A 229,926-nucleotide genomic window follows, 5' to 3' on the forward strand; every position below is an offset into this window, starting at 1 on the left:
TGGCCGTTCGGTACGAGGCCTGCTCCGAACAATTTTCCGTAGTGCGAAACCTGTTCCACGGCGATGCCGGAAAAGGGCAGAAAATTCTTTACCTGCCGGACACCAGCGGCGGGTTGATTTTTGATCTGCTTTTCATTCGCTCGCTGTTGCGCCAGGGGCATAAAGTGGTGCTGGCCCTTAAGGAAGGCTTTTTCTTCGATGCTCCGTCGTTTTGGGATTGGGATTACGATTCCGTACTTTCCGGGCAGTTGCGCGAAGCGCATTTCGTGCCGGAAGCCCGTCTGGGCAAAAACGAGCTGATACGCCTGCAGCAGGCCAATGGTTTTCTTGTTATTTCAGATGGAACCCGCGAGGAGCTGAACCTGTACAGAGTCAGCGTAACCTTTGCCCGCGCCTGGAAGGAAGCGGACTTGATCATTGCCAAGGGGGCGGCCAATTCACGTCGTCTGCTCCGTGTCGGGCACGAATTCACGCGGGATATACTGTGTTATTACCGTGACGCGAAGGGTGTCTTTCGGGCAGAGGTCAAACCCAAGCCCGCCCGCATCAGCAAATTTTCAGAAACCGGTATCAGCGCCATGGCGCGCAACATCATCAACCAGATGCGCAAAGCCAAGCAGCAGGGGAATTCCGTGATGTTCTATTCGGCCATCATCGGTTCCATCCCTGGGCAGACGGCCACAGCTCTCAAGGTTGTGGACGAGTTTGTCGACCATCTGCGCGAACGTCTGGACAAGACCTTCATCATCAACCCCGGCGAGCACTTTGTGGAAGGCATGGACGCCGACGACCTGATGTTTATGTGGGAAAAGGTCCAGCGTAGCGGGTTGATCGACGTCTGGCGCTTCCAGACCGTGGCTGATATTGAAAAGAGCTTCGAGCTGATGGGACAGAAGGTTCCATCGTTTTGGACCGGTAAGGACTCAACTTATTCCACCGGTTGTACCAAGGAAATGCACATTGCTTTGGACGTGCAGAAAACCAATCCCGAAATGCAGATCATCGGTCCGTCGCCCGATAAGTTTTTCCGTCGCAGGGAATACGGCGTGGGCAAGTTCTGTGATTCGGCCATTGATTGCCAATGAGGAAATATTCCGTGATTCCCCCGATCACGGTAAGAAGGTTCCGCGTTGCAGCGGCAATTCTTACCGTTCTTTTTCTTCTTGCTGTTTTTGGCTGTGCTCCCAGGGGAAAACGCCCGGTGGAACCGGCCGCTCCGAAAACCGTCGGTGAAAAACATATTCCGGCTCTGGAAACCGCTCCCAAAACTCCTGGGCCAGTGCGCGGTTTTTCTCCTGCAGCGCAGGACACGGCCGAAACATTTGCCCGGCATATCGACATCAAAGAGCAGGACCTCACCTCCTGGAAAGATCTTGGACTGCCACTTTTGCGCAGTCTGGAGTACATCCAGGCCCACGACCAGACAGCTCTGGCTGTACGGCAGCCTGGATTGCGGCTGACCTGGGGGCAGTTGGGGAGCAGTGTGAGCGAACTTATAGCGCTGCTTCCGGCTCTGAAAAAAAATCCGGAACTGTTGGCCGAGCGTTTTACCTGGTACCGGCTTGCACCGGAACCACTTATGACCGGGTATTACGCCCCGGCAATCGACGCCAGCCTGACACCCAGGCCCGGTTACAAGTATCCTATTTATGGTCTTCCTGCCGATCTGGAGCGTTTGGATCTGGGAGAGTTTCATCCGCGCTGGAGAGGGCAGCGGTTGATTTACCGGACCGAAGGAGACAAGGCCCTGCCGTATTTTGACCGGCGCGAAATTGACATTGATGGCGCACTCAATGGGAGGGGATTGGAAATTGCCTGGGCCAAGCACCCATGGGATATTTATCATCTCCAGGTGCAGGGCTCCGGATTTCTTCGTCTTCCTGACGGCGACTTTCGATATGTTTTGTATGCAGGGCAGAATGGAAGGCGTTTCCGGTCCACTGCCCGGTACATGCTCGAAACGGGCAAGATAGCCCGAAACAAGCTGGATCGTGACGGCATCCGCAGCGCGCTCGACAAGGCGGGCTCCGAGGGCAAGATGGAGCTTTTGGCCCACAATCCGAGCTATGTCTTCTTCAAGTTGGGAGATGTTCCACCGGAAGGTTCCATCGGCAAACCGTTGACCGGGATGGTCAGTCTGGCGACTGATCCTTCGGTACTTCCCCTTGGGGCCATTGTTCCGTTTTCCGTAGAGCTGCCCACGGAACCCGGCCAGCCGCGCAAACGCGTCTATGGTCTTGGGCTTGCCCAGGATACGGGCGGGGTCATCAAGGGCCATCGCATCGATTTTTACTGCGGCATAGGGGATAAGAAGGAGTATATGGCCTTCCGCATCAAGAACCCCGTGACGACATATATCATGGTCAGCAAACGGGTGTTGGCCCATAAGTGATTCGCCGTTTTTTACGGCCACGACATTATTACAGCAACTACGCCATACTTTAAGGACATATACGTGAGTTTCAAAGAGCTTATCGACAGACTGACAGATGCTTTTACACTTCAACTCGCCGCCACCGGTGATTGGCATACCAGCGAACCTGTGAGCGACGACCTGGTTACGGGAGATGCTCCGCTTGAACGGCTGACCGGATTGATACTGCAAAATCATTGGGAGAATTTTCAGCTTTGGCATGTTGAAGACGACGCCCGCATGGTGGATGTTGATGCGGAAGTGATCGCGGACTGCAAGCGCCGTATCGACAAGCTGAACCAACGTCGTAACGACCTTATCGAGCGCATGGACGAATGTCTGGTGGCCGTTATCGTACCGTTGCTTCCCGCTGATGTTCAGGACCGATACAATACCGAAACCGTTGGCAGCGCGGTGGACCGCCTTTCCATCAACAGCCTGAAGATCTTTCACATGGATGAGCAGGTGACCCGGGGGGATGTCGATGACAAGCATAAGCAGACCTGCCGCCGCCGTGCCGAAGTGCTCCGTGAGCAGCGAACCGATCTCATCAGAAGTTTGTTTGAACTTTTGGAGGAATACCAACAAGGACGCAAACGCCCCAAGGTCTATTTTCAATTCAAAATGTATAATGACCCGACCCTTAATCCTTCCTTGTATGCATCCGGAAAAGCCTCGGCAAAGGGATAGGTTCTCGTTATGCGGGGATTGGCGCTAAAAGAGGAAAAGCGTATAGTTGGGTGCGCATGAAATGGGGCGTATTTTCTGCCTACCCGAAATGCATCTGCGGCAGCCCGGCAATTTTCGAACACGAAGTCGAGCATGAGTGCTAAATCACTTGATGAATTGAAAGGACTCGTTACATCCATGGAGCGGGTCTTGTATCCTCCCCGGCCGAATGACTGGGGACGGATGACCACGTGCATCAAACACCTGGTCCGGCTGTATCATTCCTTCGAGTCCAAGTCCTCTGAGCAGCGACGGATGTATGGCCGCTTTGCCAGACATCTACGTGTTGCTGCATCCGCTACAATCGATCTCAAATTCCTCACCCTGAGTTTCAAGGCCATGCTCAATATTGGCCGGGATGGCTGGCTTGCGGCGGCCGACGTTGTGTCGTCTTCCACCATTGGGGGCTCGGATCTGGTCGCACTTCTCCATGAGCTGCGTCCTTTGGAGCAGCTTTTTCTGGCGAATCAGTGGTTGTTGCGGGGCGACGAGTCCGATCCTTCACTGCGTCGTCTCATGTTGGATTTGGCTGCTTCGGGCAGTACCCAGGACCCGACAACATTGCTTTTGTTTTTTGCGGGACTGGGCCGGGAGCATATGCGTATTTTCTATCCGCTCAAGGCCTTGATTCTGGATTCCGGATTTGAAAAGTGGATGCAGGCGCAGGTCACCCTGCCGGACCATTCGGAAAAAACGGACAAAGCCTTGGCTTGGGCCTTGTGCGTGCTCGATGTACCCACTTTGACCTTGTCGTTTCTGTTGGCCCGTCTCGATGGAGAGCGGATTCCCGGAGAACATGTCTGGGAGCTTGCGGAAAGAAGGGGCGGGCGGGGACACGACGGCTTGGCCAAAGCGGTCTGTCGGTATCTTGGCAAGGGGACCATCCGTGTGCGGGAGCGGGCGGCCGCCGTCTTGTGCCGTCTGGACTGGCCCAAGTCCGGTCTTGTTTTGGCTCGGCTTTTTCTCAAAACGCCCTCCATGCGCAAACACCTGGCTCCACGTCTTCTGACCTTGGGGGAGCGGGATTTCGGTTTTTTCATCAAGTCGATTGCCAAGGCAGATCAGGCGCCTCTTTGCAGGTATCTTTTTTCTCTTTCTTGCTCTTTGGCTCCCAAATTTGTTTTGTCGTGTTTGGATAGTGGCTACGCAGGCACTGCAGCCAAGGTGGAAGTCGAAAAGCTGAGCGGTGCGTTGCAGCGTCTTATCAAAGAAGATGATGAGCGTTTTGAATCGTATTTGTCCCAGGCCCGGGATCGCAATCTTCCTCCGCTCTCCGCCGTAAAGGAAACCGAACCGCAGAAGCAGTCTTTTTTACAGCGTATTCTGGGGAGCAGGGAGCAGGTCGTCCCGGATGTGATTTTAAAGGACAGAGGCCCGTTTCGGAATCTTGAAATTTCCGGGGTCTCTCTGGGGGGCAGGAAGCTGCGCCGCAGCCGGATGGAAAAGTGTATTGCGCGGGATTGCGTATTCAAGAATGTCGTTTTTGACGAAATGCGGGTTATATCTACCGATTTCACGAGATGCCGTATGCAGTCCGTGACGTTCGATTCCTGCCGCTTCGATTACGTCAATTTCGGAGGCGTCGATTTTAGCGGATGTCGGTTGGTGAATTGCCGTTTTTTTCGGTGCGATTTTACCGGGGCAGTCATTTCCGATTATGCCATCCAGGATTGTTCTTTTGAAGAATGCCTCATGGACGACACGGTATGGGAGAACGGCACTTCCAAATTGGTCGAAATTTCCGTCTCAACCATGCATGGGGCCATAGCGCGCAATGTCCGTCTGGAAGCCTGCCGGTTCAGCGAAACCTCCTTTACTTTCGGGGCCTGGCGAGACGTCGTTTCACTTGGTTGCGAGTATTTCGAATGCGATATGGCCGGGCTGAAATGCAGAGCTTGTGTCTTTCGCGGTGGAAGCGTTCGGGGTGGGCGGATTGGCTGTCGTTTGGCCGGTTGTGAAAGTGATCTTCCCGACATGATGGGGGCCATGCTGGACGGTTTCCGGGAGCGGGCTGTGGGACTTGAAAACGCAGCCATGAGTGAAGACGGGGAGCAGGTCTTTGTCGACGAAACCATGTTCGACCAAGGCAATGAATCCCTGAAGTTTTCAGCTTCTCCCGAAGGCATGGCTTTGGCGCGTAACCTGCTTTATCTGTGGGCCAGACATTGGTCTTTCGGCCGTAACGAAAAAGCCATGCTGCACAATACGTTTCAGCGTTTGGAGTTCATGGCGGAGCGCTGCGAGCCCAAACAGCTTGAATTTCTGCGGCTTTTTCCACTTATGCTGTGTACGGATGTGGCACACGAACAGCTTGGCCTGGACGACAAGGCCCCTTGTCCCCTTATTTCCTCATATGTTCCATCGTTTCGTGAACTTGAATTGTGTCGCCAATATTTTGGTAAGACCCCCGACCATTTGTTCCACCAGACCCATGGAAAAGTGTCAGCGATATACTCCATTGGCAGTCTTGGAACTTTGGCCCAGACCTTGGAATCGGATTTTGATTGCTGGGTTTGTCTGGAAGAGGGCGTGAGGCCTTCAAAACAGGAACGTGCCGCCCTTACGACAAAGCTCCGGGCCTTGGAATGCTACGCATGGGATACCTTTGGCCTGGAAACGCATTTCTTTCTGATGACCTCGGACGAAGTTCGAAACAACCGTTTTGGGTTCAGCGACAAGGAAAGTTCGGGATCGGCCCAGGCGCTTTTGCTTAAAGATGAATTTTACAGAACAGCTTTGAAGTTTGCCGGAAAGTCGCTTGCCTGGTGGCTTATGCCCCCTGCTGCCCAGCCCGGAGAATATGAAGAGCGTGTTCTGGACAGCATGATCTATCCTGTAGTGGGGACGCCCCGGGTGGCCGATTTTGGAAGCCTGGAGCATATTCCCCCCGAAGAGTTTTTTGGTGCCTGCCTTTGGCAGATGGTCAAGGCTGTAAAAAGTCCTTTCAAGACCGTGATGAAGTTCGGGTTGCTCGAACGCTATGCCCGACGGTTGGATAAGAAGGTCCCCCTGCTCTGCGAACGCATACGTCAGGTTATTTTGTCCGGGCGCAATGGCTCCATGTTTAAGGATGCATACGCCGCCTTGTTTGCGGAGGTTTCCCGTTTTTACGTGTCCATGGGGCTTCCCAACGCGGAAAGGCTTGTGGCCGAGGCTTTTATGCAGCGTATCGGCGCAGCCGGGATGCAGCTTGTTTTGGGGCATGCATCTACGGAGATAGAGCAGGTTATTTTACGGGACGTCTTCAAGCCCAGGGGCGGAGAGCCTGGGGAGCAGCAGATGCCCTCAGCCTGGAGCTTCCGTAAAAAACGACGCATTGGTGAAAGCGTTAATCGCTTCATCCTTGAAACCTACAGTCGGATCTCCAGCGAAGGCGTTGCCGTGCAGGACCGGGAAGTTCGTATCACGGTGGAGGATTTGACGAGGTTGGGGCGGCAGATTCTTGCGGTCTATGCCCCTAAAAAGGGAAAAGTCGGATTGGTGCCGTTTTTAGGCGGAGACAATTCTTCTCTTTCCGAGCTGTTGCTGGAGGGAATAAAGGCACCGGGCAAGACCACCCGTTGGGCCGTGAGAGGCCGCAGCAGCCAGACGCGCAGTGGATATTTTGAGGAACTTTTTCATCATACCAATGTATATGAAGTTCTGGCCTGGCTTGCCTGCAACGGCATCTATACACCGGGCATGCCGCTGCGGATGGAAAACACCGCTCCGCTGGGCATGGACGATGTTGTCGCCATTCTCAACGAGCTGTCTGAATTTGTACCGTTTTCCGGTATGATCGCATCAGATTTGGATGTATTTCTCAAGGAAGAGCAGGTCGCCAAGGTCTTTTGCAGCGTTAATTTGACCGTGCCAAGGGAATTGCGGGAAGCAGTGGATGTGGGGCTGATCTACATGACCTCATGGGGAGAACTGTATACCCATCGGGTAAAGGGGGGCGAGGCTGCCTCCATCGCTGCGGATCCCGACCAGTTTTTGAAAAAGAATCTGCCGCTGCCCTGTACACTGGCTACAGAGTACAGATGTTATTCTCCCCGCCGATCACAATGTCCAAGAGTCAAATTTATTTAAAAAAAAATCTCCAGCCAATATGGTGTGGAGATTTTTTTTGGGGGCAGCCGTTGTGGCGGACTGCAGGAATGTGTCGGGAATGCAGAGGTATTACCTGGGCAGGAGCGTTTTTCGGTCCGCAAAGTCAAAAACCTGTCCTTTTTCCACAAAACCTCGGAAGCCTGCGGCGCGCGCATCGGGAAGTTCGCCGGGGTTGTAGTGGTACAGCCACATCTTGTCCCGCACGGCGTCAGGAAGGTTGCACAAATCCTCGAAACTGGGATGAACACCTGTGGTGAGCGGCAGTGTCTCGGCATCGTGAAAAATGATGTCCGCGGCTTCGTAAAACATGGAAAACTGTTTGGGAGCGTATTGGATATCGCTGCTGAAAAAGACATTGACCCCTTGGACATTGAACAGGAGGCCGAAGCAGGGCGCATAATGGTACCCGTTTATAACGTGTATGGTCTGCACCAGCTGGAATTTGACCCCGTTCCAAAGGAAAAAACCATTGTTCGGCACACTGTGGACTTTGAAATAGGAGTGCAGGTCAGGAGTTTCTCCCTCCAGTGATCCCATTCCGCCCTGCAGCACATTGAACCACAGTTTTTCCTTGAGATTTTCGTTGATATAGAGGTCGGGACGTGATGTTTCGGGGTCGAACAGGCACGAGAAACCAAGCCATTCCATGCCTCCGACATGATCCGAATGCAGGTGGGAAATGTATACCGCGTCGATGTCGCGATAAAAAAGCCCTTTTTCATGCAGAGCGTGGCGAACGTCCGAACCGCAGTCTATCAGAAGCCTTTCTCCTCCGGCTTCAAACAGCAGGTTCGATTGATAATTTCCGCCGCAGGTGAAAGCCGAGCCGCTTCCTAGAAAGGTTAATTTCATGACTGTCTCCCCAGGGCATTGCCGGGACGTTGGTGGCTGGCGATATATCCGGAGGCTCTGTTGCCGCAATGAAGCATCATGGGCATCAGCTGCTTGGGAACTTTGGAATGTCCGGCCTGGGACAACGGGATTTCCCCGGAATGAAGTAGCCCAGTTCGATATCTTTCGAACAGGGCTGTGCTGTTATTTTTTTTAGATATTGCAGTGGGTTGTCTTTGATTGTCTGGTCGTAGACCTGGGAATGTGCACAAAACATCTCTCCCATGTTCGTGGAGTAGACTATGCCAGTCTCGAATACCCGGTTTATATCCCTGGCCGTGACCAGATTCATAATGAACAGGGCGCGGGTGATCTCCTGTTTATCTGGTAGGGTGACGAAATTCATATCGAAGGTTTTCCGTTTTGGAAAGAACTCTTGCAGAGCTGCAGCCAATTCGCGAACGTTTCTCGGGGATATCGGATTCATGCTATGGTCCGCATCCATGGTAATTTTGGGCGTATAAAAGCCGTTGGCCAGCAGCCATGCGAAAAGTGCATGGAGATTGTCATCACGCCGTACATCCACCATGTCTTCGCGTCTGTCCAATCCGGATGTCAGGTTTCCTTTGGCTACCCAAATTGTGGGACGTCCCGGTGCCTTTTCGGCATAAAGTCCGACCTCGCTGAACAAGCTGCTCATGGGGCGGACCAGAGCCAGACGTTCAATTTTGCGTTTGCCGGGCCGGAAGCTCGATGCCAGTTTGCGTCCCAGACGCTCCAGTTCCGGTGATTCCTGCGGGGTAAGTCCGAAGCGTCCCCAAAACGAGTTACGTACCGTTTCAAAAGCGCTCACCATGAAAAGGCTTATTTGCTTGCCCAGTTCGGCCAAAAATTCAAAGTCGTGCGTTGCTTTTTTGCAGAGAACGGCAGGTTTGATCGGGCAGCACTCAAGTATCTTGCGGGAGTCGATCTGGCGCAACACAAGGGAAGGATGGGTAAGGGGACCGACCTCCTGGTCGCACTGTGTTTTCAGTATGAAGAGGATGTTGAGCAATTCCGAGAGTTCGGGCCTGCTCCCGTCCTCATATGGTTCTCTGGCATGTTCAAAAGCCATGGCAAAGGGGTCGGGCCGCAACTCTCCGGCAAAGACGGCTTTTTTGTACTTATCACATATATAGGATGGGGGCTGGTTGCGTTCCACGCATTGCAGCAGCCCAACCAATGCTCTGATGGCCTTGTACGGTCTGTCGAACGTCTTGATCGTCCTCCACAGGAGGGCCTTTACATAGCTTTCCGGGCTGAGTCTCGGTAAGGGGCCGAGGTCCAGGTAGTGGCTGGGCAGTTCGGGCCAGAGGGTATGGATTTCCTTGACGGCAGCCGCATAACGGTCGGACGGGGAATGGAAGGGCGTCATGCGCCACAGCATATCCCGTCCGTAAAGGCGGATGGAGGTTGCGTAGATATCGTCCTTGATCAGCGCCCCTTGGGCCGAGGGCACACTTTCATGCGCAGCAGTGCCAAAGGAGTTTTCCCGTGCCGACTCTTCGGAAACCAGGTGAAAGGTCAGATCCAACCCGAACTCGTCTTTGACCCAGCGGCCGATGAGGTCCAGTTTGTTTCGTAAGCCGTTCATCTGTGCCGATGTCAGGTCGCCATCCTGTTTTTCGGGCTTATGACAGCAGATCAGCAGATCGACCGAAGAGGTGCTGAGTTGGGCAAGGCTCCCAAAGGCTCCCACGGTAAATATCCCCGAGACCGCGATGGCATCGGCTGGAGGCGGATCGAGTGCGATGATATCGAAATGTTTTTGGTACATGTCCCATGTCGTGTAGTCGGGGGTGTACGCCGTCACCCGACAAAGGGGCATCTGTTCCGGAATCTGCAGCCGTTTTTCCAGAAGATCGTGTTCCAGGAGCAGAGGGATCATCTTGAGTGCCGAAGCGCGGGCATGTTCGAGAGTTTCCACACCCAGGGCGAGTCGGCGTCTGTCCTCTTTCGCAAACGCGGCGCGCCGGGCCAGCAGTTCCACTCGGTATTGCCAGTTGTCTATGAAAGCCCGGATGGCGGCGTTTCCACCTGGAGTGCCAGCCCATTCGGGGAGGGACTCCGGAGGGCACTCTTCGGAAAGACCGGTCAGAATGCTTTCGTGCATACTGATCATTACGGAGGGGGTGTCGGAAATAAAGCGGGCAAAGCGGCAACGCCGGAAAAGCGAGGCATTGTGTCGGCAGTCCGTACTTTCCGAGTCGCGCATTTCCCCACCTTCGAACAGGCATTGGGTAAATTCACATCCCCTGAACGTGGTCTGTGTCATCAGGGCGTGTGAAAAATCCGTGGATATGAACCGCATACATGCCAGATCCGCCTTATGCGCTCTGAACCCCCACAAGCTGCACTCAATAACACGGCTCATTGCCAAGTCTATCCCGGCCCAGACCGCATTGACCAAATCGCATGCCTGAAATGAAACGTCGCTCAGACGGCATTCGGACATGGTGGTTTCCGCCAGACTGGAATTTTTGACATTCGTCCACTGGAACAGGCAGTTGACGAAAACAGCTCCTGTGAAGTCTGTCTTCTGCAGCTGACAGTTATGGAAAATGACGTTTTCAATAAGGCATCCGGAAAAGTCCACATCGTGCAGCGTCATATTTTCGAAGCTGACACCGTAAAGATGGGCGTTTTTCCAGTCGATCCATTTGAGACTCCGATCTCGCAGGCTGATGTCGCTGATTCCCACTCCGGCAAGCGTCCCCTTCACCTCTCGTCGGGAAGCAAGGGAAAGTACGGTTTCGTGGTCTGCCATGAGGTATTTGATTCGTTCTTCAATGCCGGAACGTATGGTTCCGATGCGCTGAACAGTCGGGTCCTCGTCTGTTTCTTCCAAGGAACCGGGCGCGGACCAAGTAGGGCGCAGGGCATGTTCAAATTCCTGGGCAATTTTGGGATCGACCTGCTCCACCGGGGTGTATTGCCAGGGGAAAGCCGGGTCAACGACACATATTCGTTGAAACATGTCGCCCAGAATTTGGGACCGGATTTTTGGGGGGAGCAGCAAAAGACACCGGGTGGTGCGGTCCGGCGGAAGGCTTGGGAGTACTTGGGCGAGTTCTTTTCCGGTTTCCGGGATGTTGTGGCAAATGTATGCCGCCAGTTTTTCCGGGTTGGGGACATTGGCGTTCAGGATAAGACGCAGCAGGCGCGGGCGCATGGATTCTGCCGCTCCGGGAAGCACCTGTACCAGACGTTTGACCTCGCTGTTGGGCAGCCGGCAGTCCATATTCTCCAATGTTCCGACAACGGTATCCTGCAGTATGCTTTCGTCACCATCGATGTATCCTGCAAGGAGCACCTGGATTTTTCGGTCCGGGATCATGCTGGCAACTTTTGCGGCCCGCAGGATGTCGGTTTCGTCCAGCGGGTGCTCCAGCAGGCCCAGAAGCCAGGGGAAAAAGTCATTACGACGCAGAAATTCTTCCGTACCAGGAGCCAGCGTCCGGTGCCCTTCGTTCAAGTCGGCCAGAAAAGACAGCGCCTGGTCGTGATCGTACCGGTTTTCCGACCTGTCCGACGCAAGCAGGTTCCTGGCCCAGGTGGATACGTGCGGGTCCGGGGAGTACCCGGCAAGGAGCAATTCGTTGAGAAGATGGAACTGGTCCTTGAGGGGCATGGTTGAAACCAGTTCCATAAGTACGTTGGCAGGGAGGACTTTCATTCCCAAAAAACGGACGAACAGAATACGACCGACTGTTCCGAGCTGAAGCCAGAACTTCAGGATTATCTTGACGAGTGCCGTAGAATGGCTGGAAACGGCAATCTTGAGGAGCTGATAGGCAATACGGGAGGATTGCTCCGAGACGGTCTTCGGATCTGCCTGCGCAGAAAGCTCTTTGTAGGCTTCGTAAAATGAGGAGATATCGTCCCATCGCATGGGCGAGGGAGGATAAGGAGCCATACCCGCCAGAGCGGGATGGATGTCTTCAAGACGCATGCATTCTCCTGTCCCGGACGGTACACAGACTTTCAGGGAGATAAAATTTGTCTGCTTTCATTATTTGAAATAATAGCCGTAAATTCCTGGCTTGCACAGAGGGAACCATATATGAAATGAGTAATCAGGTCATCTTTTGCCTCTGAACGTTTCTGAATGAATCTTCTGTATTTCTCATTATGTAACATATCGTGAAGCCGAAAGAATATACCTGAAAATGTAGCGGTATGGCTGAGGAAGAGTTGTAAAAAGCCCCTTTGATGCGCATCAGAGGCAGAGAGTTTGTTGATTTTTTGAAAAAAAAGGCGGAGGTATTTACGTGAGCAAAGGAAAGAAAAGAAGGGAGGCGTTCCAGTCTTGAGTTCCTAGCACCTGTTCTCACAAAGTTTGTCGTTCCATTAGGCAAATATGATAGAAATAATTGCCCACGGAAGACAATCTGCGTATTCGATACACAGCACGCCCCTTATTTTCGATCCATGCAGGAGGAGGCTATGACCCAAAGTAGTATTTTATTGGAGTCCGGAACCAACGAACTCGAAATTGTCGAATTTCATATCGACGAAGTCGAGGTCAATGGTAAGCAATACAAGGGATATTATGGCGTCAACGTAGCCAAAGTCCTGGAAATTATTCGTATGCCGGATGTGACGGAGATGCCCGAATCGTCACACCCGAGTGTTATGGGTGCATTCAATTTGCGTTCGCGGGTCATTCCATTGGTCAATTTGAGCTTATGGCTTGGCAAAAGCATGACCCCGGATGAAAATTCAAAAGTAATTGTTACTGAATTCAACAGTGTTACCAATGCGTTTCTTGTGTCTGGTGTAGAACGAATCCACCGTATCAGCTGGGAACAGGTCGAACCGCCCAGTGAGCAGCTTACGCGCTACTCTTCGGGCAGCATCACCGGCGTGGTCAAGTTCGAGGAGCGGATCATTCTTATCCTGGACATGGAGCGTATTATTGCCGAGCTGAACCCGGGGCTGGCTCTCAAGGTTGACGAGACCAAGGAAAATGAGGTCCTGCATACGGACAAGCCCGTCCATATTCTTATCGCGGACGATTCCACCATGATCCGCAGAACCATGGGGCGTGGGCTGGAAAAGGCCGGGTTTGAAGTAACCCGGACCAACAGTGGCAAGATGGCCTGGGACAAACTCATCGAATTCAAAGAGCAGGCAGCCAGGGAAGGAAAGTCCATTCTCGATTTCGTGAACATCATTATTTCCGACATTGAAATGCCGGCCATGGACGGTCACAATCTGACCCGGCGCATCAAGGAAGACCCTGAGCTCAAGGTATTGCCGGTTGTTCTTTTTTCATCGCTTATTACGGAGCGCCTCCGGCACAAGGGGGAATCCGTTGGAGCGGACGAGCAGATATCCAAGCCGGATATCGCTACTTTGGTAGGCACCACCAAAAGGTTGCTTACCAAATTTCAAGGATTGAAATTCGACGATGAGGAAGAGTAAAGAAGCGGAACTTGGTTTCGCATCCGTTATTTCAGCGGCCCGCTCCCGTCTGAGGAGCCGGGCCGCAATTATTGCCAATTATGCAGGGCATTTTTCTGCCGGTAACGGCGACGCGCCTGGAAAATCCCTCTCCGACCCCGTCACCGCCCTGTCGTCTCTGCATCCGCTCTGGGCCTCGGATATCCAGTCTTTCGGTCCATGGACCGAAAAGGACGGTGTGTTCGTCGGTGCCCGGGACTTGGTGCATGGGACGGTCTGCTGCGCGCATGCTGCCTCAACCATGTCGGTTGCTCGGGAGCTGGCCGAAGGTGGCCTGTTGAGCCCTGGCGACGCTGTAATTGTCGGAGTGCAGGGTGAAGGGCGCGGTCAGCTGCGCCGGGCCTGGAGTTCGTTGCCTGGCAATCTTCATGTTTCTGTCGTTCTGGCTTCCGAAGCCGGAAACTCGTCCCAAATGTCTTCTCTTCCTCCCGAAGCCGTCGCCTTGTTGCCCCATGCCCTCGGGCTGCATTGCTGTCGTGTGTTGCGGGATATGGGACAGGAAGTGCAGGTCAAATGGCCCAACGATTTGCTTTGCGACAATAAAAAAGTGGGGGGCATCCTGGTGGAAGAACGCCAGGGGCTTATTGTTGCCGGCATAGGTATTAATCTGTGCGCAGTCCCGCCAGAGCAGGACATGCGTACGGAGAGTGCGTTCGGCCCAGGACATGTGGATATCGTCGAAAGCGGCCCGCTTTCGCTTTGGGAACGTCTTAATCTCGGACTGATGGAGCAGATAGGCCGTCTTGCGGACGAGCAGGGCAGGGCAGATATGCTTCGAAGCTACGAAATTGTTATGGCCTTTCTGGGACGCGAGGTCGGGGTGCGAGACGGTGATGAGCTGTGGCAGGGCAAGCTTGCAGGGATTGGACCGGATGGCGGATTGATAATGATTCTCCGGGATAGTGGAAAAGTCACCCTTTACTCTGGGAGCCTTTTCTTAGTATAGAAACCGTTTCTTGCCGAATAGCGAAATTGTCATTTTTCGGCGCAAAAACTCACGTATATCTGGTGGCAGTATGACAGGAAAGACATTCGAAGAGGTAATGGAAGAGATCAAGGGGCACTCCATTCTCGTGGCCAACCGGGGTATCCCGGCTCGTCGCATCGTCCGGACCATTCGTGAAATGGCCCAGGGTGCGTCGGTCATGACTGTGACCGACGTGGACAAAGCCTCTCCGGTCACGGCTGCAGCCAGGGAACTTCTTTTGCTTGGTTCAGACCACAGGGCCTACCTGAATATTGACGAAATAATCAGAAAGGCAAATCTGCGCGGTATCAAGGCCATCCATCCGGGGTGGGGGTTCGCAGCTGAGGACGACACGTTTCCACAAAAATGTGCTGATGCCGGGATTATTTTTATCGGTCCCGATGCAGAGGCCATGCGCCAGCTGGGCAACAAGGTGTCGGTTCGCCAGCTGGCCAAGAAACTGGATGTGCCGGTTGTTCCGGGCTCCGAAGGCTCGGTCAGCGTGGATGAAGCACGTAAGCTGGCTCGGGAAATCGGATTCCCCATCATGCTCAAGGCCGAGGGCGGCGGCGGCGGACGCGGTATTTACGAAGTCTACAACGAGGATGAAATGGAGTCCGCCTTTTCCAAGGCATCGGCTCTTGCCCAGGCTTCGTTCGGCAACCCTCGCCTGTACGTGGAAAAACTTCTGCGCGATATCCGGCACATCGAAATTCAGGTTATTGCGGATAAATACGGCAACGTGTTCGCGTTTGACGAACGCGATTGCTCCATTCAGCGCAATCACCAGAAGCTGGTCGAGATTACGCCTTCTCCCTGGTCGGGCATGACCGAAGAGCTGCGCAACAAGCTCAAGGAATATGCAACCAGGTTGACCAAAGCCGTCAACTACCATTCGCTTTGTACAGTGGAATTTTTGGTGGAAGCGGACGGCACACCTTATCTTATTGAAGTCAACACCCGCCTGCAGGTGGAACACGGCATTACGGAATGCCGTTATGGAATCGACCTGGTGGAAGAGCAGATCGCCGTGTCCTTTGGTGCGAAGCTGCGATTCAACAAGGAAAACACGGTTCCCCGCCAGCATGCTATTCAGGTCCGCATCAACTGCGAAGATCCGCAAAAAAAGTTTTCGCCCAACGCGGGACTCATCACCCGCTATGTTTCGCCCGGCGGTCAGGGCGTCCGTATGGACTCCTGCATCTGCATGGGCTACGAGTTCCCGTCCCAGTACGACTCGGCAGCCTCCCTGCTGATCGCCTACGGACGCACTTGGGGCAAGACGCTTTCCACTCTGGAACGCAGCCTGCGCGAATATGTCATAGGCGGCGTCAAAACAACCATTCCCTTCCATCTCGAGGTCGTGAAGCACAATGACTTCGTAAAGGGGAATTTCAATACGGAATTCATCCGTAAGCACCCGGAACTACTCGACTACCGCGAAGAAGAGCCCGAGCATTTTCGTACTGCTCGTCTTATCGCGGACATCTCGGCCAAAGGGTACAACTCGTTTGTTCAGCTCGGCGAATACCGCAGCAGTTCGGACAAACGTGTGGGACGCTTTTCTCCGGTTATGCCCGCCTTGGACATGGATGCCACGGATTTCCCCTATCCCAGGGGCGATCGCATGGCCATTCTGGACAAGGTGCGCGATACCAGGGCCGACGGAATCCTGCACTTTACCGATACGACAACGCGCGACAGCACCCAGAGCAACAGCGGCAACCGCTTCCGTCTGGGCGAAGACCGTCTGGTTGGTCCGTATCTGGACAACTGTAACTTCTTTTCTTTGGAAAACGGCGGCGGGGCGCACTTCCACGTGGCCATGCTCGCCAACATGACCTATCCGTTTTCCGAGGCCAAGGAATGGAACCAGTTTGCACCCAAGAGCCTGAAACAGATTCTTATCCGCTCCACCAACGTGCTTGGTTACAAGCCGCAGCCCAAGAACCTCATGCAGGTAACCGGGCAGATGGTGTGCGAGGAATACGACATCGTTCGGTGCTTCGACTTCCTCAACCATATGGAAAACATGGAGCCGTTCGCACAGGTTGTCCTCAGTTCCGAAAACAAGGGCAATATCTGGGAACCGGCCATCTCCGTATCCTGGGCAAAGGGTTTTGACGTCCCCTATTATCTTGGGGTGGCGGATGAAATTCTGTCCTCCTGTGCCCGCATTGTGGGCGAATCGGTTCAGAAGGTCAGCCGCATGATCATTCTGGGCCTGAAGGATATGGGCGGTGTCTGCCCACCGATGTTCATGCGTGAACTCGTCGGTGCCCTCCGCAAGCGGTACCCCGATCTGGTTCTGCATTACCACCGCCACTGCACAGACGGCCTGTTCGTTCCGGCAGTTGGCGCAGCGGCCGAAGCCGGAGCCCATATCGTCGACGTTTCCATGGGCGCCACCGTGCGCTGGTACGGCCAGGGCGAGGTACTTTCCACCGCAGCTTACTGCGAACAGGAATTCGGCCTGAAAAATCTGCTCAACAAAAAGTCCCTGCGTGACGCAAACTTCGTACTCAAGCAGATCATGCCTTATTACGACCGCTATACCGCACCGTACTTCCAGGGCGTCGACTACGACGTGGTTGAGCACGGAATGCCCGGCGGAGCCACTTCCTCCTCGCAGGAAGGAGCACTCAAGCAGGGATACATCCGGCTTTTGCCCTATATGCTCGAATTCCTGGCCGGTACGCGGAAGATCGTGCGTTACCACGATGTTACGCCCGGTTCGCAGATTACCTGGAACACGGCATTTTTGGCGGTAACCGGTGCGTTCAAGCGCGGCGGCGAACGTGAAGTGCGCGACATGCTCGAAGTGCTGCACGCCGTCACCACCAAGCCAGAGTCCGAACTGACTCCGGCGGAGCTTGAAGATCGTCTCTCCCTGTACCGCGACTCCAACGATGCGTTCCGGCAGCTGTTGCTGGGCAAGTTCGGCAGGCTCCCGTTGGGATTCCCCGCCGACTGGGTCTACAAAAGCGCTTTCGGTCCGGAATGGCAGTGCGCCATTTCCGAGCGTGTCGAAGTGTCGCCGTTGAACAGTATTGAGGATATGGACATCGAGGCCGAACGCAAGGCCCTGACTGACCGTCTCAAGCGCGAGCCCACCGAGGAAGAGGTCGTGATGTACCTCAACCATCCGGGCGATGCGCTCAAGACCATCGAGTTCGACCGCAAGTTCGGCAACCCGAACCAGGTGCCGCTCGATGTCTGGTTTGAAGGTCTGCGCGCTGGTGAAGACCTGGAATTCGTTTCAAAATCCGGACGTCCCCACCAGTTCAGCCTGCTGGACATTCAGGAACCGGACGAGCGCGGCATAAGCGTTGTCCGTTATGTTGTTGATTCGGAAATTCTGAGCTGCGACGTCAGAGTTGCCGAACCCAAGGGACAAAAGGCGAGTGCAGTTGAGATGGCAGACCCGTCCAACGAATACCATGTTGCCGCTCCCAGTAACGGCGACCTGTGGATCATGCATGTCTCGCCTGGCGATTTTGTCAAAAAGAATGAGGAGTTGTTCAACATCTCCATCATGAAACAGGAAAAAGCCGTCCTGGCTCCCATGGACGGCATGATCGAACGTGTGCTCAAGGATGCCGACTATCAGGAGGACAAGAAGATGATTCCTGTCCGGGAAGGTGAACTGCTGGTGGTTATGGGGCCCGTACAGAGCACCTGTCCCACCTGCAACGAACCGGTCGGTCGCGATGAGTTCACTTTCTGCCCCTTCTGCGGACAGAAACTGGACGCAAAGTCTTAGGCACCATGTCCTTATAAGTATATCCATGCGCATTATGCGGGTGATGGCGGGAAAAGCGTACAGTTTGCTTTTCCCGCTTTCTCCGCTGTTATAAAGTGTGACGGCATTTCCCCATCGGGGCCGAAGGCTGCGGCTTGTACTGGCCGGGCTGGCTGTGCGAGACCGAAAACGTGGGACTTGAACTGTGACGGCACGGTTTTCGTCCGAGTTTTCCCGGGAAAAATGCGTTGCATTATTCAGTCCGGACTTTGGCAAGAACGGGTCTTCCTTCATTGACTGTGGCGGCTTTGACAAGGTACAAACCTAAATGGATGTAATTGCCATTGAGTCTGGAGTGAAGGTTTGTGCCTTCATTCTCATAGATGAGTGCGTTTTCATTGTAAGGAGTAGGGTGTAATGGCCAAAGCCAAAAAGGAGGCTGCTGGTAACAGCGGCACGGCTGCAAAGGGCAAAGGAAAAACAGCAATGGATCCGACAGCGCTCAAACAGAATCCCGTCCTGACCGGGGCGGATATTGTGGCGATCGGCGAAGAAGCCGAGCTCATTGTCGGCGGTAAAAACTACAACACGGCTATCATTAGTCAGGTTGAGGGTATCCGGGCTCCCGAGTTCCGGGCTCTGTCCTCCATTCTCTTTCACAAGGTCCTGGATGAAACAAAGGTTGATGCAGCGCTTATTCGGTCCATTGTGGACAAGGAATACGCCGCGATTGACTGGTACGACGAAGAAGTCAACAAGGATTCCGAGTTTCTGCAACGCTTTGTGCGTGCCACAGCGCGCAAGGCGAAGGAAGAAGCAAAGGATACCAAGGGGAACCACACGCGTTTGCGTTCTTTCGTCAATAACGTGGTCGAGGGTTTTGCCACCTCGCCCGAAGGTATTGACCAGCTGCGTCAGCGTTCCGTCCTTGTGCAGGTTGCCATTTTGTCCGTCGAAATGCCTGCAGATGTGACGGAAGCCGTAAAGAGCGCGTACAATTCCATCTGCAAGGAAGCCAAGCTCGAAGACGTTCCGGTTGCCGTCCGTTCGTCTGCAGCGGGTGAGGACAGCAGAAAGAAGGCTTTTGCCGGATTGCAGGATACCTACCTGAACATTGTAGGTGAAAAACAGTGTGTGGAGGCTTATCAGTGGGACTGCGCCTCCGCCTACAACCTGCGTTCCATGACGTATCGTCGTGAAGCCATCCTGGATGCCGTGGCCAAGGCCGAACATACCGGCGATGATTCCATTGCGGCCAAGGCCAAACAGGAATGGGCAATTGAAAATACTTCGCTGTCCGTGTGCGTGATGCGCATGATCAATCCCGTTATTTCGGGAACAGCGTTCTCTGCAGATACCTCTACCGGATGCCGGGGAACCGCCAGGAAAGAACTCGTTTCCATCGATGCCAGCTATGGCTTGGGCGAGGCCGTCGTGGGCGGCATGGTTACTCCCGACAAGTTTTATGTCTATCAGCGTGATGACGGAGCCGAAGTGGTCATCCGTTTCATGGGCTGCAAAGACAAGAAGATCGTCTACTGCCCCAAGGGGGGCACCGAACTGGTGGATGTGGACGAAGAGCATACCTACCGTTGGTCTCTGTCTTTGGCCCAGGCCGAAGATGTGGCCAAAGGCGTGCGTAATATAAGCAGGGCCTACGGCGGCATGATCATGGACTCCGAATTCTGCCTGGACGCCTCGTCCCGGCTGTGGTTCGTCCAGGCGCGTCCCGAGACCCGCTGGAATGAAGAGTTTGAAAAACACCCTCACACCATTTTCATGCGCCGTCTCGAGGTGGACCCCAAGGCGCTTGTCGGGGCCGAGACAATTCTGGAAGGCAATGGTGCTTCCCGCGGTGCCGGTGCCGGTGTGGTGCGTTTTCTGCGCAGTGCCCTGGAGCTGAACAAGATAGGCAAGGGCGACATTCTGGCTGCAGAACGTACCGACCCGGATATGGTGCCGGGCATGCGTATTGCTTCCGGCATCCTGGCAGATGTGGGTGGGGATACGTCGCACGCCGCCATAACCTCTCGCGAACTGGGGATCCCGGCCATTATCGGCCTGCAGCGCCTGGAGATGTTGCGCAGCCTGGACGGGACGAAAGTCACGGTCGACGGCTCGCGCGGCAAGGCCTACAGGGGCGAACTCCCATTGGTGGAAGTCGGCGGGGAAATGGATCTTTCCACGTTAAAGCCCACAAAGACCAAGGTCGGTCTGATTTTGGCCGACGTGGGACAGTCCATGTTTCTGTCCCGTCTGCGTAATGTGCCCGACTTTGAAGTCGGCCTTTTGCGTGCCGAGTTCATGCTGGGCAATATAGGCATCCACCCCATGGCTCTGGAAGCCTTTGACAACGGCAACCTGGAGCACGTGGTCAAGGAACGCATCCGTGAACTCGATGCCAAGCTGACAAAGGTGCTCAGAGAGCAGCTCCATGAAGGAGTCATTAGCTTCAACCTCAAGCTGCGCAATTATGTGGGCATCATCACCGGCCTGCTTGCCGAAATGGATAAGCTTGCCGACAGCGAAGAAGCCCGCGGCACGGAAGAAATTCTGGCCGTGCACCGCAAACTGCGTGATCTGGAGCACAAGCTGGACGACCACGTTGAAATGGCCACGGCCAATTTGGACGTGCTCAAGACGTCTGTTGCTCTTAAAGACCATGTTGCCGTGGTTATGGGCTGGATGGAGCTGCTGCATCCCGAACCCTCCAAGGATGCCGATGCCATGCAGCGGCGCATGGAGCTGAAGGCCCGCGTGGAAGAGATTGTGGAGCGCATCAAGGAAAACTCCACCATTCAGGAAACCATTGAGGGTATTGCAGCACTCCGCAAGGACGTTGCCGTAAAGATCGGCCTGGCAAGCCAGATGGAAGAGGCCTCCACATTGGAGGATATGATCCGTCACCAGCTCAAGATCAAGGGCTTCCGCACCGGTCGCGAGTATTACGTGCAGGTGCTTTCCCAGAGTCTGGCCCTGTTTGCCATGGCTTTTTACGGCAAGGACATCGTCTACCGCACCACAGACTTCAAATCCAACGAATACCGCAACCTGCTTGGCGGCAGCCTGTTCGAGCACATTGAAGACAACCCCATGCTCGGATGGCGTGGTGTTTCCCGTAATATTCACGACTGGGAACTCGACGCTTTCAAAATGGCGCGGGGCATCTTCGGGGGCAAGAACCTGCAGATCATGCTTCCCTTTGTGCGCACCTTGGAAGAGGCACGCAGCATGAAGCGCTATCTGGAGCAGGTCCATAAGCTTAAAAGCGGCGAGGATGGTCTCAAGGTCATCCTTATGTCCGAAATCCCCAGCAACGCCATTCTTGCCAAGCAGTTTATCGAGGAATTCGACGGTTTCTCCATCGGCTCCAACGATATGACGCAGATGGTGCTGGCTACTGACCGTGACAATGCCGCACTGCAGCATATCTACGACGAAGAAGATCCTGCCGTTGTGTGGGCCATTCTGGTGACTATTTTCACCGGCCTGCGCTACGGCAAAAAGGTGGGATTTTGCGGACAGGGCGTGTCCAACAGCGTTATTTTGCGCGGACTTGTCTGCATTGCGGGGATCACCGCTGCATCGGTCGTGCCCGACACCTACTACCAGACCAAGCTGGACATGGCCGAAGTGGAAGCGGAAAACCTGCCTGCTTCCAAATTGGGTGAATGGCTCAGGAAGCAGCACTTCAAGAATATCGAAAAGATCATGCTGGACCAGAACTACGGCCATTTGCTCAAGCGTTTCAACACTGCAGAAGACCTCAAGGAATGGTACGAAGGTGAACTGGGCCGTTTGAATGAACAGCTCAAGGACAACCTGGATACCGACAAGGAGAGTTTCTACCGTCAGGAAGTGGAAGGCTTCCGGGCCACATTCCATAAGCCGGTTATCTATGCCAGCTGGGATTGGTCGCAAACGGTTGAAGATGCCTTGCACCACGCCGGCTTTGCCGATTTTGAAGCGCATGCAAAGGCATTGGAAGAAGCCAGGAAAAAGGCTACTTGGTTTTAGTCTGTTGTCCGTAACTCTGTAGAATGGCTTACGGATAGTTGAACTGAAAGCGCATTTCCGCGTGAGCTGTTCAGCGAACAACATGCTTATAAACACCCGCAGGGAATGTTCCTTGCGGGTGTTTTTTTAGGGGGAGTCGGAATACAGGAAAAGATAGCCTTTTCCTTTGAACATTTTCTGTATTCAAATTACTATGAGAAGTACTTCTATTGCTTCCAATGTACGCAATTGCGGCAGTAAAATTTTGAGGAGACGCCAGGAGAAAAGCATGTTGAAGCAGTACATCCTCCTCTTTTGCTTTTGCCTGTTTTTGATCGGAGGGGGCGGTGTTGGTTCCTCATGGGCTGGGCATGTGGCGCTTGCTTCGTTGGAATGGGTTCCATACACCGGAGCGCGGCTTCCCGAAAAGGGATCATCTTCCCTTGTGGTTAGCAAAGCCTTTGAAGCGGCCGGGTATTCGGCCTCCATCAAGTTCTTTCCATGGAAAAGAGTGGTAAGAATGTCAGTGCAGGGCCATGTAGATGGCTATTTTCCGGTATATTTTTCTTTGCAACGATCAAAAATATTTATTTTTTCGAATCAAATCGGGCTCAGTCCCATAGGGTTCATTGAGCCCGTTGGACATCATGTGGACTGGAAAACCCTTGATGATTTGAAGGGGCTGCGTATTGGCGTAGTGGACGGTTTTGTGAACACTGCGGAATTTGATGCCATGGTTGCCTCTGGAGAACTGAACGTGGATTCGAGCATGGAAGATATCACAAATATCAAGAAATTGGCGCTTGGAAGGTTGGATTTGGCTGTTATTGATAAAAGGGTCTTTACTTTCCTTATGCAATCCGAGCCCAGCCTTCGTGAGTTCAAGGATAAGGTGGTGTTCAATGACAAGTTGCTGGAACTCAAGGGATTGTATGTTTGTTTTCTGCGTACGGAAAAGGGGCGGCGGTTGGTGAAGGTTTTCAACGAAGGCCTTGGTAAGTTGGATTGGCAGTCGGTACAGGAGGAATACTTTCAAAGTATCATGAAGTGAATGGCGTGCTGGAGTATTCGAGCTGCAGGCGGGAAGTTGATTTTGCGTTGAGTCCTGTAGGTATGTTTATTCTTCTTGGACGGACTTTTTCAGGAGCGTGTGGTTACCGGCAGTTTAGTTTGCCTTGATATTCAGAACTGTTGTTGAAATCAGGAATCTCGTAAGGAGAAGGCACGTGAAGCGGTACATCCTCGTTCTCATCTTGGGACTGTTTTTGGGCGGTGTATGCTGCGGTGGTGACCTGCAGACCACTCATGTTGTCCTTTCTTCCCTTGAGTGGCCACCTTATACGAGCGAAAATTTGCCTGGAAACGGGGCTTCTGGCCACGTGGTAACGGCAGCTTTCAGGGCAGCGGGAGTTTCCACGGACCTGGGGTTTTATCCCTGGAAGAGGGCGGTACGAATGGCGGAGAAGGGAAGGGCGGCAGCATACTTCCCGGAATACTTTTCACCGCGTCTTGCTACGAACTTTATTTTTTCCGAAAAGATGGGAACCAGTCCATTAGGATTTATCGAGCCAGCGAATAATCGGGTAAACTGGGATTCACTCAGCGATTTGAAGGGGCTACGTATCGGGGTCGTCGACGGGTACGTTAATACTCCGGAGTTCGACAATATGGTCGCCTTGAAAGAGCTTACGGTGGACCCTGGGGTGGACGATGTGATGAATATTAAGAAATTGGCGCTGGGACGGCTGGACTTGGCGGTAATGGACAGAAATGTTTTTGAGTATCTGATGAAGACAGCGCCCTGCCTTGCTCCATTCAAAGATAAAATTGTGTTCAACAAAAAACTGTTGGGAATTCGTGGGCTTTACGTGTGTTTTCCTCGCTCCGACGGGGGACGTAAGCTGTTGCGTCTCTTTAACCGCGGCTTGTCGAAGATAGATTGGATGAAGGAGCAGCAAGAATACATGCAGAGTATTTCTCGTTAGCGGAGAACAGAAGGGGGGCCTTTTTTTGTTGGGAAGAGGTGCAGACGTTATTGCTTCAGGTCTGCCATGGGCTGTCTATCCCTCTTTTATTCTTGAAGGAATTTGATATTTTTACTAAGAGCCGTTGCAGCGTGACGCTGGGCGTCTTTTTGGGGAAAGGAAAGTTTTCAGCTCCATCTACAGCCCCTCAGGCTGTACAGTCGCATCTTCCATATTGGTTTCAACCACTCTCCGCAAAAAATATCTTTATCGAGCATATTTTCCAGATACATAAGGAACAATGAATGTTTATTTCCAAGCGACACCATGTCTTTTTTCTGGATAAGAAGAATACTCCTTCACACAGCACGGATATTCCTGCCTACCTTTCTTTTGAGACCATGGATTGTTTCAGCGATCAGGACTGTTCTTCGGAAAGTGGACTCGACGCTGTTGATTTTGGACGCTGCAATCCGGCAACCGGTCCTGTCTATTTGAATGGAGTTACAGCAGGAGACGTTATTCGGTTGGATTTCAAAGGCGTGCTGGTCAAGTCGCCGGGCAAGATGGTTGTTGCTCCGGGAGTGGGCGCATTGGGGGAAAAGGAGAAAACGACAGAGGTCAGATTTTTTGACCTCAAGGAAGACAAAGTCGTTTTCAACGAGAAGGTGTCCCTGGACATCAAGCCGGTTGTCGGAGTCATCGGTGTGGCTCCTGCCGGAGAAGGCATTGCATGCGGAACTTCAGGAGATCATGGCGGGAATATCGACACCAGACTCATAGGCCCTGGGGCGTCTCTTTATCTTCCTGTTTTTGTGGATGGTGCGTTGCTAGCAATGGGGGATCTGCACGCCGCCATGGGTGACGGGGAAATTCTTTCTTCCGGCCTAGAAGTCGCGGGCGAGGTGGATGTTGAAGTGCGAAAGGCTGAAGGGCTTGAGATAAGTATGCCGATGGCAAAGACGCTCACAACCCTTTCCTTTATAGCTTCGGACAAGACTTTGGAAAAAGCGATTGAAAAGGCAAGCCTGGCAATGGCTGAGTTTCTCCACACCAAGTCCGAATTATCTTTGGCGCAGGCGGCAATGCTCATAACCGCCAGTGGCAGCCTCAAGGTCTGCCAGACGGTGAACCCAGCAAAGACCGTTCGTTGTACCATGCCGTTGGAAGTGCTCCGCAAGTTGGATATTGATATGGATTTTTAATGAAGTGAACTTGTTTCCTTCAAAGTTGAATCTTTATTTCTGAATGAAGCGGCAGGGGCGTAGTTCGGCGATTTGTGACGCAACTTTTCAGGCTCTTGTAAAAACAAAGCCCTCCCTGAACATGTTCCGGGAGGGCTTTTGCTGATAGACACGATATTGTGCTGGATGGCGCTGCTACTGGAAGTACCAAGCGGGAAGTGCCCGAGGCGCATCCCTATTGGTTATTGCTTTCCCTGAGCAGCTACTGTTTTCTCAAAATGCATGTACGTATTTTGAGAAAACATTACTAGTCGAGACCGGCAACTGCCTGCAGAAATGTGTCGATGTCTTCTTCTGTGGTATTATACGAGCAAACCAGACGTGCCTCGTGTCTGCGCGGAGCCCATTCGTAGAAATAAAAGTTCTTTTGCAGGGCTTCCATATGTTCCGCTTTGAACGTGGCAAACACCATGTTGGCCTGTACGTTGTTGTTCAGCGTAACATGGGGCATTTTTTCCAGACCGTTTGCCAGACGTTTTGCCATGGCGTTGGCGTGTGCCGCGTTTTCCAGCCATAAGTTGTTGGAAAGCAGCTCGGCGAACTGGCAGGTGAGAAAACGCATCTTGGAAAGCAGCTGCAGGTTTTGTTTGCGCAGGTAGATGAACTCTTCCCCCAGTTTGGGATCGAAGAACACCACGGCCTCCCCGAACAACATGCCGTTTTTTGCACCGCCGAAAGACAGTACATCCACACCGGCGTCACGCGTAAAGGCTGCCACATCCTCGCCCAGCGCAACGGCTGCGTTGGCAATGCGGGCACCGTCCATATGCAGGTACATGCCGTTTGCATGGACGAATTCCGCCAAGTCGCTGACTTCCTCTACAGTGTAGATTGCACCCATTTCCGTTGCCTGAGTAATGGAAACAACCTTGGGCTGGTTTTGGTGAACCACACCACGTGCATCGAGCTGAGGTTCTATGTCCGCAATGCACATCTTGCCGTTGTCCGAGCGGACAGGCAGCAGTTTGCACCCGGTAATATGTTCGGGTGCTCCGGTTTCGTCCACGTTGATATGCGCGATATCCGCGCAGATAACGGCATGGTAGGGACGTGTGAGGCTCTTGATGGCCAGGACGTTCGCACCGGTTCCATTCAGTACGTAATGAACGGAAATATCTTTTCCGAACAGACGGTTGAACTGAGCAGTGGCCTTGGCTGTGTATTCGTCATCGCCATAAGGTTTGGCGTCTCCGGCATTGGCATTGACCAGCGCATCCAGGACCCTGGGATGCGCTCCGGAGGCATTGTCGCTTGCTAGATTCAGCACGGAAAACTCCTTGAAAACGTTGAAGTGGGAGACGTTATAAGTAAGGAACGGTGGGCAGTCAAAAAGTAATGACACCTGGGAGGCGGATTTCGGCTAGAAAAGGCAAAGTAGAAAGTAGGTGGAGCCGTGATTACTCAAGTACTTGAGGAAGAGAGGTTGAAGTTGAAAGGGCGGTCCATAAGACCGCCCTGGTGTTTGAACAAAAGGTATCGGAGTCTTCACTACCTACCCGACTCTCCCGCGTTTTTATTGATTGGCCCCAAGCCGATTACATCTCGTCTATCATCAGACGGATGGGCTGCCCTGACGGTGATTTCGCATCGGGATTTACCTTGAGCAGTTCCTGCCAGGAGGCAATGGCCCCGGCCTTATCGTTAAGGTCGTGCAGCATGACCACCCCTTTGTTGAAACGTGCGGTCTGGTGGCGAGGGTCGATGGCAATGGCCTTGTCGAAGGATTTGATGGCTTCCTTGGGTTGACCATTGCGGCGGTACATGACGCCGAGGTCCGTCCATATGTTGGCGTCTTTGGGATCAAGATCCAAGGCGTGGGTGTACGCGTGAATTGCTTCAACATGGTTGCCACTGTCGAAGTAGATATGTCCCAAGGCGACCCAGGCGTCTCGGTTTTCCGGATGCCGCTGGGTTTCCATTTCCAGGTCGAGCTGGCGGCGTTGTTCCGCTGCGTTCCTGCCCGTGGCCTGCTGCCCGTTTTGGGTTGGCTGTTGCTGAGCTGGCTGGGCCTTTTGGCCGGGAAGGAAGTAACCGGCCGTCATGGCACCTGTCATGAATCCCAACAGCAGGCAAAGAACAGCAATAAGATATGCGGTCTGTTTCGGCATGGTAGCCTGAGTTTTTGAGTCGTTTTGGTGGGACATTAAATCCTCCCTAAAAGGTATAGTTAGTGGGCTATACTTGTAAATACTTTGGGGTGCAAGTGGGGTTGAACGTGGTGTCGGGTGAGTTTGGCTCAAGAGAAGGTGGGCGGCAAGAGAAAAGACCAACCCATATGTTTGTCCCTTGCTCTGTTTTGGATATCTCTCGGCTGTGGTGGAAAAATCATAAGAAAGCCCCCGCCGAAGCAGGGGCTTGAAGAGCTTGGAAGACTGTAACCGCTCTTTCCTGAAGAAAGTGTACAGTTCGTTCTATTTTTCCTTTTTGGCCGCCTTCTTTTTCGGTTTGGGCGGTTCGCCTTGCATTACAATCTGTTGGCGTTCCTGGGTAACCGGGCGCCAGGTTTCTTTTTGATGCAGGCAGTTGGTCGGGCAGGAATCCACGCAGATGCCGCAGTAAACGCAGGCAAAGGGATCGCATTCCCACTTTCCTGCATTTTTGTCGACAACAATGCACTGGGAAGGGCACTTGCGGGCACAGGTTCCGCAAAAGATGCATTGGTCGATGTCGTTGTACAGCTCACCCCGAACGTTGGGAAAAGGCTCCCGTACCTGAGTAGGGTACATACGGGTGGCGCTTTTACGCGTCAGGTTTTTGATGACGTTGGGCGTCATGAATAGCATGGCTTGTCCTCCTTAACGTTCGGTGCAGCTGATGCACGGATCGATGGACAGGGCAATGACCGGGACGTCCGCAAGCTCACATTCGGGCAGCATGGCCAAAAGAGGCGGAATGTTGGCGAACGTTGGGGTGCGGATGCGCAGCCTGTCCAGATTTTTGGTGCCATTGGCCTTTACATAGTAGAGGCATTCGCCACGGGGCTGTTCCACGCGCATTACTGTTTCGCCTTCGGGGCGGCCCTTGACCGTGGTGTTCAGTTCGCCCTTGGGCAGCATTCCAATGGCTTGGCGCACGATTTCCAAAGACTGCAACGTCTCGCGGAAACGAACCTTGCCACGGGCGTAGCAGTCACCGTCCGGTTCGGTCACGGGTTCGAAGTCGATTTCATCGAAAGCGCAGTAACCAGTCATGCGCATATCGTGCGCCACGCCGGAACCACGCAGGGTGGGGCCTGCCGCGCCGAGTTCATAGGCTTGATCGTAGGTGAGCACACCAATGCCGACTGTACGTTTTTTTACGGTGTAATCGTTGAGGAGTGTATCCTGCAGGCGCTTGATTTCCTTCTCGCACCAATCGATTTCCTGGAGAATCCAGTTGCATTGCTCCGTCGTGAGGTCACGGCGTACGCCGCCGACGACGTTGACCGAAACGATGACGCGGTTGCCTGTGGTGGCTTCGTTGATGTCCATGATGCGTTCACGGACTTTCCAGAACTGCATGAACAGGGATTCGAAGCCAAAGGCATCTGCATACAGGCCCAACCACAGCAGGTGGCTGTGCGCCCTGTGCAGTTCGCCCCATATGGTGCGCAGGAATTTTGCTCTGCGGGGGATCTCGATATCCATGAGCTCTTCAATGGATTGGCAGTAGCACACTGCATGGATCATGGAGCAGATGCCGCAAACACGCTCGCAGACCTGAATCATCTGGTGGAAGTCGCGGATTTCACAGAGCTTTTCAAGTCCTCTGTGAACATAGCCGATCTGGGGAAGGGCTTCCTTCACTATTTCATCTTCGACCACCAGCTTCAGATGAATCGGTTCGGGAAGAACCGGGTGCTGGGGCCCGAAGGGAATGATTGTACGTGCCATATCTTGTCCTCGGTCTAGCCAGGCTTATTGTTTGGTAACGGTCGAGTATCTGACAAAAGGCAGACTGGTAACTTCCTGTTCGAGCAGAAGGTGTCCGCCAAAGTCCAGTGCCAGACCTTCGAACCAGAGACCGAATTGGTCCTGGATTTCGTTTTCTATGAGCAGTGCGGCAAAGTACACCGAGGAGATGCTGGGAACTTTGCTGTCGCTCTCGGAGCGCGAGACCTCGAGTCTGAGGTGAATCAGGCGCAGATGGAGTTCAAGATGGTAGTAGATGGCGACTTTGTCGTCATCCAGATTGACCGCGCTCATGGTCACGAAGCGGTATCCTTCGGACTTGAGCTTGACGACTTCCGATACGACGTTGTCGGTGGTGACCGTTTCGACGTGTTCTTTCACGGTTATACCTGCTTTGTCCTTGGGTTACATGCTTTCCTGAAGCTTGGCCAACTTACCCAGACCTTCGACGACACCGTCGATGATGGCTTCGGGCTTGGCAGGGCAGCCGGGAACGTACACATCCACGGGGATGACCTTATCCACTCCGCCGATCACATTGTATGCTTCGCGGAAGATGCCTCCGGACAGGCCGCATGCGCCAATGGCAATGACCAGCTTGGGCTCGGGCATCTGATCGTAAAGCTTCTTCAACACGTGCTTGTTGCGCGGGTTGACCGTGCCGGTAACGAGCAACGCGTCGGCGTGTTTGGGGTTTCCCACGTTGACGATGCCGAACCGCTCCACATCGTAGAGGGGGGTCAGGCAGGCCAGCACTTCAATGTCGCAGCCGTTGCAGCTGCCGCAGTCGAAATGCATTATCCACGGAGACTTGATCCGTGATTTTTTAATGAAGTCTTTGATTTTGCTCATATTTGTTTACCCCGCATACAGCCAGATAAGGTTCACGGCGGACATGGTAAGCCCGAGTCCCCATACGTAGCCGAGCATCCAACGCCAGGTCATGCGGGGCGTTACGTTGTCGATGAGGATTTCGGCGAAGTAGGTCACGCCCAACAATACGATCATGCCGATAATGTTGGTGGACCAGAACAGCGCGCAGATACCCAGGATGAGAACGGTCTCATACCAGTGGGCGAGTTCGATGATGGCAAGATGCGGCCCCGAGAATTCGGTCAGCATGCCTTTGACCAGCTCCTGGTGCCCGTGGTGGGATGTGGAGAAGTCGAACGGGGATTTGCGCAGCTTGATGGTAAGGGCATAGGACAACACGATGTAGATCAGGGGCAGTTGCAGAAGCATGGGCTGCTGAAGGTCGAAGGCGGCCGTAACCTTGAAGCTTCCGGTAACCAGGAAGATGCCGACGAACACCAGAACCAGCAGCGGTTCGTAGGTCAGCATCTGGATGAGTTCACGGTGTGCGCCCACCTGGCTGTAGGGCGAAGGGGCGGAAAGTGCGCCCATTACCAGAAATACCGATCCCACTGCCTGCACAAAGAAGATGAGCAGCAGGTCGGAACCTTGGAAGAACAGAACTACGGAGAGGACCGCGCCGACCAGATAGGCATAGGTGCAGAACACCTGCCAGTTGTTGACGATCATGCGTCCTTTGCCGAACAGCTTGAAGACGTCATAGAAGGGCTGCAGGATCGGCGGCCCGAAACGGGACTGGAACCGGGCGGTAATGCGCCGGTCGACACCCGCGATGAGACCGCCCGCAATGGGAGCGGCGAACAACGCTACGAGAATGAGGAGTATGTCTTTGATCACAGCGCACCTCCGATCATGAGCGCCAGAAGCATGGCGGCGCCGAGGTTGACCCACAGGGTGAGCTTGGTCTCGCCAAAGATATTTTCCAGGTAGTAGTTACCGGCGGTTACTTTTACCGGCTGGCCGATGGGACCGATAAAGGCGGTGGCATCATCCGTCTGGATACCGCACATGTACGGTGCCGTCTTTTTTTCCGTCCGGGCTTTGAGCATGGTCCGGTACGCATAGGCAAAGCCAATACCCATCAGCAGGAAGAGCGGATAGACGGCAAATGCGCCCGACGTGCTGCTCAGGACGCCGAAACTGACATGGAAGGGCAGAGTCTTGAGCATCGGTCCGACCATGGTCATATAGATGACCGGGGCCAGCAGGCTGAGAACCACTGCGCCGACGGCGAGCACGTTCAATGGAATGCCGATAAGCAGGGGCGTGTGTTCAGCTTGCGGTTTGGCATTGTATGGTGCGGACATGAGGTTGCCGCCCCAGCGGGTGTAGAGCAGCACGGTCAGTGCGCTGCCCAGGGCCAGCAGGACGATGACGAAGATGTTGTCGGACGCGGCTTCGATGGCCATCCATTTGCCGAGGAGCACGCCAAAAGGAGGCAGCATCATGGTGATGAGGCCAACTAAGGTAATGCGGGCGGCCTTGGGCATAACCACTGAAAGTCCGCGCATGTCTTCGATGTCGCGGCTGTGAATACCCTGTTCTATGTACCCCACGCACAGGAAGAGCAGCCCCTTGGACACGGCATGGAAGATGATCAGCAAAGTGGCGGCGGTGATTGCCAGCGGAGTGTTGAGCCCGGCGCATGCAATGATCAGCCCCAAGTTGGAGATGGTCGAGTAGGCCAGGATTTTTTTCGCGTTGGACTGGCTGACGGCAAGACCGGCACCGGCAAGGAAGGTGAAGGCACCGCAAACGGCTACGACATCGCTGAGGAAAGTGCCTTGGAAGGCAGGAGCGAAACGCAGCACGATGAAGACGCCTGCTTTGACCATGGTGCTGGAGTGCAGCAGGGCGGAAACAGGAGTGGGGGCAACCATTGCGCCCAGCAGCCAGCTTTGGAACGGGAACTGCGCGGCCTTGGTGAATCCGGCCAGACAGAGCAAGGCCAGGGGGAGCAACATGGCGCCGCCCAGGGGGCCGAGCTTGATCATGGCCTGGATATCCAAGGTGTGCGCGGCGGTATATGCCCAAACCATTGCCAGGACAAAGGCAGCGCCACCGGCAGCGTTAAGGATAAGAGCGCGGGTCGCGTTCTTGATTGCGATTTCGGTTTGGTCGTGCCCGATCAGCATGAACGAGCAGAAGGTAGTGATTTCAAAGAAGAAATAAAAATAGACGATGTCGTTGGAAAGAACCATGCCGTTCATGGCGCCCAGAAAACCCACCAGATACAGAAAAAACTGAGGTTGTTTGGATTTGGCCAGCTTGAGATGGCCTTCATGCGTTTTCATGTACGGAATGGCGTACAGACAGATAAGCGATCCCACTATGGAAATGACGAGCACCATGACCATGGACAGCTGGTCTGCATAAAACGTGGGGAATTCGTGGGCGTGGTCAACCATAAAGAGTTCAAAAACGCTCAACAGAACGATTTGAAATGCGGTGAACAACTGCACCCATCTGCTTTTGAGTTTGAAACCATAAAAGAGAATCAGGAAGAGCAAAAGGAAATCAAGAACCTGGATCATCGGGCGAACGGAGATTCCGAACATTGAACCCGGCGAGTAGGCAACCGAACCGTTTCCGTAGAATGCAATTGCGCTGACTGCAAGTACTGCCCCCGTACACATCACAATGAGCGAGCGTACAGAACCAGGCTTGAGAAAATAGCAGCCAGCCCCTGCAAGAAACGGCAACACGATGAGGAAGAAGAGAAGCGTGTCCAGCATAATGCCCCCGTTTTAGGTTAATAAACCGAGGCGTTGAGTATAATACTCCACGCAGACTAGAATACGGACGATCCGTACGCCAGCCTTGAAGAGAAGCGAATAGAGTGTGAGTCGCTTGCGCGGGAGTGTTGATCAGTTCTCCATCCCTTTCACCATCCCGCAGTTTTGACGTGCGTTAAATACATTGAAAAGTCAAGAGAAGAGCACAAAACCGGGTGATTTTGCATATGTTATACTGTAATATACACAGTGTTTTGATGTATAGCTTTTGTTTAAATGTGCTACTTGATGCTACATTTTGTAAAATAGTATGTATTTGCTGCTCGTTTTTCATGCTACACCTTTCAAAAAATATGAACAAAGGCATCCGACCCCCATAGTGGAGTTTCTTTGGGGGAAATGCGTTTGAGAGCCGGACCAGAAAATATGCAGGGATAGAGAGTGCGGAAAATGAAAACATCTTGCGCAACCACCCTCCACGCGATAAAAACTAGCAGGATTATTGGAAACTCAGCTCTCTGTGAAAAACGAGAAAAAACGTGTTCTCCTGCCTTGTTGCAAGCTCATGGATTACGCGTATCACCTTGAATCGTAAGGAGGAATCTATGCACCGCCTCGTAATGGCTGTTTGCTTTTGTGTTGCGCTTCTTGGGGTAGGCACGGGAATAAGTGCAGCCCAGCAGGCAAACGACCCCGGAGCCTATGTTCAGCAAATGGCCAACGGACAGGTCGATTGGCAGAAAGGGCTGGTGACCGCGATAGGTGTGGGGGCGCCCCCGCCAAATGCGGTTAATATGGCTCAGGCCAGGGCCATGGCTGTGCGTGCCGCTACGGTTGTAGCCCGCAGGAATCTTCTGGAAATAGTAAAGGGCGTGCAGATCGACTCCCAGACCACGGTTGAAAACTACATGGTCACGAGTGACGTTGTGCAGACCCAGGTCCGCGGGTTTCTGCAGAATTCGCAAATTCTCGATACCGCCTATATGTCTGATGGTTCGGTAGAAGTGACTGTTGGGATTTCCCTGCACGGCGGATTTGCCAATGTGATTATTCCTCCCACCATTCCCTTCAGGCAATCTCCGGCACCGGCACCCGTTCCTGCGCCCGAACAGCCTCAGGTTGACGTTCCGGCACAGCCTGCCGTTCCGGCCACCCCGGACGTTGTGTACACTGGCATGCTGGTCGATGCCCGTGGTTTTTCCGCCCGTCCGGCCATGAGCCCCAAGGTGTTGGATGAAAACGGCAATGAAGTTTATGGCTCCGCTTTGGTCAGTCGTGAATACGCCATTCAGCAGGGCATGGCCGGGTATGCCAAGGATGAATCCCTTGCTATGCAGAACCCGCGCATTGCCGACCATCCTTATCCGGTCAAGGCTGTCAATGCGGATGGTGCCAACAGGACCAACATCGTCATTTCCAACGAAGAGGCCAATAAGATTCGCAGCCTGGTTGCCGGACAGAACTTTCTCGAAAAATGCCGGGTTATGATCCTTCTGGATTAATGGCGTGCGGTTTGAATCTGGTTCAGGCGGGTTTCGTCCCGACTGAAGCAGCATGTGCCATGTAAACGACAATCCAAAGTTGAGGATGTAAGGCATGAAATCGAGTTTTCGCAAGACGATAGCTGTATTGGCTGTGCTTAGCTGTGCGCTGCTTTTGGCGGCTTGTGCCAAGAAGACGCGCCAGGCATCCGGCATTATGGATAGCCCGGAGCACCACTATGAGGTGGGGCAGCGTGCGCTGGACGATAATAACCTCCAGCAGGCAGCCGAAGAGTTTCAGCTGGCCCTGGAGCTTGATCCCGGTTTCGGTCCGGCCCTTGCGGGCAAGGGATTGGTTTCGGTGATGCAGGGCGGCGATTTTGACGATGGACTTTCCCTGGTCAAAAACGGCCTGCACAAGGCGGACGGCACGCAGCAGAAGCTTGCCGCGCTGACGGCGGAAATACGGCTGTACACAGAAGGCCTGAAACGTGGCGAGGTGAGCGAGTACAAGGCTCTGACCGAGGCGAAGAATGCCTATCGGGCCGGAATTCATTCGGACAAGGGCAACTTGGCCCTGAGTTATTACATGGGGGAAGCGTATCTTCAGGCACTTGATTTTGAATCCGCGGAAAAAATGTTTGCCGCAGTCAAATACTCACAGCGCATGGAAAAGGCTGGAATCCGTTTTCGTGAAAAAACCGACGCCCGCTGGGAACTGCTGCAAAAGGCCAAGCGCGCAGCCCCCAATTCCATTGTCGGTAAAAAGATAGTGTTGGTGGATGAGCTTTCCCGTGCCGACATGGCAGGCCTGTTGGTTGAAGAGTTGAATGTCGCCCGGTTCTTCGGGCGGACGCAGACTCCCGAGGCCAGCACCTTCCAGGCTCCTCCCTCCAATCAGATTGTGCGCAAGGCCGATACCGCTCCCACGGATACGGAGCATCATCCGCTCAAGGCGGACATAGATCAGGTCATCGAGTTCGGCGTGCAGGGACTGCAGCAGAATCCCGATGGTTCCTTCACTCCCGATATGCCGCTTACCAAGGCAGAAATAGCCATGATTTTCCAGGACATCATCCTTCGGGCTACAGGCAAGGACATGCTGGCCACTGAATTCATCGGCCAGAAGAGCCCTTTTGCCGACGTGCGCAACGACCAGCCTTACTTCAACGCCGTGATGGTATGTACTACGCGGGGGCTGTTGGAAGCGGACAAGCGTTCCGGTCTGTTCAAGCCCGGTGCCTCGGTTCCCGGAGTGGACGCCTTGCTTTACATCAAAGAATTGAAGGCCGAACTTAATCCTTTCTAGGGTTGTTCACTAGCCGTATGGCGGGAGCGGGGAATTCCCGCTCCCGTTTTAATTGTACAATGAAACGGAACAGCATTGCATGAATATTCAGCTCTCTAGACGGTCCCTGGTGGGTCGCATCTCTTTCGTCCCGGTCTTGTTGCTGGGGCTGACGTTTTTTTTCTGTACAGGGTCTCGTCCTGTCCTGGCCGCGCAGGTTACGGTCTTTCTGCCTTATGAAAAAGGGGCGTCCTCTGTTAAACAGGAAGGGGAACTCAAAGATCTTGGGTTTGTCGAAGCCGTGTACACGGAGGCCTTGGGGCTTCTGCCGGGACAGCTCGGTGAACTGCGTGGCCGCTACCTCAAGGAATTCCTGGCCCCCCGTGCCGGGCATTTTGTTCTGAGCTATTCCCAGGGGGCCGTGGTCAAAAAGGAAGAAGGGGCGCAGGCCACCATGGATGTCCGGGTGAACCGTGGAGCCTTGAAAAGCCTTTTGCAGCGTCTCGGGCTTTTCAACACTCTGCAGGCCGGGATGCCCTTTACTCTGTCGTTCAAAGGTCCCATGCCCGAGGATATCGGCCAGCTTAACCATTTGCAGGTTCTTTCCGGGGTGGTCCCGGACACCACTTCGCAGCCCGACCTGGAAGTCAGCACCAGGCTGGCCGATGGCAAGACCATCTGGAGAGCCAGGCTGGTATCCGGGGAGGATTTCTGGGAAGCCGCCGGTCCCAATCTGGATGATGTTTGGTATCGCGTGTGGAGTGGATTTTTCAGCCGCAAGGCGACCACGTTGGAAAGCAGGGCCGAACTTCCTTTGACAGTCAGCGGTTGGTTTTTCCCCGAAGGTGCGTCTGCATTTGATCAGGTCCTGGCATCCTGGGATCCGCTGGTGAGCCATCGGACACTGCAAAATGTAAATTTGAACGGTGTGGGCGTAAGTGCCCGCTGGTCCGTGGCGTTCTCGGACAGAAACGAGTTGGAAGCCCGTTTGGCGGAGTATACGCACAGTCGGGGATTGTCATTCATTTTGGGCAGCACCAATAATACCGCACAAACCACGGCTGCCCCCGAGCAGGGTGCGGACACTACCGGAGGTACACCATGAATGAGAGGTTGGCATTCCTGGGGCGGATCCTGATTTTATGCCTGGCGCTGCTGGCAATGGTCTTCGGTACTACGTTCGCCCGGGCCGCCTACGAGCTGCCGTTGTCGGGGGCGGCAACCGTTTCGTATCTGGAAGGGCACGCGACCCTGGAAAATGAAGGCAGCACTGCTCTGCTTGCCAAAGGGCAGGACATCAAGGCGCCAGCCACTGTGCACGTGGAAAACGACGGCAAACTGGAGCTTCTCCTCCCCGAAGGCAGTGTGGTCCGCTTTGCTTCGGCCACGGATTTCAGCCTTGTGAGTGCCACGGCCACAGGAACCAGCCGCCACATTGAAGTCGATGTGGCCATGGGGGACTGCTGGGCTTCGGTAAAGGACTTTCTGGGCGAGACGGAGTTCGAGGTCAATTCGCCGACGGCCGTGGCCGGAGTGGCTGGAACCAAGTATCGGCTCAACGTGGGGAACGACGATTTTTCCCGCTATCTTGTTTATCGCGGGAAGGTTCGGGTCAAGCGTCGTTGGACGGGCACAGCCCAGGAAGGGCCTCGGGTCCGGGTTGCCGGGCCGGAACGCGTTCAGGGACCTTCCCGGGTGGATGTAGGCACCTGGATGGAAATTATTTCTGCCGGGTATCAGTTTGTTATTCGGCCCGATGGCCGGTACGACAGTCCCAAGAAGTTCAACCTGGACCAGGATTTGAAAAGTCCGTGGGTTCGCTGGAATATGGAGCGGGACAAAGAATTGGGAATGTAATTTTTGATTCGGGAATGGCTGGGTGACGGACAGCGAGGTGCTGGCGGATGCAAAGCGGCAGAGCGTCTGGAGCTGGAACGGCATACGGCAGGGTGTGGACACTTCCCAATGTCCTGACCATTTTTCGCATTCTGCTGACCCCGGTCTTTATTCTTCTGTTTTTGCAAGGGGGCTACTGGTGGGCTTTGTCCATATTTACAGTGGCCGCTTTGACCGATGGGCTGGATGGCTTCATTGCCAAGCGCTACGCCCAAATAAGCAGGCTGGGGGAGGTGCTTGATCCCCTAGCGGACAAGGCGCTGGTCGTTACCTCCTTTCTCTGTCTGGCCGCGCGTGGCTTTATTCCCCTCTGGCTTGCCGTAATGGTCATAACGCGCGATCTGATCATTGTCGGCGGGCTTTTTCTGGTTCATTTCGCCGGGGTGGACCTGAGCAACCGCATTCATCCCACATGGATCAGCAAGTGCAATACCGCAGCCCAGCTTACTCTTGTGGTTCTGGTTCTGGTGCGAGTGGCGGGCCGTACGACGTTTGGCTGGGAGGGAGCGCTGGAGATCCTCGTGGCCGTGCTTACCTGTTTGAGCTGCTTTCAGTATGTGCTGAAGGGCGTTTGCTTGTTGCGTAAGTAAAAGCATCTCCACGCAGCGGAAACGATTTTCCCCAATAAAAAAACCGCATCGTTGCCGATGCGGTTTATATTTTTTTGAAGCATATAAAAGCCTGTGTTCAGGCGTCTTTCTTCTCGTCGTCCTTATCTGGATCAGGGGTTACATCGATCTCTTCAGGTTCACTGGTTGCCTTACGGAAATTTTTGATGGCTCTGCCAAGTCCTCCACCGATTTCCGGCAACTTGTTAGCCCCAAAAATGATGAGAATGATTACCAGGATGATAATAAGTTCCGGCATTCCTATTCCGAACATGCAATTCCTCCGTTAATCGTATGTCGAGCCTATACACCTGGACTATCGGCAGGTCAAGCTGGCCAAATTATTTGATTGGGTTCCTCCCGCTTTTTTTCGATGGTATTCTTCGAGGTTGCGCAAGGCATGCGTACGCCCTGGCAGCCCACGCCGAGCGGGGGAATTCGTCTCTTGCCATGCAACGAGGGGATACGTATTCTCTCAAGCTGAACACGACGTTGTGAAATCTGATTTGAATACATTTGGACAAGATGAGCCGAGTATCCAGACTGCCAGGCCGTGATTGCCTTTATTATCGCCAGGGACGCTGTCTTCGTGAAGAATACAGAAATCCGATGTTGCGGCGTGATTGGTTCTGCCGGGTTTTATTGGAGTGGGAAAGGGCTCACGATGAATTCATAGACAGGGCCGAGTGTTTCAACCTGCCCGACGCCCAGGCTGGGGCGCTTTGGGAGCGGTTGTTTCTGTCCATGCAGGGCAAATGCTCCCGTTGTGACGAGTACGAGGCTGGGGGCGATTTGGGAGAAGCTATTGATTGCCGACATTTTGTGGATGGGTTGTGCCTGAAAGCCTTGCCTGTCTGCGAAGGGATTTGTCGGGAATTCACCCCCATGTCCATACAGGAGTAGCGTTCCTTCGGATTTTTTCTCCAGACGTACAGTCCGGATTTCCGATAGCAAACCAACGAGTCAGGAGATTAAACAAGCCAATGGTTATTTTATTCCCTTTCATGCATCCTGTTTTGTGTGATCGGATGCTGCTCCCCGGCATGCGTCTTTTCAATCCCGGCCTGCAAAATGTTTCCGGGGCGGACAACGGCGAAAGCAACGCTTCCCTGTACTTTTGCCCTGAAGAGCTGCCTATGGACACCCGCGCTGCGGGCAGGTACGTACGCGACGCCATCAACTTCGGGCAGGGCTACAAGGAACCTCGCGATCTCGCCTCCCTGGCTGCTGCAGGAGTTAATGATTTCTATACGGGAACGGCCATGAGCATCCTTTCGGAGCTCAACGCCATGGAGCAAGGAAAAAAACAGGATTCTGAGGATAATCTCAAAGAATCGCTGACAAAAGCCCAGGCATTGCTTCTTTTCGCCTGGACTTTTGAACAGGCACAGACAGAGGCCGTGAATCTGGATGTCCGTTTTCAGGAAGGGTATGCCAAGTTGCGCGACACTCTGGGGCTGAATGAATCTGATGATGACGATGCCCGTGACTTGGCGGGCATGACCGATATAAGGCCCGATGGAGCAGGTGAACAGGTGAGGCGGGATATCGTGGCCGGATGGCGCGGTATTTTTGAAGCCATATGCGCCTTTTTGCCGGAAGATGCCCAGTTGGCTGCTTTTTCTCCGGAAATAGCTTCCGATCTGGACGAATACGGGGTGGCGGCTACAGCTGCCGACGGTCATCCATGGGAAGGCATGAACGTGCGTATGTTCCGGGCTCCGGGCTGGCAAATGGCGGGGCGCAAGAACCTGCCCAAAGACAAACCCTGGCTTGCGACGGAACGCACCATGTTTTTGCTGACCGCAAGGGCCACTGAAGTTGGAGAAAGTATATAATGAAAACTTGTGCAACACTCAGCCCGGAAATACGCCAACAAATGTTCGGTGCGTGCCGGGGGGTGGTGTTTGACTGTGATGGGGTCCTTATTGATTCGTTTGGAAGTAATCTGAAGTACTACAACCTGATGCTGGAAAAGTTGGAGCTTCCGCCCATGACTCCGGAGCAGGAGCGTTACGTCCATATTCATACTGCGGGCGAAGGACTGCGTTTTATTTTTCCGGAAGAATACCATGATCGAATTCCGCAGATGGTTGCCGAATTCGATTACAGGGACGTCCTGCCCAGCCTGCGCATAGAGGAAGGGCTGGTGGAGTTGCTGGATTTCCTCAAGGCCAATGAATACCTTTTGGGAATTCACACCAACCGCAGCACGACCATGAATATGGTGCTGGAGCATTTTGGTCTGACCGATTACTTCGGCCCGATCATGACTCCGAGCAATGTCAAACCCAAGCCCAATCCCGAGGGTGTCTTCTCTATTCTCGAACAATGGAATCTGACACCGGACCGGCTTGTTTTCATCGGAGATTCGAGCCTGGATCAGATGGCTGCCAACAGCTCCAATGTTCCGTTCTGGGCCTTTAAGAATCCTGACCTTGAAGCCGACCTGCATGTGGAGGGTTTTCCTGCTTTGCTGGGCTGCTGGAAGGATTTTGCCGGGAATGGAAACCAAAAATAAGCTTGATTTGTCAGGCGCGGTATGCATACTTAAAAAACATACGCCGGGAAATTGTAACCTGGTGCTCAAACAGGAGGAAAAATGCCCGTTTTCGGCAACTTTTTGGGTGCTGTAGCTTGGCTTGTCAGCACCATCCTTACTCTCTATTTCTGGGTCGTCCTCATTTCCGCGTTGCTGAGCTGGGTCAACCCCGACCCATACAATCCCATCGTCCGGACATTGCGCAACCTTACTGAGCCTGTTTTCTATCGTGTGCGTCGCTGGTTGCCGTTTGTGGTTGTAGGCGGGATGGACCTTTCCCCCATCGTGGTTATTTTAGCCATTCAGTTCATCAAGATGTTTCTTGTCCGAACTTTGTACCAGTTGGCGGGAAGCCCCATTTTTTAAATTTTGGTACAGGAGAGCGTCGTGAATCTTTCCAAGATAGACGTCGTGAATAAAAAGTTTTCCAAGCAGTTCCGTGGGTACAACGTCCAGGAAGTCGAGCAGTTCATGCAGGAGATGGGCGAGACTCTCGGAGACTTGGCTGAAGACAAAACTGTTTTGGAAGACAAGGCAGCCAGACAGGAAACGCTTTTGGAGGAACATAAGCAGCGCGAAGAGACTTTGCGCGATACGCTGATGACCACCCAGAAGATGATTGATCAGCTCAAGGCGACTGCCCGTAAGGAAGCCCAGCTGATTATTGAGGAGGCTCAGCAAAAGGCTGAGGAAATCCTCAACCAGGCCCACCTCAGGCTTGCCCAGATCCATGATGACATCACTGAGCTCAAGCGACAGAGAACCCAGTTTGAAGTCAAGCTACGCAGTCTGCTTGATGCACATTTCCAGATTTTGGATATGGAAAATCAGGAGCAGGAAGAAATAGAGGCTCTTGAATCCAAGCTGAAGTTTTTCAAAAAGGCGAAATAGCTTGACCGCCAACGAGCTGCAGAAATCTCACCCCGCATATGTCAGACCCTCGGGAGAGAGGGCATGGCTGCTTTCCGTCTGGGTTCAACCCGGGGCCTCCAAGACGGAAACGGTGGGGTTGTATCAGGAGCGGCTCAAGGTAAAGGTCAACGCGCCTGCCAACGACAACAAGGCCAATAAAGCGCTGTGTGCTTTTGTTGCCAAGAGCCTGGGCTTGCGAAAAAATCAGGTCGGGGTCGACTCTGGACGCACCAGCCGCAAGAAATCTTTGCTTATTCAATCGGAACACTCCATCTCCTGGAATAGACTTCTTCCTGGAGATGGCGCGAACATCAACGCATAAGGGGTACGAAACCATGGAACAGTTTGAGATGGATTTGATTGAGAAGCACATGGCCCAGGACATGGAACTCAAGTCCCTATGGGATCTGCACCTTGAATACGAACAGCGTCTTGAAAAGCTGCTGAACAAGCCCTTCCTATCCCCTACCGAAGAATCGGATGTGAAGGAACTGAAGAAAAAGAAACTTGCCGGCAAGACGAAACTTCAGTCCTTGCTGGACAAATATAAATGAAATAACGGAGGGTGCGATGGAGCTCACAGGAGCTCAGATACTGCTGGAATGTCTGAAACGGGAGGGCGTTGACGTAATATTCGGGTTCCCTGGTGGAGCCGTTATCGATATTTACGACGAAATACCCAATTATCCTTTCAAACATATCCTGGTCCGCCACGAACAGGGGGCCATCCACGCGGCAGACGGATACGCCCGGGCCACAGGTCGGCCCGGCGTCTGCCTCGTGACCTCTGGACCCGGCGCGACGAATACCGTCACCGGAATCGCCACGGCTTACATGGATTCGATCCCCGTGGTCATCTTCACCGGCCAGGTTCCCACGCCACTTATAGGCAACGATGCCTTCCAGGAAGTGGACATTGTGGGAATCACCCGGCCATGCACAAAGCACAACTATCTGGTTAAGAACATCGATGATCTGGCTCTTATCGTGCGTCGGGCTTTCTATCTTGCCCGCACAGGACGGCCGGGTCCTGTACTTGTGGACTTGCCCAAGGATTTGATGCAGGCGGTTACTCGTTTCGAATACCCCGGTGACGAGGCCGTACGCATGCCCAGTTACAATCCGAATGTTAAGCCCAACAAACGGCAGATTCTTAAACTGGCAGATGTGCTGACCAAGGCTGAACGGCCTGTTATCTACGCGGGCGGCGGAGTTATCTCCTCCGACTCGCACGAAGAGCTGACCTGGCTGGCTCGTACTCTTAAAATACCGGTTACGGCCACCCTTATGGGGTTGGGCTGCTTTCCGGCCAGCGATCCCCTCTGGCTCGGCATGCTTGGTATGCATGGCACCTTTGCGGCAAACAGGGCCATCCAGGGAGCAGACCTTATTCTGGCCGTGGGCGCGCGTTTTGACGACCGCGTTACCGGCAAGGTCAAGGAGTTCGCTCCGGAAGCCCGTATCGTGCACATTGATGTGGACCCGACCTCCATCCAGAAGAACGTCCGGGTGGATGTCCCCATGGTCGCCGACTGTAAGCTTGCATTGGCGGCGGTCAAGCATGAGCTGCAACCTATCACGGAGGCCGTGGACTTCTCGGCCAACCATGAAACGTGGCTGCGGCGTATTGCCCGCTGGAAAAGGGAACAGCCTCTGCATTACGAACCGGCAGAGGGAGGCGTCATAAAGCCCCAAGCCGTAGTGGAGACCATCCACGAGCTTGTGGGCGAAATGCGCGGCGGCGAGGCCATCATCTGCACCGAAGTAGGGCAGAATCAGATGTGGGCCGCTCAGTTCTACGGCTATGAAAAGCCCAGAACATTCCTGTCCTCCGGTGGCCTGGGTACTATGGGATACGGCTTTCCTGCTGCCATTGGCGCGCAGATGGCCCATCCCGACAAGCTGGTCATTGATGTGGCGGGCGATGGTTCCATACAGATGAATATTCAGGAACTCGCCACCGCAGTCTGTAACAAACTGCCTGTGAAGATTGTGATTTTAAACAACGCCTACCTGGGCATGGTGCGGCAGTGGCAGGAGCTTTTCTACAATGAAAACTACTGCGAAACCTGCATGGATGCCCAACCCGATTTCGTCCGTTTGGCAGAGGCCTACGGAGCAGGAGGGTACAGGGTAGACAAGGCCTCCGAGGTCAAGGACGTTCTGCGCAGGGCATTTGAAGACCCCCGTCCCGTTATTGTGGACGTGCGCGTTAGCCGCGAGGAAAACGTGTACCCCATGGTTCCGGCTGGCAAATCCTTAACCGAGATGCTTCTTGTGTAGGGAGGGGACCATGACTGCCAACAGACACGTTCTTTCCGTTATTGTTGAAAATGAACCCGGTGTTCTTTCCCGTGTGGCCGGACTCATTAGTGGACGCGGGTTCAATATCGAATCGCTCAACGTTGCTCCGACCCTCGAAGCGGGCGTTTCGCATATGACCATTACCACCTGTGGAGATAAAGGCATTATCGAGCAGGTGGTTAAACAGCTGCGCAAACTCGTAACCACCATCAAGGTTGTGGATTTTTGCGAACACGTAGCTGTGGAGCGGGAAATGATCCTGCTCAAGGTGAATGCGGAAGATTCCCGCCGAGCCGAAATTCTGCGTATAGTGGATATTTTCCGGTGCAAGGTTGTTGACGTCAGTTTGGATGAGCTTACGGTAGAAGCCACCGGTGATACCGGCAAGATTCAGGCGCTTATCAACATGTTGCAGCGGTTCGGTATCAAGGAAATTGCCAGAACCGGCACTGTTGCCATGAAGCGCAGCATGCAGTAAATCCCAAATCGCCCCCTTCCTGCTCGTGCCAGGGCAGGAAGGGGTGTTTATTTGTAACTTAATGAAGGAAGCGAGGAAATCAATGAAAGTCTATTACGAAAACGACGCAGACCTGACTCTTTTGAAAGACAAGACGGTCGCGATCATCGGATACGGCAGCCAGGGGCATGCTCATGCCCAGAACCTGCGTGATTCCGGCGTGAACGTTGTCGTCGGTCAGCGTCCCGGTGGTCCCAACTATGATCTGGCAAAAGCCGACGGTTTCGAACCGCTGAGCGCTTCCGATGCCGCTGCCAAGGCAGACATGATCATGATTCTGACACCTGACCAGTATCAGAAGGCTCTGTACGACCAGGACATCAAGCCCAACCTCAAGCCCGGTAACATCCTGGCTTTTGCCCACGGCTTCAACATCCATTTCGGACAGATTGTGGCTCCCGCCGACGTGGACGTCGTTATGATCGCTCCCAAGGGACCCGGCCACCTGGTGCGCCGTACCTACACGCAGGGCGGCGCTGTGCCTGCTGTTTACGCTGTAGCGCAGGACGCTTCCGGCAAGGCGAAAGACATCGCCCTGGCATATGCCAAGGGTATCGGTGCAACCCGTTCCGGTGTTTTGGAAACCACCTTCCGCGAAGAAACCGAGACCGACCTGTTCGGTGAGCAGGCCGTGCTTTGCGGCGGCGTCAGCGAACTGATCAAGGCCGGATTCGAAACGCTGGTTGAAGCCGGATATCAGCCGGAAATCGCCTATTTTGAATGCCTGCACGAAATGAAGCTGATCGTGGACCTGTTCTACGAGGGCGGACTGGCCAAAATGCGTTGGTCTGTCAGCGACACCGCCGAATACGGCGACTACACTCGTGGGCCCCGGGTTATCAACGAGGAAAGCCGCGCTCAGATGCGTCAGATCCTCAAAGAGATCCAGCAGGGCGAATTTGCCCGCGATTTCATCCTGGAAAACCAGGCTGGAAACCCGCACTTCAAGGCCATGCGCCGCATTAATGCCGAACATCAGATTGAAGAAGTGGGCGGACGCCTGCGCGAGATGATGCAGTGGCTTAAGAAGTAACGGACCGAGCAATCAAAAAAGGGGAGAATCCTTTCACAGGATTCTCCCCTTTTTTTGTGTCCAGCGCAGGAGCCATTCCCCTAAGATTGGCGGAGTCTTGCCCGGCGCGGGATAAAGGTGGTGCGGAGAAATTCCGGGTGCAGCAGGTAAAAAGGGTTGGCGATGACTTTGTCCGGAAGGATGTGATACCAGCGATATCCCAGAGAATGGTAGAACAGGCGGGCCTTGTCCCGGCATCCGGCTTCCGTGGCCGCCAGAAGAGCGGCGTCCCGTTGGCAGCGTGATGCACGGACCACAGTCAGCACTCGGGGTGCATACCCGTGGCGATTGAAAATTTCACGGATTCGTTGAAATTCTCTGAAACGCGACAATGCGTCCAATTGGCAGAGGGCGGTTGCCCAGGCAAAGCAGCAGGTAAGCAGCATGGCGACACCGCATTCAAGGAGCCGCTGTTCTCCCAAGAGAAAAAAGGCACGCCAAGCCGACATGGATGAAAGAGCCACCGCTTTGAAAGAAGTGGCATGGGGCCAGGGTGCAACCTTGAGGTAGCGGAGTATTTCCAGTGCAATGCCGTTCATGGTGTGCCGTCCGAGTCTCTTAGTTTCCCGGACGACACACCAAAAAGTCAAGAGCAAATGGTTTGAACGGCGGCGGCCACCTGGTCCAACGGAATATCACTGCGGATTTCCACTTCGCCAATGGCCTTGGGAAGAATGAAGATATTTTTCCCCTGACGAACCTTCTTATCCGCAGAAAGAAGGGACATGATTGCGTCCGGGTTCATATCCAGTTTATTAACAGCAAGTTTGTACCTGTCCAACAAGGCGTCATGCAACCGTCTTTCCTCGTGAGGAAAGATCCCTAATCTTTCAGCCACTTCCGCAATGATACGCATGCCATAAGCCACACACAGCCCATGGCCCAGGGTATAGCCCGAGGCCGCTTCTATGGCGTGACCAACGGTATGCCCGTAGTTCAGAATCATGCGGACATTTCCTTCCCGTTCATCAGCTTCGACCACTTCTGCCTTGATGCGGCAGCAGGCGGCGACACACTTCGCCACTACCGCATGGTTGTTGGCAACCACGCCCTCCACATTGTCCGAAAGATAGTCGAACAGTTTGTGGTTCCGAATGATGGCTGTTTTGATGACCTCGGCCAAACCGTTGTTCATCTCTTCACGGGGCAGGGTGTCCAAAGCGGCCACGTCTATACAGACATGGCGGGGTTGGTAAAACAGACCGCAGAAGTTTTTGCCGCTTTCAATGTTCACGGCAACTTTACCGCCCACACTGGAGTCCACCTGGGAAAGCAGGGTGGTAGGCACTTGGATGAAGGGAATTCCTCGCATGTAGCAGCCTGCCACGTATCCTGCCAAATCGCCGACAACGCCGCCGCCAAGGGCTATGACGCAGCCGGAGCGGTCAAAGCCGAAACGACGCAGACTGTCCAGTATGTGACCGAACTCTCCCAAACTTTTACTGGCTTCCCCGCACGGAACAGACACCAAGGCGCAGTCGATACCAAGGGCATCGAGTTCTTTTTCAAGAGAGCGTCCGAAAAGCCGTTCCGTGGTTGTGTCACAGACAATGCAGTAGCGGGAGCCTATACCGCACTCGGCTATCCAGCCGGGCAATTGCGCAAGCAAGTTTTCGCCCACATAAATATCGTAGGAGGCGTCGCAATTGTGCTGCAAGGAAACCCGAATGGTTTCGGGAGTCTTTTCGGTGTTCATTTGGGCGTGGCCTCTTCCTGATGGCGGAGTGATTCCTCATGGATGTACTGGTAAACACGCAGCAGGAATTCCTCGCTCAGGCCGCGTTCCACACCGCTCTCGATGCGGGACTTGAGCGTTTCCTTCCAACGGCGAGGCTGGAACAAGGAGATGTTGTTCTCTTTCTTGAATTTGCCCAGGGATTGCGCAACTTCCATGCGCTGGCTCAGAAGGCCGATGACCGCCTTGTCGATTTCATCGATGATGGTCCGCATGGCGATAATCTGGTCACGAACCACAGCGCCGTCGGTGGACGGACGCTTGGGGGTAAGCGCACGCAACATTTTGCCCAGATCGTCCGGTGTAAGCTGCTGTTTGGCGTCGGAAAGGGCTACTGAAGGATCGATATGGGATTCGATCATCAATCCGTCGAAAGTCAGCTCCAAGGCCGTCTGGGCAACTTCCTGCACCAACTCGCGCTTGCCGCTGATATGGCTGGGGTCGCAGAACATAGGCAGTTCGGGAACACGGCGGCGCAGCTCGATGGGAATTTTCCAGTTGGGCTTGTTGCGGAACTTGCTGCTTTTGTACGCCGTAAAGCCGCGGTGGATGGCTGCCAGCTTGGTAATGCCTGCCTGGTTGAGGCGTTCCATGGTGCCGAGCCAGAGCTCGATATCCGGGTTGATGGGGTTTTTCACCATCACCGGGATATCCACGCCTTTGAGCGCATCAGCTATGGGCTGTACGGAAAAAGGGTTTACCGTTGTACGAGCGCCTATCCAGAGCACGTCGATACCGGCTTTGAGGCAGGCTTCCACATGCTGTGGGTTGGCAACTTCGGTCGTTACGGGAATGCCCGCGGCCTCTCCGGCGGCTTTCAGCCAGGCGAGTCCTTTTTCGCCTACGCCTTCAAAGCATCCCGGACGGGTACGGGGTTTCCAAATGCCGGCGCGCAAGAGACTTACGGGGTGGTCTTTCAGCCCCTTGGCGGTTTCAACCAATTGTTCTTCGGATTCAGCGCTACAAGGACCGGCGATGATGAACGGTCCTTCATGGGGAATACCCCAATCTGCGAGCGGTCTGACTTTCAATGATGCACCCATGCTGTATACCTGCTTTTGCCTTTTGGGATGATAAAAAAGAGGGGTACCAACCGTTACAGTCCGCCTGCAGAGATGTGGAAGACTGAGAAGTTTTGAGTATTGCGTAAAACTACGTGTCTAGCAACTGTTGGAATGGACTCTGGAATTCTGTCCCTGGGCTAAGGCATGGCAACCATGGCCAGCTCCATTTTTCCCCATATGCCGACTTCTTTTCCGTACTGTACAAAGACGCCCTCCACGCCTTCGTCCTCCAGTGCCCTTGCTCCGGCAATGACCTTGTGGACGTCCTTGGGGCCGTGCAACAGGTTGGCAAGTCCCGTGGCTGCAGCGTCCGCCAGTGAGGCGTTGCTGGACCGGACCGTCACAAGGTCTCCGTTGCCGAAGCTCAGCGAATGGCCGATCGTTCCTGACGAAGAACAGAAGGAGACGGGAAAATCCTGAGGCGGTACTGTGATACCGACGATCATATCGTTGGTCGGATCGGGGAGAAGGCCCACGGTGCGCTCCCTGGTCGAAAAGGCGTAAATATCACCGCCGTTTTCCACAAGAATATCGGGGCTGATGTAGTGCAGGCGTTCGGCCGTCATCTGCGCGATGGTCCCCGCTACCGCTGCCATGGGGCCGACATTGGCAGCCTTGCCCGCAACGCACATGCGACGGACTATTTCCGATGCTTCGGGATGGCAATCTACGGGAACGAGGCTCCGGGCGAATTCGGGGTGGAGCGTTATGTAGGTTTCCAGTTTGGCCCGCAGGAGTCGTACGGTTTCCGCTGCTTCCTTGCTCAGGTCGCAACGGGCAATAATATGCAGGTCGGTTTCCTGAACCACAACCTGGAATCCGGTTTCGCCTGTATGGGCCGCTACCGTCTGACGGTAGGTCCTTTGGGAAGAAGTATGTGTGAGTTTCATAAATTAAAAAAGGGGCGATGAACGCCCCTTGTTGTTTTTATGGTTGAAGGACGCTTTAGAAAACGATGACCACGTTGCATTGGGCCAGGAAATTGTCCGGGGCCTCCAGCACACTTTGAAGTATCGCAGCGTCGTTGGGGCGCAACTTCAGGCTGCGGCGTTTTGAACCGGTGCCGAGAGCTTTGGCCGTGTAGGGAAGCTTGCCCGCTTTGCTGCTGCGTTGAGCCTGGGCAAGGTTCCTGTAGTAGCGGACAAAACCTCGCGAAGCCGCCACAGATACATCAATGTAGGAACCGGGATACAGTGTCTTGGACCCGCTGTAAATATTGGGCCGCATGCAGGGGTGAAAACCTGTATCCGACGCGTCGATGACCAGCCCGGTGTACGGTGTTTTTGAAGCTTGCGGTTTTTCTTGGGGAGCCGTTCCGCCAGCCCTTCCCAACGAGTTGAGCCGATCGGCCAGCTCTGTAAGTCTGGACTGCATGGTTTTCAGGGTGCGGCCCTGGCGTTCGAGTTCGAATTCCAGTTTGTTCAGCTTGATGGAATCGGAGGTATTGACCACAGGGTGAACATTCATTGTTTGTCCGGCGTATTCATGCCACGCCTCGACAAGCTGTATGAACATTTCAAGCATCTGCTCTTGTTCAAGAGAGACGTTTTGGGATGCGGAGAGTTGCTGTTCCAGCTCGTTCACCCGTTGTTCCAGGCGGTTCAGTCGCTCTTCCACGTCCGTACTGGAAACTGCAGGCAGGCCTTGTTGTATGGAGGCCCCCATGACCATGGGAACCAGAACGTCCCCCAAATTGCCGGTAAGAGGAATACTTACGCTGGCTTCGAAGGAACCGTCCGGTTGTTGGACATAGCCGTCGATGGCAGAGCCTTGCAGGACACCTTCCACCTTGGTCCGGATGGTGTCGCTGGTTACCAGAAAGTTCTCGACGGTGGTGGAGGAATCAATATGCACTCCTTTGAGAACTTCCAGCAGATTGCGCCGTGCATCCACTACGGCAGCGCGTCGGGCCAGGGCCCTGGCCTGGGCGGCATTGACCGCGCTAGGTGGAGCTATGCCGAATCCTTTGGCAGAGATGACATTGGTGATCCAGTTGATCTGGCCCTTGCCTGCGATGGTTTCGACGCCGCTGTCCTGGGCAAAGGCCTCGGGTATTGCCAGCATCCCCACGAGACAAATTACGACCAGACCTTGCAGGAGTATTTGTTTTTTTTCCATGAGCCCCCTCCTTGCGCGGTTTTTATTGTTGGGCCCGCGTTGGGCAGGCTTCAGGTTCCTTTTGCAGTACGGGCGTAATGTTCACGTCGCCCAGGAAGACGTCTGCGGACGGTTTTGCCTTGCCCCAGAAGTTGCCGCCCAGCTCGATACGCAGGGGAGTGTAGCTCTGCACCTGGAAGGGCGAGTTGTTGGTAAACACGCAGTTGGTGAACTGCGGGCTTACGCCTTCGCCTTCAATGACCAGACCGCCTTGGCCTTCATTGTCGGCTATACGGGTGCAGGTGACGACAGGTTTGGCATTGTCGCCCAGCAGCATGGCGGCCTGGGAGGATTTGTTGATATCCCCGCCTGTCATCGTCAGCCCACTTTGGACGACGCTGACACCCGTTGCCGCTTTTGTAATGACGACGTTTTTCAGGATGGCACGCTTGCTGGACTGCAGGGCAATGCCCGACCATGCGCCGGGCTCCGCAGCCTTATCCACCGGTCCGAAACGCACTGGATGGGCGGCCTGCCCGTAGACCATCAGGGAACCACCATCCACGGTAATGCCTGCTCCGGGAGCAAACTTGAGTTCCACGCCAGGGGCTACATAGAGGACCGAGCCTTTGCCTATGCTCAGTCCAGCCTGAATCGTGTAGGGGCTCTTGTCCGGAGTCAGCAGAGCCTTACCCACGATAATCCCGGAAAGGGCGGGGCCGGGCTGCCGCAGTTTGTAAAGGTCTGGTTCGGGGAGGGCGACTGCTTCGATGGACGGTGATGCCGGACTGACGTTTCCGGCTTTGTCCACAGCTCGTACCTGAAAGTATGTCTTTTGGAAGTTTTCCTGGTCCGGGATGATAATGGTATCGGCTTCGGTCGTCAGGGCCGGAACATAGCCGGAAAGGGCCGAGGCGCTTTGCAGCACTTCGTAATGGGCCATGTCTGCCTTGGAATTCTTTGTCCAGACAAGGCTGATTTTTCCGTCCAGCGGGAAGGCCTTGAGGTCGAGAGGTGCCTTGGGGGGCAGGGCGTCTATATCCACAGTATGCACGGCGTCGAGGGAAATGGCCTGTCCTCCGGCTTCGTTGATAAGATAGCCCTTGGCCAACAGTCCGTAGGCTTCTTCACCGGGTTCGACGGCGTAGGTGCCTTCATAGATTTCACGCATGCCGAGTTCCTTTCGGACGGCAGCGATAAGTTCCGGTGTCAGCTTATGTCCCGTTTCCTCGTAATTGGCCTTGATTTCCTTGAGCACTTCTTCTTGCAATGCATCCTTGATGCTTGTGGAAACAGGTTTCAGCTCAATACCGCGTTTAAAGTCGCCAAGGTCCACATAGGCGCGGCCGGAAGGATCGCCCACCATGCGGAAGGAAATCTTTTTGCCTGCCGTAAAAGGAGCATCGGCGTTCATAACGGCAAAGAGATCGATGGTCGGTTTGGCAATCTGCTCCTTGCGAATGGCTTCCGGAACGTACACGGTGGATACGATTTCCCGGAACAGGTCGTCAGTCTGGGAGAACATTTCGGATTCCCGCAGGTTCCAGACAGCAGCCACGGTTGCCATGGCAAGACCGATCGGGGAGAGCGAGAAGCCGCCAGCGTGGGACCGCTGTACGTGTTTGGCTCGCCAGAGAAGCTCACCACTTTTCAGATCCCACATTTTGACTTCACAGCCTATGGCAATCTGGGAGTAAATGGCTGCGAAGATGCGGTCGAAGTGGGTGACTTCCCCAGTAACCAGGGCATCGACTCCGAGGATGCTGCGGAGCTTTTTCGGGTTGGTGGCCAGCATTTCCTGCAGCTGTTTCACATCTTTTATGCCTGCGTTTTTCAGGCGCATGTCCGTATCCTGCAGCTCCAAATCCTGGAAGGGCAGGGAGGATATATGGTTGTACATGCCCCGGCGGATGATAACAGCGGGGTTTTCGTCGTCGAAGTCTATGGAATAGGACTTGCGTTCAAGGTCGGCAAAGGGCGCGACGGCGACGCTGCGTGGTACATGTTTCTGGAAGTAGGGCGTGTTCTCGTATTCGCCCTGGAAGAGGTTGAATGCTTCGGAGGTTGCCAGCAGGGTACCCTGGCCTTTCTTGGTGGAGGCGATGGCGCATCCCATGGTCAGCATCAGTCCTGCCAGTGCCAGAAGACCGAACAGGCGGAATAAGTATGATTTCATTGTATTGTCTCCAGAAAGTTACGCCTATTTGGGAATGGTTACGGAGTTGCTGTCCACTTTGTCACTTTCCAGGCCGTCCTTGTCCACCGCGACAATCCGGTAAGCGTAGGAGGATCCCGGTGACACATCGCTGTCCACGAAGGCTGTCTGGGCTGGTTGCATTGCAGCCAGCTTGTTGACGAATCCGCCAAATCCCTCGCGGTATATTTCATAGGAAGCAATGTCCTTTTCCGGGCTTTGCTTCCAGGTGAGGCGGATGCCTCCGGAGGTGAGAGCGGCTTTGAAGGCTTGCACAGCTTTGGGACGTGGTTTGGTGGTTGCCACGGCAAAGGTGGATGGTTTGCCCTCGGCCTTGAACAAGTTGTAGCCGACAACAGTGTAGTAGTATGTTGTTCCGTCTTTGAGCGGTTCGAACAGAGTGCCCTTGTCCGTGTAGGCTACATTGTCCCGTCCTTTGACTCGTCCGATGTCTTCCATCTTCTTGTTATCGAGCCCTCGATAGACGACATATCCGCCCACATCTGCATCGGTCAGCGGTTCCCAGTGAAGTGTCACAGCCTTGACCTGTCCGCCCTTTGCGAGAAGCCCTGCGGGGGCGGCAGGAACCGGTTTTGTTTTGGCCGCAACTTCTGCTGAAGGGGAGGTCTCCCCTTCTTTGTCATAGGCCGAAAGTCTGTATATGTAGGTCTGGCCGTCTGCCAGGTCTGTAGCATCGGTATAGGTGGATTCGTCAGGACGGATTTTAGCGATACGTTCCCATTTGGTGCCCGCTGAATGTCTTCTGTACAGATAGTAGCCATCGATTTCAGGTATCCCGACCCACTGCAAATCCACACGCCGTAGCATGTTATCCTTGCCCAAAGTCAGTTTGGGAGTCACCGTGACGGTAACCTGTACGGGATCGGACAAGGCACTTTCCTTGCCCTTTTTATCCAGGCTGGATACGGCATATTCGAACTGTGCTCCGTCAGGCAGCGGGGCAGAAGCATCCGTCAATTCAAAGGACAGGGAGCTGGATTTTTTCTGGTCCGCCGGGATACGGGCTATCTCTTGCCATTGGGGCTGGTCCGAGTTGCGACGGTACAGAATATAGGACTTGATCGTGAATTTATCCTTCACGTTCTGCAGCGAAGGCACGCAGGAGAGCTTTGCCCGCTGCACCTGTCCTTTTGCTTCGAGAATGAGCGGAGGGTGGGGCACTTTTTCCCCGGCGCTTTTTATCTGGGCCAGCTCCTTGGGGCGGACTTCATTGCCGTCCTTGAGGACTATGCCTATCTGATAATAATACGACGCACCGCGCTGTGCCTTGGTGTCGGTAAAGCTGTTGGAGCTGGTCTGGCCGAGGTAACGGAAGGGGCCCTTGGTTGAACCGGCCCTGTAAATGGAGAAGGATTTGATGGGATCACGGGAGTTGAAGGTCCAGCTCAGCAAGACCGCACTACCCTGGTTCTTTGCCTTGAAATCTTTGACTCCAACTTTTTGTGGAAGGGGAGCGCTTGACTCTACAAGTGCGGAGGCCGCACCGACGCCCATGGTGAGGATTTCTATCTGATCGGCGAGCTGCTTGGTGGCTTTGGCGATTTCCTTGTTGCTCGAAAACGTGGGGCTCCACGTTCCCAGAACCTGCCGTTGCCGTACGCCAAGCAGGCTGATCTTGGCTTTAACCTGCCCGCCCGTCTTGGAAACATTGCCAAACACTACATAATCCAGACCGAGTTTTTGTCCGGCAGCCAATACCCGGCTGGAAGTGTCACTTTGGGAAAGTCCTTCCTCGTAAAGGCGTTCTTCCATTTCCCGGCGCGGCATGGTGCGCAACGAGTGTTTGCCTTCAAGGTCTGTGATGAGGGAATAGAGGATTTCTCCATCGTATCCGATGGCCTCAATGTTGAGCGGACGTAGATTGAATATGGCCAGAAGAGGTGTACTTGCCGCTTCAACAGGCCTGGCTGGCGGGCCCAAAAGGAGGACCGCCAGTGCCAGCACCGTGCTGAGTACATGGATGGGTTTCATTGCTCTTGCCTACAAAGCTACCCGATACTTCAGGAATATCTGCTCCAGGTTCGACTTGGAAAGGGAAGATACCGGAGTATTCACGCCCTTCATCTTTTCGTCGAACACGGCATCCACGAACTTTTCCGCAGCTACGATGTTTTCGCGACGGCGGATGTAGTTCTCACCTTGTTTGAAGTAAACCTGTTCCAGGTTGCGCAGTGGTTTGAGTGCTTCCTGGCCCATTTCGGCAACCACTTCTTCGGTCAGTCCCTGGAGCAGTTCGGTGTCCGTGGGCATGACCAGCGGATCGTACTCAATGTTGGCTTCGCGTACGCCAGCGCTGACTTCATCCTGCACAACACGGCGGCGTTCAATGGTCTTGACCTGAACGTTCTCGCCTGTGGCTACGTCCACAATGCGGAAGGACAGCTGGGCAAAAGCAACTTTTTTGTGCTCAGCCACGGCATAGTCTTTTTCCGCATATTCCGGGGAAACGATTTTGGCCTGGGGAGCTGCAGCCAACTGTTCCTTGTTGGGATTGGGATGCTTTGCCTTCCAGTTGAGGAACTCGATATTGTCGGTAATCTTATCGCCGACCTTGTAGCGGACCGTCTTGACGCCCTGCGAAACGGACGAATCGACCCTGTACAGCAGCACGCTGCCCATGATGGCAACGTCGATGCCATATACCCGGCCCATTTCCTTGGCCGTGCTTTCGGTGACAACGCCGATTTGGCCGAGTTTCATCTCTTCGAGGATGGACTTGAGGTTTTCGCGTTCCAGAATCTTGATGTCGCCCGAGGCGTTTTTGAACAGGTAGGTGATGAGGTTGTTGGCGACGATGACACCGGCATCCTTATGGTCGCTGGGGCTGCCGAAGTCGAAAACCGCGATGGATTTCTGGACCCTCTGACGGATGCGGTCCTGCATTTCCTGCACCAGAAAGAAGATGTTGGGATAAGCAGGATCGATAATCCGGACCTGTTCGTACCAGTACCAGGCCGAGCCGTATTTGCCGTCCATTTTGAAGCCTTCAGCCAGGAGCACGGAGCGCTTCACCAGATCGGTTTTCAGAGAATTCAGCATGAAGTCGGAACCGCTGCTCATATATTTCGCAGCCAGATTATAGGTCTGGATGGCCTTGAGCAGCCAGCCGTCGTTCATCTTGCCCCGGGCATCCTGTACGTAGAATTCTCCGGCCTTGAGTTTGACGTGTTTGATCAGGCTTTCGAGTTTTGCATCCGGCCCAAAGGAAAGGGCACGTTCGTACATCTGCACGGCACGGTCCCACTTTTGCGCCACGCGGGCGTCGTTTCCTTCCTGAATGAAGTAGCCCTTGCTGTTGTTATTTTGAGCCAGTGCCAGCATTTCACGAGCCTGGGCAGAACCGGAGTCCAGGGCTAGGGCATTGCGCAGCAGGGGGATGGCTTCATCGAATTTTTCAGCCTTGAACAGCTCGTGGGCTTTTTCATAGTAGAATTTGCCGCCGTCCCTCTGGGTTTGGGCCAGCAGCTGGGCTGTTTTTTCATAGTTGGGGAATGTGGATTGTATTTGTTGCAGATCGAAATAGGCCTTGGTCCATTCGTTTGCGAACATGGCGTTCTGCGCATCGGCATAGAGCTGCTTGACCCTGGTAAGCAGGCCTGTTTCCTTGTCGGCTATGGACTGGGCCAGATGTTGTACGTCCGGAGCCCCGGAATCTATTTGCTTGGCCTTGCCCAGGGCGTTCTTTGCCTGGTCCACGGCCTCTATGGTCAGCGGGTCGATGGCAAGTGCGGATTGCCCGTCACTGACGTACTGTCCTACAAGCTCTCCTTTCAGGCGCACAAGTTCCTGCTTGTATTCCTTGTTTTTGGGTTCCTTGGTTATGGCTTGTTCGAGGTAGGCAATGGCGTCGACATATTTGCCGCTTTGGGCGAGTTGCATGCCTGTTTCATAGTCTTGTTTACCCGCTTTGCAGGCTACAAGAGCCAAAAGCATGAAGCAAAGAATGGCGGCCTTGAAAAAATGTCTCATCACTTCCCCCCTGGACGGCAGGCCGGTTTTCCCAGCCGCTCTATTTAAGGTACTTAAGGTTTATCGTATCACCTGACGTCTTGGTCACTTTGCAGCGGAAATACTTATCCTGAAAATAAGACATGGTTATTTCGTTGATAAAAAAATCGGGCCATCCTTTGTAGGATACCGAATAGGTGCCTTTGCCTTTATTATATTTAATGAGGCTGGCAGCAGCCACTCCCGGTACATCGGCTTTGAGAATTTCCGCAACTTTTTTGGCCGAGGCATGGTCGGGCAGGCTGGCGATGCGCAGGGTAATTCCCCTTTGTCCGAAAATTTCATTTTCCCATGCCTGGGTCAGCTTGGCAGAGAGATCGCGCCAGACTGCATCCACACACTTTACTGATCCTTTGTCCAGAGCCATGAGGCGGTTGTCGCCAGGAACAGTCTGCACGTTGGCTGCTGTAGCCAGAACTTTACCGTCGTCCGGACGGTGAATGGAGGTGGTCAGGCTGACTTCATTGACTGAGAGAGTGATGTCTTGAAACGTGGAAGATGAGGACTGCGCTTCAATTCCCACATCCAGAAGCAGGGAGGGCGTGCCTTCGCTTTCAGCAACCTTGATGACGGTGAAGCCGCTGTTTTGAAGCTTTGCGGTAATGCGTCCGGCTGCCTTTTCCGCGGCAATGCGGTCGTTGGGCTTTACATTTGGGGAGATTCGTACGGCGACTTTGGGGTTACGCTGCATGGAGACAAGCCTTGTAAGCTTTTTGGAATCGTCCAAGAGCTTGGGTATCTCCACGCCAGCCTCAATGGTTATTTCAATGGCGCCGTAATCGTTTTTTTCTTCTTTGAGGATCTTTACGTTTTTGAGATAGCCGGATGATCGGCTCATGATCTGGTCGCGCACGGTCATAAAGTCGCGCACTTCCGTGGAAGAAGTTATCTGCGTACCTATGGCTTTTTCCAGAAGAGCACGTTTTGCTTCGAACAACGCTTTTTCTCTGGCGACGACCTCTCGTCCCGGTTCAAAAAAGCTCATGCCCGTTGCAGTATAGCGTTCGTCGGCAGCATGCAGGGCAGTAAGCAGGAACAAAAAACAGACGAGCGTCAAAAGGGTACGCATGCAGTTCATAGGGGAATGTTTCCCGTACATACAACAAAGTTTTAGGGAAAGACCAAACCGTACAATTACATCATAATATTGCCACAAGGCAGGTTTGATGACAACCCGGATGGGGAAAAAGTAGAAGAAGGCTAATTTCTTGAAACCACTTGGGATTATAAGAAAAAAATTTTTCCAGAAAAAAGCATGAGAAAATATAATGCCTCTCGGCATGGAGAAGGTGCGCCGGTTTGTGCGAAAATTATACCGGCAACATGGTGGTGTTTACTTTTGGAAGGTGGACTATTCCGTCAGGATTTTAGCGTATTGCTCGAAGATTTCTTCTTCTGAAGGGCAATCTGTTGATGCCGCCTTGTGGATTTGCAAGCTCTTTTGCAAATGTTCAGCGAGTAATTTTGAAGAGAGTGGATCTGTTATGAAACCGTTGTATCCATCTTGTATGAAACTGCTTGCTCCAACAAATTCTGTTGTTACGACGGGAACTCCGCAGGCAAGAGCTTCAACTACAACATTGCCGAATGTGTCATAGAACGAAGGATGACAGAGTGCATCCAGTGAATTATAGAACAAAGGCATGTCTTTGATTTTCCCCAGAAAAAAAATGCGCTCTTTTATGTTTAAAGTTTCTGCCTGCTGTTCATATTTTTGGCTGTTTCTTCCTCCTGCTACCGCCAGAATAACATCTTCTGTGAGATGGGGGATGGAATTGATAAGTTGGTACAACCCTTTCAATTCGAAGTTTGTGGAGCAAAAGCCTATTATCCTGGCGTGTTGAGGTAGGCCGAATTCTTTTCTTGCAGCATTGCGTTCTTCGGCGTTCAGAGGATGGAATTTGTTTTTGTTGATGCCGTTGGGGATAACGCATGTTTTGGGTCCGGCTTCTGGAAAACTGCGGCAGATGTCGGACTTGATGAAAGGGGAAAGGGCTATGAAGTGTGCTGTTCCGGGATGGGTGTATATTTTCCGATCAAAACTGACGAGCAGATGATTGATTGGGCTGATGAATCTTTTGACTTGTTTTTGCAGGCGTGCGGAGGTTGAAGGCTGCGCCTTGAGCGAGCGGCGCATGAAGTCCGCATGGGGACCGCCGGACCTGTATGCAGTGCATCCCGGAACCGGACTGAAGGCCATGGAACGAACTGACTTCGGCAGTGCGGACAACCTTTTTTGGGCGGCCAGCCAAAAGCTGACTTCCTTGAATAAACGGCCTCGGAAAGGAAAAGTTATTTCATTTATTCTTTTGTCATGGATGTTTGTGGAATTCTTTCCACAATATACAGTGGTTGAGAAACCATTGTTTTGCAAGTAGTGGAAGAAGTTGAAGCATACGCGTTCAACGCCTCCATATTGCGAAAAATTACGAATGAACAATGCTATTTGTGGAGATGCGGTCGTCATTGTGAAAAATTGTGCCGCCTTACCGTGTTGAAGGAAAGCTGGATGTTTGAGTTCACTACAGAGTCGCCATGTTTGTATCTGTAATCATACCGACATTCAACCGCGCATTGAATGTCGAGTCTGCAATCCGTTCTGCCCTGGCGCAGAGTTACCCGGATTTTGAAGTTATTGTGGTTGATGACGGGTCCACCGATGAGACTCCCTATATCCTGAACCGACTGGATTCCCCGCGGCTTCGGGTTCTTCGGCAGGCGAACAAGGGCGTTTCCGCGGCCCGCAATGCGGCAATTGAAGCGGCGCAGGGGGACATGATTGCCCTGCTGGATTCGGATGATGTCTTTTTGCCCGGCAAACTTGCAGCCCAGACCTGTTTTATGCAGGAACACGGTCTGGATATCAGCCAGACCCGTGAGATCTGGATCCGGCGCGGCCTGCGCGTCAATCCCATGGACAAGCATGTCCAGCCGAGCGGGTGGATATTTTCTCAATGCCTGGATATGTGCCGTATTTCTCCATCCACCGTCATGTTTAACCGCAAGGTTTGGACCCAGGCCGGGCCGTTCGACGAAAATCTGCCCGCCTGCGAGGACTATGATCTATGGCTGCGTGTGGCTTTGCGTTTTCCGGTGGGACTTGTGGAGCAGGCGTATACGGTCAAGCAGGGCGGACATGCGGATCAATTGTCCCGGTCATTCATCGGGCTGGATTTGTTTCGTATCCGTGCCTTGCTGCGAATTCTTGATGACCCGGTCCTGACCGAGGAGCCGCGCCGTCTTGTGGAGCGTCAGCTGCGCCGGAAAGCCCGTATTCTGGTGCGGGGAGGACTCAAGAGGGGGCGTGTGGTAGAACCGATGCGCGTCAAAAAAATGGTAGAGTCTGCCATTGGGCCGATTTTTGCAAAATAATTTGCAGTACACTCCGGGCAATGAAAAGCTGTCTCCTGTCGGGAATCAACAGGAGACAGCGTACGAAGTCGGTTGCAGAGGGTTTGCAATCCGTGGCTTTTAAGCCGGGTGCTCGGTTTTGATGACGGCCTCGGATTTGATTCGGTCCAGAAGCTCGGCCAGCACGGCTTTGACATTTTCCCGAATGTCGCCAGCCACGATAATGAAGAGCAGGTCGTCGCCGAGTTGGAGTTTTCCCTGGCAGGCTTCGACAATAACACGGAAGATACCTTCCCGGCTCTCGTACTCCCGGCGAAGTTCTTCAATGCGGTCGAGGTCCGACGTAATTTCCACGCTACTGACCGGTGAATGGTCTTTGCGTGACCAGCCCCGGACAACGCCGTTGTGAGCCAGGATCATACCCACGTTTTCGGCAAAGCCCGGTTCTTGTTTCAATTGTTGGATGGTTTGCGTAATATCCATAAGCGCACCTCACGGTTATTTGATGGCATGACGTTGCTCAATTGAAGTTTTGACCCGTAACGGGGATTTTTAATGTATAGTTTTTCCGAGCTGCAGGAAAGCCTGCCTTCACTGAAACAATCGCGGATTGTATCGGGTGGGTTCGGGCTGTGGGTGGTCTGGTCCGGCCAGATGACCAAGGCACTTACCCAGACTTTGCAGGACCACGGCGGCATCAAGATGACCTCGGCCCCTTCCCAGGCCTTGTGGTTCTTTTCCTCGACCGAAGTGTTCAAAGCCCTTGCACGGTTGCAGATTTGGGCCCGCCTTAATCCTCTCCATATTTTTTTCCAGGTCATTCCCGCTTCGTTTCTGGTTGGATGGGATATGACCATCTCCCTTTCCGTATCTGCGGACCTGACGGTCCAGAATATGGTCAGCCCCAGTTCCTTTGAGGTTCTGGTTCATCCCAAATGCGTGGCGGACGTAAAGGGAATTGCAGGACTTTCCACAGATCCAGTCAACACCCTGCCGGGGGTGGCAAATGTGGAATGGGCTACCCTGCAGGCCGATCCCAGCTATTCCTATGAATCCTCCCTTGGCTGGTATTTCATCATCAAGCCGTTGGGAAATCCCCTGGATAGGGATTTCATGCAGGGATGGCGTCATTTTTTTTCCTCCGCCGAAAGTATTATCCAGCGGCTGGGCATAAAGTTTATCTTCAATGAAACCTGCCTGATTCTTCCTTTGGAAAATTTGCGTCTGCTGCGGACCTGGTGCAAGGAGATGATTTCCCTTGTGCACTCCATCAAGTCGGACCCGGACGGTAATTATTGGCCGTGCACCATGGTTGCGGTGCAGAAAGAAGGGCGGAATTTCAACGAGGATCTGCCGCGCAAGGTCAACCTGGACTGGCAGCGCCTGACGCCCGATTATCCCTACCTTACCTACAGGTATGCCTATCTTTTGGGCAGCGAATTCAACATCAATCAGGTTGCTTATTTCAGCGAGCGATTGGGGTTGGACAACTGGTGCTATGCCAGCCTTACCGAAGACGCCGAATCCGGGACCGGGGGCGGGAGCCTCCATGTCTCTGCGCCTCGCCGCCTGCAGGCAGGAGTGGAGAGCGAATGTTTTTATTGCGGCCTGAAAACCCACCGGCCCATCGATTGTCCGTCGCGACAGATAATCCCCTTGCGCCCCAAAGTCTGGGAAAAGTTTGTTTCTTTGGGGATGGACGATTTTGATAAGATTTCACAGGAAGTTGACGACATCCTGAGTGCAGACCAAGTTGGGGGGCTTGCCGAACTTTTGGATAATAAAGGCAAGTCAGGCGTTTATATGCGCTGCCTCTTTGAGATATCCCAGCCTTTTCAGTTGCGCCTCTTCAGCCATCTTTGGAGGAGCAGAAGCAAGGATTGGGAAGGAGCGTTCGATCATCTTTCCCCCGAAGAAGGTGAATACATATGGGCCGCTTTGGAGAGCCTCAGGCTGAATAACCACAGCAATGCCGAGCACCTTCTGGCTCAGGCCATGGTCCGCTATCCACGCAGTTACCAGCCGCGCTCATTGCAGGCGTTGCTGCACATGGAAGCCGAGGACCTGAACCAGGCGTTGTTTTTCTTCGAAGAAGCGCAGCGACTGAGCTATACGGATGTGCAGCGGGCCGTTTTCAGTATGAACCAGGCTCGTTGCTATGAAACCCAGATGAGCTTTGAAAAGGCCATCCAGCTTTATAAGCAGGCCGAGCAGTTTGCGCCTTCCTGGTTGGATACTGTTTACAGACAGGCGGTATGTCTCATCAAAATGGGATTCACCGAGCATGCCATGGTGATTCTTCTGGATTTTATTGCTCGTGACGCCATGTACTTCAACCGCATTCTCATAGATCCGGAAATAGAGCGCGGCCGTTTTCATATAATGAACGCTTTGTGGGATATATGGGATGAGGCAAAGAACGAGGCCGAGGAAGCACGTGAGCAGGTGGAACAGCTCGAAAGCAAACTCTTTCAGTGGTTTACTCCTGAAAACGAATTTCTTGAAAAAAGCCGTGGGAAACTGGAGGTGCTGCAGCGTCTTACAAAGGTTGAAAACTTTGTGGCGTTCAAAAGGCTGCAAAGCGGCGTGATGCAGATGGAAGCAGAGCTGCAGGAACGTGTCGCCAGTGAAATCAAAGTGGTGGAAAAGCGTGTTTCCATTTTGCTTGAAAGGCTGATTGAAGTGCAGAGAGAGGCCTCGTGGTTTCCGTTTCCGAAGTTGCTGCGGGAATTCAACCGGGACTTTAATTTTTGTGCGGATAAATTGAACTGGCTGAAGACCCAGAATTTGCACACTGCTGAGAATTTTCGGAAGGGGCAGGTTTATCTTGGCGAGGTGGATGAGCGATTACATGTGCTGCAGGGGCGCCTGGTGACGCTGCGGGTTATTCGGGACGCCACTTTTTTTATTTTGCTTTTGGGGCGAAACTTCATCTGGATGGAATTGGTCGGACTGGGGGTCGCCATTATTCTGGTTCCTCTTCTGATTTATGGAATGCAGAATTATATCACCGGATGGGCTGTTGATCTGCTTCTTAAGGAAAAATGGCAGCTGCAGAAAGGGCTTATTCTTATTCTCAGTATTGTAGCCATGGCAGTGTCCGCCCTTAAGACGGCGATAATTTTTGAAAAGCGCAAAGAGCAGCTTTTTAATGAAGAGTATGAAAAGGCCGTCACTTCGAGAAAAGACCGTAAAAAGAACAGCAGGCGCAAACAGAATGGCAAAAAAAGTAAGGCCAAGAAGAGCTGATTTTCATACATAAGTCTCTCTCTCTGCCAGCCCCTTCGCTCTTTATGTGGGAGGGAAGAAGATCACTGCCTTTTTTTTGATGACGCTCTGGAAATACGCGGCTTGAGTTTTCTGCTGAGTGAAGGGCATGGCTACTTGTCCTGACAGGGGGGAGCATCTCCGGAAATGCAGGCGGGATTTGGGGCGTCCGCTGCCTTTTTATGTTCTATATCCTCTCATAAGTCCTCGGAGTGGGCGTGTGCTGTTCCTCAGTATCCGTGTGGTCTTCGAGTCGCCCGTTAAGAACATCCCAACATGCGTGCTGTCTGCTGCTGGTTAGCGAGATTGTGGCCTTTTTCGTATGGTGTCAGCAGATGCCACTTCAAGAATCTCTTTGCCGTGGGCAAATGTGCATTCTTGTGTGCTAGGAAGGGCATTACAGAAGGGAGACGGGCATCTCAGAACTCTGCCTGTCCTTTGCCCGAAGGGGGCATGGAGGGGGGCATACGGAAGCCCGAATAAGAAAGAAACCCGAATAAAAAAAGGGTTGCGGTGATAATCACTGCAACCCTTTACTTTCGTGGCGGAGAGAGAGGGATTTGAACCCTCGATAGAGTTTCCCCTATACACGCTTAGCAGGCGTGCGCCTTCAGCCTAGCTCGGCCATCTCTCCGCGTTGCTTCGACTCCTCGTCGAAGAGGGATAGTTCCTAAATGGACTGGGCTCTGATGTCAAGCCCTGTCTGCATACTTTCTCTATTCTTTGTTCTCATGGCTGGATCGAAAGCTTATTACGATGGGAGCCGTGGCAATACCGAAGCTTTTACGCAGCTGGTTTTCCAGATAACGTTTGTAGGAGTCCTTGATAATCTTCGGATTGTTCACAAAGAAAAGAAAACGGGGCGGGGAAGTCTCCGGCTGGGTCAGGTAGTAGAACTTCGGCCGACGATATTTGACCTGCGGCGGTTGGTGGCGGGTAATGGCATCCCGCATCACCCGGTTGAGTTCGCCCGTGCCTACGCGGATCTGGCATTCCTTCCACATACGCTCGGCCAGGGGAAGGATGTCTTTGAGTCCGGTTCCCTTGAGGGCGGAGGTGTACACCAGCGGTGCGTGGCTGCAAAAGCGCATCTGATCTTTGAAGTATTGTTTCACTTCATTGAGTTTGCCGCGTTCTATCAGGTCGATTTTATTGACGGCAACCAGGAAAGGCGTCTTTTCCTTGACCAGAAAATCCAGAAGTTTTTTATCCTGAGTGGTCAGCCCCACAATGGCATCCAAAACCAGAATGACAATCTGCGCCCGTTTGCTGCAGGTCAGTGCCCGAACAACGGAAAATCGTTCCAATGATCCTTCAACCTTGGCTTTGCGGCGCACACCTGCGGTGTCCACAAAGGTGTAACGCTTCCCTTTATGGTCCACCGTGGCATCCACGGTATCTCTGGTGGTGCCTGCAATGGGGCTTACGATAACCCGTTTTTCCCCAATGAAGGCGTTGACCATACTGGATTTCCCTGCGTTGGGACGCCCCAGCATGGCGATGCGCAGCCCTCGTTCGGGGCCTTCGGCTTCGTCTTGGTCCGGGATGTCTTTGATCAGCCTGGCCAGCTCTTCGCGCAGGAAGTTGCGGTTGTGTCCATGCTCGCCGGAGACGCCGAGCATTTCAAAGCCAAGAGCGTGAAATTCAGCCAGTAGTTCGGCTTCCCGCTCTTCGCCATCTATTTTGTTTACGGCCAGAAGTACGGGCTTATTATGCTTGCGGATGTATTCGGCCACACGTTCGTCCAGCGGCGTAAGGCCTTCACGTCCATCCATTACAAGCAGGATGGCGTGCGCCTCTTCCACTGCTTCGCGTGCTTGGGCGAAAATGCCTTCTTCTATGCGGTCTTCTCCCGCATCGAGCACTTCGATGCCGCCGGTATCGATAAGTGCTACGCGCCGGTCGTCAAAAAAGGTTTCACCGTAGATACGGTCGCGCGTAACCCCCGGCTGGTCGTGGGTTATGGCTGCGTTTTTCCGCAGCATACGGTTGAAAAGGGTGGACTTTCCCACATTGGGGCGTCCGACGATGGCAATGGTCGTGGGCATAATGCTGTTTTCCTGATGTATTGTATTGATTGGCCAGCCCGGAGGTTGGATTGCAACAAGCTAATGCGGGCAGCCGTGGCTGTCTACCTATTATCCACTACGAATTCAACTCTCATTGTTGAACCCCTGCGGCAGATGAAGTAATGCCAGGGATGATTCATTGTTGGGACAGGGGTGTTAGCTGCTTTTGGGCTACCGGGCCGGAGTTCGTACCGGGATATTTTTTTGAGATCACCACGATTGGAGTAGCGTATTGATGCGGGTGCGGGATAAAGTTGTCGGACAGAGTGGCAAGCCATTTGGTAGCTCTTTGCAAAAGGATTTCTCTGCTGTTCCTGCCGGTTCTTCAGCTCCATTCAGACATATTATTCCGCTGTTGCCGTTACTTCCTTTGGTCTTGTTGTTTGCCGGGGGCCTATGCTTGGCCTTGGGGCAATCCTTCGGCATGTGGCTGCCGTTTGCTTACGACGGCGGTGTCTGGGATGCCTACACCGCCCTGGCTCAACCGCATGTTTTCAAATCCATACTATTATCTTTATGGGTTGCATTTGTCTCGGCATTTCTGGCCGTATGGTTGGGATTGTTTCTTGCGTACGGCGTTTGGAAGCTTCCGGATACATTACAGAAATACGCCGTAATCTACAAAGCTCCGTTGGTTTTGCCGCACATTGCCGTGGGCTTCATCATACTCGTCTTTTGGGGAAAATCCGGAATATTATCCTCTCTTGCCTATCATTTAGGGGCCATCGAGCAGACAGGGGACTTTCCGACCATAACATATAGTCCGTACGGCCTTGGGCTGATTATGGCGTATGTGCTGAAGGGAGCGCCCTTTGTAATCATACTGGCCTACGGTATGCTCAAACGCTTCGACTTTCGGTTGGTCCAGACGGCCCGCATGCTCGGGGGGAGTGAAAGCATTATTTTCTTTCGTCTGATAGTGCCGTTTCTTAAGCCGGTGCTGCATACCGCCTTCATTATTTTGTTCTTATACGCCGTGGGAGCTTTCGACATCCCTTTTTTGATTGGCGGCAGCGTTCCAGAGATGCTGCCTATTAAAATCTACAATTTGTATTTCAAGCGGGAATTGACGGACAGGCCGCAGGCAATGGCCATATTGAGCCTGATGTTCCTGTTTTCCGCCGTATTTATCGCAGGCTACCTCCGGTTGGCCGGGCGGATGCACCAGGAGGAACGCAAGCTGTGAGAAACCTGCGGGTATTTGCGCTTCTCTTTTTTCTCTTCGTATTTCCCGTGTTTGTTCTCGGGATTTATGCCGTGGCCCCGGGGTGGCATTTCCCAGACATCCTTCCTTCACGATTCGGAGTGCAGGGGCTTGCCGCTGTTTTTCATATGGGGATGCCTTTGGTTGTGAGTATTTTGAGTTCCCTGGGGTACTCAATGGCGACCGTGGCGTTGACGTTTGCGGTAAGCCTTTTGCCTGCACGGCATCTGGCCCGAAACGACTTCAAGGGAAAGACGGTGGTAGAAGGGGTGTTGCTTGCTCCGGCTCTGGTTCCTTCCATGATCTTCTCCATGGGAGTGCATTACTTGTTTATTCGTATGGGATTGGCGGATACAGTGTTGGGGGTGGTGCTGGTGCTGACGGCATTCAGCTATCCTTACATGCTGAGGGCCTTGATTGCCGGTTACCACGCTGTTGGTGTTGATTACGACCTGTGCGCCCGCAATCTGGGCGCTGATGCCATGACCAGAATTTTGCGGTTGGACCTGCCGCTTCTTGTGCCCTCTCTTGTTGCTGGTGGGTCTGTGGTTTTTCTTGTGGCTTTTTCCGAGTATTTTTTGGTGTTTCTCATCGGGGGCGGAACCATTCCTTCGTTTACGGGGTACCTGTTTCCACACCTGACCGGGGCCGATAGAAGCGTTGGGGCGGCGCTGACCATAGTCTTTCTCTTTGTCCCGGTCGTTTTGTTCTTTCTTGTGGAGGCTGGCGTGGCTGCCCTGTACAGGAAGAGGGGGATGTATTGAATTTGGCCAGAGAACGATTTTGTCGTTGACAACTGCGTGCGAGAAAAGATAAACGCATCTCCTCGTTCAGGAGAAATCCTGAACTGCGGAGCGGTAGTTAAGTCGGTTATAACGCCGGCCTGTCACGCCGGAGGCCGCGGGTTCGAGTCCCGTCCGCTCCGCCACCTTGAAGCTCAAAGGGCCAGTTACCGTTTGTAATTGGTCCTTTTTTTTGCGGCCTGTGAGAGAAGGGCCGCGGGTTGATCGCGGCACGTCCTGTGCCGCGCCCCTGCGGGCGGCTCCGCATAGCTGCGCCGTCCGATTTTGCCGTCCTGCAAAATCGTCGAGTCCCGTCCGCTCCGCCACCTTGAAGCTCAAAGGGCCAGTTACCGTTTGTAATTGGTCCTTTTTTTTTGCGGCCTGTGAGAGAAGGGCCGCGGGTTGATCGCGGCACGTCCTGTACCGTGCCCCTGCGGGCGGCTCCGCATAGCTGCGCCGTCCGATTTTGCCGTCCTGCAAAATCGTCGAGTCCCGTCCGCTCCGCCACCTTGAAGCTCAAAGGGCCAGTTACGTTTGTAATTGGTCCTTTTTCTTTTGGCGGCCTGTGAGAGAAGGGCCGCGGGTTGATCGCGGCACGTCCTGTGCCGCGCCCCTGCGGGCGGCTCCGCATAGCTGCGCCGTCCGATTTTGCCGTCCTGCAAAATCGTCGAGTCCCGTCCGCTCCGCCACCTTGAAGCTCAAAGGGCCAGTTACGTTTGTAATTGGTCCTTTTTCTTTTGGCGGCCTGTGAGAGAAGGGCCGCGGGTTGATCGCGGCACGTCCTGTGCCGCGCCCCTGCGGGCGGCTCCGCATAGCTGCGCCGTCCGATTTTGCCGTCCTGCAAAATCGTCGAATTCCGTCCGCTCCGCCACCTTGAAGCTCAAAAGGCCAGTTACGTTTGTAATTGGTCCTTTTCCTTTTTGCGGCCTGTGAGAGAAGGGCCGCGGGTTGATCGCGGCACGTCCTGTGCCGCGCCCCTGCGGGCGGCTCCGCATAGCTGCGCCGTCCGCTCCGCCAGAAAGAAAAAGGACTTCAAGCAATTGCCTGAGGTCCTTTTTCGTTTGCGGATTGAGGTGGTTCGTGGAGCGTACAGCCTATTTCGTCTTCTTTACTGTCGCGATTCTTGAACGGACAGGTATATTCACTGAATGCAGTCCGGGCTTCTGTCCGTGGAGATCGAATTCAAGCTCAACTCCCGGCCTGAAGAGTAGTGTATGCGTTGAGCCTCCAAAGTGGAACATGCCGAGGGGATCGCCTTTTTCTACGTGCTGCCCGGGGTAGACGGTTATTTCATTGGAAGAGACCTCGGCCATTCCGACAAACATTACGCCCATCAAGCCGATATCGGGATTGTCCGCTTGGATGAGCACCAATCCACGGGTTGCAACGTGGGTGATGTACCCTTGGGATTCGTTGGGCCCTGCCGGATCAAACCCCATGCTTTGTGCTTCGGCGTAGTATGAGCCGTCGATGTTTTGCGTTTTGACGATAGTTCCGCTGACCGGACTGTGCCAGCGATGGTAGCTGAGCGCGCTCAGGAAGGCCTGATAGATGGTTCCGCCCTCGAACTGTTTGGCCAGTTTTTCATCCCCGAGCATGTGAACCAGTGAATACGGCTGGGCCTTGATCCAGAAAGTGTCGCTTAGTTTTACTTTGTGGGCCAATTTGTAGGGGGCGGATTCGCAGGCATTGGCAATGACGGCATCGTCCTTTGGTGATGCAATCGGGCGACGGCCTTCTCGGAAAACGCGGGTAAAAAAATTATCCCACGAAGTAAAACCCCAATACGGCTTTTTCGGATCACAAACAAAATCATCGGCAAACGTGGGCATGGCTTTCATTGCGTCGCGGCCGAACCAGCCGTGTTTCGGGTCGTTGTTGAGTACATAGCACGACTCCGGTGAGCTGAGGAATACTGCCCACTGGTTGAGTATCTTTTTAAGTTGGCGATTCACCTTGCTATTGAGAAAAGCGACAGTTCCGGCTGGTGTGCCCATGGGCCAGTCAAGAATCGCATTGATGGGAAACCCCACCAGCCCGGTTCTGTTGAACTCGGGAGCACGCATCATGATGGTGTTCAACAGCTGCAGCATGTGCTTATAGTCTCGAACCTGCGGTTTTTTGGTCGGGTCCTCGTTATAGGGAGGCTTGGTCGGGATCTGTTGGAACATTTGGGTAAAAAGCATGAAGAGTTGCGGATCATTTTCTATGAGGTCTTTGAATTCCTGAATAACAGGAATCAGCGGCACATCCCCTTTGGCCTTGGTCGCGCGGATTATGTTCGTCTGCCAGTCCTCCAGAGTTGTCTGATCCGAAGGCAACCATTCTCCGACCTTGTACGGAGTCGGCTGGTCGGAAGTTGCTGACCTTGCAGACAGTGACGCGCAAAAAAAGAGAACTGCTGAAATGACGAAGACTGTTACTTTGTTTTTTGAAAAAAGTTTGTCTTGCATGACATCTCCCTGCAGTAAACGAGGTTGAGGAAAGAGGGCTGTTAAGATCGCTGTAAGTCCAAAAAAAATTCTTCAATTGAGCATATCTTATATGGGGAGGTATCTCTACGTAAAAGAGCATTCATATTTATGTTTGGTCCATTTTTTAGTGCTTGGGAAAAAGGGAAGAGGGCCGCGGGAGGACACGCCCTGTGTCGGCGTCCGTGGAAGGAACATGGCTGCAGAGCATGCCTTTGTTAATCGGAAGGGATAGTGGTTGAACCTGTGTGTGCTGAATGCTAATTAAAAACAATGAAATTCAATTTTTCTACAGCATCCCAAATCGTTTTTGGCCGCGGCAGTGTTGAAGGTATCGGCGGATACGCAAGCCGGAAGGGGACCAAGGTCTGTTTGGTCTGTGGGGGGAACCCGGAGAGGGTGGCCTCTCTTCGTGACTTGCTGGCTGAAGCTGGGCTTCAGCCGCATGTTGTCCCTATTTCCGGAGAGCCCGACACCAAAAGCATACAATTGGAAGCAGGACGGGTTCGCGACCTTGGTTGCGATCTGGTCGTAGCCGTCGGTGGCGGGAGTGTAATGGACGCTGGAAAGGCCCTGGCTGCACTTCTGACCAATATCAGGGACGTTTATTCCTACCTTGAAGTTGTGGGCGACGGCATGCCGTTGGACCATCCTCCTGTTCCGCTTATTGCCGTGCCCACAACTTCGGGCACCGGAGCGGAAGTTACGGCAAATGCGGTTCTGCTTTCCCCCGAGCATGGGGTGAAGGTGAGCCTGCGTTCAACGGAAATGATTCCGGATATCGCTTTGGTCGATCCTTTGCTGGCAGTCTCCATGCCGCCTTCTGTTACGGCATCAACGGGAATGGATGCATTGACGCAGCTCTTGGAGGCGTTTGTCTCGATAGCAGCCAATCCACTGACTGATTCGCTGTGTCGTGAAGGGATGACGCGCGCGGCGCGTTCTTTGGCTCGTGCGTACGCGGATGGGAGTGATGTGCTGGCCCGTGAGGATATGGCTATGGCATCGCTTTTTTCCGGAATGGCTCTTGCCAATGCCAAGCTTGGGGCTGTCCATGGTTTTGCAGCGCCTTTGGGCGGAGCTTTCCATGCGCCGCACGGAGCTGTTTGTGCAGCGCTATTGCCGCATGTCATGGATGTGAATCTACAGGCTCTACGGGAGCGGATGCCCCAAAGTCCGGCTTTGCAAGCCTATAAAGAGGCGGCCGTTATTCTTACTGGGGAGCCCGGTTCGGAAGCTGAGGATGGGGCGGGCTGGGTACGTGCGCTTTGTCTTGAATTGAACATCCCCAGACTTGCAGCACTCGGCGTAACTGAAGATGATTTTTCGGACTTGGCAGGTAAGGCGGCCAAAGCGAGCAGCATGAAGGGCAACCCCATAGAACTGACCACTGCTGAGTTGGTGGAGATATTGGAGAGGGCTTTGTAGTTTATACGGTTGGTCGAGGTCCCCAGATTTTTGTTGGATTCTGGGGACTTTTTGTCCTCCTTCTTCCTTTCCTTCGGGGGCTGTTCTGGAGCGGGAACGACGAGCAGAGTACTGCCGTTTTTTCTTTGGGCGCGGATAGACGAAAAAAAGCGGAGCAACATTGAAGTCGCTCCGCTTGTGTTCTCTTGGTGCCGAAGGGGAGAGTCGAACTCCCACGAGGTTGCCCTCACTAGACCCTGAACCTAGCGTGTCTACCAATTCCACCACTTCGGCGCGATGTGGAGGAAGAGTATTTAGAGAAAACGCGAGCGTTTGACAAGAAGTTATTGCAAGAACGGCAAGAAAAATTTTAACGAAAGGACTGCCAGTCCAAAAAGAAAGGGTTGAAAGCTTGAACTTTCAACCCTTGTGTTCTTTTGGTGCCGAAGGGGAGAGTCGAACTCCCACGAGGTTGCCCTCACTAGACCCTGAACCTAGCGTGTCTACCAATTCCACCACTTCGGCGCGGTGTGGAAGAAAGTATTTAGAGAAAACGTGAGCGTTTGACAAGAGGCAAGTGAAAACTTTGCCAGCTTATCTCCGGGGCCAAAAGCTATCTGGTTATGGCTCGGCCTTTGTGTAGCCCTCCCGTATAATCGGCCCAGCGAAACGATGTACCCACTATGGGGTTGTTTTTCGTTGCGAATGTTTGCGTGCATTAGAGGCAAGTGCGTTACACAGAAGGCAAATGCACGATTCTCTGGTCTGTTTGGAAATGAAGTATGCGAAGAGAAAAAGGAAGCTGGAACGCTTTGTCTACGGGGGGGCGGCAGTTGGGGGGAATAAGGAAAAGGTGGGATCAAAAGAGAAAGGGTTGAAAGCTTGAGCTTTCAACCCTTGTGTTCTCTTGGTGCCGAAGGGGAGAGTCGAACTCCCACGAGGTTGCCCTCACTAGACCCTGAACCTAGCGTGTCTACCAATTCCACCACTTCGGCGCGGTGTGGAGAAGAGTATTTAGAGAAAACTGGGCGCTTTGACAAGTCCTTTTTGGATTTTTTTGATTTTTTTTTGCGTGCGAAGTAGGAATCATTTGCGCCTTGCGCCTGCTGGTATTTTATTATAGCCAAAGACCGGGCGCGAATAGCGCCCGCTACTGTTTTTGCCACACAAGGAATCCTGCCATGATCGTTGCCAAAGATCCAAAAGAACTTGCCGAGTCATTAAGCGCCTCTTGCGTTACCATCGGAAACTTCGATGGCGTTCACAAAGGGCATCAGAAGCTCATCTCACGGGTCATTCAGCGTGGAGCCAAATTGTCCATGTTGAGTGTCGTTGTCACTTTTGAGCCTCATCCGCTGCGTGTCATAACCGGCAAGAAGACTCCTCCTTTTATTACCCTTATTGAACAGAAGCTGGAGCTTATTTCTGCCATGGGGGTGGAAGCCTGCTTGGTGCTTCCTTTCGATAAAGCCATGGCTGCCATGCCGCCGGAGGAGTTCGTCAAACAATATCTGGTTGATGGGCTGGCCATGAAGGATCTGGTCATCGGCTACGACTATGCATTTGGCAAGGGACGCCGCGGGGACCACACCCTGCTGCGTGCTTTGGGAGAGGAGTATGGGTATTCTCTTGAACGCCTTGATCCTGTTATCATAGATGGTGCAGTCGTCAGCTCCACTCGTATCCGCGATATGGTTCAGGCCGGCAATGTGTGGGATGTTCCAAATTTGCTTGGCCGTTTTTATCAGATTCGCGGCCGGGTCATCGAAGGATTCGGGCGTGGTGCAAGTTTGTTGGGATTTCCCACGGCAAACCTGGAACTGCAGGACGAACTTTTTCCCAAACCTGGTGTTTATGCTGTTTGGGTACAGTGCCCGGAGCTGTCCGAACTGCCCCTTATGGCTGTAGCCAATATTGGTTTTAACCCTACTTTCGGCAACGAACGACTGTCTGTGGAAGCCCATATTCTTGATTTTAAAAAGGATATTTACGGGCAGGAACTCAAAATTCATTTTGTGCAACGTATACGTGACGAAAGAAAATTTTCTGGACCACAGGATCTTGTGGCCCGTATTCGCGAGGATGTTTCCCTTGGCCGGGAAATCCTCAGCGCTCCGGAGGCCCTGATTTAAATGAGAATGATCCGTCGTTACGTCCGTCTTTGGAAGGATATTGTTCGCTCCTACCGCAAGGTCAGCTCGTTCCGTTGGCTGATTTTGGGAGTAGTTGTCGGAATTTTATCTGGTTTTGCTTCTGTTCTCTTCTTTCTTGGTGTTGAAGCAGGCAAGCATTTGTGTCTCAATGTCTGGGCCGGACTCAGTCTTCCGGCACCAGAAGCGGAGGAGGTTTTTCACTCCGTGCCCGGTACATACCGTCCGTGGGTGCTTCCCCTTGCACTTACCGTGGTCGGCCTGTTTACCGGCTTCATGATCAAACGATTTTTTCCGGAAACCCTGTATAGCGGCACGGATGGCACAGATGCCACCATCAAGGCCTTCCACCAGCAGAACGGGCGCATCAAGCCCAGGATTTGGATTGCCAGGACCTGCCTTGCCATTCTGACCATATCCGCCGGTGGCAGTGCTGGACGCGAAGGTCCCATTACTCAGGCCGGGGCCGGTATAGGTTCCTGGGTGGCCGATAAACTCGGCATGTCCACCCGGGAACGCCGCATTATGCTTCTTGCAGGAGCCGCAGGTGGATTGGGGGCCATCTTCCGTGCCCCCTTGGGCGGCGCTCTTACTGCCATCGAAGTTATTTACAACGAGGACTTTGAAGCGGAAGCCGTACTCCCTTCGGTATTGTCCTCTGTTGTTTCTTACACGATTTTCACAATGTTTTTTGGAACGGCACCGATTCTCACAATACCGACTTTTCACTTCAATCCGTTGGAGATCGGCTTTTACGTGGCTTTGGCCGTGGTTTGCTCCATAAGCGGCTGGCTGTATGTGCAGACGTTTCGTTTTGTGAAGTACAGTGTGTTTTTCAAGCTTCGCGAGCGGGTCGGCATTGTCTGGGGACTTGCTATCGGCGGCCTGTGCATGGGCCTTTTGGGCATGGTTTTCCCTCAGTTGCTCACAGGCGGATACGGTTGGCTGGAAATGGCTGTTTTGGGGCAACTGCCCATCCTTATGATGCTGGCAATTTTTATCGGAAAGATCGTGGCTACTTCGGTGACGCTCGGTTCCGGTTTCTCCGGCGGTATGTTTGCCCCCGCCTTGTTTGTCGGTGGATTATCCGGCGGCATGGTCGGCAAACTTTCCGCCATGTATTTCCCTAATGTAGTTACCCAGCCGGGCGGCTATGTGCTGGTGGGAATGGCTGCTTTTTTTGCAGGCGTTGCCAAGGCCCCAATCGGTCCCCTGATCATGGTTTGCGAGCTCACTCAGGGGTACGGTCTGCTGGCTCCCCTTATGCTTTCGTCGGCTTTGTGCATCATCCTTACCCGCAAGTCCAAGCTGTATGAAAACCAGGTGGACAACAAGTTTGAGTCTCCGGCCCATATTGAGGATGCCACGATCAACATCCTCGAGGAAATGCACGTGGGCGACCACTACAAGACGGGGCGCGTAACCGTTTTGGAAGAGGGCATGACGCTCAAGGCGCTGCTCGATATCGTGGCCAATACCAACAACATGTATTTCCCTGTGCGCGGTGCTGATGACCATATTACCGGTATCCTACCTTTGCAGGACATTCGTAAAGTGCTGTTTGAGGATTGCCTTATGGAGCTCATCGTTGTGCGCGATTTGATGCGACGTCCCATCAGCCTGCATCCTCAGGACAACTTGTATAAGGCGCTTTTGGCTTTTGTAGATACGAACTACGGCGAGATCCCTGTATTGAGTCCGGATGACGATACCGAGGTCATGGGCATTCTGAATAGGGAAGACGTGTTCAAGGCATATTCGAAAGCAATCAAGGAAATTCGTCAGAACAATCTTTGATTCACTGGTACGTTTTGACTGTATAAAACTGTACGTCGTCTGTAGGGCGACCTTGGATAGCTGCCAAACCCCACTTCTTTTGAAGTGGGGTTTGTTTTTGTAACGATTTCATTTCGAGATGCTGCTGTTGGGATGTTCATTTGATCGGCTCCGATTGAGCGCAACAGTGAGGCTGAAAAAGGACATGCGGGTATTGGGGCGCTAATATTTGAATAGCAGACGTAACGCTGCCATGAGCAAAAGAACATTTATTTCGTATTGGGGCACGTGGCAGAAGGCTGGTATTGGGCATGGACTCTGATCAGGCCACAAAACCGTGCGTAACGTGTAGTGGTTCATACTTGATCTGACAGTCTGTCCCTTTTGACGGATTACAATTGTCAGATTAGTTGAGCTTTGAAACGTATTCAGTCCAGAGGTGCTTTCCTTCGATTATAGTTGCCATGGGCGTCTTCCCGCAACACATTTTCCCCTGATGCGTCCGTTCCGTGTTGTACTCGGCAACCCATGCGTCAAGATCAGCCTGCAAAGAATCCAATGAAGTGTAGAGGGTTCGCCGAAATGCGACCTGATAAAACTCATTGAGGATGGTCTTGTGAAAGCGTTCGCAGATGCCGTTGGTTTGCGGATGCCTGGCCTTCGTTTTTGTGTGCTCGATGCCGCACACGCCAAGAAACAGTTCGTAGTCGTGCTTCTCCACACTACCGCAGTATTCCGTGCCTCTATCCGTCAATATCCGCAGTATGCCCATGCCTTGCTCTTCGAAAAACGGCAGAACCTTGTCATTGAGCATGTCTGCGGCAGTGATCGGCGTCTTGGTCGTGTACAGCTTGGCCGCTGCCCATTTTGAATACGTGTCGACGAAGGTCTGCTGGTAAATACGGCCAACGCCTTTGATCGTACCTACATAGAACGTGTCCTGGCTCCCTAGATATCCTGGATGTGCTGTTTCGATCTCGCCGTGGGCAAGATCGTCGTCCTTCTTTTTTTCGAGTGCCTGCACCTGGGCTTCGGTCAGAAGCATTCCCGATTCTGCGGAGAGTTTTTCCAATGCTCGAAGACGCAGCTTGAAGTTGTGCAACTCGTGCCGAAGCCAGATCGACCGCACTCCGGAAGGCGAGACAAACGTCCCGAGCTTGCGGAGTTCATTGCTGGCTCTGGTTTGTCCGTAGGCGGGAAAGTCGGTGGCATAGGCGACAACTGCATCTTCAATGGCCGAATCGACCCTGTTCTTCAGATTCGGCTTGCGCCGATTCTTGTCGAGCAAGGCCTCAACTCCGCCATCCTCCTTGGCTGCCTGGTACCGGTAAAAGGTGTCTCGGGAAAAACCCATAAGCTTACAAGCCCTTGAGACATTACCAAGTTCTTCCGCCAAATTGAGCAGGCCGACCTTGTGTTTTATGACGTTGTGATTGAAACTGGACATGAGGTTCTCCTTTGAGCACAGGGCTCAGTTTGATGGCTTTCAACATTTCCATCAAAAGGGAGAACCTCTCGTTTTTCAAGAGGAACTGTCAGATCAAATCGAAACTACTTCACGTAACGATATCTGTGCAATTTTTGGGTTCGCAAACTCCGCTCCACGTTTTTTTGACGCGCATAGAATCGTTCCCCGATTTCCGGTACGTGAGTGCGTATCCACCGCCTCCACGTACTTCTTCCATACTTGGCGTGTAAGCTTTCCTATTCTCCAAGCTTAATGCCCGGCACTCTGGCCTTCGGGGCCGTCAGAAACAGTCGTATCCGACTGGAGACTAAATAAGACCCCCCCTCGCCAATCGGCGAGGGGGGGCAGTAGTCAGGGGCGTCCTTTTTTAGCTTTGAAGACGACCGGAATTATCCCGAATTATCTTTGATCCCTCATGTTGTCGATAATGGTATTGAGTTCTTGGGCGAGTCGGGCAAGGTCCGTGACTGCTTCCGAAGATTGGGTCATGGAGTCCGATGTCTTGGAAGAGATGCGGTTGATTTCGTCCATGGCATGGCTGATTTGCTCACTGGCAGCGGACTGTTCCTCACTGGCTGTCGCAATGCTGTGTACCTGGTCAGCTGTTTCCTGAATCATCCCTACTATTTCTTTGAGTGCCGTCCCTGCATCCTCAACCAGCTCCGTACTTTTGGATATCTGGTTGGAAGTGGCTTCAGTATTGCCAATGCTCTTTCTGGTACTTTCCTGGATGGCGGCAATTGAAGATGCAACTTCATTGGTCGCGTTCATGGTTTTTTCCGCCAACTTTCGGACTTCGTCGGCAACCACAGCAAAGCCTCGTCCCGCGTCGCCTGCTCGGGCCGCCTCGATGGCGGCATTAAGGGCAAGAAGGTTGGTCTGATCGGCTATGTCGGAGATTACATTCATGATTTCTCCGATGCCCTCTGCCTGTTCTCCCAGATGGGTCATGTCGGACTTCAGCTCGACAGCCTTGGAGTTGATATCATTTATAGTTGTAATGACAGAGGCGACAATATCGGCTCCGTCGTTGGCTTTGGCTATTGTCCGGTCTGCGAGTTCCGCAGCGTTGGAAGCATTGTTTGCAACTTCCATTACCGTGGCGTTCATTTGTTCCATAGCAGTGGCGGCTTCGGATGTTCTGTGTTGCTGCTCCTCAGCTCCTCGGCTCGCCTGCTCCACCTGCGCGGAGAGTTCTTCGGCGCCGGAGGCCGCCTGAATGGACACCTGGTTAGCGTCTTGAGCGGCTTGTCCGATGTTTTTGTTTTGCTCCTCAATCAGCTTCTGCTGTTTTTTTATCTCCGTGAGGTCGGAGAACAGGCTGAACCCGGCGATAAGTTTACCATCCAGATCGTACATCGGGGCCGAATCTATTTGGATGAACACCGTGTTGCCTTTTCGTGTTTTTGTTTCCAGCTGGATATTCTGGATGGCCCGGCGTTCGCGAATCGATTTTCCCGTGCTGGTGGGGTGTCCTTCTTCATTATAGAAGAAAAGGCTGAGGGTTTGTCCGTAGTAGTCCTCTGGTTTCCCATCGTACTCAAGAACGTCAAGTATGGCTTGGTTGGCAAAGATGATCTTTTCGTCTGTATCTATAACGACACATGATATGGTCATTCCGTCGAGCAGGCCCTGGGCGAATCCCAGTTTATGCTTGAGTTCCGCAACCATGCTGCGAATGTTGTTGGCAAGGTGGGCTAGCTCATATTTGAAGTCCGTGCCCAGAGATACGGAAAAATCCCCCTGTGCAACCTTGCTTGTAAATGATTCGATGTTCAAAATCGGGCGAACAATGAGTTTGCGGACGATGAAAATAATGAGCCCTATCAGGATAAGGATGACTACAATACCAAGGCCAATGAGTACATCGCGTTGGGCTATGGCTGTTTCTGCCAGCTCCGATGGATAGGTGCTCATGCAGATTATCCAGCCGGTTGCTGGAACCTGCGCAAAAGTCATCAGTTTTTCTTCGCCATGCCAATCGTAATAGAGCATTCCGTTTTTTTGGGCGATGGCATCGTGTATGAATTTGTGCCCTGGTTTTTGCCCAATAAGTTTTTTTTCCGTAGCGTGGGCTATGAAGGTTCCTTCAGCATCTATTATGAATCCATATCCGCGTTTGCCAAAGCGAACGTTGTCTATAAAATCGTGTGTGAAAAGAGACCACTTGGGAAAGACCGCGACACCGCCGATAAACTGCCCTGCATTGTCCAAGACAGCATGAGAGACAGCGAAGATCAGTTCCTTTTTGGCCGTGTTTGCCTTAAAGACTTTTTTGCCGAAATATGACTTTTTCCCTGCGGCCAGCGCCTTGGCATAGGGGCGGGCGCTGACGTCTATTCCAATGAGACTTTGCCCCGCATCATCTACGCCAGCAACGATTTTACCATCCTTGTTGAATACAAGCATGGAGTAATACTCATCGTAAATGCGCAGGTTGTCTTTCATTCTTTCGTGGCACGGGCCGGTTTCCCCCAGCTCCAAGGCATTTTTTACAACTTTTTGCAGTGCAAGTGTGGATGCTATATTTTGAGCTTCATCAATATATACACCAAGCGATTTCCTTGTGTTGTCAGCAAACTGCTCTATAGATTGGGTGCTTAACTTGAGCGTTATGTCATAAGATGATTTGCTGACATAGAATACCATTATTGTAATTGCTGCAATGATGGCAATGCTTGAGGATAGAACTAGAACAGTGCTTACACTTTTCTTGAACATGTGTTTCCCCTTAGCTAGATATGTTTTGTCCAGAATGGTGACAGTTATTCGGTTTGAGCATCAACTGGGGATGTGCAATTTGTTTTTTGTTATATTTTTTTTGTTATCTTGAAAATACTTCCTTTTTTTAGATATGTTCTGATATTTATAGAGGTCGTGCTTGAAATTTTACTATTGATGTGGTGAATTTTATAATGAAATTAATATTTGCAATGTGTTTTTTTGGTTTTATGATAACTTTGTATAAGTATGCTTCATAGCTGAAGACATTTTTGCATCTGTATTTCATCTTTCATATGTTTTAAGTTTATTGGTAAAGAGCTCTTGCGTTGTTTTTTCAATTTTTGATAAGTTTTTGTTTGCTCAGTGTATGTTATTTTTTTGTTTTGCATTGACTTTTTTTTAGTGGATATAACTAGTTTCTGTTTCGTTATTTCTAAAAGCGATACTGTATTTTATTCCTCTATTTAAACCGTGTCAAAATCGATATATAAATAACTCTTTTGTGTCAACCGACACATGGAATAATGCACTTTAATAAGCTATTGCGGGACCAAATGTCCTTTAGAAATGACCTGATACATGCGTTGATGGAACTGGAGCGCGAGCTGGGCAGCTTGAATCAAGTGGCCCTGAAACTTCGTGTCGACCGGGCGGGGTTGAAGCGGTTCATTGATGATGAACGAGGTCTGACTTCCAAGACACTTGAGAAAATCCTTGCTGGTCTCGGGGGGCGGATTGTCTTTGATGTTCCGGCCAAGGATATTGGGCTCTCTACAACTCGTTATGAACAGTATGTAGCTGAAATTTTATATGAAACATCCCGTATTCTTGGTAAGACGGCGGAGGGGATAGCTGGTAAGGGCTTTGGGGGACGGATTACTTCTGGCGTCATCTGCGAAATGCTGGCTGGGACCAGGGAGATGTCTGTGTACGATTTTTACCGCATATGCATGGCTATAGGTGTTTCTGCTTCTGATGTGCTTCAGCGCGCTTCTGAGCTTTGCGGGCGGGATTCTTCCAAGGGATTAGAGGAAGAGCTGGAATAGATCATTGTGTGGCGCCATTTTTTGCAGTGTTCCAGTAGGACGGGCTGTTTTATAGTTCATCATCCGGCGTGTGAAAGATGGAGAGCAAAGGCTGAGGCTTGCTTGTGTGAAAAAAAAGTGGAATTTTTTTTACTTTCTTTTTTGAAAATGAAATCTTTTTTATGTAATCTGACATGATTTGTTGTTGTAGTTATCATAAGCTTTCCACGTCTGTTTACCCCAAAACAGGAATAAATTTTTGCATATTTGCCTTTCGATATTCTGGCTGAGTGTTCGTAACGTCTATGGTCCGCTTCATCTTTTGGGCACAGTGTGCCGAGCCGGTAGCCGTTTTCTCTGAATGGAGCAGGGGGTGGATGTTTCGGATGAAGTCCTGTTGATCTTAGCCAAGGAGCCTGGATATCCGTTGACTCGCGGCTGTTTGTTCTGCACTTGTCATTGCAGTTTTATAGGTATTGTTCAGGTAAACCGTAGGCTTTTTGGGTGGGCTTCGGCAAGCTGCTCAACCCATTTCACGAGACAACCTAACTGAATGTAATCATAGCCGTCACGTTGACGACAATGGCCAACTCATCGAAAGAATGAGGAGGGAGCCGATACTTTTCTTGACCATCGGCTTCTCCTAAATTAGGTCAAGAAGTTGATGTAGAGGTCTCATTTACGCTTTGAGTATTTCTTAACCAATTATTTCTCCCTTTATTATGAAAGACTTAAAAACATCAGATGAAAGCTGTACTCCCGAAAGTGCAAAGCCCATCAAATATATTGTGAGCGCTTGTTTAACCGGTGTGCGGTGTGCCTATGACGGCGAACATCGTAGAGTGGAAAGAATTGTAGAAATGGTCCGCGAGGGGATTGCTCTGCCGGTTTGTCCTGAGCAACTTGGCGGGCTTCCCACGCCTCGCCCCCCTGTAGAAATTTCTTCGGGAAGGGTTGTTGACCAGCATGGCAATGATCTGAGTGATAATTTTGAGCGTGGGGCGCAGGAGGCATTGAAAGTTTGCCGGATGGCTGCATGTTCAAAGGCAATCCTCAAATCGAGATCCCCCTCGTGTGGTAGCGGTTGCGTCTACGATGGGACCTTTAGCGGTGCTCGTATTAGCGGAGATGGAGTTTTTGCGGCACTCCTTAAAGCAAATGATATTGTGGTGTTATCTGATGAAGAATTTGTAGATCTTGTCGAAGAGGAAAGCTGAAGCTTTTCGAGCAAATCAAGAGCTGGATGGCGTGCTCGAATCAAGGGCTTGTGTAGACATGATTTGCCTATTTATAGTAGGCTAACCCTGTACTGAAATATCAGGAGGGGGATATGGCAAAACTCGTGGAAGGGCAGTTAGAGGTCTGGAGACTCGCCAGCGAGCTTTCCACTGCCAGTCATAGCATGGCATCACAGGGGCTCCGGGATTATGTAAGTTATCAGGAAAAGCTTATGACCTATGCCCCGGACATAATTCCTCGTACCGTCGATGTGAAACCAATTGTCGAGTCTGACACCGGACGTATTGTTTCCAAAATAAGTTGAGCTTTTACAGAATTTTTTGAGCGCCGTAGCACCTGGAAAAAGGTGTTGCGGCGTTTTTGGGTGTTTTATTGAAAAGTCCACAGTACACGTAATTAGTCAGGCCTGAAAAACCCGTTTCAGCTTCTACGCCACATTTTCCGCCAGCCGTCGGCTTGAGTCTTTGCCGAGGAGCAGAAACGCCAAGAGCGCAAAAAACTCTCCGATTTTCCGCATCCACTTCCTGAAGTTGAACGCCGCTGCGGCCATAAACAAGTTAATGGCGTCGCCGACCGCGCCCTTGAGATAGCTCCGGGCCATGCGGTGATCGTGTTTGAGATGGCCGATCACCGGCTCGATAGCCGCCCGACGGCGGAAGCGGAGCCGCGCCATAAGGCGCTGGTACGGTGTGTCCTTCTTCTTCGGAGGCTTTGGGATGAGGATTTGCGTGTCACCGACCTGATTCAGGCCCCTGTAGCCTCGGTCGCAGATCGCCATGGACGGACAGACCCCGGTGACCTCCCAACACTGTTCGAGGACATCCGGCAACGTATGGCCGTCGTAGACGTTCTCGTTGAACGACATCGCGCCGACGATGATACACGTAGTTTTTGTGACCGCGATGGACGCCTTGCGCCCGAACTCGTACTGCTTGTGCGCTTTACCCTTGGAGATGCAGAGAATATCGGGTTCGTGTAGGCTGTAGACCTTATTCTTGTCGCTTCGTTTCTGGTCCTTGACCCGCTCGTACAGGTCAAGTCGCTCCTGGTGGCGGCCCAGGGCTTCGCCCGGCAATTTGCGCCGGAGTTCACGGATCAAGGCACCAGCCATTGTCCGCATCTTCCTCGCCTTTTTGGCCATCTTCATCCGTTTCAGCCGAAGCTTGGGGAGCGTGCGCTTGAAGCTGCGGCGTAGACCGACGCCTTCGCTGTCCGCGATCTTACGGCAGCCCTCGATGACTTTGGTCAAAAGCTTCAGGTCGGTAGGAAAGGTTACGTTCTTTTCCTGGACCGTGGTATCCACCGTGATCTCTCGTTTTTTGGCGTCATCACCGTGCAGTTCCACGGAGACCTCGAAAATCAGTCGTGCCCCGTCCTCGCCAATGCGCTTGCGGAAATAGATCAAATCCGTGGGATCGCAAGGCAGCTTCCACTGGAACTCGGTCATACCGCAAAACGCCTGGTAGTAGGGATTTTGCGTCCATGCCTCCACGACCCGTTCGTCGCTCAGATTCTCCAACTGCTTGAGCAGCATCAGCCCGACCATTAGCCGGGGCGGCTTGGCTGGCCGACCTTGGTCGCTGTAGAGTCCGGCGAACTCCTCCTCGAATCGCCCCCAGGGAATTCTCCTCGCCAATTGAAGGAGCGGAGCCTTCGGATTGAGCTGGTCCAGAAGGTCTGGGTAAAGGAACGTACCCTGCGGCTGTTTTTTGGATTTTGCCCTCATGATTCTCCCGCCATTCGCTGCATCATTTCGACCGGTTTTATACTAATTCACAACGTTCTCTGGTCGAAAATACTACATTGTACAAGGAGAATTGTTAATAAAAATCAATCCACTAGAGATATTTCAGGCCCGACTAATTACATTTTTTATTTACTTGCTATAGGGGGACACTCTAAATGAGAATTAGGAAATCCGGGGGGCGTATAGGACAAATGCCGGATAAATGTAGGTAGAATGCGGGTTTTCTAATAGGGCACAAACAAAAATTGAGCGAAATTTCAAAATGAGAAAATAGCCCAAAATCGTCGATTTTGGACGCTCAAAATGAGAAATGTTGAGCGGCATTTTTTGTGTCTTAATCCCATCAATTTCACGGGGATAACCTGTTGTTATCCCCGTTTCCTATTAATTATTATGGGGCTAACATTAACGAAAAGTTTTACCCAAACTTTTACCTTTGTACTTGCGATTAACCGTATGATATTAAAGAAAAAATAAAGAAATACACACGGGACAACTTTTACCTTTTGCAAACCTGAATACACTACTTCCACGGTGAAACCATTGCACAAACCTATGCGTTAGCTTCTTTGTGTAACAGACTAAAATAACAGGATTTAACAAGATACATAGTGCGATTCCTTTTTTGTCCTTCGCGCCTATGTTTTTATAAGAAAGTTGGACAACAAGTTGGACATTGCAAATATGTAGTAATAAGCCTCAATATAAGGACATTTTTTCTAGCAAGAAAAAAATAAACTTGGACGCTGTATCACAGCTTCGGGATGCCAGTTCTCAGGTCAATCCTGCAACCAAACCTGCAATCACACAAAAAAACAAAAAATTATTTTATACCAATATGTTAAGAAGAAAAATCAAAAAATAAAGTTGCAACCCAGTTTGACTCACAGTGTTTCAACTTCATTGGCGTAAGTTGAAACGGAACATGAAACACCAAAATCAGGAAATATTTTCGTTAATTCAAGGGGATACAGCTATGTGTTAAAACTCGTAAACTTGAAACTATTTACGCTTGCTTTTTTACAGCCTCAAGTCGAGCATATTTTTCGCGTAACATGCTATTTTCTTTCCATAATTGTCTATTTTCAGCAACAATGTCGCGGCTCAGTTGTCGCTCATTGTGTAGTTCGTCTTCTAGTCTGGAGCAGCGGCAAAGTGCCTGTTGCAAACGGCTCTCTGCTTCGTCGACATTTTTGCTAATAATACCTGCATGCTGGGGGTTTTTATCCGACTCGAGGACGGGTTCCTTGCCCAAAATAAGCCAGTCAAGTGAAGCGCCTGTCTTTTTACACACGTTTGAAACAAAAACTATGTCAGGAGTTCTATCGTCTCTTTCGTAATTCCCGATAGTGTTTTCATGAGATCCTACGAGGTTAGCGAAGTCTTTTCGACTCATTTTTCCTCGCAATACTTTAAGTCTGTAGCCAAATGTCATTATTTTAAAGTCCCTCTTCTATCATTCCCACAAACTTTAACGCCCAGAAACTGACGCATTCCACTTGAATCTTCTGAATACACAAATGAAATATTTTTTGGGCTATTTTACACGAATGAGTTGACTTACGGTCCCAATCGTGTTTACGTGTGTTTCACGGGTGCTAACTAAATCACTGAATAAAATTCCTAATTAGCATTCGCCTGTGTCATAGGTCAACGAACCAGTTTGGACGGTAAACGGCAGTTTTTGGGACGATAAATAAGCAGCACGCGACATTTTATACCCCCAAAAAAACCAAATAGTAGGCAGGGAGGGAGTCATGAGTAATAGACGCTTTCAGGACAGCCTTGAAGCCATTAACAACAAAAGCAACGTACTGGATTTTATCGAAGAATCACTGATCCACCGGAATGCAAATGAGATGTTGCCTTATTCCGACGATGCGCTGTGCGGACTTGCTCTTATTGTGGGGGAGTTCAGCCGTGACGTTAAAAAATTGCACAATCAATATTCCAAAGAGTCCCACGGTACTACGCACGAAACCACTTTTGATGATGTAGCAACAGCCAGTCAAGCCACGCAGTAGCTATCACCCCGCCTCACACAGCCCATCAATTTTAGGCCGTGAGTTTTGGAAAACTCACGGCCTTTCTTATGCGTCAAGTCCATTGCTCGTAACGTGGCAATTAAATTCAAAGAAAACATATAAACTTTGCATAGTTTGCATAGATGGCATCATTTACACGTACGTTAGCATTACTATGCATTTCGATATGAACAATATAAGCAGTATCTATGTACATCAAAGCATTTAGGAGGATAAACCATGTTAAAATTTCATGATATAAAATGTCTTTTCAGTCCTAAGTTCATTGTGTTGCAATTGCGTCAGCTCCCGCCACTTGAAACGCCTGTTATTGATAGTATTTTTGTGGACAAATCTCAGCTTCCTTTTCCTGTTGTTGCATTGGAAGACATTGAAATGTGCCTGGACGAATTGCCGTTCATCACCCGCGGCGGTCAATCCATTTCGCTGGGCGGCGACTCCCTTGAAGGGAAAACCATTGAGCCGCTGCCTATCAGAATGAACGAAGGCATCAAGGCAAGTGATCTTATCAATCTCTACGCTCTGGACGGTACATCACGAGAAGTCTGGACAAAAAACAAGATAGATAAGATGCGCCGCATCTACAGAAAAACACTTGAAGCCCTTTGCGCCATCTCCATTTCCGGGAAGATCGTCTGGCCCGTGCGGACCGAGGGCGGACAGTTCACAACCTACACCATTGACTACGGTACGCCCAAAGTCGTTACTATCGAAAACAAATGGAATGCGACCGGCGCAACAATCAAGCATGTATTCACCTCCTTGAAGCAGATGAAAAAAGTTCTCAAAGCCAACGGTTATGCCACCAACCTTGAGGTGTGGGCAGGTGACAAGGCGTATGAAACTCTTTTCGGCCTGACGGACTCCCACCCCGAAAAATCCAGCATCCCGGTAGCAATCAATGAAGATTACATTGATATTGCAGGGTTTAAAGTTAAAGACCGCTCCGAAACCTACCGCAATCCCGAAACCGGTACTCTGCATCCGGTAGTAGCTGAAGATGAAATTGTCATGATCTCCAAGGACGCAGGCCACAAGCTCGTATACTGCGCAGTTGATGATCTTGACGCAAATTTCAGGGCCATCCCTTTCTTTATTAAGCCCGTCAAGAAGGACGATCCTAGTGCTATCTCTCTGATCGGCGAGGGCAAACCCCTCCCTGTTGTGAATGTAAAGGGCATTTGTAAAGGCAAGGTAGTTGCTGTCGTTTAGGTAAGTCGAGATTTAGAGGAGAAACGATAATGACTATTAAAACGCTTGAAGAGGCAATGGCCGAAATTGAACGGCTTGAAACAGAGAATGAACAACTTCGGGCAGAAAATGAAGAACTCAAAAACTCTGAATCTGAGCATGGCGATAACGAAGCCGAGAGGCCCCAAAAACAGAACTCCATGAGCGGGGTAAGTGGCAATGAGTTTTCGTCCTATACCAATGACCTTCTCGAAAAAGTATAAGGAGTTATCGCATGGGCATTGATGGAGTTGTAAATAGCTTTACCGCTGGAGCCGACAGAGCGCACACCGAATCCCATCCTCCGGTAATCAGAATCGGTAAATTAAAGACTGGTAATGGAGTTCTGCCCACAGGTCAGCTTCTGGTGCGTGACGCAAACAACCTCCTTGTCCCTTATACCGGGGCTGAGAATGAAGTCATGGTCGGTGTGCTTGATATCGGAATTGATACTGCTGTCCATGAGATCGGCGAGTACGTGATACATGGAACCGTAAAAGCCCGACTGCTGAGCAAGGACAATGGCTCGGAACTGACTACTGAAGATATCTTCGCCCTGTACAAAATCGGCATCTTTGCAGAGTGACATCATGTCTATAATTGATGATGTCTTAGCCGTTATTGGAGAAGGGTATCGACCCTACTACGGCAAGGTGAGTGAACAGGGTAAAAAGCAGGTTAAATGCGAGAACTGGGATAGTACATTCTGGTTTGTAAAAGAGACTGACCGAAGACGTGTTTTTATGTGCCTTGGGTGCGAGTCTCGCCCTTGTGTACTAGCAAATCCAGAAGGTTTTGAACTGACAATGCAGGTGCCTGTCAACTCTACTAAAATATCTTTTATGGAAGCCCGTGCAGTTTCTCCCGAAGAATTGTTCCGGCATAAAAAATGGTTTCGTGCTGAAGAAGCTGCTAAATTGCTTGCTGTATCAACAAGGAAAATTCGTTATCTCGTTGAAGAAGGCGCACTGGTTCGGCATAAAGATAAGCCGTTTAGAATAACAGCCAAGAGCTTAGAGGCTCAATATAACAGAGAAGAGGATTGGTAATGCAGGAAACCAAGTGGGTTGATATAGCCAAGATCGGTACTTGGAAAGACAGTTCTGGCAAGACCGTAGCAATCGATAAACCTGTGTTCGATAGGATTATCAATTCCTTTGATGAATCTGAAAGGCGCGTTCCGCTGGTTTTCGGACATCCCCAAAACAACCATCCTGCATACGGCTGGCTTTCAAAACTACAAGTTTCCGGTGACATCCTTCAGGCCAAGCTAAAACAAGTTCACGAAGACGTTGTCCGTCTTGTTGAAGAAGGCAATTTCAAGAATGTATCCATCTCGTTGTTCCCAGATATGAGCTTGCGCCACATCGGGTTGCTGGGGGCCGTTCAGCCAGCTATGAGCGGTCTCAAAGAAGTTTCATTTTCAAACGAAGATGGGCTTGTCTATATTGAGTTCGAGGCAACTGGTCCAAGAAGCTCTGTGGAGCGGGTCAGGGCCGAACTTGAAAAAGAGCGGCAGAAAATTGAAGTTGAAAAGGCCGCACTGCGGAAACAAAAAGACGCTTTTAACGCAGAAACAGATCGCCGAAAAATCGAGGGTCGCGAAGCCAAATTTTCAAAACTTATGGATGATGATAGAATCATGCCAGGTGACAAGAAACTTATCATATCATTTGCTGAAAACTTGGGGGCAAGCGGGGCTACAATAGATTTTTCAGCATCAGGCCGTGAAGAAAGTGTCGAAGACGCTTTCTGGCACTACATGGCTAACCTGCCTAGAAACGGTCTTTTGACTGAATTTGCCACTCCTGAAAAATATGCAGATTCCCAAAAGTCAGAAGAATTTGAAGACGACCTTTCAGACATAATTTAACACGTTCAAAACTAGTTCAAAATATTTTTTTTAGGGCTACAGTGTATGTACCCTTCAAAAAGGGACAAAAAGCCCGTTAGGGGCCAAAAGAAGGGTAAATCAAATTTGGCACGATAAGGACAGACAAAGTGGGTATAAGAGTGGTGTAAATGGTGGCGGAGCCGCCCACCTCTTTTCTGGAATCTGTCCGTAATTTATAAGTGCCTCCCCGGTTTTTCCGGTGAAATTCTGAGCCACAGAATGCCATGAGCATCAAGATGGCCCTTTTCACCGGAAGATTGGGGCAATTTGGGAAGGTAAAAAAACAAATATTGCACATAACGTGCCAATCATAAAATTGTGCACGAAAAAATTCTCAAGTTGAGTGACCGAAATTCTCAAGTTGAGTGTCACCTTACACTTGCTGAGCCTGGAAGGGCTGGTACAGTTTTACGCCGACACGAGGGGTAGCAAAAGAAAAAGGACTCACGGCAAAAAATGTCGTAAGTCCTTGTATTCTTTGGTGGGCAATGCAGGAGTCGAACCTGCGGCCTTTGGCTCCGGAGGCCAACGCTCTATCCATCTGAGCTAATTGCCCGAAGGAAGAACTACCTATGGGCTTGGCTCACGATTGTCAAGCATATCCTGAACAATTCATCGAAGGGCCGCACATCGTGCGGCCCTTGCGCGTTGCTATTTAGGCCCGAAAAGCTCGGGAGGTCGGGTCGTATTGCCTGTCGCTCCTGGATAGTTCGGATATCTGTACGCCTTCTGTCCAGTCTTGATCAGGTGGTCGCCTTCTTCAAAAAAAGCATTGAATCGTGCCTTGCATTCATAGAAGCCATGCCACCACGCGTAGTCTGGTGCCATCATCGCAGTGCCCATGCGTGCTCGGCGGCCTTCGTGGTGCCACAATTCATAAAACTGCAATTCCAGGTGTTCATCAAAGAACTTTTCCTTGCTCAGCAGTCCCTTGGCATAGAGGTCATCGAGCAGCTTTTTGGCTGGTTTAAAGTAGACGTCGTTATATGCCAGGATGACTTTATCGTATTTGTCGAAATGGTCATTCGTCCAGACATTGCCGTGGCATTGATTACACACGGACTTCATCTTTTCCCGCTCAACCTTCCAGTCGGTTTTGGCTGGAAATGCAGCAAATTCCGAAGGGCGTACCGTGAGTGGGGCCTGAGCCTCCCAGGCCAGACGTTCGGTCACGTCGTGGGAAGTCATTACCGGACCAGAACCGGACATGTGGCATGATGCGCAAGTTGGTGCCCGGTAATCCACTCCGGGAGTCCATGTCCCTGGGGCCGCGGTCCAGTTGTAGGTTGATCCGAATGCCTTAGTGATGTCACCGTGTTTTGACTCGGTGTAGATTTCAATTTGCGGATGGTCCGGTCCCAGGTGGCATTGTCCGCATGCCCCGGGTTTGCGAGCTTCCATTACGGAAAAACGGTGGCGGGTGTGGCAGCTGGTGCAGGATCCCAAGCTGCCGTCAAGGTTCAGCCTCCCTACACCGGTGTTGGGCCAAGTCGATTTGTCTAGTCTGCCGTCGGCGTCCATTTTAAGCACTGTGCCATGACAAACATAGCAGCCTGCCTGGCGTTCTATGTCGGAATTCATCCCCTTGTTCAGCCAAGGATCAATTTCCCATATGATTTCAATGGTATTGGCGTGCTTACTACGTGAATATTGGGTGACTTCGTCTGGATGGCAGCGGGAACAGTCTTTGGGGGTTGCAGCGGCGGCAACCGGAATTTTGTATTCAGGAATGCCCCACTTGGTATCCGATCGTTCGTATTGTTTGTAGTGTACTTGGCTGACATCCTTATCCTTGGGATCGGCCTGATGACAGTCCAGACAAGTAATGTTTGCTGCTGCATGGCGGCTGGCTGCCCAATCCGCAAACAGCCCCGGAGTTTCCACCTTATGGCATTCCAGACAAGCCACAGCCTGTTTCGGCATGGCGCGCTCTATTCGAAATTCTTTCACCTTGGGCAGATTTTGTGTCCTGGCCGGTTGACTTGTCGCCATGAGCAACGCGATGACTGAAAGTCCGATCGCCCATAGTTTGCGGTACATTCTGTCCTCCTTTGGTTTTACGGACTTACAGCGGCAGCCCCGTACTGCGGTACGGCGGTTGAAGCTCCAGGTATCTGTAGTAACCTACATTCAAATGCACCAAATTGCGGTGGCAGTCTGTGCATTTGTACACATATCCGGGCCGTGGGTAGAGCACAGCCCTATGGGCGAGCATGGCTCCACGTTTGTTGGGAATGTATTCCAGGTTGCGGTGGCATTTTAGGCATTGGTCATTTTTGATGGAAGCGTAGGCGTGTTTTTTCTGTACGGTACGGTCGTATGTTTCCGCTCCACCAGTGAAGTGGGAGACGACGTCTTTGATCCCGTGCATGGTTTTGTCGAAGAAAAAGTTGTAGGTGTCGTGTGGTGCCGGAAGGTGGCAGTCCATACAGTCTGCAACCACTCCCCGCGCATTGTTGACATGGGTTGAGGTCTTCCAGGCAAAGTAGGCTGGTTCGATTTCATGGCAGGATGAACAGAATTCTGGCGTGGAAGTCCTGACCATGGTGTAATAGGTCATGCTGAAAAGTGGAAAAGACAACAAAAGACCTATTCCAATGTAGAACAAGCGTTTGAGGCAGTTGCCACGCATGTGCCTCCTCCTGAGGAAAAACGTCCAAAATTATAAGTTACCAAATTTTAGAACGTATTTTGTTCGAATAGTCAATGGTCATTTGGTAGAAAATAGGGAAAACAGAAAGCCCCGGAGATATCCGGGGCTTTCTTGCGTATGGAGAAGAGAGAACGCGAGGATGTCCCGCGTACTTTAAGTTTTACTTGAAGTAGACCAGAGGGCGGCGGTTTTCACTGTTGCGGTTGAGCGCTTGCATAACTCTGTCCACATCACGCGGCGGAACGGTGAATGTGGCGAATTTGTCGTACAGGCGCACATTCTGAATTTTGAATTGGGGAAGCTGCGCCTTGTGGGAAATGAAGTCCACCAGCTTGCGAGGAGTCATTCCGTGCGTGCGCCCCATGGCGATGTTGAGCTTTTTGCTGCCATAGGCAGGAGTTTTGTGGGCTTCGCTAATTTCTTTGTAGCTGCTCTTGTCCAGTTCATTGCCGAAGGCGTGCTTGAGCAGGGCGGCCACAAGATCTTCCGCATCACGGTCTTCCAACAGCTCCCGTGCCATAGCTGTGTGGCTGGCGTGGTTTTCTTCGGCCAGGATGGCATCCAGTTCCGCACAGATACGGGACTTTTTGCTGTAGATGACGTCCTCAATGCATGGCAAAGGCTTTTTTTCAATTTTGAATCCGGCTGCCCGTACAATGTACATCAGGCGTCTGAATTCGTTGGGGGCAATAAGTGTGACTGCCGCACCTTGCTTGCCTGCTCGGCCAGTGCGTCCCACACGGTGAGTGTAGGTTTCGCTATCCTGGGGAAGGGCAAAGTTGACCACGTGGGTCAGGTCGGGAACGTCGATGCCCCGTGCTGCCACGTCGGTGGCCACGAGGATGGAAATCCGGCGTTTACGAAAACGATTAAGGATTTCTTCGCGACGGTTCTGAGCAAGGTCGCCGTGGATGGGGGCCGCAGGGTAGCCGCGTTCGTTCAAACGCTGCGCCACCAGGTCGGTGTCGGCCTTGGTACGGCAAAACACCAGCCCGTAAAAGTCCGGGTCAGCATCGATAACGCGGGAAAGCGCTTCGAACCTGTCCGCATCGTACATCTCGTGGAAGACCTGTTTGGTCAGGGGCGCGCTGTCAGTTTGGGGTTTGACCGAAACCAGCTTGTATTCTTCCATGAATTCTTCGGCAATGCGCATGACCTCGCGAGGCATGGTTGCAGAGAAGAACAAGGTGTTACGGTCTGGACCAGCCTGGGAAAGAATGGCGCGAACATCGTCAATAAAGCCCATGTTGCACATTTCATCGGCTTCATCGAGGATAAAATATTTAAGATGGTCCAGACTCAGGCTTCCACGGTCCAGGTGGTCCAAAATACGGCCAGGAGTGCCGACTACGACATCGACGCCGCGCCGGAGGCTCTTGAGCTGAAGGTGGATGGACTGTCCGCCGTATACGGGAAGAACGCGAATCCGCTTCCGTCCTTTAAGGGACTGGATTTCATCGGATACCTGGAGTGCCAATTCTCGTGTGGGGGTAAGAATAAGGGCCTGCACGGAACCTGCTTCCTCGTCTACCTTTTCAATGATGGGCAGGCCGAAAGCCGCGGTTTTTCCCGTGCCTGTAGAGGCTTGGCCGATGATGCTGGTGCCTCCCTCAAGCAGAAGGGGGATGGTCCGCTGTTGTATCGGCGTGGGTGCAGTAAATCCTTTGTTTTCAAGTGCTTCAAGTACGTTTGGCGAAAGGCCGAGTGATTGAAAATCGTTCATGGGATCCTTGCCCTTGGTGGGCGGTATGAAGAAAAAAACACCGGCAAAACTGCCGGTGGGCGGGATGATAGTACAAAATTATACGCTGGTAAGCGCTGTCTCCCGCTATTCACTATTTTTCTTCTTGTCAAGCTCAAAATTGAGTGAGGACAATCGAAGTTTCGATTACGGGTATCTCTTTATCATGTGTATTGCGTCTGCTTGCAAGAGTCTTTTGACCTGTGACCCGGAGTCAATATCTCTTGTTTAATGCAAAATTTCAAGCGCGGTGAAATGGAAGAAAATTATCCTGTTTTAAAGTGAATAAGTTCACAAGCTGGTTCTTTAAGGGCTGTTGCTCCCGTTTTAGCCCTTGTTTTACGGGGGCAAAATTCGTGCTGGACAAACAGGAAAAGGGCTGCTTGGATTGTTCCATCACGTGCGAATGCACGAGGAGGAAAAAATGAAAATTGCTGTGGAAGTAAGTTTGTTCGGGCATGTCTTTTCAGACGTCGTCGAATATCCTGGCGTTCCGCAGAGCCAGGCCGAAGTTATCCAGTGGTTGATGTATCAGACGGATTTCAAATGGGCTGATTATGAAAATGCTCCTGCGGAACAGAAATTGATTTATAAATTGAACCAGGGGATGCGCCCCTGACGAACCGTCCACTTGGACGGATTTTCAGGCCCGGGTTGCCATGGCAACTTGGGCCTTTTTATTTATAGCTCTTGCTTGTCTCCAAGCGTTGAAGGAGGGTGGCCGGATTGACAGGCTGGTGGGAATACTTTCCGACCACCCAAGTATATGGAGTCCCCGGAAGAGTTAGGGATCAGGGACTCCATTTTTCTTTCCTGCTAAAGAGCTTCTTCGTAAATGCGGCTGACGTCTTCGTCCCTGGGACAACGGGGGTTGGTCAATCCGCAAGCATCTTTCTGGGCGTTGGCAGTCATAATTGGAATGTCGTTCTTGCTGACCTTCTTGCCGTAGCGCTTGCCCAACTCAATGAGGCCGGTGGGGATGCCAACATCGGCAGAAAGCTGGCTGATGGCATCCAGGCATTTTTCTGCTGCGGCACGATCGCTCAAACCGGTAAGGTCTTCTCCCAGCCAGCGGGCCATATCCGCAAAACGGTCTATTCTGGCTATCATATTGAAGCGCTGGACATGCGGCAGCAGGATGGCATTGCATTCACCGTGCGGCAGATCGTAGAAGCCGCCCAGCTGGTGTGCCATGGCGTGTACGTGGCCCAGACTTGCATTGTTGAATGCCATTCCTGCAAGATATTGTGCATGGCACATGGCATCACGCGCTTCAATATCTTGTCCGTTGGCAACGGCGCGGCGCAGGAATTTAGCAATCAGTTTGATGGCCTTTTCTGCGCAGGCGTCGGTCATGGGGGTGGCGATAGTCGAGACGTATGCTTCAACCGCATGCGTCAAGGCGTCCATACCCGTGGCGGCGGTGAGGGCGGGGGGCATGCCCAGCATAAGAAGCGGATCATCGAGTGCAATGCCCGGAGTGACGCGCCAGTCAACAATAGCCATTTTTACTTTGCGAGACGTATCAGTGATGATGCAGAAGCGGGTCATTTCCGATGCAGTGCCTGCCGTCGTGTTGACTGCAACATACGGGGGCATGGGGTTGGTGGATTTGTCCACTCCTTCGAAGTCATGGATTTTGCCGCCGTTGGCAACAACAAGGCCGATACCTTTTCCGCAGTCGTGCGAACTTCCTCCACCCAGGGTGATGAGTGAGTCGCACTTGTTCTTTTTGTAAATGTCCACGCCGTCATGGACGTTTTTGTCTGTGGGGTTTGGAATCGTTTCGTCGTAAACCACGCAGTTCATATCGTTTTCTTTGAGAAGGGTGACGATTTTTTCTGTAAGGCCGACGGCGGTTATGCCTTTGTCGGTTACGAGCAGAGGCTTTTTACCCCCCAACGCTTTGATTTTTTCCGGAATTTGTTTGTGGGCACCAATACCGATCAGAGTTACGCTCGGAATAAAGAAACCATAAACTTCTTCACGAACTGCCATACTGTTACCATCCTTTTAGCTGAAAGCGTTGTAAGGAAAAAAGACTCTCTGCCGTTTTAGTAGCGACTGAATCTACTTGCTGGTTCCTTAGGCAAAGTTCGGGCCATCCGTGAAAAATAAATAAAAACAGTATGTTATTCTTTTTGTGCTTACGCGGGGTGAGACAGTTGGGGGTTCATTCCAGACCTTTCCGGGGAAAAAATGTCATTTGTGTCAGATTGTTCTGTTAATAATTTGTTATATTATAAATAGTTATAATGCCTGGGTCATTTTGAAACAGATCGAGACGAAAGTGGGTCATTTTTTCCATTTAGAAAAAAAGTAGTGTTTGAGAACGGATAAAAAAAAGCTGGAGCGGGGGGACTTCCGCTCCAGCCAAGGGATACAGGTCCATACCTCCGGGCATGAACCCTCATGTTCAGGCTTTGGTTTAGGCGTGCAGCCCAAAAGCCCGAGCAAGGTGTGTGCGCACCTGATGCGCGCACATTGGATGAATACGCTTCACAACGAGTTCATAGGCAAATGGCGGGCCATAAATTGCGTAAAATGAAAAAAAGCAAATTTGACGGTATTCTGAACGGGAAAAATGAGGCTATAGAAGTAAAGCTTGTGTGTCGTTTTGGGACAGTTTTTAAGGATGGGTGACCCAGGAAAGTTTTATTTAAAGGTTTTATATATAAAAATTAGTTTGTTACGGTATGTGTCATATTGTCCCATTAATATTTTAGTGTTGTATCAAATTGATACAGGCACAGTGTTATGCACAAAATAACATATGAGCAGTTATCATTCATTGTAAAAAAAAATCACCTCATTGTTTGTCCGTAGTTCTTTTTTTATGCTGTGATTTTCTTCTGTCTTTCTTGAAAAATCACTGTCACCACTTTCATTATTGCGTCTTTATCATCAAGTCTTGTAGTTGTTTAATATCAAAAAAAGCCATAAATTTGCATAAATATCATCCATTCCATTGACAAAGATTGAAATGGCGTCCTATTATGTCGCCTATGGCATATGGGTAACTGTCTGTAATTTATATATTTATTCGAATTTTTGTTCGGTTGCTGAGGAGCATCAATTATGATGAAAGTCCTTCCTGTAGAAGAATCGGTCGGAATGATCCTAGGCCACGACATTACGCAGATTGTTCCCGGCATTTGCAAAGGGCCTGCGTTCCGGCGTGGTCATATAGTTTCTTCTGGAGATATTCCGGTATTACTGAACATCGGCAAAGAGCATTTGTATGTGTTCGATCTCGCCGACGGTCTGGTTCACGAAGATGATGCCGCCAAGAGAATCGCCAAGGCAGCGAGCGGGAAGGGTATTGTCTTGAGTGAACCAACTGAAGGGAAGGTTACGCTTACAGCTGAATATGATGGTCTGTTGAAGATCGATACTACGGCATTGTTCCGCCTCAACTCCATAAAAGATATGGCCTTCTGTACCATCCATAACAATCAGACTGTCATCAAGGGGCGGCCCTTGGCGGGAACCCGAATTGTTCCTTTGGTTATCGAGGATGAGTCCATATGTGAAGTTGAAGCCCTTTGTGCCAGCTATTTCCCACTTATTCAGGTCAAGCCATTCATCAGTAAAAAAGTCGGCGTCATCACCACTGGGAGCGAAGTGGCCAAAGGACGTATCAAGGACCGCTTTGGACCTGTTCTGCACAAAAAGTTCGAGAAGCTGGGCAGTACCATCATTGACCAGCTTTTCGTGTCAGATGATGTAGAGAAAACGGTTGCCGCCATTCACAGCTTAAAAGCCGCCGGGGCGGAAGTGATAGTGCTGACCGGTGGCATGTCCGTTGATCCTGATGATCAGACGCCGACATCCATTCGTGCCTCTGGTGCACGGGAAGTTATTTACGGTTCTCCCACATTTCCGGGAGCCATGTTCATGCTTGCTTACCTGGGAGACATCCCCGTGTTGGGGCTTCCAGGATGTGTAATGTATTATAATGCCAGTATTTTCGACCTTGTAGTGCCGCGCATTCTGGCGGACGAGGATGTTACCAGGGACGATATCGTCGCCCTGGGGCACGGAGGCTTTTGTGAAGGCTGCTCCACGTGCCGCTATCCGGCCTGCGGGTTTGGAAAAGGAGTTTGAGGACCTCTGTGATTTCCAAAGACATTAATGAAGGTGATAAACTTTTAGTTGTCTGAAGACCCTGAGGAGGGAACAGTAGATGATCAAACGAGATGTTATTGTCAACGGTGTGGCGCGTAAGCTGATTGTCGACAAAGACGCTCGGCTGTCCACGGTACTGCGTGACCAGCTTGGCCTGACAGGTGTCAAAGTTGGTTGTGCGGAAGGGCATTGTGGAGCGTGTAGCGTTATTTTGGACGGAAAACTTGTGCGTTCCTGCGTGACGAAAGTCTCGCGTATCAAAGAGGGTTCCAAAATCTTAACGATTGAAGGTATCGGGACTCCAGACAACCTGCATCCCATCCAGATGGCCTGGATCGCCCACGGCGGCGCACAGTGCGGTTTCTGCACCCCCGGATTCATCGTTTCGGTAAAGGCTCTGCTGGATTCCAATCCCAGCCCCACCCGCGATGATATCCGCGATTGGTTCCAGAAGCACCGTAATGCTTGCCGTTGCACAGGCTACAAGCAGCTTGTTGACGCCACGCTCGATGCCGCCAAGGTATTGCGCGGCGAAATGACCATGGATGAGCTGGCTTTCAAGATCCCCGAAGACGGCCGTATCTGGGGAACGAAATTCCCCCGTCCTTCGGCTGTTGCCAAGGTTACCGGTACGCTGGATTACGGCGCCGACCTCGGCCTGAAACTTCCTCCCAACACACTTCGTATCGCCCTGGTGCAGGCAGAGATCTCTCACGCCAAGATTCTGTCCATCGATACTTCCGAAGCCGAAAAGATGCCCGGTGTGTTCAAGGTTATCACTCACAAGGACATCAAGGGCAAAAACCGCATCACAGGTCTGATTACCTTCCCCACCAACAAGGGTGACGGTTGGGAACGGCCGATCCTTTGTGATGAAAAGGTCTTCCAGTTCGGTGACGCCATTGCCATGGTCTGCGCCGATACGGATGAGCAGGCCAAAGCTGCGGCTGCCAAGGTCAAGGTGGAGCTTGAACAGCTTCCCGAATACATGAGCGCTCCGGCCGCCATGGCTGACGATGCCATTGAAATTCATCCCGGAACACCGAACATTTATTATGAACTGCGGGTTGCCAAGGGTGAAGAAACAGAACCCATCTTCTCCGATGGCGATATGGTTGTTGCCGAAGGCGATTACTACGTTGGCCGCCAGCCCCATATGCCCATCGAACCGGACGTAGGCTTTGCCTATTACAACGACGATGGCAAACTGGTTATCCACTCCAAGTCCATCGGCCTGCACCTGCACCTGTACATGATCGCTCCTGGCATGGGCATCGAACCTGAAAACGTCATCATGGTGCAGAACCCTGCCGGTGGTACGTTCGGTTACAAGTTCAGCCCCACCATGGAAGCCTTGATCGGTTCTGCCGCCATGATAACAGGACGCCCCTGTTATCTGGGCTACAACTGGTTCCAGCAGCAGACCTACACTGGCAAGCGTTCGCCATTCTTTATGAACGTTCGCATGGCTGCTACCAAGGACGGTGTTCTCAAGGGCATGGAAACCGACTGGACGTGTGACCACGGTCCTTACTCGGAATTCGGCGACCTGCTTACTCTCCGTGGCGCTCAGTTCATTGGTGCCGGTTACGACATCCCCAACATCCGTGGTAACGGCCGTACGGTATGCACCAACCACGCCTGGGGTTCCGCTTTCCGTGGTTATGGTTCGCCGCAGTCCGAGTTCGCCTCGGAAGTGCTGATTGATGAACTGGCTGAAAAGCTGGGCATGGATCCGCTGGAACTGCGCCTGAAGAACGCCTACCGCAAGGGAAGCACCACACCTACAGGACAGGACCCGGAAGTCTACAGCCTGCCCGAAATGCTCGAGCTGCTGAAGCCCAAGTATGAAGAGGCCAAGGCCAAAGCTGCGAAGAATTCCACTGCGGAAGTCAAACGCGGCGTGGGCATCTCTCTTGGCGTGTACGGCAGCGGTCTGGACGGCCCGGACACCGCCGAAGCAGATATTGAACTGCATGAGGATAACACCGTAACCGTGTACGCCACCTGGCACGACCACGGGCAGGGCGGCGACATGGGAACACTTTCCATGGCGCACGAAACTCTTCGTCCCCTGGGATTGAAGCCCGAGCAGATTCATCTGGTTCTCAACGATACCCAGTTCTGCCCCAACGGCGGTCCCGCTGGCGGCAGCCGCTCGCAGGTTATGGTTGGTCAGGGTATCAAGACTGCCTGTGAAATGCTTCTTGACGGTCTGCGCAAGGACGACGGCACCTACCGTACCTACGAAGAAATGGTCGCTGAAAAGCGTGCGACAAAATACAACGGCAAATGGACAGCCCCGGCCACGGATTGCGATGAAAACAGCCAGGGCAGCCCCTTCTGCTGCTACATGTATGGTATCTTCATGGCCGAAGTTGCAGTGGAACTTGCCACAGGCAAGACCACGGTAGAAAAGATGACCCTCGTGGCCGATATCGGTACGATCTCCAACAAGCTGATTGTTGATGGACAGGTCTACGGTGGGTTGGCACAGGGCATTGGCCTGGCACTTACCGAAGATTACGAAGACATCATGAAGCACTCCACCATGCGTGGTGCCGGCTTCCCCATGATCAAGGACATTCCGGACGACATGGAAATCATCTATGTTGAAACGCCGCGTCCCGACGGTCCTCACGGCGCATCCGGCGTGGGCGAACTGCCTCTGACCTGCCCGCATGCTGCTGTTATCAATGCCATTTACAATGCATCTGGCGTACGCATTCGTCATTTGCCCGCATTGCCCGAAAAGGTTTTGGCCGAACTGAACAAGTAGGTTTAAATCCACACGGTAGAAACAACAAGGCCGCCTTCCTTAAGGAAGGCGGCCTTTATTATGTTGTCAGAGCCCGGGAAATTGTCTGGTTAGATACGTTTTCCGCTTTGGGGATCAAAGTACGATGTATAGGTCGTATCCATGGCGAAACGGAAAGTTTGTCCGGCTGCTATGGGAGTGTCGGCCTTGAGGCGGGCCATGAACTCACAGCCTCCCAACTGCGTCAGTGCGTAAGTGTCGGCACCGGCAGGATCAACCATCTCGACCACTCGTTCGAAATATTGCATGTCCCTGTGTTCATGGCTTCGGGCATCGTGAACAGCCTCGGGTCGCACACCGAAGATGACGGGACGCTGCTCTGCTCCTCCCAGTCCCACCGGAGGTGTACGGTCTTCAAGGTTGATGATTTTCCCGTCTTCGCAGGTGATGCTTATGTGAGCCGTTCCGTCCGTCATGGTTACCGTGCTCGGGACGAGGTTCATGGAGGGCGACCCCATGAAATCGGCCACAAAGGTATTGGCAGGGTGGTTGTACAGCTCGTCTGGGGTACCTATCTGCTGTACTATGCCTTCGCTCAGCACCACGATGCGTGTCGCGAGAGTCATTGCTTCGATCTGATCATGCGTCACATAAACGATGGACGCATTCATGTTGCGGTGCAGGCGTTTGATCTCGGCACGCATGGAGACGCGCAGCTTGGCGTCCAGGTTGGAAAGCGGTTCGTCAAAAAGAAAAATGCGCGGCTGCCTGACCAAGGCACGGGCCATGGCAACACGTTGGCGTTGGCCGCCGGAAAGCTGTCCGGGACGGCGGTCGAGCAGATGGAAAATCTTGAGTTGCTCGGCTACCCGCTCCACCCGTTTTTTCTGTTCGGCTTTAGGGACCTTGCGGACCTTCATGCCAAAGGTAATGTTGCCGAGTACGGTCATGGTCGGAAACAGAGCGTAGGACTGGAAAACCATCGAAATATCGCGGTTGCTGGGCTTGATAAAGGTCATGTCCTTGCCGCCTATGAATATGCGGCCAGACGTCACCTCGGTAAGCCCCGCAATACAGGAGAGCAATGTGGACTTGCCCGATCCGGAAGGGCCGACCAGCACGAGAAATTCGCCATCCTCCATGGTCAGGTCGATGTCGCGCAGAATCGTGGTGTTTCCATAGGCCTTGCCCAGAGCCTGTGTTGTCAGTACCGGTTCCATGGTCATTCTGCCTCTTTCTCGTAGTTTGCCAGCATTTGCCCGAGTTCCCTCGCGTCGGGGTAGCGACGCGGAAAGCTGTTTACCGCCGTTGATGCTGTTAGCACGCCGCAGCGCAGGGCGTGCTCAAGTTGTGCGGCCTGATTGTCGCAGGTCAGCAGACCGTACAGATACCCGCCGTTGAACCCATCTCCCGCACCAATGGTGTCGAAAGGCTCAATGACAGGAGCTGCCGCCGTGTAGAATTGCGAGCCGTGTTGAACCATGGCTCCATTGCCGCCGCATTTGATAATGACGCTGCATCCCTGCGGGAGAAGGTCTGCAAGCTCCCGGCATGCCCGTTCCGGGGTGGAATATCCGGTCAGGGCCTCGGCTTCTTTGTCATTGATAAGAATATGTTTGCAACGTTCGAACCACCCCATAACCCTGGTTCGCAACGCATCATCCCATCCTCCGTCCGGCCAGCCCGGATCAATAGCCATGTCGTAGCCGTGTTCCGCCAGCTTTTCCATGAGTCTGTCATACTCGGGAATAAGGGGAGGGCTGAGAAATACCCCGGACAGCAGGGCAATGCCACCACCTTCCGGAACTTCCTCCAAACCGGCCAGGATGTGTGAGGTGGAAAATTCCTTCAAATGGCCGGTGGTGGTCATGAAGGTTCTTTCTTTGTCCGTGTGTACGATGCCGACCGATATGGTTGTGGGGGCTTCGATGATTTCCCACGGACGTCCTTCCATACCAAATGTCTGCCGCAACCAGCGTCCGTTGTAATCGTTCCCCACTGCGGAAATGAGCCTGTAGGGAAACTTCAGGGCATTGAGCGCAAGCGCTGTATTGCCTGCCGATCCCCCAGGGCGCAAATCGCTGAGTGGGTAGATGGTTTCAGTTCCCGGTTCGGGCCAGTGTTCCATGGGGCCTATTATCAGGTCGCCCTGGGTGTTGCCGATGACGAGAAGGTTTTTATGGGGCTTCAGACTCAAATAGGTCTCCTACTCGCCGTTGGTCACTTTGTTGGAACGAACAGGGCAGCCGACGTCCGGCACCATGACGGATGCGGTCTTCACCAGGACGGATTGTGCGGTAACAAGCGCGGCTGCGGCTCCTGCCAGCCCTCTGTAGCCGGGCAGGGGGATGCGGATGCAGCCGCGCAGATCGTCTTTGTTCGTAAGATCAAAAACAACAGGCTTGAGTCCGGCTCCGACACAAGTTTCGGCGATACGCCGTATGGAGTTGGATGTATCTTCCACAGGACGAAACAATACAATGCCTATGCCCGGCTTGAGCATTTCACACGGACCGTGCAGAAATTGGCCACCTTCGAGAGAAAATGCCGGAATCCGGGCCAGCTCCATAAGGCAGAGGGCTCCTGCATCGGCCACGCCTTGCATGATGTTGCGGCTGGAGAAAACAACACACGAACTGGAGGCAATTTCCTTTTCCGCGTCCTTTGCTGCAGGATCAGGACATTCCACAGGAACCGGGTTGCTCAGAACTTTTTCCAGCTCATCCTGAGTTATTCCCAACTCGCGGAGTACAGCGGCATGCAGAGCCAGCGTAACGAGCAGGCTGCGGGTAGCCGCAAAGCCTACTTCCATACCACCTGCTCCGATAAGGCTGGGAACCCTGTTTCCCAGTGCGCTTTTGGGGTTCAGGGTCAGGCCGAATGTGCGTCCTGGCGTGTGCATCTCGTCGAGAAATTTTATAATCTCACCGGATTCTCCGGATTGGGAGGTCAGCAGCACGGTTCTGCCGCCACGCGGAAGGGGAGCGCGTAAGTATTCAGACACAGGCTGGGCTGTCGCGTCTATGCTCGCCTTACGAAAGATCGGTTCCACGATTCGGTTGGCCCAGTGGGACGCGCCCATACCGAGCAGGAGCAGCCGTGGGGCTGTTTTCAGACTCTGCGCAATTTCCTTGGCAACGGGAGTGGCTTGGCGAAAGGAGTCCAGGGCGTCCTGATGTTGCCGGGACATTTCAAAGTGCAATTTTTCCAGGCCGCTGGCCTTTGCGGGATCAAAATTTGTGTTCATGCCGTTTATCCTTTGACACTGCCTGCGGCCAGTCCCTGTACCAGATGACGTTGGAAAAAGACGGCCAGAAACGTGGGGGGCAGGGAAGCCAGAACACCCACCGAGGCTATCAGACCATAGTCCGTGACCCTGCCGGCTGCGAAGTCGGCAATGGCTACGGGAAGGGTTTTACCGCGCAGGTCGCTGTTGAAGATCAGTGAATAGAAAAATTCGTCCCAGGCTATGAGAAAGGAGAGCATGGCCGCGGCCATGAGCACCGGGCGGATCATGGGCAGTACCACGCTGACGAGCGTCCGCATTGTGCCCGCTCCTTCCACTGTGGCGGCGTGTTCCACTTCCACAGGCAGGACGTCCAGGTTGCTTTTGATGAGCCAGGTGGCAAAGGGAAGCAACATGGTGCAGTACACCGCAATGAGCGTGACCGGGTTGTTGAGCATGCCGATATCGCTGAAGAGCGTATACAGGGGCAACACATATGTGATGGGTGGCATCATGTAGGTTGCCAGCAGCAGAAACAGCAGGGCCATGGGGCCATTTCGTCTGGAAAAGGCATAGGCTGCGGGAATTGCCGCCACCAGTGCCAGCAGGGTGGAACCAAAGGCTGCAATGAGGCTGTTGCGCAAAGCCATGAGAAAGGGATTCTCGGTAATGTAGCCCGTCATGTCCAGAAGCTGCGCATACTTTGAAAAATCCCAATGTTTGGGAATCCAGGGCAGGGGGACGGTAATAAGATCCTGGGAACTGGAAACGCTCATCAAAACCAACCAGGCTATGGGCGCTAGCGTCACCATAAGTATCAGCCCCGCGCTGCAATAGATGAGCAAGGATTGCCAGAAGGGACGTCGCATTATCTGACAGCCTCCTGTTTTTTGACCACTCCGAAATATAAGCCGATCATAAGCGCACTGATGACTGCGATGATAACTGCATAGGACGCTCCGCTTCCTGAACGCAGATAGGAGAAATATTCCTGATAGACGTAAAAGCTGGCGGTCTTGGTGGTGTCGGCTGGCCCGCCTCGGGTCATAACGTAGACGATATCGAAAACGCGGAAGGCCTCAATGGTGCGTAGTATGATTACCACCAGCAACGGTCCGGCAATGCCGGGCAGGGTAATGTAGCGGAAGCGGTGCCAAGCCCCGGCAGCTTCCACACGTGCGGCGTCGTACAGTTCGCGGGGGATGGTCTGTAGGGCCGCCAGAATGACAAAAGCTATCAGCGGGTAGTTTTTCCAGACATCGGCCATGATGACCATATTCATGGCACTGTCGGGATCGCCCAGCCAGGATTTGTAGTGATGGATAAAGCCAAGCTGGTACAGGAACGCGTTGAAGCTGCCGTAGTCCGGATGAAAAATAAGACGCCACATCATGGCGTTGACGATGTTGGGCACGGCCCAGGGAAGAATTATTAGGGTGCGCAGTATGGTGCGTCCCTTGAACTCAAGGTTGAGGAACATGGCCACGCCGAGTCCCAACAGGGTTTCCAGCCCAACAGAAACGAATGTGAAATAGAAGGTACGCCAAAGTGCGTCTCTGAAATCCGGGTCCGTGAGGGCGTAGATATAGTTTTCCAGCCCAATCCACTTTACCGGGGTGTCCAGGGCCGTGATTTCGGCATTGGTAAAGCTGAATACAATGGTGCGGAAAAGGGGAATAAACGTGACGATGGCCATGATGACGAGGGCTGGCGCCAAAAGCGCCGTAGTCTCGCTATGTTGTCGCCAGCCCTTCATCATAATCGTATCTCTCTGTGATTAGCGATGGTGTTCTTTTTTACCCGTTTGGCCTCGTGTCGCGCCCGTTAAATCCGCATCATTACATACGCGGCAAAACGAGCGGCACGTCACATGGGTGCATGGCCCACCATGCACCGCCAAAGGCGGTGTGAGCGAACCTGAAAACCGTGTTTTTCAGGTCGCGGTCCTCCGCAAAATACGTTTACGTATTTTGCGGACGTCACACTAACGAAGGCGGCGGGCACGCTGCACGGCATTGTCCATGGCTTCGGCGGGCGTCGACTTGCCCAGCAAAGCTTCATGGATGTAGCGTTGCAGGATGTTGGACAGTTCGGTGTAAAAAGGAACGGCCGGACGCGGGTACATGACGGACAAGGCCTTATCGGCTGCAGCCACCAAGGATTCCTGTCCGTTGGTCACGGCGGGATCGCTGTAGGAAGATTTCCAGATGGGCAGGCTCAGGCGAGCATACTTGTTCTGGACCTTCTGGGAGGTCAGGTAGGTGATGTACTTCCAGGCTTCGTCCTTATGCGCGCTGTTGCCGGGAATCCCCAACCCCATGGAACCGTTCACAGCGGAGGCCTTGGTCTTGCCTTCCACACCGGGGGCAGGGGCAACACCGGCCTTGCCAGCGATTTTACTTTCCTTGGGATCGTTGGCCAGGGCAAACATGTAGGTCCAGTTCAGGGCAAAGGCTGCTTCGCCATTGGAGAATACGCGGCGTACGTCTTCTTCCAGGTATTCACGGGAGCTCGGATTGGTCAGGCCCTTATCCAGACTGTCCACCATGAATTTAACGGCATCGAGAGCACCGCCCTGGTTGAATACGGGCTTGCCGTTGTCGTAAAATTTACCGGCATAGGCACCGACCAAGGTCGTGTAGTCGCAGATGACTGCTTCGGCCTGGCCCCAGCTCCAAACGATGGGGAACTCAGCCAGTCCCTTGTCCTTGATGACCTTGGCCTGCTTCAGGAGTTCGCTCCATGTGGCGGGAGGTGTGTCGAATCCGGCCTTTTTGAGCATTTCCTTGTTGTAGAACAGGTATTTGGTGTCCAGAATCCAGGGCATGCCGTACTTATGGTCGTTATAAGTAACAGTGGTCCAGGCGCCGTCGAAAATTTGATTTTGCAGGGAAGGATCAATCCGGTCGGTTACGTCCACGAGAAAACCGCGTTTGGCAAATTCGGCAGGCCAAACAACGTCGAAAAGAACCACGTCGTATCCACGGTCGCCAGCTCCTTTGGCCGCTACGATTTTATCGTGCAGGGCTTCGTAAGGGACGAATTCTGTGTTGACTTTGATACCGGGGTTGGCTGCTTCGAAGTCGGCAGTCATAGCCTTGACGTTGTCTTCGCTATAGGCGGCCTGACTCATGAAAAGGGCGTTGAGGGTTGTTTGCGCCATAACTGCGGATGCCGACAAAAGCATCACGGCCGCGGACAGGAAAATTGACAGAAAACCTTTGCAACGCATTGCGCACCTCCTGGGGTGTTTACAAAGCCTTGGCAGACAACTTTACGTTTATTTCATTTCCGCGTTCGGCCTCCGATGACGCACAAATAAAATTTGTCCTACAAATAGCATAAGTTGCCAGCCTAATCACGACTGTAATTTGGAGTCTCACAAGTATCTGAGTTGTAACGGCAGCTCTTTTTTTTGTCAAATTGATTTAAAAAAAGAAAACCTTTAAATACAGTCTTATGAGCACTTCTACTCCATCCCCGAGCCTGGCTTTGAACTCCATCAGGACTACGGGAACCAACTTGGAAAGAGCCAAGACACACAACCACCGGGTCGTTTTGGATGTCATTCGGCGGCGTGGTCCTCTTTCCAGGGCAGACATTGCCAGAATCACACTCCTTTCCCGCCAGACTATTCAGAATATTGTGGCGGAGCTGCATGAGATTGGGCTTGTGCGCATGGGCAAGGCCGTTGATCCCGAAAAAAACAGAGGTCGGGGACACCCGGGGGTGATGATCAGTTTTTGTCCGGAAAGCGGGTATAGCCTGGGGATACACCTGGACCCGTTTTCACTGGTGGCGGTGCTCACCGACATGGGAGGGAATATCGTCTGGAGCGAGCTGCATGACGTGGTCTATCCGGCCCCCAAGGATACAGTGAAAATTTTATCCAATATATTGGACGAGCTTCGGAAGACCATGCCGGAGAAGGCGGAAAAGCTCATGGGGATCGGGCTGGCAATGCCCGGGCCCTTCAACGTCGCGGGCATCTCCTCCGTGGGACCGACCACACTGCCCAAGTGGACCGATATTCATACCGTGGAGTGGATGGAAGAGAAACTTGGGGTGCCGGTTGTGGTGGAAAACGATGCCTCGGCCGCCTGCGTGGGGGAAAGCCTGTTTGGCAGGGGGCATGCTTTTGAGAACTTTGCATATATTTATTTCGGCCTCGGGCTGGGAGCCGGAGTGTACTGCAACGGCAGTCTTTACCGGGGAAAAGGCCGTAATGCCGGGGAAATAGGGCATATGGTTGTGGAACCCGGCGGTCGTCCGTGTCCCTGCGGAAACCAAGGGTGTCTGGAACGATATGTCTCCCTTCAGGCAATTTACGATGCCCTTGGTATTCTCAAGCCGGACCGGACATCGATTGACTTGGTAGGCAAGCTCTTTCTGAAAAATGATCCACGTATCCAGAAATGGATGGAAAGCGCCATTCCCCGTTTGCGGCAGGCCGTGAATATTCTCGAATCAGTCCTGGACCCGGAAAATATCATTCTTGGCGGGTTGTTGCCGCAGAATGTGCTTAATGCCATGCACGAAGCGCTGTGTCCGTTGTACGGTTCGGTTTCAAGCTGTGGCATGAATGATAACAATGGGAAGAACTGCGACCAACGCGTGTCTCGCGTTTTGGTGGGTACATCCGGGCCGGAAACAACGGCGCGGGGCGCTGCGGCTTTAAGCGTATATGCCCGGATCGGTCCACAGATGGATATGCTGCTCAAAAAGCAGGCATAGAATCGGGGAAGGAAATTTTTTGTGAAATAAGACCGTTGGCGGCGGACGCTTTGGGGAGCGTCTGCCGCTTTGTTTTCTGCCTGAGTGAAAAGATCGTTCGAGGGGAGCTCGACCTATTGTTTCATTACTGCTTGCACGGCTCGACGGATTCCATCCTTATCCAACCCCATGGTCTCACGAAGTTGCTTTTGTTTGCCGTGTTCCACAAAGACATCGGGAAGGCCCACACGTTTGATGTGCAAACCGTCCAATGCGTCGTTGTCCGCAAGCATTTCCATAATGGCTGAGCTGAAGCCACCAGCCAGAGCATTTTCTTCTGCAACAACAATGTGCTTGAAGCGTTCAGCCAGTTCCAGAAGTTGTTTTTCGGGTAAAGGTTTAACAAATCGAGCGTTGAAAACAGACACTCCAAGCCCTGCTTCGGCCTTCAATTCCTCGGCTGCTTCAATGGCAGGGTAGACACGGCTGCCAATGGCTACAATGAGGACATCATCCCCTTCATGCAGCAGTTCACCCACCCCCAATGGGAGTGGCGTGGGCTCACCGGAAAAATCGGTCCCTACACCAACTCCACGCGGGTAGCGTACTGCAGCCGGACCGTTAAGGGCCAAAGCCGTTGCCATCATATCACGCAGTTCAACTTCGTCCTTGGGAGCCATTACCGTGATATTCGGAATGTGCCTCAAATAGGAGAGATCAAAGGCCCCATGGTGCGTGGCCCCATCCTCTCCGACCAGTCCGCCGCGATCCAGACAGAAGGTGACAGGCAGGTTTTGCAGGCAGACGTCGTGCACAATCTGGTCATACGACCTTTGAAGAAATGTCGAGTAGATGGCGACTACTGGTTTGTATCCCTGGGAAGCCAGACCGGCCGCAAAGGTCACTGCGTGTTGTTCACATATCCCCACGTCTACAAAACGATCGGGGTATTTATTCGCGAATGCCGAAATGCCGGTTCCCTCAGGCATTGCAGCTGTTATTGCAATGAGCTTATCGTCTTTATCCGCCAATTTACAAAGAGTTTTTCCAAAGACATCCGTGTACGAAGGCAGGGAACAGCCGGAAAATTTTCGGGCCTTGCCTGTTTCCGGTTCAAAACAGCCCACGCCGTGAAAATAGGTGGGGTTGTTTTCGGCCGGGGCATAGCCTTTGCCCTTTTGGGTGAGCACGTGGATGAGGGTTGGGCCGGAGAGCTCTTTGACCTGCTGGAATACGTGAACCAAGTCTTTGATGTCGTGCCCGTCGATGGGGCCCACATAGTTGAACCCGAAGGCCTGGAAGAGCATACCCGGAGTAAAGACTCCCTTGAAGGCGTCTTCACTACGCCGGGCGTAGGTGTACAGCTCTTCGCCAATGCGCGGGATACTGCGAATGCGGTTCTCGAATTCCTTTTTCAGCCGCATGAGCCAGGGCTTGGAGAGGTTGCGGGAAAGAAATCGGGAAAGAGCGCCGACATTGCGCGAAATAGACATTTCATTGTCGTTGAGTACGACAATGAGATCGCGCTCCATGCCGCCCACCTGGTTCAGCCCCTCATAGGCAAGGCCTGCAGTCATGGAACCGTCGCCGATGACAGCCACCACCTTGTGGTCTTCTCCTGCCAGGTCACGCGCAACAGCCATGCCCAATGCCGCGGAGATAGACGTGCTGGAATGGCCCACACCAAAGTGATCGTAGACCGGATTTTCCGAGGGTCTTGGAAAACCGCTGATGCCCCCAAACTGGCGGAGTGTATGAAATTTGTTCAAGCGCCCGGTGAGAATCTTGTGAGCATATGCCTGATGCCCCACATCCCAGACAAATTTGTCCACCTTGGGATTGAACACATTGTAAAGAGCAAGGGTCAGCTCGACCACCCCCAATCCCGGGGCCAGATGTCCGCCGGTGTGGGAAACCGTGTCGATGATGACCTTGCGTATTTCATCAGCAACCTGCTCCATTTCGTCCACCCCAAGCTCACGGATATCGTCCGGGGAGGCAATGGTCGGCAGAATTGCCGGATGTGTTTCAATCGTGTCTGGTAGCTGATCTGCCATGGGGGCTTCGCTCTGATTCATATTTATCTTTATACCATTTATGGGCAGGTTATCTCACCCGCAAACCGAGTCACAATGTTGTGTGAAACGCGCACTGCTGCGTCGGACCTTTTGTTGCTGGCTGCCGTGTTGGATTGAATTTTACGGAAAGCGAACAATGGAATTTCAGTTCGCCCTGTCCACAATGTATTGTGCCAAATCTCCAAGCGTTTCAGCCTGCTCACCTGTATAGCCAGCCAGGCATTCCTTGGCTTTTTCCACATACTTGGCAGCCAGTTCACGGCTTTCTTCCAGCCCCAGAAGGCTTGGGTAAGTGGCTTTGCCCATACCCACGTCACTGCCCACGGGTTTTCCCAACGTTTTTTCGTCCCCGACAATGTCGAGAATGTCGTCGACAATCTGGAACGCGGCACCAATCATTGTGCCGTACGTATGGGCATTTTGCCTGTCTTTTTCCTGCGCTCCGGCCAAAGCCGTTCCGCATGTGCAGGAAGCCTGCAGAATGGCGCCGGTTTTCATGGCGTGCATCTGCTTTAATTCGGCAATGCCGACTTCTTCCGCATCGGTGAAAAGCATGTCCAAATCCTGGCCGCCCACCATTCCGCCTGCACCTGCTGCCTGGGCAAGCAAACGCGAGGCATCGAGGATATTGGCGGCAGGGATATCTGTCGAGGCCTCGAACATGCTCACAAAGGCCTCGGTAAGCAGGCCATCCCCGGCAAGTATGGCTGTGGCTTCACCGAAAACCTTATGGTTGGATGGCTTGCCCCTGCGCAGATCATCATCATCCATGGCTGGGAGGTCATCGTGAATCAGCGAGTATGTATGGATCATCTCGATGGAGGCGGCAAAGGGGAGGGCATGTTCGCGTTTCACTCCGAACAATTCGGCCCACAGCAGGCAAATGACGGGGCGGATGCGTTTTCCGCCAGCCATCAGGCTGTATTGCATGGCTTCCTTCAACCGTTTGGGAATACGCCGATCCTCCAAACAGGTGACGAGATATCCTTCGACTGTCTGCGTATATGGTGCAATACGTTCCTTAATCGTCATTTTCAGACTCCACAGGGCTGAATTGTGTGAGCAGGCCCTCTTGGTACATTGTGACTTCGTTTTTGGCGTTTTCCAGCGTTGTGCGACAGGACTTTGCCAGACTCAGTCCTTCCTTGTACAGGGCAACTCCCTGTTCAAGGGGAAGTTCGCCATTTTCTAAAGCGTCCACTATGGTACGCAGACGGGCAAGTTGATCTTCAAAATTTGTTTTTTCGCTCATGATGCGGTTTTCTCTTTTCCGAATTCAGGAGTGAACAAAGGCAACGGGTTGGAACTTTGGCCAGCGGAAAATATGCTCAGATGCAGATGCGGTCCTGTTACCCGACCGGTACTGCCTACCAGCCCGATGACCTCCCCCTTGCTTACCATGGCTCCCTGCTTCACTTTGATCTTGGACATATGGCAGTACATGCTGATGAGTCCCTGCCCGTGGTCGATGAAAACGGTGTTGCCACCAAAGTAGAATTTGCCTTTCAGAACAACGCGTCCGGCATTGACCGCTTTGATGGGCGTACCCTTTGCCCCTCGCAGGTCAACGCCCCGGTGCGGAGAACGGGGCTGCTCGTTGTAAAAGCGGCGCAAGCCGTATTCGCTGCTGATGCCCCCTTTCACAGGCCGGGTAAACGGTAAGGACCAGTACCTTTCCGGCGTCAGCGTTGCAAGGGCTTTCCCCATCAGGCGGGACTCCTTTTGGATTTTACCCAGCGACTTTTTCGAAGGATTCACCATCTTTTTGGCAACCGCAAGGTGCTGTTCCTTATATTTTTTCGGCTCCACCTGTATGGTGCGTTTCAGGGAAGATTGAACCTTGCCCACGGTTGCTGAAAATCCAAGGGATTGGGGGCCGGGCTTGGAATATTTGACATCCGTGCCCAGAATTGCGCTCGCCGTATAGCCTTGCTTGGTTTTATCCACCTGCAGCGGAATGGTCTTGTTCAGCCAGACGAGTTTTGCATTCGCAAGAGAAAGATCGGAACGAACCCGCACTACGAATGCTTCGCCCCAAGACACGGAGGATGGGGCTTGGAATGTTATGTCGGCTTGAGCGGTAAGAGGAGAAGCAAAGGAGAGGAGCAGAAGAAGGAGAAAAAGAAAAGGGATACGACGGTGTATGGTCATGATTCATCCTGGGTATCGGTAACAACGGCCTGCACGTTGCCATTGGCTGCGGTGATGCGTAATCCGTCTCCGGTTTTCACGTCGTCCGGTCCGCGCAGGAACTTGCCGGTCCGGCCAATCTGCACCAGACTGTAGCCACGTGCAAGGGGCTTTTCCGGGTCCATGGCATGCAGCCTTTCGGTTGTAAGGTCCATTTTGTTTTGTGCGCGCTCCAGGTGCCGGGTCAATGCGTTCTGCAGCCCCTGCTCCAAATTCTGGATATGCAGTCTGTCGGCAGTCCATCTCGATGGGCCCCAGACTGTTGCAAGGCGTGCTGTTGTCCTGTCGAGCTCGGTGATTCTGGTTTTGAAAAAACGTGTACCTGCTTCTGCAAGACGCGTATTCTCTCGTTCGAAACGCTCCAGCAGACGGTCAAGGCGGCGGGCAGGGGAAAGCCATCCCAACCCTTTTTCCTGTGTGGCAAGGGCTTCCTCTTTTTTTCGCAAAAGCCTCAGCCAGGCGTTTTCAAGTCCCATATCGAGATCGTCCAGGCGTTGCCACAACTCCCGCCGTTCCGGCCACAAAAGTTGCGCCGCGTGGCTGGGGGTGGCTGCCCGAACATCGGCCACAAGATCGGCTATGGTTACATCAACTTCGTGGCCGACCCCGGAAACTACCGGAAGGGTAGCCCTGAAAATTGCGTCCGCCACTTCCCGCGTATTGAATGCCCATAAATCTTCCAGAGAGCCGCCTCCACGAATGACGACGGCGGCATCAGCCCAACCTTCTTCGCAAATATCATCCAGGGCGGAAGCTATCTGTACCGGGGCCTCTCGCCCCTGCACCAGGACAGGGTGGATGTGGATTTGTGCGCCTGTTCCCCGGCTTTCCGCAATGCGCAGGAAGTCGCGTATGGCGGCTCCCGTGGCAGCCGTAACCACGGCAATGCGACGAGGGGCAGGGGGCAACTCCATCTTGCGATCGGAATCAAAGTATCCCTGTTCCTTCAATTCCTTTTTCAGCTGTTCAAAAGCCAAGGCCATGGTGCTGGTGCCGACTTCCTGCACAAGTTCTGCAATCAGCTGCACAGTGCTGCGCCCGCTGTATACGGACAGCCGTCCCGCGCACATGACTTCCAGTCCGTCTTCCAGAACGTCGGGGCCTCCTTCACAGACTTCGCCGGTCATGGGGTGGACGCATCCGTCGCCACCTGTCCACTGGCTTTTGCGAAACCAGACCACATTCAGGACCGAGTTACCGTCGCCAAGTGAAAAATAAATATGTCCGGAAGCAGGGCGGGACAGGTTGGTCACCTCGCCGCGCACCCATACAAAGGGAAACTGCGCTTCCACAACATCGCGCAGGGCTCCGGAAATTTCACTGACGGTAAAGATATGCATGGCAGTCCATGCGGGAAAGGAAGGGAAAACGAGCGGGAAAACCTGAGTTAGATTTTCCCGCCCTTCCTGTTCCCGAAGTTTTTATGTTGGGAATGAACACTTGCCAGCTGGGCCCCTGAGTCCTTGCTTGCAGCGGGGCGGTCGGCCGGAAACCGTCTTTTCTACAGCTCCAGGTTCCAGCCTTCCCATACCTTGGCGCGCCATTCGGACAGTGCCTGTTCGAAGTTTTCGAGGGGCAATTCCGTTTTTTCGCCAGTACGCCTGTCCTTGGCCTCGACAATTCCCTTTTCCAGCCCCTTGCCGCCGAGAACGATCTGGATGGGGAAGCCCACCAGATCGGCGTCCTTGAACTTCACTCCCGGCCGTTCGTCACGGTCGTCGTAAATAGTGTCAATACCGAGCTTGTTCATGGTGTTGTAAAGTTCCTCGGCCTTGGCGTCGACATCCTTGTTTTTGCCGCCCAAGGAAATGACCACGGCCTCAAAGGGTGCGATGGTGGGCGGGAATATAATGCCGTTTTCATCGTTGTTCTGCTCTATGGCAGAGGCCACGATGCGGGATACGCCGATGCCGTAACAGCCCATGATCATAACCTGTTCCTTGCCGTTCTCGTCAAGGTACGTGGCGTTCAGGGCCTTGGAGTATTTGGTGCCGAGCTTGAACACATGCCCGACTTCAATGCCCTTTTTCAATTCCATGGCAGTGTTGCAGCGAGGGCACGGATCGCCTGCGGCCACATTGCGCAGGTCGGCATAGGCGTCGACTTCACAGTCTCGGTTCAGGTCCAGATGGAGAACGTGGGTATCTGTAGCGTTGGCTCCAGCCACCCAGTCGTTGCCCGACTGCAGGGACAGGTCGGCAATAATGGTATCCACCTTGAGTCCAGCGGGACCGGCGAACCCGACTTCCGCCTTGGTCCATTCCTTTACCTGTTCGGGCGAGGCCAGCTGGATGTCGGTGGCGTCGAAATAGTTTTTCAGCTTGATCTCATTGAGTTCATGGTCGCCCCGAACCAGTGCGGCAACGGCTTTGCCGTCGACCTCGAAAAGCAGCGTCTTGAGAACCTGCTGTGGTGTGGTTTTGAGGAATGCGGCGACCTCTTCCACCGTATGCTGTGCAGGGGTGTCCACCTTTTCCATGGGAGGGCAGGGGGAAGGCTGTGTGGCCTCTACGGGGGCGGAAACCGCTTTTTCCTGGTTGGCTGCGTATTCACAGGCAGGGCAGGTGGCTATGGTATCCTCGCCAGTATCCGCAAGCACCATGAATTCGTGCGAAAAACTGCCGCCAATGGAGCCGGAATCGGCCTCTACAGGCTTGAAGTCGAGCCCGAGGCGTTTAAACGCAGCAACATAAGCATTGAACATGGCCTTGTAGGAGGTTTCCGCTCCGGTTTCGTCGCGGTCGAACGAATAGCCATCCTTCATAACGAATTCACGGCAGCGCATCAGTCCGAAGCGAGGACGGATTTCATCACGGAACTTGGTCTGAATTTGGTACAGGTTCAGAGGGAGCTGACGGTAGGAACGGACTTCGCCCCGTACCAGATCGGTAACCACTTCCTCGTGCGTGGGGCCAAGGCAGAAGTCACTGTCTTTGCGGTCTTTGATACGCAGAAGTTCTCGTCCGTAAAAATCCCAGCGTCCCGATTCCTTCCACAGCTCGGCAGGCTGCACCATGGGCATGAGGATTTCCAGGGCTCCGGCCCGGTTCATTTCCTCACGGACGATGGCCGCGACCTTGTTCAGCGAGCGCAGGCCCAGAGGCAGAAAAGTATACATGCCGCTGGTAAGTTGGCGGATGAATCCGGCGCGGGCCAGCAGCTTGTGGCTGATGACCTCTGCGTCGCGCGGCGCTTCTTTGAGAGTGGGTATGTAGCTTGCACTCCAACGCATTGTTATTCCCCTTGTGTCTTGTTTTCTTTGGTGAATTTTTCGATTTCTTCCATAAACGCGGCAAGCAGGGTGTCGCGGTCGCCGCGCACGCTGCGGATAACTTCACCCTTGCGAAAAATAATCCCCTTGTCGCGTCCTCCGGCAATGCCGATGTCTGCCTCGCGGGCCTCTCCCGGGCCGTTGACCGGGCAGCCCATGACGGCAACCTTGAATATTTCCTGGATCGGTTCCAGGCGCTGTTCGACCTCCTGGGCCAGGCCGATGAGGTCGATCTCCGTGCGTCCGCAGGTTGGGCACGAAACAATTTCCGGCCCACGGGCCCGGATATCCAGGGAACGGAGCAATTCCCAGGCCACGAGCATTTCCTTGACCGGGTCGTGCGTCAGAGACACCCGCAGAGTATCGCCGATCCCTTCGGACAAAAGCAGGCCGAGTCCCACGGATGATTTGACCGTGCCGCGTACCAGGGTACCAGCTTCAGTCACCCCGATATGCAGCGGGTACTCGCACCGGTCGGCCATCAGCCGGTAGGCGGCCACAGTGCCGGGAACCGATGACGATTTAAGGGAAATTTTGATTTGGTCGAAGTTGCGTTTTTCCAACAGATGAACGTGGTGGAGTGCACTCTCAACCATGGCTTCCGGTGTGGGGCCGCCAAAACGTTCCAGCAGTTTTTTTTCTACCGATCCGGAGTTCACGCCGATGCGTATGGGCAAACCCTTGTCTTTGGCAGCGTCCACCACGCGGTCAACCTTGTCGTCGCCCCCGATGTTTCCGGGATTGATGCGTAGCCCGTGGATGCCTGCTTCTGCGGCGGCCAGTGCCAAACGGTAGTCGAAGTGGATATCCGCAACCAAGGGCACGCTTGTCCTGCTGATGATTTCCGGAAGCGCGGCAGCGTCCTTTTCATCACGCAGGGCCAGCCGTACTATTTCACACCCGGCCCGCACAAGGTCCTGTATCTGGCAGACGGTGGATTCCACGTCGCAGGTTTTGGTGTTGGTCATGCTTTGAACGCGTATGGGTTGGCCGTCACCTATGGTAAAGGGACCCAGCCGTATGGGGCGCGTTGTCCGACGAACGGGAGAAGGCAGGTGCGTCATTTGATCTGTTGTCCTGTTTGCAATGGGAGCTGCGAAACGGCTGACGCTTCGCGTCTTGGCTTCCCCATGGGCAAAAATTCTGTTTGCTGTATAACCATCCCGGAATGATGTTTCCCCGTGGCTAATGGGGAGCAGGCACAAAGGCAAGTATTGTTTCCGGGAATTTATCGGTTGCCAGCAGAAAACCCATATCATCCAGTTTGACCAATCCTTCCCAGTTTCTTGGTTCGGTAGCCAACTGCAGATTGATTGTTTGTTCCGGGGCGGATGTTCCGTCGGCAGTAACACGGAGTTTCACCAACCTCTCCACCTGCGGAAGTCTGGAATGGGTGGCGTTGGGGGAAACACACTCCGCCAGTGGGTCCGGTGCCGGATTGAGCAGCCATTTTTCGCCGGGCCAGAAATAGTTGATGACCCAGAAGTTGCCGTCAGCGTCCGTATCGCTGGCGTCCGTGACCCGATATTCCAAGTTGGGAAAAGACATGAATCCATTATCGTTGCAGTTGAGGTCGAAAAGGCGCATCTGTGGTTCCGGGGTCACGTTTTTACCGTTTGCTTCAAAAATTGCTCCCACTCGAGTACCGTCTACCAGCAGGCTTTCCCATGACATGCCCGGCAGTGTTTCCTGCTGACCGATGAGAATGAGGGAATCCGGGTCCAGGGTTAGTGTCTTTCCGTCGGCAGAAAATTCTCCTTTGATAAGATAGCCCTGTCTTTCTCCGGCTCTTTTGCTTTCAATGGCCAGCCAGGCATTGTCCTCGCGTACGGATATGGCTTCGAATCCTTCAAAACCGGGGATGAGCGTACGAAGATTCGGTGTGACCAACTGAATGGGAAAAGGGGTAAGAGGGCCATGCGAGGGAGAGACGATGGCGTTGACCACGTCTCCTTTGGCAAGGCCGAAAAGGCGGGAATACCCTTGAAAATTATCCCAGTCTGGATATTGAGGCAAAAGTATGAGTGTCTCATCATGCCAGGCGAGTCCGGAAATCTCCGCATCGGTTTCCGAGGCTGGTCCTTTCAGAGCGAGGCGGACGACAACGGCTTCGCCTTCCACGGGTGATGGAATGGGGCAGGTTTGCGGTTCCTGTTGGGAACAGGCAGCCCCAAGGCAGAGAAAAGCACCAACCAGTACTGCGAGCATAAACGTGCGCTTCATAAAGTTAGAAATACCCCAGGCTATGCAGTTGTTCGAGATGTTTTTCCTTATCCCAGGCACGCCCTGCCCGTTCATTTGTGTCGCTGCCGGATATGGTGTCCGGATGGGTGGTGCAGGGCATACACCCCAGTGAACGATACCCCTGATCGTATAACGAACAGTACGGCATCCGTGTGTCCATGATATAGGCCCAAATGTCCATTTCGGTCCAGTCCAGAAGAGGGTAAGCGCGGGTATGTTCCGGCTCTGTATAGAGTTCCGTTTCCGGGAGTCTGGAGCGCGATGGATGTTCGTCGTGACGCAGGCCGACAAGCAAAAGGTTTGTTTCTGTATCGCATATTGCCTGCTTGAGTGGCTTTACCTTGAGGTCGAGGCAGCACTTTGGTTTATCCCGTGCTATGGGGTAATCCGGGGCAGGAGTTGAATGGATAACATGGCAGTCGACTTTCCATTCTTTTTGCATGCGTGAACGGAATTCAAGCGTTTCCTGGAATTTGCAGCCGGTATCAACGGCCAGGGCCAGAGCAGGGACCTGAATGGGGGTGCAGACCTGCAGCCAAAGGTGGAGCAGAACAGTGGAGTCTTTGCCGCCAGTCCAGGCTACCCTTGTATGTGCAGGTGAAAATTCTTTGCTCAGGCGGGAAAGCAGGTGCAGACTAGCGGAGATTTTTTCGGCAAGGGATTTCACAGTGGGTGTGTGCATATCGGGACTCACAGAGTTTTTTTTTGGATGATTTAGTTAAAGTATATAGGTGGTTATTTTATCGGTTGACGTTTTTTTTTAATCCCTACTTGCAACCGTCTGTGTATCCGGGGTAACATCAAAAGCAGTAGTGAAGACTATCTCCCATACTTTGTTGGGGCAAGGAGCGCTCATGCTGGACAAAATTCAATCTTTGGTTCGTGGCAAGGACATTTGCGTTCTTGCAACTGTTTCCGAAAATCATCCCCATTGTTCGCTCATGTCGTATATGGCTTCGGAAGATTGTCGAAGCATCTACTTGGTCACTTCTCGTAGTACCAAGAAGTTTCAGAATAGTTTGCGTAATCCGAACGTCTCGTTGCTGATAGACACCCGCGAAGACGATGTGGACAAGCGAGATATGGCAAAGGCTCTGACCATCGAAGGGTGCTGCCATGTGGTGGAGAATGCCGATGAGGACCGCCAGTTGCGCGAGGCGTTTGTACAGCGCTGTCCCAATGTGCGCAAGCTGGTAGAACATCCGGATTCCGCCGTGATCAGAGTGCAGGTTACGTCCTTTTTGCTTCTGGACGGAGTAATTGACTCCTATTTTGTGAAAGTTGAATAATTTTTTTTTGAAAAAACGCTTGACGAATAGCGCGGCAAACTTTAGAAGCTTTTTCCCGAACGCGCCCGTAGCTCAGCTGGATAGAGTGCCTGACTACGAATCAGAAGGTCGGAGGTTCGAATCCTTCCGGGCGCACCACTTCGGAATTAAGAGATCGGTTCAAGTACACTTCCGACCTCTCATCTTTCATAATATTCTCCCTTGCGCCCGTAGCTCAGCTGGATAGAGCGCCTGACTACGAATCAGAAGGTCGGAGGTTCGAATCCTTCCGGGCGCACCACTTGGGAGAAGCCATGCCGACGGGATGTAATGCCCGAAGCGATACGCTCCAAATAAAAACGCCATGTGAATTCACGTGGCGTTTTTATTTAACTGAGGAGCCGCCCCACATTTCTGTTTCATCTTTACTTGTTTTCCATCGCCTTGAGCCGCCCTGCCACTGTAACCACTGTCAGCGTGTAGGAATGGCTGTGATTGTAATGGTAGATAACCTTGCGTTGTCTTTTTTCCGAAAGGCCCGCCTTCCATCCATGGTACACAAGATAGTTGGCAATACTGTAGAGGGCATCAGGTGCGCTAAACAAATCCACATGTCCGTCTCCGTCGCCGTCTTCGCCAAAACGGAGGGCGTTGCTAGGCATGAACTGGCACATTCCTATGGCTCCGTATGGAGAACTCGGGATGGTCAGAGGATCCGCTTCCGTTCCCAATGCATATTCAACAAATGCCAGGAGTTCCTCGTAGGCCCAGTCGGCTTTTTGTTTGGTGCGCCGCACCAGCCATTTTTGCAGACGAGGGGATATCGTGTTCATTGGCAGGTATGGCTGAACATGTCGGAAGTCTTCGCATAATGCCATGCTTGCCAGAATGTTGAAGGCGTTATCCCGCCCCAGATAGGTGCCAAGCCTGGTTTCCACCAGGAGAATGGCAACGAGGATTTCTGGCGGAATTTTGTCTTTCTTTTCGATTTTTTCAAGCAGCGGACGGTAATCCTCAAGAAACTTGTGTGCTTTGGCCAGCTGGCTGGGCTGAATGTATTTGGAGATGACTTTTGCGGCTGACGGTTTTCTTTTGGCAGGAGGAGAGGTTTTGATTTTGAGCAGCGAACTCATCTTTGTAGCCATGACTTGCGGGTCGAAATGCACATCGTCTTCCGAAAAGATTTTTTCCAGCGTCGGACGGGGCAGACCATCTTCAACCATCCGGTTGATGAGCGGAGCCCAGATTGGAGGAGCGGAATTTTCCGGGGTGGCCGCCTGAAGGGCAGGCCTGAATCCGGGAATCAGCAACAGGGCAAAGATCAGCACAATACATGCTGCACCGCGGCTCTTGGAACGGTAACAGTATGGGAGTGTTAACAACAAAGAAAAACCCTTTGGTTTGGGTGGGAAAAGAATCTGGTTATATCCGGTCCATGGGAATCATGGCAGCTGCTTCCTCCACAGCTTCCGGCAGATCGTCCAGGTAGTCGCGAATGTCGAACTGTCGATCGCAGTGCGAGCAGTACAAGTAGATTCGTTGGCATGCACGGCAGAAGTCGAGTTCTCGCCCGCACTGTTTGCAGTCGGGCATTTTTTTGCCCGGCACTTTTATTGTCCTATGCAAGGGCATCTGGTCTCTCCGGGTGCTCCTTGGGGGGCATGTCCACTTTGCGCAGTATTGGGCCATGCTCGGTTTGTTCCGCTTTGAGAACAAAGTTGAATAAGTCAACACTCAAGCATAGGTCGAAGTCCCGTTCGGGGGCGTGGATTTTTTCAGGATCGAAAAATTTTTGCGCTACCGGCGCATCGCGAAGGTGGCGTCGGATGGCCTTCATGGAATTGGGAAATTCTTCCATTTGGTTTTTGAGGTAGATCCCGCATAAATCGTCTTCTGTCGACCGGGTCGTTCCCTTGGTGCCCATGGAGACGATAACACAGATGTCTGGATTTTTTTCGAGCAGATAATCGGTGACCGCTGTCGCGTTGACGAACGCTCCGGTGATTACTTCATCTGCAGTCTTCAGGGCAGCGACGATTCCCGGAGTCCCCGCGCTGGTTGCATGGATTATGGTTTTTCCTGCGAGGTCGGCCTGTTCCATTGCAGATGGAGAGTTGCCGAAGTCGAATCCTTCGGGGGGAATGGTGTTGCGTTCGCCTACAAGAACGGCTTTGGGAAAGATTTCTTTGAGCCGGTAGGCTTCTTCAAGGGTAGCGACTGGGTAAATCGTCTCGGCTCCGGATGCATAGGCAAAGCAGGCAGTGGTACACGCCCGGAATATATCAATGATGACCGTGGTTCCGCGGGCTCTGGAAGCCCCGGAGAGTAGGTGGGATAGTTCTGTTCGCATGAAAACCTCCGTCCTGAGTATGCCTTGGCTGTGAGGGCAAGTAAAGCGGAGTGCTTGAGCTAAACAAAGGCAAAGTATATACGAAGAATATGAGTGATGGTACAGTCTGGATTCCTCTTTTGCCCTTACAGAGGGCTTCGAGTTTTGTTCCTTTTTTGGAAAAACTGCGTGATATCGTGGAGATAGACGTACGTGAATGGGCTGCCCGGGAGGATGCTGCATTCCCCTTGCGTCACGGAGCTATTTCGTCTGTCCTGCCGCGGCTTCCGGAAGAGGCAAGGGGAACTTTTCTGAACAATAAAATGTGAGAGCGTATGGAAACTGATCAGCAACTACTGCGTGAAATACTTGCGACCCAGCGGGAATTGCTGGGAGAAATCAAAGCCATGCGGCGGCTGCTTGAGCAAAACGACAAGAAGATCTTTACAGCAGAGCCCCTCCGTGTGGAACCTGTTTCCGAAGGTGAGGACAATGTTGTGAGGAAAAAGAACGTCGCTCCTGTGGATGCCAGTAGGGGGGACGCGTTGGTAAAAGCATTGGTTCAGCGAAATCGCATGGCACAAGATGCCATGTCTTTTGCCCAGCGCACAAAGAAGTGATCTGCCAATACAAAAAATGGTTCCGTATGCAGCGTCGGCGTGTATGATAAATTGCTGCGGGACAGTCCAACTTTTCAACGTAAGGAAAATGCATGGCCCTTTTCAGCGGGAAAAAGCGTGTGCGGGAAGTTATCGATGACGACGTCAGGTATGACGAGGCGCGTGATGGATATTTCAGTGGCAAGGTTAAGATCGTAACCACGGAGAATATTCCGGGAAGGGATGTCCGTTTTGTTTTTGGCCTTGTTGTTTCGCGTGGGTACAATCCGGACAACGCTTTTTTCGGTATGATCAAGAACGCCTTGGATGCCGGGGCGGATGCCATTTTGGGCTATCGTGAAAATGTTTCTTTTCATCCAGAAGGGGAGAAATACTACGCATGTTATGGTACGGCTGTTGTTTTGGAGACTCCCAAACGCACCAGCCGCAAAGCGTAGTTTTCAGAATCGTTTTCCTTGTGGGGGAAAGTATAAAAAGCTTGTCCATCTGCGGACAAACGCTGCAAGATGCCAGGAAAAAGCCCGACTGCTTACCGTCGGGCTTTTCTTATGCGGCCTCATGTCTAGGACTCTGTAATTCTTTGTTCTCATTGTTTCTTAGGTTGCACTCTCCCCTCATAGTACCGGCTTGTTCAATGTCTTCCTTTTCTTCTTCGTGCTCAGTGGCACCAAGTACCAATCCGGTACGTCGTACTGTTGGATAGCCCTTTTTATTTCTTCGTCGATGCTACTGGGCATTTCGTCTGCACAAATGGCGGGGGAGATATTCCTTCCATTTTCAACGGGGAATTGGCCCACATACATTGGGGTAAGTATTCTCGATGGAAGGCGTGTCAGAAAAGGCGCAAGTGAACCAACGTTCCAGAGGAAAGGGATTTGGCAGCCGGTAATTCCCGTAAATTTGTTGTGTACATGGAGAAAGCGGCACTCCAGACGGCAACAGTGCCTAAAGGGGAGTGCACAGAGACTGTTCCGATATTTTCTAGCTTGTTTTTGGGGGGGCTCAGCAAGAAGATCTTTGCCGACTGGCGCATTGGGATGAGCGTGTGCTTTTGCCGTTTTCATACATGGCCTTGTGCATTCTCGCCGTGTTGTCATCAAGCACCGGAAGGAGGATTTCAACACATGTTCCGCTGCCTGGGGCTGAGCTTACTTCGATGGTTCCACCGAGAGAGGATATGATGCCATGAATGAGCGTAAGGCCCATTCCGGTAGACATGGGTTTTGTCGTAAAGAGAGGTTCAAAAATCTTTTCGCAGGTTTGGGAGTCCATTCCTGGGCCGTCATCACAGATTTTGAGAACAACGCATTCTTCTGTCGGACCGTGGCATTGGGTGGTTATATTCGGTTTATGATGAGTAATGCTGACCTCTAGTAGTATGTTTTTGTCTGTTGACTCCCATGTGTTTTGGAATATTTTACGAAAAATCTGAAGCAACTGTGGTTGAGATATCAAGACTTCTATGCTGTGGTCCGGCATGGGGCCGGTGTTTAGTCGGACATGCGGGGGGAACGAAGGCAGCAGTCTTTGCAGGGCCTCGCGTACTGCTGGAATAAAGGCGACGCTTTGGCGGGGAATGGATTCGGAACGCCCGAAAGCCTGCATGGAAGAAGTCAGCGATGTCGCTCGGCGCAAAAGGCGCAGCACTTCGTCCAGATCGTCTCCGGCCGGATCGTTCTCGGCCATCCCCTCACGGGCCATTTCCGTAAAGCCCATGATAGCGCCTAAAATATTATTCATTTCGGCAGCAAAGCCTCTGGCCAGTGCTTCGGCAGCCTTAAGAGCTTGGTCCTTTATTGTTTGCCTCAGTTTTTCTCCGCTTTGGGAAACATCGCCGTGAAGGATTGCCACGTATCGCCCCTTGGGGCCAGGGTACCCTTTTATGGTGAGTACCATGGGGATTTCAGTTTCCCGGGGGCGAACAGAGAGCTTCAGATTGTCCATGTGCTGCTGCAAAACAGCCTCAACAGCATAAGCGACTTCCTGGCTCTGATTTACATACGGTGTTTTTTTATTTTTGCAGGCGGCAAAAAAGTCGGTGCCAACGGGGAGTTTGTCCAGGGAACTCCAGGCTGTGTTGACCTCAGACACTACTCCTTGGCTATCTATAAGGGCTGCCGGAAAATCAAGCAGTTCGAGTAGCGTATTGTTCATTAACGGGGAGGGCATAGGAAATCCTCTAAACATAGTGTCCTCCCATAATAGTAGGAAGACAAACTTGGGCATATTATATTTTAGAATTTTTTCAGGCGTGAAACTGGTTGAGACTTTTTCGTTGGCTAGTGCGTGTTAGCAACCGCAAATTGCATTTGTCAAAGATTGCATAGTGTATTGGTCGTCTACTTGTAAAAGACACCATAACGGAAAATAGAATGCAAAAAAGATTGTGGATTCGAATAGGGCATGAAAGCGGGTTATTTTGACAGAAAAACAGCATGTGAAGAAATTGCACAAGCGGCTTTATGTTGTGAAAAAATTAATTACCTCTTGACATAAAGCTCTTTCCAGTGATTATACTTACCCGTACTCAAAAACTCGTCCTCAGTTAAGATCTTTTGAAATTCTGCGGGAGGGCCTTATGGTTTTTACTTGGCTCAACCTTGGAATCCTCCTCTTTCTCGTGGCGGGCTTGGCCTTTGCTGCGGGACCGTTGGCGGGTGCCATGCTTCTTTCTCCTCGGGCGCAAGGCGGCGATATAGGCTTGCCTTACGAATGTGGAATGATGCCTCACGGTCCGTCCTGGACTCGTTTCGGCATTAATTACTACATTTATGCCCTTATTTTCCTCGCCTTTGACGTTGATGTTCTCTACCTCTTCCCGGTTGCTGTGTACTATCCACACTCCGAGGGATGGATTCCGTTGATCAAAGTCTTCATATTCCTGTTCGTGCTTGCTGCGGGCATTGTTTATTTTTGGAGAAAAGGAGTTTTCACATGGCCGCGCCGGATCATCAGTTAAGAACGGCCGTTACCGATGTGGCGGAACCACCGCTGCGGATGGAGTTGGCCCAGGAATTTCTCGACCTGTGTCGGGCCATGTCCTTGTGGCCCATGACATTCGGGATTGCCTGCTGCGCTATCGAAATGATGGCAGTGGGCATGGCCCGGTTCGATATGGCCCGGTTTGGAGCGGAAGTATTCCGGCCTTCACCGCGTCAGAGTGACCTTATGATCGTGGCCGGTACCGTTACCAAAAAGTTCGCCCCGGCCGTGGTTCGCCTTTATGAACAGATTCCCGCTCCCAAATACGTTATGGCGCTCGGCAACTGCGCCATCTCGGGTGGCCCCTTCAAGTTCAAGGGGCAATACGGAATCGTCGAGGGCGTGGACCAGCTGCTTCCGGTTGATGTCTACGTGCCCGGTTGTCCTCCCAGACCCGAAGGTCTGCTGGAAGGGCTGTTCATGTTGCAGAAAAAGATAACGGGCAAACGTTTCTGGCCGGTAGCTGAAATGCCGCCCGTGAAGGGAGATCAGGCATGAGCAAATGCACAGCATTCGCCTTTCCCGTTCTCGCGGCTTTTGAGTCGGATCATGGAAAAACAGGGTCCGATCTGGTCTTTCACGTCCGGCCGGAAAAAGTGGTGACTGCCGCACGAGACATGGCTGCAAAGGGCTACCACATCGAGGATGTCTGTGGCCTGGATATGGAGGAGGGGTTTGAGGTTGTCTACCACTTCGCTCACTTCGACCAAGCAGGCCGCATCACCATCCGAGCCGTTATTCCTCACGACAATCCTAAAATTCCTACCATTTCACATATCTATCAAGGCGCCAACTGGCATGAGCGCGAGACTCACGATTTTTATGGGATCGAGTTTACCGATCATCCCAATATGACGCCTCTTCTTTTGGCCGAGGACGCCGACTGCCATCCGCTGATCAAGGAAGACAAGAAACGCAAGCCTGCGTCAGAGTTGTTTGTTGAGCATATGTTGGCTCCGGAACCAGAGCCGGCTGAGGAGGCGGGAGAGGCCGAAGAACCAGCCACGAGCGAGGGGGCCTGAAACGATGAGCACCTACTTCGAGCAAGGCGATTATTATACGCGCCATTTCCAGCCCGGTCCCACGGAAGATACGCTCATTCTGAATATGGGCCCGCAGCATCCATCCACGCACGGTGTTTTGCGCATTATCGTGGAACTGGATGGTGAGTATATCAAACGTGCCGAACCCGTTCTTGGTTACATCCACCGCATGCATGAAAAAATGGGAGAGGTGAAGTCCTGGACCCAGTATTTGCCCAACATGGGAAGAACAGATTATCTGCATGCCCTGGCCTGGAACTGGGCTTATGTTGGCGCGGTGGAAAAACTGGCCGGGATAGAGGTGCCGGAGCGTGCCGAATACATCCGGGTCATTACCTGTGAACTCAACCGTATCAGCGCCCACCTGCTTTGGTTTGGGGCCTATCTTCTTGACCTGGGGGCTTTTACTCCCATTATGTACGCTTTTGAGGACCGGGAAAAGATTATGGACATCCTCCAGATCCCTACCGGCTCGCGGCTTACGTACTGTTATTATCGGTTCGGCGGTGTCTCTGCAGATCTGAGCGACAAGTTGCTGGACATGGTTCGGGAGTATATTCCGTTTCAGCGTTCCAGAATGCCGATTTATAAAGATCTGGTTACGGACAACGTGATTCTGCGCAAGCGTGCCGAAGGCGTGGGGCATTTCTCCAAAGACCTTTGCCGTCGCTATGGGGCCACCGGCCCTGTTGTTCGTGGATCGGGTGTGGAATACGACGTGCGCCGTGCCGAACCGTACTCGATTTACGACAGGTTCGATTTTGTGGTCCCCACTTATGACGATTGCGATGCCTTTGCGCGCTACATGGTGCGCATGGACGAGATCGAACAGTCGTTGCGGATCATCGAACAGGCCCTGGCGTCCATTCCCGAAGGCGATTACATCATCAAGGGAGCCCCGAAACCAAAGTGGTCCGCACCAAAGGGCGAGGCCTACTTCGCGGTGGAGGGGAACAAGGGGAAAATCGGTGTCTGGGTTGTTTCGGACGGCGGCAAGATGCCGTATCGGGTCAAACTGAGGGCTCCGAGCTTCTGCAACCTGAGTCTTTTTGCCGAGGCTTCCCAGGGGGTACTTCTGGCCGATGCCGTTGCCATACTTGGCAGCCTGGACCTGGTTATACCGGAAATCGACAGGTAGGTTTGCATGAATATCAATGTCGTCACTCCCCCTGAGTTGGTTCGTCTGGTTGTCGGACTCGTCGCATTGGCTGCATTTGTCGGCCTGAATGCCGTGGTTCTGGTGTATCTGGAGCGCAAAGTTGCCGGACATGTGCAGCGCAGGCCCGGACCGTACGAAGTGGGGCCGCATGGAATTCTGCAGACCGTGGCCGATGCCGCCAAACTGATCGGCAAGCAGTTGCTGACACCTGACGGTGCGGACAAGTTTCTGTACTGGCTGGCACCTATTTTGGCGTTTTTGCCGGTTTTTGTCCTTTTCATGCCTGTTCCGTTCGGAGAGGAGTTGTACTCTCTGGATACGAACCTGGGGCTGGTGCTTATTCTGGCTTATGCTGGATTTGCCGTGCTGTCGCTGTGTCTGGCGGGCTGGGCTTCCAACAACAAATGGGGGCTGCTTGGTGCGGCGCGTGCCGTATCACAGAGCGTTGCTTACGAAATCCCCTTGCTTCTGGCCGTGCTGGCCATTGCTTTTATGACGGGCACTCTTGATCTGCGAGAGATAACAGCGCAGCAGGGACAATGGCCGTGGCAATGGAATATTGCGCTGCAGCCTCTGGCCTTTATAATCTATTTCACCAGTGCATTAGGCGAGACCAACCGAGCACCGTTCGACCTGCCCGAAGGGGAAAGCGAACTGACCGCAGGTTTCCATACTGAATATTCCGGCATGGGATTTGGGATGTTCTTTCTGGCGGAATACGCCAATATGATTGTGGTCTGCTCCGTGGCAACAGTCTTGTTTCTGGGAGGCTGGAAAGGGCCTTTTTATTCCGGGGTCTGGTGGTTCCTGGCCAAAGTGTATGTGCTGTTGCTGGTTATGATGTGGTTTCGCTGGACCTATCCACGCGTACGGTTCGACCAGCTTCTGAACATCAACTGGAAGTGGCTGCTCCCGTTGGGAGTTATCAACCTGCTCGTAACGGCCATCGTGATCAAGCTGGTGTAACTGTTTCAGGCCAAGGGAGAAACAATGTCTCTGTACAGGGAATTCGGCGACGCGCTCAAGGGAGTCTGGAGCCTTCTCGTGGGGCTGCGGGTAACCGGGTCGGAGTTTGCCAAGAAACAGGTTACGGTTCATTACCCCCGGCAAGTGGTGGATAACATCACCACATTCAGAGGGCATATAGAGCTGGTGGGCAAGCCCAAGGATCCGGCAGTGCCCAAATGTATCAGTTGCATGATGTGCCAGAGTGTCTGTCCGTCCGGCTGCATCATCGTCAAGAAGTCCCCCAAGATCAAACCCACCGAGGAAGAGCTCAGGGCGGCCGAAGAGGCTGGCAAGCCGGCTCCCAAGCCCAAAGCGGTCAAAACGCCTAAAGGCCTGCTCTTGGACTACAACCTTTGCAGTTTGTGCGGGTTATGCGTCCAGAACTGCCCGGTAGGTTCACTCCGATTTTCTACGGATGTCTACCTTGCCGGTTTTGAGCGCAAGGATTTTGAATACGATCTGGTCAAGCGGCTCAAGGAGCAGGCGGCCCAGGCAGCCAGTTCCTCCGATGCACCCGCTTCCTCCAGCAAAAGGGAGGCGAGCTGATGGAATTTGCTGCCAAGTTTCTTTTTGTCTTCTATACCATCGTCATTGCCGTGGGAGGACTGGCTGCAGCGCTTTCGTCCAGTCTGGTCCGGGCGCTGGTAGGGCTTATCCTTACTTTGTTCGGCGTTTCCGGCATGTATCTTCTCCTCAATGCTCCATTTGTGGCTCTTATGCAGCTGCTCATATATGTGGGCGCTGTGGTCATCCTGATTTTTTTCGCCATCATGCTTACGCGTGCACCAGCTGGCGGGGAAGAACGCAAGGACCGGCCTATTCGCAAATATCTGTTTGCTCTGATGGGCGCTGTGGCTCCGGCTTTCGCCTTCGGCTGGGTCATCATGACCATGGCTCCGACCAGTTCGGACAAGCCGGATTCCGTAAGTGCCATCCAGTTGGGGCAGGGACTTATGGAACCGTACATCCTGGCATTTGAACTGATATCCGTAGTGCTTTTGGTGGCCATGTCAGCCGCCGTTCTGCTGGCATTCAAGAGGAGGAAATCCGAATGAGCGCCCTGACTCTCTATCAGCTGGTGGCACTGATGCTTTTGTGCATAGGCCTATATGGCATAGTATTTCGCAGAAGCTTGGTTGGCATGCTCATCTGCGTGGAACTCATGCTTAACGGCGCCGGTCTGTCTATTGTGGCCGCGGCCCAGCTTACCCCGGCGGACAGCACGCTTGGTCAGCTGGCCACTCTTTTGGTCATGGGGCTTGCGGCTGCCGAGGCAACATTGGTGCTGGCCATCATCGTCGTTGTGGCTAAACGGTTCAAGCACGCTGAAAGCGACCTCGTATCGACACTCAAGGGGTAGGGCATGACCGAATACATCGAAAGTACACGGGTTCTCATACCCCTCATCATCACGTTTTTCGCGCCGTTCTTCATCTGGCGCAACAGGCATTGGAAAGACAATCGCGAAGCAGTTTCATTTATCGCGGCAGGGGCAGCCTTCGTGTCTATCCTGTCCATGGTGCCTGCTGTACTGAACGGAAAAATCTGGCTTTTTCATCTTTTTACCATTCTGCCGGGCATTACCGTCACGTTCTGCGTGGACGGCTTATCTCTGGTATTCGCTTTGATTGCCACGTTTCTTTGGATTCTGGTTACCAGTTACAACGTCGGCTACATGCGCGGGCTGAACGAACATGCCCAGACGCGGTACTACTTCTGTTTTGCCGTGGCTATTTTCGGAGCGGTTGGCGTGGCCTTTTCCGCCAACGTGTTCACGCTGTATCTGTTCTATGAAGTCATCACCATTTTCACCTATCCCCTGGTTGCACATCACCAGGATTTGGAAGCCTACTCCGGTGCCAGAAAATATCTGGTCTACCTGATGGGTACCTCCAAGCTCTTTCTGCTTCCGGCAATGGTGCTGACTTACGTGCTTTGCGGAACACTGGATTTCCACCTGGGGGACATTGTCACGGGCATGCCGTTCCCGGTGCAGGAACATCCGACCTTGGTGATAATCACCTACATCCTGTATATTGCAGGGTTGGCGAAGGCCGCTCTGATGCCATTTCATAACTGGCTGCCGTCAGCCATGGTGGCCCCAACCCCGGTTTCGGCTTTGCTGCACGCAGTGGCGGTGGTCAAGGCGGGCGTGTTCTGCGTGTGCCGGATTATCCTGTCCGGCTTTGGCGTAACCACCATGGATGCCTTGAATCTGGGAATTCCCACGGCGTTTCTGGCGGCCTTCACCATCGTTGTGGCTTCCATCATTGCACTTACAAAGGATGACCTTAAAGCACGGTTGGCCTATTCCACGGTCAGTCAGCTGTCCTACGTGATCATCGGTGTGGCCATGCTCACTCCGTACGCGGTGCAGGGCGGAGTTCTGCACATTGCCAACCATGCCTTTTCCAAAATTACACTCTTTATGGGAGCCGGGGCCATCTACGTGGCCACGCACAACAAGAAAATCAGCCAGATGGGCGGATACGGCTGGCGTATGCCCATAACATTTACCGCCTTTTCCGTAGCTTCGTTGTCCATGATTGGCGTACCATTGGCCTGCGGGTTCGTAACCAAATGGTACCTTGTCAACGGAGCCATCCAGGCCAAGCAGGTCATCCTCATCATTGCACTGCTGGCCTCGACCATCCTTAACGCAAGTTATTTCGGTCCCATCATATATCGGGCTTTCTTCATGCCGGCGGCTGAAGGAGTGGACCTCAAAAAGTACTCGGAACCGGCCATGTCCATGGTCATTCCCCTGGTGCTCACATCCATAATGTCCGTTGTTTTGGGATTGTGGCCGGAGCTGTTTCTCAACTTTGTCAAGGCCTTCGGTCATTTCTAGCAGGGAGTGGACGAGATGAAACAATGGCTTGCTGAACTCTTCCTGAGCTGGCGGGAAAAGGCCGATACCTTCAAGTGGCTGTTTTTTGCTGCCCTTGCGGTGCTGGTCCTGCTCAACGTGGTTATTCACCCGCACCATCCCCATGTGCACGAGGAATCGTACGTAGGGTTTTGGCCTGTTTTCGCTCTTGGGGTCGGACTTGTCCTGATCTATCTGGTCAAGAAAATCCTTTCACATCTGGTCAGCGTACCCGAGGATTTCTATGAGTCAGATTAGCACCTTCTTCTACCACCCGGCTGCCGGTTTTTTTGCTCTGGCCGCAGCGTTGCCGTTCTTTCCTGGAAGGTGGTGGCGTTGGCTTCTGCCTCTCCCGGCCTTAATTGCCATAGTCTCGGTGTTGAATATGTCGCCGGGCAATTACGGCGGGCTGAACTGGATGGGCTTCGACCTTTATCTGGGGCGTGTGGATCGGCTGTCCATAATTTTTGCCAATGTTTTCGCCATTCAGGCGCTTATAGGTTTTATCTACGCGTTTCATCTGCGGGAGAAAGCGCAGCACATTTTTGCGCTGATCTATGTGGGTGGGGGACTCGGAGCCGTATTTTCGGGCGACTACCTTTCTCTTTTTCTTTTCCTTGAATTGATGAGCGTGGGATCGACCATGCTGGTCTGGTACAACGTCAAGGATAACAAAAAGGCGGGGTCTGCGGCCTTCAGGTATTTCCTCATCCATACCTTGGGCGGCCTGTTCGTGCTTGCTGGTTTTTTGCTTCGTTACAAGGCCATCCATACGTTCGCGTTCGATGCCGTGGATGTGAGCAACATGCAGTACTATGACTGGCTCATACTGATTGGTTTTGGCGTCAATGCCGCCTTCATCGGCCTGCACGCCTGGCTGCCGGACGCCTATCCGGAGGCAACCATCACTGGTGCCGTCTTCATGAGTGCCTTCACGACCAAAACGGCTGTGTACACTCTGGCGAGAGCTTTTGCCGGGGTGGATTTTCTGGCCTGGATGGGTGTGGGCATGGCTATCTACGGCGTTATCTACGCGACAATGGAAAACAATGCTCGGCGAATTCTCTCCTATCACATCATGTCGCAGGTCGGGTACATGGTGGCGGGTATCGGCATCGGTACTGCCATGACCATCAACGGTGCCTGCGCCCATGCGTATGCCCATATTCTGTACAAGGGCCTGCTTTTTATGAGCGTCGGCGCAATCCTTTATTCTTGCGGAACAGCCAAGCTGACTGAACTCGGAGGGCTGGTGGGCAGACTGCCCCTGGTCATGCTGGCCTACATGGTGGCTGGCCTTTCCATCTCAGGCTGGCCTGTGTTCAACGGCTTTATATCCAAAACCATGACCATCGCAGGGGCGTTCGAAGATCATCGGACGCTGCTCGGATTGGGAATGGAAGTGGCTGCCGTCGGCACTTTCCTCTCTGTGGGGATCAAGCTTCCATACTTCGCGTTCTGGGGTGGCAAGCCCAATGATGTGAAGCGCAAGATCAGACCTATTCCCGTAAACATGTATATCGCCATGTTCATGGGAGCATCCTTGTGCATTCTGCAGGGTGTGTATCCGCAAATGCTGTACTCGCTGCTGCCTTTCGAACCGGTCGAGTTCCACCCCTGGACATCCTGGAAGGTGCTCCAGTCTCTCATGTTGCTGTCCTTTACCGGCCTTGCCTTTTACCTGATGCGCAAGACCATGAAGCCGCACGTACAGCTCAATCTGGATTTCGAGTACTTCTACCGCCTCGGCGCCAAGGCTTTCTTGTTCTTTGTAAGCAAGCCGTTTGCCTGGGCCGATTCCATATGGACAACGGTTTACCGTGTGGTCGGTATGCGGCTCCTTTTGGCAGGTGGCCGACTGACTTCGATCTTCGACGTCAAGGCTATCGACGGTGTGGTGGACGGTACAGCCTACACGACTCGCGGAATTGGGCGACGGGCTGCAGGAACGCAGACCGGCCGTCTTGGGGACTACATGGCCGGGGCCGTGGTTGCGGCCATTGTCGTCATGGTCATTGTCTGGGCAGCGAACCGCTAACGCGCACAACGGAGCGAAGTGAACATGATCGACGTCGGCTATCCTGTTCTGACCTCACTGATATTCTTTCCGCTTGTTGCGGCAGCCATGCTCTTTTTCTTTAAACACGATGGCTTGTGCCGGGTCTTCACTCTGGCCGCCTCGGTTGTGGAAATTCTGCTGGCCTTGCCATTGCTGCGGTTCTTCAATGTTGGTGAGGCGGGCTTTCAATTCGTCGAGTTTGTGCCTTGGGTTCCTTCCCTTGGCCTGAACTACAATTTGGGTATCGACGGCATCAGCTATTTTATGGTGCTGTTGACCATAGGCATCCTGCCTCTGTGCGTGCTGTGTTCCTGGACGTACATCAAATTCCGCTCGCGGGAGTTCCACTTCTGCCTGCTGCTTATGACGTCGGCATGTATAGGCGTTTTCTGTGCATTGGACTTCATCCTTTTCTATGTTTTCTGGGAAGCCATGCTCGTGCCTATGTACCTGCTTATTGCAGTGTGGGGCGGGCCGCGGAAAAACTACGCATCCATCAAGTTTTTCCTGTATACACTGGCCGGGTCCACATTGCTGCTGGTGGCCATGGTTGCTTTCTTTCGCGAGACGGGCACGTTCTCCATTCCGGAGATCATGCAGCATTCCTTTTCATACAGGTTCCAGTTCTGGGCATTTCTGGCAATGGCTCTGGCTTTTGCCATCAAAGTGCCCATGTTCCCGTTCCACACATGGCTGCCTGCCGCTCATGTGGAAGCACCAAGCGCCGGATCGGTTATCCTGGCTTCCGTACTCATTAAGATGGGTGCGTATGGGTTCCTGCGTTTCTGCCTACCCATCACGCCGGATGCCTGCGTTACCTTTGCACCGCTTATGATTGGTCTTTCGTTGGCTGGCATATTGTACGGCGGATTCATCTGCCTGGGGCAGACCGACCTCAAAAAGCTCATTGCCTATTCATCCGTCGCTCATATGGGCTTCTGCACCTTGGGCATTTTCATGTTCAACCTGCGTGGCGTGGAAGGCGCACTCATGGTTATGTTGAACCATGGCATCGTTACCGGCGGTCTCTTTATGATGATCGGGGCGGTCTACGAACGCAGCCACAGCCGTGAGATCCGGGACAACATGGGGATGGGCAAGTATCTGCCCGCATTCATGGGATTTTGGGGGCTGTTCGCCTTATCATCGTTGGGCTTTCCGGGGCTGAACAGTTTTGTTGGTGAGGCCTTGGTGCTTATCGGCACTTTTAAGGGAAGCATACTGCTTGGCTTTATTGCCATTCCCGGAGCCATGCTCGGAGCGGCGTACATGCTGCGGTTGACTCAGCGCATGGCCTACGCTCCGGTGGGCGAGACGCCTTCACCAAAGGATAATAAATGGTGGGATCTGACCCCGCGTGAATGGATATACTTGGCTCCGCTGGCTGTGTTCACAGTGTACATCGGGCTAGCCCCTACGTTTGCTTTGAACATCATCGATCCTTCGGTCAAAAAACTTCTGACCAATTTCGAATCCGAGCGGACATCAAAAACACTGCTGGTCGATGAGGGCACTGAAGCTCAAAAGCAGGCTGCAGGGTTTCCCGAGCAGGTGCGCACAGCCATGGCCGAACTGACGAAGTTCGTCGGCCAGGGCTTGGAATAGACCGGATGACCGTTTCAACCCAGGAGACGCGACTGTGAATTTCAATCCGGCACTTATTGTTCCCGAACTGTATTTGTTGCTGGTCATATGCGGCCTTTTCATCCAGAGCATCGCGGGTGAAGGGCGGACCGGCTATATCAAGTGGGTACCGGCTGCTGCGGGACTGGGCGTGTTGGTCACGCTGGTTTCACAGAGTATGGGCGGAATCATGTTTTGGGATTCTTATCGGGTGGATGCGTTGTCCCAGTTTTTCAAGCTGGTGGTGGCCGTGGGGCTTTTCATCACCACGCTCAACGCGGTCAAGCAAAAGACCCTGCAGGAAGAACAACAGGCTGATTACTATTTGTTTTTGTGCCTGAGCGCCTGGGGCCTGATGCTGCTCTCTTCCAGCGTTGAACTGATCACCATCTATATTGCTTTGGAAATATCCTCCTACAGCCTTTACGCCGTGGTGCCGTTGCGTTCCAAAAGCAAGGCTGCTGCAGAGGCCGGTATCAAGTACATACTCTTCGGAGCGGTCGCTACTGCGCTGGCTCTGTATGGCTTTTCCTACATACTGGCGGCTCAGCACACCACGTATATAAGCCAGCTGGCTATGAAGGATTGGAGTTTTGCAGCCCAGCCCATGGCAGCACTTGGAATGCTGCTTTTTCTGGGGGGCATGTTCTACAAACTGGCGCTTTTCCCATTTCATTTCTGGTGTCCGGATGTGTACGACGGCGCGAGCAATGAAACGGCTGCATACGTGGCTACACTGCCCAAGTTGGGAGCCGTGGTCATTCTTGTGCGGATGGCTGCCTTGCTGAAACCGGGTTTGGAGATAACAACCACACTGGCCGTTTTGGGCGCATTATCCATGACGTTCGGCAACCTGGCTGCTTTGGCTCAGGACGATATCAAGCGTCTGCTTGGTTTCTCCAGTGTTGCTCATGCCGGGTATATCATGCTTGGCCTGGTTTCCGGCACTGGAGAAGGGCTGGCCGCAGCCAGCTTTTACGTGTTAATTTACCTGCTTATGAACCTGACCTGCTTTTGGGTTATCTGCCGGATTGCCTCTGATGGACGCAATCTCAAACTGGGTGATCTGGATGGTTTACACAAGCGGGCACCAGGACTAGCCTTTGTACTGGCTGTTTCGGCTTTTGCCTTGGTTGGCTTGCCGCCGACCGCCGGATTTATCGGCAAGCTTTACCTTTTGACCGCCGCCTGGAACCATGGATACAACTGGCTGGTTATTGTCGCAGCTGTAAACACTGCCATTTCCATCTATTACTATCTGAATCTTGTTCGCCACGCCTACACTTGTGACCAGAAAGAGGGAGCAGAGGTTGCCCCCATCGACCGCAATGCTGGATTCTTTGCCGTGGGTGGAGTGCTGGCCGCGATATTGTTAGTGGTGGGCTGTATGCCCAATACATTGTACACCATGGCTTTGGTCGCCGGAAAAGTCCTGCTGCCTTAGTCTGCTTCTTGCAATAAAAGCTCCTGCATCGAGTTGGTGCAGGGGCTTTTCTTATGCTGCTCAATGGAAATGGCTCTATGATTCATTGATTGTTTTTATGGTCGGTTCGCTGTGTTCTTCCTCCCCATGGAGGTTCATTTAATGTATTTTCCTTATTCGCGTTTAACGGCACCAAATACCGATCCGGTATCTTTCAGTGTTTGATACCTTTTATGTCGTTGATGCGTAGCTTGAGCTTGTGGAGCAAGCTGGTGAGACAGTGCTTTTGTCGGTTGAGCGTCCTGACGATCACTTCTTGCCCCGTGGGGATGATCCCGTGAAGGAGGCCGGATGCAGCAAATTCCGTAAACTTGGCATATCCCAGGCGGTAGGTCTTGCTGCTGGAGTAAATGGGGCGGAGGAGGTGGCTTTGCCCAACCATACTCGGGAGTCTGACACGATATTATTTTCTTTATCAATGGAAAGTCGGTCTCACTCTGGTGCCACCCAAATGGTGCGGGTTTGTTCCGGGCGCAGATAAATTCGCAGTCCGGAGGATGACTGGATAACACTATGGTTTTGGCCTCCATTGCCCAGACTACGTGCCGGAGAAACCCGCACAAGCGTAATCGTGTCCCCCTCGTTAATTCCCTCTCCCTGAAGTAGGGTGACGGCCCTGTGGCCTCCCAGGAGCTTTAGGACCTTGAAAGGACGACCTGTTCCTGCCATGGCGAATTGAAGTCTTTTGCCACCGCATTCTCCCCAAATTTTGGCGGCAGTTCCTTCTGTAAGGCGAACCGTATGCCCCTTGACCAGGGCCTCGTATTGCATGGGAGGAAGCCTACGAAGCATTTCTACCCTATCGTTCTCCCGAAGGCCAAGGATGGCTAATCCTTTTTCAAGGCCGGAACCGCACACGAGTCCTTCAACATGACCGTGTTCACCAGGATGCATTTCCATAATTGGTGTTTTGTGGTCGTCGTCATGGTGGGCAATGACTTTGGATGCCATGCCTGCAGCTAGGATAACTTCTCCCAAAGGCCCGCGTACTCGAACAGGACCAGGTTCCACTTCTTCGTCCAAGCGAATTATAATGTCACCGGGATGCAGTCCCATCCGGGCAAATCTGTCGGCCAGATGAGGGGTGTCCATTTGACTGAGAACAAGATGGACCCCATAGGGGGCTTCATCCAACAACATGAGCATGAGGGGCGACTCCTTCTATGCCGGTGGTTATGGGGGCCAAAGAAAAGTCGATGTCGTCCGAAGGGATGGGGGCGCAGGTTTTCTTTGGGGGCTGAGGTTTCTTTGGCTGCGGTGTGGAACGATTCCGCATGGCAGCGTAACCGAGAATGCCTATTGTGCTGCCGTTGTGCAGAGCGGCGGCGGTTATAGCCGGGAGCTTGCCGGCACTGGCAAAGGCCAATATGAGTGAGTTGATGCTCACTGCAGACCACAGGCAATGTCGGAGTGTGGATTCAACTTTTTGGGAAACGGCTCGTGCCAGGGCAAGTCCTCCAATGTCTTCGGTCATAAGGATAACTTGGGCTGATTCACGTGCCAGATCGGCTCCGGAAGGCATGCAGATGCCCACATCGGCACTGAGCAGGGCGGGTGCATCGTTTACCCCGTCTCCCACAAAGGCGACTTTGTGCCCCTGGTTTTGGAATCCTTTAAGGATGCGGGCTTTGTCTTCCGGCTTGAGCTCGGAATGCACTTCATCCAGCTCGGGCAGTTGCGCCCAAAGCGCTTCTGCCGTGCGTTGGTGGTCGCCAGTAAGTACTACCAATCGGGTAATTCCCATGGTTTTGAGCTGCCGGAGCATATCACGGGCTTCGTGCCGCAGCTCGTCGCGTACGCCGATGATTCCGGCAAGTTGGTTGTTGCAGGCAACGTAGAGCAGGGACTTGCCATCCCCAAGCAATTTATCTGTTTGTTCATCGGCAGACGAACAATCGATTTGTTCGTCGTCGTGAATGAAATGTCGGCTTCCCACCAGAACTCTTACGTCACGTACATAGGCGGAAACGCCATGCGCGACGACAAAATCCACCTGGCTTGCCTCGGGCAACGGCAATTTGCGTTTACGTGCTTCCGCTACAACGGCATGCGCTACCGGATGCGCGTAGTGCTCTTCCGCTCCGGCGGCCATGGAAAGAAAATCGTTTTCCGTCATGCCGTGAAGCGGAATCACGTCCGTGACGGCAAGCTGGCCTTTGGTCAAGGTGCCTGTCTTGTCGAAGAGGACCGTATCCACGCGTGCCAGCGAATCAAGAGCACTGGCACCTTTCAGAATCACCCCTTCTCGTCCTGCAACATACATGGCCGAACGTACTGCAACGGGAGTGGCAAGCTTGATGGCACATGAGTAGTCTACCGTAAGTACGGAAGCGGCGCGCGAGGCGTCGCCGGTCAGGGCGTAGATGCCGAGGCCCGCTCCGAAAGTAAGCGGAACCAGTTTGTCAGCCAGGGCCTCGGTTTGTCTTTGCGAGGTTGATTTGTCGCGCAAGGATTTTTTCAAGTAGTTGGAAATGCGTGCCATGCTGGTTTCCGAGCCGACCATTTCGGCGCGTACAACAATGCGTCCATCTTCGATTACGCCACCAGACAAAACGCTGTCTCCCGGCTTTATATGCACGGGTACGGACTCCCCTGTAACCGAACTCATATTTATAGAGGCTTCTCCGCGCATAACATCACCGTCTACAGGGACGAGTTCGCCCGGGCCGCAGACGACTTGATCTCCCACGGATGTCTGTTCGAAGGGAATTTTGCTCTCTACCTCGTCACGCAGAATCCGTACTTCTTCAACCTGTGGTTGGAGGAGATTTTTAAGAAGATCATTGGTTTTGTTTTCCGTGGAGTGTTCAACGTAGGCACCAAGCTTGAGCAGAGCCCCTACGGTATTCGAAGTAAAGTAATCGCCACGCAGTAACGCGAATAACTTGGCCGTGCCGTCCAGTACTTCAATCTTAAGTCCTCTCTCGATAAGGGTCCTTACCCCATCTACTAATGTAGGAAGGGCCAAAAACCAGCTCACTCCGGCTTTGACAGGAAGCGGAAGGGCCGGAGTTGCAGCAGCTGCTGCAATATGTCCGGCAACATCCATGATATCCGGTCCGCTTTCCCGCTCCGGATCAGGTAGAAAAGCTTCACCTGGCAGGGTGTTCAGTGTGTGGAGGATCTGATTGTGGAGGGCTTCTGTGTTGTTTTGACCTGAATGGGCCTGCGTAAACTCAATGATGATACTGGAGGCAAGACGATTGATCCGAACGTTCTGAACTCCAGGTTGGGATTCGATGAGGGCAGACAGATAGTCGACATCCAAGGCCGGGTCGTGCAACAGATTGCAGCGCAAGCGTAAGCGGTGCGGGAGGCTGTGGACGATAGTGAATTTGTTTTTGGACTGCTGGGCGGGATGTCGAGTCATGCCTTTTCCGTACTGCTTTTAAGTTTTTTACCTGTTTTGTTTTTGGGTGAGGCTGACGGATAGAGAGAATAATGCCAGACACTCAGTCCCAGTGCGGCAAATCCTGCGGCAACGTGAATCTTGCGTGCTGTACGGTTGCGTATGAATCCTGACACTGCAAGCACGCCCATGGACACGATCAGTCCGGTTTTGGCAAGCTGGCGGGCTTGGGTTTGCTCCATAAGGCATCCCTTCCCAAATGGAACTTTACTGCGCTGTTTACGGGCTGGAGCAGCTTGAGAGTTGTTGGCTGGCGCAGCAGTCTTTATCTGTTCTGAATCCTGTGGAGAGAGAGCCATGCTTGCTCCTTGCATGTTTTTTTTACGCCTTGGTAAAATACGAAAGCCGAAGAATCCGGCAGGTTGCACTCATTGCCGTCCGTACGTGCGTTCAGGCCGAGGCCCGAACTACGTTCAACCTGCCGGATTGGAGGACCACGGTTATTCTTTCTGGCTCATTTCCGCCCGGATGTCGTTGATCTGTTCCTTGACCTCCTCAACACCACCCTGCAGGGCCGACCACACCTTTACAGCTCCGGAAACCACGGCTTTCTGTACGCTGGGGTTGGCCAGTACAAGGGCTACACCAGCCCCCACGGCAAGACCTTTCAGGTAGTTGGAGTCCTGAAAGTTGAGCCACCCCTGGGTTAGGGACGAGGGCTGTGACGCCTGCTGGGGGAGTGTTTGCGGGACCTGCTGATAGGGCTGTGGATACAGGGGATTTTCAGCATAGCGGGGATCGTACGTGTTGTTGTACTTATAATCCGCAGGTTGAGCCGGTTGCTGCGCCACTGGGGGCTGTTGGTAATAATAGTCGCTCATGGCTTTCTCCTGAAGAGGTGGCTAGTTGCCCTTCTTGGTCTTGGAAGTTTTCGGGGCGGCTTCTTCCTTGATTTGGACAGGTGCCTCCACAGATGCGGCACGGGCTTTTCTCTTGTCCAAAGTTTTGTCCACAAGATATTTTGTGCCCACTGTCACCCCGATCAGTCCGGCCAGGGAGAACAGTCCACCCAGGCCCAGAGCGCTTACAACTGCCGTTCCCGTGGCAGTGGAAAGACCTGTTGTTCCGGCTTCGCGAATAATGTCCTTTACGGCTTCTTCACGGCTGATTTGTTCTTTTTGTACCTTGCCGATGTTGCGGGCAGCGGACACGGTGGCTCCGACAATAGCTCCGGCAGCACCCATTGCCAGTGTTGCACGTGGGGCGATCCCGATAGGCGAATACTTTGTCATGGCTATTTCTCCTTGGCGGCTTGCTCTTCCGCCTTGCGGTCTTCTTCAGCTTCACGTTCTTCGGCACTTTTTTCAAAAACACCCAAAAGACCGGACACGCCTCCGGCAATAGCACCCTTGATGGTGTCGTTGGTCAGGAGCAGGGTCAACCCTGCGCCTATCAGCGCTCCTTTCCAAAAGTCGGTACTGGATGTTTGGAAAAAGTTGAGAAAACGGGACACGTCCGGATTGCCTTCGGCCGCATCATTGATCAGCCCGTATAATTCTCCGTAGCGGTTTTCACTACGTTCTTCCGGCATAGTGGCAGCCTGTCCCTGGAACTGAGGCTGCATGGACGGCTGCTGTGTGTACATAGGCTGCTGTGTGTACATAGGCTGCTGGCCGTATGGAGAGAACTGTGGCTGTGCATATGTAGGTTGTTGCATGGACGGGGCCTGGTAGGTTGTTTGGAAATATGGCTGCTGCATGGGTTGTTGGGAGGGAGGCTGTTGATACATGGGCTGGCCTCCAGGAACCTGGGCTTGTCCTCCTTGGTTTTCCCCCATGGCATAGAATCCTGCCTGGGGCTGGGAGTAGGCATATGCTCCTGGTGCTCCCTGGAATGGTTCAGCTCCTGGCATCTGGGCGGAAAAATGCGGTTGGCCCATGTCTGGTCCTGCTGCGGAAGAGGGAGGCGTAGCCATAGGTTGCTGGTAGGGTTGCTGTGTAAAAGTTGCAGTACCGCCATGTTCCATTTCTGGTGACGTAGCGGGTTGTTGATCTGTGCACATTTTTAGTCCTCCTATTGGGTTTTCTCACTCAAAACTGTATGGAGTTTTTCAACCAGAGCTGAAGCTCGGACGTCATCTTTGGTTGTTGCCAATTCTTCAAGAATCTCCGGCGCAATACGTTGCGGATCATACTCAATGACCACGGAACGGGCTGCCAGGTTGAGCCGGGTGTTGTTAACTCCTGGCGGGAGCTTTTTCTGCTCCCTGGCAATTTGCAGTGCCTGCTTGTCCATGGCGATTTTGGGATTGAACTTTATCCGTATACGGCCTGGAATATGGTGCTTGACGCTTATGTAGCGCCGCAGTTGGGCAATGGCTGCAAAATCCATATGGCTTCTCTCCGAAAGTAAAAAGTTCCCTGAATTCAGTCCCCACACAATGGATTCGGAAAGCTGGAAGAGAGAGGGAGCGGTCAGTATCAGGGGATTTACTTATAAAGAGTGCATTGACCGTCTCTTCCAACCTGTAGAATTTAATTTTTCGGGGGATACTCAGTCGGTTTGAATGCAAGCAGCCGCGAAGAGTTGGCTACAACGCCCAACGTGTGGCCTATATGGACCAGCCCGGCGGTTACCGGCGAAAGAATCCCTAGAACGCCCATAGCAACCCCGATGATGTTGGAGCCTGTGGCCAGCCAAAAGTTTTGGCGTACAACTTGGAGCGTTTTTTGGCTGAGTCCGTAAACATCGGCCAAGGCATGAAGATTGTCGCTGGCAAGGGCAATATCTGCTGCCTCCACAGCTACTTCGGAACCGGACGTGCCCACAGCCACACCAACATCGGCTTTTGCCAGGGCCAGAGCATCGTTGATGCCGTCACCTACCATGAGCAGGCCAGGATGCTTCTGGGCTATTTCCTCCACCAGTAGTGCTTTTTCTTCAGGCATGATCTGGCAATGGCATTCGTCGAAACCCATTTCTTTGGCCAGGGGACGGGCGGAGTTCGGCTCGTCTCCGGTAATGAGAACAAAACGTTTGGCTCCCATGCCACGCAACCGTTCTATAACCTTGGCTGCTTCAGGACGGGCCGTGGCCGCAAATCCAATGATTCCCATAGGTTGGGAGTTGCGGAGCACATACAGCACTGTCAGCCCTTTGTTTCTCAGACGGGTGGCATGCGCCTCCAAGGGGGAAATATTTGCCTTGTGTTTTGCAGCCAGCTTGGCATTGCCCACAAGGATTTCATCATCTTTGATTACGGCGCGCATGCCCATGCCCAAGTAGTAATCACATACGCTGTGGGCTATAGGAGATATTTGGCGTTTTTCGGATTCTGCCTTGATGGCTTGGGCCAAGGGATGATGATTGTGAACTTCCACGGAACAGGCCATTTCCAGCAGGCTTTTTTCGTCTGTGTGCCCAAGGCATGTGATGTCTGTGAGGGCAGGTTCTGTAGAGGTCAGCGTCCCTGTTTTATCAAAGCAGATGGTGGTGCATTTGCCTGCCTCTTCCATAAACCTTCCGCCTTTTACGAGAATGCGGTTGCGTGCCGCTGCATTCATGGAAGCACTGATGGCTGTGGAAGCAGCCAGTACGGTAGCACATGGACAGGCCATTACCAGAAGAACGGTAAAGGCGCGCCACGCACTTGCTGTAAGTATGTATGTCGCCACGGTTGTACCAAGCCCAACCTTAACAAGTGTGGACGCCAGATGGTCGGCCACGCCTTCTATAGGAGCCCGGTTTTCCAGGGAGTCCTGAACCTTGTCCATGACCCTGGCGAGGTAGGTTGCGTCGCCAACCTGTTGCGCTCTTACGTGGATAACCCCTTCGCGCACAAAAGTACCTGCGTGGACCATGTCTCCAGCTTTTCGATGGACGAACTCTTCACGTCCTGTAAGTGGGGCCTCGTTTAGCAGGGCTTGACCTTGGACGATTTCTCCATCCACAGACACTTTTTCCCCGGTGTGGAGCACTACCGTATCGCCTTTTCGTACATCTTCTACTGCCCGCTCCACCTCCACACCGTCCACAAGGACAAAAGTGTGATGGGAGGTAAGCTTGAGTATTTCGTCGATGCTGCGGCGTGAGCGTTCGGTAATCCAGGCCGTAAGGAGCTCTGCACCGGCATTGATCCATAAAATTTCAAATGCGGTCATGGCTTCGCCTGCCGCTACTGCCGTAATGGCTCCCGCGGCAAGAAACCCATCTAGGGTCATTCTTTTTTCACGGAGGCGCTGTGCAGCATTGCGTACCAGGGGGGCCGTAAATACAAGTGCCGCAATGCCCAGAGGGCTTGCAAAAGTTTGGGCTACACCAAGTCCGAGAATTGAAGTCCTGAATACGGCAATGCCCAGTACAGTGGAAATTCCGACAAAACGACATAGGGCGGATTTTACCCCGTGTTCGTTTTTATTTTTGGAGAGTTGGCAGCATTTGGACGGATTGGAATGCGTGATCGATGAGGTAGGCATCAGAGCCTGTAATTGCTTCAGAAGATCACCTCGGGTAATCTTTTGAGTGTCGTACCGTATGATAAGGCTGGCACATTTGATGTTTTCCCGTATCCAGAGCACCCCTTGAATGTCTTGAATTTTTAGTTGCGACGGGCTGGTAGAGACTGCTGTGGAGTTGGGAAATTTGAGGCGGAGCCTACCCGGTATATCATGGCGAATACTGTAAGAAGGACTTTGCACAGGGCCCTCATTTTTGGCTGATAATTGCAAGTGAATTTTGTTATCAAAATCAAAAAGGTTTTTACAAAGCGACAAGGGGAAAGTCAACGCGGATTTTAAGAAAAGTCGGGCTTGGTTGAAGGCGCAGAAAAGTGAGCTGTACTCTTGTCGTGGCAGCTCGTCTCACGATGGATGAGCTCCCCCTATGAAGCAAGCAGTGGTAATCAGTGCAGTGGGACGTGCAGAGTCAGGATATGCCCATCATGCTCCGCCAGATGTGTCGTGAGTAAAGAAGCATGCTGAGGCATTCCACCATGCTTGTGGATATCACATGGGAGAATCCGACCTCCTGCTAGGGCAAAGCAGGCTCCCAAATGTAATAGAGCCCGGCCTTTATCTTGGATGCCGTGCTCAGAGGGCCGAGGTCCATGAGGGTTATGGGCTTGGAGTCGAACGCTGTCGTTATGTTATACTCATTATCGTTTGCTGTTTCAGCGCGGCGGTAGGCTACAATCGTGGTTTCGGACGGGAGGTTGTTTTGCTTGCGTATGGAAGCAAGTACATCATCAATGTAACCTATTTTATCCACAAGGCCCATTTGGAGGGCCTGACGGGCTGTAAACACGCGGCCCGATGAGACCTCCTTCAATTGGTCTTTTGTAAGCTCGCGGTGTGTTTGGGCAAGATGAAGAAAGCGAGAGTTCAAGTCATCGATGATGTCTTTGAAAAGGTTCTGCTCCTCCGGAGTAGGCTTGCGGAAGAGGGACCCCATGTCTTTCAGTTTTCCGGATTTGTAGGCATTCACTTCCACGCCTATTTTTCCCATCAGTCCATCCAAAGATGGCATGAGCATAATGGTCCCAATGGACCCTGTAAGACTTGTGGGATGTGCGAAAATTTTATCTGCAGCCAGCGAAGCATAGTACGCGCCGGATGTTGCAATATCCAGGAAACAAGCTGTAACCGTTGCATTTGATGCATCTTTATAGCGGGATATCTCATGGTATAAAATGTCGCTGGCAGTGATTGTGCCTCCGGGAGAATTGACCATGAGAACAACGGCTTTAATATTGGTATCCTTTTGCGCAAGGCGGAGTTGGGCGACGACATCTTGTACCATGCTGGGACGTGCCCCCAAGAGGCCTGACGTGGGGTAATCGGATATGAACCCGCGCAGGGGGATCAGCAGAATTTTTGGAGTGCCGGAATCAGGCCGTCCGGAGATAAGCCGTTCTTTGAGAGGAGTTTCCGCAGGCGTTCTAAAGAGGGTAATGCGAGGGGAGCAGGAGGAACAAAGTAAAATTAGGCACACCAGAAAGGAAAGCATGAAAATATTTTTTGAGAAGGGCATGCTGGGGGCTCCATGTTGAACGTCTACGACAGGCTTTTGTATATCATTGCGTTGGACATAAAAAAAGCCGGAAGGGGAGTCCCTTCCGGCTTGAAACGTAGCTCGGATAGTTGCGGAGTTTGTAAGCTTGCCTTTTGTACTTTGCAGCGTCGTTACCTACTAATCCACAAGATGCAAACGCATGCAGTACAGGTCAGTTCACGGCAGTGGGTACTAGAGCTTGTTCAGCATATTGCGTGTTTCAGGCGACACGTTCAGACGATTGATCTGCGTCATTCCTTTGATTGTTTTGCCGGAAGTCACCCAGCAATATTTGTGCTTCCAGCCTTCCTGCGCCAGGGTCAGCCCTAGCCAGACGGGCAGCCACAGACCAAAGGTGCCAATGGTCAGCAGCATATGCAGGGTGTGGTTGATGTTGCGGGGATGCCTGAGGGCGTCCACGCGGCTTTTACGCTCCAGGTTTCCAAAGCGGCCCATTGGTAAGTCTCCTTCCAATGTTTTGAATTGTCGTGAAGGCGCGTTTGTGTACGAAACTACGCTAAACGTCAATAGAGTAATGCAGTATTTGGAGGAGCCAAGGGGGTGTCAAAATGTAGGATGACGAAATGTTGTATTAACTACTTGATATTTATATATAAAAAATTTTCAGTCCAAAAAATTATAATCCGGTGTTGCATTGCAGTTGCTGTATTACAAGCTTTAGGACAAAAAAAATGTGAAAACGGAGGAAAGCAGGGCAAATACTTGTTATTTTAGCAAATTCTGGCGAGTGTCCGGGGGGGAAGGACGAGCTGGACGTACTGCAGTATAAGTTTTGTGTCTGTAACTACAGTTTTTATACAGTGGTACGCCAAACAAAAAAAATCACGATTCAAAGTACGGGCAAGACTGGCCGTGCAGAATTTCAAACACTTCGGCATATTTCCCTGCCCTGCTGGTTGCTCCCCTATAGGCTGCCAGTCCCTGCATGGCATCGGCGTAGTTCGCACCGGGCAAGTCAGAATAAATCATTATGGCTTCTCGTTTGCTTTCCATAGTGGCGGTGATATTTACCGCCATTTCGTGTTGGGTCATGGGGGGGCGAAGCTCATAGCCGTAGATAGTGGAAACTTGCCACGGATCGTTTTCCAAATCCGGGGCATCCGGCATGCCAGCGGCAACCGCTGCCGTTTTGATCATGCAGCTCAAGCCGTGATGTTCGGGTGCGGGATCAAGAGAATGGTATGTAAAGATGATCTCCGGGCGGAGTTCCCGAAGCATTCCGGCGGTTGCCAGCATGGTGTTTCGGGTAAAAAGCTCCGGTCCCTTGCCCAGCCGGAGAAACCGAACCGAGTCAGCATCAAGAATAGCAGCAGCCCGGCCTGCCTCCGGGCGCAGACGTTCGCAGTCTTCACCTTGGTACGCAAGAAAAACATGGATAACACGATAGCCCTGTCGCGCGAGAAGAGCCGTGGAACCACCGCATGCCATTTCAATATCGCCGGGGGTTAGCCCGAACGCGAGGATAGTAGTGTTCATATTACAACTAACTCTGGCTGAAAATTTTTCAGCTTCATAGGCTTATATTGCTTTATTGGCAAGGGCATTGCCTCGTTTGGGGGCTGAGGGGACTGTTCATAGTTTATTTGGGGCGTTGTAGGATGAATTTTTATTAGTAAAAAAATGTGTGGGTTGCTTTGTTGGTATTGATGATTTCATTTAAAATGAATTCGTAAAGACAGGGCGGGCTAAATCGGGAAAAAGGCCGCGGCAGTATAATACGTGCTCGTTATAGCGGGGAGCCAAACCGTTAGAGCTGAAAAGCCTTAAGATTGAAGAAGGTAGCGTCGGCAGCATGATTGAAAAATAAAAAAGCCTGCTCCAACCTGGGACAGGCTTTCTGATCAATCAGCAATATCAGCGAACTACCATTACCGGGCAATGGACCATTTGCAGGACCTGGTGGGTTACACTGCCCAGCAGGATTCCTTCCAGGTCCGACTTGCCCCGAGATCCCATAATAATCAGATCGCATTTTTCCAATTGCGCGACTTCGGCGATGGCTTGGGACGGGGTTCCGCCTACTATGCGGCTGGCGAACTCGACGTCTGCTTTGGTGGCCATTTCTTCCACGGGAGCCATGATTTCTTTGGAGCGATCGGTTGCATGTGCAAGAACATGTTGAAAATTAGGCTCTCCGAGAGTGATGGGTACAGGGCGGTGTACGTGGAGAAGAAGCAGGGAAGCTCCGTTGGTTTTGGCCATGTCCAGAGCGTAGTCCAACGCATTGAGGCTGTACGTGCTTCCGTCTATGGGAACAAGAATTTTGCTTATACGCATACCGTAACTCCGGATTTTAGAAAAAGTAATTAGGGGAACTCAGCCGATTACAGCTTGTATTCTACATATTGAGGCATAAATTTACAAACGCTGCATTGAGTTAGGTATATTTCCAGCTTTTCTAATTTTTGAAAGGAATGTCTTGAAAGTAGCGGAATTCTTGACCGGTGGTGGGCTTTGGAATAGCATCCCACAGCTTATGACTAAATAGCAACTGCTTGGGAGGCAGCGATTATGGTGCAAGAAAACGCAAAAATTTGGTTCAATGGGAAACTTGTTCCCTGGGGTGAGGCGAACGTTCATGTCCTCACACATGCTCTGCATTACGGTACCGCGGTTTTTGAGGGTATCCGAGCCTATAAGTGTGTGGACGGACGTTCTGCCGTTTTTCGCTTGAAGGAACACGCCGAACGTTTGGTTGAGTCGGGTAAAATTTTGGGCCTTCCCGTTCCTTATTCAAGCGAAGAAATTGCCGATGCCATTATTGAAACTCTCCAGGCAAACAAGCTGGATGCCGCATATATCCGTCCTTTGGTTTTTGTGGGTGAAGGCGGCATGGGCGTACATCCCGGCAAGAACCCCATGCATACATGCATCGCTGCGTGGGAATGGGGCGCATACCTTGGTGAAGATGCTCTTGCAAAAGGCATCCGTATCAAAACGTCCACTTTTACCCGCCACCATGTCAACATCATGATGACCAAGGCCAAAGCCAGCGGCAACTACGTCAACTCCGTTCTGGCCAAGATGGAAGCCGTGGCAGATGGTTATGACGAAGCCATGATGCTTGACCCGGACGGCTACGTGTCGGAAGGAAGCGGTGAAAACCTGTTCATCGTAACCAAGAGTGGCGCTCTCAAAACAGCTCCCCTAACTTCGGTCCTGGCGGGGATTACGCGTGACAGCGTGATGACGATGGCTCGTGACATGGGATATGAGGTTTTGGAGCAGCGGTTTACCCGCGATGAACTGTACACTGCACCGGAAGCCTTTTTTACAGGCACGGCTGCCGAGCTGACTCCCATTCGTGAATGCGATAACCGTGTTATTGGCAAAGGCAAGGCTGGTGAAGTCGCCTTGAACCTGCAGAAAGAGTTTTTTAACGTTGTTACCGGAGCTAATCCCAAATATTCGGATTGGCTGCATTACTACGAAGTCTAGGAGCACTTTTTTTTATTGTTATGAGTGGCTCCAATCTTACAGCCAAATACAGGCCTCAGCGGTTTTCCGATGTGGCGGGACAGCAGGCAGTCAAAAGCGTGCTGTCCCGTGCCGCAGCAGAGAACCGTATAGCTCCGGCCTATCTGTTCAGCGGCACCCGCGGTGTGGGCAAAACCACTTTGGCGAGAATTTTGGCCAAAGCGGTCAATTGCGAGAAGGCCCCGACGGCCGAACCATGTAACGAGTGCAGGTTCTGCCGCGCCATTACCGCGGGGACGGCCGTTGATGTGGTTGAAATCGATGCTGCGTCCAACCGTGGTATCGATGATGCCCGCCGTCTTAAAGAAGATATTGGCTATGCCCCTTTGGAGTGTCGCTATAAGGTCTTCATCATTGACGAAGCGCATATGCTTACGCGAGAAGCCTTCAATGCGTTGTTGAAAACCTTGGAGGAACCCCCTCCACACGCTTGTTTCGTATTGGCGACGACAGAGCCCCACAAATTCCCTGCCACAATCATCAGCCGCTGCCAGCATTACACATTCAAACGTTTGTTGCAGAAAGAGCTGGAAGCACATCTTTCCTGGCTTTTGAAGCAGGAAAAAATGTCTTTTGATCCCGCAGCGGTAAGCATTATTGCGCGCCGAGGATCGGGTAGTGTGCGCGATACCATGTCGCTTTTGTCCCAGGTTCTGGCTCTGGGCAGTGATCGCCTCAGTGAAGACGACGCTCGAACTGTGCTGGGACTGGCGGGGCAGGAAGTTTTTTTCGAGATAATGGACGGCGTGTACAATAAGGACTGCCCGGCGCTCAGCCGAGTTTTGCGCCAGGTCTTGGACCAGGGCTTGGACCTGGGCTTTTTTCTGCGCGAATTGTCCACAGCCTGGCGTAATATGTTTCTTTTGAGACAGGCCGGGGCTGCGGCGACGGAGCTGTTGGATATGGCCCCGCACGAGGTGGACGCCTGGAAGGAGTGGGCCGGAAAGTTCGATCTGGCGCATATCCATGCCTGCTGGCAAATGACATTGGAAGGCCAACGACGGGTGCTGACCAGCCTGGAACCAGCCATGGCGCTGGAACTCCTGCTGTTCAATCTGGCATGTCTGCCGCAGCTGATAAATCTGGACGATCCGGCCACATTACCGCCTCCAGCAGCACAGCCTTCTTCGAACCGTTCTTCTGCTCCTGCGCCTGCAGGTGAATCTCCTTCGGGGGCGGCTCAAAAAAAAACTCTTGAGTCTGACCGCGTAGCTCCGGCGGGCGCGACGTCTCGGTCCGTCCCCCCGGAAGCTCTGCAAAATACGAATGAGCCGGAGCCGATTTCGACATCTGCACAGCAATCTGCTGCGTCTATGGTCTCGGCTCCGGGTGAGGATGCCGCTTTCTTGAACACCGCAGCAGCTCCTTCGGTTCCACCATCTGAAACACATGGCAGACCAACGCCACCACCGGTTTCTGAAGGTGCAGTTTCCAGCCCTGTCCAGGGGCAATATTTGCAGAGCCCCACGCCCAAACCTGCGAAGCAAACCGCTCCCAAGGCGGCAAAATCTGATGGCAGTGTGGAAGGGTTTATGGAATTTGTGGCGCATCGTTTCGAGCTGGACGAGCGCCCTCTCAATGGTTTGGGACGGGTAAAACCTCATTTTTCCCAAGGTTGCCTCACCTTGGAGTGCATGGGCCATACGCATGCAAAATCCCTGAATGCCAGCGGCCATGTCGAGCAGGTGGAGCAATTGGCTGAGGAATATTTTGGGCCGGGCACAAAGGTTCAGCTTGACGTCAAGGGAGCGAGTCCGGACAAAAGCATGAAGCAGATTCGCGACGAAGTGCTCGCGCATCCGTCCGTTGACGGAGTGATAAAAGCCTTTGGAGCGCAGGTTGTGAAGATAAGCCGGTCCTGATTTTTTGAGATTGCTGGATTCGGTCATTATGGAGACGGCGGCGCATACGCCGTGAACGCACCTACATAACGGAGGAAAAAATGCGCGGAATGAATGACCTGGTACGTCAGGCGCAGGTAATGCATAAGAAGATCGAAAAAATGCAGAAGGAACTGGAAACCCAGACTGTGGAAGCCACCAGCGGTGGCGGCATGGTGACGGTGACCGCCAACGGAGGCGGTGAAGTTGTGGGAATCAATATCGACCCGGCTGCTGTGGACCCCAATGATGTGGATATGCTTCAGGATCTGGTTTTGGCTGCTGTTGCCGAAAGCCTGAAAAAAGCCAAGGAAATGAGCGAGTCCGAAATGAACAAAATCACTGGTGGCATGAAGCTTCCGGGGATGTTCTAAAGTTTCAGACCGTACGGACAACTTTCAGTGAACGATCTTCCCAAACCCCTGCGTGAAGTTGTGCAGCGCCTTTCCGGCCTGCCCGGCATGGGGCCTAAATCCGCTCTGCGGGCCGCTTTGACTATGCTCAAGTGGCCCAACGAACGGGCCGAGGGCCTTGGTCAGGCTATTATAGATATGCGCCGGAACATGTGTTTTTGCTCCCGCTGTCGAGCCCTAAGTGAAGCAGATCCTTGTCCCGTATGTTCGGACCCATCCCGGGAAACTTCCCGGCTGTGTCTTGTCAGCGAGTGGGACAGCCTCATCGTTATGGAGCAGGCCGGAGTGTACAGCGGGCTGTACATGGTCCTTGGCGGTTTGATTTCACCTTTGGATGGAGTTCGCCAGGAAAATCTGGAAATCGGCACGCTTAAAGGCCGTTTGGCCGAAGGCGAAGTGGAGGAGCTTATCCTTGCCTTGGGCGCGACCATGGAAGCCGAAGCAACGGCCTCGTACATCAAGAACATGGTGGAACGGGAGTATGCCGGCGTTGCCGTAACCAGATTGGCCCAGGGAATACCCCTGGGGACTGAAGTCAAGCATGTGGACAAGGAAACCTTGCGCCAGTCCATGTTGTATAGGCAGAAATTGTAACAGGCGCGGCAAGGGGCCTTTCCTTTGCATGAAAAGTGATGCAGCACCAACTCCCTACAGATATCAAAAAGACCGCACGGCTGACACTGGAAGTGCAGAGCGTTGTTTTTTCCAACCCGGAAAATGGATGGGCCGTAATACGCGGTACATCCACGGAAGAACCGGGCCTTGTTTCCGCCGTGGGACTTATTGGCGAAGTGGCAGCGGGCGAGCTGCTGGAAATGACCGGGGAGTGGAAAGAGCACCCCAAATTTGGCCGTCAATTCGCCGTAGAAAATGCGGTCAGGGCATATCCTGCCTCGGAGAACGGTATTATCCGCTACCTTTCCTCCGGTATGATCCGTGGCGTAGGCAAGACCATGGCAAAGCGAATGGTCGAGGCTTTTGGTGCGGATGTACTGGAAATTCTGGATACGGACCCTGATCAGCTTTTGAATGTCGAAGGCATTGGCAGAAAAAAGCTGGAACGGATTCGAGAATCGTGGGACTCTCAGCGCGACATCCGCTCACTGATGCTTTTTCTGCAGACCAATGGGATACCGACCACCTTTGCAGGACGGATTTTCAAACTCTGGGGCGCGGGCAGCGAAGCCAGACTCCGGGAAAATCCGTATGAACTTGCATACGAAATTCGAGGCATTGGTTTTCGCAAGGCAGACGAAATGGCGCTCAAACTCGGTTTTGCGCCGGATTCCCTGGAGCGAGTGGAAGCCGCTTGCGTGTACTGCCTGTTCACCATGGGAGAACGTGGGCACCTGTTTTGCCCCGCGCCGGACCTTTTTGGAAAGGTCGCGGAAATTCTTGGGCAGGCCAGCGAGGAAGGTTTTGAAGATGCACTGGCTTTACTGGAAGAGCGCAAGCGAATCCGGGTAGAGCGGCTGTTTGCCCAGGACATCGACAGGGCCGTCTACCTGCACCATTTCTATACATGGGAACGCAAAATTTCCCAGCGCCTCTACCATCTCATTTCTCATCCCTGTCCGGAAACCACGCGCAAAAAGGTGGAAAAGCATCTTCCCCAGCTGGAACGTGAATGCCGGATAGCTCTTTCCTCCGAGCAGCGTGAGGCCGTGCTGGATGCATGCGGCAACAAGGTTTTTATCATCACGGGCGGCCCTGGTACGGGCAAGACGACCATAACTCGTATGATTGTCCGTTCGCTCAGCGAGGCAGGGCTCAAGCTCAAGCTGGCTGCGCCCACTGGGCGTGCGGCCAAGCGTCTTGCCGAGGCTGCTGGTATGAGCGCCTCCACCATCCACCGCCTATTGCAGTATTCGCCCGATACAGGCTTTCAGCTGGGCGAGGACAACAAGCTCAAAGCGGACGTTCTGGTGGTGGACGAGGCCAGTATGCTGGACGCTGGGCTGTTCAACGCAGTGCTTTCTTCTCTGTCCCTTACCTGCCGTCTGATTCTGGTGGGCGACGTGAACCAGCTCCCCAGCGTGGGGCCGGGAAACGTGCTTTCCGACCTGCTGACCAGCGAGACGATACCATGCGCGCGGCTGACTCAAATTTTCAGGCAGGCAATGGAAAGCCGCATCGTACTCAATGCGCATAAGATCAACCAGGGAGAGTTCCCCTCTGAAGCGCCGGATCAGATTCCGCCCGACAAGGATTTCTGGTGGATTAACCAGAATGATCCGGCCCGGGTGCAGGAACTTGTGCGGCAATGCGTATGCGAACGTATCCCGGCGGCCTATGGCTTTGATCCTTTGCGCGATGTACAGGTGCTTACCCCCATGCACAAAGGGGAGGTGGGTACCTTTGCCTTGAACAATCTGCTGCAGGACGGACTGAATCCGGGCAGGCGCGAGCTAAAACGGGGGAATCAGGCCTTTCGTGAGGGCGACCGGGTTTTGCAGTTGCGCAACAACTACGACAAGGAAGTGTTCAACGGTGACATGGGCTGGGTTGATGAGATCGACTTTGAATCCGGCGAACTCACCGTCGATTTTGAAGGTCGGCTGGTTGCCTACGATTCGACAGAGCTTGATGAACTGACCCTTGCGTACGCAGTTAGCGTACACAAATCGCAGGGCAGTGAATACAAGGCCGTGGTCATCCCCATGGTGACACAGCATTACGTACTGCTCCAAAGAAACCTTCTGTACACTGCCCTGACACGGGCCAGAGAACTTGCTATCATTGTGGGAAGCCGCAAAGCCGTAGGGATTGCGTTGTCCAACAACAAATCGGACAAGCGTTTTACCAACCTGCGCTATATGCTTGTTGAACTGTTTAATTCGTAAGGGTAGTTCGGGTTACAACTTTTTTCCAAGAGGTTTGGATGTCTCTTGTTTCCTCGGATGCGCCTCCCCGTATTGCCGTTCTTATCCCTTGTTATAACGAGGCGATAACCGTGGCTCAGGTTGTTCACGACTTCCGGCGTGAGCTTCCCGATGCCGACATCTACGTTTTTGATAACAATTCCACGGACGATACCGCTCGCCTGGCCCAAGAGGCTGGAGCCATTGTTCGTAGCGAATCGCTGCAGGGGAAGGGGAACGTTGTCCGTAACATGTTCCGCAATGTCGAGGCGGATTGCTATGTGATGGTGGACGGCGACTGCACCTATCCGGCGGACCGCGTGCACGACCTCATCCGTCCAGTACTTGAAGGGCGTGCCGAGATGGTGGTGGGGGATCGTCTGTCCTCCCATGCCTACGATGCCCAGAATACCCGCCCCATGCATGGTTTTGGAAACCGTCTGGTCCGTCGGCTCATCAACTGGCTTTACGGCAGCAATATCTGCGATGTTATGACCGGATACCGTGTTTTCAGCCGGATGTTCGTTAAAACCGCGCCCATTTTGAGCAACGGTTTTGAAGTTGAAACCGAAATGACTCTGCATGCTTTGGACAAACGCCTGCATGTGGAGGAAATCCCCATCGAGTATCTTCCGCGCCCCGAGGGAAGCGAATCCAAGTTGGATACTGTTCGCGACGGGCTGCTGGTCTTGCGTACCATTACTTCGATCGTCAAATATTATAAGCCGCTGCGTTTTTTCGGCGGGCTGGCTTTGTTGTTCGCCTTTGCCGGGGTGGTTGCAGGGTCGTATCCCGTACTCGAATACCTCCATTACAGCTATGTGTATAAGGTCCCCATGGTCATCCTGGCGGGAACCCTGGAGCTGATGGCCATGTTGTCATTGTCATGCGGCCTGATTTTGGACAGCATTGTCCGGTTGCATAAGGAACGCTACCTGCTACAGCTCAACGCCTATGTTACCGCACATCTTTCCGGAAAAACTGAAAGTTAATCCGACGCTGGTCGGAGTCTTCGTATTGGCCGCCTTTGCGCTCAGGGCGGCCTATCTGGTGTGGGCCGGGCCGCAGCTGACCTGGCCGGACGAGAGCCGCTTCTACTCCCTTACGCAGTTTTTGGTGGTATCCTGGAGCTTCCCGGAAGCCATGAAGGCACACGACATGCCGCTTACTCCTTTGCTGCTTGCCGTGCTTGTCCGCACGACGGGCTGCGGATTGTTCGGCATGAAGCTTTTTATCTGCACCCTGTCCGCCCTTACGGTAGTACCCGTGGGGATGATTGCCGGGCGGCTGTACGCTTCGCGTTGGTCTGTATATCTGGCCTGCGCCATGACCTGCGTGTATCCCTTCTTTCTTTTTTATTCGCGGCTGCTGCTTTCCGAAACTTTTTTTCTGTTTTTTCTTACCAGCTTCTTTGCCGTGCTCATCTGCCTGCCGGACCGTGTGGGAGGCTGGCTCTCCGGCATATTTGTCGGGCTGTCCCATTTGGTGCGCCCAACATTGTTGTATTTTCTGCCCGTGGCCTGGTGCTGGATGGTGTGGAAGGGGGGCTGGAAAATTCGCCACGCTGTGACAGCGGCAATTGTTTGTGCGGTAATTATAGCCCCCTGGGTGGGGCGAAACGTACTGGTGCTGGGTGCTCCCGTACTTGCCACGGCCAGTTCCGGCCATGTTCTGTGGGAAGGCAACAATCCTTGGAATCCGCATGGCGCAACCGCACAGACCGATTGGGGATATCTGGATAACGCGCCTGCCAACCTGGGCGAGCTCGCCAGGGACAATTGGGAAAAAGATCAGGCCGTGGCGTTTATTAAGGGCAACCCCGGTTTTTTTCTGCGGGCAGCGCTGCACAAGTTCGCGCGTTTTTGGAATGTGGTGCCCAACCATCCCAGCCTCCAGAGGGGGCTGTACATGTGGGGCTCGGTTCTTTCCTTCGGTCCCATACTGCTCCTTTCTTTGGTCGCGCCATTTGTGCTGCGTCGGGCTTGGCGAGATGTCCTTCTTTTGTGGGGATTTGCCGGGTACTACACGCTGTTGCATATGGTTACCATCGGCTCCATTCGTTATAGATTGCCTTTGGAACCGCTGCTTCTGGCTATGGCTGCCGCCGTATTGGTTCGTCTGTTTGATGTGTCGGCACGGCGATTCGGCATTGATGCCCGGAATACACGGGGAAAGGGATAATGAAAAAGCTGGTTGGCCATATCTTCCGTTTTGGAATAGCAGGGGCCTGCATTGCATATGCCTTGTGGGGCGTAAATTTCAATGCGCTGGCCCAGGCCTTTCACCGGTTTGATATGCTTCGGATAGCAGGTCTTATCCTCTTCAGTTTTCTTGGGTATTTTTTGCTTGGTTGTCGCCTGCGGTTTATTTCGTCTGGCCGCGTCTCGGTATATCTCGGTACCAAGGCCTCGATTTTCGCCTTGGGAGTGAACAATATTTTCCCTGCCAAGTTAGGGGAGGTCGCCAAAGCCCTTTACCTGGGGCAGGTAACCTCCATGGGGCCAGCCAGCGGTTTGGGAATTGTTTTTTGGGAGCGTTTTTTCGACCTGAACATGCTGCTTGCGCTCGGCTTGTTGAGCACCATTTCTTTGAAGCTGGGATTTATTGCAGTACCTTTTGCTCTGGCAATCGCTACGGGCTGGTTGTATGTCTACAGCCTGCGCCGCCATCCCCATGTTGTTCCCCGGATTTTGGCATATCTTCCCCTTGGCAGGCTGCGGCTGTTCATAGATGATGTGAACGGGCATGTTTCCAAGGATTTCGGGCCGGGGTTCGCCCTGCGTCTGCTGGGGGTTACAGCTTTGGTTTGGGGGCAATATGTGCTCCAGGTGGGGGCCGGACTCAACTGGGTAGGCGGGCTGTCGCTTACACCGGGGCAGGTTATGGCCGTATTTGTCGTATCTGCCGTGGGCATGGCTGTACCATCTTCGCCCGGTGCATTCGGCATGTACGAGGCCAGCTTTGTTTTCGGCATGGGGCTTTTCGGTATAGACAAAACCGACGCCCTGGCCGTGGCTTTAGTAATTCATATGATTCAATATGTGCCGACGACTGTAATCAGCGGCATAATTTTTTGCGATAAAAGGGTCTCTGTTTCCAGCCTGTGGAAACGGCCCGACCATGACATAGCGGAGACAAAATGAAATCTCTTCCAGCCGTTTTGACCATTGCCGGTTCGGATTCCGGCGGTGGAGCCGGTATCCAGGCCGATCTCAAAACTTTTTCCATGCTCGGAACCTACGGGGCCAGCGTCATCACCGCACTTACAGCTCAGAATAGCTGCGGAGTAACAGGAATTTCCGCACCGGAGCCAGACTTTGCCGCCCAACAGTTGCGCACAGTGCTGGAAGACATCCCCATCCGTGCCGCCAAAACCGGCATGCTGTTTTCCGAAGACATTATCCAAGCCTTGGCTGATGTATTGGAAGAACCCAGGTTCGACTTTCCTTTGGTGGTCGATCCCGTATGCGTTGCCACCAGCGGGGATGTGCTGCTCAAGCCTGATGCTCTCGGCGCACTCAAGGAACGGATGATTCCTTTGGCTGCCGTGCTTACGCCCAACCGTCAGGAAGCCGAGTTGCTGACCGGGCGCAAGATAGACCGCCGCTCCGACTGCTTTGACGCCATTTCCCGTCTGTTGGACATGGGTGCAGGTGCGGTGCTGCTCAAGGGCGGACATTTTGATGACTCGCCAGCCATGACCGATTGGCTGGGAATGCCGGGGCACGACCCGCTGCCCATGATTCAGCCCCGTGTGGATACCAACAATACCCATGGTACGGGATGCACGCTTTCCTCGGCCATTGCCGCGCATCTTGCCTTGGGATGCGACATGATGGAGGCTGTCCGTAAAGCGCAGGAATACCTTAACCTGGCGCTTCGCACATCGTTTGCCGTGGGCAAAGGGCATGGACCTGCCAACCACATGGCCCCGTTGCTGGTGCATCAGGGCGTGGACAGGGCGTTTGTGCGGCTTGTGGAAACGGCGCACGAGTTGTGCAGTCTGCCAGGAGCCGCTCGTTTGGCAGGTTTGGGAATGAATTTGGCGGTCTCCCTGCCCGGAGGGTGTCGGCCAGAACATGTTGCCTCGATGAGTGCGCCTATGGTGGGCTCTATGGATGGCCGTCTGCTTTCTGCTGGTTGTCCTTGCCTGGGCGGGGATGACGACCTTGCCAAAGGCCTGCTGGCCGTGCGTGAGATTTTTTCGGATATTGATTGGGCCGTTGCTGCCCATTGCACGGGAGAGCATGCCGACGGCCTGGACTTGGAAGGGCTGCTGACCGTGGAGGTTGGGGATGTGCTGGGCGGAAAAGGCCATGAAAAGGAAGATCAGTGGATTAGCAGCAGCCTTACCATGAACTGGGAGCTGTACAAGGCGGTTGCCGACGCAGGTTTGGAATGCGCCCCTCAGGTAGTTCGTATGCGGGGCGGGGCAGGTTCACCCGATACATTGTTTTGCTTTGCACCGACCGCGGAAGAGCTTGTTCGCGTGTGCTCGCAAATAAGTTCTTTGTAGGCGTTTTTTACCTGCAAGCTTGACATGCAGCACTGGTCTATGAAAAGGCATTCCTGCACTTTGGCCTTCTGTCGGTTTGGGGTTGCCTGAAAATTCAGCAGGGCTGTGGTGTATATTTCATGCGAGAGTGGCGGAATTGGTAGACGCACTAGATTTAGGATCTAGCGGCCTAGCTGTGGGGGTTCGAGTCCCCCCTCTCGCACCACCAGATATATCAAGGGCTTACGGAAATATGAGATTTCCGTGGGCCCTTTTCTTTTTGGGACACTTCTTATTTTGTCCCACTTTTGTCCCACCCGGCAGGGGCCTCTTATGCCTCCGTGTAGTCGTTAGGTTGCTATTCCGTTGGGTAAAAGTATCTGGGCCTAGCGCCTGAACCTGTTGCGCAGGGCAAAGCCGAACAGGGTGGCTTGGATGGTGACGAGGAGTTGCCAGGCGAGCGTGAGGACGCGGTAGAGGCCGTGAGTGGTTCCGGCTTTGGATTTTGCTAAAGGGATGTAGTTCAGCCAGTTGTCTATGACGGCATCGACCTTTGTCGGATCGAGTGACCATGAAAAATGGTGCCAGACTTCTTGCAACGTGAGTGCGACAAACGGGGCAAGGGCGAAATCAAGCAATACAACAATTGCGCGGGTGGGATTTTCCCCAAAGCCGCTGATGTATTTATAGATCCAGAGCATGGCGATGAGGAACCACGAGCCATGGTTCTGCTTGAGTAATTTGAGTTGGGCTTCCTTTTCGGAAACATGCCAGCGGGAAGCCTCGTACTCGTTATGCTCGTCTTTGTATTTGCGCTTCATGCGCTGGTAAAAGTCACGAGTGGCTTGGAGCTGACCATCCTCATCTTCCACCGCAACTTTGATTCGATTTTTTTCTTCGGGCCATTGGCAGTTCTCGAAGTGTATGTCACCAACATTGAGTACACCATTGAAGTCGAGAAGAGTTTTGTCCATGCCTTTCCAGTTGTGGAAGTAGACGGGGCCTTGAGCAAAGGTTGCGTTGTGGAGTGAGAAGGCGGAACCTGGAGCGGTCTGGATGTCTTTGAAGGTGCATGGTTTTTCGAATGCTGCGTTCCTGAAATATGTTCCCCTCTCGAACGTCGCGTCCGTGAAATATGTTTTCCTCTCGAACGTCGCGCTCCAGAAATATGTTGCCCCCCCGAACTTCGCGTACCCGAAATATGTTTTCCCCTCGAACGTCGCGTTCCTAAAATCTGTATACTCCTCGAACGTCGTGTTCCCGAAATTTGTATACTCCTCGAAGGTCGCGTATCCGAAATATGTTTTCCCCCCGAACTTCGCGCCCGTGAAAGATGTTTCCCCCCCGAAGGTCGCGTCCCTGAAATATGTTTCCCCCTCGAAGCTTGCGTGCCTGAAAGAAATTGCTGGCAGGGGACAGTCGTTAGCAAAGCAAATATCACCTGGAAAGACAACGCCTGCTAAATTACATATAGCCTCTTTATCTTCCAAATCGATAGTTGCCTGGATGCGTTCGGAAACAAGGGCATTGAAGTCGTCCACGGACATGCCTTTGTGTTCTGCCGGTGCGTGGAAAACGCAATATTCTTTGTTGTCTTCATCGGTCCAGACCGGGGGCTGCGGATCGAGCCAATAGTATTCTTCACATTTACAGCAGCCCATGGGTACTCCGTGCGGGTGGTGTTCTAGTTTTAGACGTAACGCAAAACGGAATGCGATGGATTGTATAGAATGTTTTGAGACGACAGGGCAAGGGGCCTACTGCCGATCATCCCTTCCTATTACCGCGCCGTGGGCAACTCTTCCCAGCGGGTGGTGTAGTGGGGCGAAAGGGCGTTTTGCCGCATGTGCCACGTCCGTTTGCCCACGCCTGCGGCGGCGAGTTGCAGTGCTCCTTTGCCATGGCTGCCCCTCGACGCATCGAGGGCACGCATCAGGGCATTGCGGTATTTTCGGTGGTCTTCCAAAGGGGAAAAAAGCGAAAGTTGCCGCCCGGCTTTTGGGACAAGCCCCAAAAGGATAATCCCCATTTTTTGATACGCATATCCTTCCCTGTAAGTCTGCTCCAGAATTTCCATTCCCCTGCCTGCCAGTTCGGGCGTGTCGTCTGTGGCAAGGGCGAGTTCCACGCCTGCGGTATTGTCGTATTGCGGGCCGGGCCTGTATTTGCTGGTACGTAGGAATACCTGAATTGTTGCGGCCAGCAGTCCGCGCCGCCGCAGTTTTTTGCCTGCTATCTGCGCATGTGTGGCCAGGGATTCGCTCAGGGAGGCGAGGTCGTAGATTGGAGTCCCAAACGAGCGGGACGAGAGAATGCTTTTTGCCGGGGGCGGGGCATCGTCCAGAGTAATGCACGGCTGCTGCCGGAGTTCCAGCACGGTGTGCAGGCCGGGAATGTGCAGCAGGGCGCGCACGGCCACATCCGGCATGTCCCGCAATGCCTTGGCCGTTCGTATGCCCCGGTCCTGCAGCTTTTTGGCGTTCCGGCGTCCGATTCCCCAAATCTCTTCCACTGGAAATTGCGCCAGGCAGAATTCTATCTGTTTCTTGTCCACAAGGGCGCACACGCCACGGCTTTGGGGGTATTTTTTGGCTGTTCTGTTGGCGACCTTGGCAAGGGTTTTGGTGCGCGCAAAGCCCACGGAAACAGGAATGCCGGTCCACTGCCAGACAGTGTTGCGGATTTTGCGCCCCAGAGAGAGCAACTCCTCCCGTCCTTTGTTCCGAAACACCAGAAAACACTCATCAATGGAATATATCTCGATTTCCGGCGTAAAGTTTTCCAGGGTATGCATCACCCGTGCGGACAGGTCGCCGTAGAGGGTATAATTGGAGGAGAATACCTGGATATTGTGGCGTTGCAGCAGGGGCCGTGCCTTGAATTCCGGGCTGCCCCTTTTTACCCCCAGGGCCTTTGCCTCGGCAGAGCAGGCGATGACGCAGCCGTCGTTGTTGGAAAGAACGACAACCGGCTTGCGTTGCAGGTCCGGGCGGAATACCCGCTCGCACGAAACATAAAAGCAGTTGCAGTCGACCAGGGCATAGAAGGCGTTTGAACTCATCTGTAGCTTCTCACCACGCCGACAACCGTTCCCCACACATAGAAATCCTGCTCCGGGAATATCTCCATCTCCGGGTATCTGTCGTTTGCCGGAACAAGCGTTACCCGCCCGTTCTTTTTTCGCAGGTATTTTACGGTCAGTTCGCCGTCCAGCACTGCCACAACAATACAACCTGTTGCCGCGCCTGCGGATCGGTCCACAACCAGTATGTCCCCGTCCTGAATACCCGCGTCCAACATGGATTCTCCGCTGACCCGGATAAAAAACGTCGCGGCCCGGTTGCGGACAAGGTAGGTGTTCAAATCCAGATTCTTTTCAATATAGTCATCCGCCGGGCTGGGAAAGCCGGCAGGCACGGGGCAGAGAAACAGCGGCAGGGGGCTTTCCGGGCTGCTGCTGGGGGTAAAAATGCTGTTTACTTTCATAAACTTTGTTTATCTAAATGAACAAAGTTTTGCAAGCAGGGCGGGCTGCAAAAGGGAAGTGGAAACTTGTGGAAGCGGCGGTAAACAGGGGCATGCGCGCTTTTCAGGGGAAGGAATAAAAAAAGCCGACGTCAGGGGCGGCGTCGGCTTTGGAACTGCAAGGCTGCGAGTGACGGTTAGAACCGTACTCCCTTGAAAATATTTATTTTGGAAAACGTGCTCTGATATTCGTCCTTGTCCATGTAATATGGATTGTCCTTGTCGCTTACTTTGAAGTCGTCCAAATTTACATTAATGGCCCGGGCTTCGTTTCGGTCGATTTTGCCGTCGTGGTTTGTATCCACCTTTTCAAAGGAAGGGACGAACGTGGCGGCGTCCACAAAGCGGCAGTCGATGTGCTTTCCGTCCGCACCCAAAGATACGGCAATGCTTTGCCCCGGCTTGATGCGAATTTTGCGGCAGGTCAGCCCCGACCATTCGTCCAGCCCGTTGGGATCTTCGCGTACTGCCTTGGCCTTTGTGGTGCCGTCGCTTTTATCGAAGCAGAGTGGCGCGGAGGAGGGGCAGCAGAACGAGTCGATGGTTTGGCTGGCAATTTTTTTGTAGGTCATGCTGCCGGTTTTGCTGAATATGCGGATGGGGTCCATTGTTTGGTTGACGATGCCGAAGCATTGGTCGGAAGCCTGTGCAGGGAGGGCAATAGCCAGCAGGCACAGAAGGCACAGGAAAAAGGCACTACGGTTCATGGGGTCCTCGGCGTTCTGGTGTTGGTGTCGGAAGGGACGATTCCACAGCATCCGCAATTTATGCGTTACTCAGTCTACGGCGTCAATCCCCATGGCGTGGCAATGAGGGCTTATTGCTTCTTGGGCGTCTGCCATACAATGGTAACGGGCCGCTTTCCCCACTCTTTGGCCGCCTCTTTGTCCAGCCCGAAATAGATATCTATCTTCTGGGTCCAGCGTCTGTTCATTTTGTCCAGCACCTTGTATTCACCTTTCAGCCCCAGGATTTTTACCCTGGTTTTGTGGGTAAGTCCCATGGGGATGAGATCGTGTGATACGGCAATGGCTTTCATTCCCGGCTCCAGGGTGTCGCCCCAGGCGGTAGTAAAAGGGCCTCCCTCGGGTGTTGTTTCTTCCGGGCTGGATGTGTAGCCCGTGGACATTACTTTGAGGGTTTGCACTTCATATTTTTGGGATGACGTTTGATTTTCCGAGGGCTCGGAGCACCCCACCAGCAAAAAAGTACAGAAGATGGCGTAAGGGACAACTTTTCTCAGTCTTTCGGAAAACATGATCCCCCCAGGATGTATTCCGTCCGGCTCGTTCTGGAAATGTTTTCTGAGTCTGCCATAGAATTTACCTATATTCTGGAATATTGCAAACCGAGGGAAAGTTGGCGGGATGTCATGGAGGTGCAACATCGATCGCTTAAATGATACTGCCCATCCCCTTTATCCCCGCTCGTCGTTGTCGGGGCTGGATTCCTTTCGGAGTAGGAAATATTAGGGCATTACAGTAAGGTATGAATGTATGATGGTTGTGGTTGTTACGGAAACGAGGTACTGTTCGATAAAATTATGCAAAGCAGCATTTGTAAGCTCAAAGCATTTTCTATGAACGGATAAGGACAGAAACAAGGCACTCCAAGTACTCGTCATGAATCTTACTTATTTTACCTTTTATATTGTCCTCGCCATGGTTCTTTTTATGTTTTTGTATGCGAAGTACTCGCAGTACGACACGGACATCAGGAACAGTCTGGCGGATTTGGAAGAGGTTGAGGCGAAGGTGACGTTGTATGTAGAAACAATGGAACAGGAAATTAAAGAAAAACGCGAAAAAATACACGATCTTGAGCACGAAACCACGACGTTGCGCGATCAGATGCACAATAAGGATAGTTAGATGGCGTACCTGCTTTTGCTTATTTGCATCACGCTTATAGGAAGCGTTTACCTTAATCGGTACCTGGGCCGTTGGCACGACAGGAAAATTCGCGACATTCGAAAGCGCCGCGTTACCGCGGAGCTCCAGATGCGCAGGCAACGCAAGCGGCTGGAACGGCTGAATGAAAAGCTTAAGGAAGTGGAAGATACACACAAGATGTATTTGGATCTTGTGGAGAAGAAAGAGCGGCAGAAGTATGTTGAACCCGGTGACTGGCTGCTCAACAACAGGCACATTACGCTCAACAGCTACCTGCAGGCAAAAAAGTATGGGGACCGGAACAACAAGGATATTGTTGATTCCTGCATGATCCTCAACTTTATCGATAGAAAAGTCGCACGGCTTGCCCGTGAGGCGGTCGCCGCATCACAGCCGGATCTGGTTGCCCCGCCAAATGAAAGCGGGGCTGTCAACGACAATGGCTGACAACCCCGATTTAGTTCCTTTCTCCGAAATTCGTGTTTTCGGAAGCTGATATTTTGCAGCCATGGCTGCAGCTCCCTGAAAACGTAGAACACTCTTTTTTATTCCACGAAATCAAAAGATATTGCAGTGTTTCCGTGTCTTGCGTTGCTTCTATTTTTCCGAAGCGGCCCAGGTGACATATTCAATTCCCAGCTTTTTCAGCTGCCGGAAAGGAAGCCCTTGCTGCACGCCCTCGCCAACGCTTACCGGATCGATCACCTTGCTGGTGCAGAGAATGTCGGCTCCCTTTTCAAAAAGAACCGGGGAAAGCGGGGTTGATGGGCCCACCACAATGGTCAGGGCGTGGCGGGTATGCTCCAGATAATACGCCATATAGCGTGTCAGTAAGGCGGTGCCGGTAATCGCCATGATGTCGCATCGCGCCATGGCATCTTCCCATTGGTCACGGGGCAGTGCTCCGGGGATGTCGGCCAGTTCGAAAAGCATGGTTTCTGCTGCAAATTCCCTTACGTCCGGAGTAAAGGGAAAGTGCCCCACAATGCCGACTCGCTTGCCCTCGCCATGTTCGCGAAGAAGTTCACCAGCACCTGCGTTGCCGTAGTTTGCAGGACGGTCCAGCCCCGCATTGAGGGCGGCCAGCCCGATTGAGCGCAGGAAAAGGCTCTCGTCCTTGAGCAGGGCGGCGGTTTCCTTCAGGCTGCTTCCCTTAACTTTGTCCAGGCGCTTTTGCTCGGCTTCATTCGGCAGGTGGCCGAGCGATGCCGACAACCCCATGCTCTGCTCCGTTCCCACGGAAAGAAATTTGGGGCTGAGAATAAGTGAGGTAATGATCTCATCCGGCCTGGACATGCTGCCCAGAAGGGCATCGACAAGCGGGCCTTCGTTGGCCGAAGCCGCGGGAAGGTTGGGAGCCGGGGCGTGTTTGTTGCAGCATTTTTCCATGATCAACTCCTGGCGGTGGTCGCATGCGCGGCCTTGCTCACGGCGCGGTGCGCCTTGAGGCTAGCTATTGAATACAAGGCGATGCCGGTCCATATCAGCAGGAAGGTAACAAGGTGCGTGCTTGTGAAGGTTTCGTGATAGACAAAGACCCCCAGTAGAAAGGCAAGGGAGGGGGACAGGTATTGAAAAAAGCCCAAGGTGGTGAGGCTCATTTTTTTTGCGGCCCCGGCAAAGGCCAGAAGCGGTGCGGTTGTGACCACCCCGGCCCCAATGAGCAGCAAGTCCGTTTGGGCTCCAAGATGCCCCAAAGCAGCACTTCCATTGAACTGCCAATAGCTGAGGATGAAAATGCTGGGGATGCCTGCGTACAATGTTTCGAAAAACAGTCCCGGGAGCGGTGCGGCCGGAACGACTTTGCGCACCAGTCCGTAAAAGGCAAAGGAAAAGGCCAGCCCCAGGGCGACCCAGGGCATGTGCCCGTATCCCCACAGTAAGTTCAGCACCCCCAGAAAAGCCAGCCCTATGGCGGCAATCTGCAATCGGGGCAGCCTATCTTTGAGGAAAATTACGCCCAGCAGGGCATTAACCAGAGGGTTGATATAATAGCCGAGACTGGTCTCCAGCACATGGCCTGTGTTGACCGCCCAAATGTAGAGGAGCCAGTTTCCGCAGACAAGAGTGCAGGAGATAAGGAGCATTCCCAATATCTTTGGGCAGACTGTTATTGCGCGGATTTCACCCCAGCGTTTTTGCAGGGTGATGATCAGAGCAGTGAAGAGCAGCGACCAGACGACTCGGTGGCAGAAAATTTCCACGGGAGGGACTGCCAGCAATGCTTTCCAATAGACTGGGAGCAGTCCCCAAAGTACGAACGCCGTAACAGCGTAGGCGGCTCCCATAGCAGTCTTATCCGGACCAGAGGGAGGAGCCATTCCCTGCCCGGTAGCGGATGTTTTCATTAAGCTAGGCCTGTTCGGGGACTACACGCGCAGCTTTGGGCCCACCCGTGCTGTCCGCCAAAGTATACGTGACGCGTTCCCCCCGGCTTAAAGTTCGGAAGCCTTCGCGCTCGATAGCATGAAATTCGACGTAAATTTCGTCGCTGGTCTCGTCGTCGCGGATAAAACCGAATCCTTTTGGTTCGTTGAACCAGACAACGCTCCCTCTTTTCATGGACCGACTCCCTGACAGATATCCGCCGGGGTCGGGCGCAGTGCCGACCCGGGCGGGTTATTTCATGCGGTAAGTGATGCGGCCGCGAGTGAGGTCGTAAGGAGAGAGTTCTACTTTGACGCGGTCGCCGGGCAGAATACGAATGTAATATTTGCGCATTTTACCGGAAATATGGGCAAGGACTTCATGTCCGTTTTCCAGTTCCACACGGAACATGGCATTGGGCAGGGCTTCCTGGACAACACCGTCTACTTCAATTGCTTCTTCTTTGGCCATGCATACTCCAATATGTCTTGGGAAAAGAGTAAATATTTATATTATTGTGCCGAATTTAAGAACAACTAGATTTTCTAGCATCCAAAAAGGGAAAGGGCAAGAATAGAGCCGGGCCATAACTTGAATCGGCTTTGAGAGCGGCCTGCTTTTGAGATGCCTTCAATACGGGGTGGCTGGAAGTGGATGAGAAAGTATGGTGGGAGCGCATTCCGATGCTGCTTGCCCGCAGAACGTGAACCAGATCCTGAGTGTGTTGGTCATCCCGTCAGAATTTTTTTTATTCCCCCCATGACATCGCGTGGAAAATAGGCATGGGGCTGCCGTCGGCTCAGTATAGCGGCCGTTCGGTCGGGAAAGTCATGGAATTATTTCCCGGGCCAAAGCTTGCGTCTACACTGGGCTTGATTGGTGTGTTGAGGGGAGCGGGCTGGGTGGCCATACCCTGGATGCCGGGAGTTGCGCTGAGGGCGAAATCCGCCCCTGCCAAAACATGTTGATCGCTTACACGCACAACGCGGACGTTGACATATACGGAGTCTGAACCAACAGCGTACGATCCAGCAAGAATGCTGTCGAACCCTTCGGATTTAAGGACGGTTGGCAGATTACGGCTGAGACTGAACTCGCCGTCCCGGTTGCGGATATGAATGACAGGATTGCGTTCTTTGAGTTCGGCTGTTGCGAAGCCGAGCTGTGAGAGCCTGGAAGAAATTTGTTCCGGGAGCAGGCGCCCGAGGGTTGACGTAAGGGCGGTATCGTCCACGTTCACAAATGATGTCAGTGCTATGGTTTGGTTCCCCGGTATTTCGTTATCCTTCAGAACCTTTGCCAAGGTGTTGGCGGCGCTGTAGCTTTGCTCAATCAGCTGTTTTCCTTCCTCGCTGGTTATATTTACCTTGCTGCTGAGAGTGGTTAGCGAAGATGTGTCGAAGGTCTGATTATTCTTCAAGCTGCATCCAGCGAGGATGGCAAGAAGGACTATCGGAATAATAAGGCGAGGATACGTCATGGCTTTTTCCTGTAAAAATAAAGACTGGGAACCTATCTGCTTTATCGGTCTGCCCAGGAAATAGTTTAGGGTTTTTATGGACTTGACGGGCTGGGGCGTGTCCATGCTGGGCCGAGCGATCTTACCTTTTTACATTTGGGGTATTACGCTGTTCAGAAGCGTGGCAAGAGCGCCGGCACTCTGCCGGGCCTGGCTGATGACATCGTCCAGGCTGGTCTGTGCCATGCAATCCGGCAGGTTCTTGTTTGTCAGGCAGGAGATTCCCAAGAGTTCCATGCCCATATGGTGGGCTGCAATGGCCTCAACAACAGTGGACATGCCAACCGCATCTGCTCCCAGTCGTTTGAGCATGCGTGTTTCTGCCGGAGTCTCCAGCTGCGGCCCAAGTACCTGCACATATACTCCGCGTTCCAGATGCATCTGGTGTTCTTGTGCCTGGTGCATGGCAAGCTCTATCAGGCGTTTGCTCCAGACTTCGGTCATGTCGGGAAAGCGGTCTCCCCAGCCATCCACGTTGGCGCCGGTAAGAGGAGACATGCCTGTAAAATTGATATGGTCTGTGATGCACATCAGTCCACCTGCGTCGAACTGGACGTTGAGTGCTCCGGCTGCGTTGGTGATAACGGTTTTTTCTACTCCCAAAGCGCCGAGGGTGCGTATCCCCAATGCTGCAATGTCTGGCGTGTGTCCTTCATACAGGTGAAAGCGCCCCGACATCACGGCCACTTGGCGTCCTTCTACTTCTGCAATGCGCAATTCGCCCTTGTGGCTTTGTACGGTGGAAACCGGAAATCCTTCTATCTCCGCATATGGAATGCTGACCCCACCCAGATTTTCGGCCCAGGAACCAAGACCGGTTCCAAGGACGACTCCTATGCAGTCGGGGAGAATTTGGATTTTCTTTTCTATAGATATTCTGGCCGCATTCACGTTATGAAGGTTTTGCATTAGGGCCTCGTTATTGTTATATCTTGCCAAGAGGGGGGCGATTTTCGAGTTGTTAGATACTGTCCGTAGTATTCAATTTCTGTCAAGCAAAGGACTCTGGCGGGTATAACCTAATTATGGATATCGCAACACTTCTAGGGCTTGTGGTTGGCCTGACCATGGTCATTGGTTCCATTTTTCTTGGTGGAGCCCTTAGTTCATTTATCAACATTCCAGGTCTTATGATTGTCGTGGGCGGTACGCTGGCCGCCATAAGCGTCGCTTTCCCTTTTGAGGAAGTCGTACAGGCGTTCTACGCCGGCATCAAGATTTTTGCGTCCAGAAAAGTTCGTCCTCGCGAAGTGGTTGATATCATGGTTAAAGTCGCGGAAATCAGCCGTCGTGAAGGTCTGCTTGCTCTGGAAAATATCCAGACGGAAAATGCCACCCTTAAAAAATCCTGCCAGCTTATTGCAGATAATGCTGATCCCGCCCTTATTCGAGATACGCTCCGAATCGAGATAACCTCCATGAAACGCCGTCACAAAGTTGGACAGGATGTGTTCAGGGGGTTGGCCGCATATGCGCCTTCGTTTGGTATGATCGGTACACTTATTGGCTTGGTGCAAATGTTGGCCCAGTTGGATGATCCCAAATCCCTCGGTCCAGCCATGGCCGTGGCCTTGCTGACCACTTTTTATGGCTCGCTTATGTCGACATTGCTCTTTCTGCCCATTGCCGGGAAACTGCATGCCCGAACCATGCAGGAAATTTTGCATTTGGAGATTATTTTCGAAGGCGCAAAATCCATTCTCGAGAACAACAACCCGCGTCTTGTTTATGAAAAACTTTCGTCCTTTATAGCTCCCAGGGAACGCAAGTATGAAAGATGAAGACGAGGGGCTCATCCTCGAAGAAGAGCAAGAGGATCAAGAGAGTGGCAACTGGCTAGTGACATATGCTGATATGGTCACATTGCTGCTGACCTTTTTTATTTTGCTTTTTTCCATGTCCACTCTGGATCAAACAGAGTTTACGGATTCGTTTTCTGCCATTAAGCAGGCTTTGGCCGGGAAGTCAGAGAAGCTCGCTACTTCGCGAATTACGTCGAAGGAAGCCAGCGTCCTTGTGGAGCAGGTCAAGCTGCGGCGCGACATTCAGCAGCAACAAAAGAAAGTTTATTCTGAAGTCAAATATTTACAGACCACTAAAGGCCTGAAAGGCATTGTTACGGCAAAGCTGGACAAGGGAAAGATAACACTACGCATTCCCTCCTCCGTCCTTTTTGATCCGGGCAGTGCTACCCTCAAACCTACAGGGAAGAGGGTCATTTCCGTCTTGAAAAATTTTTTCATCAAGCATTCTGATCAAATGATCAATATCAAAGGATTCACCGACAACACCGTTCCTTCTGCCAAAGCCCGGTACAAAGATAATTGGGAGCTTTCGGCTTTAAGGGCGGTCAATGTATTGCGCTTGTTGGTGGGGCTTGGGATTTCCCCCAATCGAATGACCGCCACAGGGCTGGCCGATTTGGATCCGCTTTTTCCAAATAACAGCCCTGAAAACAGAGCTAAAAACCGGCGGGTCGAATTTGTCTTGGAAAAGATTGTCGGGTAAGGTCTGATCCGACTTGCGGCTTGACAAAGATGGGGCTCTGGTTAAAACACCACAGCTTTTCAAACACTTTGTAGAGTTTTGCCGCAAGGTGTTAGGCGTCCGGTATTGGACGCGTGTTGGGCATGCAGCCGTCGCTTGCGTTGAGCAGCGTATTCGGGCACTTGGAGCATGCTCTCTTAATGTACGAACACAATTGGACGCGATAATGTAATGTACGTCCGGCAGTGGGGTGAGCGTCTACCCTCTGTTATCTGTCGGTTTCGAACCTCTGATCCTTGGTCGGTCAGTCTTTTTGTCTGCTTTCTGCGCAGTGGCTGTTCGGCTTTGGAGCAACTTAACGACCCAATGGGAGACATCGCGTGAGTGCGACACGGCATAAGGTGCTTATCGCCAATCGAGGCGAGATCGCCATGCGAATTGCCAGAGCCTGCATTAAGCTGGGTTTGGACTTCGCATGTTTGTTCACGAAGGAGGATGCTCAATCCGGGCATCTCGACTTGGCCAGGGAAAAGGGCGGCGACAAAGCCCTGTACCGGGTCAGCTCGTACCATGACGCCAACGAGATTTTGTCTGTTGCGGATGAGGCCGGGGCAACGGCCGTTCACCCCGGATACGGTTTTTTTGCTGAAGATTTTCGGTTTGCAAAACGGGTGGTCAAACGTAACAGGCCGCTTGTCTGGATTGGACCGGGCTGGCGTGTTATCCGCGAACTTGGTGATAAGATAAACACCAAGCGACTGGCCCGCGGGCTGGAAGTTCCTACGGTTCCCGGTTCCGACCGTCCCGTGTACGACGAACTCGAAGCCGAACAGATTGCTTCCAACCTGTTTGCATTTCAGGCCGAACAAGGATTCGGCCACCACGTCGTCCTTCTCAAGGCTTCGGCGGGTGGTGGCGGAATGGGAATTGAAGAGATTGACAGCCTCGATCTTTTCCGCAGCACCTTTCGACGGTTGCGGAACTATGCCAAACGTACTTTCCAGGATTCCGGTGTTCTCATCGAGCAGCGCATTTTCGATTACAACCATCTGGAAGTGCAGATCCTGGGTGATTCGTCGGGCAGCAATCATATCCATTTCGGTACCCGCAACTGCTCTGTTCAGAGTACAGGACGCCAGAAGCGCGTTGAGGTAGCCCCTGGGTTCGCTCCCAAGGAATGGGGCTACACTTTTGATGCAGCCAAGGTGCTGAACGATATCACCGAATATTCCTTACGCATGGCCCGCGAGGTGCGGTACAACAGTGTGGGAACGTGGGAATGGATCGTTACACCAAAGGGTGATCCCTTCCTTATGGAAGTCAACACCCGTATTCAGGTTGAAAATGGTATTTCCGGCATGATTTCGTCCATCAAGGGCGAAGGCCCGATTGATTTGATTGCCGAGCAGATTCGCACCGCCCTGGGGCAGCCTCTGGGATACAGCCAGGAAGACGTCAGTTTCGATGGATTGAGCATCGAATACCGTCTTATTGCGGAAGATCCTGCCGAAAAGTTCTCGCCGTGGGCGGGGGCAGTGGAGCGTTTTGAGTGGAAGGAGCAGCCCTGGCTGACCATGTACACTCAGGTTCCCAACGGCAGAACTTACGATATTCCTACTGAGTACGATCCCAACCTTGCTCTGGCTATTATCAAAGGCAAAGATTTGGCGGAGGCCAAGGCAAGGGGTGTCGAGTTCCTTGATTCTTTGGTTTTGGAAGGACGTGACAAGTCCGGCGGTTCCTTGCGCTCGAACATTGACTTCCTGCGTGAACAGACTGCTCATCTCCTTGAATTCTAGGTAGCGTGGATACGTAATGGATATTGAAAAAAGAATCGAACGCCTCCAGGAGCGATTGACCTACATCAGGGATATTTTCGGCTCCAAGGAGAATGCGAATATAAAGTTGCTTGGGTCCCGGCTTGATGAATTTATGGGCCGGGAAAAGAGCTTGGAAGCAACGGAAAGAGTCCGTCTGGTTACACAGCTTGAGGACTTGTTTGCGTTTCTCGAGAAAAAGCTCGAAGCCGAACTTACGCCCATGGATAGGGTGCGCATTGTACGGCATCCTCAGCGGATTTGTCTCAAGGACATCCTGGAAAATGTGTACGACAACTACACTGAGATCGGTGGGCAGGATGAATGCTCCATTGATCCCAGCATGCTTATTGCCAGGGCGTACTTTACCCGGCGGGTAGGCAATAAAGTTATAAACCAGCCTGTCATGGTCATTGGCCAGGAAAAGGGGCATGGGCAGGAATTTCGCAACGGTGGGTCAGTCAAGCCTTGGGGCAATGCCAAGGCCCAGCATTATATGCAAGTGGCCGAAGTCGAGAATATTCCCATCCATACTTTTGTTTTTACGCCTGGTGCGTTTCCGGTTGAGGATTATCCTGGTGCTGCCCAGCAGATTGCCAAGAACCTGTATGAGATGGCCGGGTTGCGAGTGCCGATGGTTGCTGTCTTTTCTGAAGGTGGTTCCGGAGGTGCAGAGGCCATTGCGCTGGCAGACAAGCGGCTGATGCTTTCACACGGTTACTATTCGGTTATTTCTCCCGAGGGCGGCGCTGCTATTGAAGGGCGTACACGCCAGGGCCAGCGGGTTCCCCCGGAACTGATTGAAGAGACTGCCCGCAAGCTAAAGCTGACTGCCGACGATTGTTTCCGGCAGGGGTATGTGGATCGGATCATTCCGGAACCGCCACTTGGTGCCCGCTGCGATCATTACGAATTCTACAAAAGCCTGCGCAACGAGCTTATCAATGCCACCAACCAGGTCGTTCTCAACGTCCGGGGCATGAAGCTGTTCCGGGCCATGGCTTTGAATCGTCGCAAAAACGCGCCCGAAAATCTGGATGCTGAAAGCATTTTCGTGCGCTGGACTTTGTCTGCCGGAGCCCGTGAGCATCTGGTCTGGAAGCGTTGGCAGAAATTTCGCAAGCTCAGCCAGCATGCCTATCTGGATAAAAGGACGTTCAAGGCCAAAGTTACTGCCAAAGGGCAGGAAATGGCCTGGGCTCTCCATTCCTTTTTCCGCTACGATTTCCTCGGCAAGCACCATAAAAAATGGCGGCGGATGGTTGAAGAACTTGGGGCGGAAGCACAGTTCGTCAAGAACAAGGTCAGCTCTCCCTTTAAAATGATACAGGAGCGGTTTGCTCCTGCCGTGGAACTGGTGGATAGCGAGGCCAAAAAAAGTCTGACCGAATTGTCCAATCCGGAAGAGGGGATTGTTCTTAATGGTCATGGTTGGAGTTATGCCAGCCCCCGCTGTCGGGAAGACAGGACTGTCACATGTCCCAATGCCGCGACTCATGGATGCTTGGACCAATGGGCTCCAGACCTCTTTGGCGAGTACGCCGGGGTCTGCGCCTATTGTGGGCATCATTTTCCCATGGAATACCAGTGGTATGTAAACAACGTCTTCGACCAGGGATCTATTTTCGAATTCAATCGCGAAATCGAGTCCGGTAATCCTCTTGAGTATGAAGGCCTGGACCAAAAGTTGGAGCAGGCAAAGAAGAAAACTGGTCTGAAAAGTGCCTGTACGACGTTTGAAGCGCGCATCGAAGGTAAAAACGTTGTTGTCGCCATGTTGGTGGGGGCCTTTCGCGGGGGGACGGTAGGTGCTGCCGAAGGTGAAAAGTTCATTCAGGCGGTCGAAAGAGCGGACAAGAAGCACTATCCGCTGCTCGCATACGTGCATGGCACGGCAGGCATTCGTATCCAGGAAGGAACCAACGGTGTTATCCAGATGCCGCGTTGTACAATGGCCGTTCGTCGCTACATCGAGCGGGGAGGCCTTTACCTGGTACTCTACGATACAAACTCCTACGCTGGCCCATTGGCCAGTTTCCTGGGCTGCTCACCGTATCAATTCTCGGTGCGGTCTGCCAATATCGGTTTTGCCGGCCCCGGGGTTATCAAAGAAACCACGGGAACCGACATGCCACCGGATTACCATCGTGCAGACAAGGCTTTGTCCCACGGCCATATCCAGGGGATCTGGGATAGGCGCGAAGTTCGCAAAAATCTGAATCAGGCTCTGCTGACCATGGGTGGACGCAACCTATATTATCGGTAATTCGCTGTCTTGGGAGTCCACACAGGAGAGATATTGGCATGATCAACGTCAAGGAATTGCTGGAGGAGATTAAAGCTTCTCCTTATAAAATGATTGAAGTCGTTGCCCCGCATACCGGACGCATCGAGTTTGTTGCCACGGAACCGGGAACCGCCGTTATGGGACCTTCGGGGACTTGGAATGAAAAACCCGGTACACTGCTGGCAAAAATAGATCGGGAACGCAACGTCAAGCCTATCTGTGCAACGGAAAAGGGTGAGGTGGAGCATGTCGAAAGCCAGTGGGCAGGGAAGTTCGTGGAGGCTGGAACTCCGCTGATGACAATTCGTCACTTCCTGACCCGCAAGGAAGTCATCGACATTATTCTTAAAAAAACATTGTATCTGTTTCGGGCGCCGGAGCGGGCCAAGTATTATTTCATTCCGGAAATTGACAAGAAAATGCGATCTTCCGGGAAAATGAGCGTGGGTGTGCAAGATGGTATGGATTTGTTCATTATGTCGCGCATGAAGCGTGAAACCGGCCTTACTTATACAGGACCGGAAGGACAGATCTATGCCGTGTACTTTAAGCACAACCAGAATGTGGACAGTGGCGACCCGTTAATCGGCGTATGCCCTGGCGATCAGCTCACCATGATCCAGGAGGTCGTGGCAAGGGTTCGCAGCGAGTGGGAAGAAGGGGAATAGGAACAATCTCGCGTTTGTACGAGTTGATTAACGTCCCGGATTCAGAGTATGCTTTAGCCGAAGGCATACACGGACATGTGTGCAGGCAGGCCAAGCTTTCAGGAGTTTTGACCTGCGCACGAGTCCGGAAAAAGGTTGAGCGATGGCCGGACAACCGGCTGCCGTAACGGTAGATCGGGTTTCATTTCCCACTGATTGCGGACATAGACCAGGGAGCGCTTACGGTGGCTAGGTTCCATTGCGATTCGTGTGGATTGGAAAAGGGTGTACCGGACAAATATGTCGGGCGGACCGTGAGTTGTCCTCGTTGCCAGGAAGGCGTGACTATTACTCCGGATGAGGTACCGCCGGACGAAGAGCGACTTGAGGCTGTTCTCAATTCCATGCCTGAAGTCGTGCCTGGCGAAGAAGGGCATTTCCCGCGCCATTCTGCTGCGGGCGTTGCTGCACGTGAGATGACACCTCCGGAACCCGACATTGACGTAGACGACGAAGAGAGTTCCCGTCGGGAAGGCAACGGAATCGACCTGGGAACTTATGATTTTTACGATGGGGCAGATGACACTTCGGATGTAGAAGAGGATGACGAGTACATCCCCGGTGCTGTCGGCCCTGCGATTCCTTTGACAGATGATGATCCTTCCGCACCTGCCCGAGTTTCTTTTTTCGGCGGTTCTTTCCTGAAAAATATTTTTGCCGGTTGCCTCGGCGGCTTCAGCTCTATTGCCTTTGTTCTTGCGTTTGTGGTTTTTATTTTCGATCCGGTTACTGCTCCTGCCGACATGCCTTTTGCCATGAGCATGGGATTTATTGGGGCAGCGTTGGTTTGCCTTTTTATCGCCTCCAATTCCAGAATCCCCTACGCGTTGGGAGGACTTGAAACAGGTTCTGCCGCAGTATTGGGGCTGTTGGCTCTCGACGTCCACACCCGGCTGATCGCAACGTATCCAGGAGATCCTGTATTCCCAACTATTGCCGCCTCGCTTATCATGTGTGGCCTGATTGCCGGATTGGTGGTCTATTTTGTGGGCAAGGCCGGACTGGGACGCTGGATGCGGTTCATCCCCCATCAGGTTGTGGGGGGGCTTATGGCGGGGATAGGCGTTTTCTATTTGCGAGGTGTTCTCGACACCTACACTGACGGCATGCCTGTATATGAGCGTTTCTTGGCTCTGGGGGGGCTGGAAGGATCCATCCCTTGGGTTGCGGCCTTGGCTTTCGGTCTGGTGCTCTACATCGCATTGCGACGTCTGCGCCGCTTCTATGTTTTTCCTGTCCTGCTCCTCGCCGGGGCTGGGGCATTTTATGGCTGGATGTTGTATTCTGGTATGGACAGGCAGGTTGCCTATGAGCAGGGCTGGCTTTTCCAAGGCTTTGATTCTGAATATTTCTGGGAGATTTACAATGTCTCCTTTCTGAACAAAATTCACTGGGACGTTGTCCGGTCCGTTTTTCCTTTTGCAGCAGCCTTGGCTGGTCTTATCGCTTCCATGCTGATGCTCAAGGTGACGGAGATCGAAACGGAATCTGGCTTTGCCTTGAGCTTGGACCGCGAGTTATGTGCTGTGGGCCAGGCCAATATCGTGGCCAGTCTTGCTGGCGGTCTTTCGGGCTCCCTTTCCCGTGGACGGAGCCTGGCCAATTGCAGTGCCGGAGCAGGCGGGCCGTCGGCTGCCGTTCTTGCCGCTATTTTGTGCGGTGGAGCGCTGTATTTTATCGGCTTCGCTTGGGCCTACATTCCCCGCTTTATTCTTTATGGCATTCTCGTCTTTTTTGGTTTGAAGCTGTTGACTCGCTGGCTTGTCGATACCTGGGGCATGTTTACCCGCAAGGACGACTATGCAGTCCTCTTCATCATATTTTTGTTGACGATCACCCAGGGGCTGATGTTGGGGATGGGCGTCGGTGCGGCTCTGGCTGTATTTGTGCTGGTAAGCCGGTACGGCAAGGTCGACGTGGTCAAGTTTACTTTGTCCGGTGCGACCAACCACAGCAACGTGGACCGTGCACCATCGCAATTGGCTATTTTGAACAGCAAGGGAGCGCAGGTTTATATTTTGCGTTTGCAGGGATTTGTTTTTCTCGGCGCAATGTATGCCCTGGTGCGGCATATCCGTGAACGTATTGCAAATTCGGATCAGATGCCGCTGAAATTCGTTATTCTGGACTTCCGCTTGGTCAATGGGCTGGATTCTGCGGTTGCAATCGGTTTGCTTCAGATGAAGCGCGTTGCCTTGGAAAACGGCATTTCACTTATTTTTACGAGCATCCCCTTTGAAGTTGAGCGTCAGTTGGAAGAGGGCGGGTTCAGCTTGAACGAACCAGATGGTTCCTGTCGTACTTTCGTGGATTCGGATTTTGCTTTGGAATGGTGCGAAGACCGTATTTTGGAGGCGGAGGACGCCTTGCAGATACGGGAAAAAACTTTGCCGGAACTGTTGGCTGGCGGGTTCCGGGATTCAGCGGAAATCAATCTGCTTATGAATTTTCTGGAGCGGGTCGAAGTCCGCAAGGGGCACTATGTTTTTCGCCAGGGAGATGCCTCAGACGCCATGTATTTTGTTGAGTCCGGCATGGTCAACGTGCAGTTGGAACTGGAAGGGAATAAGATTTTGCGGTTGAAGAAAATGGGTGCTGGCACCGTTGTTGGTGAAATGGGTATTTATACCGATGCTCCTAGGTCAGCCTCGATTGTAGCAGCTGAAGACTGCGTATTATTCCGCCTTTCCAAAAAGATGCTCGAAACCATGCAGGCCAAACAGCCGCATTTGGTGTCGGACGTGCATCGTTTTGTTGTGAACCTTCTCGCCGGGCGCGTGTTCGAGGCCAACCTCAAGGTGCGCGACCTGCTTAAATAGGAAGACAAGTTCATGGGGAAAATTTTGCAGATTCGGGTAACGGCGCAGACCTTTAAAACAGAAGATGTGGAAAAGGTCTGGCCCAAGCTTTATGCGACAGCGTGGCCCGACGCGCCGAGAGGTGTCCGTCAGCCTGGCGGTGTGCCGGAGTTGGTGGATGAGTTGGAAGACCAATTTCGTTTTGGTGATATCCCTGCGGATGTTAAAGCGGAGTTGGAAAAGGCCATTCCCGCCTTGATGGAGTGCAAGACTAAAATGCAGGATGCTCTTGCGGATTGGGACCCGGCTACAGCCGATACCTTGAGCTACCAACTCGAGGACTTGCTCTCCGAACTCGAATCTGACATGCCTAAAGTTTAAGCGTCGCCTTCGACAGCTTACCAGTGTCGAGCGGCAGCACAATCGAACAGACGTTTTCAGCATTCTGTTGCGTCATACTACAAGGAGACCACTATGGCTGGCAGCCTGAATAAAGTCATGCTCATCGGGCGTATGGGGGCAGACGCCAAACTGTCCTACCTTCCTTCCGGATCGCCTGTTGCCAACTTCAATATTGCCACGGACGAATCGTATAAAGACCGCCAGAGCGGAGAGAAGGTCGAACGTACCGAGTGGCATCGTATAGCCGTTTTTGGAAAAAGTGCGGAGTTTTGCGCTAACTATTTGGGCAAGGGACGTCTTGTTTATGTAGAAGGCCAGCTTAAAACTCGCAAATGGCAAGACCGGGACGGTCAGGACAGGTACACTACGGAAGTGGTTGTCGATATGTTCCGCGGCCGGGTAGAGGGACTTGATCGTGCTTCCCAGGGCGGAGAGGGCGGATACGAAGGACAGAGCTACGGCGGTCAGCAGGACGGATACGGTTCTTCTCAGGCTCCTCAGGGTGGACAGGCTCAGAGGCGGCAGCAGTATCAGCAGCAACAGCCTCAAGAGGACGAAATGGGGCCTGCATTCCCCAGCGAAGCCAGCGGAATGGATGACGTACCGTTTTAAGTTATACTTTTACTCTCTTTCGATTTTGGAAGACCAAATAAAAAGCCCCGTCAAATTTGACGGGGCTTTTTATTTGGAGGCACTGGACCAACTCTTCCTTACCATAGATTACACGGAGTTTCGAACTCTCCGCTCTTCCATAAAGTTGGGAAAAGAATACTAATGTTTGTGATCATGCGGGTGATCGTGCCCATGCACGTGGTCATGGGGGTGATCATGTTCCGTGTGCTCATGTTCATGCACATGGTCGTGTGAGTGGCAGTGGGTGGTGCCATCCGCATGCGTGTGTTCATGGTCATGCGCGTGGGGATGTTCGTGGCTGTGCTCCCCATCATGGGGGTGCTCCAGATCGTGTTGCATCTTCTGATAACGGGACTCTTTCTTGGGACCGCAACCACAACTATCGCACATAGCCTTCTCCTTGCCATATTTGTTTTTATGAATACGTATTACATATTAAAAAAAAGTGCTTCTGTCTAGATAACATCAAAAGAATTGTTGGCTGAATTTGCTATTGGGTACGTAAGAGGCAACGTGGAAAGTGAAATGGAAAAATATGGATTTTATCCCGGTTTAAGCGGATGCCTATTGACGGATGGTAATGAAAAAAGCCCTGCCATCGGGAGCGGTGACAGGGCTTTTATTGGGATTTGTTGGATTATTCGAAGTTGCTAAATGAGTTCTGGAATATGGTTGTCACCACTTCTTCCGTCACCTCTATGGGAGCGCAGGCCAGCAGGCTGCCAAGGGAAGGTGTATCAAAAGCAAGACGGGTGAGATGGGGAATCTGTTCTTTGGTAAATCCGATATCGCCCAGGTGCTCGGTCAGGCCGAGGCTGTTGAGCCAATTCTGTACGCTTGCCCCCGCAGCCCGTGCTTCATCGGCCTTGCCTGTCAGGTCGGGGGCCAAGGGCTTGAGAACGTCGGCCAAAACTTCTGCACAGCTGGGGTAGATGGCATACACGATGGAAGGAAGTAGTACGCCAAGGCCTATTCCGTGCGACAAGTCCGGTTTCACCGCGCTGAGCGGATGTTCCAAGGCGTGAGTGAGATGAAGCATCCCGTTGTCGAACGAGGAGCCAGCAATCATGGAGGCATAGAGCAGCCAGTAGCGGGCTGTCAGGTTATTGGGGTTTTCCAAAGCTGTCGGGAGATGTTTCACCACGAGGCGGGTAGTCTCTTTGGCTGTCAGGATGGAGAAAGGCGAAGCCATTATCGTTGTTGCGGCTTCAACAACATGGTTTACCGCATCAACGGAAGTGGAAAGTGTCTGATGATGTGAAAGGCTTGTCATCAATGCCGGGTCGTCGATGGAAATCCAGGGATAGATGCAATCGTATGCGATTGCTGGCTTGTGTTCGGTTTCAAGGTCGGTTGCCACGGCAAAGCGATTTGCTTCGGAACCGGTTCCATGGGTGAGGTTAATGACCACGATCGGAAGGGCCTTGGAAGGAACGAATTCTCCACGGTAAAGTTGCCGTGCGTTAAATTCTGGATTGCTCAGCAGAATAGCCGCGCTCTTGGCCGTGTCTATGGGGCTTCCGCCACCTATAGCCAGAACTGCCTGGACCTTGGATTTGCGCCCCAATGCGGTGGCTTCGTCTACCTGATCCATGGTGGGATTCGGTGTGGCGCCATCATAATGGGCAATAGTAATTCCCTGTTCTTTAAAAGCTTCCGTCACTACTTCCCAGGCACCGGTCTTGCGGTACGCGCCTTTTCCAGTGATGCAGAGAAGGCTCGTTATATCTCGTTGCTTCATCTCAAGGGCAACGTCATGCATTTTGTTGATAGCACCACAACCAAAATATACACGCGCTGCAATACGGATTTCCGATACCTTATTGATGTCGGCATTTTGTTCCCACATGTCCAAACTCCTTGATGGTTCGAAATGAAGAGTGAGTAGGCCGCCCAAGCCCATTAAGAGTCTCTGATAAAACCATCTACATCTTTTGTTTGTTTAATCAAACAAAAAATAATTTCTTAAAAATCAAAATGTTAAGTTTTTTATCAGGGGGTTATCGGAATTTAGTGAAAAAAAGAACATAAGCTCAGTTTTTTTGCAGCTGAATCAATGAATAAAGAATTTGAGCGAGTGGAGTGCTCAGATCGAGATGATCAAAATGGGAAGTTTGTAGCTCCAACTTTGGGCCACGAATATAGGGACAAAGACTTGTTCAGGTGAGGATGGAGGAATAAGCTGTTTGTAGTTGAAAACAGACGATAAAAAAGCAGCCAACTGATATCAGTTGGCTGCAGTGGGTTGGTTTGGTTGTAACGGCCAGTTATCTTACGACAGTCCAATTTCTGCGAAGACCGTTCTCATCCTTTTTCGGCAATCCTTTTGAGGATGAGTTCCTCCGAGGCCGCCATTCGTAAGATAACGGTTACGTGTTCACCGGGAAGTGCTCCTATAAACGCTCCGATCATGGCACCTGCGGCCACGCCGATGTGTGCTGTCTCCGGAGACCAGATAATCAGCTTGAAAACGAGCCCGCAGAATGCCCCCCCGAACGCGCCAAGAACGGAACCATCGATGGAGGCGTCGCCTTCGTCGAGTGGAAGCCTGCGAATCCATAAAATCATGTTGCGCAACAGACTACCGCAAAGCGCACCCAGAAAGGAGCCGACCATAACCAGAAATACGCCGGTCAGAGACTGGAAAAAGAGGTTGGATAGAGGACGCATGGCAAGAAGATCATCAATAATTGCCGCAAACCCTCCAAGGGCTGCAGCCAGCCAGAAGCTCTTGTGCCGTGTCTTGATCAGGGCGGTGTTTTCAAGAGCTTCGTAGTAATCGGCTGTTCGGGCTGGATTCAGTCCTTTTCCATTCATGTGATGTGCCTCCGCAATACTAAGTAGATACATGCGATATTTTGCTCTGGTAAGTTTTGCTTCGGCATTTTCAGGAAAAAGTTTAGCCATTAAGTGCGTATGTGCTTATTTCTCGTTTGGGGAAGCTTTGAGTTTTTATAAGGATAGGCGGAAGGGAGATATTGGACAGTGAGCTTTCTCTCGGGTAGGACAGACGGCGCACTGATCGGAGGTGAACAATTGAAATCAGGATACGATTTTTCCCGTCGTCCAGACTTTTGGGCGCTGCTTATTATAGGCGTCGGGACCCTTGCCAGGCTTTGGATTATTGCCAGTGGTCAACTGAATCTTGTGCAGGATGAAGCACAGTATTGGGATTGGACCCGCCATTTGCAGTTGACCTATTATTCCAAAGGGCCTCTCATTGCCTGGATAATACACACAGGTACTACAATATTTGGCGATACTGAGCTCGGCGTTCGTTTTGGAGCACTCATAGGTTCCCTGATGACTCAAGTGGTCATCTACTGCGGACTGGCAAAATATTGGAAACGTCCGACAGTGGCGCTGTGGACATTGTTTATTGCCAATACGGCTCCTTTTTTTCTTGCGTCCGGCGTACTTATGACAACGGACAATCCCTTTGTCCTTTGTTTCGGGATTTGTCTTTTCAGCCTCTACGCGGCATCGTCGGAACGTGATGGTAAGGCTCTCACCTTGCCTTTTGTTATCCTGGCGTTCGCTCTTGCCGTGGGTATACTTGCCAAGTACACCATGCTTGGTTTTCCGCCTTTGGCTTTCTTTTTTGCCTTGGTGCTGGCTTGGCGAAAAGAGCTTCCTGCCGGTTTCTGGAGCCGCTTTTTTGTCGCCATGGTGGCTGGTATTGCTTTGGGCTTTCTTCCCACCTTTATCTGGAATGTGCAGAACGACTTTGTCGGTTACAAACATGTTTTTTATCTGATTGGTGTTTCCGGACAGAAAGCAGAACACCTTATCCGTTTTGATCGTTTCCCAGACTACATTGGAAGCCAAGTCGGCTTGATAACCCCCTGGTGGCTTATTTTCATGCTGGTGGGTGGGGCACGAGTCGTGCGCAACTGCCTTGGGCTTGAGGCCGGGGGAGAGGACAATGGAAATCTTGGACTCGACTTTCGAAAGTCCTTGCTTCTTGCTGTATTCTTTTGGCCCATTTGGTTGTTTTTTCTTGCCTGGAGCTTCCACTCCAAAGTGCTGCCGAATTGGTCTGCTGTAAGCTATGTGGCTGGATTTATCATCTGCGGCTTTTATTTCGATTGGTTCTGGAGATATAGTACTTCCCGGTGGGCGCGCTATAAGCGTGTGTGGGTCAACTTGGGCGTGGCAGTATTTCTCGTGCTCCACTTCAGCTACATGCTTCCTTTGCCGGACTCCATAAATCCGTTGCATCGTTTAAAGGGGTGGAATGATCTTGGGCAGAAGGTCTATTCCCTTCAGGAGTCTGAGTTCAAAGATCCGGAAAAGGTTTTTGTTTTTTCCGATCTGTACGATATGACGGCTGCTCTGGCGTTTTATGTTCCAGGACAACCTCGTACCTACTGTGCCTGGTTGGATCGCCGCATGAATCAGTATGATATGTGGCCCGGACCGCAGGATAAAAAGGGATGGAACGCCATCTACGTTGCCAAGCGGTTTCATGACATTCCTGAAAAAGGAGTGGAAAAGATGTTCGAGAGGATTTCACCGCCCATTAAATACCAGACGCAATTCAAAGGGCAGCCCGCACGAAAGTTTACAATATTTTTGTGTTACGGGTATAATGGGAAATGGCCTATAGACAATAGCGGCCAATTTTAGCCGCAGTAGGGGTACGTTTCTTATATTGCCATATAATGGACGCAATAGAGCGGAAACCAATTTCCGGGATTATATTCTTGTAATGTAATCCCGGTTTTTTTTATTGCTTTTTTACTTTTATTTAGAGCTGTTAGGCCTCTTGAGTTAGTTTTATGTATAGTTCCTACATAATTACCCTACTTGCCGACAGTATCAGAGGAGCTTAGGCATATATAAGAGGAACATTCAAGCGAGCAGCCTCGCATATACGGGCAGTTAATGTAGAAGGGATTTTGCCCGTTGACTTCGGGGCATGCGCGGGGGGATAAAATGAAAGAGCGTCGCATTTCTCCTAGGGTAGCTTTGGATATTGATTTCTGCATGCTTTCCCACCTGAAAGGTGCGGACCTAGTCGGGCTGATCAGGGACATCAGCCCGGAAGGGCTCTGCATAGAGTTGGCTACCGGAGATTCCATGGAGCACATTGCCGTTGGAGAACCCGTAACCTTACATGATTTTCCCGATTATATGGGGTTGTCTGTAGAACATGTACCGGGGCAGATCGCTTGGCGACATGGAGATTCTTGCGGGGTTGTTTTCAGTAATCCTTTGAGGGAGGATTACGCGGCATTGGTTGCTTCTCGGAATAAACAACTGGATTGCTCTTTTTTCGGGATGACTTACTAGGAGCAGCCTTAACCGCCATCCGGTAGCATCTGATTACGTCTAACTAGAACGGCCAGTTTTTAACTGGCCTTTTTTTTAAAAAACAACTTGTAATAAATCTTAAATAGGATTAATAACTAAAATCAACAAAGCGGAAGAATCCAGGAAAAAAACTGGAAATCTTTGCGTGCTTGGCTATATTTATTCGTAAGGTGTTTTTTATCTAGAGTGTTTTTTATTAAGAATTTGAAAAAAAAACGGAGGTATTCTCATGTCCATCGGTATGCCGCTTCTTGGTGATTTTTTTCCTGAAATTGAAGTTGTTACTACGCACGGCCCCATGAAACTGCCCCAGGATATGAAGGGAAAATGGTGGGTGCTGTTCAGCCATCCTGCAGATTTTACACCGGTATGCACAACCGAGTTCGTGGCTTTCCAGAAGCGTCTGGATCAGTTCCGCGAACTCGGGTGCGAACTGGTTGGGATGTCCATCGACCAGGTCTTTGCCCATATCAAGTGGGTGGAGTGGATCAAAAAAGAGCTCGGCGTGACCATCGAATTTCCTATCATCGCCGATCACGGCCCTGTCGCAAACAAGCTGGGCCTTGTGCACCCGGGGAAGGGAAGCAATACGGTACGAGCTGTGTTTATTATCGACCCAGAAGGAAAGCTGCGCCTTATGATCTACTATCCCCAGGAGATCGGCAGAAACATGGACGAAATCGTCCGTGCGGTAAAGGCTCTGAAAACGTCCGATGCCAACGGCGTCGCCATCCCTGCGGATTGGCCGAACAACGAGCTCATTAAAGATGAGGTGATTGTTCCTCCGGCCGACACTGTGGTCGACGCCGAGCAGCGTTCTTCTCAGTATGAATGCTTTGATTGGTGGTTTTGCCACAAGAAGCTCTAGTCTGTAACTTTCTAATCGTCCCTTTTGAGTTCTGGAATCATCAAGAGGAGCCGTGAGGCTCCTCTTTCTTATGCGGCCCCATGTCAAGAACTCCCTGTGTTCTTGATTTCATCTTTTCACAGACCAGACTTCACCCTCGCCCTTTGGCGCAATCATTAAGTATTCCTTTTCTTATTCGTGCTCTAGGGCACCAAGTACCGATTCGGTACGTCTATTGAGATCGCCTTTTTGGGTTCGTAGTCGGCTACCAAAGGGAGCTCGCGATCAGTTAGGCTGTTGCTGCGGGCAAGCTCAGTTTCCACAGCAGGGCAGCCAGCTTTCGGGCAAGCGCGGCGATCGCTTTCTGCGGTACACCGTGCCTGCTTAAAATCCGGTTGTAAAAGTTGCTCGCCCACTCATCCCGTTGTTTCCACATCCAGGCTGCTTTGATCAGCAGACTTCGCAATCGCCGCTGTCCGATGGGGCGAAGTCGCGCCGTGCCTTTGCACAACCCGCTTTGCTGCACTACCGGCGCCGGGCCGAGATACGCTGTTACCTCTTCGCTTCTGTTGAATATGCCGGGCCGGAACATCTCTGCCGCAAACGTCGAGGACACGACTTCGCCGACTCCGGGAACGGACTTCACGGCGGCAATGCGTCTTGCCTCGTCTTGTTTCTGGGAAATGACGCGTAATCGTTGATCCACGCGGCGTCATGCGGTGGCGAGGTACTCGAGTTCCTCAATCAGGCTTTGCAGCGTATCGTTTGCGCCTGAAGGCAGCACCAGCGCCTTGAGAGCTTTTATAGCCGTTTTGCCTCAGTGGTTGAGGTTGTGCGGCTCCGTCATCCCCAGAGATAACAGCAATGCACGGATACTTTGCTTGGTCTATTGAAGTGAATCGGTGAGTTGGTGGCGACGTCGCTGCAGCGAACGAAAGGCTTCCTCTTTTTCGCTGGGGATGGCGATTGAACGAATCAGGCCGTAGGCCGCGTACTTTGCTAGCTTACGGCAGTCGAGACTATCTGTTTTGTTCGTCGGAGAAACGGGGCAGGGAATGCGGCTGGGGCGGCGACGATCACTTTGATCCCAGCCGACCTTAGGTTTCGCACCAAGCCGAAGCCGGTTGGCCCTGCCTTGTAGCAAACCGCCCCGATCTCGACAGGAAGCGGGGAAAAGCACTTGGGATAACAGCGCAACGTCGGCAGGACTGGACCAATCCTTGATCATGCCGTCCGGACGCAGCAAGGCGACACTGAACGTCCTTTTGTGAACATCCACTCCGACGAAACGCTGCCCAACAAACGCCTCCATAAAACGTCTTACCGAGATACCTTGGTACTCGCCATGTCGGCCTCCTTTGAGCTTCACTTTCTGGTATGAATACCAGCTTAAGTCGGGGAGTGCCGACATGGTATTTTGGGTATCGGCTTGACAGTGCATGAAATAAAAGGCAGGTCCGGCCTGCCCTGTCCATTTTGTGTTTGGAGAAAAAAAGCATGCACATAGTTCTATTTGAACCGGAAATACCACCCAACACTGGCACGATTGCAAGATTGTGCGCAGCAACGCAGACCCACTTGCATCTTATTGAGCCGTTGGGTTTCTCGTTGGAAGACAAATACCTCAAACGTGCAGGGCTGGACTACTGGCCACATGTGCAAGTGAGCGTGTGGGATGATTGGGAGACTTTTTTGAAAGGCATGGCGCCAGGTCGTCTGGTCACTACAAGTGCCCGGGCTGGTAATCGGTATTGCGATTTTCAGTATGAACCTGACGACTATTTGGTCTTTGGGCCGGAGACTAAAGGGCTTCCCCCGCATATTCAGGCACAGACCGTCCACCATGTCCGTATTCCCATTTGGGGCAAGGTCCGTAGCTTGAATATTGCCAACGCTGCGAGCATTGTTCTGTATGAAGCCTTTCGGCAGACAGGCGTCTTGGAAGACAAATAGTTTGGTGACGTCAGTACAACAAGAAAAAAGCCCTTAAGGAACAAACCTTAAGGGCTTTTTCACTTTTGAAAGAGGTAGAGTTAGACCAGCGCCAGCTTCTCTTTGATAAGATCTTTGGCGCGCAGGGCCAGTTTGCTGATCTCGGGTTTGGATATCTGGTCGTCTGCGCCAACAGCCACGCCTTTATGGCGGAGTTTGTCCGTAATAAGCGAAGAGAAGAGCATCACGGGCAAATCACGAAGGATGGAGTCTGCCTTGATTTTTTTGGTGAGGTGATGTCCATCCATGGCAGGCATTTCAATATCAGCAACAACAACCTGAACATACTCGGTCACTTTTTTCTTTTCTTCTTCAGCTTTGGAGCGGATTTCCTGCAGCCGATCCCAGCATTCCTGGCCGTTGCTGGTTATTTCAACGTCAAAGTTAGCTTTTTCCAGCAGATCGCGAAGCATATCCCGTATCAGGGCGGAGTCATCGGCGACCAGAGCGCGGTAGCGTTCTCCCTGGCTGAAGTCGATGCTTTCGTCCAGACGAAGTCCCAGGTCCGGATTGAGTTCGGCCACGATTTTTTCAAGGTCGAGAAGAAAAACAATCCGATCTTTGATCTTAACCACGCCAGTGATGGAGTTGCTGGAAAACTGGGCAACATAGTTGTTGGGCGGTTCGACTTCTTCCCAACTGATGCGGTGAATACGGTTTACGCCGGACACCAGAAAGGCGGATGTAACCTGGTTGAATTCGGTAACAATAACTTTGGGCGGTTCGTGTTCTATGCGTTCTTTTCCCAGCCACATGGAGAGGTCAACCAACGGAATGACATGCGACCGAAGGTTGAAGGCGCCGAGAACAGAAGGGTGGTTGACCTGAGGCAATTCGGTGATTTTAGGAAGCCTAATGATCTCAAGAACTTTTGCTACGTTTACACCGTAGTATCCTTGGTATTCATGATCTTTTGAGACCTCTGGCTCATCGATATAGAACTCAACGATTTCAAGTTCGTTGGTTCCCGCTTCGAGAAGGATGTTTGTTTGGGACATGGTATCTCCTACTTCTGGTACCGAATGCTATCACCGGTTAAGGTCTATAACCCTTTCAGAAATTGTTCCACCTCGTCAATGATTTTTGCCGGGGTTGAAGCTCCTGCCGTGAGGCCTACCCTTTGGATTCCCTGCAATTGGTCCACTTTTATGTCTTTAAAAGTTTCCACATGCATTGCGGGCGTACCGGAATCTGTAACAACTTGAGCCAGGCGCCGTGTATTGCCGCTTTCAAAGCCTCCGACTACAACAACGAAATCAACTTCTTTTGCCAGTTTGATTGCTTCGTCCTGACGATTTTGGGTCGCATTGCAGATAGTATGCAGTACCTGGACATTTTTGTCCGAGTTTTTTTGCAGTTCATCTGAAATTTGTGCAAAGATGGTTTTGTCCTGCGTTGTTTGTGCAGCCAGACAATACGCCTCTCCGGGCATAAATTTGAAGTCGTTTAATTCTTCCCGGCTTTCGAAAACAAAGGCTCCTGACGAAGCGTAGCTAAGTAAGCCTTTTACTTCAGGGTGGTTTGCTTCCCCGAACAGCAGCGCTATTCTTCCCTCAGAACCACAACGACCAATAGAAAGCTGTGCCTTTTTCACTTTGGGACAGGTGGCGTCAAGCACTTCAATATTTCGGTTCACAAGCTCCTGCTCTACATGACAGGGAACCCCGTGAGCTCTGATGACCACCTGGGCTCCGACAGGTATGTCTTCAGGGGAGGTCGCAACCTGAACTCCTTTCTGCCTGTAGTCTTCCAATACCTGGGGGTTGTGGATGATTGGTCCCAACGTAAAGAGCTGGCGGTCTTTATTGGCATTTACAACCGCGTCCAGTTTGCGCAATGCGAGGTCTACTCCCATGCAAAAACCGGCGGTTTGTGCCTTTATGACGTCCATTACATTTCTCCTGTTGCAGCGGGGGAGGTTTCGTCGTCTCTGAAGGCGCAATTTTTGGAGGTTGGGCAGTCTGTCTGTTCAATATCTGCGATGATCCGTTGCAGTTCTTCCCATTCAACACAGGCTGTAATGCGTTTCCGGATGGATCGTGCTCCGGGTAAGCTCTTGACATAGCGGGGAATGATACTCCGCATGCGATATAATGTCCGCATTGCATCGCCGCATTGCTCACGAATAAGGTCCGCCTGTCTCCGGGCCAAGGAGGCAATGTCGGCTCCTGTGGTTGGAGCAATGGGACGACTGTTTATAAGGGCGTTGAACTTAGCAAAAATGGCCGGATCGCTCAAAGCGCCCCTGGCAAACATTATCGCCGCCGCTCCGGTTTCGTCCAGACAGCGAATGCCATCCTCGGCGGTATGAAGGTCGCCGGACGCAATTACGGGAATATCTACAGCTTCAACGAGGCGACGAATGTAGCTCCAGTCTGCAGTGCCTGAATAGCCTTGGCGAGCGGTCCGGGGGTGCAAGCTGAGCCAGCCTGCGCCCAATCGTTCGAGTTCCTGACCGATTTCCAGACAATTGATGTTTTGCGTATCCCAGCCCAGGCGAAATTTAATGCCGACATTGCCTGTTCCGGCACGCTCCACCATGGTTTCGGCGACTTTATAGAGAGTCTCCGGCGTCTTAAGCATGACTGCGCCGCTTCCAGATTTGGCCACTTTGGGGACGGGGCAACCTGCGTTAAGATCAAAATATGTGAAACCATGTTCGAGGAGATAGTCCATCCCCAGGCCTATATATTCAGGTTCCGCTCCGAAAATCTGCACAACCAGCGGGGTGTCTGCCGAAGTGGTGGCGACCAGCCGTGCCGTGGCATTGGTGCCGAATATAAGTCCTTTGGCACTGACCATTTCCGTGACGCAGACCCCTGCTCCGAGTTCTCGGCAGAGAAGGCGGAAGGGAAGGTCTGAGTATCCGGCCAGTGGGGCCAGCCATGGTTTGTCGCGGGATATGTATGTTGAGGAAAAAGTGACGGTCATCTCTATGTATGAAAAGTTCTTGGTTGGTTTGGTCGTCGGAGAATAATGCTTTGTCTGCACAAGTCAAAGGAAAAGGGGATGCTCCGAAACCGTATTGAAAAGAGGAAAAAAGGCTCAGATGGCGCTGGAGAAAAATCCATGCAGAGATGCCTGGGGAGTAAGGAAATATTGTATTATTTTCATGGTCCTGCCACGCAAGGGCCGGATTCCAAGACAATTGACGTCGATGTCCGGAAGGAGGTTGGCAACGAGAGTCTGCATGCGGTCTGTCATTGGATATGAAGCGGGTATGTCGAGAAAAAGTCGGTAACTTGCTCTGGGGTATTTAAAGAGAATTCTTGCCTGACCGTGGCGGGCCGGAGCGGGCTCAAAGTCAACGACGAGTTGCCACAACGCAGGGTCGGTCGCGTCAGGGCTTGGTTCCGTCGATGGGATGGCAAGGCACTCGGCGCCTCCGGTTTCGGGAAAAAGCTGGGGAAGCCAGCGAAAAAAGCCAACTCTGTCGGAAAATAACATTGTATTGATATGATTTTCCAACTCCAGCAGACGTTTTTTTTCTTCGGAAAGTTGAGGGTGCTCAGGGGATAACGCAGCTTTGCTATTGCCATGCGATCGTTTGTATTCGGCAAAGAGTGCTGCGGTTTCATGCAAAAGACCAGGGCCGGATGAAGAGGAAGCCTGAGGGAGATGCTTGAGGATGACTGCCGGGTCCAAGGCTTCAATACGAAACGCATGAAGAGAGCCTTCGGGAACGGCTTCCCCCAGATCAGCCAGAAGTTCATTGCCTTCTATACGGAGCCAATAAAATCCATCAGGATCACGCCTTAAGACGCGTCCTCTGACGATTTGTCCAATACGATGGTTTGAGCAAAAGGTGGCTATGCGTTGGTTCCTGTCGGAAAATCTGGGGTAGGGCATCATGTGCGTTCGGCGGGACTAGAGACCAGCCTGTTCGATAATTAATTCGACTTCTTCCAGGGAAAGCCCGGTGGCGCGGGCCAGCTCCTGAGACGATTTACCACGCTTGCATCCCGTTACCACAATTTCTCGTAAAAACTGCGGAGATTTGCATACTTCTTCTGCCTGTTTCAGAAGGCGTTTCATGTCAGCAGCTCGGGCTTCGAGCAGCTGGTCGAGTTTGGTAAGTTCGTTTTGACGTTGTTCGAATGAGGCAACGATTTCCTGTTCCAACTGCGCATTGAAGCGAAGTTTGTTCAGCAATTCTTCTTGCTTGCTACGCAGCTTGGAGAGTACCGCTTCGCTTTGGCGCAGGCGTAAAAAGAAAACGACTACCAAGAGCAACAGAAGAATTTCCGTTACGCTCAGGACAAGAAGCAACCAATCTGTGTTGATCATAAAAAAGAGCCGATCCTGTTCAGACTTCGATATCCAGTATGTTTCCGGACCAGGGGGATGCGTTGGATGCCTTGGAGGAGTTCGTATTTTCTTCCTTTGGCTCGTCTTGCGCTAATTCCTGTTCTTCCGAATGGTCCCGCTGCCGCTGTTCGTCTTTTACCCGAGGAGTGAGTTCGGCCTGGTGGATTTTCTCAACCTGATCCCGGCTTTTTTGGGCTGCCTGCAGTGCGTTTTGAAACAACAACGTTCTTTGCACACCCGGATGGGTGTGTTCGGCTGTCACCAATTTGGACAGGTGCGGCAGTTGCGCGATGAGGGTGGTCAGGTCTATTCCACCAGCCATTATTGCACCAGGTACTTCTCGACCAGCAATGTCTCCAATTGGGTTTGGCCGAGGTATTTGTTTATGACGGCCAGGATGTCCTTTTTGAGGACCTCCATATTGTTTGTATCGGCAAGGAAGGCAAAATCCTTATTACTCAGATAATAAAACACTGCATCCCGCAGGACAAGCATCTTTAGTTCAATTTCGTGTTTTGCTGCCGTATTATGAGTAGTTACGGAAAATTGACAGTGAATGAACCGAACCTTGCCATCAGCCTGTGCCTTTTCCACCCAGAATGGCTCGAAAACTACTGGTATATTTTTAACTTCCGGTTCTGCTGGCGCTTCAGGTGCGGTTTCTTCCGTTTGGGCAGGCTTTATTTCCTCAACTACTTTTTCCCCTTTGGGGAGGAGCCAGATTTTTATGGGAATGGCAATGAGGATGACCAGAAGAACCAAGAGGCCGATGAGAACTTTACGGTTCTTGAGCAGACCAGCAAGAGAGAGCTTTTTCTTTTCTGTTTTTTCCTCTAGCTGTTCTTCAGCTGTGTCCGGCTCTTCATCCTCCTCATCTTCATCCTCTTCCAGAAAAGGGGCATCATCCAGGTCCAGCTCAACTTTTTGTAGGGCACGGGGAACATCTTCCCCTGCGTCCGCCTCGCTGTCGTCAAGCGCAGCCTTGCCTTCGGTCTCCGCGTCTTCGGGACCGTCCAGGGCTTCTTCTGTGCTCAAATCGTCATCTGGGGCAATCATTCTTTGTCCACAGGCTGCTGGTATGAAAAGGAGCTATACAAGGTGTATGCGCTGTGACCGTATTATGTTTCATCTTTTATGAAAGTTCTTCCAAATCATATTGTGTTCTGAATTTTTTGCGTAATTTGGCCAGTGACTGCGAATGAAGCTGCGAAACGCGTCCTTCCGTTATATCCATAACCTCGGCTGTTTCACGCATATTGAGTTCTTCACCGTAATACAGTGAAAGAACGAGTTTCTCTCTTGGAGTCAACTCATCTATAAGCAGAGCTATTTTATCAACGATTTCACGGAATGAGGCATTTTGGAACGGATCGTTTTCCTGGGATGCCTGTTTCATGGAGGCCAGGTTTTCACTCACAGCTTCGATGCTTACGCAGACCTGATTTTGCAATATTTCAAGTGCCTGATCCACTTCTCTGGCATCCAGGCCGGTTTCTTCACACAATTGCTCTGTGGTTGCAGTCTCACCTGTTTCGGTTTCTATTTTTCGGATGCATTCCTCAAGCGTACGAATCCGATGCCGCATGCCACGGGAAAACCAATCCAACCGGCGCAGTTCATCAAGCATGGCCCCTTTGATGCGGTTTTCCGCATAGGTTTCAAACTTAAAACCACGTTCCGGTTCGAATTTTTGCAAAGCCTCCATCAAGCCCAAAGCCCCCGCACCGAGCAGTTCAGAAAGCTCGATGGAGCGGGGGAGTTTGGCCTTCAGGCGCAATCCGATGATCTTGATCTTGGGGGCGTAATGCCGGACGACCTGATCCTTTTCTCTGGGGGACAGGTCATCCCAATGTTTCCGCCCGCTATCCAGATCAAGCCACGGACTGTTCCTGGAAGAGGAGTTTTTTCCAGAAAAATTTAATGTTTCCATCCAATTGAGTGGTTGCCTTCCAACGGTTGATCGAAGCTGCAACCTGCCGGACTGCCCGGCTGGCAGGTGCTTCGGGAAAAAGATGGCAAAACGGTTTTTGTTGCACTACGGACCTTCGCACAGCGTTGTCACGAGGAATCCAGCCAACCATATCCAAAGATACGCCGCCGAGAAACTGGTCGCAAGCCTTGTACAAAGTTACGAAGATGTTTTTTGCTATCTTGGCATCGTCCGCCAAATTCACAAGTACCTTGAACCGGTCCACTCCATGGTTGTTCTTGAGCACCTTGACCACGGCATAGGCGTCGGTAAGGGATGTCGGCTCGGGAGTGAGTACCAGCAGGCGTTCCTGTACCGCCAGGTTGAAGTACAGGACGTTGTCATTGATACCCGCCCCAGTGTCAACAACAAGAAAGTCGACCTCGTCGTCGAGCACATCCATGGCTTCGAGCAATTCCAGCTTTTGTCCCGTATCGAGAGACAGCATTTCGTTGACGCCGGATGCGGCCGGAAGAATCCGGAACCCGTAATCGGTTTTCAGCAGTATTTTTTGTAATGCGGTCCCTTCGTGAAACAAGTGGAAGAGATTGTATTTGGGAGCCAGCCCCAGCAGCACGTCAACATTTGCCAAACCAAGGTCGGCGTCCAAAAGGACAACCCGTTTGCCCAGCTTGGCCAGCTCCAGACTGGCGTTGACCGAGACGTTGGTTTTACCCACGCCTCCCTTGCCGGAAGTGACCGAAAAAACCAGAGGTAATGCACTCATAAGCCGTATCCAAACCTTGTGTTGCAGGCTAAAGTCTTAATTTCAGGCCGCTGCTTTTGCCGTCCGCCGAACAGACGGGGCAGCGGGCATTTCATGTTTGAACAACATTTTCCAGATATCCATCGCCGTAAACTGGGTTGCAGTTTCCCTTACTCCAGGGCCGTATGACAACGTGGCAATGGGCAATCCGGTTGCTTCGCCCACATTAACCAGAGTTCCAAAACTACAGGCTTCGTCGAGTTTCGTCCACATGATGTCCGTAGTCATGGAGGAACAGTAGTTTTCCAGGTAGTGCGAGCATTGTGCCGGGGCATATAAAGGGGAGAGCGTCAAATGTATGGCTGTGTCCCTGGTGCCCCGGATTCCGAAGTTGTCCAAAAGTTCATCAACCTTGCTCCCTTTGGGGAGAGCCGGAGTGTCGATCAGTATGAAATCGTAGCGAGTGTTGGCCGTAATGTTTTTGAGGTCGTCGGCGCAAAACACATCGCGGTAGGCGACCCCGGAAAGTTCAGCATAATGTTTGAGTATCAAACGGCCCTTGCCATTGGGGTCGTCGGCGTTGATCAAACATATTTTGGCGCCAGGATCGGCTCTGCGGATGTTCAGCGCCAGAGAAAGAATGCATGTCGTTTTGCCGCTTCCACTGGGGCCGGTCAGTACATGAATGCGCCGGGAAGTGGCGTCCGTCATGGGGCGGGTAGGAACGAGTGATCCCAAAGCATCCAATACGGACATGCCGGGATCGGCCCGCAGGCAGGAGAACATCGACATGATGATGCGCATGTCGACGCCTTCGCTTTCAAGGTAGTCCAGTGCCTGACGCTGGCGGGGAGTGAGACTGGTGAAGTCGGCTTTTTGGCCGGCCAGTCCCAGCAGCATGCCCTTGATTTGGGCCCATTCCCTTCGCCAGTCGTTTTCTCCTTCAAAATGTGGTGCCGATGACGGTTGAACGACGGTGTCGTCTTTTTGTCTTCTGGAACCGCTAGGAGTTTCCTGAGCCGTCTCTGGTGTCGATTCTTTGGCGGGAATCTCGATAGCCGCCATGATTTCGCAGACAGAGCGTCCATCCTCGCGTACGGACTTGTTGCTCAGGATGATGGCATCATTTCCCAGTTCTTTTTTTATCTGGGCCAGAACTGCCGCCGCGCTTTTTCCTCTGTACGTTTTAACCCGCATTGTTCAAATCCACCACTGCTATGGTTTGTAACCGAATGTCCGCAGGAATTTCAGCCTGGGATATGACAGGTAATGTCGGAATAAACCTATTCACTATCTGTGCCAGATGCGGTCGAATAACCGGAGAAGTGAGGAGAACCGGTTGTCCGTCAGTCGCCAGGGCGTTTTCTGTGACATTGTTGATGGATTGAATGATCTGCTGAGCCTGCATGGGATCAAGGGCCAGATACGCCCCCTGGTCCGACTGCCGCAGGCTTTCCTGAAGTATGCGTTCAATGGTGGGCGACAGGGTCAGCAAGGGCAGGGTACCGTCCGAGCCAAGGAAAGGCTTTACGATGGTGCGGCCCATGCGGGAGCGGACGTATTCCGTCAGCTGATCCGGATCTTTGATGCCGTTCCCGTAATCGGACAGCGTTTCCACAATGGTCAGCAGGTCGCGAACAGAGACGCCTTCGCGTACCAGGTTCTGGAGGACCTTCTGTACTGTGCCCAGGTTGAGAACATTGGGGACCAGATCTTCCACAGCTTTGGGAGCTCTTTTTGCCAAGTTGTCCAGCAGTTGCTGTGTTTCCTGACGGCCGAGGAACTCGCCGAGGTTGCGCCGGAAGACCTCCGTGAGGTGGGTGGCGATGACCGTAGCGGGGTCAACCACGGTGTAGCCTGCCAGCATGGCTTCTTCCTTCTGGGATTCCGGAATCCAGAGGGCAGGCAGGTTGAAGGCTGGCTCGCGGGTTTCCACGCCCTGGATGCGATGCTTGACGTCGCCCGGGTCCATGGCCAACAGGTGATCCACCAGGATTTCTGCGGAAGCCACTTCGTTGCCTTTGACGACTACACTATATTGCCCGGGGTTGAGCTGCAGGTTGTCGCGAAGGTGCAGGGAGGGAACGATGAGCCCCATGTCCAAAGCGAACTGGCGGCGGATTGAGCGGATGCGTGAAAGCAGGTTGCCGTCCTGGGATTCGTCCACCAGGGGGATAAGTCCGTAGCCGACTTCGAGTTCGAGCTGGTCGAGGGGCAGAAGGGCCTGCACTTCTTCCGGAGTATCCAGAGATGGAGCGGTCTCCTGGCTTTCCTCTTTGGCCGCCAGGGTTTCGTTTTCACGCTGGGTGGACATTTTGGTAATTGCGAACACGACAGCTGACATGATGAGAAAGGGAATGGTCGGCATGCCGGGCACTACCCCGAACACGACCAGAATTATGGATACCAGGCGCAGTGCCCTGGGATGCAGGGTCAACTGACCGATAAATTCTTCGCCCATTTTGGCTTCTGCTGCGGCACGGGAAACTATGATACCTGCGGACGTAGAGATAATGAGGGATGGGATGGTGGAGACAAGACCATCACCAATGGTCAGCAGGGTGTATGTTGTGAGGGCATCATTCCAGGCCATTCCTTTCATGAACACGCCGATGCCGATGCCGCCGATGATGTTGACGGCGGTGATCATCAGACCTGCGTTGACGTCTCCCTGTACAAATTTTCCAGCACCGTCCATGGCGCCGTAGAAGTCTGCTTCACGGCGGATGTTATCGCGCATCTTGGTGGCTTCTCTTTCATCAATAAGTCCGGCATTGAGGTCGGCTTCAATAGCCATCTGCTTACCGGGCATGGCATCCAAGGTGAAGCGGGCGGCCACTTCGGCGATACGTGTCGTACCGGAGGTGATGACTGTTTTGTTCAGGATGAAGAGAATCATGAAGATGACGACGCCGATGAGATAGTTGCCCCCGACAACAAAATCGCCAAAAGATTGAATAACGCTACCTGCTGCCGAGGTTCCTTCGTCACCATGCAGAAGGATGAGCCTTGTCGTTGAAACGTTGAGTGCCAGGCGCAGCATGGTTGTGACCAGAAGCAGGGAAGGGAAAATCGAAAATTCCATGGGCGAATTCATGAACATTGAAGTAAGCAGGGTGACCAAGCCCAGGGAAATGCTGATGGTCAGCATGAAGTCGATAAAAATCGTCGGCAGAGGCACAAGCATGACGAAAAGAATGACAACAACACCCACAGCCAGGAGAATATCGCCCTGTTTGGCAAACTTGTTGTAGTCGAGATTGATGCCTGAGTATTTTGTGCTAACGTCTGAAGCCATTTCTTTGACACCCCGGCGCTGGAGTTGATTTTATCTGTCCCGTTGGACCGTGCGCCCGGCTCTCTTGATCTTCGCCAGGATTGAGGCAACGGCCTTGTACATTTCCTCAGGGATGATGTCCCCGATTTCAACTTGTTTATACAAGGCCTGTGCCAATGGCTTATTTTCCCTGATGGGAATGTTGTTTTCGCGCGCTATTTCTTTGATCCGCTCGGCTACTGCGTTGATGCCCTTGGCAAGGACAACAGGAGCCGGGGCTTCCAGGGCGTCGTAGCGCAAGGCTATGGCATAGTGGGTGGGGTTGGTTACAATCACGTCCGCCTTGGGCACGTTCTGCATCATGCGCGCGGCCATGGACTCCATCATTTTTCTACGTTGCTTTTGTTTGATCTCCGGGTTTCCTTCAGCCTGCCGCGCTTCGTCTTTTACCTCCTGCTTCGACATCTTGAGCCCTTCAGTATACCGCCACCGTTGATAAACATAATCGGCAATGCCGATGAGCAACATTGGTATGAGTGCGTAGTAGGTCATGCGGTATGCCAATTCCAGGAGGTTCTGAGCTATGCCAGCTGGAGTGGCGAAAAAGAGCGGTTGAAGCTTGGGCATTTCATCGCGAAGAACAATATAAGGAGCATAACCGACGGCGATAGCCATAAGGAGGTTTTTGCCGAGGCGGAGGAATACCTGGGGGTCCAGAACAAGACGCTTGAGACCAGCCGCTAGGTTGAAAATTTTTCCGAATTTGGGCTTGAATACTTTGGTTGTCCAAAGTTTCCCTACCTGTACGCGCAGTATTATGAATGCTGCCAGCATGATGCAAAAAAAGAATGGCAGGAGAATAAAGGCCAACTCCGAGGACAGCATAAGGAGCAGCTCGTACACGCTGTTTTGAGTAGGTGTAAAAATGAGGTGTTCGCCCAGAAAGTACCTGAAAAGGTGGGCCACCTTGTTGGCGATATAAGAAAACAGAGTCAGTAACGAAAAAACCCCGACAGCAAGCACAGCCGCTTTGGAAAGGTCTTCGCTTTTGGCGACGGACCCATCCTCTCTTGCTTTTTTGATTCGTTTGCCGGTTGGTTTCTCTGTTTTGCTTGGATCTTGGGCCACGGGAGCCCCTCCAACAGGTTTTATTGTTTTGTCTTGTTAGTGACCTACTTGGTGCCCATTTCCATCAGATTTTGGAACATGGGGCCCAGATGGGCAACATACTCCTGAACATGTCGAGCCAAGTAAGTGAATATCAAAGACATAAAGGCGAAGCCCACAGTGATTTTGAGTGGGAAGCCGAGTACGATCAGGTTCATTTGCGGTGCGACTCTGGAGATAAGTGCCAGGGCGAGGTCAACCATAAATACAGCTGTCATTACCGGAGCGGTAATTTGTAAGGCCAAAACAAAAATTTGTCCGGCAAGGTTCAGGACCTGTAACCCGAGTTCCTGAGAAATATACAGTCCCCCCGGCGGAACCATAACGAACGATTGGGCAAGGGCCTTTATGAGGTACAGGTGCCCGTTGAATGTGAGGAAACAAAGGAGGCTTACCATATACAAAAAATGGGAAGTGACCGGATTGTTGACGCCGGTCAACGGGTCGATGACGTTGACCATGGCGAAGCCCATCTGGAACCCCATGATCATACCCCCAAACTGAATGGCGGCAAAGAGGAAGCGGACGACCATGCTTAGCATAAGGCCGAGGGTAACTTCCCCAAACAGCATCAGGCAGATTGACCATATGTTGGCGGGCAGTGCAGTGCCAGGAAAGCTCAACATGGGCCAGACAGCCAACGTAAGAACAAGACACAGGGCAACTTTAATTGGCGTAGGAACAACACCTCCACCGAAAAAAGGCAACATGAAGACTACCAAACTAAGGCGCATCAGTGTCAGCAGAAAACTGAAGATTGTAGCTGGGTTGAATTGGAAAATATCCATGTGGGAGTCTTAGCAAACAACGCGCCATTAGGCGATATGATAATGCAGGGAAAACTCGGGAACTGGCGGTGGTATTGGAACGAGAAGGTGGGGCAATGTTTTTTGCATAAAAAAACACCCCGGTCACTTTCGTGAACGGGGTGGAGTAATCTGCTTTTGTAGTTTCGGCTAATTCAAGATGTAGCGGAGAGGGTTGACGGGGACACCGTTGAGTCTGACTTCATAGTGCAGATGAGGGCCGGTGCTTCGTCCGGTGCTGCCCACATAGCCGATGAGCTCTCCGCGGGTTACGGTTTGTCCTTTTTTGACAGCCATGCGGCTCAGGTGGGCATATTTGGTTACGATGCCGGATTCGTGGTTGAGGGCGATGCTCATGCCATAGGAACCATCCTGACCAGCCTGAATGACCTCTCCCCTTGCAGGTGCGTACACGGGGGTGCCGAGAGCACTGGAGATATCAAGCCCTTTGTGAAATTCACGGGTGGCTGTAAAAGGGGAGCGTCGATAACCGAACGGGGAACTGATCCATCCATCCGTGGGCCAGATACTGGGAGTGGATGCAAGAATGTCTTCCTTGGCTTTTATGTTGGCCAGAAGTTCCTGCTGGCGGACTTCTTCAAGTCGAGACTCGGTCGACAACTGCTTGAGAAAGTGATGCATCTTTCTGGCAAGAAGTTCCTGTCTGTACAGCATCAGATAATTTTTGGAAAAGTTGCCGTTTTCAGGACCGCCCAGCGAAGAAACATTTTGCTGACTTCCCTGGTCCGTGTTGAGCATTACACGCAGTTTCGAGTCAAAGTCTCTGACGCGAGTCAGGTCTTTTTCCAGACCTTTGACTTTGTCGGCAAGACTCAGCAGCTGGGTCTTCTGACGTTGTGAATTTTTTTCCGCGTCGGTGAGTTCTTTGACCATGCGATCATGGCTGGCGTAGAACTGCCATAGGTATACATTGGAGGCTGCCAACCCAAGAAAAAGGAGAACCAGAAAAATCGCTGTCCATGAACGGTAGCGAAATTTACAGCAAGTTCCGGTTCCTTCTCGGAAGATGACTACCTGGTATTTTTTGAAAAGCATAATTTATTTCTTTTGTTGTTCTATACGTTACAGGCGCATAGTGAATAAACGCTTAATTAGTTAAGGTAAATCAAGGTCTAGGTCAAGTTGCCAACGACTTATTGCATTGGCAACGTTCTGTAGCTTTTTTGGGTCTTTCCCCAATGACTCCCGTAACCAGATAAGTGTTTGTTTTCTGGAGGAAGTTTCAGAAGAAGGACAAGGGTTTTGCCAAATGGGCAGAGCCCAGGCTTTGGCTGCCTTGCGGATAAATTGCTTCTCCACCAGAAGCAGGGGGCGGATAAGATGTAAACTACCGCCAAAGTAAGACGCTTTGCCAGCCATCCCCTCGACTTTTCCGGTATTGATCAAATTCATGAAGAAAGTGGAAATGAGATCGTCCTTATTATGCCCTATGGCTAGGTGGGTCAATTTGTATTGACGGCACAGGTCGAAAAGCCTTTTGCGGCGAAACCAGCTGCAATAAAAGCACGGAGAGTTCTTGTGGTTTTTGGAAGAGTGGGCATCCGGCCCCATCGTGCTTTTTTCGCAATGCAGGGCAATGCCGTTGTCTCCTGCCCATTTAACAAGAGGCGCATGGTTATCGGGGGCAAAGCCGGGATTGATGTGCAGGGCCATAATTTCAAAGGGAAATGGGACGATGCGTTGCCTGTAGCGCAATACCTGGAGCAAAACAAAAGAGTCCATTCCACCGGATACGGCAACGCCGATACGGGCATGCGGATGGATGTGCTCTGTCTGCTGCATGAGTTTGCCAGCGGCGGCAACACAGGTTTTTTGGGAAAAATTGAGTTTGGAGCGCAGTGAAAAATCCTCCGTAGGGCCCGAAAATTTCTGAAAGGCGGGCCGCGGTCAGAGCTGCTTACAAAAGGTGCGAAAACTGTGCAAGCGACATTTTGCAGCGAGAGCAGCAAGACTTGACCGCCTCTCCTACTGAAGGTAATAAGTTATCTCTTGTGCGTCCGCCCAACCACCAATGTCGAGAGGGCGGGAAGTCCCAACTCCCATACGGGAAAAAGTCCCAGATTTTTACTCGGAGAGTGTTGACAACTCAACTTTCCGGTTTAGCTAATACCAGGAGTTAATTATGGCCAGAATTACAGTAGAAGACTGCCTTGAGCGGGTTAACAACCGTTTCCTCATTGTTCAGATGGGTATCAAGCGCGTCAAGCAGTATCGCGAAGGATACCCGCCTCTGGTTGAAGTCAAAAATAAGGATATAGTCACTGCGTTGCGGGAAATTGCCGCAGACAAGGTGAGACCCGCCGAGTCCATTGAGGAAGCCGGTATTATCGTCAACGAAGAATAGTGGGCATGTCAACCAAACGTTGCTATTACGAAGTACTTGGGGTTTCCAAAGGCGCGTCAGGGGACGAAATTAAACGTGCCTATCGCAAGCTTGCCTTTGAGTATCATCCTGACCGTAACCCGGATGATGCGGAAGCTGAGGAAAAATTCAAGGAAGCCGCAGAAGCCTACGAGATTTTGCGTGATCCCGATAAACGGGAACGCTATGATCGGTTCGGACACCAAGGTGTGAATGGGCAGGCAGGCGGTGGCTTTTCAAACACCGACGATATTTTCAGCACTTTTTCGGACATCTTCGGTGAGTTTTTCGGTTTTTCCGGTATGGGCGGTCCTGGCAGCAGAACCCGGGCTACAGCCGGAAACGATCTCCGCTACAATCTGACAGTTTCCTTCCGTGATGCCGCCAAGGGCAAGGAAGTAACTCTGAATATTCCCAGAGATGTTCCTTGTTCGCATTGCGGTGGCAGCGGTGCTAGACCTGGGACTTCGCCCAGCACCTGCGAACACTGCGGTGGCAGCGGGCAGGTGCAGCGCAGCCAGGGCTTTTTCCAGATTGCCATGCCATGTCCCATATGCAAGGGGCAGGGGCAGGTGATCACTGATCCGTGCCCTGAATGTCGCGGAACAGGTCTTGTTGAGGAAACCCGTGAGCTCAAGGTTCGTATTCCTGCTGGTGTGGACACGGGCAGCCGACTGCGTTTACGTGGCGAGGGTGAAATGGGTGCCCATGGAGGGCCTCCCGGCGATCTCTATGTGGTGGTCTATGTGGAGGACGACAAGGTCTTTCAGCGCCAGGGCCAGGATCTTATCCTTGAGCAGGATATTACTTTTGTTCAGGCGGCGTTGGGTGATCGGGTTGAAGTTCCAACACTTGACGAGCCCATCTCCATGGATATTCCCAAAGGCACCCAAAGCGGAGAGGTCTTCCAGCTTCGCGGGTTGGGAATGCCTCGAATCGGCGGTGGAGGGGCTGGTGATCTTCTGGTTAAGATTACGGTCAAGACTCCGACCCGGCTGAGCAAAAGGCAGGAAGAACTTCTTGAGGAGTTTGCCCGGCTGGATGAGGAAAAGCCTCTCAAAAAAGTTAAAAAGTTTTTTAACAAGGCGAAAAAAAGGGCAACCGGAAGCTGATATGTCCGAAGAGTTTTCACATATTGATGAAGACGGCGGAGCCCGTATGGTTGACGTGGGCGCTAAGTCGCCCACGCAACGTACAGCCGTTGCTCAAGCCGAAGTGCGGCTTTCCCAAAAAACGTTTGGTCTGCTTGTCGAAAAAGCCCTTCCCAAAGGGGACGTCCTGACCACAGCGAAAGTGGCTGGGATTTTGGCTGCCAAGCAGACCCATCTTCTGATTCCCATGTGTCACCCGCTGCCGTTAAGCTATGTGGATATCAATTTTGAAATACGCAGCAGCGACCATACCGTGCGGATTTTGGCCGAAGCCAGGACAGCCGACAGAACCGGTGTGGAAATGGAAGCACTGACAGCTGCTTCCGTGGCAGCCCTTACCATCTACGATATGTGCAAAGCCGTTCAAAAGGATATCATTGTCGATCAGGTCCGTTTGTTGAAAAAAACGGGCGGAAAGAGCGGCGATTTCATTGCTGAAATTTAGACAGGAACTTGCGGATTCTTCCACAAGTTCCTGTCTTTTTGTTTTCATATCGGGCAGTTCAGGCTCTGCGAAAAACACTCCTGTGAGTTGGATAGCAAATTTTTTGTGCGGCTTCTTTGCTTGCCGGAAGTGCTGTTCCTTTTATTTTTTCGTTTCACAGTCTTCAGAAAAGTTCTTCCTTGGACTTTTATGAGTATGAGAGGAAAATATCCCGAGTGTTTCACTCATCTTCGCTACTGTCTGTATCAGGTTGTTTTGCGTCCTTGTAAAAACAACCAGCGGCCCTATGCTACCGTGCTTTCTTGCGTGTAAAACGACATGCTTTCCTGAGATTGATATGCCTTCATGGCGATACCAACCAGTGTGCTGTTTTTCCCTGCTTGTGTAGAGGGAGTGTTGGCGATGCTGGACAGGTTCACATCACCGTTCATATACGCCTGCAGCAATTCATTCGAGCTTACCACGCCATCTTTGTTGAGATCGTATTCATCGTACTCATCGTCATCTTCTGGGGCAGAGGCTTTGCTTTGAGCGCCGGAAGATGCGAATGGTCCCGATGCGTCCGAGACGGAAGCTGTCGGCCCGGGGTGAGAGATGTCAACTTCTGACGATTTCAAAGATTCTTCAAGCTCGGCCGATGTTATTTTGCCGTCCCCATCGGCATCCAGCAAGTTGAACTGTTCGTCTGTCAGCTGGCTTTCTTTCCGGCTCAAAACACCGTCTTCATCTTCATCGTTTGCAGCAAAATGCTGCTGGAGTATCTCCTGAGGAGAGCCCTGCATTTGCACGCTGAGGTACCCCAGGTGTCCCAGCTTTTGGTTTTGCTTTTTCATATCGGCACTGATTTCTAGTGCCGATAGGTGCCCATCGCCGTTGGCATCGGCGACATTAAACCTACTTCGGTTTAAACCTGATTCCTCCCATGTAAGCTGCCCATCGTTATCTTTATCCCTATCGCCTACAAAAGAAGTGGCAAAATCGTCAGGCGTGTCCTTGGCGTCTTGCATTTTTGCCATGAATTCTTGAGTAAGGCCGGGGTAGGTCGAGCTATGTATGCTCGAGATACTCATAGCTTACCTCCGAATGTAAAAAGGTTCACAAGATAGGACAAATTTTCCGCATTCTGCGTAGTTAGCAAAAAATATTCCCAGAGCTAGTTGCTTACAAATGGCTGCTCATTGCTGATGATTTATTTCAAGAGTGGAAGGCGTTAATGGTGAAGTATTCTTTTTGTATTTTATTTCATCATGTTAGGTTGTAAGTGTAGGCTGAAATCTCGTTTGAGCTTACAAGAATGCCAAATGTGAATGAATAATTGTTCATGTACATGACAGGCTGTTGAGGGGGGAGTAGGCATTTTTTGCAGGTAAGGGAAAAGAAGGTGCTTTGAGAAGCAGCCCTCGAATTGGAAAGGGAGAAAAAAACGCTTCCGGAATTCCGGAAGCGTTTCGTGTTTGAGAGAAGGAGAGTCGTCTGGCTCTAAAAAGGCTATCTTTTGTGCATGGGTACGTATTTTCGTTCTTTGGATCCCATGTATATCTGTCTGGGGCGGTGGATCTTCATGTTTGGATCCTGGGATTCCTCGTACCAATGAGCAATCCACCCAGGCATACGTCCAATTGCGAACATAACCGGGTACATGGGAACGGGAATTCCCAGTGCCCTCAGAATCAGACCAGAATAAAAGTCCACATTAGGATAAAGCTTGCGTTCAATGAAAAAGTCATCGTTAAGAGCGGCTTCCTCAAGCTCCTGGGCTATATCCAGCAGGTCATCCTGCAATCCCAGGGTATCCAGCAGATCATGGGCAGCACGTTTCAGTACGCGAGCTCGGGGGTCGAAGTTTTTGTATACCCTATGACCGAATCCCATCAGCCTGAATTTCTTCTGCTTTACCTGCTCGAGATAGTCTTTGACGCTGAGTTTTTCCCTATGCAGATAGTCCAGCATGTCCATGACGGCAGAGTTTGCCCCTCCGTGCAGTCTTCCCCATAAGGCGCATACGCCTGCGGATACCGAGGCAAACAGGTTGGCTTCTGTGGAACCGACCATACGAACAGTGGAACAGGAACAGTTCTGTTCATGGTCGGCATGGACAATGAGGAAAAGCGTCAGAGCCCGGACAACTTCCTGTGGCGGATCGTACATGCGGTAGGGAATGGAAAACATCATGTGCAGGAAATTGCGGCAGTAGCTTAGATTGGGGTCCGGATATACTGCCGGTTCACCAATGGACTTTTTATAGGCGAATGCCGCAATTGTCCGCACTTTGCTGATGATTTTAGCCGCAGCTAGCCGCATGTCCGACGTATCCTGAATGTTCAACAGGTCGGTATGGTAGCTGCCAAGGGCGTTGAGCGCGGCAGACATGATCGCCATGGGATGTCCGTTGGGAGGGAATCCTTCAAAATGGTGAAGCATGTCTTCGTGAAGCAGCTCGTTTTCGCGCAAAAGGCTGCGAAAATTCGTGCGTTCTTCACGTGTGGGCAGTTCGCCGAAAATCAGCAGCATGGCGGTCTCGATGAACGAGCTGCGCTGTGCCATTTCTTCAATAGGGTAGCCGCGGTAGCGTAGGATTCCTTTTTCTCCGTCTACAAAGGTAATGCCGCTTTTGCAGGCCCCCGTGTTGGCATAACCTGGGTCCAGGGTAATGAAACCAGTTTGGCTGCGTAACGAGGAAATATCGATGCCGACTTCATTTTCCGGACCGTACACAACCGGAAGCTCAATTACTTTTCCATCCAGTTCAAGCCGTGCAGTCTTTTTTTCGTTCATAACAATCCTTGGCCTCAAGCCGTATAAGACGGTTTATCCGCAGAATGAGCATACATGTGACTTTTGACCATAAAGTGTCGTGCGTGATGTTCTCAAAGTGCGAATTTGAATATTAGAGCGTCTGGCAGCGAGTGGGCAGGCGAATATTTTTTGCCGTGGAGCCCTTGCAGCTGTCGTGCGGTTGCTGTGCAGGTCGTCGAATGGACGGATTTTCTGCATGTGCTGTTTTCCATGTGGGCCTGAACCCAGGGGAGCCAGCCTCTCCTCGTACCTAGATTATCGTAAAAGGAGGTGCACACCGCAGTCTTTGAAACGTTGTCTGGCCGTATGCCTTTTTTCTTTGTGCAGGCAGGGCACGGGAGGAAATGAATCCTTCCCTGTACCTGTCTTTCTACTACAGGGAGCTCTCAAAGAAAACTGGGCAATTAGCGCCCTCGGGCCTGGTATCTGGCCAACTGTTTTTCCAATCGTCGGGAAATGGACGTGAGGACGTAGCAGATGATGAAATAAAGGACCAAAATAGTGAGGAATATCTCCATCGGAGATGTCAGTGTCCTGTTGTTGATCTGCGTTGCCGCTCGGGTCAGTTCATTTACTCCGATGATGTAAGCCAGGGAAGTATCTTTTGTCAGGCTCACAAACTGATTGACGAACGAAGGAATCATATTGCGCAAAGCCTGGGGCAGAATTACGTAGCGCATTGCCTGGACATGACTAAGCCCGGTACCGCGTGATGCTTCCATTTGTCCTTTGGGGAGTGACAATACACCAGCTCGAACAATTTCGCCTACATAGGCACCGGTGAAAATGATGAATGCGACAAGGGCGCACCATGTTTCAGGCAAGGGATGGCCGAACAGCACCGGGGCCAGAAAATAGAACCAGAAGATGAGCATCAACAGCGGAATGCCGCGGATAATTTCAATATAAGCGATGGCGGGCAGACGAAACCAGAGATGCTTGGACATACGCATGAGCCCGGCCGCAAGTCCTATCCAGAAAGCTCCGAATATACCTCCTATAGCCAGGAGGATACTCATGGCTATGCCACCGAGAGGGCCTTGAGGAAAGGCTCCCCACAGAAAATAGTCTAAATTATCCCAAACAACCGACCAATTCACAAGCAACCCCCTCTAGTAGACCAGCTGGCGCAGAAAATGTTTGTTGTACTGCGTGATGGTGAAGGAAACCACCAGCGAGATGCACAGGTAGATAACCGTACAGGCAGTAAAAGCTTCGAATCCATGGAATGTGTAGGATTCGATCTGACGGGCCATGTAGGTTAGCTCCATGACACCAATGGTCATGACCAAGGACGAGTTCTTGATCAGGTTGAGAAACTGGGAAATAAGCGGCGGAATAATGATTCTGAACGCCTGGGGAAGAATGACGTAACGCATGGCTTGGGTAAATGACAGACCGCAGGCACGTGAAGACTCGAGCTGATTTTTAGGAATAGCAAAAATACCAGCCCGGATTTCTTCTGCGATGAAGGCGGAAGTGTAGACCGTAAGTGCGATTACACCTGCCGTGAATTCAAAGTCGTGGTCATACAGCCATTCGTTGACGGCATGGGGCAACACCGCATCCGAGCCGAAGTACCAGAAAAAGATTTGGACCAGCAGGGGGGTGTTGCGAAAAAATTCTGTATAAGCCAAGGCGATCCATTCCAAGGGCTTGAAGCGCGTCATGCGGAATACCGCAATGAGAGTGCCCATGAACATGGCAAAAACGATGGATACGGCGGATATTTTAAGCGTCGTAATGAAGCCTTCGATGATCCACTGGCCGTATTCACCTGTCAGAACGAGATTCCAGTCGAACGTGTAGTTCAAGCCGCTGCTTCCGTTGTTGGAGTGTTAAAAAAAATTCCGGAACCCGGACAAGCCGGGCTCCGGTTTGTTTTTTAGGCTTCGGAATTAGAAGGGCCAGATTTCCATCTGCCACTGGAGGGGCAGGTAGTACTTGGTGTCCGGGCCGAACCACTTGTTGTAAGTCTTCTGGTAGTCGCCGGATACCCACATTTCCGCCAAGGACTTGTTGACGAAGTCGCGGAAATCGGAGTCGTTTTCAACGAGTCCCAGACCGTAGGGCTCGGCGGAGATGTAATCACCGACGATTTCCCACTGCTCGGGATTGGGATCGGAATTGCGCAGGCCGAGAAGAATGGTGGAGTCGGTAGTGACAGCCTTAACCTTACCCTGCTTCAGAGCCAGAAAAGCCTGGGGATACCCTTCAAAGGACAAAACCTTACATTGGGGCTGTGCGGTCTTGATGTTCTTTTCAGATGTGGATCCCTTGGCAGTACCGACTTTTTTGCCAGCCAGGTCAGCTACGCTCTTGATGCCGCCGCCTTTTTTCACCAGCAGCTTCTGTCCGTCCATGAAGTAAGTGATGGAGAAATCGATGACGTCGTCACGGGAGTACTTGTGGGTCATGGTTGCGGCAGCGATGTCAATGGAGCCCTGGGCAACCATGGGGATGCGCGTGGCGGATGTAACTGGCTTGAGTTCAAGACCGACACCCAGTTTGTCTGCGATGTATTTGCAGACGTCTATGTCCATTCCAACAATTTGGTTGGTCTTTTCATCAACATAGCCAAACGGGACAACCGCATCTTTAACGCCGCAGATCAGCTTGCCGCGCTGTTTGATGTCGTCCAGTTTTCCTGCATGGGCCATGCTTGCGACACATACGGCAAGGACCAGAGCCAGGGCTGTGAGAAATGTTGCTTTGCGCATGCGCATCTCCTTTTCGTGAAAGTAATTTGAACCATCCTATTGGGGCGGGATTCCTAAAGAATTTCCCGCAGAAACGCCTTTGCTCTTTCATGCTGGGGATTGTGGAAAAATTCATCCGGTGCTGCGGTTTCAATGATTTCCCCATGGTCCATGAAAACGACTTTGTCCGCCACTTCGCGGGCAAATCCCATTTCGTGGGTGACACAAAGCATGGTCATGCCATCACGGGCAAGGTCCTTCATAACATTGAGGACTTCGTTGATCATTTCCGGGTCCAGCGCCGAAGTTGGTTCGTCAAAGAGCATGATTTTGGGCTTCATCGCCAGTGCACGGGCTATGGCAACACGTTGTTGCTGTCCTCCGGAAAGTTCCGCCGGATATTTCAAAGCCTGCTCATGGATGCCGACGCGTTCAAGCAGCTCGTAGGCCTGTGCTTCGGCTTCTTCCTTATTGATATTGCGAACTTTTAAAGGAGCGAGTGTGATATTTTTCAAAACTGTTAAATGAGGGTAGAGATTGAATTGCTGGAACACAATTCCAACCTCTGCCCTGAGAGTGTTGATATTGACATCCTTGGCCATGATGTCTTTGCCGTCAATCTCAATAGTGCCTTTCTGATAGTCTTCCAGACGATTGATGCAACGAATGAAAGTACTTTTTCCTGAGCCGCTGGGGCCGCAGATGACAAGGACTTCCCCCTTTTCAACCGATTGATTGATGTTCTTGAGAACATGGAAGTCGTCATACCATTTATTCAGCGAGGCAATTTCGATAAGAGCCATTCAGTACATCCTGTTGAAATGGTCGGTTCTACGGTGCGACAAACAAATGCATTTATGAGGCCAAAGCGCCGCAAGTATGTTTAGAGTGTCGAATTTGTTGGATTTTGAATGCTGATCCTACAGAAACCATCTTATGATCAGCCTGAACAAGTTAGCATAATTCCCGAAATTGTCAAGAAGAGAAGACGAAAGCTGTTCGTAGTACTCCCTTTGTGTAAAAAAATGCTTTGCATTGCCTGTCTATAGACGTTGCGGTGCACGCTTGTTACGCTTATTATCTGCATTTTGGTGGGGTTAACGTTGATCGCTTTTTTGCGGTTGGCGGTTCTTTCATCGCAACCCAAGTGTGGCGGAAATGGCGAAAAAGGAAAAAGGCAAGACATCGATCATTGTTTTTCAGGACTGGTGCAAAGGCTGTGGCATTTGTGTTGAGTTCTGTCCTGGCAAGGTCCTTGAATTGGACCGGACAAGCGGTAAGGCTCTGGTTGTCCATCCTGAAGAGTGTATTAATTGCGGGTTTTGTGAGTTGCATTGTCCGGACTTCGCGATCATGTTGGCCCCAAAGGAACGGGAGAACCCCATGGCAGCTGAACTGAATTGTAACGGGGGGGACCAGTAGATGGCCCTTTACAAGAAACAAAAACAGCAGAATATGCAATTTTTATCCGGCAACGAAGCAGTGGCAATTGGCGCGCTTCTGGCCGGATGTTCTTTTTATGGCGGTTATCCGATTACGCCTTCCACGGAAATAATGGAGGAAATGGCCAAGCGTCTGCCAGAGACTGAAGACGGTGTTTTCCTTCAGATGGAGGATGAAATAGCCTCCATGGGAGCCATCATCGGTGCTTCTCTGGCCGGCAAAAAGGCCATGACTGCGACCAGCGGGCCAGGTTTTTCTCTGATGCAGGAGAACCTGGGCTATGCCTGCATGTCCGAAACTCCTTTGGTTATTGTCAATGTCATGCGTGGCGGACCTAGCACAGGCATGCCCACCTGTCCGGCCCAGGGCGATGTTCAGCAGGCCCGTTGGGGGACCCACGGCGACCATCCCATTATTGTTCTCTCGGCAAGCGACGTTCAGGAGTGTCTGGAAATGACCGTCATCGCTTTCAATTTTGCCGAAAAATACAGGACGCCGGTTATTCTCCTTTTAGATGAAATTACCGCCCATACACGTGAGAAAATCGAGGTTCCCGAAGCCGGAGATTTGGAGATTCTCAGCCGATCCGTACCAACAATGCCTCCCGAGTGGTACATCCCGTACGAGGATACAATGCGTGGTGTGGCTCCCATGGCATCGATAGGTTCTGGTTATCGCCAGCATGTTACCGGCCTGACCCACGATCCACATGGTTTCCCGACCCAGCGACCAGATGAGGTCGAAAAACTTATGCTCAGATTGTTTCGTAAAATCGACCAGTTCTTTCCCGACATTATGCTGGTCGAAGAATTTGAAACCGAGGATGTCGAACTTGGGATAGTGGCTTACGGCAGCGTGGCTCGGGCGGCGGAACTGGCTGTGAGCCTGGCTAGGGAGGCTGGATACAAGGCTGGACTGATCAAATTGCAGACGCTTTTTCCCTTTCCACGGCCCCAGGTGGAAAAGCTGGCCCGGAAATGCAAGACCATCATCGTTCCTGAAATGAACATGGGGCAGATGTCGCGAGAAGTGAAACGAGTTGCAGCCAGCCTGACCTCGGTTCGGACCTTGAACCGCATAGACGGACAGATCATTACCCCTTCACAAATCTTCAAAGCACTGACGCAAGGATAGAGCCATGTCTGATGTAACCCAGCTCATCCATCATTATCTTCGCCATAACAAGAAGTTTCCCCATGTCTTTTGCCCTGGATGTGGGCATGGTATCGTCCTTGGTTCTCTGGTTCGGAGCATTCATGAGCTCGGACTCAGCAAAGACGATGTGGTGCTTGTGGCGGGCATCGGCTGCTCCGGGCGTATACCGGCGTATGTGGATTTCAATACCGTCCACACAACCCATGGCCGAGCCCTGACTTTTGCCACGGGAATTAAAATGGCAAATCCAAAACTGCACGTTATTGCCATCATGGGCGACGGAGACGCTTTTTCTATCGGTGGTAATCATCTTATACATGCCGCAAGGCGTAATATTGGAATTACGGCTTTGGTGTTGAATAACAACATCTATGGCATGACAGGCGGACAATGTTCGGCGACAACTCCGTATGGCGCGTATTCGCAGACATCGCCTTACGGGCAGATGGAAAAATCCTTCGATATTGTGGAGATGGCCAAGGCCGCAGGTGCAAACGGTGTTTCCCGAGGAACTGTCTACCACGTAAAGATGCTCGACAAGTTGATTCGCAGCGCCATTGAACGCCCGGGCTTCAATCTGGTTGAAGCCATGACCCCTTGTCACACACAATTCGGCAGGAAAAACAAGTTTCGTTCTGCCGTGGATATGTTCAAATGGTATAAGTCCAACGCCGTGAAGTTGGACGCCTATGAAAAGCTGGATGAAGAGCAGCGTAAAGACAAGCTTCCCATAGGTGTTTTTGTGGAAAACAATAACCCCGGACTGGAAACCCTGTACGCCGAAATGCGCGCCAGTATACGAAAGGACAAGGAGGAGGCCCCGGCATGAGTCCTCAATGCGACATTTATCGGTTTGAAATACGGCTCTCGGGAACCGGCGGACAGGGGATTGTTACTCTGGGAAAAATTCTTGGGCACGCCTTGGCGTTGGAAGAAGGGTATAATGTTGCCCAAACGCAAAGTTATGGTCCTGAAGCGCGTGGTGGAGCAAGCCGCGCCGACCTTGTCATCAGTTCGCAAAAGATCAGTTACCCCAAATCGGAAAGTATAGACTTGCTAGTGGCTTTGTCCCAAGAGGCTTGTTATAAATTCTACCGTTTTCTCAAACCCAAAGGGATTCTTTTGGTGGATACGGGGTTGGTTACCCAGCCTCCCACCAATGTCTATGTTGGGCTGCCATTCACCCAGATGGCAATGGACGAGATAAAGGTTCCACAGGCAATGAACGTTATCGTGCTCGGTGCGGTTTCGTATATGCTGCCGTTTGTTACCCAGGTTGCCGTTACAAATGCGCTTAAAGCCAACTTGCCGCAAAAGATTATTGATTTGAATCTCAAGGCGTTCAAGTTGGGATACGATGAGGCAAAAAAGAACTTTGGCGACAGACCTGAGGTTTGGTGCCAAAGTCCAGTGGTTGAGTCCAGCCTTGAATAAATGGAAGTTAAACTGATTTTGATTTTACAAACGGCGACCAAAAATGGCCGCCGTTTGTCTTTTTTTATCTTGTGGCTTATTTAGTCAACGAGAGGTGCTACGTTTGGGGTTGGATAGCCTATATTTGAGTGTCGTCATCAACTGGCTGAAAAGAAGTACTGTGAATCGTTCATGTTGCCCCCCTCAGACAATGGAGAAGGCAAATGCCACGCTTGTTTGTTTTGGCTTTGACTCTTTTATTGAGTTTTGTCGTGCCGTGCTGGGGGGCTTTGTCCACCGCGAATACCGTTGTCGGCATTGCAGTGGGGGTTACCGGCCCAGGAGATCATGCGTATAATGATATGTTGGTCATGGGGGGGCGACTGATCGGCAAAAAGTACGGTGTTACGTACCACATAGCCGTTCCTCAAACCGAGGGTGAGGATAAAGCGCTTATCAAGCTGATCGATAACGGGGCAACGTTGATTTTTGCAGGGGCCACGTACTATCGGGATGCTGTGTCTCGGCTGGCTTCCAAATATCCCGAGATCCATTTTGTCCTTTTCGACGGCACTCCTCCAAAATATCCGGCGAATGTCAGTTCCGTAACCTTTCGGGTCAATGAAGCATCTTTTTTGGCAGGGGTGCTGGCTGGCCGAATGTCAGAAAAACCAACCGTTTGTGTTGTAGGGGGCCAGCAAAGCCCGGTGATTAATGATTTTGTTTTTGGCTTTGAAGGGGGCGTAAAATATGTTTCTCCTGATACGAAAGTTCTGATTCGCTACCTTCCGGCGATCAGTACAACTTTTAATCCCTGGAATTCACCGGAAACAGCCGCAAAAGTGGCGCGTGAACTCATTCGCGATCATTCCTGCGGCGTTGTTTTTGGGGTGGCCGGTTCTTCCAATCGGGGAATTTTTTCAGTGGCGGAGCAAGAGGGTGTATATGTGATCGGGGTCGACAGCGATCAGGACTTTCTTTCTCCCGGTTCCGTCCTCACCAGTGTGATGAAGCGATGCGATACTGCAATGGTCCGGCTGACCGAGCAGTACCTGCAAGGGAGTCTGGAAAACAGAAACTACAGCTTCGGCTTGGGCGAATATGGAGTGGGCTTGTCTCCAATGACTTACACGTTACCCTTGGTGGACAAGAAAACTCTTATTATCCTGGACAAATTACGCTTCGCCATTGCGAGAGGGAAGGTCAAGGTCCCGACAGCTCGCTGTACACGGCCTCGTTAAACTCTTTAGGGGGAAAGCGGGGCGTTCCTGCGGGGCTATTGGGCCCCATGAGAAATTTTACATCGTTCCGAAAGTCTTTCCGTTCCAGCCGAAATATGCGCGTTTCAGGTCGGTGAAGTTTATGTATACCCTGTCTTGTTCTATCCTTGCTTCTTTCCAGAGAAATTCACACAACGCTTTGGACATTTCATTGCAACGTTCCAGCGGCAAACCAATGCTTTTGAGTTCGCAATAGGCAGCTGGGCAGTTCGAGCCCCCAAACAACAAGTTCTTTCCGGTTTCCATTTGGACCATGATCCATTTTTCCGGTTTCCCTAATATGTCTTCGAGGAAATGACTCAATTTCTCAGCGAGTTCAGTTGTACCCTGCGGGTTCATTGCTACGTTTGTCGTCAGACAGCAATAAGGCATTGTATTGTCCCTTTAGAAGGAAGAAGTGTTGATGAAGATTTCTCCCTTCATGTATACCGTTGCGTATCCGGAAATGGCAAGTCTGTCGCCTTGTACTGAACAATAAAGAAGGCCGCCCCTGGCAGAGAGCTGGCGGGCTTTCAACTCTGTTTTCCCCAGGCGCTCAGCCCAATAGGGGACCAATGAACAATGGGCAGACCCCGTGACCGGATCTTCCGGGACGCCGCAGCGTGGACAAAATACGCGGGAGACAAAGTCTGCCTCCTTTCCTGGAGCAGTGGCTATAACACAGACGTAGCCTGCGTTTTCCAGTTTTTTCATGTCGGGCGACAACTCCATGATATCGTCTGGGGATGAATAAATCAGAATCAGGTCGCGTCCCGCGTCCCGTACACTGACAGGGCGCTGGGGGCCCATTGCCTGGACTATGGCATCCGGCCGTTGCGTTTCCCGGCTGGACCAGATGGGAAAGTCCATTTCCAGCAGACCGTCCGCTTTGCGTGTGACGGTCAGGGTGCCGCTTTGTACTGTCTTAAAATAGATTTGGTCGCGTTCCGGCTGCAGGAACGTAAAGATTGCCTGAGCGGCCCCCATGGTTGCATGTCCACACAGGTCTATTTCATTTTCCGGGGTAAACCATCGTAAAAGATAGTCAGCTCCATCTGCAACTATGAACGCGGTTTCCGAAAGGTTATTTTCCATCGCAATGGCTTGGAGAATATGGTCTGGGGCGAACTCCGGCATAGGTACCACTGCGGCGGGGTTGCCTTTAAACTGTGTGTCGGTAAATGCGTCGATCTGATAGATAGGATATTTCATAGAAGAGTGGGGGGAAATTTTTTTGTAGTTAATCACAATGTTCCAACGGGCCGGGTACTCCAAAAGAAGGGGGAAACAAGGCGCAATATAACTTCAATCCAGCGCGGAGTTTCCCGACTGGAGATTATAATTTGTGCAGCAACAAGCCCGTATGCCTTTGTTCAGCCCCAGCAGCCTTACTTGCAAAGCTCCTGGGGCCTGAAAATCAGGCAGCCTGGGTTTGAAGGCTACGATCTATCTCACGGACCTTGCTTAACGCGCGCCGCAGCATCCCCTTGATGTGGGGAAGATCCTTACGCACATAGCGAAGGCGGGCCTTCACCAGGGCAGAAGAGTCCATGATTTCGTTGTAGAGGTAGGGCACGTACAACGGATCCTGACGCAGGAAGAACTGGATTTGCTGCAAAATCTCGTGGATCTCTTTCTGTTTTTTTTCCGGCTTTTTAAAGAGTTTGTCCAGTCGCTTCTCCACGGACCGCAATGAGGATGCCCATTGGTTGGCCCGAGCTTCAAATTCCGGCCAGACTCGTGGCTGGTGAGCTATTTTAAGGCCTTCGCAGAACAAGTGGGCGGTGTTTTTTGGATCTCTGATAAATGGCAGATCCATTGCCTCTTCCCTGGTCAGGATGGTGGTGCCTATGATGTCTGCGCCGCCTCCATACAGGTTGTAAACGTGGGTCGAGGACTGAGCCAGATCATCTTCCAGATCGCGTTTGGCACTGAGAAGCTGAAGGGAGGTTTTTATGGTCTCGCCATCTTTGTTTTTGATTGATGTTGAATATGCACGGTCGATGTCTTCTTGGCTTACATTGGCTGCATGGTGACCGGCCGCGTGGGTTTTGTTGTTCAGGCATGCAAAATCCTGCCCCACAAGGAGAAAGTCATCCACCCCGCAATAGCGCAGGAAACGCATCATGGTAACGCCGACGTTGCCGCCTGCATCCAGCACAAGCTCCATTTTTTCCATCACAAAGGATGATATTCCGCCCATGGTCCACAACGGGATAGTGGGGCCGGGGTACATTTCCAGAACTTTCGGCTGGATTTTGGTTGAATAAATGAGGGGAATGTCTCTGGCCCACTCTGTATCAAGGGTGTCATAAATTTGAAGCATTCCCTCACTATAGTCGATAGCCATACAGAAATGAGGTTTTACCCCGTTGCGTTGCAGCGCGGGGAGCGCCTGGAGTGATGTGACATACAGAGCTCCTTCATGGCCGCCATCACCTCTGAATTCCGAGGCGAACTCGGAAAGGGAGGGACCAGCGCCGAATATTACTGCGGCTCCGCCTTTGGCGCAGTTTTGCATGGCTTTGAGAGAACCGTCGCTCAAGGCTTTTTGGAAGTTCTTGAGTTCGTTGCCGACCATCATGTCCTGCCGACTGCGCAGTGTGGTCAGCTCGATGCTGAAACTGTCCAGCCGTGCTTTTGCACGTTTGCTCCATTGGGCGTATTCAGGACCTAACTGGCGGCTGGGAAGGTCTTCCTTCAATTCGATGCGGCCAAAAATAAACTGTACATCCAGTTCCCGAATATGATCCATCATGACGTTTTCTTCTGGGGGGATGAAGAACAGGCGTCGCTCACTCAAGAATTGCGAATAGTCGGTTTGGCCAAGACATGCCAGAAGCACTTCAGGGTTGGGCTCAAGTACAAAAACCTTGTGAGTCGGCGGGGTTTCTGTCAGCACGTGGTTTATTCCGTAGCCCAAGCTACTGCCAATAATGAAGGTGGCACTGCTTTCAACTCGGTCGCCGTACGTCCAGTTCTTGTAGAAAAGTCCGGGAGGGATCGGTTCATACAGTCCGCTTCCCTGTGGAGTGCGGATGTCCAAGTAGCCGCCCTGGTTAAGGAAAATAGCTTTTTCCATCCGCTCCTGGTCGTAGCTTTGTTTGCTGAGCCATTGGAAGAGAGCGGGAGAGCTGTCCTTGAGGGCTGCTAAGTTGTCCTGCAGAAAATGATATAACTTGGCCGTCGATTCTTGCGCTTCCTGTGTCATGGAAAGGCTACCTTGCGGTTGAGGGTGAATTGCCCTAACTAATTTTTACTTTTTGAAGAATATATCTCATCGTTGTCATGGAGCTATGCATGAATTGGGCCAATGATGTTCTAGAGCTTGTAGGGCGTACTCCCCTGGTGCAACTGCGCCGTCTGTCGGAAAATTCAGAAGTCAAGATTTTGGCAAAAATCGAGTCCAAAAGCATTGGCGGTTCCATCAAGGACCGTGTTGCCTTGGCAATGGTTGAGGCTGCTGAACAGAGCGGAGAGCTTGTTCCTGGGAGCGCAGTCAATAAAACCATAATTGAAGCCACCAGTGGCAATACCGGCATTGGGCTGGCAATGGTCTGTGCTGTCAAAGGGTACCGCCTGAAGTTAATTATGCCAGAATCTGCCAGTGAAGAACGCAAGCGGATCATGCGTGCTTATGGAGCAGAGCTGGTCCTTACCCCCGGGCGTTTGGCCACGGATGGGGCCATTGAAGAAGCCTACCGTCTTGCCCGTGAGGAACCGGAAAAATATGTTCTTATGGATCAGTATAACAACGGTGCAAGCATTCAGGCGCACTACCGGGGAACTGCACGGGAAATATGGGAGCAGACTGACGGACAGGTAACCCATGTGGTGGCAACCTTGGGAACTTCGGGTACGGCCATGGGGTTGGCGAAAGGGCTGCATGAGTTCAACCCCGCCGTTCGGGTTATTGCTGTGGAGCCGCATGCCGGACACAAGATTCAGGGCCTGAAGAATATGCAGGAATCATATCCTCCAGGGATTTACAACAAACATAGTGTCGACAAGATCGTACGCATCAATGACGAAGATGCTTTTTCGGCAGCCAGAGCCATGGCCCGCGAAGAAGGCCTCATGGTGGGGATGAGTTCGGGAGCTGCCGCAGCTGTGGCGCTTCAGGTCGGACAAAAATTGAAAAAAGGGCTCGTGGTTTTCATTTGTCCGGACGGTGGAGAGCGTTATCTTTCGACTAATTTATATGCCAGCGAGAAGAACCAGGGTGTTCATCTTTATAATATACGCAATAACGACAAACAGGTGCTTCTGCCCGCCAATGGAAGCGTTGGCATGTTCACTCCCGCACCCGGATTGGACAATCCTCAGGAAGCGGAGTCCTGGCGGCGTATCGTTAGCCTGGACGTTCTTTGCCGCTACCTGAAAGAAGAAGGAGTTGAATCCAAAGCCTTGGCTGCTGTTGCCGATATGGACGACAGAACGCTGGCAGCAGCTCGTGCCCTGGATGGGGAGAGACAGATTTTTGTCAGCAGTGCGATGGATGAGCTGCACGACATTGCCCGGCTTTTGGGCGTGGGCCCACATGTGGTTTTCGCCTCCTGCACGGACATGCAACGGTCCGTGGACATGGTGCGAGCTCTTATGGATAAAGGGCTGGCCTACGAAAAGCTTCGCAGTGTCTACTTTGATGTGGCTCGTGACAAGGCGTATGGGGAAATTGCCAGGCAGGACGATGTGGAGGGATTGCAGCTCGGCCATACCGTTGATCTGGATGACTATGTAAAAAATAATCCCATGGATTTTACGCTGCTTAAGCGAGCCACACTGCAGGATTTAAAATTGGGCGAAGTTGTGGAGACCAGGTGGGGAAAGGTTCGTCCCAGTTGGTTCACCCAGTTGAGCGCTGCGGCCTTTGAGCATCTTTCCGGAACGGACATTGTTCTGGCGGCGGCCAATCAACGATTTCCGCATCTGGATAACTTTGCTTCTTTGTTTGCAAATGCGGGAAGACGGTCTGTTCAGACCTGGATGGTTACTGGCGGAATTCGTACGGCCGGAGACGAGGAGCATTGCCCAGGCGTAAAAGAGCTCGCTGTTCAGGCTGGTGGTTGGGCTGCCGTACGCCTGTGGCTATTGTCTACATCCTATCGCAGACCATTGACTTACTCATTGGAGAGTTTGTCCATGTGGGACCGCAATGTAACCAAGCTGAACGAGCTGTATGCCGGTCTGCTTACAGGCGAATTTTCTGAGAAGCCTTTATCGGAAATTTCCGGAAAGATCAGTGATGAACTGCGTCGTGGGTTGCGAGAGGCATTGGAGGACGACCTGGGGGTATACCATTTTTGGCCAGTCCTGTTTGGCAATGTCAAGAAGATCAATGCATTGCGTTCGCATGAGGCCTTGGGGCACGAGGATGCCGCGCTGCTTGCAGATACCCTGCGGTGGGTAGATACATGTTTGGGGATGTTCAATCCCTGCACTCTTCCGTTGCCGCGGTCCCAATGGCCTGACGAACTTGCAGAGATGGTTGAAAGGCGGAAAACAGCACGCCGTTCCAAAAAATTTCAGGAAGCTGATTCGTTGCGTATGTCGTTGGCCGAGATGGGTTTTCGTGTGGAGGATTCCCCCGAAGGTGAAAGAGTCTATGCCGTGCATCAGGAACAAGAGGAGTAATCATGGTTTTGCTGCTTAACGGAGCCGACGGAGGGGTTCGTCTTGCGGAGCCTCGAGACATTGCGGATATACGCTCTGTTCACAAGGCTGCTCTTTATGGCTTGTGCTGTGGATTTTACGAAGCCTCTCAGCTTGCCGGCTGGTCAAAGGCTTTTTCTGCTGCCGTGTCACATCTCTTCGAGGAAGAAGATTCCGTACTGTATGTTGCTGAACATGAAGGCGTGCTGGCCGGTTTTGGCCTGCGCAAAGGGCATATTATCTGCGCTCTTTATATTCGGCCTGAGTTTGCCGGTTTGGGGCTGGGGCGGGAACTCATGCAGCATCTTGAATCATCTTCAGTTTTTGCAGAAACGCAGGAGTGTGTGCGTTTTTCCGTGAGTGCTTCACTCAATGCCATAGGTTTTTATGAGCAGCTTGGGTATGTGGAAGACGGAGTGGATGAAATGTTGCTTCCGGACGGCATTGTTTTGCCGTGCGTAGCCATGCATAAGGACACCTGTTGAATCTGCAGCGGAATTTTTTTGAAGAAAAAAGCCGGGCCAAATGACCCGGCTTTTTTCTTATACATTCGGCTGTCCCGTGCGCCTTCTGCGTCCCGAGGTGACAAATTTCTTCGGATCAATCCGATACTTCTTCACCTTGTAGTTGACGATGCGGTAGCTCACGCGAAGTTCTCTTGCGGCCTGAAGCATATTGCCGTTGGCCTTTTTCAAGGCATCCACAAGGAGTTCGCGTTCAAAGTTTGCCACGGCCTCGCCAAAGGAGAGGCTGACGTCCGTAGCGGAACTCTCCGCAGTCTGAAGAGTCGGGGGAAGGTGGTAGGAGCGTACGACTTCATCATCGCAGATGAGCACGGCTCTTTCCACGCAGTTGCGCAGTTCGCGCACGTTTCCTGGCCAGTGATACTGCGTCAGGAGGTCAATGGCAGGTGTTGATATGCGACGAATGCGCTTGGCATATTCCTTGGCAAAGGAAAGGAGGAAGTGCTCGGCAAGGGGCAGAACATCTTCTCGCCGCTCCCGCAAAGGAGGAAGGAACACGGGAAAAACATTGATGCGGTAGTACAGGTCCTCGCGGAACTTGCTCTGCAAAATCAAGTCTTCAAGAGGCTGATGGGTCGCACAGATGAGGCGCACGTCCACCTTGACCGTTTTCTCGCTGCCGATGGGTTGTACTTCTTTTTCCTGAATGGCACGCAGCACTTTGGCCTGTGCTTCCAGAGAGAGCTCACCGATTTCATCCAGAAACAGACTGCCCAAGTCGGCCTGTTCGAAAAGGCCTCGTTTGCTAGCGATGGCACCGGTAAAGGCACCTTTCTCATGTCCGAACAGTTCACTTTCGATAAGTTCGGAAGGAAGGGCGGCGCAGTTCAGCTTAACAAGCGGTTTCCCTGCGCGTGGACTTGCAGCATGGATTGCTTCGGCAAGAAGCTCCTTGCCGGTACCGGATTCCCCCCGGATAAGTGCAGTGGCTTTACTGGGAGCAACCTGGGCAACCTGCTGCAGAACCATTCGCATGCTTTTGGACGTGGCCACAATGTTGGGGAGCTGGAGGTCCAGGCTCTCCGCACCAACGCCCAACCCCTGGGAAAGGAGCTGGCGTTGCAGAGCCAGTTCTTCCTGAAGGCGGGCCACCTTGTTGGCTATAAGTCCGGCCACGACTTCCAGGAACTGCAGATGAGATTCCAGAATATCCAGCGGTTGGGCTGCCACATCAATACTCAACGTCCCCAGAACCTCATCTTCCTGAAAAGGGCTGGGGTTGACCACGGGAACGGAAATGAAGGCCATGCTCGAAAGCTCTTCCGGTGGCCTTCCGAACGCTTTATTGAGGAACTCTGGATGGTCTTTCATGCGGGGGACCACAATAGCCCGTCCGCTTTCAAAGACCTGTCCCACAATCCCCTGCCCCGGGGTGTAGCTGGCCTCAACCGTTTTGGAAAGGCTGTGGGTAAGGCCAATTTTTAAGGTCGAGCTTTCCTGGTCGTAAATGGCCAGAAATGCCCGCCTGTACCCCAGGTTTTCCGTGAGTATACGTAACAGGCCTTTGAGACCGGACTGCAAAGGGCTTTTGGGGCCTATTTCTGCAAGGATCTGCCTCAATGTCCGCATGCACAGGGCAAATTTATCGGTAATGCTCTGGTTGGAATTATCCATTGTCCTGCCGTCAGACTTTTTGTTCAAGAACAGCCTTGGCGCCAAGTTTTATGGCGGCAAGGTTCATATCCACAAGTTTGGGTTTGAGATTGGCCTTGATGGTTTCGGACAGACGGTCCAAACCAAAAGGCAGTTCATTGAGGGCACACAGCCCCCCCAGCAAAACCATGTTGGCACTTTGCTCGGAACCTGCTTCCCGGCCCAGGCTAAGGCATGGAATAAAGCAACTGCGCCTGGAGCAGGCCGCCGCTTTTTCTTTGATTGAATCCATGGAGGGGTAAGTCTCTCGCCCTGCGGTTACGCCAATGGGAGGGATTATTTCGGAGCTGGAGAGGATTACTGCGTCTTTTGCCAGGTAAGGCAGAGCACGCAGAGTTTCCAGCGGTTCGAAACCCAACAGGATGTGGGCCTGTCCATGAGCGATTTTGGGGCTGCGATATCCACCGATAAGAACGGTCGATTCAACAACACCGCCGCGCTGTGCCATACCATGGATTTCTCCGGCCGTTACAGGCAGCCCGTTGTCCAGGGCGGCCTGTGCCAGAATCTTGGTAGCGGTCAGAGTTCCCTGACCACCGACACCAGTAAGAAATATACGTTTTTTCAGATCACTCATTGAGTTATGCCCCCCGCTTGCGGGCCTTGATGCCGTCGGCCACTTGCAGACAGAACATGCAGCCGATGCATACGGCTTCGTTGATTACAACCTCTTCTCCTTCCACGGTAAACGCTGGGCAGGCCAGATTCTTCAGACACTGGCGCACGGAGTCCGTCTGTTCGGCAACATAAGCCACCTGAACGAATTTTTTGCCCATGAGTCTGCGGGCGTGGAGAGGACAGGGATCCCTGGCAATAAGCACACGAACACCGTCCAGCTCTTTGAGTTCGGAAAGGGCGGCTTCCGTCTTTTTGCGGTTGAGCGGGCTGACCGTACGGACGTGTTCTACACCGCAACCTTTGACAATGGCCTCAATGCTCACTTGGGATTCATTGGCCCCCATGGCGGTGATTTCTACTCCAGGGTTGGGCTGGTGGCCGGTCATGGCGGTCGTATGGTTGTCCAGGATAACGATCAGGATGTTGTGCTTGTTGAAGACCGCGTTGACCAATCCGGTTATGCCGGAATGGAAAAAGGTCGAGTCGCCGATAAAGGCAACAACGGGTTTACCGGAGGCCTTGGCGAAACCACTTCCGGCGGAAACGCTCGAACCCATGCACAGCAGAAAGTCGGCCGCAGCCAGGGGAGGAAGAATGCCCAGGGTGTAGCAGCCAATATCGGAGGAGTAATAGGCGTCGTCACCAAAAATCTGGCGGACGCTAAAGTATGTTGCACGGTGAGGACAGCCAGCACACAGGTTAGGCGGGCGCATGGACAGGCCGGGTTCGCTTGGACACAATTCGGCCTGCTTTTCTTCATTGCCGGTCAGGCGACGCAGCAATTTTTCAATGGATGCGCTTTCGTATTCACCAAAGCGTCCCAGCTCGGGCTGTTCCTTGCCAAGAACCGGGATCTGGATTCCCTTTGCCTGGAGCAGGGCACGTACTTCTGTTTCCAGGATCGGTTCACCTTCTTCCAAAATCAGGAGGTGGTCGCAGGATTGGGCAACCTTCAGTACAGATGCCTGGTCCATGGGATAGGAAAAACCGAGTTGCAAAAGGGTGACATTGTCCTCGATCGCCTTGCTCTCGGAGAGGGCGTCGAGAACATATGCACGGCTGATACCTGTAGCTATGACCCCCAACTTGCCGCTGCCATGCGACTTGATCCACGGCGAAGAAGCCATGTCCTGCGCTGCAGTCTGGAGATTTTTGACCATTTCCGGATGACGCATGCGAGCCACAGCCGGGATGGGGACAAAACGTTTGGGATTTTTGGGCGTAACTTCAATGGGTGCGGGATCGGCCACAGGACCAAATTCCACAGGCCCGCGCAAGTGGTTGAGGCGGGTTGTGGTCCGCAACAACACCGGCTGCTGCCATTTGCGTGACATAATAAGCGCCTGGCGAGCCATATCCTTGGCTTCCTGAGCCGTTGCCGGTTCAAATACGGGCATCCCTGCCATACGGGCATAGTATCTGTTGTCCTGCTCGTTTTGGCTCGAATGGCATCCCGGATCATCTGCAGTAAGAATGACAATACCACCGGGAGAACCAATGTAGGTCAGGGTAAGAAGAGGGTCGGCTGCCACGTTGAGTCCGACGTGCTTCATGGTGACCAGCGACATTGCGCCGGCCAAAGTTGCGCCGCCGGCCACTTCCAGTGCTACTTTTTCGTTGGTGGAATATTCAAAAGAATATTTGCCTTCACCCGAAAGACGGAAAAAAGTGTCGGGAACTTCGCTGGACGGTGTTCCTGGGTAGCAGGTTACGCAATGCACACCCGCTTCGATGGCGCCGCGTACAATAGCTTCGTTGCCAAGCAGCAGGTGCACTTCACCCTGCTGCCCGGCGATGATTGGATGGGACATGTAATTGACTCCAGAGGGTTAGGACGCGCTGGCGTTGCTTTTTTCGAGTTTGTTTTTGAGCTTCGCAATTCTGTATTCGAACAACGCCTTGCTTTCTTGTCCGGCTTTGCCGAGAACATTCTGATAAGCATCTATCGCAGCTTGATATTGCCCGGCCTGCTCGTATGCCTGAGCAAGCTGCATATCGATCATGATCTGAAAATTTTCAGGAGCCGTTGACCTGAGCGAGGAAAGAAGAGAGGCAGCTTCGGCATTGTTGCCCGAAGCCATTTCCGCGCTGGCTTCACCCATGACGGCCACCAGTTTGGTGGAATCGTCGCTCAAATCAGCAAGGCGCTTATAGGCGGATGCGGCAACCTTGTACTGCTTGGCTTTCATTGCTTCGTCGGCGAGAGAAAACAGGGCAGAAGGCTGAACAGCTTCCGGAGCTTGAGAGGTGAAGTCTTCCAATGCCTGGATGCGTTTATCGCCATCCTGGATTGCCATTATGGTTCCCAGTTTTTGCGAGGCATCAACAATCTGACTCTTTTGATAGTACTGGTATCCCGTAACAGCGGCAACAACGAGAATGACGGCGAGAATCCCAAGGCCTATGGGTTTGATGTTATCCACCATGTATTGAAGAAGAGGATGGAGTTCATCGGGAATCTGTTCGTCGAGCAGGCCTTCCGGGAGATGCTGCGAGTCTTTATTCTGGGCCATTATGCGTTTGTCCTCCATTGTGTCCAAGGTGGTACGTTGTGGTTGTGCTTATGATCCGAAAGGGTATATGCCTAAATTACAAAAAGGTCAAAAGGACTTTTGGAATTGATGAAACTTTGTATTCATTGAATTTTAGGGGCGTTATCGAGAAAAAGCGGTCAGATAAACTTGCAAGACTGGCAAAAAAAAGGCCAAAATAGCCGGTGTCGGACAAATGGTGTCAAAAATCCTTGACAGAATTGTTCTTTCTCATTGAGCTAAAACATTACTTGCGATAAAAATAAAATTTCCGCAATGTTTCCCAACTCGGCGCAATCCATACGGTATGCGGAAAGCGCCACGCCAGTGAACCTCCTTTCCCGTTGATTCCGTCGTGTCGGCATCGGTATCAGGCTGGTGAGAAAAAGTATAGAAGCGTTTTTTGGGAACTCCCCAGTGCGCCGCAGGGCTGCATTTGTGTAGGGAGATTCAAATTTTTTGTATGGGCTTGTTGCATAATTGTTGAAAGATAAGGAGTTGTCCATGTCTTTGCAGGAACAGATGCTCGAAATATGTGCTGCCGCCAAATTGGCTGGGGCCAAACTTGCATGTATTTCTGGGAGTACGAAGGATAAGGCGTTGATAGCGCTTGCGGCAAAGCTCGTAGAGCGGAAGGATGAAATTTTCAAGGCCAATGCCAAGGACTTGCAGGCAGCGGAAGAAGGAGGCATGGATTCAGCCCGTCTCGACCGTCTTCGTATTACCGATGCCGTTATCGAGTCCATGAGCACCGCTTGCAAGGACGTAGCCGCTCAATCCGATCCCGTGGGTGAGATCGAAGGCATGACCAAACGGCCAAATGGGCTCCTTATCGGGCGGATGCGTATTCCCCTTGGGGTCATTCTTATGATCTATGAGTCCCGGCCCAATGTAACCATCGATTCGGCAATTCTTTGTCTCAAGGCTGGGAATTCTATTATTTTACGCGGTGGGTCCGAGGCGATTCATTCCAATTTAGCCCTTGCGAAGATTCTTCGGGAAGCCCTGGTTGAAAATGGACTGCCCGAGTCTGCCGCCCAGGTTGTCCCTGTAACCGACCGTGAAGCCGTCGCCATTCTGCTCAAGCAGGAAGACTCCATTGATGTTGCGATTCCGCGTGGTGGCGAAGGGCTTATTCGAGCCGTGACAGAGCAGGCACATATGCCTGTGCTCAAACACTACAAGGGCGTTTGCCATGCCTACGTGGATGAGCAGGCCGATCTGCCGCAGGCATTGGAGATTGTCTATAATGGCAAGGTGCAGCGTCCCGGTGTTTGCAATGCCTTGGAATGTCTGCTCGTTCATAGATCCGTTGCCGAAGAGTTTCTTCCCATGGTTGCCGAAAAGCTCGGCAAGGCAGGGGTTACGTTCAAGGCTTGCCCTCAGTCGTTGCCTTTGTTGGGGAGCACAGCCGAGCCTGCTACTGACCATGATTGGGGGTATGAATTCCACTCCCTGGTGCTGGCGGTCAAAGTTGTCGACTCAATGGACGAAGCTCTGGAACACATTCGGAAGTGTGGCTCCAATCACACCGAGCTTATTTGCACCCGGGACCATGCCCGGGCTATGCGTTTTCTGCGTGAAGCCGACGCTTCGCTAGTGTTGGTGAATGCCTCGTCCCGTTTTAACGACGGAGGAGAGGTTGGCCTTGGTGCGGAAATAGGTATTTCGACTTCAAAGCTCCATGCGTATGGCCCTATGGGGGTACGTGAACTCACTTCGACCAAGTTCGTTGCTTTTGGTGACGGTCAAGTTCGCGGCTAATGTCTCGTATAGGAATTTTTGGAGGCAGTTTTAATCCGGTACACTGCGGCCATGTTCGCATGGCCGTGGAGTCCCGGGAGCAGCTGAATCTGGATAGGGTAGATTTTGTCCTTTCCTATAACCACCCGCTCAAAGCGCACGACGACCAACTCCCGTTTGCCACCCGTTGGCATCTGCTGCAGGGGGCATTGTCCGGAATGCACGGCTATCAAGTCAGTGTTTTGGAAAGAATTTTTCCAGGCCCGTCCTATACTATAAAAATACTGTCTTTATATCGCCGTCGCTATCCCGAGGATGAACTCTTTTTCATTCTTGGTGCAGCGGATTTGGTAAGCGTACCGACTTGGCAAGAAGGGCTGAGGCTTATTGAATATGCGGGATTGGCTGTTGTCCCCAGGTTTGGTGTCGGGTTGCAGGAAACAGCCGATACCGTAGCCCAATCCTGGCCTGATGCAGTACGCAAAAGCTCTACTGTTTGGGACTTTTCCAGCGGAACTAGTCTACATTACCTCGATGCACCCATCCTGGATATCAGCGCAACTGATATTCGAAGACGTTTGCTGCAGGGGAAAAGTGTCGCCTCCCTGGTCCCTTTTTGTGTAGAGCGTTCTCTCGGTCCACTTCTTCCGCTTCTTCGTCAGGTTAAATCTTGACTTCCGACCGATATTTTCCCCTTAGGATTCTTGCCGTTCCACCCATCTGACTGGTATTATCTTCTTTCGTAATATTAATGACTTAATAATGCTGCGTCACCACCTGAACCTGATTGGACAGCGCTTCTTATGAATACTTCGATCGTTAAGCATCTATTGGTCGTTTCCGTAGAGGCTAAATTTGTCAAAAATATCACAGATATTTTAAAACCATTGGTCAACGTACAGTGGCACTCGGCTGAGGACATTCAGACAGCTTGGTATGTCTTGAATGACGAGCCTATTGATTTGGTTTTGGTCGATGAAACTCTGGGCGATGGCTCTGGGGCTGAGTTTCTGCAGAAAATAAAGTGGAGCGAGGAATTCGCGGACACGGACTGCCTGCTGTTTTTTAACCAGGAAGATGATACGAGAATAGCTCTGGCAATGGAGCTGCGAGCATCGGACTATGTTGTAAAACCGGTGACTTCCGATGTGCTTCTTTACAAGCTTGAAAAAATGTTTGGCCCATCCATCGGAGAGGTTGCGCCAGCAGGGCGGGAAGAGAACACTGCCTCTACAACGGATCCAGTTGCCGGTAAGGAGGCTCTTGAAAGTGTGCCTTCTGAAGGTTCTGAGGCCGATGAACTTCGTACTTTTTTTCAGCCAATCTTGGATATAGGGCAACGAAGGGTTTGCGGATTTGAAGCACTTACCAAGCGAGTGAATTCCGGCGGCGGAGGTGGAGATAAGAGCATCTCGGGGCAGCTCTTCGCAGGACTTTCAGATGAAGAGACTGTTGCTCTCGATCGTGCCTGTCGTCAGAAGGCCATGCGTTCTTTTGCAAAGATCAACCGCTCCACTTCGGGCTTCAACCTGCATTTAAATGTGTGCAAAGCAACCATTATTGCCGGGGATGCCGAAGGCGGAGAGCTGAGGGATGTACTGGAGGGGGCAGATACGTTTGGGATTTCCACGCGCCGTATTGTGCTGGAGATTGATGAAGTCGGGAGTATCGACAACGAAATTTTACGGCGTTTTCTGGATATCCATAGAGGACATGGATTCCGCATCGCCTTTGACCGCTATGATGGCGAGAGTCTGTACTTGGCAAAGGTGGAGGAATTTCGTCCGGATGTCGTCAAACTTTCAACAAGCCTCGTTTCCCGGACTCTTGTTGAGGAAAGTGCCGCACTTCTTGTGAAGGCTCTTTTAGGAGGAGCACTAACGCAACGTATCGATGTTGTTGCAACCGGTGTTGAAACCGAAGAGCAGGCCATTGGACTTTTGGAACTTGGGCCGACGTGCCTGCAGGGATTTTATTTCGACAGGCCGCATGCCAAGAACGTGCGGGGCATTGAAAAGTATCATTTTCAGGTGGAATATCTGGTCCGCAAGTACGTTCGTCATTGTGTCGAACGCATTGGGGAGGAAAAAAGACGACAGGTAACGGCTCAAGCCCTGTTACAGAAAGTAACGGCGGCACTGGCACGTGCCAATGTGGAAAAATATCCTGTCGTGTTGAAGGCTGCACTCCGTAGAGACAAGTGTATTGCCGGTGCTTTTGTAATAGACAAGGCGGGAAAGCAGCTTATTGATGCGGTCTCCCAGGAACGGGGTGAAGGTTGTAACTTTTGTCCAACACCCAAGGGGACTCGGCACTTTCTTCGGGATTATTATCTGCATGTTGCCGCAGGCTATGAAAAGTTTGTCACCCCTGCTCATACCTCGCCTTTTTCCGGGAAGCTTTGCCGAATGATTGCACAACGGATACCGGGTGCTGCCCGCAATATCGTTTGCCTCGAGCTGATGCTGGGAGAATAGGTAGCTTTTTTTGGGGGGGCGGCTTAGCTTTGAATTATTGCCTCAAGAACGTCTTCCGGGCGGATGGAGCGCATACATTCTCGCTCACGGGGACACGTTTTGCCTCCGTGAAGCGAGCAGGGGCGGCATTCAAGGTCGCTTTCCAATACCTTGTCGTGCGGTCCTTCCGGATAGAAACCCCAGGCACGTGTAGTCGGACCGAATAATGCGATAACCGGTGTTCCCACGCCGCAGGCCAAGTGCATGGGGCCTGAATCTCCCGTGACAAGCATTCTGCACGACGCAAGCAATGCACAGCTTTGCCGCAGGTCGGTCGTGTTGGTGAAGTCGTGTGAAACTCCCCCCGACATTTCTTTGGTCCACCTGGCGGGGGCATCGTCGCGTCCTATAACCATCCACGGAATCTTTTTTCTGGTCAGGAGCAAGGCCAATTCTTTCCAATGCTCTTCCGGCCACTTTTTGTTGGTATGCGTGGCGTAAGGATGAAGGGCTACAGGGTGAGCCCTCTCTCCCTTGTATCCATGAGATTCGAGGAGTGAATGCGCCTCTGAAATCTCAGTTCTGGTCGGGTGCAGATGAGGTATAAGTGCCTTGGCCGATGGCG

Annotated in this window: 204 protein-coding genes, 9 tRNA genes and 1 pseudogene (2 of these 214 only partly in view); 102 read left to right on the forward strand and 112 right to left on the reverse strand. The window is 52.3% G+C overall.

Going from position 1 to position 229,926, the window contains the following annotated elements:
• The 4 genes from ACI0FJ_RS01150 to ACI0FJ_RS01165 all read left to right on the forward strand — a co-directional run.
• Positions 1-1,085, forward strand: the 3' portion of a protein-coding gene (locus ACI0FJ_RS01150) for an ARMT1-like domain-containing protein (protein WP_424298019.1). 613 nt of this gene lie to the left of the window's left edge; 1,085 of the gene's 1,698 nt are visible here — the last part of the coding sequence; the start codon falls outside the window, past its left edge; it ends in the stop codon at positions 1,083-1,085.
• Between the two features lie 11 nt (positions 1,086-1,096).
• Positions 1,097-2,392, forward strand: coding sequence for an MltA domain-containing protein (locus ACI0FJ_RS01155; RefSeq protein WP_424298020.1), 1,296 nt, complete (start codon positions 1,097-1,099; stop codon positions 2,390-2,392).
• Positions 2,393-2,455: 63 nt separating this feature from the next.
• Positions 2,456-3,103 (forward strand): DUF4254 domain-containing protein, encoded by a 648-nt coding sequence (locus ACI0FJ_RS01160; RefSeq protein ID WP_424298021.1) that lies wholly within the window; start codon positions 2,456-2,458, stop codon positions 3,101-3,103.
• Between the two features lie 132 nt (positions 3,104-3,235).
• Positions 3,236-7,213, forward strand: coding sequence for a class I adenylate cyclase (locus tag ACI0FJ_RS01165; protein WP_424298022.1), 3,978 nt, complete (start codon positions 3,236-3,238; stop codon positions 7,211-7,213).
• Positions 7,214-7,303: 90 nt separating this feature from the next.
• On the opposite strand, the gene ACI0FJ_RS01170 is transcribed toward ACI0FJ_RS01165, so the two are convergent.
• Complete coding sequence (locus tag ACI0FJ_RS01170) at positions 7,304-8,086, reverse strand: MBL fold metallo-hydrolase (protein ID WP_424298023.1); 783 nt, start codon at positions 8,084-8,086, stop codon at positions 7,304-7,306.
• A gap of 85 nt (positions 8,087-8,171) precedes the next feature.
• A complete protein-coding gene (locus ACI0FJ_RS01175; RefSeq protein ID WP_424298024.1) occupies positions 8,172-12,056 on the reverse strand; it encodes a class I adenylate cyclase in 3,885 nt (1,294 codons plus the stop codon).
• A gap of 494 nt (positions 12,057-12,550) precedes the next feature.
• Between ACI0FJ_RS01175 and ACI0FJ_RS01180 the strand changes: the two genes are divergently transcribed.
• From ACI0FJ_RS01180 to ACI0FJ_RS01210, 7 genes are all read left to right on the forward strand, one after another.
• Positions 12,551-13,531: a chemotaxis protein gene (locus ACI0FJ_RS01180; RefSeq protein WP_424298025.1), complete on the forward strand. Its 981-nt coding sequence runs from the start codon at positions 12,551-12,553 to the stop codon at positions 13,529-13,531.
• Entirely contained in the window at positions 13,518-14,516 is a 999-nt protein-coding gene (locus tag ACI0FJ_RS01185) for a biotin--[acetyl-CoA-carboxylase] ligase (RefSeq protein ID WP_424298026.1), read from the forward strand. The genes ACI0FJ_RS01180 and ACI0FJ_RS01185 overlap by 14 nt, the downstream gene beginning before the upstream one ends.
• A 70-nt stretch (positions 14,517-14,586) precedes the next feature.
• Complete coding sequence (locus ACI0FJ_RS01190) at positions 14,587-18,300, forward strand: pyruvate carboxylase (RefSeq protein ID WP_424298027.1); 3,714 nt, start codon at positions 14,587-14,589, stop codon at positions 18,298-18,300.
• 396 nt (positions 18,301-18,696) lie between these two features.
• Positions 18,697-22,296 (forward strand): PEP/pyruvate-binding domain-containing protein, encoded by a 3,600-nt coding sequence (locus tag ACI0FJ_RS01195; protein WP_424298028.1) that lies wholly within the window; start codon positions 18,697-18,699, stop codon positions 22,294-22,296.
• Positions 22,297-22,564: 268 nt separating this feature from the next.
• The gene (locus ACI0FJ_RS01200; RefSeq protein ID WP_424298029.1) at positions 22,565-23,326 is read left to right on the forward strand and encodes a substrate-binding periplasmic protein; all 762 of its coding nucleotides are present in this window, start codon (positions 22,565-22,567) and stop codon (positions 23,324-23,326) included.
• A 175-nt stretch (positions 23,327-23,501) separates the two neighbouring features.
• Entirely contained in the window at positions 23,502-24,260 is a 759-nt protein-coding gene (locus ACI0FJ_RS01205; RefSeq protein ID WP_424298030.1) for a substrate-binding periplasmic protein, read from the forward strand.
• 284 nt (positions 24,261-24,544) lie between these two features.
• Positions 24,545-25,444 carry an acetamidase/formamidase family protein gene (locus ACI0FJ_RS01210; RefSeq protein WP_424298031.1) on the forward strand — a complete coding sequence of 300 codons (900 nt, stop codon included), beginning with the start codon at positions 24,545-24,547 and terminating at the stop codon, positions 25,442-25,444.
• A gap of 286 nt (positions 25,445-25,730) precedes the next feature.
• Here ACI0FJ_RS01210 and ACI0FJ_RS01215 read toward each other — a convergent pair whose 3' ends face one another.
• From ACI0FJ_RS01215 to ACI0FJ_RS01250, 8 genes are all read right to left on the reverse strand, one after another.
• Positions 25,731-26,750 (reverse strand): threonine aldolase family protein, encoded by a 1,020-nt coding sequence (locus ACI0FJ_RS01215; RefSeq protein ID WP_424298032.1) that lies wholly within the window; start codon positions 26,748-26,750, stop codon positions 25,731-25,733.
• A 268-nt stretch (positions 26,751-27,018) separates the two neighbouring features.
• Positions 27,019-27,627 (reverse strand): tetratricopeptide repeat protein, encoded by a 609-nt coding sequence (locus tag ACI0FJ_RS01220; RefSeq protein ID WP_424298033.1) that lies wholly within the window; start codon positions 27,625-27,627, stop codon positions 27,019-27,021.
• 267 nt (positions 27,628-27,894) lie between these two features.
• Complete coding sequence (locus ACI0FJ_RS01225; RefSeq protein ID WP_424298034.1) at positions 27,895-28,266, reverse strand: 4Fe-4S binding protein; 372 nt, start codon at positions 28,264-28,266, stop codon at positions 27,895-27,897.
• 12 nt (positions 28,267-28,278) lie between these two features.
• Positions 28,279-29,355 (reverse strand): nickel-dependent hydrogenase large subunit, encoded by a 1,077-nt coding sequence (locus ACI0FJ_RS01230; protein ID WP_424298035.1) that lies wholly within the window; start codon positions 29,353-29,355, stop codon positions 28,279-28,281.
• A 24-nt stretch (positions 29,356-29,379) separates the two neighbouring features.
• Positions 29,380-29,754 (reverse strand): NADH-quinone oxidoreductase subunit C, encoded by a 375-nt coding sequence (locus tag ACI0FJ_RS01235; RefSeq protein ID WP_424298036.1) that lies wholly within the window; start codon positions 29,752-29,754, stop codon positions 29,380-29,382.
• A gap of 24 nt (positions 29,755-29,778) precedes the next feature.
• Positions 29,779-30,225, reverse strand: coding sequence for an NADH-quinone oxidoreductase subunit B family protein (locus ACI0FJ_RS01240; RefSeq protein ID WP_424298037.1), 447 nt, complete (start codon positions 30,223-30,225; stop codon positions 29,779-29,781).
• A gap of 6 nt (positions 30,226-30,231) precedes the next feature.
• Positions 30,232-31,080 carry a respiratory chain complex I subunit 1 family protein gene (locus ACI0FJ_RS01245; RefSeq protein ID WP_424306438.1) on the reverse strand — a complete coding sequence of 283 codons (849 nt, stop codon included), beginning with the start codon at positions 31,078-31,080 and terminating at the stop codon, positions 30,232-30,234.
• Complete coding sequence (locus tag ACI0FJ_RS01250; RefSeq protein WP_424298038.1) at positions 31,080-32,981, reverse strand: NADH-quinone oxidoreductase subunit L; 1,902 nt, start codon at positions 32,979-32,981, stop codon at positions 31,080-31,082. Before ACI0FJ_RS01250 ends, ACI0FJ_RS01245 begins: the two co-directional genes overlap by 1 nt.
• 605 nt (positions 32,982-33,586) lie before the next feature.
• Between ACI0FJ_RS01250 and ACI0FJ_RS01255 the strand changes: the two genes are divergently transcribed.
• The 5 genes from ACI0FJ_RS01255 (at position 33,587) to pgsA (ending at position 38,236) form a co-directional block, all read left to right on the forward strand.
• Positions 33,587-34,483: an LPP20 family lipoprotein gene (locus ACI0FJ_RS01255; RefSeq protein WP_424298039.1), complete on the forward strand. Its 897-nt coding sequence runs from the start codon at positions 33,587-33,589 to the stop codon at positions 34,481-34,483.
• Between the two features lie 94 nt (positions 34,484-34,577).
• A complete protein-coding gene (locus ACI0FJ_RS01260) occupies positions 34,578-35,771 on the forward strand; it encodes a hypothetical protein (RefSeq protein ID WP_424298040.1) in 1,194 nt (397 codons plus the stop codon).
• Between the two features lie 79 nt (positions 35,772-35,850).
• Positions 35,851-36,855 carry a hypothetical protein gene (locus ACI0FJ_RS01265; RefSeq protein WP_424298041.1) on the forward strand — a complete coding sequence of 335 codons (1,005 nt, stop codon included), beginning with the start codon at positions 35,851-35,853 and terminating at the stop codon, positions 36,853-36,855.
• Positions 36,852-37,607 (forward strand): FecR domain-containing protein, encoded by a 756-nt coding sequence (locus tag ACI0FJ_RS01270; RefSeq protein WP_424298042.1) that lies wholly within the window; start codon positions 36,852-36,854, stop codon positions 37,605-37,607. The genes ACI0FJ_RS01265 and ACI0FJ_RS01270 overlap by 4 nt, the downstream gene beginning before the upstream one ends.
• Positions 37,608-37,654: 47 nt before the next feature.
• On the forward strand, positions 37,655-38,236 hold the full coding sequence (gene pgsA, locus ACI0FJ_RS01275) for a CDP-diacylglycerol--glycerol-3-phosphate 3-phosphatidyltransferase (protein ID WP_424298043.1): 582 nt from the start codon (positions 37,655-37,657) through the stop codon (positions 38,234-38,236).
• 97 nt (positions 38,237-38,333) lie between these two features.
• On the opposite strand, the gene ACI0FJ_RS01280 is transcribed toward pgsA, so the two are convergent.
• Entirely contained in the window at positions 38,334-38,528 is a 195-nt protein-coding gene (locus ACI0FJ_RS01280; protein ID WP_424298044.1) for a twin-arginine translocase TatA/TatE family subunit, read from the reverse strand.
• Between the two features lie 335 nt (positions 38,529-38,863).
• Here ACI0FJ_RS01280 and ACI0FJ_RS01285 point away from each other — a divergent pair, with 335 nt between their 5' ends.
• The 10 genes from ACI0FJ_RS01285 to ilvC all read left to right on the forward strand — a co-directional run bounded on the left by ACI0FJ_RS01285 (position 38,864) and on the right by ilvC (position 45,562).
• On the forward strand, positions 38,864-39,157 hold the full coding sequence (locus tag ACI0FJ_RS01285) for a hypothetical protein (protein ID WP_424298045.1): 294 nt from the start codon (positions 38,864-38,866) through the stop codon (positions 39,155-39,157).
• An 80-nt stretch (positions 39,158-39,237) separates the two neighbouring features.
• Entirely contained in the window at positions 39,238-40,092 is an 855-nt protein-coding gene (locus ACI0FJ_RS01290) for a hypothetical protein (RefSeq protein WP_424298046.1), read from the forward strand.
• Positions 40,092-40,775 (forward strand): HAD family hydrolase, encoded by a 684-nt coding sequence (locus ACI0FJ_RS01295; protein ID WP_424298047.1) that lies wholly within the window; start codon positions 40,092-40,094, stop codon positions 40,773-40,775. Before ACI0FJ_RS01290 ends, ACI0FJ_RS01295 begins: the two co-directional genes overlap by 1 nt.
• A gap of 81 nt (positions 40,776-40,856) precedes the next feature.
• Positions 40,857-41,162: a YggT family protein gene (locus ACI0FJ_RS01300; RefSeq protein ID WP_424298048.1), complete on the forward strand. Its 306-nt coding sequence runs from the start codon at positions 40,857-40,859 to the stop codon at positions 41,160-41,162.
• Positions 41,163-41,183: 21 nt separating this feature from the next.
• Positions 41,184-41,687 (forward strand): DivIVA domain-containing protein, encoded by a 504-nt coding sequence (locus tag ACI0FJ_RS01305; RefSeq protein WP_424298049.1) that lies wholly within the window; start codon positions 41,184-41,186, stop codon positions 41,685-41,687.
• Between the two features lies 1 nt (position 41,688).
• Positions 41,689-42,030, forward strand: a complete 342-nt coding sequence (locus tag ACI0FJ_RS01310) for a DUF167 domain-containing protein (RefSeq protein ID WP_424298050.1) — start codon at positions 41,689-41,691, stop codon at positions 42,028-42,030.
• A gap of 13 nt (positions 42,031-42,043) precedes the next feature.
• Entirely contained in the window at positions 42,044-42,262 is a 219-nt protein-coding gene (locus ACI0FJ_RS01315) for a DUF465 domain-containing protein (protein WP_424298051.1), read from the forward strand.
• Positions 42,263-42,278: 16 nt separating this feature from the next.
• Complete coding sequence (gene ilvB, locus ACI0FJ_RS01320) at positions 42,279-43,991, forward strand: biosynthetic-type acetolactate synthase large subunit (RefSeq protein ID WP_424298052.1); 1,713 nt, start codon at positions 42,279-42,281, stop codon at positions 43,989-43,991.
• 10 nt (positions 43,992-44,001) lie between these two features.
• Positions 44,002-44,490 carry an acetolactate synthase small subunit gene (ilvN, locus tag ACI0FJ_RS01325; protein ID WP_424298053.1) on the forward strand — a complete coding sequence of 163 codons (489 nt, stop codon included), beginning with the start codon at positions 44,002-44,004 and terminating at the stop codon, positions 44,488-44,490.
• 82 nt (positions 44,491-44,572) lie between these two features.
• Positions 44,573-45,562, forward strand: a complete 990-nt coding sequence (gene ilvC / locus ACI0FJ_RS01330; RefSeq protein ID WP_424298054.1) for a ketol-acid reductoisomerase — start codon at positions 44,573-44,575, stop codon at positions 45,560-45,562.
• A gap of 80 nt (positions 45,563-45,642) precedes the next feature.
• On the opposite strand, the gene ACI0FJ_RS01335 is transcribed toward ilvC, so the two are convergent.
• The 10 genes from ACI0FJ_RS01335 to ACI0FJ_RS01380 form a co-directional block, all read right to left on the reverse strand.
• Complete coding sequence (locus tag ACI0FJ_RS01335) at positions 45,643-46,140, reverse strand: hypothetical protein (RefSeq protein ID WP_424298055.1); 498 nt, start codon at positions 46,138-46,140, stop codon at positions 45,643-45,645.
• A gap of 47 nt (positions 46,141-46,187) precedes the next feature.
• Complete coding sequence (aroB, locus tag ACI0FJ_RS01340) at positions 46,188-47,297, reverse strand: 3-dehydroquinate synthase (RefSeq protein WP_424298056.1); 1,110 nt, start codon at positions 47,295-47,297, stop codon at positions 46,188-46,190.
• Entirely contained in the window at positions 47,294-48,379 is a 1,086-nt protein-coding gene (locus ACI0FJ_RS01345) for a bifunctional 3-deoxy-7-phosphoheptulonate synthase/chorismate mutase type II (protein WP_424298057.1), read from the reverse strand. The genes aroB and ACI0FJ_RS01345 overlap by 4 nt, the downstream gene beginning before the upstream one ends.
• A gap of 158 nt (positions 48,380-48,537) precedes the next feature.
• Complete coding sequence (locus ACI0FJ_RS01350) at positions 48,538-49,290, reverse strand: UPF0280 family protein (RefSeq protein ID WP_424298058.1); 753 nt, start codon at positions 49,288-49,290, stop codon at positions 48,538-48,540.
• Between the two features lie 55 nt (positions 49,291-49,345).
• The gene (locus ACI0FJ_RS01355; protein WP_424298059.1) at positions 49,346-50,518 is read right to left on the reverse strand and encodes an LPP20 family lipoprotein; all 1,173 of its coding nucleotides are present in this window, start codon (positions 50,516-50,518) and stop codon (positions 49,346-49,348) included.
• A gap of 22 nt (positions 50,519-50,540) precedes the next feature.
• On the reverse strand, positions 50,541-52,673 hold the full coding sequence (locus ACI0FJ_RS01360) for a GNA1162 family protein (protein WP_424298060.1): 2,133 nt from the start codon (positions 52,671-52,673) through the stop codon (positions 50,541-50,543).
• A 24-nt stretch (positions 52,674-52,697) separates the two neighbouring features.
• Positions 52,698-54,683, reverse strand: a complete 1,986-nt coding sequence (locus tag ACI0FJ_RS01365) for a hypothetical protein (RefSeq protein ID WP_424298061.1) — start codon at positions 54,681-54,683, stop codon at positions 52,698-52,700.
• 9 nt (positions 54,684-54,692) lie between these two features.
• Positions 54,693-56,681, reverse strand: coding sequence for a tetratricopeptide repeat protein (locus tag ACI0FJ_RS01370; RefSeq protein ID WP_424298062.1), 1,989 nt, complete (start codon positions 56,679-56,681; stop codon positions 54,693-54,695).
• A 40-nt stretch (positions 56,682-56,721) separates the two neighbouring features.
• Positions 56,722-57,798: a hypothetical protein gene (locus ACI0FJ_RS01375; RefSeq protein WP_424298063.1), complete on the reverse strand. Its 1,077-nt coding sequence runs from the start codon at positions 57,796-57,798 to the stop codon at positions 56,722-56,724.
• Positions 57,799-58,071: 273 nt separating this feature from the next.
• Positions 58,072-59,187, reverse strand: coding sequence for a glycosyltransferase family 4 protein (locus ACI0FJ_RS01380; RefSeq protein WP_424298064.1), 1,116 nt, complete (start codon positions 59,185-59,187; stop codon positions 58,072-58,074).
• A gap of 68 nt (positions 59,188-59,255) precedes the next feature.
• Between ACI0FJ_RS01380 and ACI0FJ_RS01385 the strand changes: the two genes are divergently transcribed.
• On the forward strand, positions 59,256-60,092 hold the full coding sequence (locus ACI0FJ_RS01385) for a glycosyltransferase family 2 protein (protein WP_424298065.1): 837 nt from the start codon (positions 59,256-59,258) through the stop codon (positions 60,090-60,092).
• 99 nt (positions 60,093-60,191) lie between these two features.
• On the opposite strand, the gene ACI0FJ_RS01390 is transcribed toward ACI0FJ_RS01385, so the two are convergent.
• Entirely contained in the window at positions 60,192-60,554 is a 363-nt protein-coding gene (locus ACI0FJ_RS01390) for a molybdenum cofactor biosynthesis protein MoaE (RefSeq protein WP_424298066.1), read from the reverse strand.
• Positions 60,555-60,626: 72 nt separating this feature from the next.
• Between ACI0FJ_RS01390 and ACI0FJ_RS01395 the strand changes: the two genes are divergently transcribed.
• Positions 60,627-63,320 (forward strand): tetratricopeptide repeat protein, encoded by a 2,694-nt coding sequence (locus ACI0FJ_RS01395; protein ID WP_424298067.1) that lies wholly within the window; start codon positions 60,627-60,629, stop codon positions 63,318-63,320.
• Positions 63,321-63,880: 560 nt separating this feature from the next.
• Here ACI0FJ_RS01395 and ACI0FJ_RS01400 read toward each other — a convergent pair.
• Together ACI0FJ_RS01400 and der are read right to left on the reverse strand one after the other, a co-directional pair.
• Positions 63,881-63,972: transfer RNA gene (locus ACI0FJ_RS01400), tRNA-Ser, on the reverse strand.
• Positions 63,973-64,054: 82 nt separating this feature from the next.
• On the reverse strand, positions 64,055-65,386 hold the full coding sequence (gene der / locus ACI0FJ_RS01405; protein ID WP_424298069.1) for a ribosome biogenesis GTPase Der: 1,332 nt from the start codon (positions 65,384-65,386) through the stop codon (positions 64,055-64,057).
• Positions 65,387-65,642: 256 nt separating this feature from the next.
• Here der and ACI0FJ_RS01410 point away from each other — a divergent pair, with 256 nt between their 5' ends.
• The 3 genes from ACI0FJ_RS01410 (at position 65,643) to ACI0FJ_RS01420 (ending at position 67,539) form a co-directional block, all read left to right on the forward strand.
• Positions 65,643-66,593 (forward strand): ABC transporter permease, encoded by a 951-nt coding sequence (locus ACI0FJ_RS01410; protein ID WP_424306440.1) that lies wholly within the window; start codon positions 65,643-65,645, stop codon positions 66,591-66,593.
• 164 nt (positions 66,594-66,757) lie between these two features.
• The gene (locus ACI0FJ_RS01415) at positions 66,758-67,375 is read left to right on the forward strand and encodes an ABC transporter permease (RefSeq protein WP_424298071.1); all 618 of its coding nucleotides are present in this window, start codon (positions 66,758-66,760) and stop codon (positions 67,373-67,375) included.
• Positions 67,376-67,462: 87 nt separating this feature from the next.
• Positions 67,463-67,539 (forward strand) — tRNA-Asp (locus ACI0FJ_RS01420).
• A 948-nt stretch (positions 67,540-68,487) separates the two neighbouring features.
• Here ACI0FJ_RS01420 and ACI0FJ_RS01425 read toward each other — a convergent pair.
• Complete coding sequence (locus ACI0FJ_RS01425) at positions 68,488-69,846, reverse strand: phosphatidylserine decarboxylase family protein (protein WP_424298073.1); 1,359 nt, start codon at positions 69,844-69,846, stop codon at positions 68,488-68,490.
• Between the two features lie 291 nt (positions 69,847-70,137).
• Between ACI0FJ_RS01425 and ACI0FJ_RS01430 the strand changes: the two genes are divergently transcribed.
• On the forward strand, positions 70,138-71,292 hold the full coding sequence (locus ACI0FJ_RS01430; protein ID WP_424298074.1) for an iron-containing alcohol dehydrogenase: 1,155 nt from the start codon (positions 70,138-70,140) through the stop codon (positions 71,290-71,292).
• A gap of 186 nt (positions 71,293-71,478) precedes the next feature.
• Here ACI0FJ_RS01430 and ACI0FJ_RS01435 read toward each other — a convergent pair.
• The 3 genes from ACI0FJ_RS01435 to ACI0FJ_RS01445 all read right to left on the reverse strand — a co-directional run bounded on the left by ACI0FJ_RS01435 (position 71,479) and on the right by ACI0FJ_RS01445 (position 72,266).
• Positions 71,479-71,565: transfer RNA gene (locus tag ACI0FJ_RS01435), tRNA-Leu, on the reverse strand.
• A gap of 144 nt (positions 71,566-71,709) precedes the next feature.
• Positions 71,710-71,796, reverse strand: a tRNA-Leu gene (locus tag ACI0FJ_RS01440).
• Between the two features lie 383 nt (positions 71,797-72,179).
• Positions 72,180-72,266, reverse strand: a tRNA-Leu gene (locus ACI0FJ_RS01445).
• Between the two features lie 186 nt (positions 72,267-72,452).
• On the opposite strand from ACI0FJ_RS01445, the gene ACI0FJ_RS01450 reads away from it, so the two are divergent.
• Positions 72,453-73,403: a bifunctional riboflavin kinase/FAD synthetase gene (locus ACI0FJ_RS01450; protein ID WP_424298076.1), complete on the forward strand. Its 951-nt coding sequence runs from the start codon at positions 72,453-72,455 to the stop codon at positions 73,401-73,403.
• Positions 73,404-75,218 carry a chloride channel protein gene (locus tag ACI0FJ_RS01455; RefSeq protein WP_424298078.1) on the forward strand — a complete coding sequence of 605 codons (1,815 nt, stop codon included), beginning with the start codon at positions 73,404-73,406 and terminating at the stop codon, positions 75,216-75,218.
• 385 nt (positions 75,219-75,603) lie between these two features.
• Here ACI0FJ_RS01455 and ACI0FJ_RS01460 read toward each other — a convergent pair whose 3' ends face one another.
• Complete coding sequence (locus ACI0FJ_RS01460) at positions 75,604-76,644, reverse strand: IS481 family transposase (RefSeq protein WP_424298080.1); 1,041 nt, start codon at positions 76,642-76,644, stop codon at positions 75,604-75,606.
• A 420-nt stretch (positions 76,645-77,064) separates the two neighbouring features.
• On the reverse strand, positions 77,065-79,386 hold the full coding sequence (locus ACI0FJ_RS01465; protein WP_424298082.1) for a methyl-accepting chemotaxis protein: 2,322 nt from the start codon (positions 79,384-79,386) through the stop codon (positions 77,065-77,067).
• Between the two features lie 557 nt (positions 79,387-79,943).
• Here ACI0FJ_RS01465 and ACI0FJ_RS01470 point away from each other — a divergent pair.
• The 3 genes from ACI0FJ_RS01470 (at position 79,944) to ACI0FJ_RS01480 (ending at position 81,957) form a co-directional block, all read left to right on the forward strand.
• The gene (locus tag ACI0FJ_RS01470) at positions 79,944-80,435 is read left to right on the forward strand and encodes a hypothetical protein (RefSeq protein ID WP_424298084.1); all 492 of its coding nucleotides are present in this window, start codon (positions 79,944-79,946) and stop codon (positions 80,433-80,435) included.
• A 701-nt stretch (positions 80,436-81,136) separates the two neighbouring features.
• A complete protein-coding gene (locus ACI0FJ_RS01475) occupies positions 81,137-81,631 on the forward strand; it encodes a DUF523 domain-containing protein (protein ID WP_424298086.1) in 495 nt (164 codons plus the stop codon).
• Between the two features lie 113 nt (positions 81,632-81,744).
• Positions 81,745-81,957: a hypothetical protein gene (locus ACI0FJ_RS01480; RefSeq protein ID WP_424298088.1), complete on the forward strand. Its 213-nt coding sequence runs from the start codon at positions 81,745-81,747 to the stop codon at positions 81,955-81,957.
• A 207-nt stretch (positions 81,958-82,164) separates the two neighbouring features.
• On the opposite strand, the pseudogene ACI0FJ_RS01485 reads toward ACI0FJ_RS01480, so the two are convergent.
• Positions 82,165-83,379 (reverse strand): annotated as a pseudogene (locus ACI0FJ_RS01485) (IS5 family transposase); the annotation flags it as partial.
• A gap of 1,027 nt (positions 83,380-84,406) precedes the next feature.
• Positions 84,407-84,796 (reverse strand): helix-turn-helix domain-containing protein, encoded by a 390-nt coding sequence (locus tag ACI0FJ_RS01490; protein ID WP_424298090.1) that lies wholly within the window; start codon positions 84,794-84,796, stop codon positions 84,407-84,409.
• 361 nt (positions 84,797-85,157) lie between these two features.
• Here ACI0FJ_RS01490 and ACI0FJ_RS01495 point away from each other — a divergent pair, with 361 nt between their 5' ends.
• The 6 genes from ACI0FJ_RS01495 (at position 85,158) to ACI0FJ_RS01520 (ending at position 88,548) form a co-directional block, all read left to right on the forward strand.
• On the forward strand, positions 85,158-85,424 hold the full coding sequence (locus tag ACI0FJ_RS01495; protein ID WP_424298092.1) for a hypothetical protein: 267 nt from the start codon (positions 85,158-85,160) through the stop codon (positions 85,422-85,424).
• A 240-nt stretch (positions 85,425-85,664) separates the two neighbouring features.
• Complete coding sequence (locus ACI0FJ_RS01500) at positions 85,665-86,657, forward strand: major capsid protein (protein WP_424298094.1); 993 nt, start codon at positions 85,665-85,667, stop codon at positions 86,655-86,657.
• A 29-nt stretch (positions 86,658-86,686) separates the two neighbouring features.
• Positions 86,687-86,899 carry a hypothetical protein gene (locus tag ACI0FJ_RS01505; RefSeq protein ID WP_424298096.1) on the forward strand — a complete coding sequence of 71 codons (213 nt, stop codon included), beginning with the start codon at positions 86,687-86,689 and terminating at the stop codon, positions 86,897-86,899.
• A gap of 11 nt (positions 86,900-86,910) precedes the next feature.
• On the forward strand, positions 86,911-87,261 hold the full coding sequence (locus tag ACI0FJ_RS01510) for a hypothetical protein (protein ID WP_424298098.1): 351 nt from the start codon (positions 86,911-86,913) through the stop codon (positions 87,259-87,261).
• A 4-nt stretch (positions 87,262-87,265) separates the two neighbouring features.
• On the forward strand, positions 87,266-87,724 hold the full coding sequence (locus ACI0FJ_RS01515; protein ID WP_424298100.1) for a helix-turn-helix domain-containing protein: 459 nt from the start codon (positions 87,266-87,268) through the stop codon (positions 87,722-87,724).
• Entirely contained in the window at positions 87,724-88,548 is an 825-nt protein-coding gene (locus ACI0FJ_RS01520; protein WP_424298102.1) for a hypothetical protein, read from the forward strand. The genes ACI0FJ_RS01515 and ACI0FJ_RS01520 overlap by 1 nt, the downstream gene beginning before the upstream one ends.
• Before the next feature lie 500 nt (positions 88,549-89,048).
• Here the strand turns inward: ACI0FJ_RS01520 and ACI0FJ_RS01525 are convergent.
• The 4 genes from ACI0FJ_RS01525 to ACI0FJ_RS01540 form a co-directional block, all read right to left on the reverse strand.
• Positions 89,049-89,125: transfer RNA gene (locus tag ACI0FJ_RS01525), tRNA-Arg, on the reverse strand.
• A gap of 95 nt (positions 89,126-89,220) precedes the next feature.
• A complete protein-coding gene (locus ACI0FJ_RS01530; protein ID WP_424298104.1) occupies positions 89,221-90,609 on the reverse strand; it encodes a multiheme c-type cytochrome in 1,389 nt (462 codons plus the stop codon).
• A 25-nt stretch (positions 90,610-90,634) separates the two neighbouring features.
• Entirely contained in the window at positions 90,635-91,201 is a 567-nt protein-coding gene (locus tag ACI0FJ_RS01535; protein ID WP_424298106.1) for a cytochrome c3 family protein, read from the reverse strand.
• Between the two features lie 181 nt (positions 91,202-91,382).
• The gene (locus ACI0FJ_RS01540; RefSeq protein WP_424298108.1) at positions 91,383-92,945 is read right to left on the reverse strand and encodes a DEAD/DEAH box helicase; all 1,563 of its coding nucleotides are present in this window, start codon (positions 92,943-92,945) and stop codon (positions 91,383-91,385) included.
• 442 nt (positions 92,946-93,387) lie between these two features.
• Here ACI0FJ_RS01540 and ACI0FJ_RS01545 point away from each other — a divergent pair, with 442 nt between their 5' ends.
• Positions 93,388-93,582 carry a hypothetical protein gene (locus tag ACI0FJ_RS01545; protein ID WP_424298110.1) on the forward strand — a complete coding sequence of 65 codons (195 nt, stop codon included), beginning with the start codon at positions 93,388-93,390 and terminating at the stop codon, positions 93,580-93,582.
• A gap of 197 nt (positions 93,583-93,779) precedes the next feature.
• On the opposite strand, the gene ACI0FJ_RS01550 is transcribed toward ACI0FJ_RS01545, so the two are convergent.
• A complete protein-coding gene (locus ACI0FJ_RS01550) occupies positions 93,780-94,961 on the reverse strand; it encodes an iron-containing alcohol dehydrogenase (protein WP_424298112.1) in 1,182 nt (393 codons plus the stop codon).
• A 1,083-nt stretch (positions 94,962-96,044) separates the two neighbouring features.
• Here ACI0FJ_RS01550 and ACI0FJ_RS01555 point away from each other — a divergent pair.
• Both ACI0FJ_RS01555 and ACI0FJ_RS01560 read left to right on the forward strand, forming a co-directional pair.
• On the forward strand, positions 96,045-97,070 hold the full coding sequence (locus ACI0FJ_RS01555) for a molybdopterin-binding protein (protein WP_424306442.1): 1,026 nt from the start codon (positions 96,045-96,047) through the stop codon (positions 97,068-97,070).
• Between the two features lie 79 nt (positions 97,071-97,149).
• Entirely contained in the window at positions 97,150-99,870 is a 2,721-nt protein-coding gene (locus ACI0FJ_RS01560; protein ID WP_424298113.1) for a molybdopterin-dependent aldehyde oxidoreductase, read from the forward strand.
• Positions 99,871-99,959: 89 nt separating this feature from the next.
• Here the strand turns inward: ACI0FJ_RS01560 and ACI0FJ_RS01565 are convergent, their stop codons facing one another.
• From ACI0FJ_RS01565 to ACI0FJ_RS01590, 6 genes are all read right to left on the reverse strand, one after another.
• Positions 99,960-101,075, reverse strand: coding sequence for an ABC transporter ATP-binding protein (locus ACI0FJ_RS01565; RefSeq protein WP_424298115.1), 1,116 nt, complete (start codon positions 101,073-101,075; stop codon positions 99,960-99,962).
• Positions 101,072-102,046, reverse strand: coding sequence for a carbohydrate kinase family protein (locus ACI0FJ_RS01570; protein ID WP_424298117.1), 975 nt, complete (start codon positions 102,044-102,046; stop codon positions 101,072-101,074). Before ACI0FJ_RS01570 ends, ACI0FJ_RS01565 begins: the two co-directional genes overlap by 4 nt.
• A 9-nt stretch (positions 102,047-102,055) precedes the next feature.
• Positions 102,056-103,096 (reverse strand): SIS domain-containing protein, encoded by a 1,041-nt coding sequence (locus ACI0FJ_RS01575; RefSeq protein ID WP_424298119.1) that lies wholly within the window; start codon positions 103,094-103,096, stop codon positions 102,056-102,058.
• A 5-nt stretch (positions 103,097-103,101) separates the two neighbouring features.
• Positions 103,102-103,944, reverse strand: coding sequence for a carbohydrate ABC transporter permease (locus ACI0FJ_RS01580; protein ID WP_424298121.1), 843 nt, complete (start codon positions 103,942-103,944; stop codon positions 103,102-103,104).
• Complete coding sequence (locus tag ACI0FJ_RS01585) at positions 103,944-104,834, reverse strand: carbohydrate ABC transporter permease (protein ID WP_424298123.1); 891 nt, start codon at positions 104,832-104,834, stop codon at positions 103,944-103,946. The genes ACI0FJ_RS01580 and ACI0FJ_RS01585 overlap by 1 nt, the downstream gene beginning before the upstream one ends.
• Positions 104,835-105,059: 225 nt before the next feature.
• Positions 105,060-106,307 (reverse strand): extracellular solute-binding protein, encoded by a 1,248-nt coding sequence (locus ACI0FJ_RS01590; protein ID WP_424298125.1) that lies wholly within the window; start codon positions 106,305-106,307, stop codon positions 105,060-105,062.
• A gap of 260 nt (positions 106,308-106,567) precedes the next feature.
• On the opposite strand from ACI0FJ_RS01590, the gene ACI0FJ_RS01595 reads away from it, so the two are divergent.
• The gene (locus ACI0FJ_RS01595) at positions 106,568-107,809 is read left to right on the forward strand and encodes an ROK family transcriptional regulator (RefSeq protein WP_424298127.1); all 1,242 of its coding nucleotides are present in this window, start codon (positions 106,568-106,570) and stop codon (positions 107,807-107,809) included.
• 113 nt (positions 107,810-107,922) lie between these two features.
• Here ACI0FJ_RS01595 and dxs read toward each other — a convergent pair whose 3' ends face one another.
• The 9 genes from dxs to ACI0FJ_RS01640 form a co-directional block, all read right to left on the reverse strand.
• Positions 107,923-109,845: a 1-deoxy-D-xylulose-5-phosphate synthase gene (dxs, locus tag ACI0FJ_RS01600; protein ID WP_424298129.1), complete on the reverse strand. Its 1,923-nt coding sequence runs from the start codon at positions 109,843-109,845 to the stop codon at positions 107,923-107,925.
• A gap of 165 nt (positions 109,846-110,010) precedes the next feature.
• Positions 110,011-110,898 (reverse strand): polyprenyl synthetase family protein, encoded by an 888-nt coding sequence (locus ACI0FJ_RS01605; protein ID WP_424298131.1) that lies wholly within the window; start codon positions 110,896-110,898, stop codon positions 110,011-110,013.
• Positions 110,888-111,118: an exodeoxyribonuclease VII small subunit gene (gene xseB / locus ACI0FJ_RS01610; protein ID WP_424298133.1), complete on the reverse strand. Its 231-nt coding sequence runs from the start codon at positions 111,116-111,118 to the stop codon at positions 110,888-110,890. Before xseB ends, ACI0FJ_RS01605 begins: the two co-directional genes overlap by 11 nt.
• The gene (locus tag ACI0FJ_RS01615; RefSeq protein ID WP_424298135.1) at positions 111,115-112,017 is read right to left on the reverse strand and encodes a M23 family metallopeptidase; all 903 of its coding nucleotides are present in this window, start codon (positions 112,015-112,017) and stop codon (positions 111,115-111,117) included. Before ACI0FJ_RS01615 ends, xseB begins: the two co-directional genes overlap by 4 nt.
• Complete coding sequence (gene xseA / locus ACI0FJ_RS01620; RefSeq protein ID WP_424298137.1) at positions 112,014-113,396, reverse strand: exodeoxyribonuclease VII large subunit; 1,383 nt, start codon at positions 113,394-113,396, stop codon at positions 112,014-112,016. The genes ACI0FJ_RS01615 and xseA overlap by 4 nt, the downstream gene beginning before the upstream one ends.
• 161 nt (positions 113,397-113,557) lie before the next feature.
• A complete protein-coding gene (locus ACI0FJ_RS01625; protein WP_424298138.1) occupies positions 113,558-115,288 on the reverse strand; it encodes a proline--tRNA ligase in 1,731 nt (576 codons plus the stop codon).
• A gap of 2 nt (positions 115,289-115,290) precedes the next feature.
• Complete coding sequence (gene ispG, locus ACI0FJ_RS01630; protein ID WP_424298140.1) at positions 115,291-116,391, reverse strand: flavodoxin-dependent (E)-4-hydroxy-3-methylbut-2-enyl-diphosphate synthase; 1,101 nt, start codon at positions 116,389-116,391, stop codon at positions 115,291-115,293.
• Positions 116,392-116,512: 121 nt separating this feature from the next.
• Positions 116,513-117,550, reverse strand: coding sequence for a hypothetical protein (locus tag ACI0FJ_RS01635; protein ID WP_424298142.1), 1,038 nt, complete (start codon positions 117,548-117,550; stop codon positions 116,513-116,515).
• A 4-nt stretch (positions 117,551-117,554) separates the two neighbouring features.
• Positions 117,555-118,253, reverse strand: coding sequence for a phosphoadenosine phosphosulfate reductase family protein (locus ACI0FJ_RS01640; RefSeq protein ID WP_424298144.1), 699 nt, complete (start codon positions 118,251-118,253; stop codon positions 117,555-117,557).
• A 172-nt stretch (positions 118,254-118,425) separates the two neighbouring features.
• Here ACI0FJ_RS01640 and ACI0FJ_RS01645 point away from each other — a divergent pair, with 172 nt between their 5' ends.
• From ACI0FJ_RS01645 to ACI0FJ_RS01655, 3 genes are all read left to right on the forward strand, one after another.
• The gene (locus tag ACI0FJ_RS01645) at positions 118,426-118,860 is read left to right on the forward strand and encodes a pyridoxamine 5'-phosphate oxidase family protein (RefSeq protein WP_424298146.1); all 435 of its coding nucleotides are present in this window, start codon (positions 118,426-118,428) and stop codon (positions 118,858-118,860) included.
• Positions 118,861-118,921: 61 nt separating this feature from the next.
• A tRNA-Arg gene (locus ACI0FJ_RS01650) sits at positions 118,922-118,998 on the forward strand.
• Between the two features lie 65 nt (positions 118,999-119,063).
• A tRNA-Arg gene (locus ACI0FJ_RS01655) sits at positions 119,064-119,140 on the forward strand.
• A 124-nt stretch (positions 119,141-119,264) separates the two neighbouring features.
• Here the strand turns inward: ACI0FJ_RS01655 and ACI0FJ_RS01660 are convergent.
• The 3 genes from ACI0FJ_RS01660 to ACI0FJ_RS01670 form a co-directional block, all read right to left on the reverse strand.
• A complete protein-coding gene (locus ACI0FJ_RS01660; RefSeq protein WP_424298148.1) occupies positions 119,265-120,167 on the reverse strand; it encodes a lytic murein transglycosylase in 903 nt (300 codons plus the stop codon).
• A 94-nt stretch (positions 120,168-120,261) separates the two neighbouring features.
• The gene (locus ACI0FJ_RS01665; protein ID WP_424298150.1) at positions 120,262-120,447 is read right to left on the reverse strand and encodes a dual CXXC motif small (seleno)protein; all 186 of its coding nucleotides are present in this window, start codon (positions 120,445-120,447) and stop codon (positions 120,262-120,264) included.
• Between the two features lie 10 nt (positions 120,448-120,457).
• Entirely contained in the window at positions 120,458-121,189 is a 732-nt protein-coding gene (locus ACI0FJ_RS01670) for a 2-phosphosulfolactate phosphatase (RefSeq protein WP_424298152.1), read from the reverse strand.
• Positions 121,190-121,503: 314 nt separating this feature from the next.
• Here ACI0FJ_RS01670 and ACI0FJ_RS01675 point away from each other — a divergent pair, with 314 nt between their 5' ends.
• Positions 121,504-121,788 (forward strand): hypothetical protein, encoded by a 285-nt coding sequence (locus tag ACI0FJ_RS01675; RefSeq protein WP_424298154.1) that lies wholly within the window; start codon positions 121,504-121,506, stop codon positions 121,786-121,788.
• A 92-nt stretch (positions 121,789-121,880) separates the two neighbouring features.
• Entirely contained in the window at positions 121,881-122,225 is a 345-nt protein-coding gene (locus tag ACI0FJ_RS01680; RefSeq protein WP_424298156.1) for a hypothetical protein, read from the forward strand.
• Positions 122,226-122,790: 565 nt separating this feature from the next.
• On the opposite strand, the gene ACI0FJ_RS01685 is transcribed toward ACI0FJ_RS01680, so the two are convergent.
• Positions 122,791-123,957: a two-component system sensor histidine kinase NtrB gene (locus tag ACI0FJ_RS01685; protein WP_424298158.1), complete on the reverse strand. Its 1,167-nt coding sequence runs from the start codon at positions 123,955-123,957 to the stop codon at positions 122,791-122,793.
• A gap of 409 nt (positions 123,958-124,366) precedes the next feature.
• On the opposite strand from ACI0FJ_RS01685, the gene ACI0FJ_RS01690 reads away from it, so the two are divergent.
• From ACI0FJ_RS01690 to ACI0FJ_RS01750, 13 genes are read left to right on the forward strand one after another with little or no spacing between them, the layout of a single operon-like run.
• Positions 124,367-124,747: an NADH-quinone oxidoreductase subunit A gene (locus ACI0FJ_RS01690; RefSeq protein ID WP_424298160.1), complete on the forward strand. Its 381-nt coding sequence runs from the start codon at positions 124,367-124,369 to the stop codon at positions 124,745-124,747.
• A complete protein-coding gene (locus ACI0FJ_RS01695) occupies positions 124,723-125,268 on the forward strand; it encodes an NADH-quinone oxidoreductase subunit B (RefSeq protein WP_424298162.1) in 546 nt (181 codons plus the stop codon). The genes ACI0FJ_RS01690 and ACI0FJ_RS01695 overlap by 25 nt, the downstream gene beginning before the upstream one ends.
• Positions 125,265-125,792: an NADH-quinone oxidoreductase subunit C gene (locus ACI0FJ_RS01700; RefSeq protein WP_424298164.1), complete on the forward strand. Its 528-nt coding sequence runs from the start codon at positions 125,265-125,267 to the stop codon at positions 125,790-125,792. Before ACI0FJ_RS01695 ends, ACI0FJ_RS01700 begins: the two co-directional genes overlap by 4 nt.
• A 4-nt stretch (positions 125,793-125,796) precedes the next feature.
• Positions 125,797-126,951, forward strand: coding sequence for an NADH-quinone oxidoreductase subunit D (locus ACI0FJ_RS01705; RefSeq protein WP_424298166.1), 1,155 nt, complete (start codon positions 125,797-125,799; stop codon positions 126,949-126,951).
• Positions 126,952-126,957: 6 nt separating this feature from the next.
• Complete coding sequence (gene nuoH, locus ACI0FJ_RS01710) at positions 126,958-127,938, forward strand: NADH-quinone oxidoreductase subunit NuoH (RefSeq protein ID WP_424298168.1); 981 nt, start codon at positions 126,958-126,960, stop codon at positions 127,936-127,938.
• Between the two features lie 24 nt (positions 127,939-127,962).
• Positions 127,963-128,526 carry a 4Fe-4S binding protein gene (locus ACI0FJ_RS01715; RefSeq protein WP_424298170.1) on the forward strand — a complete coding sequence of 188 codons (564 nt, stop codon included), beginning with the start codon at positions 127,963-127,965 and terminating at the stop codon, positions 128,524-128,526.
• Entirely contained in the window at positions 128,526-129,035 is a 510-nt protein-coding gene (locus ACI0FJ_RS01720) for an NADH-quinone oxidoreductase subunit J (RefSeq protein ID WP_424298172.1), read from the forward strand. Before ACI0FJ_RS01715 ends, ACI0FJ_RS01720 begins: the two co-directional genes overlap by 1 nt.
• Entirely contained in the window at positions 129,032-129,340 is a 309-nt protein-coding gene (gene nuoK / locus ACI0FJ_RS01725) for an NADH-quinone oxidoreductase subunit NuoK (RefSeq protein WP_424298174.1), read from the forward strand. The genes ACI0FJ_RS01720 and nuoK overlap by 4 nt, the downstream gene beginning before the upstream one ends.
• A 3-nt stretch (positions 129,341-129,343) precedes the next feature.
• Positions 129,344-130,831, forward strand: coding sequence for a monovalent cation/H+ antiporter subunit D family protein (locus ACI0FJ_RS01730; RefSeq protein WP_424298176.1), 1,488 nt, complete (start codon positions 129,344-129,346; stop codon positions 130,829-130,831).
• A gap of 15 nt (positions 130,832-130,846) precedes the next feature.
• Positions 130,847-131,107: a hypothetical protein gene (locus tag ACI0FJ_RS01735; protein WP_424298178.1), complete on the forward strand. Its 261-nt coding sequence runs from the start codon at positions 130,847-130,849 to the stop codon at positions 131,105-131,107.
• Complete coding sequence (locus ACI0FJ_RS01740) at positions 131,094-132,887, forward strand: Na(+)/H(+) antiporter subunit D (protein ID WP_424298180.1); 1,794 nt, start codon at positions 131,094-131,096, stop codon at positions 132,885-132,887. Before ACI0FJ_RS01735 ends, ACI0FJ_RS01740 begins: the two co-directional genes overlap by 14 nt.
• A gap of 24 nt (positions 132,888-132,911) precedes the next feature.
• Positions 132,912-134,513: a complex I subunit 4 family protein gene (locus tag ACI0FJ_RS01745; protein WP_424306444.1), complete on the forward strand. Its 1,602-nt coding sequence runs from the start codon at positions 132,912-132,914 to the stop codon at positions 134,511-134,513.
• Between the two features lie 34 nt (positions 134,514-134,547).
• The gene (locus ACI0FJ_RS01750; protein ID WP_424298182.1) at positions 134,548-135,975 is read left to right on the forward strand and encodes an NADH-quinone oxidoreductase subunit N; all 1,428 of its coding nucleotides are present in this window, start codon (positions 134,548-134,550) and stop codon (positions 135,973-135,975) included.
• A 471-nt stretch (positions 135,976-136,446) separates the two neighbouring features.
• Here the strand turns inward: ACI0FJ_RS01750 and ACI0FJ_RS01755 are convergent, their stop codons facing one another.
• The 12 genes from ACI0FJ_RS01755 to ACI0FJ_RS01810 form a co-directional block, all read right to left on the reverse strand.
• Complete coding sequence (locus tag ACI0FJ_RS01755; protein ID WP_424298184.1) at positions 136,447-137,160, reverse strand: FeoA domain-containing protein; 714 nt, start codon at positions 137,158-137,160, stop codon at positions 136,447-136,449.
• Positions 137,141-139,384: a heavy metal translocating P-type ATPase gene (locus ACI0FJ_RS01760; RefSeq protein ID WP_424298186.1), complete on the reverse strand. Its 2,244-nt coding sequence runs from the start codon at positions 139,382-139,384 to the stop codon at positions 137,141-137,143. The genes ACI0FJ_RS01755 and ACI0FJ_RS01760 overlap by 20 nt, the downstream gene beginning before the upstream one ends.
• A complete protein-coding gene (locus tag ACI0FJ_RS01765; protein ID WP_424298188.1) occupies positions 139,381-139,791 on the reverse strand; it encodes a DUF4405 domain-containing protein in 411 nt (136 codons plus the stop codon). Before ACI0FJ_RS01765 ends, ACI0FJ_RS01760 begins: the two co-directional genes overlap by 4 nt.
• A 72-nt stretch (positions 139,792-139,863) precedes the next feature.
• A complete protein-coding gene (locus ACI0FJ_RS01770; RefSeq protein WP_424298190.1) occupies positions 139,864-140,244 on the reverse strand; it encodes a YtxH domain-containing protein in 381 nt (126 codons plus the stop codon).
• 21 nt (positions 140,245-140,265) lie between these two features.
• The gene (locus ACI0FJ_RS01775) at positions 140,266-140,655 is read right to left on the reverse strand and encodes a hypothetical protein (protein ID WP_424298192.1); all 390 of its coding nucleotides are present in this window, start codon (positions 140,653-140,655) and stop codon (positions 140,266-140,268) included.
• Positions 140,656-140,657: 2 nt separating this feature from the next.
• Entirely contained in the window at positions 140,658-140,987 is a 330-nt protein-coding gene (locus ACI0FJ_RS01780; RefSeq protein ID WP_424298193.1) for a hypothetical protein, read from the reverse strand.
• A 449-nt stretch (positions 140,988-141,436) separates the two neighbouring features.
• Entirely contained in the window at positions 141,437-141,754 is a 318-nt protein-coding gene (locus ACI0FJ_RS01785; protein ID WP_424298195.1) for an HMA2 domain-containing protein, read from the reverse strand.
• Positions 141,755-141,897: 143 nt separating this feature from the next.
• Positions 141,898-143,583, reverse strand: coding sequence for a heavy metal translocating P-type ATPase (locus ACI0FJ_RS01790; RefSeq protein ID WP_424298197.1), 1,686 nt, complete (start codon positions 143,581-143,583; stop codon positions 141,898-141,900).
• Positions 143,584-144,391: 808 nt separating this feature from the next.
• Positions 144,392-145,159 carry a signal peptide peptidase SppA gene (gene sppA / locus ACI0FJ_RS01795; protein WP_424298199.1) on the reverse strand — a complete coding sequence of 256 codons (768 nt, stop codon included), beginning with the start codon at positions 145,157-145,159 and terminating at the stop codon, positions 144,392-144,394.
• Positions 145,160-145,603: 444 nt separating this feature from the next.
• Positions 145,604-145,867: a hypothetical protein gene (locus ACI0FJ_RS01800; RefSeq protein WP_424298201.1), complete on the reverse strand. Its 264-nt coding sequence runs from the start codon at positions 145,865-145,867 to the stop codon at positions 145,604-145,606.
• 387 nt (positions 145,868-146,254) lie between these two features.
• Positions 146,255-146,908, reverse strand: coding sequence for a PIG-L deacetylase family protein (locus ACI0FJ_RS01805; protein ID WP_424298203.1), 654 nt, complete (start codon positions 146,906-146,908; stop codon positions 146,255-146,257).
• A 378-nt stretch (positions 146,909-147,286) separates the two neighbouring features.
• Positions 147,287-147,709: a universal stress protein gene (locus ACI0FJ_RS01810; protein WP_424298205.1), complete on the reverse strand. Its 423-nt coding sequence runs from the start codon at positions 147,707-147,709 to the stop codon at positions 147,287-147,289.
• A gap of 234 nt (positions 147,710-147,943) precedes the next feature.
• Here ACI0FJ_RS01810 and ACI0FJ_RS01815 point away from each other — a divergent pair, with 234 nt between their 5' ends.
• The 10 genes from ACI0FJ_RS01815 (at position 147,944) to ACI0FJ_RS01860 (ending at position 158,784) form a co-directional block, all read left to right on the forward strand.
• On the forward strand, positions 147,944-148,870 hold the full coding sequence (locus ACI0FJ_RS01815; RefSeq protein WP_424298207.1) for a branched-chain amino acid transaminase: 927 nt from the start codon (positions 147,944-147,946) through the stop codon (positions 148,868-148,870).
• 20 nt (positions 148,871-148,890) lie between these two features.
• The gene (gene dnaX / locus ACI0FJ_RS01820; protein WP_424298209.1) at positions 148,891-150,771 is read left to right on the forward strand and encodes a DNA polymerase III subunit gamma/tau; all 1,881 of its coding nucleotides are present in this window, start codon (positions 148,891-148,893) and stop codon (positions 150,769-150,771) included.
• Positions 150,772-150,851: 80 nt separating this feature from the next.
• Entirely contained in the window at positions 150,852-151,163 is a 312-nt protein-coding gene (locus ACI0FJ_RS01825; RefSeq protein ID WP_424298211.1) for a YbaB/EbfC family nucleoid-associated protein, read from the forward strand.
• Between the two features lie 27 nt (positions 151,164-151,190).
• Positions 151,191-151,796, forward strand: coding sequence for a recombination mediator RecR (recR, locus tag ACI0FJ_RS01830; protein ID WP_424298213.1), 606 nt, complete (start codon positions 151,191-151,193; stop codon positions 151,794-151,796).
• Between the two features lie 38 nt (positions 151,797-151,834).
• Entirely contained in the window at positions 151,835-154,045 is a 2,211-nt protein-coding gene (locus ACI0FJ_RS01835) for an ATP-dependent RecD-like DNA helicase (protein WP_424298215.1), read from the forward strand.
• 38 nt (positions 154,046-154,083) lie between these two features.
• Positions 154,084-155,055 (forward strand): glycosyltransferase family 2 protein, encoded by a 972-nt coding sequence (locus tag ACI0FJ_RS01840; protein WP_424298217.1) that lies wholly within the window; start codon positions 154,084-154,086, stop codon positions 155,053-155,055.
• A 25-nt stretch (positions 155,056-155,080) separates the two neighbouring features.
• Positions 155,081-156,244, forward strand: coding sequence for a hypothetical protein (locus tag ACI0FJ_RS01845; RefSeq protein ID WP_424298219.1), 1,164 nt, complete (start codon positions 155,081-155,083; stop codon positions 156,242-156,244).
• A complete protein-coding gene (locus tag ACI0FJ_RS01850) occupies positions 156,244-157,206 on the forward strand; it encodes a lysylphosphatidylglycerol synthase transmembrane domain-containing protein (RefSeq protein ID WP_424298221.1) in 963 nt (320 codons plus the stop codon). Before ACI0FJ_RS01845 ends, ACI0FJ_RS01850 begins: the two co-directional genes overlap by 1 nt.
• Entirely contained in the window at positions 157,203-158,579 is a 1,377-nt protein-coding gene (gene thiD / locus ACI0FJ_RS01855; protein ID WP_424298223.1) for a bifunctional hydroxymethylpyrimidine kinase/phosphomethylpyrimidine kinase, read from the forward strand. Before ACI0FJ_RS01850 ends, thiD begins: the two co-directional genes overlap by 4 nt.
• A 121-nt stretch (positions 158,580-158,700) precedes the next feature.
• Positions 158,701-158,784: transfer RNA gene (locus ACI0FJ_RS01860), tRNA-Leu, on the forward strand.
• A gap of 160 nt (positions 158,785-158,944) precedes the next feature.
• On the opposite strand, the gene ACI0FJ_RS01865 is transcribed toward ACI0FJ_RS01860, so the two are convergent.
• The 5 genes from ACI0FJ_RS01865 to ACI0FJ_RS01885 all read right to left on the reverse strand — a co-directional run bounded on the left by ACI0FJ_RS01865 (position 158,945) and on the right by ACI0FJ_RS01885 (position 163,341).
• Positions 158,945-160,105: a pentapeptide repeat-containing protein gene (locus ACI0FJ_RS01865; RefSeq protein ID WP_424298225.1), complete on the reverse strand. Its 1,161-nt coding sequence runs from the start codon at positions 160,103-160,105 to the stop codon at positions 158,945-158,947.
• 233 nt (positions 160,106-160,338) lie between these two features.
• Entirely contained in the window at positions 160,339-161,619 is a 1,281-nt protein-coding gene (locus tag ACI0FJ_RS01870) for a Y-family DNA polymerase (RefSeq protein WP_424298227.1), read from the reverse strand.
• The gene (locus ACI0FJ_RS01875) at positions 161,616-162,044 is read right to left on the reverse strand and encodes a LexA family protein (protein WP_424298229.1); all 429 of its coding nucleotides are present in this window, start codon (positions 162,042-162,044) and stop codon (positions 161,616-161,618) included. The genes ACI0FJ_RS01870 and ACI0FJ_RS01875 overlap by 4 nt, the downstream gene beginning before the upstream one ends.
• A gap of 176 nt (positions 162,045-162,220) precedes the next feature.
• A complete protein-coding gene (locus tag ACI0FJ_RS01880; protein WP_424298231.1) occupies positions 162,221-162,790 on the reverse strand; it encodes an EF-hand domain-containing protein in 570 nt (189 codons plus the stop codon).
• Positions 162,791-162,900: 110 nt separating this feature from the next.
• Positions 162,901-163,341 carry a 3D domain-containing protein gene (locus ACI0FJ_RS01885; RefSeq protein WP_424298233.1) on the reverse strand — a complete coding sequence of 147 codons (441 nt, stop codon included), beginning with the start codon at positions 163,339-163,341 and terminating at the stop codon, positions 162,901-162,903.
• Between the two features lie 364 nt (positions 163,342-163,705).
• Between ACI0FJ_RS01885 and ACI0FJ_RS01890 the strand changes: the two genes are divergently transcribed.
• Together ACI0FJ_RS01890 and ACI0FJ_RS01895 are read left to right on the forward strand one after the other, a co-directional pair.
• Entirely contained in the window at positions 163,706-163,954 is a 249-nt protein-coding gene (locus ACI0FJ_RS01890) for a hypothetical protein (RefSeq protein WP_424298235.1), read from the forward strand.
• Positions 163,955-164,422 carry a hypothetical protein gene (locus tag ACI0FJ_RS01895; protein WP_424298236.1) on the forward strand — a complete coding sequence of 156 codons (468 nt, stop codon included), beginning with the start codon at positions 163,955-163,957 and terminating at the stop codon, positions 164,420-164,422.
• 150 nt (positions 164,423-164,572) lie between these two features.
• Here the strand turns inward: ACI0FJ_RS01895 and ACI0FJ_RS01900 are convergent, their stop codons facing one another.
• From ACI0FJ_RS01900 to ACI0FJ_RS01925, 6 genes are all read right to left on the reverse strand, one after another.
• A complete protein-coding gene (locus ACI0FJ_RS01900) occupies positions 164,573-165,364 on the reverse strand; it encodes a Rossmann-like domain-containing protein (RefSeq protein WP_424298238.1) in 792 nt (263 codons plus the stop codon).
• A gap of 2 nt (positions 165,365-165,366) precedes the next feature.
• Positions 165,367-166,323, reverse strand: a complete 957-nt coding sequence (gene rarD / locus ACI0FJ_RS01905; RefSeq protein WP_424298240.1) for an EamA family transporter RarD — start codon at positions 166,321-166,323, stop codon at positions 165,367-165,369.
• 4 nt (positions 166,324-166,327) lie between these two features.
• Entirely contained in the window at positions 166,328-166,537 is a 210-nt protein-coding gene (locus ACI0FJ_RS01910; protein WP_424298242.1) for a cold shock domain-containing protein, read from the reverse strand.
• 57 nt (positions 166,538-166,594) lie between these two features.
• A complete protein-coding gene (gene infA / locus ACI0FJ_RS01915) occupies positions 166,595-166,813 on the reverse strand; it encodes a translation initiation factor IF-1 (protein WP_424298244.1) in 219 nt (72 codons plus the stop codon).
• A 328-nt stretch (positions 166,814-167,141) separates the two neighbouring features.
• Positions 167,142-167,822, reverse strand: coding sequence for a FlgO family outer membrane protein (locus ACI0FJ_RS01920; RefSeq protein WP_424298246.1), 681 nt, complete (start codon positions 167,820-167,822; stop codon positions 167,142-167,144).
• Positions 167,823-167,951: 129 nt separating this feature from the next.
• Positions 167,952-168,770 carry a purine-nucleoside phosphorylase gene (locus ACI0FJ_RS01925; protein ID WP_424298248.1) on the reverse strand — a complete coding sequence of 273 codons (819 nt, stop codon included), beginning with the start codon at positions 168,768-168,770 and terminating at the stop codon, positions 167,952-167,954.
• Between the two features lie 116 nt (positions 168,771-168,886).
• On the opposite strand from ACI0FJ_RS01925, the gene ACI0FJ_RS01930 reads away from it, so the two are divergent.
• The 8 genes from ACI0FJ_RS01930 to ACI0FJ_RS01965 all read left to right on the forward strand — a co-directional run bounded on the left by ACI0FJ_RS01930 (position 168,887) and on the right by ACI0FJ_RS01965 (position 178,971).
• A complete protein-coding gene (locus tag ACI0FJ_RS01930; RefSeq protein ID WP_424298250.1) occupies positions 168,887-169,642 on the forward strand; it encodes a motility protein A in 756 nt (251 codons plus the stop codon).
• On the forward strand, positions 169,632-170,369 hold the full coding sequence (locus ACI0FJ_RS01935) for an OmpA/MotB family protein (RefSeq protein ID WP_424298252.1): 738 nt from the start codon (positions 169,632-169,634) through the stop codon (positions 170,367-170,369). The genes ACI0FJ_RS01930 and ACI0FJ_RS01935 overlap by 11 nt, the downstream gene beginning before the upstream one ends.
• Before the next feature lie 359 nt (positions 170,370-170,728).
• Positions 170,729-172,147, forward strand: a complete 1,419-nt coding sequence (locus ACI0FJ_RS01940; protein WP_424298254.1) for a biotin carboxylase N-terminal domain-containing protein — start codon at positions 170,729-170,731, stop codon at positions 172,145-172,147.
• A 16-nt stretch (positions 172,148-172,163) separates the two neighbouring features.
• Entirely contained in the window at positions 172,164-174,431 is a 2,268-nt protein-coding gene (locus ACI0FJ_RS01945; RefSeq protein ID WP_424298256.1) for a carboxyl transferase domain-containing protein, read from the forward strand.
• Positions 174,432-174,469: 38 nt separating this feature from the next.
• Complete coding sequence (locus tag ACI0FJ_RS01950; protein WP_424298258.1) at positions 174,470-175,120, forward strand: biotin attachment protein; 651 nt, start codon at positions 174,470-174,472, stop codon at positions 175,118-175,120.
• 320 nt (positions 175,121-175,440) lie between these two features.
• Positions 175,441-177,978: an SLC26A/SulP transporter family protein gene (locus ACI0FJ_RS01955; RefSeq protein ID WP_424298260.1), complete on the forward strand. Its 2,538-nt coding sequence runs from the start codon at positions 175,441-175,443 to the stop codon at positions 177,976-177,978.
• Between the two features lie 12 nt (positions 177,979-177,990).
• Complete coding sequence (locus tag ACI0FJ_RS01960; protein WP_424298262.1) at positions 177,991-178,338, forward strand: hypothetical protein; 348 nt, start codon at positions 177,991-177,993, stop codon at positions 178,336-178,338.
• Between the two features lie 93 nt (positions 178,339-178,431).
• Positions 178,432-178,971 (forward strand): single-stranded DNA-binding protein, encoded by a 540-nt coding sequence (locus tag ACI0FJ_RS01965; protein WP_424298264.1) that lies wholly within the window; start codon positions 178,432-178,434, stop codon positions 178,969-178,971.
• Between the two features lie 658 nt (positions 178,972-179,629).
• Here ACI0FJ_RS01965 and ACI0FJ_RS01970 read toward each other — a convergent pair.
• Positions 179,630-180,841, reverse strand: a complete 1,212-nt coding sequence (locus ACI0FJ_RS01970; protein ID WP_424298266.1) for an iron-containing alcohol dehydrogenase — start codon at positions 180,839-180,841, stop codon at positions 179,630-179,632.
• A gap of 455 nt (positions 180,842-181,296) precedes the next feature.
• Positions 181,297-181,809, reverse strand: coding sequence for a hypothetical protein (locus ACI0FJ_RS01975; RefSeq protein ID WP_424298268.1), 513 nt, complete (start codon positions 181,807-181,809; stop codon positions 181,297-181,299).
• 219 nt (positions 181,810-182,028) lie between these two features.
• On the opposite strand from ACI0FJ_RS01975, the gene ACI0FJ_RS01980 reads away from it, so the two are divergent.
• The 3 genes from ACI0FJ_RS01980 (at position 182,029) to ACI0FJ_RS01990 (ending at position 185,176) form a co-directional block, all read left to right on the forward strand.
• Complete coding sequence (locus tag ACI0FJ_RS01980; protein WP_424298270.1) at positions 182,029-183,621, forward strand: ArnT family glycosyltransferase; 1,593 nt, start codon at positions 182,029-182,031, stop codon at positions 183,619-183,621.
• A gap of 309 nt (positions 183,622-183,930) precedes the next feature.
• Positions 183,931-184,287: a PilZ domain-containing protein gene (locus ACI0FJ_RS01985; protein ID WP_424298272.1), complete on the forward strand. Its 357-nt coding sequence runs from the start codon at positions 183,931-183,933 to the stop codon at positions 184,285-184,287.
• A 250-nt stretch (positions 184,288-184,537) separates the two neighbouring features.
• Positions 184,538-185,176, forward strand: coding sequence for a peroxiredoxin (locus ACI0FJ_RS01990; protein ID WP_424298274.1), 639 nt, complete (start codon positions 184,538-184,540; stop codon positions 185,174-185,176).
• Positions 185,177-185,444: 268 nt separating this feature from the next.
• Here ACI0FJ_RS01990 and ACI0FJ_RS01995 read toward each other — a convergent pair whose 3' ends face one another.
• Positions 185,445-185,861: an IS110 family transposase gene (locus ACI0FJ_RS01995; RefSeq protein WP_424298276.1), complete on the reverse strand. Its 417-nt coding sequence runs from the start codon at positions 185,859-185,861 to the stop codon at positions 185,445-185,447.
• Positions 185,862-186,041: 180 nt separating this feature from the next.
• Complete coding sequence (locus ACI0FJ_RS02000) at positions 186,042-186,566, reverse strand: hypothetical protein (RefSeq protein WP_424298278.1); 525 nt, start codon at positions 186,564-186,566, stop codon at positions 186,042-186,044.
• Positions 186,567-186,652: 86 nt separating this feature from the next.
• On the opposite strand from ACI0FJ_RS02000, the gene ACI0FJ_RS02005 reads away from it, so the two are divergent.
• Positions 186,653-187,108 (forward strand): tRNA (cytidine(34)-2'-O)-methyltransferase, encoded by a 456-nt coding sequence (locus ACI0FJ_RS02005; protein WP_424298280.1) that lies wholly within the window; start codon positions 186,653-186,655, stop codon positions 187,106-187,108.
• Between the two features lie 80 nt (positions 187,109-187,188).
• On the opposite strand, the gene ACI0FJ_RS02010 is transcribed toward ACI0FJ_RS02005, so the two are convergent.
• The 15 genes from ACI0FJ_RS02010 to ACI0FJ_RS02080 all read right to left on the reverse strand — a co-directional run bounded on the left by ACI0FJ_RS02010 (position 187,189) and on the right by ACI0FJ_RS02080 (position 201,183).
• On the reverse strand, positions 187,189-188,145 hold the full coding sequence (locus ACI0FJ_RS02010; protein WP_424298282.1) for a chemotaxis protein: 957 nt from the start codon (positions 188,143-188,145) through the stop codon (positions 187,189-187,191).
• 44 nt (positions 188,146-188,189) lie between these two features.
• Entirely contained in the window at positions 188,190-189,038 is an 849-nt protein-coding gene (gene ispH, locus ACI0FJ_RS02015) for a 4-hydroxy-3-methylbut-2-enyl diphosphate reductase (RefSeq protein ID WP_424298283.1), read from the reverse strand.
• Positions 189,038-190,078: a tRNA dihydrouridine synthase gene (locus ACI0FJ_RS02020; RefSeq protein ID WP_424298285.1), complete on the reverse strand. Its 1,041-nt coding sequence runs from the start codon at positions 190,076-190,078 to the stop codon at positions 189,038-189,040. The genes ispH and ACI0FJ_RS02020 overlap by 1 nt, the downstream gene beginning before the upstream one ends.
• Before the next feature lie 114 nt (positions 190,079-190,192).
• Entirely contained in the window at positions 190,193-190,999 is an 807-nt protein-coding gene (locus tag ACI0FJ_RS02025) for a hypothetical protein (RefSeq protein WP_424298287.1), read from the reverse strand.
• A gap of 15 nt (positions 191,000-191,014) precedes the next feature.
• A complete protein-coding gene (locus ACI0FJ_RS02030) occupies positions 191,015-191,434 on the reverse strand; it encodes a hypothetical protein (RefSeq protein WP_424298289.1) in 420 nt (139 codons plus the stop codon).
• Between the two features lie 19 nt (positions 191,435-191,453).
• Complete coding sequence (locus ACI0FJ_RS02035; protein WP_424298291.1) at positions 191,454-191,777, reverse strand: hypothetical protein; 324 nt, start codon at positions 191,775-191,777, stop codon at positions 191,454-191,456.
• Complete coding sequence (locus ACI0FJ_RS02040) at positions 191,777-192,511, reverse strand: flagellar basal body-associated FliL family protein (RefSeq protein WP_424298293.1); 735 nt, start codon at positions 192,509-192,511, stop codon at positions 191,777-191,779. The genes ACI0FJ_RS02035 and ACI0FJ_RS02040 overlap by 1 nt, the downstream gene beginning before the upstream one ends.
• A 76-nt stretch (positions 192,512-192,587) precedes the next feature.
• A complete protein-coding gene (locus ACI0FJ_RS02045) occupies positions 192,588-193,385 on the reverse strand; it encodes a FliA/WhiG family RNA polymerase sigma factor (RefSeq protein ID WP_424298295.1) in 798 nt (265 codons plus the stop codon).
• Positions 193,327-194,151, reverse strand: a complete 825-nt coding sequence (locus tag ACI0FJ_RS02050; RefSeq protein WP_424298297.1) for a MinD/ParA family protein — start codon at positions 194,149-194,151, stop codon at positions 193,327-193,329. Before ACI0FJ_RS02050 ends, ACI0FJ_RS02045 begins: the two co-directional genes overlap by 59 nt.
• Positions 194,152-194,193: 42 nt before the next feature.
• Positions 194,194-195,327 (reverse strand): GTP-binding protein, encoded by a 1,134-nt coding sequence (locus ACI0FJ_RS02055; RefSeq protein ID WP_424298299.1) that lies wholly within the window; start codon positions 195,325-195,327, stop codon positions 194,194-194,196.
• Positions 195,317-197,428: a flagellar biosynthesis protein FlhA gene (flhA, locus tag ACI0FJ_RS02060; RefSeq protein ID WP_424298301.1), complete on the reverse strand. Its 2,112-nt coding sequence runs from the start codon at positions 197,426-197,428 to the stop codon at positions 195,317-195,319. Before flhA ends, ACI0FJ_RS02055 begins: the two co-directional genes overlap by 11 nt.
• A gap of 30 nt (positions 197,429-197,458) precedes the next feature.
• Positions 197,459-198,535 (reverse strand): flagellar biosynthesis protein FlhB, encoded by a 1,077-nt coding sequence (gene flhB, locus ACI0FJ_RS02065; RefSeq protein WP_424298303.1) that lies wholly within the window; start codon positions 198,533-198,535, stop codon positions 197,459-197,461.
• 44 nt (positions 198,536-198,579) lie between these two features.
• On the reverse strand, positions 198,580-199,362 hold the full coding sequence (fliR, locus tag ACI0FJ_RS02070; RefSeq protein WP_424298305.1) for a flagellar biosynthetic protein FliR: 783 nt from the start codon (positions 199,360-199,362) through the stop codon (positions 198,580-198,582).
• Between the two features lie 168 nt (positions 199,363-199,530).
• Positions 199,531-200,436 carry a M23 family metallopeptidase gene (locus ACI0FJ_RS02075; protein ID WP_424298307.1) on the reverse strand — a complete coding sequence of 302 codons (906 nt, stop codon included), beginning with the start codon at positions 200,434-200,436 and terminating at the stop codon, positions 199,531-199,533.
• Between the two features lie 60 nt (positions 200,437-200,496).
• A complete protein-coding gene (locus ACI0FJ_RS02080) occupies positions 200,497-201,183 on the reverse strand; it encodes a tRNA lysidine(34) synthetase (protein ID WP_424298309.1) in 687 nt (228 codons plus the stop codon).
• A 340-nt stretch (positions 201,184-201,523) separates the two neighbouring features.
• On the opposite strand from ACI0FJ_RS02080, the gene rpoZ reads away from it, so the two are divergent.
• From rpoZ to moaC, 3 genes are read left to right on the forward strand one after another with little or no spacing between them, the layout of a single operon-like run.
• Positions 201,524-201,745, forward strand: a complete 222-nt coding sequence (rpoZ, locus tag ACI0FJ_RS02085) for a DNA-directed RNA polymerase subunit omega (RefSeq protein ID WP_424298311.1) — start codon at positions 201,524-201,526, stop codon at positions 201,743-201,745.
• Between the two features lie 5 nt (positions 201,746-201,750).
• Positions 201,751-202,875: a molecular chaperone DnaJ gene (dnaJ, locus tag ACI0FJ_RS02090; protein WP_424298313.1), complete on the forward strand. Its 1,125-nt coding sequence runs from the start codon at positions 201,751-201,753 to the stop codon at positions 202,873-202,875.
• Between the two features lies 1 nt (position 202,876).
• Complete coding sequence (gene moaC / locus ACI0FJ_RS02095; protein WP_424298315.1) at positions 202,877-203,359, forward strand: cyclic pyranopterin monophosphate synthase MoaC; 483 nt, start codon at positions 202,877-202,879, stop codon at positions 203,357-203,359.
• 284 nt (positions 203,360-203,643) lie between these two features.
• On the opposite strand, the gene ACI0FJ_RS02100 is transcribed toward moaC, so the two are convergent.
• The 6 genes from ACI0FJ_RS02100 to ACI0FJ_RS02125 all read right to left on the reverse strand — a co-directional run bounded on the left by ACI0FJ_RS02100 (position 203,644) and on the right by ACI0FJ_RS02125 (position 209,657).
• Positions 203,644-204,429, reverse strand: coding sequence for an EF-hand domain-containing protein (locus tag ACI0FJ_RS02100; protein WP_424298317.1), 786 nt, complete (start codon positions 204,427-204,429; stop codon positions 203,644-203,646).
• Positions 204,430-204,847: 418 nt separating this feature from the next.
• On the reverse strand, positions 204,848-206,134 hold the full coding sequence (locus tag ACI0FJ_RS02105; protein ID WP_424298319.1) for a citrate synthase: 1,287 nt from the start codon (positions 206,132-206,134) through the stop codon (positions 204,848-204,850).
• Between the two features lie 425 nt (positions 206,135-206,559).
• Complete coding sequence (locus tag ACI0FJ_RS02110) at positions 206,560-207,255, reverse strand: amino acid ABC transporter permease (RefSeq protein ID WP_424298321.1); 696 nt, start codon at positions 207,253-207,255, stop codon at positions 206,560-206,562.
• 12 nt (positions 207,256-207,267) lie between these two features.
• The gene (locus ACI0FJ_RS02115) at positions 207,268-207,969 is read right to left on the reverse strand and encodes an amino acid ABC transporter permease (RefSeq protein WP_424298323.1); all 702 of its coding nucleotides are present in this window, start codon (positions 207,967-207,969) and stop codon (positions 207,268-207,270) included.
• Positions 207,970-208,053: 84 nt separating this feature from the next.
• Entirely contained in the window at positions 208,054-208,875 is an 822-nt protein-coding gene (locus tag ACI0FJ_RS02120) for an ABC transporter substrate-binding protein (RefSeq protein WP_424298325.1), read from the reverse strand.
• Positions 208,876-208,928: 53 nt separating this feature from the next.
• Positions 208,929-209,657, reverse strand: coding sequence for an amino acid ABC transporter ATP-binding protein (locus ACI0FJ_RS02125; protein ID WP_424298327.1), 729 nt, complete (start codon positions 209,655-209,657; stop codon positions 208,929-208,931).
• A gap of 355 nt (positions 209,658-210,012) precedes the next feature.
• Here ACI0FJ_RS02125 and ACI0FJ_RS02130 point away from each other — a divergent pair, with 355 nt between their 5' ends.
• From ACI0FJ_RS02130 to ACI0FJ_RS02150, 5 genes are all read left to right on the forward strand, one after another.
• On the forward strand, positions 210,013-210,276 hold the full coding sequence (locus ACI0FJ_RS02130; RefSeq protein WP_424298329.1) for a 4Fe-4S dicluster domain-containing protein: 264 nt from the start codon (positions 210,013-210,015) through the stop codon (positions 210,274-210,276).
• Positions 210,277-211,431, forward strand: a complete 1,155-nt coding sequence (locus ACI0FJ_RS02135; protein WP_424298331.1) for a 2-oxoacid:acceptor oxidoreductase subunit alpha — start codon at positions 210,277-210,279, stop codon at positions 211,429-211,431.
• Between the two features lie 4 nt (positions 211,432-211,435).
• Positions 211,436-212,281, forward strand: a complete 846-nt coding sequence (locus ACI0FJ_RS02140) for a 2-oxoacid:ferredoxin oxidoreductase subunit beta (RefSeq protein ID WP_424298333.1) — start codon at positions 211,436-211,438, stop codon at positions 212,279-212,281.
• Positions 212,278-212,886: a 2-oxoacid:acceptor oxidoreductase family protein gene (locus tag ACI0FJ_RS02145; RefSeq protein WP_424298335.1), complete on the forward strand. Its 609-nt coding sequence runs from the start codon at positions 212,278-212,280 to the stop codon at positions 212,884-212,886. Before ACI0FJ_RS02140 ends, ACI0FJ_RS02145 begins: the two co-directional genes overlap by 4 nt.
• 203 nt (positions 212,887-213,089) lie before the next feature.
• Complete coding sequence (locus ACI0FJ_RS02150) at positions 213,090-214,106, forward strand: BMP family lipoprotein (protein ID WP_424298338.1); 1,017 nt, start codon at positions 213,090-213,092, stop codon at positions 214,104-214,106.
• 57 nt (positions 214,107-214,163) lie between these two features.
• Here ACI0FJ_RS02150 and ACI0FJ_RS02155 read toward each other — a convergent pair whose 3' ends face one another.
• From ACI0FJ_RS02155 to ACI0FJ_RS02165, 3 genes are all read right to left on the reverse strand, one after another.
• On the reverse strand, positions 214,164-214,517 hold the full coding sequence (locus ACI0FJ_RS02155; RefSeq protein WP_424298340.1) for a phenylpyruvate tautomerase MIF-related protein: 354 nt from the start codon (positions 214,515-214,517) through the stop codon (positions 214,164-214,166).
• A gap of 12 nt (positions 214,518-214,529) precedes the next feature.
• A complete protein-coding gene (locus tag ACI0FJ_RS02160) occupies positions 214,530-215,336 on the reverse strand; it encodes a PhzF family phenazine biosynthesis protein (protein ID WP_424298342.1) in 807 nt (268 codons plus the stop codon).
• Positions 215,337-215,541: 205 nt separating this feature from the next.
• The gene (locus ACI0FJ_RS02165) at positions 215,542-217,335 is read right to left on the reverse strand and encodes a motility associated factor glycosyltransferase family protein (protein WP_424298344.1); all 1,794 of its coding nucleotides are present in this window, start codon (positions 217,333-217,335) and stop codon (positions 215,542-215,544) included.
• 89 nt (positions 217,336-217,424) lie between these two features.
• Here ACI0FJ_RS02165 and ACI0FJ_RS02170 point away from each other — a divergent pair, with 89 nt between their 5' ends.
• Together ACI0FJ_RS02170 and ACI0FJ_RS02175 are read left to right on the forward strand one after the other, a co-directional pair.
• Entirely contained in the window at positions 217,425-219,758 is a 2,334-nt protein-coding gene (locus tag ACI0FJ_RS02170) for a cysteine synthase (RefSeq protein WP_424298347.1), read from the forward strand.
• A 2-nt stretch (positions 219,759-219,760) separates the two neighbouring features.
• The gene (locus ACI0FJ_RS02175; RefSeq protein ID WP_424298350.1) at positions 219,761-220,261 is read left to right on the forward strand and encodes a GNAT family N-acetyltransferase; all 501 of its coding nucleotides are present in this window, start codon (positions 219,761-219,763) and stop codon (positions 220,259-220,261) included.
• A gap of 57 nt (positions 220,262-220,318) precedes the next feature.
• Here the strand turns inward: ACI0FJ_RS02175 and ACI0FJ_RS02180 are convergent, their stop codons facing one another.
• From ACI0FJ_RS02180 to ACI0FJ_RS02195, 4 genes are read right to left on the reverse strand one after another with little or no spacing between them, the layout of a single operon-like run.
• Positions 220,319-221,914 carry a sigma 54-interacting transcriptional regulator gene (locus tag ACI0FJ_RS02180; RefSeq protein ID WP_424298353.1) on the reverse strand — a complete coding sequence of 532 codons (1,596 nt, stop codon included), beginning with the start codon at positions 221,912-221,914 and terminating at the stop codon, positions 220,319-220,321.
• Between the two features lie 10 nt (positions 221,915-221,924).
• Complete coding sequence (locus ACI0FJ_RS02185) at positions 221,925-222,530, reverse strand: indolepyruvate oxidoreductase subunit beta (protein ID WP_424298356.1); 606 nt, start codon at positions 222,528-222,530, stop codon at positions 221,925-221,927.
• Positions 222,531-222,534: 4 nt separating this feature from the next.
• Complete coding sequence (gene iorA / locus ACI0FJ_RS02190) at positions 222,535-224,382, reverse strand: indolepyruvate ferredoxin oxidoreductase subunit alpha (protein WP_424298359.1); 1,848 nt, start codon at positions 224,380-224,382, stop codon at positions 222,535-222,537.
• A gap of 18 nt (positions 224,383-224,400) precedes the next feature.
• Positions 224,401-225,084 carry a tetratricopeptide repeat protein gene (locus ACI0FJ_RS02195; RefSeq protein WP_424298362.1) on the reverse strand — a complete coding sequence of 228 codons (684 nt, stop codon included), beginning with the start codon at positions 225,082-225,084 and terminating at the stop codon, positions 224,401-224,403.
• A gap of 522 nt (positions 225,085-225,606) precedes the next feature.
• Here ACI0FJ_RS02195 and ACI0FJ_RS02200 point away from each other — a divergent pair.
• The 3 genes from ACI0FJ_RS02200 (at position 225,607) to ACI0FJ_RS02210 (ending at position 229,322) form a co-directional block, all read left to right on the forward strand.
• Complete coding sequence (locus tag ACI0FJ_RS02200; protein ID WP_424298365.1) at positions 225,607-226,866, forward strand: glutamate-5-semialdehyde dehydrogenase; 1,260 nt, start codon at positions 225,607-225,609, stop codon at positions 226,864-226,866.
• Positions 226,866-227,519: a nicotinate (nicotinamide) nucleotide adenylyltransferase gene (nadD, locus tag ACI0FJ_RS02205; RefSeq protein ID WP_424298368.1), complete on the forward strand. Its 654-nt coding sequence runs from the start codon at positions 226,866-226,868 to the stop codon at positions 227,517-227,519. The genes ACI0FJ_RS02200 and nadD overlap by 1 nt, the downstream gene beginning before the upstream one ends.
• 129 nt (positions 227,520-227,648) lie before the next feature.
• Positions 227,649-229,322: an EAL domain-containing response regulator gene (locus ACI0FJ_RS02210; RefSeq protein ID WP_424298371.1), complete on the forward strand. Its 1,674-nt coding sequence runs from the start codon at positions 227,649-227,651 to the stop codon at positions 229,320-229,322.
• A 23-nt stretch (positions 229,323-229,345) separates the two neighbouring features.
• Here ACI0FJ_RS02210 and ACI0FJ_RS02215 read toward each other — a convergent pair whose 3' ends face one another.
• Positions 229,346-229,926: the 3' portion of a glycosyltransferase family 9 protein gene (locus ACI0FJ_RS02215; protein ID WP_424298374.1), read on the reverse strand. It continues 439 nt past the right edge of the window; 581 of the gene's 1,020 nt are visible here — the last part of the coding sequence; its start codon lies beyond the right edge, outside the window — the gene reads right to left on this strand; the stop codon is at positions 229,346-229,348.

Origin of the sequence: Desulfovibrio sp. 7SRBS1, assembly GCF_049723905.1 — a bacterium.
Classification (GTDB): domain Bacteria; phylum Desulfobacterota; class Desulfovibrionia; order Desulfovibrionales; family Desulfovibrionaceae.

Bases quoted from the DNA above. Each gene is read 5' to 3' on its own strand.
- ACI0FJ_RS02005 (WP_424298280.1), top strand. From the start codon at position 186,653: ATGCACATAGTTCTATTTGAACCGGAAATACCACCCAACACTGGCACG.
- ACI0FJ_RS02210 (WP_424298371.1), top strand. From the start codon at position 227,649: ATGAATACTTCGATCGTTAAGCATCTATTGGTCGTTTCCGTAGAGGCT.
- ACI0FJ_RS01200 (WP_424298029.1), top strand. From the start codon at position 22,565: ATGTTGAAGCAGTACATCCTCCTCTTTTGCTTTTGCCTGTTTTTGATC.
- ACI0FJ_RS01695 (WP_424298162.1), top strand. From the start codon at position 124,723: ATGGCCGCGCCGGATCATCAGTTAAGAACGGCCGTTACCGATGTGGCG.
- ACI0FJ_RS01990 (WP_424298274.1), top strand. From the start codon at position 184,538: ATGTCCATCGGTATGCCGCTTCTTGGTGATTTTTTTCCTGAAATTGAA.
- ACI0FJ_RS01220 (WP_424298033.1), bottom strand. From the start codon at position 27,627: ATGTCCCACCAAAACGACTCAAAAACTCAGGCTACCATGCCGAAACAG.
- ACI0FJ_RS01385 (WP_424298065.1), top strand. From the start codon at position 59,256: ATGTTTGTATCTGTAATCATACCGACATTCAACCGCGCATTGAATGTC.
- ACI0FJ_RS01410 (WP_424306440.1), top strand. From the start codon at position 65,643: ATGCGGGTGCGGGATAAAGTTGTCGGACAGAGTGGCAAGCCATTTGGT.
- ACI0FJ_RS01965 (WP_424298264.1), top strand. From the start codon at position 178,432: ATGGCTGGCAGCCTGAATAAAGTCATGCTCATCGGGCGTATGGGGGCA.
- dnaX (WP_424298209.1), top strand. From the start codon at position 148,891: ATGAGTGGCTCCAATCTTACAGCCAAATACAGGCCTCAGCGGTTTTCC.
- ACI0FJ_RS01300 (WP_424298048.1), top strand. From the start codon at position 40,857: ATGCCCGTTTTCGGCAACTTTTTGGGTGCTGTAGCTTGGCTTGTCAGC.
- ACI0FJ_RS01675 (WP_424298154.1), top strand. From the start codon at position 121,504: ATGGAAACTGATCAGCAACTACTGCGTGAAATACTTGCGACCCAGCGG.
- xseB (WP_424298133.1), bottom strand. From the start codon at position 111,118: ATGAGCGAAAAAACAAATTTTGAAGATCAACTTGCCCGTCTGCGTACC.
- rarD (WP_424298240.1), bottom strand. From the start codon at position 166,323: ATGAAAACATCCGCTACCGGGCAGGGAATGGCTCCTCCCTCTGGTCCG.
- iorA (WP_424298359.1), bottom strand. From the start codon at position 224,382: ATGTCCCATCCAATCATCGCCGGGCAGCAGGGTGAAGTGCACCTGCTG.
- ACI0FJ_RS02120 (WP_424298325.1), bottom strand. From the start codon at position 208,875: ATGCGCAAAGCAACATTTCTCACAGCCCTGGCTCTGGTCCTTGCCGTA.
- ACI0FJ_RS01345 (WP_424298057.1), bottom strand. From the start codon at position 48,379: ATGGGTGCATCATTGAAAGTCAGACCGCTCGCAGATTGGGGTATTCCC.
- ACI0FJ_RS01165 (WP_424298022.1), top strand. From the start codon at position 3,236: ATGAGTGCTAAATCACTTGATGAATTGAAAGGACTCGTTACATCCATG.
- dnaJ (WP_424298313.1), top strand. From the start codon at position 201,751: ATGTCAACCAAACGTTGCTATTACGAAGTACTTGGGGTTTCCAAAGGC.
- ACI0FJ_RS01895 (WP_424298236.1), top strand. From the start codon at position 163,955: ATGGCGTACCTGCTTTTGCTTATTTGCATCACGCTTATAGGAAGCGTT.
- ACI0FJ_RS02105 (WP_424298319.1), bottom strand. From the start codon at position 206,134: ATGAACGAAAAAAAGACTGCACGGCTTGAACTGGATGGAAAAGTAATT.
- ACI0FJ_RS01390 (WP_424298066.1), bottom strand. From the start codon at position 60,554: ATGGATATTACGCAAACCATCCAACAATTGAAACAAGAACCGGGCTTT.
- ACI0FJ_RS02140 (WP_424298333.1), top strand. From the start codon at position 211,436: ATGTCTGATGTAACCCAGCTCATCCATCATTATCTTCGCCATAACAAG.
- ACI0FJ_RS02200 (WP_424298365.1), top strand. From the start codon at position 225,607: ATGTCTTTGCAGGAACAGATGCTCGAAATATGTGCTGCCGCCAAATTG.
- infA (WP_424298244.1), bottom strand. From the start codon at position 166,813: ATGGCCAAAGAAGAAGCAATTGAAGTAGACGGTGTTGTCCAGGAAGCC.
- ACI0FJ_RS01645 (WP_424298146.1), top strand. From the start codon at position 118,426: ATGCTGGACAAAATTCAATCTTTGGTTCGTGGCAAGGACATTTGCGTT.
- ACI0FJ_RS01285 (WP_424298045.1), top strand. From the start codon at position 38,864: ATGTTGCGGCGTGATTGGTTCTGCCGGGTTTTATTGGAGTGGGAAAGG.
- ACI0FJ_RS02180 (WP_424298353.1), bottom strand. From the start codon at position 221,914: ATGGATAATTCCAACCAGAGCATTACCGATAAATTTGCCCTGTGCATG.
- ACI0FJ_RS01690 (WP_424298160.1), top strand. From the start codon at position 124,367: ATGGTTTTTACTTGGCTCAACCTTGGAATCCTCCTCTTTCTCGTGGCG.
- ACI0FJ_RS01460 (WP_424298080.1), bottom strand. From the start codon at position 76,644: ATGTCCAGTTTCAATCACAACGTCATAAAACACAAGGTCGGCCTGCTC.
- ACI0FJ_RS01925 (WP_424298248.1), bottom strand. From the start codon at position 168,770: ATGCAAAACCTTCATAACGTGAATGCGGCCAGAATATCTATAGAAAAG.
- ACI0FJ_RS01910 (WP_424298242.1), bottom strand. From the start codon at position 166,537: ATGAAAAGAGGGAGCGTTGTCTGGTTCAACGAACCAAAAGGATTCGGT.
- ACI0FJ_RS01575 (WP_424298119.1), bottom strand. From the start codon at position 103,096: ATGAACACAAATTTTGATCCCGCAAAGGCCAGCGGCCTGGAAAAATTG.
- ACI0FJ_RS01890 (WP_424298235.1), top strand. From the start codon at position 163,706: ATGAATCTTACTTATTTTACCTTTTATATTGTCCTCGCCATGGTTCTT.
- ACI0FJ_RS01815 (WP_424298207.1), top strand. From the start codon at position 147,944: ATGGTGCAAGAAAACGCAAAAATTTGGTTCAATGGGAAACTTGTTCCC.
- ACI0FJ_RS02150 (WP_424298338.1), top strand. From the start codon at position 213,090: ATGCCACGCTTGTTTGTTTTGGCTTTGACTCTTTTATTGAGTTTTGTC.
- ACI0FJ_RS01960 (WP_424298262.1), top strand. From the start codon at position 177,991: ATGGGGAAAATTTTGCAGATTCGGGTAACGGCGCAGACCTTTAAAACA.
- ilvC (WP_424298054.1), top strand. From the start codon at position 44,573: ATGAAAGTCTATTACGAAAACGACGCAGACCTGACTCTTTTGAAAGAC.
- ACI0FJ_RS01365 (WP_424298061.1), bottom strand. From the start codon at position 54,683: ATGAAACCCATCCATGTACTCAGCACGGTGCTGGCACTGGCGGTCCTC.
- ACI0FJ_RS02055 (WP_424298299.1), bottom strand. From the start codon at position 195,327: ATGCGGGTTAAAACGTACAGAGGAAAAAGCGCGGCGGCAGTTCTGGCC.
- ACI0FJ_RS01865 (WP_424298225.1), bottom strand. From the start codon at position 160,105: ATGTCCGTGGACGACTTCAATGCCCTTGTTTCCGAACGCATCCAGGCA.
- ACI0FJ_RS02165 (WP_424298344.1), bottom strand. From the start codon at position 217,335: ATGACACAGGAAGCGCAAGAATCGACGGCCAAGTTATATCATTTTCTG.
- ACI0FJ_RS02080 (WP_424298309.1), bottom strand. From the start codon at position 201,183: ATGCAGCAGACAGAGCACATCCATCCGCATGCCCGTATCGGCGTTGCC.
- ACI0FJ_RS01885 (WP_424298233.1), bottom strand. From the start codon at position 163,341: ATGTTTTCCGAAAGACTGAGAAAAGTTGTCCCTTACGCCATCTTCTGT.
- ACI0FJ_RS01490 (WP_424298090.1), bottom strand. From the start codon at position 84,796: ATGAGTCGAAAAGACTTCGCTAACCTCGTAGGATCTCATGAAAACACT.
- ACI0FJ_RS01880 (WP_424298231.1), bottom strand. From the start codon at position 162,790: ATGAACCGTAGTGCCTTTTTCCTGTGCCTTCTGTGCCTGCTGGCTATT.
- ACI0FJ_RS02145 (WP_424298335.1), top strand. From the start codon at position 212,278: ATGAGTCCTCAATGCGACATTTATCGGTTTGAAATACGGCTCTCGGGA.
- nadD (WP_424298368.1), top strand. From the start codon at position 226,866: ATGTCTCGTATAGGAATTTTTGGAGGCAGTTTTAATCCGGTACACTGC.
- ACI0FJ_RS01970 (WP_424298266.1), bottom strand. From the start codon at position 180,841: ATGTGGGAACAAAATGCCGACATCAATAAGGTATCGGAAATCCGTATT.
- ACI0FJ_RS01360 (WP_424298060.1), bottom strand. From the start codon at position 52,673: ATGAAATCATACTTATTCCGCCTGTTCGGTCTTCTGGCACTGGCAGGA.
- ACI0FJ_RS01465 (WP_424298082.1), bottom strand. From the start codon at position 79,386: ATGTTCAAGAAAAGTGTAAGCACTGTTCTAGTTCTATCCTCAAGCATT.
- sppA (WP_424298199.1), bottom strand. From the start codon at position 145,159: ATGGTACAAGATGTCGTCGCCCAACTCCGCCTTGCGCAAAAGGATACC.
- ACI0FJ_RS01950 (WP_424298258.1), top strand. From the start codon at position 174,470: ATGATCAACGTCAAGGAATTGCTGGAGGAGATTAAAGCTTCTCCTTAT.
- ACI0FJ_RS01945 (WP_424298256.1), top strand. From the start codon at position 172,164: ATGGATATTGAAAAAAGAATCGAACGCCTCCAGGAGCGATTGACCTAC.
- ACI0FJ_RS02010 (WP_424298282.1), bottom strand. From the start codon at position 188,145: ATGTCCCAAACAAACATCCTTCTCGAAGCGGGAACCAACGAACTTGAA.
- ACI0FJ_RS01735 (WP_424298178.1), top strand. From the start codon at position 130,847: ATGAAACAATGGCTTGCTGAACTCTTCCTGAGCTGGCGGGAAAAGGCC.
- ACI0FJ_RS01190 (WP_424298027.1), top strand. From the start codon at position 14,587: ATGACAGGAAAGACATTCGAAGAGGTAATGGAAGAGATCAAGGGGCAC.
- ACI0FJ_RS02185 (WP_424298356.1), bottom strand. From the start codon at position 222,530: ATGAGTGATCTGAAAAAACGTATATTTCTTACTGGTGTCGGTGGTCAG.
- ACI0FJ_RS01730 (WP_424298176.1), top strand. From the start codon at position 129,344: ATGACCGAATACATCGAAAGTACACGGGTTCTCATACCCCTCATCATC.
- ACI0FJ_RS01515 (WP_424298100.1), top strand. From the start codon at position 87,266: ATGTCTATAATTGATGATGTCTTAGCCGTTATTGGAGAAGGGTATCGA.
- ACI0FJ_RS01370 (WP_424298062.1), bottom strand. From the start codon at position 56,681: ATGAGACATTTTTTCAAGGCCGCCATTCTTTGCTTCATGCTTTTGGCT.
- ACI0FJ_RS02195 (WP_424298362.1), bottom strand. From the start codon at position 225,084: ATGGCCCAGAATAAAGACTCGCAGCATCTCCCGGAAGGCCTGCTCGAC.
- ACI0FJ_RS01425 (WP_424298073.1), bottom strand. From the start codon at position 69,846: ATGCAAGACAAACTTTTTTCAAAAAACAAAGTAACAGTCTTCGTCATT.
- ACI0FJ_RS01535 (WP_424298106.1), bottom strand. From the start codon at position 91,201: ATGCGTGGCAACTGCCTCAAACGCTTGTTCTACATTGGAATAGGTCTT.
- ACI0FJ_RS01975 (WP_424298268.1), bottom strand. From the start codon at position 181,809: ATGAATGGAAAAGGACTGAATCCAGCCCGAACAGCCGATTACTACGAA.
- flhA (WP_424298301.1), bottom strand. From the start codon at position 197,428: ATGGCTTCAGACGTTAGCACAAAATACTCAGGCATCAATCTCGACTAC.
- ACI0FJ_RS01375 (WP_424298063.1), bottom strand. From the start codon at position 57,798: ATGAACTGCATGCGTACCCTTTTGACGCTCGTCTGTTTTTTGTTCCTG.
- ACI0FJ_RS02125 (WP_424298327.1), bottom strand. From the start codon at position 209,657: ATGGCTCTTATCGAAATTGCCTCGCTGAATAAATGGTATGACGACTTC.
- ACI0FJ_RS01755 (WP_424298184.1), bottom strand. From the start codon at position 137,160: ATGCTCATGTTGTTGGATGAAGCCCCCTATGGGGTCCATCTTGTTCTC.
- ACI0FJ_RS01720 (WP_424298172.1), top strand. From the start codon at position 128,526: ATGGAATTTGCTGCCAAGTTTCTTTTTGTCTTCTATACCATCGTCATT.
- ACI0FJ_RS01230 (WP_424298035.1), bottom strand. From the start codon at position 29,355: ATGGCACGTACAATCATTCCCTTCGGGCCCCAGCACCCGGTTCTTCCC.
- ACI0FJ_RS01930 (WP_424298250.1), top strand. From the start codon at position 168,887: ATGGATATCGCAACACTTCTAGGGCTTGTGGTTGGCCTGACCATGGTC.
- ACI0FJ_RS01835 (WP_424298215.1), top strand. From the start codon at position 151,835: ATGCAGCACCAACTCCCTACAGATATCAAAAAGACCGCACGGCTGACA.
- ACI0FJ_RS01680 (WP_424298156.1), top strand. From the start codon at position 121,881: ATGGCCCTTTTCAGCGGGAAAAAGCGTGTGCGGGAAGTTATCGATGAC.
- ACI0FJ_RS01700 (WP_424298164.1), top strand. From the start codon at position 125,265: ATGAGCAAATGCACAGCATTCGCCTTTCCCGTTCTCGCGGCTTTTGAG.
- ACI0FJ_RS01480 (WP_424298088.1), top strand. From the start codon at position 81,745: ATGGCAAAACTCGTGGAAGGGCAGTTAGAGGTCTGGAGACTCGCCAGC.
- ACI0FJ_RS01430 (WP_424298074.1), top strand. From the start codon at position 70,138: ATGAAATTCAATTTTTCTACAGCATCCCAAATCGTTTTTGGCCGCGGC.
- ACI0FJ_RS02075 (WP_424298307.1), bottom strand. From the start codon at position 200,436: ATGCTTTTCAAAAAATACCAGGTAGTCATCTTCCGAGAAGGAACCGGA.
- ACI0FJ_RS01670 (WP_424298152.1), bottom strand. From the start codon at position 121,189: ATGCGAACAGAACTATCCCACCTACTCTCCGGGGCTTCCAGAGCCCGC.
- ACI0FJ_RS01315 (WP_424298051.1), top strand. From the start codon at position 42,044: ATGGAACAGTTTGAGATGGATTTGATTGAGAAGCACATGGCCCAGGAC.
- ACI0FJ_RS01495 (WP_424298092.1), top strand. From the start codon at position 85,158: ATGAGTAATAGACGCTTTCAGGACAGCCTTGAAGCCATTAACAACAAA.
- ACI0FJ_RS02035 (WP_424298291.1), bottom strand. From the start codon at position 191,777: ATGGCTGGTGGAATAGACCTGACCACCCTCATCGCGCAACTGCCGCAC.
- ACI0FJ_RS01850 (WP_424298221.1), top strand. From the start codon at position 156,244: ATGAAAAAGCTGGTTGGCCATATCTTCCGTTTTGGAATAGCAGGGGCC.
- xseA (WP_424298137.1), bottom strand. From the start codon at position 113,396: ATGCATATCTTTACCGTCAGTGAAATTTCCGGAGCCCTGCGCGATGTT.
- ACI0FJ_RS01770 (WP_424298190.1), bottom strand. From the start codon at position 140,244: ATGAGCGACTATTATTACCAACAGCCCCCAGTGGCGCAGCAACCGGCT.
- ACI0FJ_RS01560 (WP_424298113.1), top strand. From the start codon at position 97,150: ATGATCAAACGAGATGTTATTGTCAACGGTGTGGCGCGTAAGCTGATT.
- ACI0FJ_RS02135 (WP_424298331.1), top strand. From the start codon at position 210,277: ATGGCCCTTTACAAGAAACAAAAACAGCAGAATATGCAATTTTTATCC.
- ACI0FJ_RS01175 (WP_424298024.1), bottom strand. From the start codon at position 12,056: ATGCGTCTTGAAGACATCCATCCCGCTCTGGCGGGTATGGCTCCTTAT.
- ACI0FJ_RS01170 (WP_424298023.1), bottom strand. From the start codon at position 8,086: ATGAAATTAACCTTTCTAGGAAGCGGCTCGGCTTTCACCTGCGGCGGA.
- ACI0FJ_RS02160 (WP_424298342.1), bottom strand. From the start codon at position 215,336: ATGAAATATCCTATCTATCAGATCGACGCATTTACCGACACACAGTTT.
- ACI0FJ_RS01920 (WP_424298246.1), bottom strand. From the start codon at position 167,822: ATGACGTATCCTCGCCTTATTATTCCGATAGTCCTTCTTGCCATCCTC.
- ACI0FJ_RS02050 (WP_424298297.1), bottom strand. From the start codon at position 194,151: ATGAGTGCATTACCTCTGGTTTTTTCGGTCACTTCCGGCAAGGGAGGC.
- ACI0FJ_RS01540 (WP_424298108.1), bottom strand. From the start codon at position 92,945: ATGAACGATTTTCAATCACTCGGCCTTTCGCCAAACGTACTTGAAGCA.
- ACI0FJ_RS01295 (WP_424298047.1), top strand. From the start codon at position 40,092: ATGAAAACTTGTGCAACACTCAGCCCGGAAATACGCCAACAAATGTTC.
- ACI0FJ_RS01870 (WP_424298227.1), bottom strand. From the start codon at position 161,619: ATGAGTTCAAACGCCTTCTATGCCCTGGTCGACTGCAACTGCTTTTAT.
- aroB (WP_424298056.1), bottom strand. From the start codon at position 47,297: ATGAACACCGAAAAGACTCCCGAAACCATTCGGGTTTCCTTGCAGCAC.
- ACI0FJ_RS01210 (WP_424298031.1), top strand. From the start codon at position 24,545: ATGTTTATTTCCAAGCGACACCATGTCTTTTTTCTGGATAAGAAGAAT.
- ACI0FJ_RS01240 (WP_424298037.1), bottom strand. From the start codon at position 30,225: ATGAGCAAAATCAAAGACTTCATTAAAAAATCACGGATCAAGTCTCCG.
- ACI0FJ_RS01395 (WP_424298067.1), top strand. From the start codon at position 60,627: ATGTATAGTTTTTCCGAGCTGCAGGAAAGCCTGCCTTCACTGAAACAA.
- ACI0FJ_RS01775 (WP_424298192.1), bottom strand. From the start codon at position 140,655: ATGACAAAGTATTCGCCTATCGGGATCGCCCCACGTGCAACACTGGCA.
- ACI0FJ_RS01740 (WP_424298180.1), top strand. From the start codon at position 131,094: ATGAGTCAGATTAGCACCTTCTTCTACCACCCGGCTGCCGGTTTTTTT.
- ACI0FJ_RS01510 (WP_424298098.1), top strand. From the start codon at position 86,911: ATGGGCATTGATGGAGTTGTAAATAGCTTTACCGCTGGAGCCGACAGA.
- ACI0FJ_RS02170 (WP_424298347.1), top strand. From the start codon at position 217,425: ATGAATTGGGCCAATGATGTTCTAGAGCTTGTAGGGCGTACTCCCCTG.
- der (WP_424298069.1), bottom strand. From the start codon at position 65,386: ATGCCCACGACCATTGCCATCGTCGGACGCCCCAATGTGGGAAAGTCC.
- ACI0FJ_RS02155 (WP_424298340.1), bottom strand. From the start codon at position 214,517: ATGCCTTATTGCTGTCTGACGACAAACGTAGCAATGAACCCGCAGGGT.
- nuoH (WP_424298168.1), top strand. From the start codon at position 126,958: ATGAATATCAATGTCGTCACTCCCCCTGAGTTGGTTCGTCTGGTTGTC.
- ACI0FJ_RS01290 (WP_424298046.1), top strand. From the start codon at position 39,238: ATGGTTATTTTATTCCCTTTCATGCATCCTGTTTTGTGTGATCGGATG.
- ACI0FJ_RS01685 (WP_424298158.1), bottom strand. From the start codon at position 123,957: ATGCCCTCCCCGTTAATGAACAATACGCTACTCGAACTGCTTGATTTT.
- ACI0FJ_RS01605 (WP_424298131.1), bottom strand. From the start codon at position 110,898: ATGACGATTAAGGAACGTATTGCACCATATACGCAGACAGTCGAAGGA.
- ACI0FJ_RS01505 (WP_424298096.1), top strand. From the start codon at position 86,687: ATGACTATTAAAACGCTTGAAGAGGCAATGGCCGAAATTGAACGGCTT.
- ACI0FJ_RS02100 (WP_424298317.1), bottom strand. From the start codon at position 204,429: ATGAGTATCTCGAGCATACATAGCTCGACCTACCCCGGCCTTACTCAA.
- ACI0FJ_RS01825 (WP_424298211.1), top strand. From the start codon at position 150,852: ATGCGCGGAATGAATGACCTGGTACGTCAGGCGCAGGTAATGCATAAG.
- ACI0FJ_RS01475 (WP_424298086.1), top strand. From the start codon at position 81,137: ATGAAAGACTTAAAAACATCAGATGAAAGCTGTACTCCCGAAAGTGCA.
- ACI0FJ_RS01550 (WP_424298112.1), bottom strand. From the start codon at position 94,961: ATGGCAGTTCGTGAAGAAGTTTATGGTTTCTTTATTCCGAGCGTAACT.
- ACI0FJ_RS01585 (WP_424298123.1), bottom strand. From the start codon at position 104,834: ATGATGAAGGGCTGGCGACAACATAGCGAGACTACGGCGCTTTTGGCG.
- pgsA (WP_424298043.1), top strand. From the start codon at position 37,655: ATGCAAAGCGGCAGAGCGTCTGGAGCTGGAACGGCATACGGCAGGGTG.
- ACI0FJ_RS02030 (WP_424298289.1), bottom strand. From the start codon at position 191,434: ATGATCAACACAGATTGGTTGCTTCTTGTCCTGAGCGTAACGGAAATT.
- ACI0FJ_RS01255 (WP_424298039.1), top strand. From the start codon at position 33,587: ATGCACCGCCTCGTAATGGCTGTTTGCTTTTGTGTTGCGCTTCTTGGG.
- ACI0FJ_RS01780 (WP_424298193.1), bottom strand. From the start codon at position 140,987: ATGCAGCCTCAGTTCCAGGGACAGGCTGCCACTATGCCGGAAGAACGT.
- ACI0FJ_RS02025 (WP_424298287.1), bottom strand. From the start codon at position 190,999: ATGATGCCCTACCCCAGATTTTCCGACAGGAACCAACGCATAGCCACC.
- ACI0FJ_RS01545 (WP_424298110.1), top strand. From the start codon at position 93,388: ATGAAAATTGCTGTGGAAGTAAGTTTGTTCGGGCATGTCTTTTCAGAC.
- ACI0FJ_RS01185 (WP_424298026.1), top strand. From the start codon at position 13,518: ATGAGGAAGAGTAAAGAAGCGGAACTTGGTTTCGCATCCGTTATTTCA.
- ilvN (WP_424298053.1), top strand. From the start codon at position 44,002: ATGACTGCCAACAGACACGTTCTTTCCGTTATTGTTGAAAATGAACCC.
- nuoK (WP_424298174.1), top strand. From the start codon at position 129,032: ATGAGCGCCCTGACTCTCTATCAGCTGGTGGCACTGATGCTTTTGTGC.
- ACI0FJ_RS01270 (WP_424298042.1), top strand. From the start codon at position 36,852: ATGAATGAGAGGTTGGCATTCCTGGGGCGGATCCTGATTTTATGCCTG.
- ACI0FJ_RS01705 (WP_424298166.1), top strand. From the start codon at position 125,797: ATGAGCACCTACTTCGAGCAAGGCGATTATTATACGCGCCATTTCCAG.
- ACI0FJ_RS02000 (WP_424298278.1), bottom strand. From the start codon at position 186,566: ATGTCGGCACTCCCCGACTTAAGCTGGTATTCATACCAGAAAGTGAAG.
- moaC (WP_424298315.1), top strand. From the start codon at position 202,877: ATGTCCGAAGAGTTTTCACATATTGATGAAGACGGCGGAGCCCGTATG.
- dxs (WP_424298129.1), bottom strand. From the start codon at position 109,845: ATGGCAGATCAGCTACCAGACACGATTGAAACACATCCGGCAATTCTG.
- ACI0FJ_RS01530 (WP_424298104.1), bottom strand. From the start codon at position 90,609: ATGTACCGCAAACTATGGGCGATCGGACTTTCAGTCATCGCGTTGCTC.
- ACI0FJ_RS01250 (WP_424298038.1), bottom strand. From the start codon at position 32,981: ATGCTGGACACGCTTCTCTTCTTCCTCATCGTGTTGCCGTTTCTTGCA.
- ilvB (WP_424298052.1), top strand. From the start codon at position 42,279: ATGGAGCTCACAGGAGCTCAGATACTGCTGGAATGTCTGAAACGGGAG.
- ACI0FJ_RS01580 (WP_424298121.1), bottom strand. From the start codon at position 103,944: ATGCGACGTCCCTTCTGGCAATCCTTGCTCATCTATTGCAGCGCGGGG.
- ACI0FJ_RS01195 (WP_424298028.1), top strand. From the start codon at position 18,697: ATGGCCAAAGCCAAAAAGGAGGCTGCTGGTAACAGCGGCACGGCTGCA.
- ACI0FJ_RS01180 (WP_424298025.1), top strand. From the start codon at position 12,551: ATGACCCAAAGTAGTATTTTATTGGAGTCCGGAACCAACGAACTCGAA.
- ACI0FJ_RS01520 (WP_424298102.1), top strand. From the start codon at position 87,724: ATGCAGGAAACCAAGTGGGTTGATATAGCCAAGATCGGTACTTGGAAA.
- ACI0FJ_RS01565 (WP_424298115.1), bottom strand. From the start codon at position 101,075: ATGACCATGGAACCGGTACTGACAACACAGGCTCTGGGCAAGGCCTAT.
- ACI0FJ_RS01635 (WP_424298142.1), bottom strand. From the start codon at position 117,550: ATGAAGCGCACGTTTATGCTCGCAGTACTGGTTGGTGCTTTTCTCTGC.
- ACI0FJ_RS01800 (WP_424298201.1), bottom strand. From the start codon at position 145,867: ATGGGCCGCTTTGGAAACCTGGAGCGTAAAAGCCGCGTGGACGCCCTC.
- ACI0FJ_RS01615 (WP_424298135.1), bottom strand. From the start codon at position 112,017: ATGACCATACACCGTCGTATCCCTTTTCTTTTTCTCCTTCTTCTGCTC.
- ACI0FJ_RS01785 (WP_424298195.1), bottom strand. From the start codon at position 141,754: ATGGATTTTGCAGCCATTGCCCAACTGCGGCGCTACATAAGCGTCAAG.
- ACI0FJ_RS01640 (WP_424298144.1), bottom strand. From the start codon at position 118,253: ATGCACACACCCACTGTGAAATCCCTTGCCGAAAAAATCTCCGCTAGT.
- ACI0FJ_RS01280 (WP_424298044.1), bottom strand. From the start codon at position 38,528: ATGTTCGGAATAGGAATGCCGGAACTTATTATCATCCTGGTAATCATT.
- ACI0FJ_RS01350 (WP_424298058.1), bottom strand. From the start codon at position 49,290: ATGAAACTCACACATACTTCTTCCCAAAGGACCTACCGTCAGACGGTA.
- ACI0FJ_RS01790 (WP_424298197.1), bottom strand. From the start codon at position 143,583: ATGACCCTAGATGGGTTTCTTGCCGCGGGAGCCATTACGGCAGTAGCG.
- ACI0FJ_RS01935 (WP_424298252.1), top strand. From the start codon at position 169,632: ATGAAAGATGAAGACGAGGGGCTCATCCTCGAAGAAGAGCAAGAGGAT.
- ACI0FJ_RS02130 (WP_424298329.1), top strand. From the start codon at position 210,013: ATGGCGAAAAAGGAAAAAGGCAAGACATCGATCATTGTTTTTCAGGAC.
- ACI0FJ_RS01380 (WP_424298064.1), bottom strand. From the start codon at position 59,187: ATGACGACCGCATCTCCACAAATAGCATTGTTCATTCGTAATTTTTCG.
- ACI0FJ_RS01810 (WP_424298205.1), bottom strand. From the start codon at position 147,709: ATGCGTATAAGCAAAATTCTTGTTCCCATAGACGGAAGCACGTACAGC.
- fliR (WP_424298305.1), bottom strand. From the start codon at position 199,362: ATGGATATTTTCCAATTCAACCCAGCTACAATCTTCAGTTTTCTGCTG.
- ACI0FJ_RS02045 (WP_424298295.1), bottom strand. From the start codon at position 193,385: ATGGAAACATTAAATTTTTCTGGAAAAAACTCCTCTTCCAGGAACAGT.
- ACI0FJ_RS01760 (WP_424298186.1), bottom strand. From the start codon at position 139,384: ATGACTCGACATCCCGCCCAGCAGTCCAAAAACAAATTCACTATCGTC.
- ACI0FJ_RS01900 (WP_424298238.1), bottom strand. From the start codon at position 165,364: ATGGAAAAATGCTGCAACAAACACGCCCCGGCTCCCAACCTTCCCGCG.
- ACI0FJ_RS01625 (WP_424298138.1), bottom strand. From the start codon at position 115,288: ATGCGTTGGAGTGCAAGCTACATACCCACTCTCAAAGAAGCGCCGCGC.
- ACI0FJ_RS01455 (WP_424298078.1), top strand. From the start codon at position 73,404: ATGAGAATGATCCGTCGTTACGTCCGTCTTTGGAAGGATATTGTTCGC.
- ACI0FJ_RS01745 (WP_424306444.1), top strand. From the start codon at position 132,912: ATGATCGACGTCGGCTATCCTGTTCTGACCTCACTGATATTCTTTCCG.
- ACI0FJ_RS01805 (WP_424298203.1), bottom strand. From the start codon at position 146,908: ATGAACACTACTATCCTCGCGTTCGGGCTAACCCCCGGCGATATTGAA.
- ACI0FJ_RS01840 (WP_424298217.1), top strand. From the start codon at position 154,084: ATGTCTCTTGTTTCCTCGGATGCGCCTCCCCGTATTGCCGTTCTTATC.
- ACI0FJ_RS01260 (WP_424298040.1), top strand. From the start codon at position 34,578: ATGAAATCGAGTTTTCGCAAGACGATAGCTGTATTGGCTGTGCTTAGC.
- ACI0FJ_RS02040 (WP_424298293.1), bottom strand. From the start codon at position 192,511: ATGATTGCCCCAGATGACGATTTGAGCACAGAAGAAGCCCTGGACGGT.
- ACI0FJ_RS01265 (WP_424298041.1), top strand. From the start codon at position 35,851: ATGAATATTCAGCTCTCTAGACGGTCCCTGGTGGGTCGCATCTCTTTC.
- ACI0FJ_RS02020 (WP_424298285.1), bottom strand. From the start codon at position 190,078: ATGACCGTCACTTTTTCCTCAACATACATATCCCGCGACAAACCATGG.
- ACI0FJ_RS01500 (WP_424298094.1), top strand. From the start codon at position 85,665: ATGTTAAAATTTCATGATATAAAATGTCTTTTCAGTCCTAAGTTCATT.
- ACI0FJ_RS01715 (WP_424298170.1), top strand. From the start codon at position 127,963: ATGTCTCTGTACAGGGAATTCGGCGACGCGCTCAAGGGAGTCTGGAGC.
- ACI0FJ_RS02175 (WP_424298350.1), top strand. From the start codon at position 219,761: ATGGTTTTGCTGCTTAACGGAGCCGACGGAGGGGTTCGTCTTGCGGAG.
- rpoZ (WP_424298311.1), top strand. From the start codon at position 201,524: ATGGCCAGAATTACAGTAGAAGACTGCCTTGAGCGGGTTAACAACCGT.
- ACI0FJ_RS01470 (WP_424298084.1), top strand. From the start codon at position 79,944: ATGTCCTTTAGAAATGACCTGATACATGCGTTGATGGAACTGGAGCGC.
- ispH (WP_424298283.1), bottom strand. From the start codon at position 189,038: ATGGACGTCATAAAGGCACAAACCGCCGGTTTTTGCATGGGAGTAGAC.
- ACI0FJ_RS01355 (WP_424298059.1), bottom strand. From the start codon at position 50,518: ATGGAAAAAAAACAAATACTCCTGCAAGGTCTGGTCGTAATTTGTCTC.
- ACI0FJ_RS01875 (WP_424298229.1), bottom strand. From the start codon at position 162,044: ATGAAAGTAAACAGCATTTTTACCCCCAGCAGCAGCCCGGAAAGCCCC.
- thiD (WP_424298223.1), top strand. From the start codon at position 157,203: ATGAAATCTCTTCCAGCCGTTTTGACCATTGCCGGTTCGGATTCCGGC.
- ACI0FJ_RS01335 (WP_424298055.1), bottom strand. From the start codon at position 46,140: ATGAACGGCATTGCACTGGAAATACTCCGCTACCTCAAGGTTGCACCC.
- ACI0FJ_RS01555 (WP_424306442.1), top strand. From the start codon at position 96,045: ATGAAAGTCCTTCCTGTAGAAGAATCGGTCGGAATGATCCTAGGCCAC.
- ispG (WP_424298140.1), bottom strand. From the start codon at position 116,391: ATGACGCACCTGCCTTCTCCCGTTCGTCGGACAACGCGCCCCATACGG.
- ACI0FJ_RS01450 (WP_424298076.1), top strand. From the start codon at position 72,453: ATGATCGTTGCCAAAGATCCAAAAGAACTTGCCGAGTCATTAAGCGCC.
- ACI0FJ_RS01985 (WP_424298272.1), top strand. From the start codon at position 183,931: ATGAAAGAGCGTCGCATTTCTCCTAGGGTAGCTTTGGATATTGATTTC.
- ACI0FJ_RS01225 (WP_424298034.1), bottom strand. From the start codon at position 28,266: ATGCTATTCATGACGCCCAACGTCATCAAAAACCTGACGCGTAAAAGC.
- ACI0FJ_RS01590 (WP_424298125.1), bottom strand. From the start codon at position 106,307: ATGCGTTGCAAAGGTTTTCTGTCAATTTTCCTGTCCGCGGCCGTGATG.